This is a genomic window from Novosphingobium clariflavum (assembly GCF_026420865.1).
GTDB classification, from domain to species: domain Bacteria; phylum Pseudomonadota; class Alphaproteobacteria; order Sphingomonadales; family Sphingomonadaceae; genus Novosphingobium; species Novosphingobium clariflavum.
In genome coordinates, this window is the sequence record NZ_JAPCWC010000003.1 from 56,528 (window position 1) to 282,389 (window position 225,862).

211 protein-coding genes, 4 tRNA genes, 2 other RNA genes and 1 pseudogene (2 of these 218 cut by a window edge) are annotated in these 225,862 nt (G+C 65.9%); 107 read left to right on the top strand and 111 right to left on the bottom strand.

The window, feature by feature from the left end:
- Positions 1-477 carry the 3' portion of a CDP-alcohol phosphatidyltransferase family protein gene (locus OKA11_RS04630; protein WP_267219058.1) on the top strand. Its footprint begins 231 nt before the window's first position, so the window shows 477 of its 708 coding nt (coding positions 232-708); its start codon lies off the left edge, out of view; the stop codon is at positions 475-477.
- A 111-nt stretch (positions 478-588) separates the two neighbouring features.
- On the opposite strand, the gene OKA11_RS04635 is transcribed toward OKA11_RS04630, so the two are convergent.
- Positions 589-2,400 carry a DUF885 domain-containing protein gene (locus OKA11_RS04635; RefSeq protein ID WP_267219059.1) on the bottom strand — a complete coding sequence of 604 codons (1,812 nt, stop codon included), beginning with the start codon at positions 2,398-2,400 and terminating at the stop codon, positions 589-591.
- 191 nt (positions 2,401-2,591) lie between these two features.
- On the opposite strand from OKA11_RS04635, the gene OKA11_RS04640 reads away from it, so the two are divergent.
- Positions 2,592-3,440 carry a TauD/TfdA dioxygenase family protein gene (locus tag OKA11_RS04640; protein WP_267219060.1) on the top strand — a complete coding sequence of 283 codons (849 nt, stop codon included), beginning with the start codon at positions 2,592-2,594 and terminating at the stop codon, positions 3,438-3,440.
- A 15-nt stretch (positions 3,441-3,455) separates the two neighbouring features.
- Here the strand turns inward: OKA11_RS04640 and OKA11_RS04645 are convergent, their stop codons facing one another.
- The 5 genes from OKA11_RS04645 to rimO form a co-directional block, all read right to left on the bottom strand.
- A complete protein-coding gene (locus OKA11_RS04645; RefSeq protein ID WP_267219061.1) occupies positions 3,456-3,995 on the bottom strand; it encodes a chorismate--pyruvate lyase family protein in 540 nt (179 codons plus the stop codon).
- Positions 3,985-4,746, bottom strand: a complete 762-nt coding sequence (locus tag OKA11_RS04650; RefSeq protein WP_267219062.1) for a competence/damage-inducible protein A — start codon at positions 4,744-4,746, stop codon at positions 3,985-3,987. Before OKA11_RS04650 ends, OKA11_RS04645 begins: the two co-directional genes overlap by 11 nt.
- A gap of 48 nt (positions 4,747-4,794) precedes the next feature.
- The gene (locus OKA11_RS04655) at positions 4,795-6,249 is read right to left on the bottom strand and encodes a serine hydrolase domain-containing protein (protein ID WP_267219063.1); all 1,455 of its coding nucleotides are present in this window, start codon (positions 6,247-6,249) and stop codon (positions 4,795-4,797) included.
- A gap of 558 nt (positions 6,250-6,807) precedes the next feature.
- Positions 6,808-6,987 carry a hypothetical protein gene (locus tag OKA11_RS04660; RefSeq protein ID WP_267219064.1) on the bottom strand — a complete coding sequence of 60 codons (180 nt, stop codon included), beginning with the start codon at positions 6,985-6,987 and terminating at the stop codon, positions 6,808-6,810.
- Positions 6,988-7,238: 251 nt separating this feature from the next.
- Positions 7,239-8,618, bottom strand: coding sequence for a 30S ribosomal protein S12 methylthiotransferase RimO (gene rimO, locus OKA11_RS04665; RefSeq protein WP_267219065.1), 1,380 nt, complete (start codon positions 8,616-8,618; stop codon positions 7,239-7,241).
- A 126-nt stretch (positions 8,619-8,744) separates the two neighbouring features.
- Between rimO and OKA11_RS04670 the strand changes: the two genes are divergently transcribed.
- Entirely contained in the window at positions 8,745-9,269 is a 525-nt protein-coding gene (locus tag OKA11_RS04670) for a hypothetical protein (RefSeq protein WP_267219066.1), read from the top strand.
- Positions 9,270-9,288: 19 nt separating this feature from the next.
- Positions 9,289-9,681 carry a DUF1761 domain-containing protein gene (locus OKA11_RS04675; protein WP_142634942.1) on the top strand — a complete coding sequence of 131 codons (393 nt, stop codon included), beginning with the start codon at positions 9,289-9,291 and terminating at the stop codon, positions 9,679-9,681.
- Here the strand turns inward: OKA11_RS04675 and OKA11_RS04680 are convergent.
- The 5 genes from OKA11_RS04680 to OKA11_RS04700 all read right to left on the bottom strand — a co-directional run bounded on the left by OKA11_RS04680 (position 9,642) and on the right by OKA11_RS04700 (position 14,288).
- Entirely contained in the window at positions 9,642-10,739 is a 1,098-nt protein-coding gene (locus OKA11_RS04680; protein WP_267219068.1) for a potassium channel family protein, read from the bottom strand. The two genes, OKA11_RS04675 and OKA11_RS04680, sit on opposite strands and share 40 nt — an antisense overlap.
- Positions 10,740-10,751: 12 nt before the next feature.
- Entirely contained in the window at positions 10,752-11,855 is a 1,104-nt protein-coding gene (locus OKA11_RS04685) for a LysM peptidoglycan-binding domain-containing protein (protein WP_379489367.1), read from the bottom strand.
- Entirely contained in the window at positions 11,855-12,619 is a 765-nt protein-coding gene (gene surE / locus OKA11_RS04690; protein ID WP_267219070.1) for a 5'/3'-nucleotidase SurE, read from the bottom strand. Before surE ends, OKA11_RS04685 begins: the two co-directional genes overlap by 1 nt.
- A 141-nt stretch (positions 12,620-12,760) precedes the next feature.
- Positions 12,761-14,041, bottom strand: coding sequence for a serine--tRNA ligase (gene serS / locus OKA11_RS04695; protein ID WP_267219072.1), 1,281 nt, complete (start codon positions 14,039-14,041; stop codon positions 12,761-12,763).
- 172 nt (positions 14,042-14,213) lie between these two features.
- Positions 14,214-14,288, bottom strand: a tRNA-Val gene (locus OKA11_RS04700).
- 89 nt (positions 14,289-14,377) lie between these two features.
- Here OKA11_RS04700 and OKA11_RS04705 point away from each other — a divergent pair.
- Positions 14,378-14,665: a DUF3297 family protein gene (locus tag OKA11_RS04705; RefSeq protein WP_142634934.1), complete on the top strand. Its 288-nt coding sequence runs from the start codon at positions 14,378-14,380 to the stop codon at positions 14,663-14,665.
- A 46-nt stretch (positions 14,666-14,711) separates the two neighbouring features.
- Here OKA11_RS04705 and OKA11_RS04710 read toward each other — a convergent pair whose 3' ends face one another.
- A complete protein-coding gene (locus OKA11_RS04710; protein ID WP_267219073.1) occupies positions 14,712-15,356 on the bottom strand; it encodes a CHAP domain-containing protein in 645 nt (214 codons plus the stop codon).
- Between the two features lie 189 nt (positions 15,357-15,545).
- Between OKA11_RS04710 and der the strand changes: the two genes are divergently transcribed.
- Positions 15,546-16,925, top strand: coding sequence for a ribosome biogenesis GTPase Der (gene der, locus OKA11_RS04715; protein WP_267219074.1), 1,380 nt, complete (start codon positions 15,546-15,548; stop codon positions 16,923-16,925).
- A 100-nt stretch (positions 16,926-17,025) separates the two neighbouring features.
- Here der and OKA11_RS04720 read toward each other — a convergent pair whose 3' ends face one another.
- Positions 17,026-18,183 carry an AI-2E family transporter gene (locus OKA11_RS04720; protein WP_267219075.1) on the bottom strand — a complete coding sequence of 386 codons (1,158 nt, stop codon included), beginning with the start codon at positions 18,181-18,183 and terminating at the stop codon, positions 17,026-17,028.
- 148 nt (positions 18,184-18,331) lie between these two features.
- On the opposite strand from OKA11_RS04720, the gene OKA11_RS04725 reads away from it, so the two are divergent.
- A complete protein-coding gene (locus OKA11_RS04725; protein ID WP_267219076.1) occupies positions 18,332-20,434 on the top strand; it encodes an alpha/beta hydrolase family protein in 2,103 nt (700 codons plus the stop codon).
- Here the strand turns inward: OKA11_RS04725 and OKA11_RS04730 are convergent.
- From OKA11_RS04730 to OKA11_RS04750, 5 genes are all read right to left on the bottom strand, one after another.
- On the bottom strand, positions 20,427-21,479 hold the full coding sequence (locus OKA11_RS04730) for an NAD(P)H-dependent flavin oxidoreductase (RefSeq protein ID WP_267219077.1): 1,053 nt from the start codon (positions 21,477-21,479) through the stop codon (positions 20,427-20,429). The genes OKA11_RS04725 and OKA11_RS04730 overlap by 8 nt on opposite strands.
- A gap of 22 nt (positions 21,480-21,501) precedes the next feature.
- Positions 21,502-21,987, bottom strand: coding sequence for a bacterioferritin (bfr, locus tag OKA11_RS04735; RefSeq protein ID WP_267219078.1), 486 nt, complete (start codon positions 21,985-21,987; stop codon positions 21,502-21,504).
- A gap of 103 nt (positions 21,988-22,090) precedes the next feature.
- Entirely contained in the window at positions 22,091-22,285 is a 195-nt protein-coding gene (locus OKA11_RS04740) for a (2Fe-2S)-binding protein (RefSeq protein ID WP_267219079.1), read from the bottom strand.
- 85 nt (positions 22,286-22,370) lie between these two features.
- Positions 22,371-23,699 carry a DUF418 domain-containing protein gene (locus OKA11_RS04745; protein ID WP_267219080.1) on the bottom strand — a complete coding sequence of 443 codons (1,329 nt, stop codon included), beginning with the start codon at positions 23,697-23,699 and terminating at the stop codon, positions 22,371-22,373.
- A gap of 143 nt (positions 23,700-23,842) precedes the next feature.
- Entirely contained in the window at positions 23,843-24,934 is a 1,092-nt protein-coding gene (locus OKA11_RS04750) for an SPOR domain-containing protein (RefSeq protein ID WP_267219081.1), read from the bottom strand.
- A gap of 336 nt (positions 24,935-25,270) precedes the next feature.
- Between OKA11_RS04750 and OKA11_RS04755 the strand changes: the two genes are divergently transcribed.
- The 3 genes from OKA11_RS04755 to OKA11_RS04765 are packed head-to-tail and all read left to right on the top strand — an operon-like array spanning position 25,271 to position 28,081.
- Complete coding sequence (locus OKA11_RS04755) at positions 25,271-25,996, top strand: ParA family protein (protein WP_267219082.1); 726 nt, start codon at positions 25,271-25,273, stop codon at positions 25,994-25,996.
- Positions 25,993-26,793, top strand: coding sequence for a hypothetical protein (locus OKA11_RS04760; RefSeq protein ID WP_267219083.1), 801 nt, complete (start codon positions 25,993-25,995; stop codon positions 26,791-26,793). Before OKA11_RS04755 ends, OKA11_RS04760 begins: the two co-directional genes overlap by 4 nt.
- A 25-nt stretch (positions 26,794-26,818) precedes the next feature.
- The gene (locus OKA11_RS04765) at positions 26,819-28,081 is read left to right on the top strand and encodes a tetratricopeptide repeat protein (protein ID WP_267219084.1); all 1,263 of its coding nucleotides are present in this window, start codon (positions 26,819-26,821) and stop codon (positions 28,079-28,081) included.
- 102 nt (positions 28,082-28,183) lie between these two features.
- Here OKA11_RS04765 and OKA11_RS04770 read toward each other — a convergent pair whose 3' ends face one another.
- Together OKA11_RS04770 and OKA11_RS04775 are read right to left on the bottom strand one after the other, a co-directional pair.
- Positions 28,184-29,425 (bottom strand): dihydroorotase, encoded by a 1,242-nt coding sequence (locus OKA11_RS04770; protein WP_267219085.1) that lies wholly within the window; start codon positions 29,423-29,425, stop codon positions 28,184-28,186.
- On the bottom strand, positions 29,422-30,402 hold the full coding sequence (locus OKA11_RS04775; protein WP_142634911.1) for an aspartate carbamoyltransferase catalytic subunit: 981 nt from the start codon (positions 30,400-30,402) through the stop codon (positions 29,422-29,424). Before OKA11_RS04775 ends, OKA11_RS04770 begins: the two co-directional genes overlap by 4 nt.
- 307 nt (positions 30,403-30,709) lie before the next feature.
- On the opposite strand from OKA11_RS04775, the gene sppA reads away from it, so the two are divergent.
- Positions 30,710-32,605 carry a signal peptide peptidase SppA gene (gene sppA, locus OKA11_RS04780; protein ID WP_267219086.1) on the top strand — a complete coding sequence of 632 codons (1,896 nt, stop codon included), beginning with the start codon at positions 30,710-30,712 and terminating at the stop codon, positions 32,603-32,605.
- A 26-nt stretch (positions 32,606-32,631) separates the two neighbouring features.
- On the opposite strand, the gene OKA11_RS04785 is transcribed toward sppA, so the two are convergent.
- On the bottom strand, positions 32,632-32,793 hold the full coding sequence (locus OKA11_RS04785; protein WP_267219087.1) for a hypothetical protein: 162 nt from the start codon (positions 32,791-32,793) through the stop codon (positions 32,632-32,634).
- A gap of 210 nt (positions 32,794-33,003) precedes the next feature.
- On the opposite strand from OKA11_RS04785, the gene OKA11_RS04790 reads away from it, so the two are divergent.
- Positions 33,004-33,088: transfer RNA gene (locus tag OKA11_RS04790), tRNA-Leu, on the top strand.
- A gap of 78 nt (positions 33,089-33,166) precedes the next feature.
- Complete coding sequence (gene tig, locus OKA11_RS04795) at positions 33,167-34,651, top strand: trigger factor (protein WP_267219088.1); 1,485 nt, start codon at positions 33,167-33,169, stop codon at positions 34,649-34,651.
- Positions 34,652-34,715: 64 nt separating this feature from the next.
- On the opposite strand, the gene OKA11_RS04800 is transcribed toward tig, so the two are convergent.
- Positions 34,716-36,215, bottom strand: a complete 1,500-nt coding sequence (locus OKA11_RS04800) for a hypothetical protein (protein WP_267219089.1) — start codon at positions 36,213-36,215, stop codon at positions 34,716-34,718.
- 311 nt (positions 36,216-36,526) lie between these two features.
- Between OKA11_RS04800 and clpP the strand changes: the two genes are divergently transcribed.
- Both clpP and clpX read left to right on the top strand, forming a co-directional pair.
- Positions 36,527-37,195 carry an ATP-dependent Clp endopeptidase proteolytic subunit ClpP gene (gene clpP / locus OKA11_RS04805; protein WP_142634904.1) on the top strand — a complete coding sequence of 223 codons (669 nt, stop codon included), beginning with the start codon at positions 36,527-36,529 and terminating at the stop codon, positions 37,193-37,195.
- A gap of 160 nt (positions 37,196-37,355) precedes the next feature.
- On the top strand, positions 37,356-38,618 hold the full coding sequence (clpX, locus tag OKA11_RS04810) for an ATP-dependent Clp protease ATP-binding subunit ClpX (protein WP_267219090.1): 1,263 nt from the start codon (positions 37,356-37,358) through the stop codon (positions 38,616-38,618).
- Positions 38,619-38,733: 115 nt separating this feature from the next.
- On the opposite strand, the gene OKA11_RS04815 is transcribed toward clpX, so the two are convergent.
- Positions 38,734-39,306: a nuclear transport factor 2 family protein gene (locus OKA11_RS04815; RefSeq protein WP_267219091.1), complete on the bottom strand. Its 573-nt coding sequence runs from the start codon at positions 39,304-39,306 to the stop codon at positions 38,734-38,736.
- A gap of 100 nt (positions 39,307-39,406) precedes the next feature.
- Positions 39,407-40,393 carry a cation diffusion facilitator family transporter gene (locus OKA11_RS04820; RefSeq protein ID WP_267219092.1) on the bottom strand — a complete coding sequence of 329 codons (987 nt, stop codon included), beginning with the start codon at positions 40,391-40,393 and terminating at the stop codon, positions 39,407-39,409.
- 375 nt (positions 40,394-40,768) lie between these two features.
- Here OKA11_RS04820 and OKA11_RS04825 point away from each other — a divergent pair, with 375 nt between their 5' ends.
- Both OKA11_RS04825 and OKA11_RS04830 read left to right on the top strand, forming a co-directional pair.
- Positions 40,769-43,342 (top strand): TonB-dependent receptor, encoded by a 2,574-nt coding sequence (locus OKA11_RS04825; protein WP_267219093.1) that lies wholly within the window; start codon positions 40,769-40,771, stop codon positions 43,340-43,342.
- Positions 43,343-43,444: 102 nt separating this feature from the next.
- Positions 43,445-44,092 carry a YitT family protein gene (locus OKA11_RS04830; protein WP_267219094.1) on the top strand — a complete coding sequence of 216 codons (648 nt, stop codon included), beginning with the start codon at positions 43,445-43,447 and terminating at the stop codon, positions 44,090-44,092.
- Positions 44,093-44,099: 7 nt separating this feature from the next.
- Here the strand turns inward: OKA11_RS04830 and mtgA are convergent, their stop codons facing one another.
- On the bottom strand, positions 44,100-44,765 hold the full coding sequence (gene mtgA / locus OKA11_RS04835) for a monofunctional biosynthetic peptidoglycan transglycosylase (protein ID WP_142637792.1): 666 nt from the start codon (positions 44,763-44,765) through the stop codon (positions 44,100-44,102).
- Between the two features lie 80 nt (positions 44,766-44,845).
- Positions 44,846-45,226, bottom strand: a complete 381-nt coding sequence (locus OKA11_RS04840) for a winged helix-turn-helix transcriptional regulator (RefSeq protein ID WP_267219095.1) — start codon at positions 45,224-45,226, stop codon at positions 44,846-44,848.
- A 101-nt stretch (positions 45,227-45,327) separates the two neighbouring features.
- On the opposite strand from OKA11_RS04840, the gene OKA11_RS04845 reads away from it, so the two are divergent.
- Positions 45,328-46,077 (top strand): SDR family oxidoreductase, encoded by a 750-nt coding sequence (locus OKA11_RS04845; RefSeq protein WP_267219096.1) that lies wholly within the window; start codon positions 45,328-45,330, stop codon positions 46,075-46,077.
- A gap of 97 nt (positions 46,078-46,174) precedes the next feature.
- Positions 46,175-47,209 (top strand): patatin-like phospholipase family protein, encoded by a 1,035-nt coding sequence (locus tag OKA11_RS04850; RefSeq protein WP_267219097.1) that lies wholly within the window; start codon positions 46,175-46,177, stop codon positions 47,207-47,209.
- Positions 47,210-47,274: 65 nt separating this feature from the next.
- On the opposite strand, the gene rpoH is transcribed toward OKA11_RS04850, so the two are convergent.
- Both rpoH and OKA11_RS04860 read right to left on the bottom strand, forming a co-directional pair.
- Positions 47,275-48,186: an RNA polymerase sigma factor RpoH gene (rpoH, locus tag OKA11_RS04855; RefSeq protein WP_267219098.1), complete on the bottom strand. Its 912-nt coding sequence runs from the start codon at positions 48,184-48,186 to the stop codon at positions 47,275-47,277.
- Positions 48,187-48,275: 89 nt separating this feature from the next.
- On the bottom strand, positions 48,276-49,220 hold the full coding sequence (locus OKA11_RS04860; RefSeq protein ID WP_267219099.1) for an RluA family pseudouridine synthase: 945 nt from the start codon (positions 49,218-49,220) through the stop codon (positions 48,276-48,278).
- An 18-nt stretch (positions 49,221-49,238) separates the two neighbouring features.
- On the opposite strand from OKA11_RS04860, the gene OKA11_RS04865 reads away from it, so the two are divergent.
- From OKA11_RS04865 to rnpB, 4 genes are all read left to right on the top strand, one after another.
- Positions 49,239-49,700 (top strand): M67 family metallopeptidase, encoded by a 462-nt coding sequence (locus OKA11_RS04865; RefSeq protein ID WP_267219100.1) that lies wholly within the window; start codon positions 49,239-49,241, stop codon positions 49,698-49,700.
- Positions 49,701-49,749: 49 nt separating this feature from the next.
- Positions 49,750-50,406 carry a histidine phosphotransferase family protein gene (locus OKA11_RS04870; protein WP_142634880.1) on the top strand — a complete coding sequence of 219 codons (657 nt, stop codon included), beginning with the start codon at positions 49,750-49,752 and terminating at the stop codon, positions 50,404-50,406.
- A 17-nt stretch (positions 50,407-50,423) separates the two neighbouring features.
- A complete protein-coding gene (locus OKA11_RS04875) occupies positions 50,424-51,128 on the top strand; it encodes an N-acetylmuramoyl-L-alanine amidase (RefSeq protein ID WP_267219101.1) in 705 nt (234 codons plus the stop codon).
- A gap of 9 nt (positions 51,129-51,137) precedes the next feature.
- Positions 51,138-51,579: RNase P RNA component class A (gene rnpB, locus OKA11_RS04880), an RNA gene on the top strand.
- A gap of 32 nt (positions 51,580-51,611) precedes the next feature.
- Here the strand turns inward: rnpB and OKA11_RS04885 are convergent.
- Complete coding sequence (locus OKA11_RS04885) at positions 51,612-52,412, bottom strand: metallophosphoesterase (protein ID WP_267219102.1); 801 nt, start codon at positions 52,410-52,412, stop codon at positions 51,612-51,614.
- Positions 52,413-52,648: 236 nt separating this feature from the next.
- Here OKA11_RS04885 and OKA11_RS04890 point away from each other — a divergent pair, with 236 nt between their 5' ends.
- Both OKA11_RS04890 and OKA11_RS04895 read left to right on the top strand, forming a co-directional pair.
- Positions 52,649-53,413, top strand: a complete 765-nt coding sequence (locus tag OKA11_RS04890) for a TorF family putative porin (protein WP_267219103.1) — start codon at positions 52,649-52,651, stop codon at positions 53,411-53,413.
- A gap of 199 nt (positions 53,414-53,612) precedes the next feature.
- The gene (locus OKA11_RS04895; protein WP_207078198.1) at positions 53,613-54,041 is read left to right on the top strand and encodes a VOC family protein; all 429 of its coding nucleotides are present in this window, start codon (positions 53,613-53,615) and stop codon (positions 54,039-54,041) included.
- Between the two features lie 49 nt (positions 54,042-54,090).
- Here the strand turns inward: OKA11_RS04895 and nhaA are convergent, their stop codons facing one another.
- On the bottom strand, positions 54,091-55,278 hold the full coding sequence (nhaA, locus tag OKA11_RS04900) for a Na+/H+ antiporter NhaA (RefSeq protein ID WP_267219104.1): 1,188 nt from the start codon (positions 55,276-55,278) through the stop codon (positions 54,091-54,093).
- A gap of 113 nt (positions 55,279-55,391) precedes the next feature.
- On the opposite strand from nhaA, the gene OKA11_RS04905 reads away from it, so the two are divergent.
- The 5 genes from OKA11_RS04905 (at position 55,392) to OKA11_RS04925 (ending at position 61,728) form a co-directional block, all read left to right on the top strand.
- Complete coding sequence (locus tag OKA11_RS04905) at positions 55,392-56,885, top strand: glycosyl transferase family protein (RefSeq protein WP_323748299.1); 1,494 nt, start codon at positions 55,392-55,394, stop codon at positions 56,883-56,885.
- The gene (locus OKA11_RS04910; protein ID WP_267219105.1) at positions 56,885-58,141 is read left to right on the top strand and encodes a hypothetical protein; all 1,257 of its coding nucleotides are present in this window, start codon (positions 56,885-56,887) and stop codon (positions 58,139-58,141) included. The genes OKA11_RS04905 and OKA11_RS04910 overlap by 1 nt, the downstream gene beginning before the upstream one ends.
- Before the next feature lie 47 nt (positions 58,142-58,188).
- On the top strand, positions 58,189-59,103 hold the full coding sequence (locus OKA11_RS04915) for a sulfite exporter TauE/SafE family protein (RefSeq protein WP_142634867.1): 915 nt from the start codon (positions 58,189-58,191) through the stop codon (positions 59,101-59,103).
- A complete protein-coding gene (locus OKA11_RS04920; protein WP_379489361.1) occupies positions 59,100-59,864 on the top strand; it encodes a TIGR02186 family protein in 765 nt (254 codons plus the stop codon). The genes OKA11_RS04915 and OKA11_RS04920 overlap by 4 nt, the downstream gene beginning before the upstream one ends.
- 220 nt (positions 59,865-60,084) lie before the next feature.
- On the top strand, positions 60,085-61,728 hold the full coding sequence (locus tag OKA11_RS04925; protein WP_142637786.1) for an ATP-binding protein: 1,644 nt from the start codon (positions 60,085-60,087) through the stop codon (positions 61,726-61,728).
- A 15-nt stretch (positions 61,729-61,743) separates the two neighbouring features.
- Here the strand turns inward: OKA11_RS04925 and OKA11_RS04930 are convergent, their stop codons facing one another.
- From OKA11_RS04930 to OKA11_RS04940, 3 genes are all read right to left on the bottom strand, one after another.
- Complete coding sequence (locus OKA11_RS04930) at positions 61,744-63,174, bottom strand: MATE family efflux transporter (RefSeq protein WP_267219106.1); 1,431 nt, start codon at positions 63,172-63,174, stop codon at positions 61,744-61,746.
- A gap of 8 nt (positions 63,175-63,182) precedes the next feature.
- On the bottom strand, positions 63,183-63,929 hold the full coding sequence (locus OKA11_RS04935) for a 7-carboxy-7-deazaguanine synthase QueE (RefSeq protein WP_267219107.1): 747 nt from the start codon (positions 63,927-63,929) through the stop codon (positions 63,183-63,185).
- 390 nt (positions 63,930-64,319) lie between these two features.
- Positions 64,320-66,965, bottom strand: a complete 2,646-nt coding sequence (locus tag OKA11_RS04940) for a valine--tRNA ligase (protein ID WP_267219108.1) — start codon at positions 66,963-66,965, stop codon at positions 64,320-64,322.
- A gap of 175 nt (positions 66,966-67,140) precedes the next feature.
- On the opposite strand from OKA11_RS04940, the gene OKA11_RS04945 reads away from it, so the two are divergent.
- From OKA11_RS04945 to OKA11_RS04965, 5 genes are all read left to right on the top strand, one after another.
- On the top strand, positions 67,141-68,256 hold the full coding sequence (locus OKA11_RS04945; RefSeq protein ID WP_267219109.1) for an ABC transporter permease: 1,116 nt from the start codon (positions 67,141-67,143) through the stop codon (positions 68,254-68,256).
- Positions 68,253-69,131 carry an ABC transporter ATP-binding protein gene (locus tag OKA11_RS04950; RefSeq protein WP_267219110.1) on the top strand — a complete coding sequence of 293 codons (879 nt, stop codon included), beginning with the start codon at positions 68,253-68,255 and terminating at the stop codon, positions 69,129-69,131. Before OKA11_RS04945 ends, OKA11_RS04950 begins: the two co-directional genes overlap by 4 nt.
- Positions 69,132-69,140: 9 nt before the next feature.
- Complete coding sequence (locus OKA11_RS04955) at positions 69,141-70,079, top strand: MlaD family protein (protein WP_267219111.1); 939 nt, start codon at positions 69,141-69,143, stop codon at positions 70,077-70,079.
- Between the two features lie 11 nt (positions 70,080-70,090).
- Entirely contained in the window at positions 70,091-70,735 is a 645-nt protein-coding gene (locus OKA11_RS04960; RefSeq protein ID WP_323748300.1) for an ABC-type transport auxiliary lipoprotein family protein, read from the top strand.
- A gap of 323 nt (positions 70,736-71,058) precedes the next feature.
- Complete coding sequence (locus OKA11_RS04965; RefSeq protein WP_267219112.1) at positions 71,059-71,613, top strand: outer membrane protein; 555 nt, start codon at positions 71,059-71,061, stop codon at positions 71,611-71,613.
- A 123-nt stretch (positions 71,614-71,736) separates the two neighbouring features.
- On the opposite strand, the gene OKA11_RS04970 is transcribed toward OKA11_RS04965, so the two are convergent.
- The 6 genes from OKA11_RS04970 to crcB are packed head-to-tail and all read right to left on the bottom strand — an operon-like array spanning position 71,737 to position 75,612.
- Positions 71,737-72,429: an ATP12 family chaperone protein gene (locus tag OKA11_RS04970; protein ID WP_267219113.1), complete on the bottom strand. Its 693-nt coding sequence runs from the start codon at positions 72,427-72,429 to the stop codon at positions 71,737-71,739.
- A gap of 13 nt (positions 72,430-72,442) precedes the next feature.
- On the bottom strand, positions 72,443-72,658 hold the full coding sequence (locus tag OKA11_RS04975; protein WP_267219114.1) for a hypothetical protein: 216 nt from the start codon (positions 72,656-72,658) through the stop codon (positions 72,443-72,445).
- Positions 72,655-73,305, bottom strand: a complete 651-nt coding sequence (locus OKA11_RS04980; RefSeq protein WP_267219115.1) for an HAD-IA family hydrolase — start codon at positions 73,303-73,305, stop codon at positions 72,655-72,657. Before OKA11_RS04980 ends, OKA11_RS04975 begins: the two co-directional genes overlap by 4 nt.
- Complete coding sequence (locus OKA11_RS04985) at positions 73,302-73,904, bottom strand: FMN-binding negative transcriptional regulator (protein ID WP_267219116.1); 603 nt, start codon at positions 73,902-73,904, stop codon at positions 73,302-73,304. Before OKA11_RS04985 ends, OKA11_RS04980 begins: the two co-directional genes overlap by 4 nt.
- Entirely contained in the window at positions 73,904-75,208 is a 1,305-nt protein-coding gene (locus tag OKA11_RS04990; RefSeq protein ID WP_267219117.1) for an RluA family pseudouridine synthase, read from the bottom strand. The genes OKA11_RS04985 and OKA11_RS04990 overlap by 1 nt, the downstream gene beginning before the upstream one ends.
- Positions 75,205-75,612, bottom strand: coding sequence for a fluoride efflux transporter CrcB (gene crcB / locus OKA11_RS04995; protein WP_267219118.1), 408 nt, complete (start codon positions 75,610-75,612; stop codon positions 75,205-75,207). Before crcB ends, OKA11_RS04990 begins: the two co-directional genes overlap by 4 nt.
- Before the next feature lie 153 nt (positions 75,613-75,765).
- On the opposite strand from crcB, the gene OKA11_RS05000 reads away from it, so the two are divergent.
- From OKA11_RS05000 to OKA11_RS05040, 9 genes are all read left to right on the top strand, one after another.
- Complete coding sequence (locus OKA11_RS05000; RefSeq protein ID WP_267219119.1) at positions 75,766-76,461, top strand: hypothetical protein; 696 nt, start codon at positions 75,766-75,768, stop codon at positions 76,459-76,461.
- Between the two features lie 230 nt (positions 76,462-76,691).
- Positions 76,692-76,898 (top strand): 30S ribosomal protein S21, encoded by a 207-nt coding sequence (gene rpsU, locus OKA11_RS05005; RefSeq protein WP_132386556.1) that lies wholly within the window; start codon positions 76,692-76,694, stop codon positions 76,896-76,898.
- Between the two features lie 326 nt (positions 76,899-77,224).
- On the top strand, positions 77,225-77,776 hold the full coding sequence (locus OKA11_RS05010) for an FKBP-type peptidyl-prolyl cis-trans isomerase (protein WP_267219120.1): 552 nt from the start codon (positions 77,225-77,227) through the stop codon (positions 77,774-77,776).
- Positions 77,777-77,787: 11 nt separating this feature from the next.
- Positions 77,788-78,306 carry an FKBP-type peptidyl-prolyl cis-trans isomerase gene (locus OKA11_RS05015; protein ID WP_267219121.1) on the top strand — a complete coding sequence of 173 codons (519 nt, stop codon included), beginning with the start codon at positions 77,788-77,790 and terminating at the stop codon, positions 78,304-78,306.
- 123 nt (positions 78,307-78,429) lie between these two features.
- Complete coding sequence (gatC, locus tag OKA11_RS05020) at positions 78,430-78,732, top strand: Asp-tRNA(Asn)/Glu-tRNA(Gln) amidotransferase subunit GatC (RefSeq protein WP_021234714.1); 303 nt, start codon at positions 78,430-78,432, stop codon at positions 78,730-78,732.
- Positions 78,732-80,219: an Asp-tRNA(Asn)/Glu-tRNA(Gln) amidotransferase subunit GatA gene (gene gatA / locus OKA11_RS05025; protein ID WP_267219122.1), complete on the top strand. Its 1,488-nt coding sequence runs from the start codon at positions 78,732-78,734 to the stop codon at positions 80,217-80,219. The genes gatC and gatA overlap by 1 nt, the downstream gene beginning before the upstream one ends.
- Before the next feature lie 177 nt (positions 80,220-80,396).
- Positions 80,397-81,899: an Asp-tRNA(Asn)/Glu-tRNA(Gln) amidotransferase subunit GatB gene (gene gatB, locus OKA11_RS05030; protein ID WP_267219123.1), complete on the top strand. Its 1,503-nt coding sequence runs from the start codon at positions 80,397-80,399 to the stop codon at positions 81,897-81,899.
- A 104-nt stretch (positions 81,900-82,003) separates the two neighbouring features.
- Positions 82,004-82,681, top strand: a complete 678-nt coding sequence (locus OKA11_RS05035; RefSeq protein WP_267219124.1) for a hypothetical protein — start codon at positions 82,004-82,006, stop codon at positions 82,679-82,681.
- Positions 82,681-83,616 (top strand): hypothetical protein, encoded by a 936-nt coding sequence (locus OKA11_RS05040; RefSeq protein ID WP_267219125.1) that lies wholly within the window; start codon positions 82,681-82,683, stop codon positions 83,614-83,616. Before OKA11_RS05035 ends, OKA11_RS05040 begins: the two co-directional genes overlap by 1 nt.
- Positions 83,617-83,699: 83 nt before the next feature.
- Here OKA11_RS05040 and OKA11_RS05045 read toward each other — a convergent pair whose 3' ends face one another.
- The 3 genes from OKA11_RS05045 to OKA11_RS05055 form a co-directional block, all read right to left on the bottom strand.
- Positions 83,700-83,999 carry a hypothetical protein gene (locus tag OKA11_RS05045; RefSeq protein WP_267219335.1) on the bottom strand — a complete coding sequence of 100 codons (300 nt, stop codon included), beginning with the start codon at positions 83,997-83,999 and terminating at the stop codon, positions 83,700-83,702.
- 28 nt (positions 84,000-84,027) lie between these two features.
- Positions 84,028-86,961, bottom strand: coding sequence for a M16 family metallopeptidase (locus tag OKA11_RS05050; protein WP_267219126.1), 2,934 nt, complete (start codon positions 86,959-86,961; stop codon positions 84,028-84,030).
- Between the two features lie 98 nt (positions 86,962-87,059).
- Positions 87,060-87,515: a nuclear transport factor 2 family protein gene (locus OKA11_RS05055; RefSeq protein ID WP_267219127.1), complete on the bottom strand. Its 456-nt coding sequence runs from the start codon at positions 87,513-87,515 to the stop codon at positions 87,060-87,062.
- Between the two features lie 329 nt (positions 87,516-87,844).
- On the opposite strand from OKA11_RS05055, the gene clpB reads away from it, so the two are divergent.
- Positions 87,845-90,424, top strand: a complete 2,580-nt coding sequence (gene clpB / locus OKA11_RS05060; RefSeq protein ID WP_267219128.1) for an ATP-dependent chaperone ClpB — start codon at positions 87,845-87,847, stop codon at positions 90,422-90,424.
- A 109-nt stretch (positions 90,425-90,533) separates the two neighbouring features.
- Here the strand turns inward: clpB and OKA11_RS05065 are convergent, their stop codons facing one another.
- The 3 genes from OKA11_RS05065 to OKA11_RS05075 form a co-directional block, all read right to left on the bottom strand.
- A complete protein-coding gene (locus OKA11_RS05065; RefSeq protein WP_267219129.1) occupies positions 90,534-91,340 on the bottom strand; it encodes a hypothetical protein in 807 nt (268 codons plus the stop codon).
- A 16-nt stretch (positions 91,341-91,356) separates the two neighbouring features.
- Positions 91,357-91,614 carry a hypothetical protein gene (locus OKA11_RS05070; protein ID WP_267219130.1) on the bottom strand — a complete coding sequence of 86 codons (258 nt, stop codon included), beginning with the start codon at positions 91,612-91,614 and terminating at the stop codon, positions 91,357-91,359.
- A 67-nt stretch (positions 91,615-91,681) separates the two neighbouring features.
- The gene (locus OKA11_RS05075; RefSeq protein WP_267219131.1) at positions 91,682-92,971 is read right to left on the bottom strand and encodes an aspartyl/asparaginyl beta-hydroxylase domain-containing protein; all 1,290 of its coding nucleotides are present in this window, start codon (positions 92,969-92,971) and stop codon (positions 91,682-91,684) included.
- Positions 92,972-93,075: 104 nt separating this feature from the next.
- Between OKA11_RS05075 and OKA11_RS05080 the strand changes: the two genes are divergently transcribed.
- Positions 93,076-94,125 (top strand): hypothetical protein, encoded by a 1,050-nt coding sequence (locus OKA11_RS05080; RefSeq protein WP_267219132.1) that lies wholly within the window; start codon positions 93,076-93,078, stop codon positions 94,123-94,125.
- Positions 94,126-94,234: 109 nt separating this feature from the next.
- Here the strand turns inward: OKA11_RS05080 and OKA11_RS05085 are convergent, their stop codons facing one another.
- The gene (locus OKA11_RS05085; protein ID WP_267219133.1) at positions 94,235-97,270 is read right to left on the bottom strand and encodes a TonB-dependent receptor domain-containing protein; all 3,036 of its coding nucleotides are present in this window, start codon (positions 97,268-97,270) and stop codon (positions 94,235-94,237) included.
- 474 nt (positions 97,271-97,744) lie between these two features.
- Between OKA11_RS05085 and OKA11_RS05090 the strand changes: the two genes are divergently transcribed.
- The 4 genes from OKA11_RS05090 to OKA11_RS05105 are packed head-to-tail and all read left to right on the top strand — an operon-like array spanning position 97,745 to position 100,328.
- Positions 97,745-98,530, top strand: coding sequence for an SDR family oxidoreductase (locus tag OKA11_RS05090; RefSeq protein ID WP_267219134.1), 786 nt, complete (start codon positions 97,745-97,747; stop codon positions 98,528-98,530).
- A 9-nt stretch (positions 98,531-98,539) separates the two neighbouring features.
- A complete protein-coding gene (locus OKA11_RS05095) occupies positions 98,540-99,181 on the top strand; it encodes a TetR family transcriptional regulator (protein WP_267219135.1) in 642 nt (213 codons plus the stop codon).
- Positions 99,171-100,058, top strand: a complete 888-nt coding sequence (gene mtnP / locus OKA11_RS05100) for an S-methyl-5'-thioadenosine phosphorylase (RefSeq protein WP_267219136.1) — start codon at positions 99,171-99,173, stop codon at positions 100,056-100,058. Before OKA11_RS05095 ends, mtnP begins: the two co-directional genes overlap by 11 nt.
- A gap of 6 nt (positions 100,059-100,064) precedes the next feature.
- A complete protein-coding gene (locus tag OKA11_RS05105; protein ID WP_142634810.1) occupies positions 100,065-100,328 on the top strand; it encodes a hypothetical protein in 264 nt (87 codons plus the stop codon).
- A 43-nt stretch (positions 100,329-100,371) separates the two neighbouring features.
- On the opposite strand, the gene OKA11_RS05110 is transcribed toward OKA11_RS05105, so the two are convergent.
- Positions 100,372-100,447: transfer RNA gene (locus OKA11_RS05110), tRNA-Ala, on the bottom strand.
- Positions 100,448-100,844: 397 nt separating this feature from the next.
- On the opposite strand from OKA11_RS05110, the gene OKA11_RS05115 reads away from it, so the two are divergent.
- The gene (locus tag OKA11_RS05115; protein WP_267219137.1) at positions 100,845-101,312 is read left to right on the top strand and encodes a DapH/DapD/GlmU-related protein; all 468 of its coding nucleotides are present in this window, start codon (positions 100,845-100,847) and stop codon (positions 101,310-101,312) included.
- Between the two features lie 109 nt (positions 101,313-101,421).
- Here OKA11_RS05115 and OKA11_RS05120 read toward each other — a convergent pair whose 3' ends face one another.
- From OKA11_RS05120 to OKA11_RS05150, 7 genes are all read right to left on the bottom strand, one after another.
- On the bottom strand, positions 101,422-102,438 hold the full coding sequence (locus OKA11_RS05120) for a type II secretion system F family protein (protein WP_267219138.1): 1,017 nt from the start codon (positions 102,436-102,438) through the stop codon (positions 101,422-101,424).
- Between the two features lie 19 nt (positions 102,439-102,457).
- Positions 102,458-103,429 carry a type II secretion system F family protein gene (locus OKA11_RS05125; protein ID WP_267219139.1) on the bottom strand — a complete coding sequence of 324 codons (972 nt, stop codon included), beginning with the start codon at positions 103,427-103,429 and terminating at the stop codon, positions 102,458-102,460.
- 76 nt (positions 103,430-103,505) lie between these two features.
- On the bottom strand, positions 103,506-104,795 hold the full coding sequence (locus OKA11_RS05130) for a P-loop NTPase family protein (protein ID WP_267219140.1): 1,290 nt from the start codon (positions 104,793-104,795) through the stop codon (positions 103,506-103,508).
- A 4-nt stretch (positions 104,796-104,799) separates the two neighbouring features.
- Positions 104,800-105,441 carry a CpaD family pilus assembly protein gene (locus OKA11_RS05135; protein ID WP_267219141.1) on the bottom strand — a complete coding sequence of 214 codons (642 nt, stop codon included), beginning with the start codon at positions 105,439-105,441 and terminating at the stop codon, positions 104,800-104,802.
- Between the two features lie 14 nt (positions 105,442-105,455).
- Complete coding sequence (locus OKA11_RS05140) at positions 105,456-106,994, bottom strand: type II and III secretion system protein family protein (RefSeq protein ID WP_267219337.1); 1,539 nt, start codon at positions 106,992-106,994, stop codon at positions 105,456-105,458.
- Between the two features lie 74 nt (positions 106,995-107,068).
- On the bottom strand, positions 107,069-108,094 hold the full coding sequence (gene cpaB, locus OKA11_RS05145; protein ID WP_267219142.1) for a Flp pilus assembly protein CpaB: 1,026 nt from the start codon (positions 108,092-108,094) through the stop codon (positions 107,069-107,071).
- Positions 108,095-108,163: 69 nt separating this feature from the next.
- Positions 108,164-108,877 (bottom strand): A24 family peptidase, encoded by a 714-nt coding sequence (locus tag OKA11_RS05150; RefSeq protein ID WP_267219143.1) that lies wholly within the window; start codon positions 108,875-108,877, stop codon positions 108,164-108,166.
- A 129-nt stretch (positions 108,878-109,006) separates the two neighbouring features.
- Between OKA11_RS05150 and OKA11_RS05155 the strand changes: the two genes are divergently transcribed.
- The 3 genes from OKA11_RS05155 (at position 109,007) to OKA11_RS05165 (ending at position 111,319) form a co-directional block, all read left to right on the top strand.
- Positions 109,007-109,963, top strand: coding sequence for an alpha/beta hydrolase (locus tag OKA11_RS05155; protein ID WP_267219338.1), 957 nt, complete (start codon positions 109,007-109,009; stop codon positions 109,961-109,963).
- A 6-nt stretch (positions 109,964-109,969) separates the two neighbouring features.
- The gene (locus OKA11_RS05160) at positions 109,970-111,061 is read left to right on the top strand and encodes an NAD(P)/FAD-dependent oxidoreductase (RefSeq protein WP_267219144.1); all 1,092 of its coding nucleotides are present in this window, start codon (positions 109,970-109,972) and stop codon (positions 111,059-111,061) included.
- Positions 111,062-111,136: 75 nt separating this feature from the next.
- Positions 111,137-111,319, top strand: a complete 183-nt coding sequence (locus OKA11_RS05165) for a YegP family protein (protein ID WP_267219145.1) — start codon at positions 111,137-111,139, stop codon at positions 111,317-111,319.
- On the opposite strand, the gene OKA11_RS05170 is transcribed toward OKA11_RS05165, so the two are convergent.
- From OKA11_RS05170 to ispH, 4 genes are read right to left on the bottom strand one after another with little or no spacing between them, the layout of a single operon-like run.
- The gene (locus OKA11_RS05170) at positions 111,320-112,444 is read right to left on the bottom strand and encodes an FUSC family protein (protein ID WP_267219146.1); all 1,125 of its coding nucleotides are present in this window, start codon (positions 112,442-112,444) and stop codon (positions 111,320-111,322) included.
- A gap of 4 nt (positions 112,445-112,448) precedes the next feature.
- Complete coding sequence (gene rnhA, locus OKA11_RS05175; RefSeq protein ID WP_142634793.1) at positions 112,449-112,889, bottom strand: ribonuclease HI; 441 nt, start codon at positions 112,887-112,889, stop codon at positions 112,449-112,451.
- Entirely contained in the window at positions 112,886-113,875 is a 990-nt protein-coding gene (gene thrB / locus OKA11_RS05180) for a homoserine kinase (protein WP_267219147.1), read from the bottom strand. Before thrB ends, rnhA begins: the two co-directional genes overlap by 4 nt.
- A gap of 13 nt (positions 113,876-113,888) precedes the next feature.
- Positions 113,889-114,863 (bottom strand): 4-hydroxy-3-methylbut-2-enyl diphosphate reductase, encoded by a 975-nt coding sequence (gene ispH / locus OKA11_RS05185; RefSeq protein WP_267219148.1) that lies wholly within the window; start codon positions 114,861-114,863, stop codon positions 113,889-113,891.
- A 68-nt stretch (positions 114,864-114,931) separates the two neighbouring features.
- Between ispH and OKA11_RS05190 the strand changes: the two genes are divergently transcribed.
- Positions 114,932-115,606, top strand: a complete 675-nt coding sequence (locus OKA11_RS05190; protein WP_267219149.1) for a hypothetical protein — start codon at positions 114,932-114,934, stop codon at positions 115,604-115,606.
- 72 nt (positions 115,607-115,678) lie between these two features.
- Here the strand turns inward: OKA11_RS05190 and OKA11_RS05195 are convergent, their stop codons facing one another.
- The 6 genes from OKA11_RS05195 to OKA11_RS05220 all read right to left on the bottom strand — a co-directional run bounded on the left by OKA11_RS05195 (position 115,679) and on the right by OKA11_RS05220 (position 119,427).
- Positions 115,679-116,461: a lysophospholipid acyltransferase family protein gene (locus tag OKA11_RS05195; protein WP_267219150.1), complete on the bottom strand. Its 783-nt coding sequence runs from the start codon at positions 116,459-116,461 to the stop codon at positions 115,679-115,681.
- Entirely contained in the window at positions 116,458-116,895 is a 438-nt protein-coding gene (locus OKA11_RS05200) for a Fur family transcriptional regulator (protein ID WP_142634783.1), read from the bottom strand. Before OKA11_RS05200 ends, OKA11_RS05195 begins: the two co-directional genes overlap by 4 nt.
- A gap of 155 nt (positions 116,896-117,050) precedes the next feature.
- Positions 117,051-117,497: a MucR family transcriptional regulator gene (locus OKA11_RS05205; RefSeq protein ID WP_142634781.1), complete on the bottom strand. Its 447-nt coding sequence runs from the start codon at positions 117,495-117,497 to the stop codon at positions 117,051-117,053.
- A 181-nt stretch (positions 117,498-117,678) separates the two neighbouring features.
- Positions 117,679-118,158 (bottom strand): GNAT family N-acetyltransferase, encoded by a 480-nt coding sequence (locus OKA11_RS05210; RefSeq protein WP_267219151.1) that lies wholly within the window; start codon positions 118,156-118,158, stop codon positions 117,679-117,681.
- The gene (gene tsaB, locus OKA11_RS05215; protein WP_267219152.1) at positions 118,155-118,823 is read right to left on the bottom strand and encodes a tRNA (adenosine(37)-N6)-threonylcarbamoyltransferase complex dimerization subunit type 1 TsaB; all 669 of its coding nucleotides are present in this window, start codon (positions 118,821-118,823) and stop codon (positions 118,155-118,157) included. The genes OKA11_RS05210 and tsaB overlap by 4 nt, the downstream gene beginning before the upstream one ends.
- A 25-nt stretch (positions 118,824-118,848) precedes the next feature.
- Positions 118,849-119,427, bottom strand: a complete 579-nt coding sequence (locus tag OKA11_RS05220; protein WP_267219153.1) for a NifU family protein — start codon at positions 119,425-119,427, stop codon at positions 118,849-118,851.
- Between the two features lie 211 nt (positions 119,428-119,638).
- Here OKA11_RS05220 and OKA11_RS05225 point away from each other — a divergent pair, with 211 nt between their 5' ends.
- The 3 genes from OKA11_RS05225 to OKA11_RS05235 all read left to right on the top strand — a co-directional run bounded on the left by OKA11_RS05225 (position 119,639) and on the right by OKA11_RS05235 (position 125,216).
- A complete protein-coding gene (locus tag OKA11_RS05225) occupies positions 119,639-122,704 on the top strand; it encodes a M16 family metallopeptidase (RefSeq protein WP_267219154.1) in 3,066 nt (1,021 codons plus the stop codon).
- A 100-nt stretch (positions 122,705-122,804) separates the two neighbouring features.
- Positions 122,805-123,635, top strand: a complete 831-nt coding sequence (locus OKA11_RS05230; RefSeq protein WP_267219155.1) for a ribonuclease E inhibitor RraB — start codon at positions 122,805-122,807, stop codon at positions 123,633-123,635.
- Positions 123,636-123,842: 207 nt separating this feature from the next.
- Positions 123,843-125,216, top strand: coding sequence for a class II 3-deoxy-7-phosphoheptulonate synthase (locus OKA11_RS05235; RefSeq protein ID WP_267219156.1), 1,374 nt, complete (start codon positions 123,843-123,845; stop codon positions 125,214-125,216).
- Positions 125,217-125,288: 72 nt separating this feature from the next.
- Here the strand turns inward: OKA11_RS05235 and OKA11_RS05240 are convergent, their stop codons facing one another.
- A complete protein-coding gene (locus tag OKA11_RS05240) occupies positions 125,289-125,528 on the bottom strand; it encodes a hypothetical protein (protein WP_267219157.1) in 240 nt (79 codons plus the stop codon).
- Positions 125,529-125,605: 77 nt separating this feature from the next.
- The gene (locus OKA11_RS05245) at positions 125,606-128,047 is read right to left on the bottom strand and encodes a hypothetical protein (protein ID WP_267219158.1); all 2,442 of its coding nucleotides are present in this window, start codon (positions 128,045-128,047) and stop codon (positions 125,606-125,608) included.
- A 193-nt stretch (positions 128,048-128,240) separates the two neighbouring features.
- Here OKA11_RS05245 and OKA11_RS05250 point away from each other — a divergent pair, with 193 nt between their 5' ends.
- Entirely contained in the window at positions 128,241-130,187 is a 1,947-nt protein-coding gene (locus OKA11_RS05250; RefSeq protein ID WP_379489362.1) for a CocE/NonD family hydrolase, read from the top strand.
- Between the two features lie 41 nt (positions 130,188-130,228).
- Positions 130,229-130,978: an SDR family NAD(P)-dependent oxidoreductase gene (locus OKA11_RS05255; protein WP_267219159.1), complete on the top strand. Its 750-nt coding sequence runs from the start codon at positions 130,229-130,231 to the stop codon at positions 130,976-130,978.
- Here OKA11_RS05255 and OKA11_RS05260 read toward each other — a convergent pair.
- From OKA11_RS05260 to OKA11_RS05275, 4 genes are all read right to left on the bottom strand, one after another.
- Positions 130,975-132,285: a glycoside hydrolase family 1 protein gene (locus OKA11_RS05260; RefSeq protein ID WP_267219161.1), complete on the bottom strand. Its 1,311-nt coding sequence runs from the start codon at positions 132,283-132,285 to the stop codon at positions 130,975-130,977. The two genes, OKA11_RS05255 and OKA11_RS05260, sit on opposite strands and share 4 nt — an antisense overlap.
- Positions 132,286-132,306: 21 nt before the next feature.
- Positions 132,307-132,876, bottom strand: a complete 570-nt coding sequence (locus OKA11_RS05265) for a TetR/AcrR family transcriptional regulator (RefSeq protein ID WP_267219162.1) — start codon at positions 132,874-132,876, stop codon at positions 132,307-132,309.
- A 97-nt stretch (positions 132,877-132,973) separates the two neighbouring features.
- Positions 132,974-134,728: a chloride channel protein gene (locus OKA11_RS05270; protein ID WP_267219163.1), complete on the bottom strand. Its 1,755-nt coding sequence runs from the start codon at positions 134,726-134,728 to the stop codon at positions 132,974-132,976.
- A gap of 99 nt (positions 134,729-134,827) precedes the next feature.
- Positions 134,828-135,622 (bottom strand): SDR family NAD(P)-dependent oxidoreductase, encoded by a 795-nt coding sequence (locus OKA11_RS05275; RefSeq protein ID WP_267219165.1) that lies wholly within the window; start codon positions 135,620-135,622, stop codon positions 134,828-134,830.
- Positions 135,623-135,824: 202 nt separating this feature from the next.
- Between OKA11_RS05275 and OKA11_RS05280 the strand changes: the two genes are divergently transcribed.
- The 3 genes from OKA11_RS05280 to OKA11_RS05290 all read left to right on the top strand — a co-directional run bounded on the left by OKA11_RS05280 (position 135,825) and on the right by OKA11_RS05290 (position 138,261).
- Entirely contained in the window at positions 135,825-137,003 is a 1,179-nt protein-coding gene (locus tag OKA11_RS05280) for a MaoC family dehydratase (protein ID WP_267219166.1), read from the top strand.
- A gap of 329 nt (positions 137,004-137,332) precedes the next feature.
- Positions 137,333-137,791, top strand: coding sequence for a hypothetical protein (locus OKA11_RS05285; RefSeq protein ID WP_267219168.1), 459 nt, complete (start codon positions 137,333-137,335; stop codon positions 137,789-137,791).
- Positions 137,792-138,186: 395 nt separating this feature from the next.
- Positions 138,187-138,261 (top strand) — tRNA-Gln (locus tag OKA11_RS05290).
- A 109-nt stretch (positions 138,262-138,370) separates the two neighbouring features.
- Here the strand turns inward: OKA11_RS05290 and yghU are convergent.
- Positions 138,371-139,219, bottom strand: a complete 849-nt coding sequence (gene yghU, locus OKA11_RS05295; RefSeq protein WP_267219169.1) for a glutathione-dependent disulfide-bond oxidoreductase — start codon at positions 139,217-139,219, stop codon at positions 138,371-138,373.
- Positions 139,220-139,456: 237 nt separating this feature from the next.
- Here yghU and OKA11_RS05300 point away from each other — a divergent pair, with 237 nt between their 5' ends.
- The gene (locus OKA11_RS05300) at positions 139,457-140,080 is read left to right on the top strand and encodes a TetR/AcrR family transcriptional regulator (RefSeq protein ID WP_267219170.1); all 624 of its coding nucleotides are present in this window, start codon (positions 139,457-139,459) and stop codon (positions 140,078-140,080) included.
- A 189-nt stretch (positions 140,081-140,269) separates the two neighbouring features.
- Here the strand turns inward: OKA11_RS05300 and OKA11_RS05305 are convergent, their stop codons facing one another.
- Both OKA11_RS05305 and OKA11_RS05310 read right to left on the bottom strand, forming a co-directional pair.
- Entirely contained in the window at positions 140,270-141,370 is a 1,101-nt protein-coding gene (locus tag OKA11_RS05305) for a branched-chain amino acid aminotransferase (protein ID WP_267219171.1), read from the bottom strand.
- Between the two features lie 780 nt (positions 141,371-142,150).
- Entirely contained in the window at positions 142,151-142,696 is a 546-nt protein-coding gene (locus OKA11_RS05310) for a hypothetical protein (RefSeq protein WP_267219172.1), read from the bottom strand.
- 47 nt (positions 142,697-142,743) lie between these two features.
- Between OKA11_RS05310 and OKA11_RS05315 the strand changes: the two genes are divergently transcribed.
- From OKA11_RS05315 to OKA11_RS05340, 6 genes are all read left to right on the top strand, one after another.
- The gene (locus OKA11_RS05315) at positions 142,744-143,520 is read left to right on the top strand and encodes a TlyA family RNA methyltransferase (protein WP_267219174.1); all 777 of its coding nucleotides are present in this window, start codon (positions 142,744-142,746) and stop codon (positions 143,518-143,520) included.
- Positions 143,521-143,644: 124 nt separating this feature from the next.
- On the top strand, positions 143,645-144,199 hold the full coding sequence (locus tag OKA11_RS05320) for a TspO/MBR family protein (protein ID WP_267219175.1): 555 nt from the start codon (positions 143,645-143,647) through the stop codon (positions 144,197-144,199).
- A 48-nt stretch (positions 144,200-144,247) separates the two neighbouring features.
- Positions 144,248-144,496 carry an accessory factor UbiK family protein gene (locus OKA11_RS05325; RefSeq protein ID WP_142634745.1) on the top strand — a complete coding sequence of 83 codons (249 nt, stop codon included), beginning with the start codon at positions 144,248-144,250 and terminating at the stop codon, positions 144,494-144,496.
- An 80-nt stretch (positions 144,497-144,576) separates the two neighbouring features.
- Entirely contained in the window at positions 144,577-145,182 is a 606-nt protein-coding gene (recO, locus tag OKA11_RS05330; RefSeq protein WP_267219176.1) for a DNA repair protein RecO, read from the top strand.
- 20 nt (positions 145,183-145,202) lie between these two features.
- Positions 145,203-146,246 carry a 3-isopropylmalate dehydrogenase gene (leuB, locus tag OKA11_RS05335; RefSeq protein WP_267219177.1) on the top strand — a complete coding sequence of 348 codons (1,044 nt, stop codon included), beginning with the start codon at positions 145,203-145,205 and terminating at the stop codon, positions 146,244-146,246.
- 58 nt (positions 146,247-146,304) lie between these two features.
- Complete coding sequence (locus tag OKA11_RS05340; RefSeq protein WP_267219178.1) at positions 146,305-147,489, top strand: glycosyltransferase; 1,185 nt, start codon at positions 146,305-146,307, stop codon at positions 147,487-147,489.
- A gap of 310 nt (positions 147,490-147,799) precedes the next feature.
- Here OKA11_RS05340 and OKA11_RS05345 read toward each other — a convergent pair whose 3' ends face one another.
- Positions 147,800-149,086 carry a phospholipid carrier-dependent glycosyltransferase gene (locus OKA11_RS05345; protein ID WP_267219179.1) on the bottom strand — a complete coding sequence of 429 codons (1,287 nt, stop codon included), beginning with the start codon at positions 149,084-149,086 and terminating at the stop codon, positions 147,800-147,802.
- Positions 149,087-149,218: 132 nt separating this feature from the next.
- On the opposite strand from OKA11_RS05345, the gene OKA11_RS05350 reads away from it, so the two are divergent.
- The 4 genes from OKA11_RS05350 (at position 149,219) to OKA11_RS05365 (ending at position 153,141) form a co-directional block, all read left to right on the top strand.
- Entirely contained in the window at positions 149,219-150,427 is a 1,209-nt protein-coding gene (locus tag OKA11_RS05350; protein WP_142634735.1) for a trans-sulfuration enzyme family protein, read from the top strand.
- The gene (locus OKA11_RS05355; protein ID WP_267219340.1) at positions 150,424-151,806 is read left to right on the top strand and encodes a PAS domain S-box protein; all 1,383 of its coding nucleotides are present in this window, start codon (positions 150,424-150,426) and stop codon (positions 151,804-151,806) included. The genes OKA11_RS05350 and OKA11_RS05355 overlap by 4 nt, the downstream gene beginning before the upstream one ends.
- A gap of 91 nt (positions 151,807-151,897) precedes the next feature.
- Positions 151,898-152,296 (top strand): Co2+/Mg2+ efflux protein ApaG, encoded by a 399-nt coding sequence (apaG, locus tag OKA11_RS05360; protein WP_142634733.1) that lies wholly within the window; start codon positions 151,898-151,900, stop codon positions 152,294-152,296.
- 44 nt (positions 152,297-152,340) lie between these two features.
- The gene (locus OKA11_RS05365) at positions 152,341-153,141 is read left to right on the top strand and encodes a LysR family transcriptional regulator (RefSeq protein ID WP_267219180.1); all 801 of its coding nucleotides are present in this window, start codon (positions 152,341-152,343) and stop codon (positions 153,139-153,141) included.
- A gap of 136 nt (positions 153,142-153,277) precedes the next feature.
- On the opposite strand, the gene OKA11_RS05370 is transcribed toward OKA11_RS05365, so the two are convergent.
- On the bottom strand, positions 153,278-154,693 hold the full coding sequence (locus tag OKA11_RS05370; RefSeq protein ID WP_267219181.1) for an aromatic ring-hydroxylating oxygenase subunit alpha: 1,416 nt from the start codon (positions 154,691-154,693) through the stop codon (positions 153,278-153,280).
- A 242-nt stretch (positions 154,694-154,935) separates the two neighbouring features.
- On the opposite strand from OKA11_RS05370, the gene OKA11_RS05375 reads away from it, so the two are divergent.
- From OKA11_RS05375 to OKA11_RS05385, 3 genes are all read left to right on the top strand, one after another.
- Positions 154,936-155,916 (top strand): NAD(P)H-dependent flavin oxidoreductase, encoded by a 981-nt coding sequence (locus OKA11_RS05375; RefSeq protein WP_267219182.1) that lies wholly within the window; start codon positions 154,936-154,938, stop codon positions 155,914-155,916.
- A 17-nt stretch (positions 155,917-155,933) separates the two neighbouring features.
- Entirely contained in the window at positions 155,934-156,716 is a 783-nt protein-coding gene (locus OKA11_RS05380) for an enoyl-CoA hydratase-related protein (RefSeq protein ID WP_267219183.1), read from the top strand.
- Between the two features lie 170 nt (positions 156,717-156,886).
- Complete coding sequence (locus OKA11_RS05385) at positions 156,887-158,068, top strand: hypothetical protein (RefSeq protein WP_267219184.1); 1,182 nt, start codon at positions 156,887-156,889, stop codon at positions 158,066-158,068.
- Positions 158,069-158,129: 61 nt separating this feature from the next.
- Here the strand turns inward: OKA11_RS05385 and OKA11_RS05390 are convergent, their stop codons facing one another.
- Positions 158,130-159,392 (bottom strand): CaiB/BaiF CoA transferase family protein, encoded by a 1,263-nt coding sequence (locus OKA11_RS05390; RefSeq protein WP_267219185.1) that lies wholly within the window; start codon positions 159,390-159,392, stop codon positions 158,130-158,132.
- A gap of 155 nt (positions 159,393-159,547) precedes the next feature.
- Between OKA11_RS05390 and OKA11_RS05395 the strand changes: the two genes are divergently transcribed.
- Complete coding sequence (locus tag OKA11_RS05395) at positions 159,548-160,330, top strand: SDR family NAD(P)-dependent oxidoreductase (protein WP_267219186.1); 783 nt, start codon at positions 159,548-159,550, stop codon at positions 160,328-160,330.
- A gap of 47 nt (positions 160,331-160,377) precedes the next feature.
- Here the strand turns inward: OKA11_RS05395 and OKA11_RS05400 are convergent, their stop codons facing one another.
- Positions 160,378-161,319, bottom strand: coding sequence for a GGDEF domain-containing protein (locus OKA11_RS05400; protein WP_267219187.1), 942 nt, complete (start codon positions 161,317-161,319; stop codon positions 160,378-160,380).
- Between the two features lie 225 nt (positions 161,320-161,544).
- On the opposite strand from OKA11_RS05400, the gene OKA11_RS05405 reads away from it, so the two are divergent.
- Positions 161,545-162,024 carry a VOC family protein gene (locus tag OKA11_RS05405; protein WP_267219188.1) on the top strand — a complete coding sequence of 160 codons (480 nt, stop codon included), beginning with the start codon at positions 161,545-161,547 and terminating at the stop codon, positions 162,022-162,024.
- Here OKA11_RS05405 and OKA11_RS05410 read toward each other — a convergent pair.
- On the bottom strand, positions 161,987-163,075 hold the full coding sequence (locus tag OKA11_RS05410) for a LacI family DNA-binding transcriptional regulator (RefSeq protein WP_267219189.1): 1,089 nt from the start codon (positions 163,073-163,075) through the stop codon (positions 161,987-161,989). The two genes, OKA11_RS05405 and OKA11_RS05410, sit on opposite strands and share 38 nt — an antisense overlap.
- Before the next feature lie 255 nt (positions 163,076-163,330).
- Between OKA11_RS05410 and OKA11_RS05415 the strand changes: the two genes are divergently transcribed.
- On the top strand, positions 163,331-164,473 hold the full coding sequence (locus OKA11_RS05415; protein WP_267219190.1) for an acyltransferase family protein: 1,143 nt from the start codon (positions 163,331-163,333) through the stop codon (positions 164,471-164,473).
- Positions 164,474-164,513: 40 nt separating this feature from the next.
- On the opposite strand, the gene OKA11_RS05420 is transcribed toward OKA11_RS05415, so the two are convergent.
- The 8 genes and pseudogenes from OKA11_RS05420 to OKA11_RS05450 all read right to left on the bottom strand — a co-directional run bounded on the left by OKA11_RS05420 (position 164,514) and on the right by OKA11_RS05450 (position 172,017).
- Complete coding sequence (locus OKA11_RS05420) at positions 164,514-165,683, bottom strand: thiolase family protein (protein ID WP_267219192.1); 1,170 nt, start codon at positions 165,681-165,683, stop codon at positions 164,514-164,516.
- Positions 165,683-166,087 carry a Zn-ribbon domain-containing OB-fold protein gene (locus tag OKA11_RS05425; RefSeq protein ID WP_267219193.1) on the bottom strand — a complete coding sequence of 135 codons (405 nt, stop codon included), beginning with the start codon at positions 166,085-166,087 and terminating at the stop codon, positions 165,683-165,685. Before OKA11_RS05425 ends, OKA11_RS05420 begins: the two co-directional genes overlap by 1 nt.
- A 100-nt stretch (positions 166,088-166,187) precedes the next feature.
- Complete coding sequence (locus OKA11_RS05430) at positions 166,188-167,396, bottom strand: CaiB/BaiF CoA transferase family protein (protein ID WP_267219194.1); 1,209 nt, start codon at positions 167,394-167,396, stop codon at positions 166,188-166,190.
- Positions 167,383-168,543, bottom strand: a complete 1,161-nt coding sequence (locus OKA11_RS05435; RefSeq protein WP_267219195.1) for a CaiB/BaiF CoA transferase family protein — start codon at positions 168,541-168,543, stop codon at positions 167,383-167,385. Before OKA11_RS05435 ends, OKA11_RS05430 begins: the two co-directional genes overlap by 14 nt.
- Positions 168,540-169,292, bottom strand: a complete 753-nt coding sequence (locus OKA11_RS05440; RefSeq protein WP_267219196.1) for an SDR family NAD(P)-dependent oxidoreductase — start codon at positions 169,290-169,292, stop codon at positions 168,540-168,542. Before OKA11_RS05440 ends, OKA11_RS05435 begins: the two co-directional genes overlap by 4 nt.
- Positions 169,292-170,230 (bottom strand): RHO alpha subunit C-terminal catalytic domain-containing protein, encoded by a 939-nt coding sequence (locus OKA11_RS05445; protein WP_379489368.1) that lies wholly within the window; start codon positions 170,228-170,230, stop codon positions 169,292-169,294. The genes OKA11_RS05440 and OKA11_RS05445 overlap by 1 nt, the downstream gene beginning before the upstream one ends.
- Positions 170,231-170,320: 90 nt before the next feature.
- A pseudogene (locus OKA11_RS24665) lies at positions 170,321-170,452 on the bottom strand (Rieske 2Fe-2S domain-containing protein); the annotation flags it as partial.
- A 278-nt stretch (positions 170,453-170,730) separates the two neighbouring features.
- Positions 170,731-172,017, bottom strand: a complete 1,287-nt coding sequence (locus OKA11_RS05450) for a metal-dependent hydrolase family protein (RefSeq protein ID WP_267219198.1) — start codon at positions 172,015-172,017, stop codon at positions 170,731-170,733.
- Between the two features lie 228 nt (positions 172,018-172,245).
- Here OKA11_RS05450 and OKA11_RS05455 point away from each other — a divergent pair, with 228 nt between their 5' ends.
- From OKA11_RS05455 to OKA11_RS05475, 5 genes are all read left to right on the top strand, one after another.
- Positions 172,246-172,581: a 2Fe-2S iron-sulfur cluster-binding protein gene (locus tag OKA11_RS05455; RefSeq protein WP_267219199.1), complete on the top strand. Its 336-nt coding sequence runs from the start codon at positions 172,246-172,248 to the stop codon at positions 172,579-172,581.
- A gap of 102 nt (positions 172,582-172,683) precedes the next feature.
- Positions 172,684-174,021: a cytochrome P450 gene (locus tag OKA11_RS05460; protein WP_267219201.1), complete on the top strand. Its 1,338-nt coding sequence runs from the start codon at positions 172,684-172,686 to the stop codon at positions 174,019-174,021.
- Positions 174,021-174,896, top strand: a complete 876-nt coding sequence (locus OKA11_RS05465; RefSeq protein ID WP_267219202.1) for an SDR family NAD(P)-dependent oxidoreductase — start codon at positions 174,021-174,023, stop codon at positions 174,894-174,896. The genes OKA11_RS05460 and OKA11_RS05465 overlap by 1 nt, the downstream gene beginning before the upstream one ends.
- Before the next feature lie 231 nt (positions 174,897-175,127).
- Positions 175,128-177,443 (top strand): TonB-dependent receptor, encoded by a 2,316-nt coding sequence (locus tag OKA11_RS05470; RefSeq protein ID WP_379489364.1) that lies wholly within the window; start codon positions 175,128-175,130, stop codon positions 177,441-177,443.
- Positions 177,444-177,748: 305 nt separating this feature from the next.
- Positions 177,749-178,264, top strand: coding sequence for a CAP domain-containing protein (locus tag OKA11_RS05475; protein WP_267219203.1), 516 nt, complete (start codon positions 177,749-177,751; stop codon positions 178,262-178,264).
- On the opposite strand, the gene OKA11_RS05480 is transcribed toward OKA11_RS05475, so the two are convergent.
- The 3 genes from OKA11_RS05480 to OKA11_RS05490 are packed head-to-tail and all read right to left on the bottom strand — an operon-like array spanning position 178,261 to position 180,486.
- A complete protein-coding gene (locus tag OKA11_RS05480; RefSeq protein WP_267219204.1) occupies positions 178,261-179,064 on the bottom strand; it encodes an alpha/beta fold hydrolase in 804 nt (267 codons plus the stop codon). The two genes, OKA11_RS05475 and OKA11_RS05480, sit on opposite strands and share 4 nt — an antisense overlap.
- 8 nt (positions 179,065-179,072) lie before the next feature.
- Complete coding sequence (locus tag OKA11_RS05485; RefSeq protein WP_142634700.1) at positions 179,073-179,564, bottom strand: flavin reductase family protein; 492 nt, start codon at positions 179,562-179,564, stop codon at positions 179,073-179,075.
- 28 nt (positions 179,565-179,592) lie between these two features.
- A complete protein-coding gene (locus tag OKA11_RS05490) occupies positions 179,593-180,486 on the bottom strand; it encodes a LysR family transcriptional regulator (protein WP_267219205.1) in 894 nt (297 codons plus the stop codon).
- 155 nt (positions 180,487-180,641) lie between these two features.
- On the opposite strand from OKA11_RS05490, the gene OKA11_RS05495 reads away from it, so the two are divergent.
- The 6 genes from OKA11_RS05495 (at position 180,642) to mmsB (ending at position 186,861) form a co-directional block, all read left to right on the top strand.
- Complete coding sequence (locus OKA11_RS05495; protein WP_267219206.1) at positions 180,642-182,135, top strand: CoA-acylating methylmalonate-semialdehyde dehydrogenase; 1,494 nt, start codon at positions 180,642-180,644, stop codon at positions 182,133-182,135.
- 69 nt (positions 182,136-182,204) lie between these two features.
- Positions 182,205-182,675 (top strand): hypothetical protein, encoded by a 471-nt coding sequence (locus tag OKA11_RS05500; RefSeq protein ID WP_267219207.1) that lies wholly within the window; start codon positions 182,205-182,207, stop codon positions 182,673-182,675.
- Between the two features lie 27 nt (positions 182,676-182,702).
- Positions 182,703-183,845 carry an acyl-CoA dehydrogenase family protein gene (locus tag OKA11_RS05505; protein WP_267219208.1) on the top strand — a complete coding sequence of 381 codons (1,143 nt, stop codon included), beginning with the start codon at positions 182,703-182,705 and terminating at the stop codon, positions 183,843-183,845.
- A gap of 18 nt (positions 183,846-183,863) precedes the next feature.
- On the top strand, positions 183,864-184,922 hold the full coding sequence (locus OKA11_RS05510) for an enoyl-CoA hydratase/isomerase family protein (RefSeq protein WP_267219209.1): 1,059 nt from the start codon (positions 183,864-183,866) through the stop codon (positions 184,920-184,922).
- A gap of 112 nt (positions 184,923-185,034) precedes the next feature.
- Positions 185,035-185,817 (top strand): enoyl-CoA hydratase-related protein, encoded by a 783-nt coding sequence (locus tag OKA11_RS05515; RefSeq protein WP_267219210.1) that lies wholly within the window; start codon positions 185,035-185,037, stop codon positions 185,815-185,817.
- 174 nt (positions 185,818-185,991) lie between these two features.
- Positions 185,992-186,861 (top strand): 3-hydroxyisobutyrate dehydrogenase, encoded by an 870-nt coding sequence (gene mmsB / locus OKA11_RS05520; RefSeq protein ID WP_267219211.1) that lies wholly within the window; start codon positions 185,992-185,994, stop codon positions 186,859-186,861.
- 106 nt (positions 186,862-186,967) lie between these two features.
- Here mmsB and OKA11_RS05525 read toward each other — a convergent pair whose 3' ends face one another.
- The 6 genes from OKA11_RS05525 to OKA11_RS05550 form a co-directional block, all read right to left on the bottom strand.
- The gene (locus OKA11_RS05525; protein WP_267219212.1) at positions 186,968-188,806 is read right to left on the bottom strand and encodes a diguanylate cyclase; all 1,839 of its coding nucleotides are present in this window, start codon (positions 188,804-188,806) and stop codon (positions 186,968-186,970) included.
- Between the two features lie 147 nt (positions 188,807-188,953).
- Positions 188,954-189,151 carry a hypothetical protein gene (locus OKA11_RS05530; RefSeq protein ID WP_267219213.1) on the bottom strand — a complete coding sequence of 66 codons (198 nt, stop codon included), beginning with the start codon at positions 189,149-189,151 and terminating at the stop codon, positions 188,954-188,956.
- A 10-nt stretch (positions 189,152-189,161) separates the two neighbouring features.
- Positions 189,162-189,725, bottom strand: coding sequence for an NUDIX hydrolase (locus OKA11_RS05535; RefSeq protein ID WP_267219214.1), 564 nt, complete (start codon positions 189,723-189,725; stop codon positions 189,162-189,164).
- Positions 189,722-190,405 (bottom strand): TPM domain-containing protein, encoded by a 684-nt coding sequence (locus OKA11_RS05540; RefSeq protein WP_267219215.1) that lies wholly within the window; start codon positions 190,403-190,405, stop codon positions 189,722-189,724. Before OKA11_RS05540 ends, OKA11_RS05535 begins: the two co-directional genes overlap by 4 nt.
- 12 nt (positions 190,406-190,417) lie before the next feature.
- Positions 190,418-191,227: a TPM domain-containing protein gene (locus OKA11_RS05545; RefSeq protein ID WP_267219216.1), complete on the bottom strand. Its 810-nt coding sequence runs from the start codon at positions 191,225-191,227 to the stop codon at positions 190,418-190,420.
- A 142-nt stretch (positions 191,228-191,369) separates the two neighbouring features.
- Entirely contained in the window at positions 191,370-191,987 is a 618-nt protein-coding gene (locus OKA11_RS05550) for a LemA family protein (RefSeq protein WP_267219218.1), read from the bottom strand.
- 224 nt (positions 191,988-192,211) lie between these two features.
- Between OKA11_RS05550 and mscL the strand changes: the two genes are divergently transcribed.
- Entirely contained in the window at positions 192,212-192,634 is a 423-nt protein-coding gene (mscL, locus tag OKA11_RS05555) for a large conductance mechanosensitive channel protein MscL (RefSeq protein WP_267219219.1), read from the top strand.
- 165 nt (positions 192,635-192,799) lie between these two features.
- Positions 192,800-193,159, top strand: a transfer-messenger RNA (tmRNA) gene (ssrA, locus tag OKA11_RS05560).
- 153 nt (positions 193,160-193,312) lie between these two features.
- On the opposite strand, the gene OKA11_RS05565 is transcribed toward ssrA, so the two are convergent.
- Complete coding sequence (locus OKA11_RS05565) at positions 193,313-193,618, bottom strand: hypothetical protein (RefSeq protein WP_267219221.1); 306 nt, start codon at positions 193,616-193,618, stop codon at positions 193,313-193,315.
- 293 nt (positions 193,619-193,911) lie between these two features.
- Between OKA11_RS05565 and OKA11_RS05570 the strand changes: the two genes are divergently transcribed.
- Both OKA11_RS05570 and OKA11_RS05575 read left to right on the top strand, forming a co-directional pair.
- The gene (locus tag OKA11_RS05570; protein WP_267219343.1) at positions 193,912-196,035 is read left to right on the top strand and encodes a malate synthase G; all 2,124 of its coding nucleotides are present in this window, start codon (positions 193,912-193,914) and stop codon (positions 196,033-196,035) included.
- Positions 196,036-196,193: 158 nt separating this feature from the next.
- On the top strand, positions 196,194-196,700 hold the full coding sequence (locus OKA11_RS05575; protein WP_267219222.1) for a PilZ domain-containing protein: 507 nt from the start codon (positions 196,194-196,196) through the stop codon (positions 196,698-196,700).
- A gap of 54 nt (positions 196,701-196,754) precedes the next feature.
- Here OKA11_RS05575 and rsmA read toward each other — a convergent pair whose 3' ends face one another.
- From rsmA to OKA11_RS05595, 4 genes are all read right to left on the bottom strand, one after another.
- Positions 196,755-197,585, bottom strand: coding sequence for a 16S rRNA (adenine(1518)-N(6)/adenine(1519)-N(6))-dimethyltransferase RsmA (rsmA, locus tag OKA11_RS05580; RefSeq protein ID WP_267219223.1), 831 nt, complete (start codon positions 197,583-197,585; stop codon positions 196,755-196,757).
- Entirely contained in the window at positions 197,582-198,616 is a 1,035-nt protein-coding gene (gene pdxA, locus OKA11_RS05585) for a 4-hydroxythreonine-4-phosphate dehydrogenase PdxA (RefSeq protein ID WP_267219225.1), read from the bottom strand. The genes rsmA and pdxA overlap by 4 nt, the downstream gene beginning before the upstream one ends.
- Positions 198,617-198,623: 7 nt before the next feature.
- On the bottom strand, positions 198,624-200,003 hold the full coding sequence (locus OKA11_RS05590) for a peptidylprolyl isomerase (protein WP_379489365.1): 1,380 nt from the start codon (positions 200,001-200,003) through the stop codon (positions 198,624-198,626).
- A 225-nt stretch (positions 200,004-200,228) separates the two neighbouring features.
- A complete protein-coding gene (locus tag OKA11_RS05595; protein ID WP_379489366.1) occupies positions 200,229-202,556 on the bottom strand; it encodes an LPS-assembly protein LptD in 2,328 nt (775 codons plus the stop codon).
- 95 nt (positions 202,557-202,651) lie between these two features.
- Here OKA11_RS05595 and OKA11_RS05600 point away from each other — a divergent pair, with 95 nt between their 5' ends.
- From OKA11_RS05600 to OKA11_RS05620, 5 genes are all read left to right on the top strand, one after another.
- Positions 202,652-204,112, top strand: a complete 1,461-nt coding sequence (locus OKA11_RS05600; RefSeq protein ID WP_267219226.1) for a leucyl aminopeptidase — start codon at positions 202,652-202,654, stop codon at positions 204,110-204,112.
- A 28-nt stretch (positions 204,113-204,140) separates the two neighbouring features.
- Positions 204,141-204,578 carry a DNA polymerase III subunit chi gene (locus OKA11_RS05605; RefSeq protein WP_267219228.1) on the top strand — a complete coding sequence of 146 codons (438 nt, stop codon included), beginning with the start codon at positions 204,141-204,143 and terminating at the stop codon, positions 204,576-204,578.
- 388 nt (positions 204,579-204,966) lie between these two features.
- Positions 204,967-205,389, top strand: a complete 423-nt coding sequence (gene ndk, locus OKA11_RS05610; RefSeq protein WP_142634662.1) for a nucleoside-diphosphate kinase — start codon at positions 204,967-204,969, stop codon at positions 205,387-205,389.
- A 133-nt stretch (positions 205,390-205,522) separates the two neighbouring features.
- Complete coding sequence (locus OKA11_RS05615; RefSeq protein ID WP_267219229.1) at positions 205,523-205,768, top strand: hypothetical protein; 246 nt, start codon at positions 205,523-205,525, stop codon at positions 205,766-205,768.
- A gap of 89 nt (positions 205,769-205,857) precedes the next feature.
- Positions 205,858-206,112: a YdcH family protein gene (locus tag OKA11_RS05620; RefSeq protein WP_207078272.1), complete on the top strand. Its 255-nt coding sequence runs from the start codon at positions 205,858-205,860 to the stop codon at positions 206,110-206,112.
- A 57-nt stretch (positions 206,113-206,169) separates the two neighbouring features.
- Here OKA11_RS05620 and purN read toward each other — a convergent pair whose 3' ends face one another.
- Together purN and purM are read right to left on the bottom strand one after the other, a co-directional pair.
- Positions 206,170-207,123: a phosphoribosylglycinamide formyltransferase gene (purN, locus tag OKA11_RS05625; protein WP_267219230.1), complete on the bottom strand. Its 954-nt coding sequence runs from the start codon at positions 207,121-207,123 to the stop codon at positions 206,170-206,172.
- On the bottom strand, positions 207,116-208,219 hold the full coding sequence (purM, locus tag OKA11_RS05630; RefSeq protein WP_267219231.1) for a phosphoribosylformylglycinamidine cyclo-ligase: 1,104 nt from the start codon (positions 208,217-208,219) through the stop codon (positions 207,116-207,118). Before purM ends, purN begins: the two co-directional genes overlap by 8 nt.
- A gap of 70 nt (positions 208,220-208,289) precedes the next feature.
- On the opposite strand from purM, the gene OKA11_RS05635 reads away from it, so the two are divergent.
- The 4 genes from OKA11_RS05635 (at position 208,290) to OKA11_RS05650 (ending at position 211,478) form a co-directional block, all read left to right on the top strand.
- A complete protein-coding gene (locus OKA11_RS05635) occupies positions 208,290-209,585 on the top strand; it encodes a heavy-metal-associated domain-containing protein (RefSeq protein WP_267219232.1) in 1,296 nt (431 codons plus the stop codon).
- Positions 209,586-209,701: 116 nt separating this feature from the next.
- On the top strand, positions 209,702-210,325 hold the full coding sequence (locus tag OKA11_RS05640) for a P-loop NTPase family protein (protein ID WP_267219233.1): 624 nt from the start codon (positions 209,702-209,704) through the stop codon (positions 210,323-210,325).
- A 54-nt stretch (positions 210,326-210,379) separates the two neighbouring features.
- Positions 210,380-211,096: a serine O-acetyltransferase EpsC gene (epsC, locus tag OKA11_RS05645; protein WP_267219234.1), complete on the top strand. Its 717-nt coding sequence runs from the start codon at positions 210,380-210,382 to the stop codon at positions 211,094-211,096.
- 7 nt (positions 211,097-211,103) lie between these two features.
- Entirely contained in the window at positions 211,104-211,478 is a 375-nt protein-coding gene (locus tag OKA11_RS05650; protein ID WP_267219235.1) for a DUF2794 domain-containing protein, read from the top strand.
- A gap of 10 nt (positions 211,479-211,488) precedes the next feature.
- Here the strand turns inward: OKA11_RS05650 and OKA11_RS05655 are convergent, their stop codons facing one another.
- The 3 genes from OKA11_RS05655 to OKA11_RS05665 form a co-directional block, all read right to left on the bottom strand.
- Positions 211,489-212,124 (bottom strand): DUF4328 domain-containing protein, encoded by a 636-nt coding sequence (locus tag OKA11_RS05655; protein ID WP_267219236.1) that lies wholly within the window; start codon positions 212,122-212,124, stop codon positions 211,489-211,491.
- 85 nt (positions 212,125-212,209) lie between these two features.
- On the bottom strand, positions 212,210-212,887 hold the full coding sequence (locus tag OKA11_RS05660) for a DUF4328 domain-containing protein (RefSeq protein WP_267219237.1): 678 nt from the start codon (positions 212,885-212,887) through the stop codon (positions 212,210-212,212).
- Between the two features lie 85 nt (positions 212,888-212,972).
- Entirely contained in the window at positions 212,973-213,884 is a 912-nt protein-coding gene (locus OKA11_RS05665; RefSeq protein ID WP_267219238.1) for an SDR family NAD(P)-dependent oxidoreductase, read from the bottom strand.
- 120 nt (positions 213,885-214,004) lie between these two features.
- Between OKA11_RS05665 and purS the strand changes: the two genes are divergently transcribed.
- Together purS and purQ are read left to right on the top strand one after the other, a co-directional pair.
- A complete protein-coding gene (gene purS, locus OKA11_RS05670) occupies positions 214,005-214,238 on the top strand; it encodes a phosphoribosylformylglycinamidine synthase subunit PurS (RefSeq protein WP_142634639.1) in 234 nt (77 codons plus the stop codon).
- Positions 214,238-214,915, top strand: coding sequence for a phosphoribosylformylglycinamidine synthase subunit PurQ (gene purQ, locus OKA11_RS05675; RefSeq protein ID WP_267219240.1), 678 nt, complete (start codon positions 214,238-214,240; stop codon positions 214,913-214,915). Before purS ends, purQ begins: the two co-directional genes overlap by 1 nt.
- A 92-nt stretch (positions 214,916-215,007) precedes the next feature.
- On the opposite strand, the gene OKA11_RS05680 is transcribed toward purQ, so the two are convergent.
- The 3 genes from OKA11_RS05680 to OKA11_RS05690 are packed head-to-tail and all read right to left on the bottom strand — an operon-like array spanning position 215,008 to position 217,609.
- A complete protein-coding gene (locus OKA11_RS05680; protein ID WP_267219241.1) occupies positions 215,008-216,537 on the bottom strand; it encodes a TadE/TadG family type IV pilus assembly protein in 1,530 nt (509 codons plus the stop codon).
- Positions 216,534-217,082, bottom strand: a complete 549-nt coding sequence (locus tag OKA11_RS05685) for a TadE/TadG family type IV pilus assembly protein (protein ID WP_267219242.1) — start codon at positions 217,080-217,082, stop codon at positions 216,534-216,536. Before OKA11_RS05685 ends, OKA11_RS05680 begins: the two co-directional genes overlap by 4 nt.
- Complete coding sequence (locus tag OKA11_RS05690; protein ID WP_267219243.1) at positions 217,082-217,609, bottom strand: TadE/TadG family type IV pilus assembly protein; 528 nt, start codon at positions 217,607-217,609, stop codon at positions 217,082-217,084. The genes OKA11_RS05685 and OKA11_RS05690 overlap by 1 nt, the downstream gene beginning before the upstream one ends.
- Positions 217,610-217,869: 260 nt before the next feature.
- Here OKA11_RS05690 and OKA11_RS05695 point away from each other — a divergent pair, with 260 nt between their 5' ends.
- A complete protein-coding gene (locus OKA11_RS05695) occupies positions 217,870-219,300 on the top strand; it encodes a globin-coupled sensor protein (RefSeq protein WP_267219244.1) in 1,431 nt (476 codons plus the stop codon).
- 98 nt (positions 219,301-219,398) lie between these two features.
- On the opposite strand, the gene OKA11_RS05700 is transcribed toward OKA11_RS05695, so the two are convergent.
- The 3 genes from OKA11_RS05700 to OKA11_RS05710 all read right to left on the bottom strand — a co-directional run.
- Positions 219,399-221,675, bottom strand: coding sequence for a DPP IV N-terminal domain-containing protein (locus OKA11_RS05700; protein ID WP_267219245.1), 2,277 nt, complete (start codon positions 221,673-221,675; stop codon positions 219,399-219,401).
- Positions 221,676-221,806: 131 nt separating this feature from the next.
- Positions 221,807-223,678, bottom strand: coding sequence for an Svx/AvrXca family virulence/avirulence protein (locus OKA11_RS05705; protein ID WP_267219246.1), 1,872 nt, complete (start codon positions 223,676-223,678; stop codon positions 221,807-221,809).
- A gap of 10 nt (positions 223,679-223,688) precedes the next feature.
- Positions 223,689-225,862, bottom strand: partial view of a DUF5695 domain-containing protein gene (locus tag OKA11_RS05710; RefSeq protein ID WP_267219247.1) — the 3' portion only. It continues 580 nt past the right edge of the window; the window shows 2,174 of its 2,754 coding nt (coding positions 581-2,754); its start codon lies off the right edge, out of view; the stop codon is at positions 223,689-223,691.

A 225,862-nucleotide genomic window follows, 5' to 3' on the forward strand; every position in this document is an offset into this window, starting at 1 on the left:
GTCCAGTGGTTCGGGGATTCGCTCGACGGCAGCCTTGCCCGTTTCCGCAAGATCGAGCGTCCGCGCTATGGCTATTTCCTCGATCACAGCTGCGACGGTCTGGCGACCACGCTGGTCGTCGTCGGCATCGGGCTGAGCGGTTATGTCCTGCTCGAAGTCGCGCTGATCGCGCTGGCGGGCTATCTGCTGCTGTCCATCCACGCCTTCCTGTCGGTGCGCGTGCTGGGCGAACTGAAGCTGTCCTATGTCTACGCGGGGCCGACGGAACTGCGATTTTTGCTGATCGGCCTGACGCTGGCGATGATCTGGGCGGGATCGCAGCCGGTGCTCTTCGGGGTGCTGACCTACTTCGACATGTTCGTCGGCACGATCGGTTTGCTGCTGATCGTCTTCTTCGTGCTTCAGACCGCGCGGACGGCGCGCAGGCTGGCGATCGAGGAGCCGGCGGTGGACTGGCGCGCCCGCGAAGGGCGTTGAAACCGGCGTCCTTGCGCCCCCGAAGGGGCGGCTTTTCCGGGGCGGTTCGCATTGGCCCCGGAGCGGCCGCAGGCCGACAGGCCCGCGCAAGGATGAGGGAAGCCGCGCAGCCTATCTGGTGGCCGCGGCGGCTTTCTGAGCAGGGATGAAATCGCGCTCGACCGTAGTGGCCAGGATCGAGAGCGGCAGCAGGCCCTGCGACAACAGGAAGTCGTGATAGGCCTTGCGGTCGAACGCCGGGCCCAGCGCCTTTTCGGTCTTCACGCGCAGCTGGGCGAGCTGCTCGAAGCCGTAGTAATAGGAACCAGCCTGGCCCGGCATGCGGAAGGTGTAACGGTCGATCTCCTGATCGGCCATGCCCTTGGACAGTACGACTTCATCGCGCAGCACGCGGCGGGCGCTGTCGACGTCGATCAGCCCCAGGTTGAGCATCGGGTCGAGCATCGCGCGCGCCTGACGCTGGAGGCGGCCCTGCAAGGCGATGAGCTGCCCTTCGACCGGCTCGTAAGGCAGCATCTCGCCTTCAGCATAGAGCGCCCAGCCTTCGGCATTCACGCTGTTGAAGGCATAGAGCGCGCGGGCCAGCGAGACGCCGCGGTCGACCATGGCGGCGAACTGCAGTTCGTGGCCGGGACGCGCCTCGTGCGCGCTCAGCGTCCAGGTCGCGGCGTCGTAGCCGAAGTCGTCGTAGGCATCCTCGGCCTTCTGCGAATTGCCGGTGGTGAGGATGAATTCGCCCTGCTCGCCGGTGTTGCCGATGAGGCGCGGCGGGCTCATGTGCGGCGCCGGGATCGCTGCGGCTTCGGCCGGGGTGGCAAGCCGCATGCGCAGCTGTGAAGTGGGCAGGGTGAGGATGCCTTCGCGGCGGACGATGTCCTCGAGCTGGGCATTCACCTTGCGATAGCGCGCCTCGACCTGATCGGCGGGGATCACGTTCTTCTTCAGCTCGCGGATCACCGAGGGGTAGTCGGTGGCCTTGAAGCCGAACTTGGCCGCGACCACCGGGGCCAGCGCCTGCATCTGTGCGCGGGTGACGTAGTAGCCACGCGCGGCGCGGTCGATCAGCTGGCGCGGGTCGATGTCGATACCGAGCTGCTGGAGATTGAGCGCGTAGACCTGCTCGGGCAGGCGATATTCGGCGCGGGCGGCGGGCAGGACGGTGGCCTGTTCCCACCTGGCGTACTCGGTCAGCTGCTTATCCAGTTTGGCAAGATCGCCATCGGCGCCCTTGATGCCGAACTTGGTGAAGAGCGCGCGGACGCCCTGGATGTAGGTGGCGGTATTGCCGATGGCCTGTTCGACGTCGCGGCGATAGGGGCCAAGGTGGCCGTCGCGACTGGCGAGGAACTGGGCCTTGGCGAGTTCGACTGCGGGCTTGGTGCCGGGCTCGCTGCCGACATAGCGGCGCAGACGCTCGGCGGCCCTGGCGCGGCGTTCGGGCGGGGTCTGGTCGGAAAGCAGGTCGTTGAAGCCGGAGGCGATCATCTGCGGCAGGTCGATCCAGTCCATCAGCAAGCGCTTGCGGGTCTGGATCGAATCAATCTGACGCTGGAGATAGGCGGCGAGGATTTCGAGGTCCTGTCGCACCTCGGGCTGCTGCTCGGCAGAGATGCGGCCCCTGATGTCGGTCAGACGGCCCTGATAGGCGGCCAGCAGGCGGCTGTCGGCATCGAGCGAAAGGTCGGCGACCTTTCCGTCGAACGCGGTCAGGCCCATCGAGGATGCGTTCTCGGGCATGAAGGCGGCTTCGAGCTGAAGCAGCTTCTGCGTCTCGGCGTCGCTCTTCACCACCCAGGCTGGCTTGGCGGGCGCGGAGGGCGTGGCGGCGGCGACCGATTGGGCCGAGGCGTGGACGGGGCTGGTCAGCGCGATGGCCATGGCCGCAAGGGCAGGCGCCACGCGAATAAGCGCAGTTCTGGGCATGATGTGAGAGGCTCCCTGTTATGGGCGTCACTCTTAGGAAGCATGCGGCCCGGCGGCACATTCACCCGACGAGCGACATACCGATTTCGACGAAGGGCATGGCGCAGGAGCGAGCCATCCCGCCCACGATTGCCAAGCGCTTTCCCGTGCTGTACATGTGTTCAGCATAAGGAAACGGGAGAGGCAGCCAGATGGCTATCCGCTTTGAAGACATCAAGGACCACATCGGCTCACGCGTGGTCTGGGACGACCGCGCCGACGTATTCACGCCCGAGGCGGCCAGGGCGATCCGCGCCAAGGTTGAGGAACGCACGGTGGTGGTGTTCCCCGAACTGAACCTGACCGATGCCGAGCAACTCGCAATCACCAACCTGATGGGCGAGAAGGTGCGCCTGACCGCGCGCAACAATGTCCAGTCGAACGATGAGGACGTCTATCAGGTCACGCTCGACGAGAAGATCAATCCGCAGCCCGAATATGTGCTGGGCACTTTCTTCTGGCACATGGACGGCATCACCGTGGACATGCCGCCGCCCTTCGCGACGCTGCTGTCCTGTCGCATCGCCCCGGACAAGGGCGGCGAGACCGAATTCGCCAGTACCTACGCAGCCTATGAAGGCCTGTCGGATGAGGAAAAGGGCGAGCTTGAAGGGATGAAGGCAGTCCACTCGGTACGTGCCAGCCTCTCGCCGATTGCCGACGCCATTCCCGAAAAGCACCGGGAGCGGGTGCTGGGAATCGGGCTGGTCAAGGAGCATCCGCTGGTCTGGACGCACGAGTCCGGACGAAAGTCGCTGGTGATCGGTACGACCGCCGATCACATTGTCGGGATGGAAGTGCCGGCCGGCCGCGCGATGCTGATCCGCTTGCAGGAATGGGCAGCGCAGCCGGCGTTCTCGCTAAGGCACAAGTGGACCAAGGGTGACTTCGTGATCTGGGACAACACCGGCGCGATGCACCGGGCGATCCCCTATGACAAGTCGACCGGACGCATGATGCACCGCACCTCGATCGCCGGGACCGAGGCCGTGGCGGCGTAACGGTCGCGGCCGGAGCTACTTCTCCAGCGCCTCGCGCTGATAGCATTCGACGACGAGGCTGATCGGCGTCCCATCGGGCAGACGCAGCAGCGCCCGGTGCGTGAGGAACGTGCCGGGCGGGCAACCTTCCAGGCGGCCGTGGCGCGATTCGAGGCGCTCGCGCGTGAAGTGCAGCGGGGCGACGACTTTGCCGAACGGCGTGTCCGTATTGGCCAGCGCGGCGTTCATCGTATCGGTCAGCCGCGCGGGCACGAACCAGTTGTGCGCTTCGGAGAGCGTCACCCCGTCGCAGGTCAGGCGCACATGGCGGTAGCCCAGAGGCTGATCGCCGGAGACTTCCAGCAGCGCGCGGGCATCGGAGGGCAGGGCGGCGTCCTCGCCTTTCACCGGCCTGGCGGTGACCACAGGTGCGTCGGCGCTGCGATGCGCGATGCACCACTCGCCCAGCGCCGCCGTAGCGCTGTCGTTGCGGGCGAGCAGACGTTCGAACTCCGCCTCTTGCGGCGCGGAGCCGGCAAGGAAGATCGGGGCGAGGGCGATGAGGCTAGATCCCACCGGGCACGGCCGCCTTGCCCAGCGCGGCCAGCCCTTCGACCAGCGTGCGGGTGCAGGCGGCGAGTTGCTGCGCATCGACCGAGCGGATCACGAAGTTGGCACCGGTGCGGCCTTCGCCCCAGAACGGGTAGGAGCCGATCTGGCAGCTTTCGAACGCCTTCTCGGTCTCGCGCAGCAGGTCCGCCACTTCGCTTTCGCCCACCCAGCAACCGATGGTTTCGGACAGCAGCGGCGCGCCGCCGTCCAGCGTGCCGGTCAGCGCGTCGAGCATGCCCGCGGTGATGCTGGGCACGCCCGCCATGATGAACACGTTGTCGTAGCGGATGCCCGGCGCGCCGGTGTAACGGTTGGGGATCAGGCTGGCGCCTTCGGGCGTGCGCGCCATGCGCAGGCGCGCTTCGGTCAGCCCGCCGCGCGTCTCGTAGTAGGTCTCCAGGATCGCACGGGCTTCGGGGTGGACGATCACGGCGACGCCCAGCGCTTCGGCAATGGCGTCCACGGTGATGTCATCGTGTGTCGGGCCGATGCCGCCGGTGGTGAAGAGATAGTCGTTGCGCGCGCGCAGCAGGTTCACCGCTTCGACGATGGCGGGCGTATCGTCCGCCACCACGCGCACTTCCTTGAGGCGGATGCCTTGCACCTGCAACCAGGCGGCGACCTGGGCGATGTTCTTGTCGTGGGTTCGGCCTGAGAGAATCTCGTCACCGATGACGACGAGGGCGGCGGTGTAGATACGCGACGAATCGACCATGCGCCATGGCTAGCCGACCCGAAGGAACACCGCCACCCGTCGGCGTCGTCAATCGTCGGACGGCATGACGATAAACTGCTCCCAGGCACCGTGCGCGCCGGGATCGGCATACGTCGAGACGGCCAGCTTGCGCTTGCCGAAGGTGGCGACGAACGTGCGATTGACGAAACCGCCGCGCAGTTTCGGCTTGCCCGCCGGTTCGAACGCGGTGAGCGGGCCAAGCGGCGCCAGGCTTTCGCGATAGTCCTTGCGCACCGCGCCGGAGAAATAGTCCTGGGCGTGGGCGGTGAAGTGTGCGGCCTCGAACTTGCCTGCCACCAGCGCTTCCAGTTCGGCGCGGGCGTCGGCGGTGCGGGCGGTTTCGCCGCTGTCGAGCGGCAGGTCGCGCGGCATCACGATATCGGCGATTGCGGAGGTGACGGTGCCCGTCACCGCGCCGAAATCGGCATTGGTGAGCACGACGATGGCCACATCGCTGTCGGGATACATCGTCGCCTGCGAGAGGAAGCCGGTCGATTCGCCGCCGTGGTTGATGATCCGGCGGCCATCGGCCGTGCGGGTGAAGACGCCGAGCCCATAGGAACTGTTGGTGCCGTCGGCGAGGATCACCGGTGCTTCCTGTTCTTCCCAGTCGGCGGCGGGCAGCAGGGTGCGGTGGAGGCGGGCGATGTCCCAGCGGGCCAGGTCGGAGGCGGTCATGGAGATCTCGCCGGCAGCCCAGAGCCAGCCCGAGGCGGGCGGCGTGGCCGCAACCACCGGGCCGAGCGCATAGCGGTGATAGCCCTGCGGGAAACCGGGCTTGTTGGTATCGTCCAGCTTCAGCGGATGCAGGCCGAGGGGCTGGAACAGCTCACGCTCGAACTGCTCCCACAGCGGCGCACCGCCGGCCTTTTCCGCGATCAGGCCGGCGACGACATAGCCGGTGTTCGAATATTGCCAGCGCGTGCCGGGCTTGTAGTCCAGCGGCGCGGTGCCCCAGCGCTTGACGATCTCCTCCGGCTTCACCGCGGTGCGCATGTCGACGAAATCGTAGTCCTGCGGCCAGAAGTCGCGCAGGCCCGAGGTGTGCGAGAGCAATTGGCGGATCGTGATCTCGTCCCCGCCGGATACGCCGGCAAGGTACTTGGAAACCGTGTCGTCCAGCGAGAGCTTGCCCTGATCGCGAAGTTTCAGGATCAGCGCGCCGAGGAACTGCTTGGAGTTGGAGGCGATCTGGTAGGGCTGGTCGGTGCGCGCGGGCATGTTGTCGCCCGCCTTGCCCCAGGCCCTGGCAAATACGATCTGACCGCCGCGCGCGATGGCGACCTGCGCGGAGGGCACGCCGCTGTGGGCGAGGGCCTTGGTCACGGCTGCGTCGATGGCCGTTTCCTGCGCCGGCGTGAGCGCGGCACGGGTCGAGGGCACGGCGGCAACGGCCTGCGGCGCAGGCGCGGCGGCAAGAGTGGTCGGGGCGAGGATGAGGGCGCCGGCAGTGAGCAGGCGGGCAAGGACGGTGCGGTTCATGGCGCGACGCTACAGTCCGCGCAGCCAAACTCAATTGCGATTTCCGCTGCGAATACCGCGCGGGAGCCGGACAAAAAGAAAGGGCCGATCCGAAGACCAGCCCGTAGAAGTTTGGGAGAGGATGCCTGAAAGGCCCGTTCCTTATGCAGCGAGACAGGTTTTGCTGCAAATGCGAAAAAATGGAGCATGGTTGCGTGTGGCGCAACTAATCGCGCGGGCGAATTGGCGGAATTGCGTGGATTGGGTTTGATGGAATTGCATTCATGGCGGATTCCCGCGGCTTTGGGCCACCCCGACACCTGGCGTTCGTGTTGCAAACGCGGTGCTAAGCGTCTTGCCGCGGGCCGGACGGGCGCGGATCGTGCGCTGACCTCTCGAAGAGAGCGATGAGGCGAATCTGGTCCTGCCGCTCGCGGATGCGCAGCGGACAAAAAAGAAGGGCCGGTCCGAAGACCAGCCCCTTGGAAAGTTTTTGGGAGAGGATGCCTGAAAGGCCTGCTCCATATGCTCGTCAGGCTGATTCTCCGCAAACGCGAAAAATGGGAGATGTGTTGCGTTTCATGCAATTAAATTGCGAAGGAAGTCGCGGAAATGCGTGAGGCCGGTTTGATCGAAATGCATTTCCCAAGTCTTTTGACGGAGTAATTCCTTGCCGATCTGTGATTTGGCGCGTTTGGCGTAGTCCTGCTCGGTGCGCTGCCAAGTGTCCCGGTGTTCGTCTTGGCGGGACAGGCGCATGGAGAAGCGCGGGCGTGGGCAGCCGTTGATCGGAAAGTTGCGTGCGCCAACGGGCGCTGCTGCAGGTCGCTTGCCACGCGCTACAGGCAAAAAAGAAGGGCCGGTCCGAAGACCAGCCCCTTTGGAAAGTTTTTGGGAGAGGATGCCTGAAAGGCCCGCTCCATATGCTTGTCGGACCGATTCTTCGCAAACGCGAAAAAATCGCCGTTGATTGCAAAATGTGCAATCTTAAGGCGCGGAGCCGTTAGGGATCAGCCCTGGGTCAATGCTCCGTAAAGGTCGTGTTCGTCCGCATCTTCGACGAGAACGTCAATGATATCACCGACTTGCACATCACCCACATTGCGCAGGAAGACGTTGCCGTCGATCTCGGGAGCATCGGCCTGCGAGCGGGCGGTTGCACCGATTTCGCCGTCTTCGTCGGGCTCGCCCACTTCGTCGATGATCACCGGGATCACGCGGCCGATCTTGGCCTGAAGCTTGGCGGCGCTGATCGCTGCGGTCTTTTCCATGATCCGCGCGTAACGCTCTTCCTTCACCTCTTCCGGGACCGGATTGGGCAGGTGGTTGGCGGAGGCACCCTCGACGGGTTCGAAACGGAAGGCGCCGACGCGGTCGAGCTGGGCTTCGTCCAGCCAGTCCAGCAGGTACTGGAAGTCTTCTTCGGTTTCACCGGGGAAGCCGACCACGAAGCTGGAGCGGATGGCGATATCCGGGCAGATCTCGCGCCACTTGTGCAGGCGGTCGAGCACCTTGGCCTCGTTGGCCGGGCGCTTCATCGACTTGAGCACCGAAGGCGCGGCGTGCTGGAACGGAATGTCGAGGTAGGGCGTGATCAGCCCTTCGGCCATCAGCGGGATCACCGCGTCGACATGCGGATAGGGGTAGACGTAGTGCAGGCGTACCCAGGGCGCGCGGCCCTGCGCATCCTTGAGCTGCCCGAGCTCACGGGCAAGATCGGTCATGTGGGTGCGGACTTCCCGGTCCTTCCACGTGCGCGTCTCGTGGCGGACATCGACGCCATAGGCCGAGGTGTCCTGGCTGATGACCAGCAGTTCGCGGGTTCCGGCCTGGACCAGCTTTTCCGCCTCGCGCAGCACCGCGTCGATACGGCGGCTCGCCAGCTTCCCGCGCAGCGACGGGATGATGCAGAACGAGCAGGCGTGGTTGCAGCCTTCCGAGATCTTCAGATAGCTGTAGTGGCGCGGGGTCAGCTTCACACCGGCTTCGTCGTAGATCTGCGGGATCAGGTCGACATAGGGCGACAGCTCGGGCGGCGCGGCGTCGTGCACGGCCTCGACCACCGCTTCGTACTGATGGGCGCCGGTGACGGCGAGCACGTCCGGGAAGCGGGCGCGGATCACGTCGGCCTCGTTGCCCATGCAGCCGGTGACGATCACGCGGCCGTTTTCGGCAATGGCTTCACCGATTGCGGCCAGGCTCTCTTCCTTCGCGGAATCGAGGAAACCGCACGTGTTGACGAGCACGACATCGGCGCCGGCATAGTCCGGGCTCATCGTGTAGCCATCGGCGCGCAGGCGGGTGAGGATGCGTTCGGAGTCGACAAGCGCCTTGGGGCAGCCGAGGCTGACCATGCCGACCTTGGGCGGGGAGGGGATTTCAATAGCCATAGGAATGGCGCGCCCGATACTCCGATTGCGCGCCGGAGTCACGAATTGAATGGAATCCGGGCGCGTCGGTCCAGGCAGGTCCTGTCGGCATTGTTCCGCGCGGCGCATGCGCCTATCCCGCAAGTCATGGAAATCGTGATCACCAAGGGCCTTGCGAGCGACCATATCGCGATCCGCCGTGCTTCCGGGGAGGCTATCGAAACCACGTTCCCGAAGAAGGGGCCGGTGCCGCACGACGCCGTTCATTTCTTTGTCGAGCAGGGACTGGGATTCGCGCGCGGCTTCTGGGGGCTGGTGGCGGAGGGGCGCCATCCCGAAGAACTGGCCGAACTTGCCAAGGCGGGCGGTCATGCCAGCGCCGCGCGGGCGCGCGAGCCTGATGCGCAGATCGTCCAGCTGCTTCAGGCCGAGCGTCTGGTCGAGTGTTTCGAGGCGGACCTGTGGTCGGGCGGCTGCGATGACGAGGCGCTCTGGGCCATGGCGCGGACCGCTTGCGAGAGTTCCTTCGTGCCGTTACCGCCATCGTTGCAGACCATGGCGCAACGGGATGCGCTGGGCCGGGTGCGCGATGCCATTGCCGCGTTCGCCTGCGACTGGTTCGATGGCGGCGAAGGATTTGTCGCGCGGCTCGATTGGCCGGAAGCGGCCTGATGGACGAAAGGGAATTGCAATGGGTCCGGTAAATTGGCTGGCAGTGGTCCTTGCGGCGGCGCTGGCTGTCGTGGTGGGATTTGTCTGGAACGGCCCGCCGTTCCAGGATGGACGCCGCCTCTCGCCCGGCAAGTCGACCCTGGCGGGCAATTACGGGCTCGTGTGCTTCGTGTTCCTGATCAGCTCGATCATGCTCGGCCACAACTTCGCGCGGATCGGTGCGGAGACGCTGGCGGTGAAGCCCTGGCTCTATTTCATGCAGACCGGCGGCGTCGCCATCGCCTTTGTCATCCCGGCGGTCTGGCTGACTCATGTGCGTAATCGCATGGAGCCGCTGCGGCGGGTGATGGATTGCCTGTTCTGGCTGACGGCCTACCTTGCCATGGGACTGGTGTTCTGGGCGCTGTCGTGACGGTCCGTTCCTGACGAATCGGCCTGCGACGGCCGGGTGGGGGCGATTTCCACCACCACGTCGCCGGCCTGGAGGACGTTTGCCTCGTCCTCCCAGAAGCCGATCGTGCGCGCGCCGCGATAGATGCGCAGGCCGCGCCCGCCGGTGACGAGCTGGTCCAGCGTGCCGCCGACTTCGGAGGGTACGACCGCACGCTCAACCAGTTGCACGCGCCCGGCCACCGAGGCCAGGTCGGACATGTATTCGGCCACGTGCTGCCCTTCCGCCGAGCCCGCCAGCAGCAATCCGGTGAAGCGCACCGGGTTGATGACGTTGTTGGCGCCTGCCTGGCGGGCCAGCAGTTCGTTGTCGTCGGCGCGGATGACGACGGTGATCGGCACGCTCGGCGCCAGATGGCGCGCGGTCAGCACGATCAGCACGGAGGTATCGTCGCGCCCGGCCGAAACCAGCACCGACTGGGCCGTGCCGACGCGCACCGCGTTCTGGATCTCGTCGCGCGAGGCGTCGCCTTGCAGGACATTGCAACCGAGTTCTTCGGCCCGTGCAAGCCGCGCCTGATCGGGGTCGACGACAACGATCCGCGATGCCTCGGTGCCCCGCTCGATGAGTTCCTTGACCGCTTCCGAGCCGCTGACTCCGAAGCCGAGGACGACGATATGGCCTTCCAGCCGTTCCTGGATGCGCTTCATCCGCCAGGTCTCCCAGCTTCGCTTGATGATGAAATTATAGGCGGTGCCCACGAAAATGGTGATCACCGCCAGACGGATCGGAGTGACCAGCACGGCCTCGATCAGACGGGCGCGGTCGCTCACCGGGGCGATGTCGCCAAAGCCGGTCGTGGTGATCGAGATCATCGTGAAATAGACGACGTCGAGGAAGCTGATCACCCCGTCATGCGTGTCCTTCAGGCCCGCACGGTCGGTCCAGTGGACCATGATGACGATGAAGATCAGGAAAAACGCGCCGCCCAGCCGCAGCGCGAGGTCGGCCCAGACCGGCACCGCGAGCGCCCGGCGCAGCGGTTTGAACGATGAGGAGGCAGGGCGCCGTTTCGACATGCGGCGAAGAACTTACGGGGCCTTGGGCAAGGCGTCCAGCGGATCGACGGGCTTGCCATCCTGGCGCACTTCGAAGTGCAGTTCGTCACCCTTGGCAAGACCGGTGCTGCCGACGAGGCCGATCCGCTCTCCGGCGGCGACCCTGGCGCCTTCCTTCACGGTGACGCGGCTGAGGAAGCCATAGGCGGTGAACCAGCCGTTGCCGTGATCCAGCACGACGAGGTTGCCGAACTGTTCCTTTTCGGCGCCGGCAAACTTCACGGTGCCGGCAGCGGCGGCGCGCACCATGGTGCCCTGCGGGGCCTTGATGTCGATGCCATCATGGGGATTGCCGCTCGCGGCGAACGTGCGGCGCACTTCGCCGGCTACCGGCCAGAGGAAACGCGCGGCCGCGGGCCGGGCCGCTTTCACGGGCTGGGCCGCATTCTCGGGCTGGACCGCAGGCGCGGGAGCGGGGCCAGCCTTGGGATCGACCAGCGTCGGGATCAGCAGTGACTGTCCCGCCTTGACCGGCGCTGCGGCGTCGAGCCCGTTGGCAAGCGCGATCTGTTCCCACGGTACGGCATATTTCAGCGAGATCGAAAAGCCGGTGTCACCGGCCTTCACGGTGTGGCGGCGCGTGCGCGGGATCTTGAGCTTCTGGCCGGTGCGCACGGCGTAGGGTGGTTGCAGGCCGTTCGCCTCGATGATGAGGACGCGGGCGACACCCGCGCGCTGGGCGATGCCGCCGAGCGTTTCGCCCGGGGTGACCTCGTGCATTTCCTCGGTTTCGGCGCTGACGGCGGCGGCCTTGCGGGCAACGGCCTGGGCGCTGGCGGCGGTCCGGCTTGTCGCGGTTGGTGCCGGGCGCGGCTTTGCCGTGGGGGCTGGGGCTGGGGCAGGGGCGGCTGCGCGGGGAATGGTCAGCTTCTGGCCGACTTTCACCACGTAGGGTTCCTTGAGGCCGTTGGCCTTGACGATGGCCGAGGCGGCCACGCCCGCGCGGTTGGCGATACCGTTTAGCGTCTCCCCCTGTTCGACGACATGGACGCTTTCGTCCTTCGTCGATGCCAGCGCGGGCGCGCCGGGCAGGGCCAGCGCCGCAAGGACGAGGAAAGAGGGGAGCGCGCGGCGCATCATGCCGGGTAGCAGCTCGCGATCTGCGCCAGCGAGGCGTCGTGGGTGAGGTCGAGCTGGAGCGGGGTCACCGCGATGTAACCTTCGGCAATCGCTTCGAGGTCGGTGTTGTGGCCGAGGGTATGCTCGATGCCGTTGAGGCCGAACCAGAAGTAGGGGAAACCGCGCGGGTCCATGCCTTCGACCACCGAGCCGCGCGCATAGTCGTGGAAGCCCTGACGGACCACGCGAATGCCCTTCACCTCGGCAGCCGCGAGCGGCGGGAAGTTCACGTTGATCAGCGTGCGCGGCGCGAAGGGCGCGTCGAGCAGGGGCCTGAGCACTTTGGCGCCCCATTCCTCGGCCGCCGAGAAGCTGACGTTGTTGCCAAGGCCTTCGCCCGCGTAGACCTGGCTCAGCGCGATCGAGCGGATGCCCGCCAGCGCGCCTTCCATCGCCGCCGAGACCGTGCCCGAATAGGTCACGTCATCGCCGAGATTGGCGCCGCGGTTGACGCCCGAGAGAATCAGGTCCGGCGGTCCGGGCAGGGCCTTCCTGAGCCCCATGGTTACCGAATCGGTGGGCGTGCCGGTCACCGAGAAGCGCTTGGGCGCATGTTCGCGCATCCGCACCGGGCGGGTCAGCGTCAGCGAATGGCCCGCGCCCGACTGTTCCTCGCTCGGCGCGCAGATCCAGATGTCGTCCGAAAGCTGTGCGGCGATCTTTTCGAGGACGTAGAGGCCGGGGGCGTTGATGCCGTCGTCGTTGGTGAGCAGGATACGCATGATGTCTCTCTAACTTGGCCGGGCGTTGGTCCATTCATCCTTCGACAGGCTCAGGATGAGCGGAAAGGGGGAGCCCCGTCCGAGCGGGGTTGAAAGGGCGCGCCCTCTCAACCCCGCTCAGGCAGAGCCTGTCGAAGCCCCTTAGAAGCAGGGCTCCAGCTTCTCGATCCCGCCCATCCAGGGCTTCAGCGCCTCAGGCACCAGCACCGAGCCGTCTTCCTGCTGGTAGTTCTCCAGCACGGCAACGAGCGTGCGGCCGACCGCAAGGCCCGAGCCGTTGAGGGTGTGCAGGAATTCGGTCTTCTTCGAGCCTTCGGGCTTGAAGCGCGCGTTCATGCGGCGGGCCTGGAAGTCGCCGCAGTTCGAAACCGAGCTGATCTCGCGGTAGGCGCCCTGACCCGGCAGCCAGACTTCGAGGTCGAAGGTCTTGTTCGCAGTGAAGCCCATGTCGCCCGAGCACAGCAGCACCTTGCGGTAAGGCAGTTCGAGCGCCTGCAGGATGCCCTCGGCGGCGGCGACCATCTTCTCGTGCTCGGCCTGCGACTGGTCGGGCTGGCAGACGGTGACCAGCTCGACCTTTTCGAACTGGTGCTGGCGGATGAACCCGCGCGTATCGCGGCCCGCCGAGCCGGCTTCGGAGCGGAAGCAGGGGGTGAGGGCGGTCATGCGCAGCGGCAGGGTTTCGACGTCGACGATCTCGTCCTGCACCGCGTTGGTCAGCGAGACTTCGGCGGTCGGGATCAGCCAGCGGCCGTCGGTGGTCTTGAAAAGGTCTTCCGCGAACTTGGGAAGCTGACCGGTGCCGAACACCGCCTCGTCCTTCACCAGCAGCGGGACGTTGCATTCCATGTAGCCGTTGGTCGTGGTCTGCGTGTCCAGCATGAACTGGGCGAGGGCGCGGTGCAGGCGGGCCATCTGGCCCTTGAGGAACGTGAAGCGCGCGCCGGAAAGCTTGGCGCCGGTCTCGAAATCGAGGCCGAGCGCGGGGCCGAGGTCGGCATGTTCCCTGGGCTCGAACGCAAAAGTGCCGGGCGTGCCCCACTTGGCGACTTCGAGGTTTTCGGTCTCGTCCGCGCCTTCGGGCACTTCGGCCACGGGGATGTTGGGCAGGCTGGCCAGCACGCTCTGAAGCTGGGCGGTGAGGTCCTTCTCCTCGGCTTCGAGCGCGGGGAGGACGTCCTTGAGCTGCGCCACTTCGGCCTTGAGCGCGTCGGCGGTGGCGGTGTCGCCCTGGCCCATGGCCTTGCCGATCGCTTTCGAGGCTTCGTTACGGCGATTCTGCCCTTCCTGCATGCGCGTCGCGACCGAGCGGCGCTGCTCGTCGAGGGCGAGGATGTCAGCGGCCACGGGGGCAACCCCACGGCGGGCGAGGCCGGCGTCGAACCCTTCGGGATTCTCGCGGATCAGGCGGATGTCATGCATGGCGCGGGCTATGCCGCCTCAGGCGCGTGCGCGCAAGATTGCCGCGCGTGCTATGCCCAGCGCGCGATGGCTGCCCATCACCTGCGGCGGTCTCGCAGATCGGCCTGGCGGTCTTCGCGGCGATATGGGGAGTGAGCACCTTGGGTGCGATTGCCATTCCGGAGATGAGGAATGGTGGGCGCGGCAGGGATTGAACCTGCGACCCCACCCGTGTGAAGGGTGTGCTCTACCACTGAGCTACGCGCCCGCCGAGAGGACCGTGTCCGTCGGGGAAGCGCGCCTCTAGATGAGTCGGATCGAATTGACAAGCGGTCATCTGCAATTAAATCGCGTGGCATGACCGAAGAGACCAAAACCGGCGCTGACGTGCCCCCCGATCACCTCGCCATCAACCCGAAGAGCCCGTTCTTCGACGAGGACAAGCTGAAGCGCGGCGTTGGCATCCGCTTCAAGGGCACCGTGCGCACGAATGTCGAGGAATATTGCATTTCCGAAGGCTGGGTGCGCGTGCAGGCCGGCAAGACGCTGGACCGCAAGGGTAATCCGCTGACCGTGAAGCTCATGGGCCCGGTCGAAGCCTGGTATGAGGACCTTGGCGAAGACGCGCCGGTCGCGAAGCTCTGAAGCTTTAATGCAAGACGGGCCGCTGCAAGGCGGCCCGTCTTTCCGATCAATACGTACCGGCGATGATGGCGCCGATGGGGTCGCGATGGCGCCCCTTTTTCTTTGCGGGCAGGGGTAGGGTCTGCGATTCGGAGGAGGTCGAGGTCGCCGCGAGCCGGGCCGCGCCGAGATCCTTCACGGTGCCCGGCTTGGCATTGTAGATGAAGCCCGAAACCGGCCAGTGGGTCGTGCCGAGGTTGTGGATCGGCGCGTACCAGACGCGCACTTCGCTCCAGTCGTTTTCCGGCGAGACGTCGAGCACGGTGACGTTGCGTTCGACTTGTCCGCGCCGCCCGTTGATCGGGGACCAGTTGGCGTGGCTGACGAGGATGGTGCGGGCATCGACCACCTGGCTGACCGTCGCGACATGACCGAGTTCGGAATTGGCGTAAGGCTGCATGGCCATGACCGCCCCGACGCGCGGCGTGTGGCCGGTTGCGTAGCGTCCGCGCGCCTGCTGCCACCAGGTATGGGCATCGCCGAAGATGCGGATGCCCGAAGTCTGGCGCGCATAAGGCACGCATTCGAGATAGCCGGGGCCCTTGGCGGCATCGGTGCCGCTGTCGACGCCGGCCATGGAATCGTCGATGACGCCGCTCGCCGCGGCCGGATCGAGGGCTGGTGCGGCCGCTGCGAGAGCGAGGCCCAGCATGATGAATCTGCGGTAACCCTTCATGTTTGCCATGTTCGGGGAGCAGGGTTAGGAGCTTCCTGAGTTATGTGGTTAACGGCGCGGTAACTATTTGCGGGCCGAAATCGCAGAAATCCGCGCTTTTTTGCAGGGTCATTTCCATTTGCGGCAAATTCCCCTATCGGCGCGAATCCTTTATCGAGTTCTATTATGCTTCCCCAGGTGATCATCATCGGCCGACCCAACGTCGGCAAGTCCACGTTGTTCAACCGGCTCGTCGGCAAAAAGCTTGCGCTTGTCGACGATCAGCCGGGCGTCACGCGCGACCGTCGCTTCGGCGATGCCGAACTGCTGGGGCTCAAGTTCCAGATCGTCGACACTGCCGGCTGGGAGGATGACGAAGACGAAACGCTGCCCGGCCGCATGCGCAAGCAGACCGAAGCGGCGCTGGAAACAGCCGACGTCGCGCTCTTCGTGGTCGATGCGCGCGCGGGATTGACCCCGCTCGACGAAGAGATCGGCCAGTGGCTGCGCGCTTCGCAGGTTCCGGTCGTGGTGCTTGCCAACAAGGCCGAAGGCCGTGCGGGCGAAAGTGGCGTGCTGGAAGCCTACTCGCTGGGTCTTGGCGAGCCGATCACCTTCTCGGCCGAACACGGCGTGGGCATTGCCGACCTGTTCGAATCGCTGCTGCCGCACCTCGAGCCCCTCCAGCCCGAAGAGCCGGAGTTCCCCGAGGAAGAGGACGACGAAGCGCTGCTGCGCCGTCCGCTCAAGCTGGCCATCGTCGGCCGTCCGAACGCGGGCAAGTCTACGCTCATCAACCGTATCCTGGGTGAAGATCGCCTGCTGACGGGGCCGGAAGCGGGGATTACGCGCGATTCGATCACGGTCGACTGGGAATGGACCGATCCCAAGACGCAGGAAGTGCGGCAGGTCAGCCTGATCGACACCGCCGGCATGCGCAAGCGCGCCAACGTGACCGAGAAGCTGGAGCGCCTGGCCGTGGCCGACGCGCGCCATGCCATCGACTTTGCCGAAGTGGTCGTGCTGCTGCTCGACGCGACGCGCGGGCTGGAGCATCAGGATCTCACCATCGCCTCCAAGGTGCTGGAAGAAGGCCGTGCGCTGATCATCGCGATCAACAAGTGGGATGTCGCCGAAGGGGCATCGGCCCTGTTCAACGGCATTCGCGCGGCGCTTGACGATGGTCTGGCGCAAGTGCGCGGGGTGCCGCTGCTCGCCGTCTCGGCCCGCACCGGCAAGGGCATCGACGAGTTGATCGCCACCGGCTTCGCGATCCGCGAAGCCTGGAGCAAGCGCGTGCCGACCGCCGCGCTCAACCGCTGGTTCGACGATGCGCTTTCGGCCAATCCGCCGCCGGCACCGGGCGGCAAGCGCATCAAGCTGCGCTACATCACCCAGGCCAAGACCCGCCCGCCTGGCTTCGTGCTGTTCGGCACCCGTCTCGACTTGCTGCCCGAGAGCTATCGCCGTTATCTGATCAACGGAATGCGCCGCGAACTCGGCTTCGAAGCCGTGCCGATCCGCCTCAACTTGCGCATGCCGAAGAACCCCTTCGACAAGAAGTAGCGCGTCATGGCGCGAAAGTCCTGAGCGGACTTTCGGCATGAAAAAAGGCCCGCTTCCGCCATTTGCGCGGAAGCGGGCCTTTTTTTGTCGTGGCTTGCGATCAGGAGGGGTGGGCGACCGCTTCCGTGCCGGCGTCGTCCTGCTCGCTCGCCTCGTCGGCCAGGTCGATGGCGTCGGGTTCGATCAGGCCGTCGCTGCTGCGCATCTCGCGCATCAGGTTCCACACCGAGATGAACAGCGCCGCGATGACCGGGCCGATGATGAAGCCGTTGAGGCCAAACAGTTGCAGGCCGGCAAGGGTGGCGATCAGGACCACGAAGTCGGGCAGGCGGGTATCACGGCCGACCAGTACCGGGCGCAGCAGGTTGTCGATCATGCCGATCACGAACATGCCGCAGAAGGCGAGGACCGAACCCTGCCAGATCTGCCCGGTCGCCAGCAGATAGATCGACATCGGCACCCAGACGAGCCCGGTCCCCACCGCCGGCAGCAGCGAGAAGAAGCCCATCAGCACGCCCCAGAGCAGCGAGCCGGGGATGCCGAGCAGCGAGAAGATGATCCCGCCGACCAGTCCCTGCAGCACGGCGACCACCACCGTGCCCTTCATCGTTGCGCGCACGACCACGAGGAAGTTCAGGATCAGCCGGTCGCGCAAGTGCGGACGCAGCGGCAGGGCCTCGCGGATCATCTCGCCATAATGGCGCCCGTCGCGCAGCAGGAAGAAGGTGAGGTACAGCATCACGCCCAGCGCCGCGAGGAAACTCAGCGCACCCTGTCCGGCAGAGACGAGGCGGGTGGCGAGGCCTTGCAGGCCGCTGGCGATGCCCGAGCCGAACTGGCGGCGCAGCGATTCGAAATCGGCTAGGCCGTAGCGTTCGACCAGGCCCTCGACCGAATCGGGGATCGAGCCGCGCAGCTTGGCGACCATGTGGCCGATGTCGAGCTGACCGGTCGACACCTTGTCGTAGATCATCGACACTTCCTGGACGAGACTGATGCCGAGCAGGATGGCCGGGATGATGAACACCGCCAGCAGTCCCAGCAGTACCAGTCCGGCGGCGGTATTGGGCTTGCCGCCCATCTTGCGGGAGAGCCTGAAGGTCAGCGGCTCGAACAGGATCGCGGCGACGACTCCCCAGAGCACGGCGCCGAAATAAGGCGTCAATAACCAGGCGAAGGCGGCCGAGATGATGACGACGAGAAAAGCGAAGCCGTAGTCTTCGAGGCGATAGGGGGGCTGCGGGCGAGGACTTTCCATGCTGCTGTCTTAGCACGATTTCAGATTGCGCCAGTGGTCATCGGATGCAGGGTGGATTTTTTCGGATTGCTGGGCGACACAGGTCGTCAGCGGGCGGGGCAAACGGGCTTTCGCCTGTTCCCAAAAGATAATCCGGAGTCTGTCCGCCGTGCGCATCCCATTTGCCCGCATCCCTCTTGCTCTTCGCCTGGCAACGCTGGCCCTTGGCTGCAGCGTCATTCCGCTTGCATCCGCCGAGGCCGAGACGCCGGGGCCCGAGCGGGCCTTCACGCCTGACGACCTGTTCAACCTTTCCGGCGTCACCGACCCGCAGATCTCGCCCGATGGCAGCCGCATCGCCTATGTGCGCTCCAGCGCCGACGTGATGGTCGACAAGGCGGTTCCCTCGATCTGGCTGGTCGAAGTGGCGAGCGGTGCCCAGCGCCCATTGGTGACGGGGGTGGGCGCGCATTTCTCGCCGGTCTGGTCTCCCGATGGCAAGCGGCTGGCCTATGTGTCGAGCGACGGCACCGGGGCGCCGCAACTCTACGTGCTGTGGCTGGATAGCGGCGCCAAAGTGCGCGTGACTGACCTGCCGGACAGCCCAGGCAGTGTCTCGTGGTCGCCCGATGGGCGCCAGATCGCCTATACCATGCGGGTGCCGGGTGAGGGGCTGAAGCTGGGTTCGCCGCCCGCCAACCGCCCTGAAGGCGCCAAATGGGCCGAGCCGCTCGAAGTGATCGACCGGGTGACCTACCGCGCCGATGGCGGCGGCTACGCGCAGCCCGGCTACGACCACATTTTCCTCGTCTCCGCCGATGGCGGCGCCCCGCGCCAGCTGACGTTCGGCAGTTTCGACGATCAGGGCCCGCTCTCGTGGACGCCGGACGGCAAGCGCATCCTGTTCTCGGGCAACCGCCATGACGACTGGCAGCGCGACATCAACAATTCCGAGGTCTATGCGCTCGATCTCGCGAGTGGTTCGGTCAAGGCGCTCACCACGCGCAAGGGGCCGGACAGTGCGCCGCAAGTCTCGCCCGATGGCAAGCACGTGGCCTATCTCGGCTTCGACGACGTGAACCGTTCCTACGAGAACACCGAGCTTTACGTGATGAACATCGACGGTTCGGGCGTGAAGGCGCTGACCGGCAGCTTCGACCATTCGATCGATTCGATCGCCTGGTCGGGCAACGCGACCATTCTCGCCCAGTATGACGACCACGCGAAGACCTACGTCGCGCGCATCGGCCTCGACGGTGCGATCCGCAACGCGGTGGAGGGCCTGAGCCCGGGCAAGGGGTATGACCGTCCCTACACCGGCGGCGAGTTCTCGGTCTCCGCCAACGGGCGGATCGCCTATACTTCGGGCACCACCAGCCGTCCTGCGGACCTCTGGGTCAATACCGGCGGCGCGGGCCGCAAGCTGACCGACCTCAATGGCACCTGGATGCAGGCCAAGGCGATGGCGCCGGTGCGCAAGCTGGCCGTTACCGCGCCCGATGGCCGCGCGATCGATGCATGGCTGGTGACGCCGCCGGGCCTCGCGCCGGGGCAGCGGGCGCCGCTGATTCTCGAGATCCACGGCGGGCCCAACACCGCCTATGCGCCGGGCTTCGCCACCGATTACCAGCTCTACGCGGCGCACGGCTATGCGGTGCTCTATACCAACCCGCGCGGCAGCACCTCCTATGGCGAGGAATTCGCCAATCTGATCGACCGCGCCTATCCCGGCACGGACTATGACGACCTCATGGCCGCCGTCGACGCGGCGATTGCCGATGGCGTCGCCGATCCCAACAACCTCTTCGTCACCGGCGGATCGGGCGGCGGGGTGCTGACCGCGTGGATCGTCGGCAAGACCGATCGCTTCAAGGCGGCCGTCACCCAGAAGCCGGTGATCAACTGGATCAGCGAGGCGCTGACGATGGACGCCACCGTGTTCACCTCGCGCTACTGGTTCGACAAGAAGCCCTGGGAAGATCCGATGGAATACTGGCGCCGCTCGCCGCTGAGCCTGGTCGGCAACGTCAAGACGCCGACCATGGTGGTGGTGGGATCGGAAGACTACCGCACCCCGGTCAGCGAGGCGGAGCAGTACTACGCCGCGTTGCAGATCCGGGGCGTGCCGACGGCGCTGGTGAAGGTGCCGGGTGCGAGCCATGGCGGCATTGCCGCACGGCCCTCGCAGTCCGCCGCCAAGGCTTCGGCGATCCTAGCGTGGTTCGACAAGTACCGGACCGACAAGACCGCTCCGGCTGCGGAAACTAAGTAAGCGAAAGTTCGGCGGCGAGCTGGGCGACCAGTTCCGCCGCCGGCATCGGCCGGGACAGCGGCGCACCCTGTCCCGCCCATTGCGCGCCGTAGAGCGGCTCGCCCCTCGCCTTGGCGGCGGCGTTGAGGGCCTTTCCGGCCAGATAGGTGCGCGGATAGGCGGGGACCGGCGGGATGCCGGGGCGTTCGCCGAATTCGGTAAAGCGATTGGCGAGGCAGCGCGCAGGGCGGCCGGAGATGGCGCGTGTCATCACGGTACGGCGCGCCGCGTCGCTCGCGAGCAGGGCGCGGTAGGCCGCGTCGGCGTTGGATTCAGGGCAGGCGATGAAGGCCGTGCCAAGCTGCGCCGCCACCGCGCCAAGGTCCAGCGCGGCGCGGATGCCGGCGCCGTCCATGATCCCGCCTGCCGCGATCACCGGCAATTTGCCCCAATCGGCCAGCAGCCGGGTCAGCGCGAGGGTGCCGAGCCGGTCGTCCCGCGCGTCCGGATCGAACACGCCGCGATGGCCGCCTGCTTCCCATCCTTGCGCGACAAGCACGTCGATCCCTGCCGCCAGCGACATTTCCGCCTCGGCCAGACTGGTGACGCTGCCCAGCAGCAGGCAGTCCGCCGCCTTGAGCGCGGCGATGGCCTCGGGTCCGGGCAGGCCGAAGTGGAAGCTGACAACGGCGGGTTTCGCCTCCAGCACGACCTCCAGCATGGCGGCATTGCCCGCAAAGCTGTCGTAGATCGTTTCGAGCGCGGCGGGCGGCTCGGCGCCGTGTTCGCGGAACAGCGGGGCGAGGGCATCGAGCCAGGCCCGTTCGCCCGCAGGATCGGCCTGCGGCGTCGCGTGCACGAAAAGGTTGAGGTTGAAGGGCCGGTCGGTGCGGCTTTTTAGGTCCGCGATCTGGCGGCGGGCCTCATCCGGGCCGATGGCGCCAAGCGCGAGCGAACCGAGCGCCCCGGCATTGCAGACTTGCGCGGCAAGGGCCGGCGTCGAAGTGCCTGCCATCGGAGCCTGTATCAACGGAACGGCAAGGCCAAGGCGCACGAGAAAGTCCATACCTGCCCGCGCGCCTTCCGGCTTATTCGCCCTCGCCAGCAGGCTTGCTCTGGAGCTGGCAGTAGTTCTGGATGCCCATGCGTTCGATCATGTCGAACTGCTTTTCGAGGAAGTCCACGTGCTCTTCCTCGCTTTCGAGGATGCGGGCGAAAATCTCGCGGCTGACGTAGTCGCGCACGGCTTCGCAGTGGGCGATGGCTTCGCGCAGCAGCGGGATCGCGTCATGTTCGAGCGCGAGATCGGCCTTCAGGATTTCCTCGACGCTTTCGCCGATGCGCAGCTTGCCCAGCGCCTGGAAGTTGGGAAGACCGTTGAGATAGAGGATACGGTCGGCCAGCACGTCGGCGTGCTTCATCTCGTCGATCGATTCGTGCCGCTCGTATTCGGCGAGCTTCTTGATGCCCCAGTTGTCGAGCATGCGGTAATGCAGCCAATACTGGTTGATGGCGGTCAGCTCATTGAAAAGAGCCTTGTTGAGGAAGTCGATGACCTGCGGGTCGCCCTTCATGGGGGATGCTCCTGAAAATTTCAGGCGGCATTATGGGCCCGCGCAAGTGCCGAGGCAACCCGCGGAAATCCCGCGAGTGGAACCACTTGGTGCGCCGGTGCCGTCAGGCGGCGGCGCTGAGCGGCGCGTCGAGCGCGGAGACTTCGTCGGCGATGATGTCTTCCGCTTCCTCGATGCACTGCCCGCACTGCGCCTTGCGACCGAGGGCGGCGTAGAGGGCATGCGCATCGCCGCGGCAGCAACGGGCGGCGGTGCGCAGGTCGGTTTCCTTGATGGCGTTACAAATGCAAACGTACATGTGCGAATCCTCTTGGACCCTCATCATATGCAACTGCAAATGGATCGCAATAGCATTCTGAATCGCCGAAAATCCGCCAGAAATGTCAGGTAGATAGCAGGCGCCGATTGGGCAGGAGCCGCTTTTCGACCAGCGATCGCCATACGAGTTCCAGCGGTCCGCGGCGAAAATGGCGCAGGAACGGCAGGCTCCAGCCGAGCATCGCCGCCCAGCCGATTCCCACGAACAGCCACTGCTCCGCGGCGCCGACCTTGCCGTAGAGACCGCAGCCCCAGCCGAAGAACAGCGCGCCCATCAGCAGGCTGGTGGCAATGTAGTTGCTGAAGGCAACCCGGCCGCAGGCGACCAGTCGCTGCCCCGGGCCGGTCGGCAGCAGGGCCGGGGCGGCGGCGATGAGCAGCGCTCCGTAGCCGAGCGCGGTCAGCAGGTGCGGGATGAGCAGGCCCTTGCCGAGCAGCATGTACATGGCGACTGGCGGGTAGTGGCGCGGCCAGACCCAGCCGAGTGCAAGGGCGGTGAGAGCAAGGCCGAGGGCGGCGGCGAGCGCGCCGAAACGGGCGATCCGCCGTGGCGGCATGGTGCTGCCGGCCATGCCGCGGCGCAGGATCACCACGCCGACCAGCATCAGCGGCAGCACTTCGCTCCAGGCATGCAGGGTCATGGTGACGAGCCAGAACGGATCGTGTTGCAGCTTCGCAAGCGCGATGGCCCAGAAGCCCGATCCATAGAGCGCCCTCTGTGCCTGCGCGCCCTCGGCATAGAGCGCGTAATGGGCGGCGATCTCCTGGCGCTGCACCGCTGTCGCCATCCCGAGGCGCACCGCTTCCTCGGCGCGGGCGAGCGGCAGTGTCCAGGCGAGGTCGACAAGCAGGGCGGTGAGCGCGATGCCGGCGGCGAGGCCCAGCAGCAGCGGGCAGGGCAGGCGCCGCACGAACAGCACGGCGATCCCGCAGGCGGCGTAGACGAACAGGATGTCGCCCCACCACAGCAGCAGATAATGCAATTGCCCGAGCAGCATGAGCCAGCCCAGGCGGCGCAGTTGCAGGCTGTCGCCGTCCCGTCCGGCGGCATCCATGCGCTCGCAGTAAAGCGCGATCCCCGCACCGAACAGCATGGCGAACAGCGCGCGCATCTTGCCTTCGAAGAACAGGAACGAGACCGCGTAGGCGGCCTCGTCGGCAGGCGCCGCGAAGCCGGCGAACCGCGGGGAGGCGGCGCCGATGGCCGGTCCGACAAAACCGGAAATGTTGATGGCCAGGATGCCGAGCACTGCCAGCCCGCGAATGAGGTCGATCGTTACCAGCCGGTCTTCCGCGCCGGGCGGGGCGCCGCTGGTTCCGGTCGTGGCCGTCGGATCCCCCACGACGGCATGATGGACTGCGCGGGCGTGTTCGCCCGTCATCGCCTTCGGCATGGCCCCTATCCCCTTCGGGGGCCTCGCTGCGGAAGCCTCCCGGGGATCGAAGGTATATTGCCGATTCGCGCTCGTCCACGGGAATTACGAAAGCGCCGGAACGCCCGGGCGCTAACGCTGCGTCAGTGGCCGGGGGCGCGGCGTCAGTGGGCGGGAACGACCAGGCAGGGCTGGCTTGGGCCCTTGAGGGCGGCGCAGGCCTTTTCGGCTTCGGATCGGGTGGCGAAACCGGCGGCGTAGAGGCGGGTCAGGCTGCCGCCGGGCACCAGTTCGCGGCGCTTGCCCGCCAGTTCCGGGCGCTTGGCGAGCGAGGACCAGAGCCGCTCCGCATTGCCCGGAACCCCGAAGGCGCCGAGTTGCAGGCGCCACTGGCCCTGGGCTGCGGAGGGCGTGGCGGGTTTTGCCGGGGTCGGTTTGGGTGCCGTTGCCGCTGCCGGCTTGGTGACGGTCGGCGGGACCGCAGGCCTGCTGACGGCAGGGCTGGTGATGGGGCGAACCGGTTGCGGAGCGGCGGTCGCTTGCGGCCGGGCATAGTCGGCGCCGGCAGCGGCCGGGCCGGTCGGCGAGGCTGCGGGTGAAAGTGGGGGGGAAGGTGGGGGCGAAGATGAGGGTGGGGGCGCTGGGCGCGCAGGCGCGGGGGCGCCGAGCGAGGCGCTGGTGTCAAGCCGCGCGCGGGCGGCCTCGGCGTCGGCGGAGAGCTTTACCGCGAGCGCGACGCCTTGCTGGCGCTGCTCGATCGGAATGTGTTCGTCCATTTGCGTCAGTGCGCGAGTCGCCTGCGGTAACCCGGCCTGCTGGGCCAGGCTGACGAGGGCATAGGCGCGCACCCAGTCCTTCTCGGCCAGGTCGCCGTTGAAATGCGCGACGCCCAGGATGTACTGCGCTCGCGCATCCCCTCGCGCCGAGGCGGCGGCGATATAAGGCATCGCGGCGTCGCGCTGGCCGCGCTGGAACATCAGCAGTCCGTAATTGTCGGCCGCCTGGACGTGGCCATGTGCGGCGGCCTTGCCGTAGAGCGATTCGGCCCTTGCAAGATCAAGCGGCACCCCGCGGCCCATCTTGTAGGCCTGTGCGAGGTTGAACTGGGCATCGGCGTCGCCCTTGTCGGCAAGCGGCTTCCACAGCTGCACGGCGGTTTCATACTGCCCGGCAGACCAGGCCTCGACTCCCGCCTTTACGGTATTTGCGCCGCCGGATGCATCGGTAGCGGCGGCGGCGAGCGAAGGCGTTGCCATCGCCGCGACCGCGCAGCCGCCACCCAGGAGGAGGAATCGCCGTAATCCATTCATGCAGAACTTGCCCCGATTCCCGTCCATGATCCCGCGCGATAGTAGGCGATGATTGACGGATGGCACCAGTCGGAAGCGGGAATATGCGCTGCTGTGCCGAAAAGTGACGTTAACCGCCGTGGTAAACAATTCCATCACCGCCGCATGGCTGGGCAGCATCGGGCCATGCCGCCCGCCCGTTTCGTCGAGGCGGGGCGTAATTAACTCTAAATTAGGAACGATCTGCGATCCCATCTCCGTGACAGGTTCACTTTCCTAGCGGAATTCTCAGGGGACAGGGCTTTGCGAGTACTGGCATTGGCATCGCAGAAGGGCGGTTCGGGCAAGACGACGCTCTCGGGACATCTTGCCGTCCAGGCCCAGCGCGCGGGCGCAGGCCCGGTCGTGCTGATCGACATCGATCCGCAGGGTTCGCTGGCCGACTGGTGGAACGAGCGCGAAGCGGAACTGCCCGCCTTTGCGCAGACCACCGTCGCCCGCCTCGCGGCAGACCTGCAGATCCTGCGCCAGCAGGGCTTCAAGTTGGCCGTGATCGACACGCCGCCGGCCATCACCCTGGCGATCCAGAGCGTGATCTCGGTTTCCGAACTGATCGTCGTGCCGACCCGCCCGAGCCCGCATGACCTGCGGGCCGTGGGTGCGACCGTCGACTTGTGCGAGCGTTCGGGCAAGCCTCTGCTGTTTGTCGTCAACGCCGCCACGCCCAAGGCGCGAATCACCGCCGAGGCCGCTGTCGCGCTGTCGCAGCACGGCACCGTGGCACCGGTTACGCTGCACCAGCGTACCGATTTCGCCGCCTCGATGATCGATGGCCGCACCGTCATGGAAGTCGATCCCAACGGCCGCTCCGCACAGGAAGTGGCGGCGCTGTGGAACTACATCTCCGACCGTCTCGAAAAGAACTTCCGCCGCACCGTATTCTCGGCGCCGCCGGTTTCCGGCCAGCCGGTGATGCAGGGCGCGCCGCGTCCCGTCGGTGGCTTCGGCCGCCGCGTCGTGGGGTCGTGACCGTGTCGGGCGCGCTTGGCGAACCCCGGCCGTTTGCTTCGCTTTCGCCGAGCCTGCTTGCCCGCAAGGGTGCGGCGCGGCCGGCGATGCGCCGTCAGGATACGGCCTCCTTCGGTCTTTCCAGCATGCGCATGGATGCTGCCAAGATGGAAGATCTCGGCTGGAACGACTGGGGCCTGAGCGAGGTGCCGGAAGCCCGTGCAGAGCCGAAGGCCGAACCCGAGGTCGCGCAAGTGGCGCCTTTCGAGGTTCCGCATGTGGCCGTGGTCCCGGAAACGTTTGCCCAGGCAGATGACGCCCAGGAAGATGGCGTTCAGGATGAGGCCGTTCATGCGGTCGCGGCGGAGCAGGACGGCGTGAATACGGCTGCGCTCCATGCCGAGCCCGCGCCCGAAGCAGGGCTTTCGGCCTGGTCCCAGCCCGCTCATGTGGACGCCGCGCCGGGCGATCACTTCGACGAGGATACCGGCGAGGACGGCTCGACGAGCGCGCCGATGGCTTCGCTCGTTCCCGAGATGCCCGCTTTTGCGGCGCGCAAGCCCGACGTGCTGCGCCAGATCGACGATCTGGCCGAACGCATCAACCGTCCGGTGGCCCCGGCCCGCAATCTCGTGACCGAAGGCCGCCGCGCCGCCTTCACCCTTCGCCTCGATGCCGAACGGCATTTCCGCCTCAAGATGGCCGGCCTGCTGCTCAACCGCAGCGCGCAAGTGATCGTGACCGAGGCACTCGACAAGTACCTTGCCGAATTCGCTGACCTCTCGTCCCCGGCGTTCACCGTCGGAACGCGAAGCTGAAGTCGTCCCAGGGGGGAATATTCTGATGGAACGCCTCAAGTCATCCCATGCCCGCACGGCCGGTCTCGCGCTGGGCGCCGCCATGGCAGCCGCGCTGCTCGTCAGTTGCGCGGCGCAGGCGCCGCTTGCCAGCGCCGGGGCCCCGGTTTCCGCCGGTGAGCAGGTGGACAAGGATGTTGCCCGCGCCGAACAGCGCGTGGCCAAGTCTCCGCGCGATGCCGCGGCGCGCACGGCGCTGGCGCAGGCCTACCTCGCGATCGGGCGCTTCGATTCCGCTGCGACCACGTTCGAGGACGCCATCTCGCTGGGTGACGAGGATGCGCACACCGCGCTCGGCGCCGCGCTGGCCTATATCGGCGCCGGTCGCAATGCCGAGGCGCTGGCCGTGCTCGACCGTGTCCAGGGGCAGTTGCCCGCCAGTGACTTCGGCCTTGCGGTCGCGCTTGCGGGTGAACCCTCGGTGGGTGTCTCGGTGCTGACCGAGGCGGTGCGCGGCGGCGAAGCTACGCCCAAGGCGCGCCAGAATCTCGCTTATGCCTATGCGCTCGACGGGCGTTGGGGCGAAGCGCGGCTGATCGCCTCGCAGGACCTTTCGGGCGATGCGCTCGATGCGCGTCTTGCCGAATGGGCTGCCAGTGCCAATCCGGGCAAGGGCCGTGAACGCATTGCCGGTCTCATCGGTGCGCCGCTGCGCGCCGATCAGGGCCAGCCGGCCATGCTGGCGCTGAACCAGCCGGCCGAAGGCGCAAGACTGGCGGTGGCCGATGTGCCCGCGCCTGCGCCTGCCCAGTCCGTGGCTCCACAGCCGGCTTCCGGGGACGCCGAACTTCCGGCGGTGCAGACCGGCGAAACCTTCTGGGGTGCCAACCAGGCCGATGAGCCCGAGGCTGCTGCGGCCGCCGCGCCGGTGCCGCGCATGGTCGCGGCAGCTGCCACCGCGGTGCCTGCCCGGCAGTTCGCCCCGGCACCCAAAACGGCCACGCCGCGCGCCAGGACCGCGCTGACGCAGCCGACCACGCATCTCGTCCAACTTGGTTCGTTCCGCACGATGGAAGGCGCCAAGCGTGCCTGGTCCATCTTCCAGGCGCGCAATCCCAAGCTCAAGGATCACAGCCTGCGCATCACCGAGGCGCAAGTGAACGGCCAGCGTTATTACCGCGTTGCCGCCGAAGGGTTCGATCGCGGGAGTGCGCAGTCGCTGTGCTCGACCGTGCGCAAGGGCGGTTCGGCCTGCCTTGCCTATGCCGAGCATCGCCCGCTGCCGGGCGCCATGCTCGCGAGCCGCTGACGCGCTCGCCTTTTACCAGTTCCATGTGAACCTGAACGGCTCCTGTCCCCGGACAGGAGCCGTCTTTTTTTGGTGCACGGCGCGGTGCCGGGGCTGTTTCGCTTACTTGTCGAGCAGGGTCACGCCGCCCTTGAACAGTGCCGCGACGCGGCCCTGGACGGGCTGGCGGTCGAACGGGGTGTTGCCCGCGAGCGCCGCCATCTTGCCCGAATCGACGATCCACGGACGATCCGGCGCGATCACCGCGATGTCCGCCTCGGCGCCCACTTCGAGGCGGCCGGCATTGACGCCGAGCAGCTTCGCGGGGTTGGCCGCGAGGAGTTCGAAGGCCCGGGCCAGCGAGATCACGCCGTCGCGCACGAGGTTCATGGTGTGCGGCAGCAGCGTCTCGGCGCCCGCCATGCCGGGGGCCGAATCGGCGAAGGGCAGGCGCTTGTCCTCGGGGCCGCGCGGGTCGTGGCCCGAGCCGATCACGTCGATGGTGCCATCGCCGATCGCGGCGATCACGGCCTTGCGGTCATCCTCGCTGCGCAGCGGCGGCGAGAGGTGCGCAAAGGTGCGGAAGCCCGCCAGCGCGAGGTCGGAGAGCATGAAGTAGGCCGGGGTCACGCCCGCCGTCACTTTCAGGCCGCGATCCTTGGCGCCGCGCACGAGGTCGAGCCCCTTGGCGGTGGTGACCTTGCGGAAGTGGATGGCCGCGCCGGTCATTTCCGCCAGCGCGATGTCGCGGGCAATGGCGAGGGCTTCGGCCCCGGCCGGGGCGGAGGGCAGGCCGAGGCGGGTGGCCATCTCGCCGGCGGTGGCCACGGCCTTGCCGACGATCCCTGCGTCCTCGGGGTGGGTGATGACCACCATGCCGAGCATGCCGGTATATTGCAGCAGGCGCAGCATCGTGCCCGAATCGCCGATCCAGCGGCGGCCGGTGGCGACCGCGCGGGCTCCGGCATCGCGCATCAGCGCGATTTCGGCCAGCGCCGTGCCTTCGAGCCCCTGCGTGGCGGCGGCCAGCGGGTGGACCCAGAGGTCGGGCTTGCCCGATTGCGCCGCGAAGCGGACGCGGGCGGGCACGTCGAGCGGCGGGTTCTGGTCGGGCATCAGCCCGGCGCGGGTGATGCCGCCGAAGTGGAAGGCGGGCTTGTCGATGGCAAAGACGCCGAGGTCGACGAGGCCGGGGGCGATCAGCTGGCCCCGGGCGTCATGGACATGATCGCCTTCGGCCGGGCTTACATCGGCGCCGATGGCGGTGATGAAGCCGCCTTCGCAGCGCAGCGCGCCATTGGTGATGGTGCCATCTGCCAGCAGGAGCTGGCCGTTGGTGACGGTGAGGGGGGCGTGCACGCTCATGCCCAGCCCTCCACGCCGCGGCCTTTTCGGGTCAGCACTTCGAGGCAGGCCATGCGCATGGCGACGCCCATTTCCACCTGCGTGGTGATCTGCGAGCGGCCGACGAGGTCGGCGACGTTGGAATCGATCTCGATACCGCGGTTCATGGGTCCCGGATGCATGACGAGGGCGTCGGGCTCGGCCTTGGCGAGGCGGTCGAGCGTGAGGCCGTAGAGGTGGCGATATTCGCGCGGCGAGGGGATGAACTGGCCTTCCATGCGCTCCAGCTGAAGGCGCAGCATCATCACCACGTCGGCGCCCTTCAGCGCGGCGTCGAAGTCGTGGAAGACCTTGACGTTCATGCGCTCGATGTCGGCGGGCAGCAGCGCGGGCGGCGCGCAGACGCGGACTTCGGCGCCCAGCGAGGCGAGCGAGAGGATGTTGGAGCGGGCCACGCGGCTGTGCAGGATGTCGCCGCAGATGACCACGCGCAGGCCGTTGAAGGCACGCTTGGCCTGGCGGATGGTGAGCGCGTCGAGCAGGGCCTGGGTCGGGTGCTCGTGCTGGCCGTCACCGGCGTTGAGCACCGGACAGTCGACGAGGTCGGAGATGAGGTGCACCGCGCCCGAACTGGCGTGGCGGATGACGATGGCATCGGCGCGCATGGCGTTGAGCGTCATCGCCGTGTCGATCAGCGTCTCGCCCTTCTTCACGCTCGAGGTCGCCACCGCCATGTTCACCACGTCGGCGCCGAGGCGCTTGCCGGCGATCTCGAAGCTCAGCAGCGTGCGCGTCGAGTTCTCGAAGAAGGCGTTGATGATGGTGAGGCCCGAGAGCAGGTCCCGGCGCTTCTGGGTGCCGCGGTTGAGCTCGACCCACTGTTCCGCCTCGTCGAGCAGGAACCAGATCTCGTGCGGGGCAAGGCCCGCGATGCCCACGAGGCTGCGATGCGGGAAGGCGAGCGCGCCTTCCGGATAGGTATATTCTGGAGCTGTCATCGAAGAAGAGGCCATAGGCATGGTGACCGCCGGGCTCAAGTATTTTGAGGCATAATATCTGACCCGAAACTGGCGTTTCGGGTCGTTCGGCACTGGCCCGCTACCCCAACCCGTCCACCCATCAGGATACGCTCGTGGGTGGCCGGGTGGGGGAGTGGGCCGGTGCCGAACCGAAATTCGCTCTTCCGCGCATTTCGAATCAGACTTTTGCGGGCAAGAGCTTCGCATCGCCGGGAAAGGTTCTTTCCGGCTCTGGCCGCAGGGGCAGGGCGGGGCTATGCAGCAGACTGGAAAGGCGGGTGAATCCATGAAGTTCGCGCAGAGGGTCTGGAAATTGCTGGTCGGCGTGAAGGATGCGCTGGCGCTGGTGTTTCTCCTGCTGTTTTTCAGTGCCCTCTATGGCGTGCTGATGGCGCGCCCGGCGGCGGGCAGGATCGAGGACGGGGCGCTGCTGCTCAAGCTCGACGGTTCGATCGTCGAGGAGAAGAGCAGGGTGGACCCGCTCTCCATGCTGATGAGCAGCGAGGCGCCCGCAGGCCAGTACCAGGCCCGCGACATCGAGCGGGCGCTCCGGCTTGCCGCGACCGACACGCGGATCAAGGTCGTCGTGCTCGACATGTCGCGTTTCCTGGGCGGCGGCATGGTCCACATCGAGGAGATCGGCAAGGAACTGGACGGCGTGCGCAAGGCCGGCAAGCCGGTGCTGGCATTCGCCAATGCCTATGCCGATGACGGCGTGCAGCTTGCCGCCCATGCCAGCGAAGTCTGGGTGGACCCGATGGGCGGCGCTTTCGTGGCGGGGCCGGGCGGCAACCAGGTCTATTTCAAGGCGCTGCTCGACCGCTTCAAGGTCAACGCCCACGTCTACCGCGCGGGTACCTACAAGAGCTATGTCGAGCCCTATATCCGCAACGACATGTCGCCCGCCGCGCGCGAGGCCTATCAGGACATCTATGGCGCGCTCTGGGGCAGCTACCGCGCCGACGTCGCCAAGGCGCGGCCCAAGGCGCAGCTTGACCGCATGACCGGCGATCCGCTGGCCTGGGCGAAGGCGAGCGGCGGCGATTTTGCCGAAGGCGCCAAGGCCGCCGGGATCGTCGACCGCATCGGCGACAAGAGCGAATTCGACGCCCGTATCGCCGAACTTGCCGGCAAGGACGATTCGGGTGCGGACGATCTTCCCTACCGGCACACCGGGCTCGCGGCCTGGCTGGCGGCCCATCCACAGAAGAAGGAAGGCGCCAGCATCGGCGTCGTCACCATCGCCGGCGAGATCGTCGACGGCGATGCCGGTCCCGGCAAGGCGGGCGGCGACCGGATCGCCCAATTGCTCGACGACAATATCGACGAGGGCTTCAAGGCGCTGGTCGTGCGGGTCGATTCGCCGGGCGGTTCCGCCATGGCGGCGGAGCGCATGCGCCGCGCGATCGAACGCTACAAGGCGAAGAAGATCCCGGTCGTTGTCTCGATGGGCAATCTGGCCGCGAGCGGCGGTTACTGGGTCTCGACCCCGGGGCAGACGGTCTATGCCGAGCCTGCGACGATCACCGGATCGATCGGCGTCTTTGCCGTCATTACCAGCTTCGAGAAGACGCTGGGCGAATACGGCGTCACCAGCGACGGGGTGAAGACCACCCCGCTGTCGGGCCAGCCCGACATTCTCGGCGGCTTCACCCCCGAAGTGGAGGGCATGCTGCAGGCCTCGGTCGAGAGCACGTATCGCAAGTTCGTGGGGCTCGCCGCCAAGGCGCGCAAGTCCGCGCCCGAGCAGATGGATACCATCGCCCAGGGCCGTGTCTGGCCGGGCGCGGAAGCGCAGAAGATCGGGCTGGTCGACAAGATGGGCGACCTCGATGCCGCCCTCGCCGAAGCCGCGCGGCTTGGCGGGGTCGGCAATGGCCCGTGGCATGCGGTCTATCTGGAAAGCGAGGAGGACGCGCTCTCGAAGTTCCTCGCCAGCTTCAGTTCCTCCGCACCGGAAGAGGGCGCGCGCATCGACGGCGGTGCCTACGATTTTGCCAGCCTGGTGTCGCGGCGGCGCGAGGAGCAGGCGGCGCGCGTGGCAGGGCAGCTCACCGCCATGCTGTCGAGCCGCGGCGCGCAGGCCTATTGCCTCGAATGCCCGGTGGTGCCGGGGGCGGAGCGCAAGGTTGAGAATACCTCTGGCTTGCGCATGCTGGCCAAACTGGTCGGTTTCGACTGAAGGGCTTCAATTCCCCCGGCGAAACGTCAATCCGCCGGGGGAATTTCCAGCGGTCCGGTATCGGGCTCGTCGAAATCCGGCCCTTCGGGGGGCAGTTCCTCCGGCGCGCCGGGCAAGTCCGGTTCCATCGGCGGAACCGGGGTTTCGGGCGGGGTATTGCCGGGTTCGTCTCCGGGTTGGGTGGCCATGATGCCTCTCTTTTCGTTGACTTCTCTCTAAGTGGGTGGTCCTGAGCCGCAGTGCAAGTCGCCTCCCGAAGGGGCTGTGCGACCGGGGGTGGCGGCACGTGCTGGCACGAGAACGCCGCGATTGTCCTGCGGGCAAGGCGAATCGCCGCACTTGCCCTTTTCCGCGTGTCCTTATAAGGGCACGTCCCTTGAGTTTCAGGCTTCATCCATGCGGGCGTGGCGGAACTGGTAGACGCAGCAGGTTTAGGTCCTGCCATCGCAAGATGTGGGGGTTCGAGTCCCTTCGCCCGCACCAGTCTCGTCGCCCCGGGGGAGGGTGAGCCGCTTGGAATCGGCCGTAAGGCCCGTTGCATTGCACAGGAAGGCATTTGAAATGCAGATCGTCGAAACCACCAACGAGGGCCTCAAGCGCGCCTACACGGTGACCATTCCCGCCACGACCATCACCGCGCGCGTCGAAGGCGAAATCAAGAAGATCGCTCCGCAGGTGAAGATGCCCGGCTTCCGCGCCGGCAAGGTTCCCGCCAATCTCGTCAAGAAGATGCACGGCGAAGCGATCCACCAGGACGCGCTGAACGCGACGATTCGCGAAGCCATGGACAAGCTGGTCGCCGACCACGCCCTGCGTCCCGCGATGAACCCCGACGTGGCCCTCGGTGAAGGCTACGAGCAGGGCAAGGACGCCGAGCTGACCGTCAGCCTCGAAGTTCTCCCGGTGATCGCGGCTCCCGCCATCGACGGTCTGAAGCTCGAAAAGCTGGTCGTTCCGGTTGCGGAAGACGCCGTGACCGAAGCGGTCGAGCGTATCGCCTCGCAGCAGCAGCGTTTCGAAACCAAGGACGGCGCAGCCGCTGACGGCGACCAGCTGATCATCGACTTCACCGGCAAGCTCGACGGCGTCGAATTCGACGGCGGCAAGGCCGAGAAGGCTCCGCTCGTGATCGGCGCGGGCCGCTTCATCCCCGGCTTCGAAGAGCAGCTGGAAGGCGCCAAGGCCGGCGACGAGCGCACCATCACCGTGACCTTCCCCGAGGACTATCCTGCCGCGAACCTCGCCGGCAAGGAAACCACCTTCGACATCGTCGTCCACGAAGTGAAGGCCCCGGCCGAAGCCAAGCTCGACGACGACTTCGCCAAGGAACTCGGCCTTGAGAGCCTCGAGCAGCTTCAGGGTCTCCTGAAGGGCCAGCTGGAGCAGGAAACTGCCGGCCTGACCCGCACCGCCATGAAGCGCCAGCTGCTCGACCAGCTTGCCGCAGGCCACGACTTCGACGTTCCGCCGACCATGGTGGAAGCCGAATTCTCGCAGATCTGGCAGCAGCTGACCCACGAAGCGAGCCACGAGGAAGATCCCGCCGCCGCGCTCGCCGAGATCGAGGCCGAGAAGGACGACTACCGCAAGATCGCCGAGCGGCGCGTGCGTCTGGGCCTGCTCCTGTCGGAAATCGGCCAGACCAACGGCGTCGAAGTGACCGCGCAGGAAATGCAGATGCTCGTTGCGCAGGCCGCGCAGCAGTATCGTCCGGAAGACCGCCAGCGCTTCATGGAATACGTCCGCCAGGACCCGATGATGGCCGCTCAGCTGCGCGCCCCGCTCTATGAGGACAAGGTCGTCGACTTCCTCATCGAGAAGGCCGAAGTCACCGAGCGTGAAGTGACCCGCGACGAACTGCAGGCCGCCATCGAAGCCGACACCGACGGCGACAAGGTCGAAGCCAAGAAGCCGGCCAAGAAGGCTCCGGCGAAGAAGGCTCCCGCCAAGAAGGCCGCTGCCAAGAAGGACGAGGCCGAGGCCGAGGCTGAAAAGCCCGCCAAGAAGGCTCCGGCCAAGAAGAAGGCTGCAGCCAAGGAAGACTGATCTCTTCCTGATGGCATGACGCTATGAAAAAGGCCCGGTGCAGCGATGCACCGGGCCTTTTTTGTCATGGCGGCGTCAGTAGCCCCGGCTTCGGCCCGGCTGTGGCCATCGCGACCCAGCCGTCGCCGATGCGCCGCACGGTGATGGCCTTCACCGCAAAACCGCTGGCGCGCAGATGGGCAAGGATGGCGGCGTCGGTGAAGCGGTGGCGGGTGTCATGCTCGGCCCAGAACAGCGTGGGGCAGTCCTTCGCCATGCGCCGCGAGGTTTCCGGTTCCAGCGCGAAGCCGAAATGGGCCGCGACGGTGCGGTAGGCCGCAGGCGCGACCGCCAGATTGTCCGCCGGGGACATCGCCATGACGTCGGCATTCCAGAACCGGTCGACATGGACAAGGGTGTCGGGGCAGGCGGCCCGGATGTCCGCCACGTAGCGGCCGGTGCCGTACCAGGAATTGCGTGCGGTGGTCCGCGCGACGTGGTCGCAGAGGCCCCACAGCGACAGCAGCAGGGCCGCGCCAAGGAACATCGCGCCGGCCGCCGGGCCCAGTGCCCGCAGCAGCCGCCCGCAGGCCAGCGCCATGCCCAGACTGACGGCGCCGACCATCGCGGTCAGATACTTCTCGATCAGCAGCGGGTGGACGAGATGGATGGCGGTCAGCAGCGCCAGGCCAAGAACGATGCCCGCCGCCAGCTGCGCCAGGATCGCGATGCCTTCGCAGCCCGAACGGTCGCGCATGAGGTCGCGCCCCATGATCGCCACGCCGGCAAGGGCGCCGGCCAGCACCAGCGGATTGGCCTCCAGGCATCGCAGCAGCGCATATTCGATCGACCACCGGGCAGTGCCAAGGCCGCCTTCTATCCAGAAGCTTTGCGTGTTCGCCTGCCAGTGCGGCAATTGTACCAGGCTGACGATGACGAACAGCACGCCCGAGGCGAGCGGCGCTATCAGCAGGGCCCGCAGATAGGCCCAGTCCCGTTGCAGGACGGCGACCAGCAGGAACGGCAGGATCAGCGATCCCGCGATCAGCGTGGTGACGATATGCGTATTGAAGCCGATCAGCACGGCGGCGCCATAGGCCATGCGCCGGGGTATCGAGCCGCCGCTGCGGGTTAGCGCCAGGGCGGCCAGCGACAGTCCCAGCAAGGCTCCGGCACACAGCGAGAGGAAGTAGGACCGCAGTTCGCTGCCGCTCAGCACCGACCATTCGTTGCCGGCCAGCAGCAGCAGCAGCGCGGCGCCGGCCGGCAGCAGGCGCGGCACGTCGCGCACGGTGGCAGCGCCCGCCAGCAGGCAGAACGCGCCGATGGCAAGGTTGAGCAGCCGGTGCGTTTCGATCCGGCCGAGCCAGTCGGTCGCGCGCGCGAGAATGTAAAAGAGCGGCGGGTGATTGTCGGCCAGCCAGCTTGTGCGCAGCGCCTCGGTCCAGCCCGGGCCGGGGCGGGTCACGTACTGGGTGTAGAACTCGTCGTACCAGGGCCCGCGATGCAGGCAGGCCCAGGCGATGGCGAGGGCCAGTGCGGCTGCGGCGAGCAGGATTGTGCCGAAATGGAGCTTTCTTGACATGTCCAGGCTCCCCCCGAAGCCGGTGATGGCCAAAATGATGAACGGCCCGGGGCCGGTTTCCGCAACGGCCTGGGCCGCTTTCACCACGGCCTGAACCCTGCGCTAATTCCCTTATCCTGCTGATGGATGACTGAATTGTGGTCAAAGGGCAACGAATCACGCGCCGCATTGCCCGCAGCCGGCACAAGTTGCGCTGTTCCGGTCAATTGCCCCCCGATAGTTGTGTGTCCGGCGCCGATTGAAGGGTTAAAGGCCTTGAACATCGGGCGGGGGCACGCGACATAGGCGGTCCAAACCAGAAGAGGACTCCCATGCTCGACCTGTTTGGCGCCTCGGGCGCCCAAGGAAAGTTCACAACCGACCCCGTGACCGGAGCACTCGTGCCGATGGTCGTCGAGCAGACCAGCCGCGGTGAGCGCAGCTTCGACATCTACTCGCGCCTGCTGCGCGAGCGCATCGTTTTCGTGACCGGCGAAGTCGAGGACCACATGGCCTCGCTGATCGTCGCGCAGCTCCTGTTCCTCGAGTCGGAAAATCCCTCGAAGGACATCTCGATGTACATCAACTCGCCGGGCGGCGTGGTGACGGCCGGCATGGCCATCCACGACACCATGCAGTACATCAAGCCGCGCGTGTCGACGGTCTGCATCGGCCAGGCCGCCTCGATGGGCAGCTTCCTGCTCGCCGCCGGTGAGCCGGGCATGCGCATCGCCCTGCCGAACGCCCGCATCATGGTGCACCAGCCCTCCGGCGGCGCCCGCGGCATGGCCTCGGACATCGAGATCCAGGCGCGCGAGATCCTGCGCATGCGTACGCGCCTCAACGCGCTCTACGTGAAGTACACCGGCAAGTCGCTCGACGAGATCGAGAAGGCGATGGACCGCGACACCTTCCTCGAAGCCGAGGAAGCGCTGGCGTTCGGCCTCGTGGACAAGGTTTTCGAGACGCGTCCCGACGCCGACAAGCCGGCAGAAGCCTGAGTACGGCGGCCTGAGCATGAACGAAGGTCGGTACCTGCAGGGATCGGCCTTCAGTTCTTTGCAACGGTTATCGGGGTACCCATATCGGCCGAGGATTGCAAAACCGGCCTCCTCCACGGTAGACTCGACGAGTCGCCTGGAAATGGCCTAAAGACGGAAAATGACGAAATTGAGCGGATCTGACGCGAAAAGCACCCTCTACTGCAGCTTCTGCGGCAAGTCGCAGCACGAAGTGCGCAAGCTGATCGCGGGCCCCACGGTCTTCATCTGCGACGAGTGTGTCGAGCTTTGCAACGACATCATTCGCGAAGAAACGAAGGCCGGCATTGCGGGCAAGAAGGACGGCGGCGTGCCGTCGCCCCGCGACATTTGCGAGACGCTGAACGACTACGTGATCGGGCAGGAACGCGCCAAGCGCGTGCTGTCGGTGGCGGTGCACAACCACTACAAGCGCCTCAAGCACAGCGGCAAGCAGGGCGATGTGGAGCTGTCGAAGTCGAACATCCTGCTGGTGGGCCCCACCGGTTCGGGCAAGACGCTGCTCGCGCAGACGCTCGCCAAGACGTTCGACGTGCCCTTCACCATGGCCGACGCCACCACGCTGACCGAAGCCGGTTACGTGGGCGAGGACGTGGAGAACATCATCCTCAAGCTGCTCCAGGCTTCCGACTACAACGTCGAGAAGGCGCAGCACGGCATCGTCTACATCGACGAGATCGACAAGATCAGCCGCAAGGCCGAGAACCCGTCGATCACGCGAGACGTTTCGGGCGAAGGCGTGCAGCAGGCGCTGCTCAAGCTGATGGAAGGCACCACCGCTTCGGTTCCGCCGCAGGGCGGCCGCAAGCACCCGCAGCAGGAATTCCTGCAGGTGGACACGACCAACATCCTGTTCATCTGCGGCGGCGCCTTCGCGGGTCTTGAAAAGATCATCGCCGACCGCCTCCAGAAGCGTTCGATCGGTTTCGGCGCGCATGTCGCCGATCCGGACAAGCGCCGCGTGGGCGAACTGCTCCAGAAGGCGGAGCCGGAAGATCTGCTGAAGTTCGGCCTGATCCCCGAATTCGTCGGCCGCCTGCCGGTGATCGCGACCCTCAACGACCTCGACATCGAGGCCCTGGTCAAGATCCTGCGCGAGCCGAAGAACGCGCTGGTCAAGCAGTACGCCCGGCTGTTCGAACTGGAAGACGTCGAACTGACCTTCACCGAAGAGGCGCTCGAAGCGATCGCCCAGAAGGCCATCGACCGCAAGACCGGCGCGCGCGGGTTGCGCTCCATCGTGGAAGGGCTGCTGCTCGACACCATGTTCGACCTGCCGACCGAAAGCGACATCGCCGAAGTCGTCGTCGACAAGGACGTGGTGGAGGGCCGCAAGGAACCCGTCCGCGTTCTGAAGGGCGACAAGGCCGAAGCCGCAGCCTGAGCGCTGCTTGCCGCCAAGGCCGACATCAAAAGGGCCCGTCCGGTTCATCCGGGCGGGCCCTTTTCGTTAGGGGGCAGGCGCAAGTTTGGCGCTGCCCCGAGCGGTAGGTCGGGGCTCAGTTATTGCCGTCGGGGCGCGGGCCCATGCGACCGCCAGGGCCACCTGCACCACGCGGTGGCATCGGATCGCCCTTCTTCATCGTGCGCACGACCTGACCGTCGCGCGAGATCGTTATCTGCTCGGCCTCGGTGGACTTGAGCAGCCAGCCCGTACCCGTCTGGACCCAGGTATCGTGCGACAGCTCGCTCATGGCGAACAGATGCGTCTCGCCGTCTCGCCCTTCGCGGCTGTCCGAGGCATCCTGACGCTGCTCGACCTGAGCGGTCTGGCCATCGACGGTGACGGAGATGATGGTGTTGGTCGATTTGCGGTTGGGATCGACCGGGATGTTCGCCAGCCGGTCGATCATCTGATCGGCGGTCATCGAATTGCCGCCGAGGTCGGTGCGCTTGAAGTCGGGGGTGAGGAACGGCTTGATGTCGTCCGGCTCACGCGTGTCCATGGCGCTCTTGAGTGCGGTGTAGCGCGCCTCGAGGTCGCTCTTGGTATCGGCATGGGCGAGGCCGGGCAGCAGGGCGCTGCCGAGCGCGGCGCAAAGCAGCAGGCGGGCGGGGTATCGACGGGTCATCGCGGAAATGTCCATCCAGTCAGTGATGGACGCGATTCCTAACCTCCACCCGGCGCGCTGCAATCGGGATTATTGTACCTTATTGTCGCGGAAGTGGCGGTCAGACGACGGCCGCGCTTTCCAGCGCACATGCCGCGTTGCTTTCGGTCTCGATCTGGATGGTGGGGTGACCGATCTTGAACCGGTGATCGAGGTCGTGGGCGAGCGTGTGCAGGAAGTCGTCCCCGGGCTGGCCGCCGGGCATGACGATATGCGCGGTGAGCGCGGTTTCCGTCGTGCTCATCGGCCAGACGTGAAGATCGTGTACTTGCGCCACCCCTGCGCGGCTTTCCAGAAAAGCGCGCACGGCGGCTATATCGATGCTCTCGGGCACGGCCATCATGCCCATGCGCAGCGATTCGCGCAGCAGGCTCCAGCTCGACCAGGCGATCACCGCGGTGATGACCAGCGAGGCGATCGGATCGACAACCGTCCAGCCCGTGAACAGGATCACCACGCCGGCGATCACCACGCCCGCCGAAACCGCCGCGTCCGCCATCAGATGCACGAAGGCGGCGCGCAGGTTGAGGTCGTCCTTGCTGCCCTTGGCGAAGAGCAGGGCGGAGAGGGCGTTCACCGCGATGCCGATGGCGGCAACGACGATCATCGTCATGCCGGTGACCGGCGCCGGTTCGGCGAAACGGCGGATGGTCTCGACGAGGATGGCGCCGATCGCCACCCACAGCAGGGCGGCATTGGCGATGGCGGCGAGAATCGAGGAGCTCTTGAGGCCGTAGGTGAAGCGTTCGGTCGGCGGGCGCGAGGCCAGGACGCTGGCGGCCCAGGCCAGCAGCAGCGAGAGCACGTCCGACAGATTATGCCCGGCGTCCGCCAGCAGGGCCATCGAATCGCTCAGATACCCGGCGGCGGCCTCGGCAATGACAAATGCGAGGTTGAGGCTCACGGCGACGGCAAAGGCCCTGCCCACGTTGGCCGGGAGGGAGTGGTGGTGTCCATGATGATGGCCATGATCGTGGCCATGACCATGACTATGACCGTGGTGGTGATGGCCGTGGTCGTGGCCATGGTGTGCATGCGGGGCGCTCATGGTCGGCGTGTCTGGCATGAGCGGGCCGCGAGCGGCAAGCTATGTCGTAACATGTCACGCGCCCCGATGGCGCTGTGTGTTGCGCTGCACATAGGTCGGGGTGCACCGGACGGGTGCCTTCCCGTGACATTTATGCCGCACCGCTGTCTTGAAAACATTGCAAAAATCGGCTGATTTTCAAGGAAAATTGGAAATGTGACGCCATCTGGGCGCCGTAACGCGGAAAAATTGCATCGGCTGCGGCAAAAATGAATCCCGCCTGTCAGAGACTTGTCATATTGCACTGCTCTTAGCAGCCGCAGCAAACCTGTGGCGGGGCAAATCCTTCCGCAATCATTGCGTAAAACTCACTCTGAATGGCTCCAGGGGGCTAAGATGAAATTGCACACCGTACTCTCCACCGCAACCAGCACGCTGGCCGTCGGTGCAGCGTTCCTCGCCATGCCGGCATTCGCGCAGTCGACCGGTTCTTCGGAATTCGACGAAGGCAGCATTATCGTTTCGGGCAAGGTCCAGCGGGACGTCGCCGGGGTTCAGCTGCCGGATTCGACCAAGTCGAAGCAGGTCCTGACGCAGGAAATCATCGGCACGCAGCGCGGCGGCCAGGCGATTGCCGACATCATCAACCTCGTTCCGGGCGTCAGCTTCCAGAACAATGACGGGTATGGTTCGTCGGGCGGTACGCTGAACATCCGAGGCTTCGATGCTAGCCGTATCTCGTTGACCGTCGACGGTATTCCGCTCAACGACACCGGCAACTATGCCCAGTACTCGAACCAGCAGATCGACTCGGAGTTGATCGAGCAGGTCAATGTGAACCTGGGCACCACCGACGTCGACAGCCCCACGGCAGCGGCCTCTGGCTCGACCGTCAACTACAAGATGCGCAATCCGACCGAAGACTTCCATGTCAGCGCATCGGGCTCGGCCGGCGACTACGGCTTCTTCCGCATGTTCGGCGTTGTCGACACCGGCACGTTCACCTCGTTCGGCACCCGCGCGATGTTCGCGGCGAGCAAGGCCGTTGCGGAAAATCCGTATCATCGCTCGAGCGAGACCGATAAGACGCAGATCAACGCCAAGGTCTATCAGCCGATCGGCGATAACGGCGACTTCGTTTCGGTCGCTGCGAACGCCAACTGGAACCGTAACGGCAACTTCTCGTCGGTTCCGCTGCGTACCGATCCTTACATCTATTCGGTAAGTGGCACTTCGCCGAATCAGACGCTGAACTCGCCTGATCGCGTGGTCGGCTCGACTTCGAGCAATCGTTTCCCGACCAGCAAGGGCGAGCGCGAATACGAATTCGCACCCTGCCAGACCGACACGCCTCAGGCTGGTGTCGCGGATACGCCAAACTCGTGCGGCACCGCCTACGACTACAGCTTCAACCCGTCGAACACCGGCTCGATCCGTGTCAACTCGCGCTTCACGCTGACCGATGGTCTCGTCCTGACGCTTGACCCGAGCTACCAGTGGACCCGTGCAAACGGCGGCAATGGTGCGGTGAAGGGCTATGAAGGCTTCTACACCAAGAATGGCCAGTCGATGTACGGCTACATCGGTGGCAGCCCCTACTTCGGCGGCGTCGACCTCAATGGTGACGGCGATACGAAGGATACGGTTGAAGTTTACGCGCCGAGTGAAACCAACACGAAGCGCTATGGGCTCATCGCGAACCTGATCTGGAACGCAACCGAAGACCACACCTTCCGCCTCAACTACTCGCTCGACTACGGTCGCCATCGCCAGACCGGCGAAGTGACCTATCTTGGGACCGACGGCTACACCAACACCTATTTCCCCGAGACCAACGCCATTCTCGATGCGAACGGTGGCACCATCCAGAAGCGCAATCGTCGTTCGATCGCGATCCTGAACCAGCTTTCGGCCGAGTATCGCGGTGAGTTCCTCGACAACCGTCTGACGCTGAACATGGGTCTGCGTTCGCCCTGGATGACGCGCAAGCTCAATAACCTCTGCGTCACCGAGACGGGCGGCTCCTACATCGACTGCTTCACCGACCCGGACGAGCAGGAGAAGTTCCTGACGCTCAACCCGAGCTATACGGCACCGATCAAGCGCACCTACAAGTTCCACAAGATCCTGCCGACCGCCGGTGTGAACTTCCAGGTGGTGGACAAGGTCAGCCTCTACGCCAGCTACACCAAGGGGATGCAGGTTCCGGGCACGGACAACCTGTACCAGTCGCTTGGTTACACTGCCGAACAGGCGCTCCCGAAGCCGGAAACGACCGACAACGTCGATCTCGGCGTGCGCTATCTGTCCGGTTCCTTCCAGGCACAGCTCTCGGGATGGTACACTTGGTTTAACAACCGTCTGGCCTCGTCGTATGATCCGGAACTGGACATCACGCTCTATCGTAACCTCGGCAAGGTCCATAAGTACGGCCTTGACGGCAGCGTCGGCTACTCGCCGATCCCTGAGCTGAAGTTCTACGCATTTGGCTCGCTGCTCAAGTCGAAGATCCTCGACGATGTTCAGACCGGCACCTCGGGCGGCAACCCTGTTTACGCGCTCACCGCCGGCAAGCGTGAGGGCGGTTCGCCGACCTACATGTTCGGTGGCCGTGTTGAAGGCGAAGTCGGTCCGATCCAGCTGGGCGTGCAGGCCAAGCGCACGGGGCCGCGCTACGTGAACGACCAGAACGTTCCGATCACCGCGAGCTACACGCTGAATGGTGTTTCGACCACGTATCAGGTCTATGGCGCCAAGACCCCGGCTTATACCGTGGTTGATCTTGACGCCAAGGTGAAGCTCGGGTTCCTCGGTCTTAACGACCGTACCTACCTGCAGCTGAACCTCACGAACGTGTTCGACAAGCTCTACGTTGGCGGTTTCACGTCGAATACCTCGTCGACTTCTATCCCTTATGCCTATGTCGGCGCCCCGCGCACCTTCAGCGGCACGATCGTCATGGGCTTCTGATTCAAGAAATTCGCGTCACGCGAACAGGGGAAGGGGAGAGAACTTCGGTTCTCTCCCCTTTTTCGTAAGCTACCGACATTTAATCATCATCCCGCGAGGACCATGAGCATTCACGAAGATACCGTTGAATTTCCCGAGGAGGGCGCAGTCCCCCAGGGCACGCCGCATAGCCTGTTCGAGGATGGCTATGCGCTGGTCGTCGGCACGATCCTGCTGTCGATGGGGGTGGTTCTGCTGCAGAAAGCGCAGCTCGCCACCGGCGGCGTCGCCGGACTTGCGCTGACGCTCAATTACCTGACCGGGGTGCCGGTCGGTCTCTACTATACGGCGCTGTCGCTGCCGATGCTGGCGATGACCGTGCGTCCGATGGGGCGCGCCTTCCTCGTCAAGACAGTGATCGTGACGCTGGGCCTCTTTGCGCTGACCGCGCTGGCGCCGCAGGTGCTGGTGCTGGACTATGTCGCGCGGCCGGTGGCGGCGGTGGTCGGCGGAACGTTCATCGGCATGGGCGCACTGGCGCTGGCCCGCCACGCGGCGGGCTCTGGCGGGTCAGGGGCGATCGTGCTGTCGCTCTACCGCACGCGCGGATGGAATGCCGGGCGCACGCAGATGATCCTGGACTCCGGCGTGCTGCTGTTTTCGCTGCTCGCGCTGGACGTGGTGCAGGTGCTGTGGTCGCTGCTGGGCGTCATGGCGACCGGCGGCATCCTGTTCGTCTGGCACCGGCCGGGTCGCTACAACGGGTACTGATGGACTGTCAGTCGTAGACGCAGGCGTCGAAACCCTGCGTCTTCACCGTGCCGATCCGCGCGGCGACGGTGTTGCCGTAGCGGCGCGTGAAGCCCGTGGGGTTCTTGACGCTGCGGGTCTTCGGGCTGGGCAGGGCGGCGGCGATGCGGGCAGCTTCGATCGGCGTCAGCCTGGTGGCCGACTTGCCGTAATAGCGCTGCGCCCCCGCCTCGACGCCGTAGGTTCCAATTCCGGTCTCCGCGACATTGAGGTAGACTTCCATGATCCGGCGCTTGTCCCACAGGTTCTCGATCAGGAAGGTGAACCAGACCTCGAAGCCCTTGCGCACGTAACGGGTCCAGCCGTCGCCCTGCCAGAGGAACACGTTCTTGGCGGTCTGCTGGCTGATCGTCGACCCGCCGCGAATGCGCCCACCCGCGGCATTGCGTTCGAAGGCCTTTTCGATGGCGTTGGTATCGAAGCCGTTATGGGTGCAGAACTTGCCATCCTCGGCCGCGATCGCCGCGGCGACCATGTTGCGGTCGATCCGGCTGAGCGGCTGCCAGTCCTTGGTGATGCCGTTGCCGTCCACCAGCATCGTCACCGTCACCGGCGGGGGGACAAAACGATAGAGCACCGTCAGCCCCACGCTGATGGCGACGAACCAGATGATGGCCTTGGCAAGAATGCGCAGCAAAGGAAGAGAGCCCCGAGTTCCCGAGTGGAAAGCGCCTGCCTAGCGAGGTTGGACGGACTGCGAAAGGCGGGACGCGATCAATCGCGGGTGTCAAAGGCGGTTCTGGCCGTTTCTACATCGTCCAGGTGCTGTTCTGCCCAGTGCCAGACGCCGCAAAATGCCTCGCCCAGACTATGGCCAAGCGGGGTCAGCCGGTAGTCTACATGCGGCGGGATGACGGGATGGACGGTGCGGTGGACAAACCCGTCGCGCTCCATCTGGCGCAGGGTCTGGGTGAGCATCTTCTGGCTGATTCCGGGCACATTGCGGGCCAGCTGGCTGAAGCGCGATTCGCCATGTTCCTCCAGCGCTTCGAGCACCAGCAGGGTCCACTTGTCGGCCACCCGGCCGATCAGCTCGTTGACCAGAGCGTCCACGCCGGGAATGTCGGAGTGGCTTGTAGAGGGCGTATTTTCCATTTCTTACCTGCTGGTGACTACAGCACTTTCAGGTGCCTACTTTCCAGAAGAGAGTATAAGGATCACACCGTCTTCGCAATCTTCCTCCAGAGGAGTTCCCCATGAAGACCAACGGCAACACCATCCTTCTTTCCGGCGGCGGTTCGGGCATCGGCCGCGAACTGGCGCAGCGCTGGCATGACGCCGGCAATGTGGTGATCGTCACCGGGCGCACGCTGGCCAGCCTCGAGGAAACGGCGAAGGGGCGAGCGAACATTCACCCGATGGCGCTCGATGTCGGCGATGCCGCGGCAATCCAGGCTTTTGCGGCAGCGGTGCTGGCGAGGTTCCCGGCGCTTAATGTGCTGGTCAACAATGCCGGGATCATGCCGCTTGAGGATATCGCGAAGCCGCGAGACCTGTCGCGGGCAGAGGCCTGCGTGACGACCAATTTCCTCGGTCCGATCCGGCTGACGGACGCGCTGGTGGCGCACTTGTCGGCACAGGCCGATGCGACGATTGTCAACGTCAGTTCGGGGCTTGCCTTCGTGCCGCTGGCGAGCGCGGCGGTCTATTCTGCGACCAAGGCGGCGATCCATTCGTGGACCGATTCGCTGCGTTTCGCTTTGGCTGGCAAGGTGGAGGTGATCGAACTGGCCCCGCCCGCCGTCCAGACCGAGCTGACCCCCGGCCAGTCGACGCGGGAAGGCTACATGCCGCTCGATGAATTCATCGATGAAGTGATGGGCCTGTTTGCGCAGCAGCCGACCCCCGAACTGATCGGCGTGCAGCGCCTGGGCTTCCTGCGCAATGCCGAGGCGGAAGGGCGCTACGCCGAAACATTCGCGATGCTCAACACGCCCCACACCTGATCGCTGGAACCGACCGGCCGCCAGTGCTATCCCTGTATGCTGCACCGCAATATCGGATGGCACTGGCAGCATGGTCATGTTTTCCAAGGATAACCACGTGCATCGTCTCGATCTCGCCTTGCAGGGTGGCGGTGCCCATGGGGCTTTTACCTGGGGTGTGCTGGACGGGCTGTTGCAGGACGAGCGGTTGATGCCGGGCGCCCTCAGCGGCGCCAGCGCCGGCGCCATGAACGCGGCGGTGCTGGTGTCCGGCCTCGTTTCCGAAGGCCGCGAAGGCGCGCGCGAGCGGCTGCGCAGCTTCTGGAAGGAACTCAACCGCTCGGGCCGCGAGGCGGGGCCGCTGATCCCGATGATCGAGGCTTTCCCGCAGACTTCGCGAGCGATTTCTTCCTGGTGGTCGGCGGTGTTCGGCGATGTCAGCATGGCCCACGCCTCGCCGGAACTGGGTCGCGAGATGCAGGAGATCCTGCGCGGGGTGATCGATGAACACGTCGATTTCGACGCGATCCGCAGTAGAAATGCACCGCCGCTGTTCATTTCCGCCACCAATGCCCGGTCCGGTGCGCTGCGGTTGTTTCGCAATGGCGATCTGAACACCGATGCGCTGCTGGCCTCGGCCTGCCTGCCGCTTTATTTCCCGCCCGTCACCATCGATGGGAAGGACTATTGGGACGGCGGCTATAGCGCCAATCCGCCGCTGGTTCCGCTTGTGCAGGAGAGTTCGAACGACGACTTGCTGCTGATTACCGTCAATCCGCAGGTTCATTCGGAAACGCCGCGCGGCGCCGCCGCGATCATCGACCGGCTGACGGAAATCGGCTTCAACCAGTCGATGCGCAAGGAACTGCAAGGGCTGGTGCTGCTACAGTCCGCGATTGGGGAGGCGCGCGTCAAGCCCGGCGCGAAAGACGGACTGATCGCCCAGGTCGAACGTTTGCGCTTTCACGAAATCCATGATGAAGCCACGCTGGCGGCCATGCCCGCGCAGAGCAAACTGCTGCCGGTACGTCATCTTCTACTCAAGCTGCACGAAGCCGGGGAGGCGGCGGCAAAGCAGTGGTGCGAGGCCAATGTCGCGCATCTCGGCAAACGCAGCACGGTCAATTTCGCGAAGCGTTTCGGTCCCGCCTGATGGCAAAAGAAAACCGGGCCGCCCTTGCGAGCGACCCGGCTGATCTTTGAGTGTTTCGGCGAATGTTAGAGTGCCGGAACCATCTTCTTGTCCAGGGCGATGCGGCCCATCGCCTTCTGGAGCTTTTCGAAGGCGCGAACCTCGATCTGGCGCACCCGTTCGCGACTGACGTTGTAGACCTGGCTCAGCTCTTCGAGCGTCTTCGGGTCGTCGGTCAGGCGGCGCTCGGTCAGAATGTCGCGTTCGCGGTCGTTCAGCGAGTCCATGGCTTCCACGAGCATGTCGTGGCGAACGGTGGCTTCTTCCGCGTCGGCGACGGTTTCGTCCTGCAGCGGGCGGTCATCCGCAAGGATGTCCATCCACTGGCCTTCGCCTTCCTCGCGCAGCGAGACGTTGAGCGAAGCATCGCCGCCCATCATCATGCGCCGGTTCATGTTCACCACTTCCTGCTGCGAGACGCCAAGCGTGGTCGCGATCGTGGCAACATCGTCCGGATGCAGGTCGGTGTCCTCGTAGGCGTCGAGGTTCTTCTTCATGCGGCGCAAGTTGAAGAACAGCTTCTTCTGGCCCGCAGTGGTGCCCATCTTCACGAGCGACCACGAGCGCAGGATGAACTCTTGAATCGACGCCTTGATCCACCACATAGCATAAGTGGCGAGGCGGAAGCCCCGATCGGGCTCGAACTTCTTGACCCCCTGCATCAGGCCGATGTTGCCTTCGGAGATCAGTTCGGAAACGGGCAGGCCATAGCCACGGTAGCCCATCGCGATCTTCGCGACGAGGCGAAGATGGCTGGTTACCAGCTGTGCGGCTGCTTCGGGATCCTCGTGTTCCTTGAAACGCTTGGCGAGCATGTATTCCTGCTCGGGCTTAAGCAGAGGGAACTTGCGGATCTCGGAGAGATAGCGGTTGAGGCTCTGCTCGCTGCCCAGCGTGGGAACCGCCGGGAGATTGCGTTGCTTGGTGCTCACTGTCATCCGTCCTTTCCGGTCGGCCCGCGGTCGAAGACCCTATGCAGGCATCTTAGCTTGGGGCCACCTACGTAAGATAGCATGTTAATCCGATTTCACTGACGCAGTTCGTCGATCAGGGCCCGCATATCGTCGGGTAAGGGGCTGGAAAATCGGACTGTCTCCCCAGTAACGGGGTGGACGAAGCCAAGTTCCGCTGCGTGGAGAGCTTGGCGATGAAATCCGAGTCGTTGAACGACCGGGCGAATCGCGGTGGGTGTACGTCCATATACTGGATCCCCCAATAGCGAGTGCCCGATTGACGACATGTGAACGCGAACCTGGTGCGTTCTTCCCGTTTCGAGGCGACATTCCACGAGCGTGGCGCCCTTGAGCGTCTCGATCGTACGATAATGAGTCACGGCGTGTTTGCCTCTGCCTTCTTCGACCAGTGCCATCTTCTTGCGGTTGGTATTCGAGCGACCGATCGATCCGGTTACAGTGCCGGCAACAGGAATCGGTTTTCCGGCCACCACGGCCCGATAGGCCCGCTCGATCGAATGGTCGGCGAACTGCACGGCGAGGCCTTCGTGGGCGCGGTCGGTCTTGGCGACGACCAGCAAACCCGAGGTGTCCTTGTCGATGCGGTGGACGATGCCAGGGCGTGCGACGCCGCCGATTCCCGACAGTTGCCCGCGGCAGTGATGAAGCAGGGCGTTGACCAGCGTACCGTCGAGATTGCCCGCGGCCGGGTGGACAACAAGACCGGCCGGCTTGTCGACGACGATCAGGTAGGCGTCCTCGAACACCACGTTCAGGGGAATGTCCTGGGGCGCCGCTTCGGCAGGAATGGCTTCGGGCACGGCGATGGCGAAAGGCGTGCCGGGTTCGACCTTCAGCGAGGCCTGCGCGGCGTGTTTGCCCGCCAGCGTGACGCGGCCTTCGCCCATCAATGCCTTGATTCGTTCGCGCGACAGGCCGCTGGCCTCTGCCAATGCCTTGTCGAGGCGGCCTCCGGCCTCCCCGATGGTACCTTCAATGATGTTTTCCATGACCCCCATTGTGTGTACGATTTGGGGATGAATGTCGAAGTGACAAGGGCAGTTGTGACCGCTTTGATGGAGGAAGCCGCGCGCTGCCATCCGGAAGAGTGCTGCGGGTTGCTGCTGGGGGAGGGCGGCCGCGTCGACCGTGCGGTTCCGGCAGCCAACGTCGCCGCGCAGCGCACGCGCCATTTCGAGATCGACCCGGCCGCGCTGCTGGCTGCGCACCGCTCGGCGCGGGGCGGTGGTCCGCAGGTACTGGGCTATTTTCATTCGCATCCTGCGAGCCAGCCGGTGCCTTCCGCCGTGGACTGCGAACATTCCACCGGCGATTTGCGGATTTGGGCGATCATCGGCGAGGGGCGTGTTGCTTTCTGGCGTGATAGCGGGAATGGTTTTTCCCCAATGACCTGCAAAATCGTCGAAGAGGAGCGCGCGGAGTCGGAGGCTGACTTGCGCGAGACTTCCGCCGGGACCATGCGGGTTGCCGAAATCTGATCGCCACCTATCTGATGGCCACCTTTGAACCATGGAAGTTTCCGCGAATATGAGCACCAGTGCGATCGAACTTGCCAGTCTTCTCTGTTCGCGCCTGTGCCATGACATGCTGAGCCCGGTCGGCGCGCTGTCGAACGGCCTCGAACTGCTGTCCGACGAGAAGGATCCGGAGATGCGCCAGCGCTGCTTCGAACTTCTCGACCAGAGTGCGCGGATCTCGGCCGACAAGCTCAAGTTCTTCCGTCTCGCCTTTGGCGCTGCCGGCGGTTTCGGCGACATGGTCCCGGTGAGCGAGGCGCGGGCGCTGGTCGATGCGCTGCTGGCCAACAATGCCCGGATCGTCGTCAACTGGTCGCTCGGCAGCGACATGCTGCCCAAGCCGGCGATCAAGACTTTGCTCAATTTCGCCCTGATCGGGATCGAGGCGCTGCCCCGCGGCGGCACGCTCGACATCGCCGCAGAACTGCGTGCGGATCAGCTGACCAGTGGCACCAGCGAGATCGTCGTGCGCGCTGCGGGGCCGCGGATCGCCTTTGATCGCGACATCGGCCGCGCGCTTGAGGGGGCGCTGCCCGAAGGTGACCTGTCTAGCCGCACTGCCCCTGCCGCGATGATCCAGCAACTGGCGCATAGTCTGGGAGGCCGCCTCCAGTATGCGCTGGGGGACGACGCGCTGGTGCTCGGCGCCGTTCTGCCAGGCGTCTGAAGGAAGGGCTCCGGGCGATGAACCGCTGGCTGGTTAACCGGATCGTCGAATCGCCCAACTGCAACGAGCGCAAGCTGCCGGTGTCGATGGTGGTACTCCACTACACCGGCATGAAGTCCGCCGATGAGGCGCTGGAGCGCATGTGCGATCCGGCGGCCGAGGTTTCCGCTCATTACATGATTGACGAGGAGGGCATCGTCACCTCGCTGGTGGCTGAGGACAAGCGTGCCTGGCACGCGGGGCGGTCCTACTGGCGCGGGGTGACCGACGTGAACTCGGCTTCGATCGGTATCGAACTGGTCAATCCCGGACATGAATGGGGCTACCGGCCGTTTCCCGAACCGCAGATGGGTGCGCTGCTGCCGCTGCTTGCCGATATCATGGACCGTCACGACATCCCGCGGGCCAACGTCGTCGGCCATTCGGATATCGCGCCGGCCCGCAAGCAGGATCCGGGCGAGTATTTCGACTGGGGGCGTCTGGGTGAATTGGGGCTCGCGCTGGAAATCCCGGCAGCGAAGATGAACCTGTTCTACGACAATCCCGGTGCCTTCTATCTCGCGCTCGAGCGTTTCGGGTACGACATTGCCGATGGCCGTGCGGCCGTGCGTGCATTCCAGCGCCGCTGGCGCCCGGAATTCATCGATGGCGAGATCGACGGCGAAATCGGCGGAATTCTCTTCGAACTGCTGTTGGAGCGCGACACCGGTCGTGCTAGGTGACCGCCTGCACCGGGGAGCCGGGCAGCCGCGGGCGTCTTTGGACGCGCGAGGAAAGTCCGGGCTCCACGAAACAAGGGTGGCGGGTAATGCCCGCCGGGCGAGCCGGGTTTTCAGGCCTGGCGAAGCTTAGGGAAAGTGCCACAGAGAGCAAACCGCCTCGTCGTGCAGGGTTCGCCCTGAAAGGCAGGTAAGGGTGAAAGGGTGCGGTAAGAGCGCACCGCGCTTCCGGTAACGGCAAGCGGCAAGGCAAACCCCACCCGGAGCAAGACCGAATAGGGGCTGCGTGTCGTCTAGAACGGCGGGTTCGTTTCGGACCCAGGCAGCCCGGGTTGGTCGCTTGAGCGGCGCAGCAATGCGCCGCCTAGAGGAATGGCTGCCACCGCGGCGTAAGGTCCCTCGGTTTGGGAGACCACGCCAGGTACAGAACCCGGCTTACAGGCTCCCCGGTGCATTTCGATCCGCGACGTTTCGGCCAATCGGCGTTCAGGCGGCGATCTCGATGTTGATCGCGCCCTGGCCCTCGTCACGCGCCTGAATGAACCAGCGTTGCTCGCCTTCGAGGCCGATCGCGGTCAGGGTACCATGGACATAGGCGCCGGTATCGATGCCGATGCGGTTGAGGCGCACGTCCGGTTCTTCGGTGATCGTGTGGCCATGGACTACCATCGCGCCGAAATCTCCGGGGTGGGAAAGGAACGGGTCGCGGATCCAGCGGCAATCCTGGCCTGACTGATGGTCGAGCGGCGTATCCGGGCGTATGCCGGCATGGACGAACAGATAGTCGCCCATGCGAATCATTTTCTCGAAGCCGTCCAGAAAATCGAAATCACCTTGCGGAACTGCTTCCAGCATGGCCTGCTGCAGTTGTTCGGCATCCGCTTCCAGGATGAATTGCGGGTCGATGCCGTAGGACATCAGCGTTTCACGGCCGCCGAATTTCAGGAAGCTGCGGAAGGTGTCGAGCTTGCTGGCAGCCGCCACCATCATTTCCTCGTGATTGCCCTTGATGAACTCGACGCGGCGTTCCTGCGCCCAGGAACGGGCACGATCCAACACCCCGGCACTGTCCGGGCCGCGATCGATGAGGTCACCGAGCAGGACGACGTCGCTGTTCGCACGCGCGCGGCCGGCATCGTCACGTTCGATGGCTTCGATGAGGCTTTCAAACAAGTCCAGGCGACCATGAATATCGCCGACCGCGTAAACACGCTGACCCGGAGGAAGTTTCGGCGTCCTCTGCTTTTTGGCGGGACGGGCGACGAGGTTTCTGATCTTCGCAAGCATTATCCGGCGGAACCTATACCCGCCCGGCTATCCTCCGGCAAGCAGGTCCGTACTGCATTTGCGAGTGGCAAAAAGTCCACACTTCATGTCCGGATTGTTGCCTTTGTGAAATTTTCCTTGTTTGAATGCTGGGTGCGGTGCAGCATTATTGTGCTGACGCACGCTGGCCCGAAACGAGGACGCGGCAAAAGCGCAGGTGGGAACAAGCACCAAAAAGAATTTGTGAGGGAATGAACATGCACATGTCTGTCCGCGGCGTCATCGCTGCGACCCTGCTTGCGGGCTCCGCGCTCGCCGCCACCCCTGCCTTTGCCGACGAAGCCGACGCTCCCAAGGAGTTCACCGTCACCGGTAGCGCAGCCCTGACCACCGACTACCGTTTCCGCGGTGTTTCGCAGTCGGGCGGTGACCCGGCGATCCAGGGCGGCATTACCATTTCGCATTCAAGCGGCTTCTATGTCAGCACCTGGGGCTCCTCGATCGATCTCGGCTCGACTTATGGCAGCACCGAGGTTGACCTTTTTGGCGGCTGGACCGGCGAAGTCAGCTCGGGCATCACGCTTGACGCCGGCCTGCTCTACTACGCCTATCCGAACGGCCATGTCGGCCATGCCGAATTCTTCGAGCCCTATGCTTCGGTCAGCGGCCAGGTCGGCCCGGCCAAGCTCAAGCTCGGCGTGACTTATGCCTGGGATCAGAAGGCGCTGCCCAACTTCTACACGGGCAAGAAGGACGATAACCTCTACCTCTACGGCAACGTCGATGTGGCAATTCCTAACACCCCGCTGACCGTTTCCGGCCATCTCGGCTACGCCGACGGTTCGCTGGCGCCTTGCTACTACTGCAATGCCGACAAGACCGGCATCGATTATTCGATCGGTGCGTCGATGACGCTGTTCGGACCGCTCTCGGCATCGGTCAGCTATGTCGGCGTCAGCGGCCCGAGCCAGGATGGCTACACCGATGATACCGTGGTCGCCACGCTGACCGCATCGTTCTGATCGCGATCCCGCTAATCGGGACGCGAGCGAGACAATCGCAGGAGGACCCGCTCGGACTATTCCGGGCGGGTTTTCCTTTGCGGGCGATGGATCTTGCGCTTCGGGCAAGATCGCGGTGGAGTGTCATGCCGGGTCTGGTCTATCGTGCCTCCGGGCAGACGCCCTGACGGCGCGCCAACCTCCCTTCAAAGGACTTCCCGTGACCAAGTTTCTTCATACCATGATCCGCGTCACCGATCCCGACGCAACGATCGCCTTCTTCGAACTGCTCGGCGTCAAGGAGACCCGTCGCTTTTCGAGCGAGCAGGGCCGTTTCACGCTGATCTATCTGGCGGCACCGGGGGAGGAGGTCGAAGTCGAGCTGACGTACAACTGGCCGGCCGAAGACGGCTCGTTCGAAGAATACACCGGCGGACGCAATTTCGGCCACATCGCGTTCCAGGTGGAAGATATCTATGCGACCTGCCAGACGCTCGCCGATGCAGGCGTGACGATCAACCGTCCGCCGCGTGATGGCCATATGGCGTTTGTGCGCACCCCGGATGGCATCTCGATCGAACTTCTCCAGAATGGCCATCTCGAGCCGGCAGAACCCTGGGTCTCGATGCCGAACGTCGGCACCTGGTAATCGGGTGGGGAGGGCTGGTCGCCGTCAGACGGCGGCGGCTGGTTCTCCTTCAGTGCGCGGCCGGGGGGGGCAGGCGCAGGATGGCGTAACCCAGCAGAGAGGAGAGCAGCGAACCGGCGAGGACACCCAGCTTTGCTTCCTCCACCAACAGCGGATGCTGCGGGAATGCGAGCGCGCCGATGAACAGGCTCATCGTGAAGCCGATCCCGCATAGCACTGCCATGCCCCACAGCTGGATCCAGCTGGCTCCCGCCGGACGCGGTGCGAAACCAAGCTTGTCCGATGCCACGATGGCGGCAAAGATGCCTGCCTGTTTGCCCAGGAACAAACCCAGCGCGATCCCCAGCGGGACGGGTTGGAACAGTCCGGAAAGACCGCTGCCTGCCAGCGCCACGCCTGCATTGGCGAAGCCGAAGATGGGGACGATCACATAGCTGTTCCACGGCACCAGCGCATGTTCGAGCCTAAGCGCCATCGAATCCCCCCGCAACGGGCGCAAGGGTATGGTGAAGGCCAGAAGGACCCCGGCAATGGTGGCATGAATGCCGGAATTGAGCACGCAGAACCACAGCGCCAATCCCAGCAGGATGTACACGGACGTGTAGGCAATTCTCATGCGGCCACAGGTGACAAGTGCGCCCAGGATGGCGACGGCGGCCATGGCCCAGCCCAGTTCGATATGGGCCGTGTAGAACAGGGCGATCACGACCACTGCGCCGAGGTCGTCGACGATGGCAACGGTTAGCAGGAACAGTCGCAGCGACGCCGGCACGCGGCGCCCCAGCAGGCCGAGAACGCCGACGGCAAAAGCGATGTCCGTGGCGGCGGGTATGGCCCAGCCTCGCTGAGCAGGCTCCGCCAATCCCGCCGTAGCCAGGTAGACGATGGCCGGCGTGGCCATGCCTGCCGCCGCGGCAAGCACGGGCAGACGGCGCCGTGCCGGACTGGAAAGCTCGCCGTCGAGCACCTCCCGCTTGATTTCCAGGCCAACGACAAAAAAGAAGATCGCCATCAGCGCATCGTTGATCCACGCGTGCAGCGAATCGAGTCGGGCTATCGGCGATCCGGTGAGGCGATGATGAAAGACGCCGTGGTAAAGATCGGCCAGCGGAGAGTTCGCCGCCGCCATCGCCAGGACGGCGACCACTATCAGCAGGATCCCCGAAGTAGCTTCACCGCCCATTAACTTTGTGAAACGGCGCGCCAATTCATTGGCCAAATTTCGATGCGTACTCATAAGCCTTCTTTCAGGGAGCTGCGGCCGGGATGCAAGAGTGGCCGCCATTCCGGGGCGCTGAAAATCGGCATTGGGAATCGGAACGAAGCCAGACGAAATATCGGGGGACTTGGGTGGAAACGGTGGGAGTGTTTCAGCAAGCGATGATCTGCCTGCAGCATGTCGAGCGCGAATTGCTGCTGTTCACGGCTTTCTGGCTCCTGGTCAGTGCGGCCGACGAAGCGGTCATGGACCTGTGCTGGCTGACCCTGCTGTTGAGGGGAAAGGCGCGGAGCACCCGGTTACCTGCTGATCTTTCGAAAGTGTCGCTGAGCGGGCGGTCGGCGGTGCTCGTCGCGGCCTGGCAGGAAGAGCAGGTGATCGGACACACACTGCGTCATGCGCTATCCGCGTGGAAGCACAAGGAACTCTGCCTGTACGTAGGGTGCTATGCCAACGATGCGGCCACTTTGGCTGCCGCGATGGCAGGCGCGGGTCAGGACACCCGCGTGCGGGTGATCATCCATTCCGAGTTTGGGCCAACGACCAAGGCGGACTGCCTCAACCGCCTCTACAAGGCTGTTTGCGAGGATGAACGGCGTTCGGGCATTCGTTTCCGCAGTGTTGTCCTTCACGATTCGGAAGACATGGTGCACAGCGCGGAGCTGGCGGTCATCGACCGTGCGCTGGACGAAGCCGACTTCATCCAGCTGCCCGTGCGGCCGGAACCGCAGGCGAGCTCTCGCTGGGTGGGCGGGCATTACATCGATGAATTTGCAGAAGCGCATGGCAAGGCCTTGCCGGTTCGTGATGCACTGGGCGCTGCGGTGCCCTCTGCGGGTGTGGGATGCGGCTTCTCGCGTGAAATGCTGGCCCGAATCGCGCACTTGCGTCGCGTTGAAGGAGAAGGTGGGCCTTTCGCGGGCGAATGTCTTACCGAGGACTATGAGCTGGGCGTGCTGATCTGGCGCGAGGGAGGGAAAGGCCGGTTCGTGCGCGCGCGCGATGCTACGGGGCAACTGGTGGCGACACGTGCCTACTTCCCGGGTCGCCTGGAGGACTCCGTGCGCCAGAAGACGCGGTGGATTCATGGGATCGCCTTGCAGTCGTGGGACCGGCTCGGCTGGAGCCGCATCAATCGAAGCGCGGGGGTCGCGGATACCTGGATGGCGCTGCGCGACCGGCGTGGACCGCTGGCGGCGATGGTTCTTGCGTCAAGCTACCTGCTGGTCCTGGTTGAACTGCTGTTGGCGACGATAAGAGTGGGCGGTGTGGGCACGAATCCGACGGCATCGCCGGTATTGCAAGCGATACTGGCAGTTTGCCTCGTCAGCCTGGTCTGGCGCTGCATCATGCGGTTCCTTTTCACTGCGCGCGAATATGGGCTTGTCGAGGGTGCGCGCGCGATCATGCGCATCCCGGTCGCCAATCTCGTGGCGATTGTTGCAGGCTACCGCGCCCTGGCAAACTACCTGCGCACCCTGCGCGGTGCGGCAGTTCACTGGGAGAAGACCGCGCATCACTTGCATCCGGCAACTAAGGCCGCAGGCTATCCCTTGCATGGCTATTCCGGCCATGGGGGCACGACATTGCCAGATCGCGGCACGCGCGTTCCGGCGGCTGCGTGATGACAGGCGGGCAGCGGCTTCGCGGCCAACCTCTGGTGGCCTTGCTGGCGATCCTGTGCGGATGGATCGGCGGTCGGCTTTCTGCATGGGATGCGCCTTTGTTGGCCGCGCCTGCGCAGGAGCGCGCCGCGGTCACGGGCACGAACCGTACTGGCGATGTGGTGATGGCAGGGCCGCAGACGCTGGTTGGCGGCTTGGGCGAGGAAGGCCTGTGGCGCGGCGGCGACGGGGCGGGCGCCTATCCACAAGGTTGGCCGGCGCGCTTGGGCTACGGGCAGGACACGGTGCGTATCGTTTATGTCAGCACGCCGGGTAGTCCGTCCGATGCGGCATTATGGCGCCGCTTGGCGGCAATGGCGCAGGGTTCGCAATACGCGGCAATGCCGGTCACCGCATGGAGCGGTCGGGACGGTAATCCCAACGCAGATCCTGGCCGCGATTTTCCGCAGTACCCGATGGGCGCGTTTCACAGCGAGCATTTGCCATCCGGATTTCCGGGATTCGGGACGCCATCGTCCGAGGCGGCCGCTTTCGCAGCGCCGGAAGGGCCATCGATCGGCTCCGGCGGCAGCGTACTTTCTCTCGGCAGCAAGCCGCGCCGCTGGTCGGTGGATACCTGGGCGCTGATGCGCGGCAGGGGGGCTGGTCCACTTACGAACGGGGCCTTGCCGGCGACATATGGAGCAAGCCAGGCCGGTGCCGTCCTGCGCTACCGGTTGGGACTTCTCGCGCACCATCGCCCCGAGATCTACATGCGCACGACGGCGACTCTGGAACAGTTGCAGCGCGAGACCGCTGCTGCGATCGGCTTTTCGGCAAGGCCGTTGGCTGCCATCCCTGTCGTTGCCGCGCTGGAGGCACGATTGACGGAGCAGGCAGGGCAACGAAGGGTGCAGCCCGCGGCGATGGCGATCACCACGATCCCGCCATTCGCCTTGCCTGCGCGGCTGCGGGGCGAGACATATGTGCAGGCTGGTTATGTTGCCGGCAAATACGCGACGCCCTTTGCCGAAGGGCAGCTTCGTGTCGATCACGGGTTACTGCGGGTGGGGCAGGTCGAAAGCCGGATCGGCGGCGGAGTCTGGGGCGGTGTCCAGAAGGGCGCAAGCCGGTTGGATGCCGGCCCGTCGGCGACGGTGACGCTGCCGTTGCGGCGCGGCGTCAACGCCCGTGTCGGTGTCGATTGGCGCTTTCGCCTGGCGGGCGATGCAGAGCCAGGGTCAGGACCTGCCCTCACACTTTCCGCAGGTTTCTGAATCGGCGCTTTTCTCGCCCCTCACGCTGCGGTAGCGAGAGTGCTCGCATGGACGTCTATCTTCCCATCGCCAACCTTTCGGTCAACGGCATCATCATCGTTGGCCTTGGTGCCCTGACCGGGATCCTGTCGGGCATGTTCGGCGTGGGTGGCGGCTTTTTGACGACCCCTTTGATGATATTCTACGGGATCCCGCCGACGGTGGCAGCGGCATCGGCTGCCAGCCAGGTGACCGGAGCCAGCGTTTCCGGCGTGTTCGCACATGCCAAGCGCGGCAATGTAGACTATCTTATGGGGTCGGTCATGGTGTTCGGCGGCATCGTCGGCACCGGGCTCGGGGCCTTGCTGTTCAACCTGCTGGCCCGGCTCGGTCAGATCGATACGGTCATCAACATTCTTTACGTCGTGATGCTGGGATCGATCGGCGGACTGATGGCCAAGGAGAGCATCCAGGCGATCCGTGCCGAACGGAGCGGTGTGCCCATCGCTGCGAAAAAGCGCCGACACCATCCCATGGTGGCGAGCCTGCCGATGCGTTGGCGCTTCTATCGCTCAGGCCTCTACATCTCGCCGCTGGCACCGCTGCTTCTTGGCATCTTTACCGGCATCCTGACGATGCTGATGGGCATCGGCGGTGGCTTCATCCTCGTCCCGGCGATGCTCTACATTCTCGGCATGAGTGCCAACGTCGTGGTCGGAACGTCACTCTGGCAGATCCTGTTCACCACGATCGCAACGACAATGATGCATTCCATGACGACCCATGCCGTCGACATCGTGCTGGCATCGCTGCTCCTGCTCGGGTCAGTTACGGGCGCGCAACTGGGCGCGCAGTTCGCGCAAAAGGCAAGTCCGGTGAAGCTGCGGTTGATCCTTGCGCTCATCGTTCTCTTGGTGGCGGCGCGGATGGCGTTGGGGCTCGGCTATCGACCGGACGAGATCTATACGGTGGCGCCGCTGTGAGGGGGGCCGTCACCTCGGTTCTGGCGGTTCTTGTCTGGGTCGTGCTTTGTGCTGCCCGCGATCCCATCCTCGTCCCCGAAGTCTCTCAGCACGAGGTGGCGCTGCAGCAGGGCTTTACCGGAACCGAACTGCTGCTTTTCGGGGCGATCCTGACACCGGAAGGCTCCCGCGCGGCGCAGGACTACGACATCGTCATTGTGCTCAAGGGGCCGACCCAGTCGATCGTGTTGCGTGAAAAGCAGAAAGTAGCGGGAATCTGGATCAACGCCGACAGTACGGAGCTGCGCTCGGCACCTTCCTATTATGCCATCGCGTCGACCCGGCCGATCAAGGACATCGTCGACGACAAGACGGCGGCGATCTACGAATTGGGCTTGAAGTGGCTGCAACTCTCGCCGATCGGCGCGATCGATCCCAAGGAACAGACACGCTTCGCCAACGGGCTTGTCGACCTCAATCGCCGGATCGGCCTCTACCGCGAGGAAGAGGGAGGGGTGAAAGTCAGCGAGCAAGTGCTTTACCAGGCCCGGATTGGCTTGCCGTCCCGGGTTCCCATCGGTACTTACACGGCGGAAACTTTCGCCATATCTAAAGGGCGCGTGGTCGCCTCGGCCAGCAGTCAGGTCGAAGTGCGCAAGCTCGGCCTGGAACGCGCCGTCGCCACTTTCGCCGAGGATTATGGCTTTGCCTATGGCTTGCTGGCGGTTTTTGTATCGGTCGGCATGGGTTGGTTGGCCGGCCGGCTTTTCGCAATGCGCTGAAGATGCGATTGCCGAAGCTCCTTCAATCGAATGCTGGGCCTTTGGTATGAGCCTGTCTTTAGGCGGAAATTAACCGCGTGGTCATAGCTCTGCCGGGGTCAGTTCTACTTCGGGGGGCATAATGAACCAGATGCATCCAGAGGGCTTCGCGCCCTCGCGTGCGCCGCAGGCCGAGCAGCCGGCGGCGCATCCGGCTCACGCCCATACGACGCAGGCCCATATGACGCAGGGCCAGCCACGCCAGCCTGCACCGCGACTGGATACCGGACGCGAGCCGATCGGCGTGATCCTCGAAATCTCCGGTGCCGGAACGCGCATTGCGCTCGACATCAACCGGCTGGGCGAAGTGATGAAGGATGGCGATCCTTCGGTCGCGCAGTCAGGGCAGGTCGGCAGTCAGGTCAAGATCCGTGTCGGCAACGGCTGGCTGCTTGCCAGCATTCGCAATCAGAAGAGCGACAGCAAGATTCCCGGCGGCATCGTCGCCGAGGCGGACTTCCTTGGCGAGGGCAGCGAGGAACGCCTGACTGGCCGTATCCATGGCTTCCGCCGCGGTGTGACCTTCTATCCCTCGCCGGGGGCGCTGGTCTATCCGGCGACCACCGAAGACTTGCGCCAGATCTATGCCAGCGACGGGCGCAGCGCGATCCAGATCGGCAACGTCTATCCCACCAAGGACATCCGTGCGGGTCTCTATGTCGATGCACTGCTGGGCAAGCACTTCGCGCTGCTGGGATCGACAGGCACCGGCAAGTCGACCAGTGCCGCGCTGATCCTGCACCGCATCTGCGAGCATGCGCCGCAGGGCCACATCATCATGATCGATCCACACGGTGAGTATTCAGCCGCGTTCCGCAACACCGGCGTGATCCTTGACGTCTCGAACCTGCAGATGCCCTACTGGCTGATGAATTTCGAGGAACACTGCGAGATCCTCCTGACCTCGCGCGGGGACGACCGTCAACTCGACAGCGAGATCCTGGGCAAGTGCTTGCTCGAGGCGCGCTCCAAGAACCGGCTGGCCGAGCAGCTTGGCAAGATCACGGTGGATTCGCCGATCCCCTATCTGCTCTCCGACTTGTCCAACATTCTCAACAACCACATGGGCAAGCTCGACAAGGGCCACTCCAGCGCGCCCTACATGCGGATCAAGAACAAGCTCGACGAGATGAAGGGCGATCCGCGCTACCAGTTCATGTTCTCCGGCATGCTGGTGGGCGATACGATGGCGGAATTCATCTCAAAGATCTTCCGTCTGCCCTCGAACGGGCGGCCGATCTCGATCATCGACGTCTCGGGCGTGCCATCGGACATCACCAGCACCGTGGTCGCCGTGCTCAGCCGTATGGTGTTCGACTATGCTATCTGGGGGCGGGAGGAAAAGACCCGGCCAATCCTGCTCGTCTGCGAGGAGGCGCACCGCTATGTGCCGAGCGAGAAAAACGCCGATGGTTCCTCGGTCGGCCGCATCCTTTCGCGCATCGCGAAGGAGGGCCGAAAGTACGGGATCTCGTTGGGCCTCATCACCCAGAGGCCGTCCGACCTTGCCGAAGGTGTGCTTTCCCAGTGTGGCACGATCATCTCGATGCGTCTCAACAACGACCGTGACCAGGCTTTCGTGCGCGCGGCCATGCCGGAAGGTGCACGCGGGTTCCTCGATTCGATCCCGGCCCTGCGCAACCGTGAGTGCATCATCTGCGGCGAAGGCGTGGCGATCCCGATCCGTGTCTCGTTCGACGACCTCGAAGAGTACAAGCGCCCCGCGTCGGCCGACCCGTCGTTCACCGAACTGTGGAACAGTTCCGGCGGCGAGGAAGAGTCGGTCCTGCGCATCGTCCAGCGGTGGCGCGCGCAGGGCAGGTGATGGGGTTGCGCGGCCTTACAGGTCGAAGGCCGCGCGCCACTTGCCCCAGCGATAATAGGCCAGCGTCAGGACCACCGTCAGCGTCGAGCCGACCGGATAGGCCCACCACAGCGCTTCGCTGCCGATCGCGGGGTAGGCGAGAGCGTAGAAGCCGAGGCGGCCCGGAATGAGGCCGATGGCCATGATGATCAGCGGAACCACCACCGCGCCGTAGGCGCGCAGGGTGCCGGTGAGGATCATGGTCACCGACATGATCACGAAGCTGGCGGTGCAGACGAACTGGATGTGCCGCGCGATGGGCATTGCCGGGCTGTCGCCGCCCAGGAACAGGGCCAGCAGCGGATGGTCGAACACGACGATCAGCGCCGCCATCAGCAGCGAGATCGCGAGGTTGGTGACAAGCCCGATCTCGGTCACCTTGCCCACGCGGCCGTGATCGTGCGCGCCGAGCGACTGGGCAACCATGGCGCTGACCGCCGAACCGATCGCCATCGCCGGCATCTGCAGGTAGTTCCACAGTTGCAGCGAAGCGCCATAGGCGGCGGCGGCATCCAGCCCTTCGAGGTTGACGAGGTGGACCATGGCCAGGCCCGCCGACGAGACCAGCAACATCTGCGCGCCCATCGGCAGGCCCTTCAGGGTCACGTATTTCAATTCGCTGCCGCGCGGGATCAGGTAGCCGAGTTCGGCGCCGCGCAGCCGCATCGGCAGATCCTTGCGGTAGATCGTCCAGAGCTGGAACACGAGACCGGCGAAGTTCGCGAAGGCGGTTGCCGCGGCGGACCCGGCAATGCCCAGCGACGGCACCGGGCCGGGACCGATGATCAGCAGCGGGTTCAGGATCACATCGAGCGCCACCGTCAGGATCATTGCGTGAAGCGGGGTCCTGGAATCGCCCGCGCCGCGCATGCCCATCGAGACCATCAGCGAGAGCGAGCCCAGCGGTAGCGTCACGAAGATCACGCGCAAATAGGCCAGCGCTTCGATCCGGCTCTGCTCGGGCGTACTGAGCAGCCGCAACAGGGCGTCGGCGCCCAGCCAGCCGGCAAGGCCGCAGACCACCGACAGCATCAGGCAGAAGCCCACGCCCGAGCCGAAGGTCAGCCTGGCGGCATCGATGTCGCGGGCGCCGAAGTGCTGGCCCACCCGCACGGTGGTCGCCATGCCGAAGCCGAAGACGAGGGAGATCAGCAGGAACATGATGATGTTGGCATTGGCGGTTGCGGCCAGTGCGCTTTCGCCGAGCAGCCGCCCGACCCAGATCGCGTTCACCGAGCCGTTCAGCGTCTGCAGCACGTTCGAGATCAGCATCGGGATCGAGAACACCAGCAGCGTCTTGAGGATCGGCCCCTGGGTGAGGTCCCCCGTCATGTGCTGCTTGTGTGGCGGTGCTGCGGGTTCGCCGGGTTCGGTCTCTCCGGCGGGAATCGGCGATGCTTCGTTCATATGTCCCCTTACGTGCCCCGCGTATCGCCCCAGATGTGGATGTGCAGGCGGTCGGTGAAGCGATAGCCTTCCTGCGTGCAGATGTCCGAGAGCCAAGGCGACCTCTGCCGGATGACATCGCTGGAGCGGCCCTCCGGCATCAGGAATATCCGCTCTGCGGGGATATTGTAGCGCGCCTTGAGGGCGCGGACTTCGTCGACGTCGGCAGGTTCCGCAATCACGAATTTGAAGTAGGCCCGCGGATCGGCGGACCATGCCTCGAGCCGTTCGGGCACCAGTGCCAGTTCCGCCGGGTTGCCGCTGTGCGACAGCTTGGGGCTGACATTGTACTGCTGCACCCGCGCATCGAGCGCGGCGTGCGGCGCGACCGATCCGTTGGTCTCGATCTCCACATGCATCCCCGGCCGTGCCTCGTCGAGCGCCGCCAGCATCCGGGCGAGTTGCGCGCCCTGAAGCAGGGGTTCGCCGCCGGTGATGACGAGGCGATCGGGCGGAAGGTCCGCCACCATCTGCGCCACTTCCGCCTCTTCGGCCATGACCTGGTTGGCCTTGCGCTCGAAGGCCAGATCGTCGCGGTGGAAGCGGTTATCGCCAGTGAAGCGCCAGGTATACGCGGTGTCGCACCACTGGCAGGCGAGGTTGCAGCGCGACAGCCGCACGAAGGTGCTTGGCCGCCCCATGCTGGCGCCTTCGCCCTGAAGCGAGGCGAACACTTCAGGTTCGCCGGGAGTGGTGGTGGCAAGCGCAAGCGTCACGGGTGGTCTCGAATGCAAGGTTACGGTTTGGAGGGGTGAGGTTGACACAGTTTACACGGTCCAGAGGGAAAAGTGTCACCTTGTGTCGAGGGTGTCACCTTGTGGCTGGTATCGTGGCGAAAGGGCAGGGTGGTCACGCGCGCGAACGTGTCAGATGTGCGGAGACTAGGAAAACGAAAAAGAGAAGTCCTGGGGCCCTTCGACAAACTCAGGAGATCCCCCAGACCCTCGGAATGCCTGCGTCGCGCCCTGTCTGGCCGTTTTGCGCCCACTGAGAGCCGGGAGACAAAATAGCCTGCCGCGGCAAGGAGCGCACTGCGAGGCTGCGCGCGTGCCCCAGACGGTATTGGGGTGCAGGGGGTGTTGACCCCCTGCTCAACCCTTACTTCTTCAACCCAGTCGTGCCAGTGCGGCCGCCAGACGCTCGGCTTCGGCCGAGTGGTGCGCATGGTCGGCGCGGGCCTTGTCGATCGCTTCGGGCTTGGCCTTCTCGACGAAGGCCGGGTTGCCCAGACGCTTGTCGAGCGAGTCCCGCTCCTTGACCGAAGCGGCCATGGCCTTTTCGAGGCGCGCCTTCTCGGCGGCGATGTCGATCACGCCTTCGAGCGGGATCGCCAGCGTCGCATCGCCTGCGCCCACCTGCATGGCGGCGCCGGCCGGAGCAGCCTCGAAGTGGATCGCGTCGAGGCGGGCCAGACGGTCGATCACGGTGCCGTTGCGGCCGATCACCGCGCGGGTCGCGTCCGAGGGATCGGCGACATAGGCGGTCAGGCGTGCGCCCGGCGCGATGCCGAGTTCGGACTTGGCGCCGCGCAAGTTGCCGATCAGTGCGATCAGCCATTCGACTTCGGCCTTGGCCTCGGCGTCCACCGAGGCTTCCGGCGCGGGCCAGGCTGCGACGATCAGATCCTGATCGCGGGCGCCCATCTTGCTCCACAGCTCTTCGGTGACGAAGGGCATGAAGGGGTGGAGCATGACGAGGATCTGGTCGAGCACCCAGCCGGCGACGGCCTTGGTCTCTTCGTCGAAGTTGCCCTTGATCAGTTCGATGTACCAGTCGCAGAACTGGTTCCACACGAAGTGGTAGATCGCGTTGGCAGCCGCATCGAAGCGCAAGTCGGCCATGGCCTTGTCCAGCGCGGCAACGGTTTCGACGACTTCGCCGATGATCCACGTGTTGACCGCCGTGGTCGCCTTGGGAGCGGCCAGCGAAGTGCTGGCGACGATGCCGTTGGACTGGCAGAAGCGCGCGGCATTCCACAGCTTCGTGGCGAAGTTGCGGTACCCCTCGACGCGCTTTTCATCCATCTTCACGTCGCGGCCCTGGCTCTCCATGGCGGCCATGAAGAAGCGCAGCGCGTCGGCGCCGTACTTGTCGATCAGGCCGAGCGGATCGACCACGTTGCCCTTGGACTTCGACATCTTCTGGCCGTCGGCAGCGCGCACCAGCCCATGGAGGTAGAGCCGCTTCCACGGCACTTCCTTCATGAAGTGAATGCCCTGCATCGCCATGCGCGCATCCCAGAAGAACAGGATGTCGAAGCCGGAGACGAGCAGGTCGTTCGGATAGTGCTTCTTCAGCAGCGGCGCGTCTTCATCGGGCCAGCCGAGCGTGGCGAAAGGCCAGAGCGCGGAGGAGAACCAGGTGTCGAGGACGTCGTTGTCGCGCGTCAGCTTCTTGTTGCCGGCCTGCGCCTGTGCCTCTTCCTCGGTCTCGGCCACGAAGATCTCGCCGTCTTCGGTGTACCACGCCGGGATGCGGTGGCCCCACCAGAGCTGGCGGGACACGCACCAGGGCTGGATGTTTTCCATCCAGTTGAAGAAGGTCTTTTCCCAGGTCTTGGGAACGATCTCGATCGCGCCGGAGCGAACGGCTTCCATCGGCGGGCCGGCCAGCGTCTGCGCATCGACGTACCACTGATCGGTCAGCCAGGGTTCGATCACCACGCCGCTGCGGTCGCCGAACGGGGTCTGGATCACGCGGTCCTCGACCTTTTCCAGCAACCCGTCGTCTTCCAGGAAGGCGACGATCGCCTTGCGCGCCTCGAACCGGTCCATGCCGATGAACTGCGCGGGCACGAGGCCGTCCTGCGTCTGGCAAACATGGGCATCGGCATCGAGCATGTTGAGCATGTCGGCGGGCTTGAAGCCTGCACGCTTGCCAACCTCGAAGTCGTTGAAGTCATGACCCGGGGTGATCTTCACCGCGCCCGAGCCCAGTTCGGGATCGGCGTGCTCGTCCGCGACGATGGGAATCTCGCGGCCGGTCAGCGGCAGGGTCACGGTAGCGCCGCGCGCCAGCAGGCCCTTGTAACGCTCGTCCTCGGGATTAACCGCGACGGCCATGTCGGCCAGCATCGTCTCCGGGCGGGTGGTGGCGACGTGGATGTGGCCGGAACCGTCCGAAAGCGGATACTTGATGTGCCAGAAGTGGCCGTTGGTCTCGCGCGTCTCGACCTCGAGGTCGGAAATGGCGGTGCGGAACTTGGGGTCCCAGTTCACCAGGCGCTTGTCGCGATAGATCAGGCCCTGCTTGTGCAGGTCCACGAAGACCTTCACCACGGCCTTGGTGAAGTGCGGATCCATCGTGAACTGCTCGCGGCTCCAGTCCATCGAGCAGCCGAGGCGGCGCAGCTGGCCGGTGATGGTGCCGCCGGATTCGGCCTTCCACTCCCAGACCTTGTCGATGAACGCCTCGCGCGTGTAGTTGGCGCGCTTGTCGCCCTTGGCTTCCATCTGGCGCTCGACCACCATCTGGGTGGCGATCCCCGCATGGTCGGTGCCGACCACCCAGAGTGCGTCCTTGCCCTTCAGGCGTTCGTGACGGATCACGATGTCCTGCAGCGTGTTGTCCAGCGCGTGGCCGATGTGGAGCGATCCGGTGACGTTCGGCGGCGGGTTGACGATGGTGAACGGCTGCGCGTCGGTGCGCTCGGGGCGGAACAGCCCTTCGCTTTCCCAATGGTGGTACCACTTCGCCTCGATCTGGGCGGGGTCGAAGGTCTTGTCGAGAGCGGCTTCTGGCGTGTCGGTCATGGCGCGGGGCTTTGCCAGCGCGGCGTCTCGCGCGCAAGTGCGCGTAGGGATTGCCGGCGCCGCTGCCATCAAATTGCCACGGACTATTCCCAGGCAGTCCCTTGCAAAATCAACAATCCGCCGCACCCGGGGAACCCCTTGCCGGTACAGGCATTTTCCCCCAATACGAGCGCACATGCGGGAATGGGCTGAATTCACTCTGTCGGGAAGCGACCAAGGCGGTGTCCACACGGTGGCGCTGAAGGGGCCGCTGTGCGTCCATTCGCTGGGCAACCTCGACGGCAAGCTGGCGGCCTGCGGCGGTCCGGTCGAGCGGATCGACATGTCCGGCGTCACCGACATCGACACGACCGGCGCCTGGCTGGTCAAGCGCTTCGCGGACGAGCATCACCTTGAAATCGTGGGCCAGAGCGAGGCGGCGGACCGGCTGTTCGCCGCCGTCGGCCGGGTGCCGGAGGAAGCCGCCGAAGTGCCTAAGGGGGCGGGGCTGCTGCTGCGCACGGTGGCCGAATTCGGCGATGTCGTGGTCAATTGGGGCAAGGGCTTCACCAAGTCGATCGGATTTCTCGGTGAACTGATCCTCGCCTTGGGCGGCGTGATCCGCCATCCCTCGCGGCTGCGCGGCACCGCGCTGGTGTTCCACATGCAGCATGTGGGCATCAACTCGCTGTGGATCATCGGCCTGATGAGCTTCCTGATCGGCATCGTCATCGCCCAGCAGGGCGCGGTGCAGCTCGCACAGTTCGGGGCCGAGATCTACACGATCAACCTCACCGGCCGCCTCGCCATGCGTGAACTGGGCATCCTGATGACTGCGATCATGGTCGCGGGCCGGTCGGGATCGGCCTTCGCGGCGCAGATCGGCACGATGAAGCTGACCGAGGAAGTGGACGCCATGCGCACGATCGGCGTCTCGCCGATGCAGGCGCTGGTGGTGCCGCGAGTGCTGGCGGCGATGCTGATGATGCCGCTGCTCGGCTTCTACGCCACGGTCCTGGCGATCATCGGCGGCGCCTTCATCGCCAATTTCGCGCTCGACATTCCCTTCCTCACCTTCCTTCAGCGCACGCAGGAAGTGGTGCCGACGACCGACATCTGGGTCGGTCTGCTCAAGGCGCCGGTCTTTGCGCTGATCGTGGCGCTGGCGGGCTGCTACCAGGGCATGCAGGTGACCTCCAATGCCGAGGAGGTGGGCGGGCGCACCACCCAGGCGGTGGTGACGGCGATCTTCACCGTCATCGTGCTCGATGCCTTCTTCGCGATCTTCTTCACCAAGATCGGCTGGAAATGACCGACCTTTCAAGCGATTACGAAGGCGAATATCCGATCGTCGTTGAAGGGCTGGTCAATGCCTTCGACGGCTTCGTGGTGCATCAGGACTTGTCGCTGAAGGTCCGTAAGGGCGAGATTCTCGGCGTCGTCGGCGGCTCGGGCACGGGCAAGTCGGTACTCATGCGCTCGATCATCGGGCTGCAGCAGCCGGAAGCGGGCGAGATCACCGTGCTGGGCCACAAGATGGGCGAATCCACCGACGAGGAAGGTATTGACCTGCGCTCGCGCTGGGGTGTGCTGTTCCAGGGCGGGGCGCTGTTCTCGACCCTGACCGTGGGCGAGAACGTGGAAGTTCCCCTCAAGCAGTTCTTCCCCGAGATCGCCGATGCGCTGCGCGCGGACATCGCGCGCTTCAAGGTGCGCCTCGCCGGCCTGCCCGAAGAGGCGGCGGCGAAGTATCCCAGCGAGCTTTCGGGCGGGATGAAAAAGCGCGCCGGCCTCGCCCGGGCGCTGGCGCTCGATCCCGAACTGCTGTTCCTCGACGAGCCGACCGCCGGGTTGGACCCGATCGGTGCCGATGCTTTCGACCGGCTGACGCGCGGGCTTGCGGATACGCTGGGGCTCACCGTGTTCCTGATCACCCACGACCTCGATACCCTGCACGCGATCTGCGACCGGGTCGCGGTGCTGGCGGACAAGAAGGTGATCGCCGTGGGCACCATTCCCGAGCTTCTCGCGCTCGACCATCCGTGGATCCAGGAATATTTCAACGGCCCGCGCGGCCGTGCGGCGCTGGGCGCCAAGGACCAGACTTCGAACGACAGCACTGCGGAGGCGAGAGTCCCCGCGCTACACGATAATTCCGGCGCCTCGTCGGGTGAGCCGGAGGCATAGGGCAGCAGCATGGAAACACGGGCCAATCATGTCTGGGTCGGGGCGGTCACGCTGATACTGCTGGCGGCGCTGGCGGCGTTCATCATCTGGATCGCCCGTATCAACGAGACCGCGCGCAACGAATACGACATCTTCTTCAAGCAGTCCGTCGACGGACTGGCGAGGGGGTCGGGTGTCGATTACGCGGGCGTTCCGGTGGGGCAGATCAAGGAAATCGAACTCTGGCCGCAGGACCCCAGCTTCGTGCGCGTGCGCATCCGGGTCGACCAGAAAGTGCCGGTGACGGAGGGCACCACCGCGACGATCCAGGGCAGCTTCACGGGCGTGTCCGACATCCAGCTCGAAGGCGCGGTCAAGGGCGCGCCGCTGCTGACCGAGCCGGGGCCGGAAGGCGTGCCGGTGATTCCGACGAAGCGGGGCGGCCTGGGCGAAATCCTCTCCAACGCGCCGCTGCTGCTGGAGCGCCTGGCCACGCTGACCGAGAACCTCAACCTGCTGCTTTCGGACGAGAACCGTAAGTCTCTCACCGGGATTCTCAAGAACACCGACAAGATGACCCGGGATCTCTCTGCCGCTTCGCCGGAAGTGCGCAAGACCCTGGTTCAGCTCCAGGGAACGCTCGACCAGGCGACCAAGACGCTGGCCGCATTCGAGGGCGTTGCCGGCAAGGCGGACAACCTGCTGGGCGATCAGGGCAATTCTCTGGCCGACCAGCTGCGCAAGACGCTCGCCTCGGCGCAGAGGTCGATGGACACGCTCGACCAGACCCTGCAGCACGCGCAGCCCGCCTTCGACAAGGTCTCGGGTGAGACGCTGCCGGCTGCTGAAGCCGCGATCCGCGATCTCCAGGCCACCAGCAGGGCGCTGCGGGCCGTCACCGAGAAGATCGACGAACAGGGCGCCGGTGCGCTGCTCAAGGGGCAGAAGCTGCCCACCTACAAGCCTTGAACGGGCAAGCCATGAAGAGGCTCGAGATGCGAACCGCCAAGATGATCGGAAACACGGTGCCGGGGATGAAAGCGGCGACGGGCGCGCTGCTGCTGACGGCCTGCCTGGCGCTGCCCGGCTGCATCAGCCTGGCGGCCAAGCCGCCCGAGCAGCTGATCCGCCTCACAAGCGAGGAAACCGCACCGGCAGGGGCCCAGGTGAGCAGCCAGCTGGCCGATGCCATCGTCGTCGCCGATCCCGAGGCCGATCGCAGCCTCGATGTCCTGCGGGTGCCGGTCAAGGTCGATGCCTCGGGCCTGTCTTATCTCAAGGACGCCGTCTGGACCGAAAAGCCGACCCGGCAGATGCGGACCCTGCTGGCCGAGACACTGCGGGCGCGCACCGGCAAGCTGGTGGTGGAAGGCATCGGCTACGAGGTGTCCGGCAAGACGCTGATAGGCGGCCGCCTGCTCGACATGGGTTATGATGCGCCTACCCGTTCGGTCGTCGTGCGGTTCGACGCCATTCGCACGGAGCGCGGCGGACCGATCACCACGCGCCGGTTCGAGGCGCGGGTGGCCGATGTGAAGCCTGAGGCGTCCAAGGTGGGGCCGGCGCTGAATCAGGCGGCCAACGACGTGGCAAGGCAGGTTGCCGACTGGGTCAAGGCGCAATGAATGTGCGCTCACGGGAAATTAAGTAATTAATGACAGCGTTTGTTATGATGCTTTGATTTCTCAAAAGCCTCTTTGATATTCTATTTATTCAATTCGAATATTCTTGACAGGTGATTGTCCGGTTTGTGACGGCGGCTGGGATGGCCCATGTTTGCAGGCTTTTTTCAGGCCCGGCCAATGGCCGCCTGTGGCGGTTCTGCAACGCCAGCGCCTTGCGGGATCATAAGTCAACTATCTGACATTGCCTGAAATTTCTGCGCCTGTATCCGCCGCACCTCTTCGCACAGGGGTGCGGGGGCAAGAACAAGATTGCAGGAGTTTCCATGAAGAAGATCGCCATCGCGGCCACCGCCGCGCTGTTCGCCATTCCGGCTGCCGCCAACGCACAGGCATACGTGCAGGCCCAGACCGGCCTCGACAGCGTGTCGGTCGATGGCGGTTCGTCGGAAGGCCTCACTTATGGCGTGGCCGCAGGCTACGACATCCAGGCCCGTGACGCGCTGTTCTTCGGTATCCAGGCCAGCGTTTCGGACAGCACCACCAAGGACTGCGTGCGCGATGTCGCCGTCACGGACGACAAGCTCTGCGTGCGTTCGGGCCGTGACCTTGCGGCCGTTGCCCGCATCGGCACCAACGTCGGCGAGACCACCAAGCTCTACCTGCTGGGCGGCTACACCAATGCGCGGGTTCGCGTGACCTACAACGACGGCACCAACAAGGACAGCGCCGGCACCAACCTCGACGGTTACCGCATCGGCGCCGGCTTCGAGCACGACTTCGGCGGCAACCTGTTCGGCAAGGTCGAGTACAACTACTCGAACTACGAGCATGGCTTCAGCCGCCACTACGCGCTGGCCGGGTTCGGCGTGAAGTTCTGATCTTTCGCGCGCAGGCGGCCTCGCGACCCGGCCGCGTGCGTTGCAGGGAGGCCCGTCCTGGCATTTGCCGGGGCGGGCTTTTTCCGTTTCAGCAGGGACTTTTCCCCTGCTCCCGCGTTTCCGTCAGCGCGCCAGGTTGGCGAAGCGGATGGCCAGCTTGAAGGCCTCGAACCGTGCCGCGCGGCGTTCGGCGGCCTCCCAGTCCTCGCCCCAGAGTTCGACCTGCCAGTCTTCCTCCAGGTTGGCGGCCTTCCACAGCGCTTCGGCATCGGCGCCGGGCTCGACCGCGGCGAGGGCGATCGTCAGCGAGGCGGCCAGGCTCGACAGCATGCGCAGCGCCGCCAGCGCGAAGGCATCCTGCTTGGCAAGAATGGCTTCGAGACGGGCGAGGGTCTCTGGCGGGACCGGCTTGTGGAGAATGCCCGAGACGCGCGGAAACGCGAGGCCATGGCGCGCCTCGATCCCGGCCAGCAGCGGCTCCCAGACGGCCAGCTGGCGCTGGTAGAGCGCATCCTCGGGATCGGCGCGGTAGCACAGCGTGTCGGTTTCGGCGTAAGGCAGGATCTCACGCAGGGCGAGCGCGGGATCGCCGACCATCGCGTCGAGCGCGAAGTCGGCAAGGTCGCGCAGCGGGAAGGTCGCGGTGTCGATCTCCTCGCCCTGGGCCGCCCATTCGGCGCCGAGCGCTTCCGCCATGGTCATGGTGGGCAGGACTTGCGGGCGGCCGCCGGCGGTCTTGATGCCGCGTCCGTCGAGCAGAACGCGCCAGCCGCCGTCCTGCGGGGCCTGGGTGACTTCCTTGTAGAAACGCTTCACGGGGGAATTCCGGTTACCTGGGGCTGCGCCACTTGCGCGCCAAGAGGCGGGGGATGACAAAGACGCCGATCATGCCACTGAGGATGAGCACGTAGCCGAGCCAGAGCGGCGCGCTCAGCTTGTTCGCGCCGATGGCGAGCCCGCCGACGACGCAGGCGACACCGAACAGGCGCACCAGTTGCATGACGATCCAGCGGGACCGGGCGGGATCCTTGGCGGCCGAGGTCATGCGAGGAGGTGCTCCAGCAGTTGCTGCGGGGTTTCGAAGACCTTTTCGGCCCCGGCGGCGATCAGTTCCTCGGGATGGTGGTAGCCCCAGTCGACGCCGATCGCGCGGGAGCCGGCATTGGCGGCCATCCTGATGTCGTAGACGGTGTCGCCGATCATCACCGTCTCGCCCGGCCTTGCGCCGGCATCGTCCATGGCTTCCTCCAGCATCGCCGGGTGCGGCTTGGAGGGGTGCCGGTCGGCGGTCTGGAGGGTGACGAAGAGGTCCTTGATGCCGTTCGCCTCGAGGCAGAACGACAGGCCCCGGTCGGACATGCCGGTGGCAACGCCCAGCGTCCACCCGGCGGCCTGGAGGCCGCGCAGCACATCGGCGATGCCCGGGAACAGCGGCTGCGAGACGCGGCCCTCGCTGCGGGCCTGCCGGAAGGCGAGCTTGTAGGCGTCGGCCATGGCGTGCTGCTGCGCCTCGTCGCTGTCCGGCAGCAGCTGGCGCATGGCTTGCGGCAGCGACAGCCCGACGGCGCGGCGGATCAGCCCGCGCGAGGGGGCGGGAAGGCTGAACTCGGCAAACACCGCCTCCATGGCCTCGCAGATCGGGGCCTGCCCATCGACGAGCGTGCCGTCGCAATCGAAGACGGCGAATTTCATCCGACCAGATCCCTCATGAGTTGCGCCATCGCGCGCGAACCTTCGGATTCGAGCCCCAGCGCGACGCGTTCGCGTTCGTCGGCGGGCTTGTTCTGGGAAAGCTTGAAGGTCGGGCGCCAGGCCAGCACTTCCAGCTCGAAGCCGACGATCGCGGCCTTGAGTTTGGCAAGATGGCCGGGCGAGACCTTGTCCATGGTCCAGACTTCGCCCTGCGAGACGCGGGCTTCGTTGCGGGCAGAAAGGCCTTCGAGCAGGCCCGTCAGCCCCTCGTCGTCCATCCGGCGCACGCGGCCTTCCATTTCGACGCTGACGTAGTTCCACGTCGGCACTTGCTCGCTGCTTTCATACCAGCGCGGCGAGACATAGGCATCCGGCCCGTTCACCACCGCCAGCACGGTGGCGCCGGCGATATGGCGGGTGAGCGCATTGCCGCGCGCCAGATGGAACTGCACGGCGCCGTCCCCGGTCCACAGCAGCGGGGTATGGGCAACGCGCGGCCCGTCCGGCGTGGCGGCGAAGATCATGCCGAAGCCGACCTCCTCCATCAGCGCTTCGGCCATTGCACGATCGGCCGGACGGAACTGCGCGCTGGGGTGCATCAGCGCTTGCCGCGCGGCGCCGAGGGGCGTGAGCCGCCTGGACCGGAAGGCTTGCGCGGGCCGGACGGCTTGCGGGCGCCGGCAGGCTTGCCGGGGCCGGCTTTGCCAAGGCCGGGCTTGCCGGTCGCCTTGCGCGGACCAGCAGGTTTGCCACCCGGCTTGCCCGCCGACTTGCCGCTGGGCTTTCCGCGCGAGCCGGGGCGTTCCGAGGCGCCGTCGCGGCGCGAGCGACGCTCGCCGCGGCGTTCCTTGCGGTACTGCTTGGCGTGGGCCTTGGCGGCGCGCTTTTCGTCGTCCTTGGTGAACTCCGGCGCGCTTTCGGGCAGTTCGGCGCCGTCGGCTTCGTCGAAGCCGAGCGATTCCATCGAGTTGGCGAAGTGCTCGGGCAGCGGCGCGGTCACGTCCAGCGGGGCGCCGTCGGGATGCTCGATGATCAGGCGGCGGGCGTGGAGGTGCATCTTGCGGCTGATCGTGCCGGAAAGGAACGCTTCCTGGCCGCCATACTTGCCGTCACCGACGATCGGGTGGCCGATCGCCGCCATGTGGACGCGCAGCTGGTGGGTGCGGCCGGTCAGCGGGTGCAGTTCCACCCATGCGGCGCGGTTGCCCGCACGGTCGAGCACGCGGTAGCGGGTGCGGGCCGACTGGCCGCCTTCCTCGTCCACGTACATCTTCTCGCCGCCGGTGCCCGGCTGCTTGCCGATCGGCAGTTCGATCATGCCGTCGTTGATGCTGGGCACGCCGACCACCAGTGCCCAGTAGATCTTCTTGGCGCTGCGCCCGGAAAAGCGCTTGGAGAAGAACGCGGCGCTGCCCGGCGTGCGGGCGACGAGCAGGACGCCCGAGGTGTCCTTGTCGAGGCGGTGGACAAGCCGCGGGCGCGGGCCCTTGTCCGCGTAAGCGTCGAGCAGGCCGTCGACATGCTCCTTCATGCCCGAGCCACCTTGGGTGGCGAGGCCGGGGGGCTTGTTGAGCACGATGGCGGCGCGGTCCTGGGTCAGGACCATGGCGTCGGCACGCTCGATCTCTTCCTCGGTCAGTTCGCGGCGCGGGCGGGCGGCGCGCTGGCCGGGCTGCTGCTCGCCGCCGGGGGGCACGCGCAGCGTCTGCCCGGCGGTGAGGCGGGTGTCGACATCGGCGCGCTTGCCGTCGACGCGGATCTGGCCGGTGCGCGCCCAGCGCGAGACCATCGCGAAGCCGACTTGCGGCAGGTGGCGCTTGAACCAGCGGTCAAGGCGGACGCCTTCGTCGTCGTGACCGACGGTAAACTGGCGGACGATATCGGTATTCTCTGGGCGGCTCATGCGGCGCTCCTCATGATGGTAAGGCCGAGGAACAGCGCGCTAAGGCCGGCGGCCAGCGAAATCGCGACGTAAAACACGGCAAGCCCCGGTTGTCCGCGCTGGGCAAGCGCGACCGTATCGAGGCTGAAGGACGAAAACGTGGTGAAGCCCCCAAGCACGCCCACGCCGACAAGCAGGCGCAGGTTTTCCCCGCCGGGGGCCATGCGGCCGAGCCAGCCGGCGAGCAGACCCATGACAAGGCTGCCGACGATGTTCACCGTCAGCGTTCCGTAAGGGAACGCCAGGGCACGGGCGGGGCCGAGCACGACGGTCCAGGCATAGCCGACGCTGAAGCGCAGCCATGATCCGACCGCGCCGCCCAGCGCCACCAGGCCGGAGGCGAGGAGGAAGGATGGTTGGGGCATCACGCCGCCTTAGCCGCGAATGCGCGGTTTTCCAATCGTGGTGCGCACGTGGCCTGTGCGGCAGCGATAGTTGTGTGGCTTTTGAACGGTTCGCGGAACGGCCTCTCTATAATTGTCCTTGGGTGCGACCCCACTCCGCAAGGAGAAAAAACGATGCAAGTTTCATCCACGACCGGCGCGATGGGCGCCATGTTCAATCCCCGGCAGGATATGGACGACAAGATCTCCACGGCGCTCAGCAGCGGAACGATCTCCGACACCGATGCCAGCGCGCTGGAATCGGCACTCGATTCGATCGGCAGTTCGCTGTCTTCGGACAGCTCGGCGGCTTCGGGTAGCCGCCTCGATCCCTCGCAGATGAAGGATCGAATCAATTCGCTGATCGCGGATCAGGTGTCGTCGGGCACGTTGACGCAGGATCAGGCGAGCGAGTTGCAGTCCCTCTTTGCGCAGGGACCTTCGGGCGCCGTGACGGCCGATGCCTCGGCCGCGGCCGGCGACGATGCAGTGCTCGGCGGCGTGCAGGGCGGCAGTGGCGGCATGGGCGGCCCGCAGGGCGCCGGTGGCCCGCCTCCCGGTCCGCCGCCTTCGGGCGCGGTCGGCGGTGCCGAGGAAACCGACGAAACGGACGAAACGGACGAAACGGACGAAACCGATGAGACTGACGAGACGGATGATACCGATTCGACGGACGACACCGACGAGGCCGATTCCTCGAGCGAGGCGCGCGATGCGATTCTGGCCTTCCTCCAGAACCTGAAGGACGCGCAGGGCACTTCCAGTACCTATTCGGCTGCCGGCCTCGCCGAATCCACGCTGTCGGGCCTGATCGTCGATCAACTGGCCTGATTGGCTTAAATCGTGTAAAACTCCCTCCGGCGGGCCCTCGCTCCCGGCGGAGGGGGCTGCATCTGGCCTAAATGCGGCCAAGATTGCTTGCCTTGCGGGCCGGTTGGTGCTAGCGGCCCCCAACTTCGAGCCGACCTCGCAAGGGATTCGGCGAAATTCGTGTTTTCTCAAGGTACGTTCCGCGTCGGAATGCGGAAGTCGTGCTTTCGATTTGTGAGGTGTGTCGGTTTATGCAGATTCTCGTTCGCGACAACAACGTCGATCAGGCTCTCCGGGCTCTCAAGAAGAAGCTGCAGCGTGAAGGCGTTTACCGCGAAATGAAGCTGCGTCGCCACTTCGAGAAGCCCTCCGAAAAGCGTGCGCGTGAAAAGGCTGCTGCCGTTCGCCGCGCTCGCAAGCTGGAGCGCAAGCGTCTCGAGCGCGACGGCGTCAAGTAAGATACCCGTCGGATAGGGCGTGGGGTTTGTCCCCACGCCTTGTGCGGTGCCGGCCCGCTCCCCCACGCGACCGCGTTCGTGCTTGCCGATAACGGGCAAGTCTCGAAAGGTCGGGTGAGGGAGCGGGCCGATGTCGTGTCCGGCGCTGGTGTTTTTGTTGCGCGATTCAGGAAACGATTCGTGCAAGCGGTAACGCGGCTTAATCGCTTGCTGGTTGCGTTTTCCTGATCCATGAGGGCGCGGACGAATCCCGCGCCCTTTTGCGCATCCGTGCCTTGCGCGCGTATCGCAGCCGCTGGGCGCCACAAGATAACCAGGAAGGCTCCATGACAGAGATCACCCGCGTCCCGCTGCAGCCGGTTGCCAAGGGCGCCGTAGCCAAGATCTGGATCGGTGTTGCCGCGCTCGCGCTTGCCGGCGCCGGCATTGCTTACGCGACGCTGCCGCCTGCGGTCCATGTTTCGACGATCAAGGCCGGTTCGGGCGATTCGCCGACGCTCGATGACGTGGTGCTGATCAACTACAAGGGCACGCTGCCCGACGGTAAGGTCTTCGACCAGCAGAAGGGCGTGCCGATGGCGCTGGCGGAAGTCGTTCCCGGCTTCGGCAAGGCGCTGGTGAAGATGCAGCGCGGCGGCAAGTACGACGTCGAGATTCCGGCCGCGCTTGGTTACGGCGCCAAGGGTGCCGGGCCGATTCCGCCGAACACGGACCTGAAGTTCGAAATCGAACTGATCGACTTCAAGAGCCGCGCCGAGATCGAGCAGCAGCAGCGCATCCTCCAGCAGCTTCAGCAGATGCAGGCGCAGCAGGGCGGCGCGGCGGCAGGGGCGATGCCGGGTGGCGCGGCGCCCGATGCCGCTCCGGTCCAGCCCTGATCGCGCGCCCGGTGAAGATCGCTTCTCTCGCACTCGCTTCTCTGGCGGCGCTTGCGCTGCCGGTGGCGGCTCAGGCCGCCGCGAAGCCCGCTGCTCCGGCAGCCGCTCCGGCTCCGGCGGCTGCCGCTGCCGCGCCCAAGGTCACGCTCGAAACCGTGACCAAGGGTGAGGGCGCCAGCCCCGGCCGGGACGACTTCGTGCTGATCGCCTACAAGGGCATGCTCAAGGACGGCACCGTGTTCGACCAGTCGGACGCGACGCCGATGCCGGTGGGCGAAGTCGTGCCCGGCTTTGCCGATGGTCTTGTGCAGATGCAGCGCGGCGGGTCCTACCGGCTGACGATCCCTTCGGCGCTCGGCTACGGTGCGGAAGCTTCCGGACCGATCCCGGCCAATTCGGACCTCGTGTTCGAAGTCCAGCTGATCGACTGGAAGACCCGCGCCGAATTCGAGCAGATGATGGCGGCGGTTCAGGCCCAGCAGGAAGCGGCCGCTCCTGCCGATCCGCAGGCCCAGCAACCCAAACCATAAAGACGTCGGCGGCCCTTCGCGGGTCGCTCGATGCTTGAAGCAAGTCCGGCCGGGTGCTAGCGCCCCGGCCTGAACTTTCCGGTGCGCGGTTGCCGCGTGCCGGATTAATCGTGAAGGAAAGCCATGTCGGTCGATACCGCAACCGTTGCGAAGATCGCCAGCCTTGCCCGCATCAAGGTGAGCGAGGCTGAAATCGAGGCGATGGTCCCCGAACTCAACGGCATTCTCGCCTGGGTCGAGCAACTCGGCGAGGTCGACACTTCGCAAGTCGAGCCGATGACCGCCGTCATCCCCAATACGCTGCGCCTGCGCGACGACGTGATCGATGCCGATCCGCTGACCGGCGGCGACAAGCGCGATGCCGTCCTGGCCAATGCTCCCGCCGCTGAACACGGTTTCTTCGGCGTGCCCAAGGTGATCGAATAATGACTGATCTTACGGAACTTGGCGTCGCGCAGATCCGCGACGGCGTTGCAGGCGGCGACTTCACCGCCGTCGAATTGGCCGAGGCTTTCAACGCCAATGTCGCCGCCGCGCAGGAAGCGCTGAACGCCTTCATCATCGCCACGCCGGAAAAGGCCGTTGAAGCCGCTGCGGCCACCGACGCCAAGCGTGCGCGCGGTGAAGCGCTGGGCAAGATGGGCGGCGTGCCGATCGGCATGAAGGACCTCTTCGCGACGTTCGACGTGCAGACCACGGCCGCCAGCCACATGCTGGAAGGCTTCAAGCCGCAGTACGAATCGACCGTCTCGCAGAAGCTCTGGGATGCCGGTGCAGGCATGCTGGGCAAGCTCAACCTTGACCAGTTCGCCATGGGCTCGTCGAACGAGACCAGCTATTTCGGCAACGTGATCAGCCCGTGGAAGCGCAGCGATGGCGGCAATGCCGCGCTCGCGCCCGGCGGTTCCTCGGGCGGGTCCTCGGCCGCGCTGGCCGCGCGCCTCTGCCCGGCGGCGACCGGCACCGACACCGGCGGCTCGATCCGCCAGCCTGCTGCGTTCACCGGCACCACCGGCATCAAGCCGACTTATGGCCGCTGCTCGCGCTGGGGCGTCGTCGCCTTCGCCAGCTCGCTGGACCAGGCCGGCCCGATGGCCCGCTCGGTGCAGGACTGCGCGATCATGCTTGAGGCCATGGCCGGTTTCGACGCCAAGGATTCGACCAGCCTCGATCTTCCGGTGCCGAACTGGGAAGCCGCGCTCTCGGGCGACATGAAGGGCAAGAAGGTCGGCATTCCGAAGGAATACCGCGTCGATGGCCTGGATGACGATGTCGCCAAGTCGTGGGATGACGGCATCGCCTGGCTGAAGGATGCGGGCGCGGAGATCGTCGAGATCTCGCTGCCGCACACCAAGTACGCGCTGCCGACCTACTACATCATCGCGCCCGCCGAAGCCTCGTCGAACCTCGCGCGCTATGACGGCGTGCGCTACGGCCTGCGCGATCTGCCGGACGGTGCGAACCTTCAGGACATGTACGCCGCCACCCGCGCCGCCGGTTTCGGCCCCGAGGTGAAGCGCCGCATCCTGATCGGCACCTACGTGCTCTCGGCCGGTTTCTACGACGCCTACTACACGCAGGCCCAGAAGGTCCGCGCGCTGATCGCGCAGGACTTCGCGCAGGCCTTCGAGCAGTGCGACGTGATCCTCGCGCCGACCGCGCCGAGCGCGGCTTTCGGCCTTGGCGAGAACGTCGACGATCCGCTGAAGATGTACCTTAACGACGTCTTCGCGGTGCCGGCCTCGCTTGCGGGTCTTCCGGCGATGTCGGTTCCCGCCGGCCTCAACCGCGAAGGTCTGCCGCTGGGGCTTCAGGTCATCGGCAAGGCTTTCGACGAACAGGGCGTGCTGAACGCTGGTCTCGCGCTTGAACAGCGCGCGCAGTTCGCGGCCAAGCCGGAGAAGTGGTGGTAAGCTGGTCGTCTCTCTTCGAACTGGTCGTCGGCGTCGCGCAGATGCTGGGCGACCGGGTACCGAAACGGAGGGACGATCGACCCGCTCGACGGCGCGAAACGCCGGAACGGGATTTGAATGAAGGGGCGAGGCAGCAGCACCGGTTGCTGCGTCGCTCCAGAAGTGGACCGAAACACGATGACTGAATCAACCTATCGCATCCAGGGCGCCACCGGTGACTGGGAGGTCGTGATCGGCCTCGAAGTCCACGCGCAGGTCACCTCGAACTCCAAGCTGTTCTCCAGCTCGGCCACCGCGTTCGGCGCAGAGCCGAACAGCCAGGTCTCGCTGATCGACGCGGCGATGCCGGGCATGCTGCCCGTGCCCAACCGTGAATGCATCCGCCAGGCCGTGCGCACCGGCATGGCGATCGAGGCGCAGATCAACAAGTGGTCGCGCTTCGACCGCAAGAACTACTTCTACGCCGATCTTCCGCAGGGCTACCAGATCAGCCAGCTCTACCATCCGCTGGTGGGCGAGGGATCGCTGACCATCGAGGCGGACGAGAAGGCGGGCATCCCGGCCGACAAGGTGATCGGCATCGAGCGCATCCACGTCGAGCAGGACGCGGGCAAGCTGATGCACGACCAGCACCCGACGATGTCCTATGTCGACCTCAACCGCTCGGGCGTGGCGCTGATGGAAATCGTCAGCCGCCCGGACATGACCTCGCCCGCCGAGGCCGGTGCCTATGTCGCGAAGCTGCGCCAGATCCTGCGTTATGTCGGCTCGTGCGACGGCAACATGGACCAGGGCTCGATGCGCTGCGACGTCAACGTCTCGGTGAGGAAGCCCGGCGAACCGTTCGGCACCCGTACCGAGACCAAGAACGTCAACTCCGTGCGCTTCGTCATGCAGACGATCGAGCACGAGGCCAGCCGTCAGGTCGATGTGCTGGAGAGCGGCGGCAAGATTGTTCAGGAAACCCGCCTGTTCGATCCGACCACCGGCTCGACGCGCTCGATGCGCTCGAAGGAAGACGCGCACGACTATCGCTACTTCCCCGATCCCGATCTGCTGCCGCTCGAACTCGACGATGCCTTCCTCGAGGAATGCCGCGCGAGCCTGCCCGAACTGCCGGACGCCAAGCGTGCCCGTTATGTCGGCGAATTGGGCCTTTCGGCCTACAACGCCGCGGTGCTGACCGCCGATGTCGAGACGTTTGCGTGGTTCGAGGCGCTGCTGGCCGAAACCGCTTCGGCACAGGACAAGGCCCCGGCCGACGTCGCCAAGCAGGCGGCCAACTGGCTGATCTCGGAATTCTTCGGCGCGCTCAACAAGCTGGGCAAGAGCCTTGAGGATTCGCCGATCAGCCATGAGCAGGCGGCGGAACTGCTGGCGCTGGTGGGCAAAGGCACGATCTCCGGCTCGATCGCCAAGCAGGTTCTCGAAACGATGTTCGAGACCGGCGACAATGCCGGCGCGATCGTCGAGCGCGAGGGCCTCAAGCAGGAATCGGACACCGGTGCCATCGAGGCCAAGGTCGATGAGATCCTTGCCGCCAATGCCGACAAGGTCGCCCAGTACAAGGACGGCAAGGTCGCGCTGTTCGGCTTCTTTGTTGGCCAGACGATGAAGGCCATGGCCGGCAAGGGCAACCCGCAGGTGGTGAACGAGATCCTCAAGGCCAAGCTCGGCTGATCCATCCGCAAATAACCGGATATTTCATCGTTTCCGGTCTTGTGCAGGCGAGCGGACGATGATTGATTTTCTCCTGGCGCCCATCCGGGCGTCAGGGGGAAATCATGCGACACAAGACATTACTGGCGCTGGCATCGTTTGCCTGCGTCCAGTCGATACAGCCGGTCATGGCCCAGACCGTGCCCGAAGCGGCAGCCAAGCGGGTGGATCCTGCTGCGGCGCCGATCTCGACGACAACCGAACCGGTCGCGATGACCACATCGCTGAACGGATTGCCGATCCGGCATTTTTCGGAGGCCGAAGTGGCTGCGATTACGCCGCCGTCCACGCAGTTCACCGAGACGCCGCTTATCGCGGCCGACTATGACAAGTACTTCTTTTTCAACCGCGCTGGCACGAGTTTCGACGAGGCCTATGCCGACGTGGTCGAATGCGACGCTCTCAGCAGCGGCATGAGCTACTACGGCGGCGGGACGGTGAACCCGGCTGCCTTCGCGCAATATGGCGTGCTGCCGAGCGCGATCGGCGGAGCCATCGGCTCGGTCTTCGTCGATGCCGTGTTCGGATCGGCCGAGCGGCGCAAGATCCGCCGCATCAACTTGCGCAACTGCATGGGCTTCAAGGGCTATCAGCGATACGGGCTGGAGAGGGAAATGTGGCAGGACTTCAACTTCGAGGAGGGCCTCACCCGCGAGAACGCCGAGGCGCGCGCCGAGGCGCTGCTCAAGCAGGCGCGCGTGGCGTCGGGGCCGGCTCCGCAGCAGAAGGCGCTGGGGCTGTGATGTGCGCGCGCTCCATTCTCGCGGCTGCGCTTTCGCTGGCCGCGCTCGCTGCCGCATCGCCGGTGCTGGCTGACAAGGACCCCGAAATCGCGCCCTATCGTCCGCTGGAGGAGAAGAACTTCCTGTCGGGCAAGGCCACGATCGATCCTTCCAAGGGCTACTTCTACCTCCACGGCAAGGGCCCGGCTTTTGGCGTGTTCCTGCGAATTCCGGACGAGCAGGACCTTGCTGACTACCGTTTCCTTACCGAGAAGGCCTATGCCAAGGCCTTGCGCAGCTACGAGCGGGCCGTAGCGAGCTATGATAACGACGCCAAGATTGCGCGGAACGTCGGCAGGCCAGTGCCGGCGCTTCCGGTAAGGCCCGATGCCGCGACTTTCTCGATCGGCGACATCGGCTTGCGCACGAATGTCCCGGTGGGACCGTTCTCCCGGTTCAGCAAGGCCAGCGGCGAATCCAGCTTTCTCGAGGAAGTGAAGCCGGGGACCTACATCTATTACGGTCCGCTGGTTTCCGGGCCAAACGGCGCGATGGGCACTTGCTTCTGCATGGGCTCGGTGCGCTTCGAGGTGAAGGCGGGGCAGATCACCGACCTCGGCGATTTCCTGAAGGTGGCGCCCGACTGGGCATCGCAGGCACTCTCCGACCTCGATCCCAAGGCGCGTGAGCAGCTTTCAGGGCCGCAGACACCGCACTTCGGGCTTCCCGCAAGCCTCGCGTCTTATCCTTCGGTTCAGGCGAAGTTCCATGCCAGCGGCAAGCTGAACAATTTCGTCGGCGCCATGGTCTCGCGGATGCCGCCGGTGCCGGGTGTGCTGGCCTATGATCGTGACGTCGCCATCGACGTGGCGACCGGCGAGCGCGTGGTTCTGGGCTTTGCCCGGCCCGCCGGTCTGGCTTCTGCTGCAATACCGTCAGCAGCGGCCCAGCCCTGAGCGAACCTTTACGCAGACACGAAAAAGGCCCGGGAGCGACGATCCGCTCTCGGGCCTTTCCTGTTTGCTCGCGCCGAGCCTGCTCAGCCGATCTTGGTACCTTCAAGCTTCATCGTGCCGAAGAAGCCGGCCTTGATCGTGCCGGTCAGGTCCGTGCCTTCGACGCTGGCCTTGCAGTCGAGGTCGATCGGCATCGGTGAGGTCATCTTCATCTTCCAGCTCAGCTGGTTGCCGCTGATCCTGCCGTCGCGCAGCTCCATCGTGCCGAGATCACCGGTGATCTGGCCGGTGAAGGTGTCACCCTCAGGGACGATGGTGAGCGTGCCCTTCTGGTGGCCCATCGGCGTCTTGGTCGAGCATTGGTAGGTTCCGCCGAGCGACATCATGTTCTCCTGTTCGTTGCCGGGCAGCTCATTCCGATTCGTCGCCCGTTGCCGCCGGTGCCTGCTGGATTTCGATCGGCAGGCCAAGTCCCTTGAGCTGGGGTTCCACGATCTTGCGGTCGCCCACCACCACGAAGACCAGCCCCTTGGGGCGCAGGTACTGGCTGGCGGCGGTCGCTACCGCCGGTTCGCCGATGCCGCGATACTTGGCAGCAAGCGAGACGTAGTAGTCCTCCGGACGGCCGAGGCGGTCGTTCTGGCGGATCGCGCCAGCCATCTGTGCGTTGGTCTCGAACAGGTTGGGAAGCTGGCGGATGGCGCCGTCGGTCACGCGCTGGAATTCCTCGGCGGTGATGGCGCTGGTGGTCGGATAGGCGCCCATGTCGGCGATGATCGCCTTGATCGCGGCGCCGGTCTTGTCGGACTGGACCGGGGCCGAGAGGGTAAAGGCGCTGGGGCCGACCGACTGGCTGACGCGGCTGTAGACGCCGTAGGACCAGCCCTTTTCCTCGCGCAGGTCCTTGTTGAGGCGCGAGAGGAAGCCGCCGCCCAGCACTTCGTTGGCGAGTTGCAGCGCTTCGGTGTCGGGCGTGCGACCGGTCAGCGGCAGCACCCGGCCGGCAACGATCACCGATTGCGGCGAATGCGGCCGGTCGATCAGCACGATACGCGGCTGGCCGGGCGCGACCGGGGCGGTGACCGGCTTGACCGGCGCCGGGGTGGCCGGTGCCTGCCAGGTGCCGAAAGCACGCTCGAGCAGCGGCTTCAGCTCGTCCATGGTGACGTCGCCCACCACGGTGATGCGGGCGAGGTCGGGGCGCAGCCACTTGTCGTGTGCGGCCTTGAGCGCGGCGGGGGTCAGCGCGGCCAGGCTGGCGGTCTGACCCAGGCCGTCGCTCGGCTGGGCGTAGGGGTGGCTGCCGTAGAGCGCGCTGCCGAGCGCGCGCCGCGCGAGCCCGGCGGGCGTGGACTGGGCCTGGGCCAGCGCGGCTTCGGCCTGTACTTTCACCCGCTCCACTTCGGCGGGGGCAAAGGCAGGGTGGCGCACGACATCGGCGAGCAGGTCAACCGAGGGGCTGAGATTGGCGGTCAGCGCGGACAGCGTCGCACTGGAGGTGTCAAGCGATCCGTCGATGGAAATGCTGGCGCCCAGCCGTTCCTGCGCCTCGGCGATCTGGGTCGCATCGAGGTGCTCGGTGCCCTGGTCGAGCATCGAGAGCATGAGCCCTTGCGTGCCCGGCGTGTCGAGCGCGTCGGCGGCGTAACCGGCGTCGAAGTCGACGGTCAGCACCAGCTTGGGCACGGCGGTGCGGCGGGCGAGTATGACGGGAATGCCGTTGGACAAGGTTGCGCGCTCGATCGCGGGGAAGGCCAGCGCGCCGACCGGGGCGACCTGAGGAGCGGAGATCTTCGGTGCCGGCGGCAGGGCAGGGGCGGGTTGCTTCGCATCGGGCTTGGGCGCCGGGGTCTTGTCCTCGTCGCCCCAGCCGCCGAGCTTGGCGCCGTCCATCGTGCGTTCGCCCGGCACGATGTCGAGCGCATAGACGGGACGCGAAAGCCACTTGTTCATCGCTGCCTTGATCTGGGCAGGCGTGAGGACGGCCATCGCCGCAAGGTCACGCTTGTACTTGGCGGGATCGTTGGAATAGGCCTGACCTTCCGCCAGCGTGGCGCCCTTGCCGTCGAAGCTGCCGACGCGTTCGAGGCCGCCGATCTCCTCGGACAGCGTGCTCATGACCGAGCGGCGCACTTCGTCCTCGGTCGGTCCGTCGCGCAGGAAGTCGGCCAGCACCTTGTCGAAGGCGGCATTGGCGCGGGCGCGGTCGACGCCGGGCTTCACCTGCATCGCCATGCCGAGGAAGCTCATGTCCTCCTCGACTTGCGCGGAAGCGGAAACGCCCACGGCAAGCTGCTGGCCGCGCACCAGTTCGTTGTCGAGGCGCGAGCTGGCGAGGCCGCCGAGGATGTCCATGCCGACTTCGAGGGCCGGGGCATCGGCATCGTTGAGGCCGGGGCCGGTCCAGTTGCGGGTGAGGTAGGTGAGCGGAACCTGATCGGCGATCTCGCGGTAGAGCGGGGCGGGCAGGGTGACCGGCCCTGCGGTAACCGGCGCGACGTCAGGGCCGCGCGGGATCTGGCCGAACCACTTTTCGACCAGCGGCCTGGCGGTTGCCGCGTCAATGTCGCCGGTCAGCACGAGCACGGCGTTGTTGGGGCCGTAATGGTCGGTGAACCAGGCGCGCACATCGGTGAGGCTGGCGGCATCGAGGTCGGCCATCGAACCGATGGTGGTGTGGCGATAGGGGTGGCCGACCGGCAGCAGGCCGTCGTTCAGCGCGTACTGGAACAGGCCGTAGGGCTGGTTGTCGCCCTGGCGCTTCTCGTTCTGGACAACGCCCCGCTGCTTGTCGAGCTTGTCCTGGGTGACGGCGGGCAGCAGGTGGCCCATGCGGTCGCTCTCGAGGAACATCGCCAGCGGCAGGGCGCCGGTGGGCACGGTTTCGACGTAGTTCGTGCGATCGTAGGAGGTCGATCCGTTGCTCGAGGTGGAGCCGGCGGCGTCTAGCGGCACATCGAAGTCGGGCACGTTGGCGGAGCCGCCGAAGAACAGGTGTTCGTAGAGGTGGGCAAAGCCGGTCTTGCCGCGGGGTTCGTTCTTGGAGCCGACGTGGAAGTAGAGCGTGACGCCGACGATCGGCGCCTTGCGGTCGGTGTGGACGATCGTGGTGAGGCCGTTGGCCAGCACGAACTTCTCATAAGGGATGTCCACCCTGGAGACGAGGGCGGCCGGGGAGGCCGCCGCCTTAGCCATCGCGCCGTCGGCGGCGGACACGACATCGCGTGCTGCCGCGCGGGTATCCGTGGCGGTCGCGGGCGGGCTGGATGCATTCGTGGTCGCGCAGGCGGAGACAAGAAGGGCGGTGGCGAGCGCAGTGGCGCTGGAACGATAGGCAAGTCGCATGACTCAAGGTCTATCACGTTGATCGCGGCAGACCAGAGTTTCAATCGCTTGGCAGGCAACGGCGCTCGACCGGCGTCGTCGCCTTGCGCAAAATCGGATCAGCCGCGGCGGAAGATCTGCCCGGAATCGAAGCGGGTGATGCGCCATTCGCCGTCGGTATCGCGGCGGCACTCCATCTTGACGTCGGCCACCGCCAGCGGATCGCAGTACGTGTCGAACGGTCCCTCGCCAACGGCGGCGAAGAACACCAGCAGGTAGCCGACCCTGGCATTGTCCGCATCGTCGAACGAGACTCGCAGCGAGGTGATGATGTGGCGCATCGTCATCAGTCCGGCGCCGGCGCGCAGGGCTTCGGCACGGCCCTGGTAGAAGGCTTCGACCGCCTTCAGTCCTTCGCGCCATTCGCCGCCGACATTGTAGGCGACGTCTTCGGCCAGGACGTCCGCCTGCCGCATTTCAAGGCCGTTGTGGATGTCGAGTTCGTCGCCCCATTCATAGACGACCTGCTTGATCGCCAGCACGTCCGCAGCCTGTTGGAGGGTGAATTTCGCCACTGTCGCTGCCTCTTCCGGTTGGTCTGGTTGTGGGCGCAGAGGCTATGCAAGGGTTGCTCCCGCGCCAAGCCTTCCTTGCAGGAGCGGCGCGTTCAACGCCCCGGCGACGCGGCGGTGTTCGACCGGGTGCGAACGCCTGCGGTCGATTGCCACTGGCAATCGCGCAGGGCGCTCCCATCTATGGGCCGGCCCGGGGCGATTCGATCGAGGCAATTGTGCGAAATCAATGCGAAACCCGGGGTTTCCCGACATTCTGAAAATCTTCAGAGAGGCACTTGTGTTGCATATATGCAACACTATATAATCGAGGTCAGGAGGCATTCACGACCATGAATCTCGAAAAGTTTACCGACCGGGCCAAGGGGTTCCTTCAGGCGGCGCAGACCGTTGCGATCCGCATGAACCATCAGCGCATCGGCCCCGATCACATCCTCAAGGCCCTGCTGGAAGCCGGCGAGGGCATGGCCTCGGGCCTGATCCAGCGTGCGGGTGGCAATGCCGCGTTCGCGCAGCAGGAAGTCGACAAGGCGCTGGCCAAGGTTCCGGCGGTGTCCGGCAGCGGTGCGCAAAGCACGCCTGGGCTGGACAACGACGCCGTGCGCGTGCTGGATCAGGCCGAGCAACTGGCCGCCAAGTCGGGCGACAGCTTTGTCACCGTGGAGCGCATGCTGCTGGCGCTCGCGCTCGCCACCACGACCTCGGCCGGGCAGGCGCTCAAGGCTGCCAATCTCACCCCGCAGGCGCTGGAAGCTGCGATCACCGATCTGCGCGGCGGCCGCACGGCGGACAGTGCCGGCGCGGAAAACGCCTATGACGCGATGAAGAAGTACGCGCGCGATCTCACGCAGGCGGCGCGCGACGGCAAGCTCGATCCGGTCATCGGCCGTGACGAGGAGATCCGCCGCACCGTGCAGATCCTTGCCCGTCGCACCAAGAACAACCCCGTCCTCATCGGCGATCCGGGCGTCGGCAAGACCGCCATCGCCGAGGGCCTTGCCTTGCGCATCGCCAATGGTGACGTGCCCGACAGCCTCAAGGGCCGCAGCCTGATGGCGCTCGACATGGGCGCGCTGATCGCGGGCGCCAAGTATCGCGGCGAGTTCGAGGAACGCCTGAAGGCAGTGCTCGACGAAGTGAAGGGTGCGGAAGGGCAGATCATCCTGTTCATCGACGAGATGCACACGCTGATCGGCGCGGGCGCCTCCGAAGGCTCGATGGATGCGGGCAACCTGCTGAAGCCCGCGCTTGCGCGCGGCGAACTGCACTGCATCGGCGCCACCACGCTCGACGAGTACCAGAAGTACGTCGAGAAGGACGCCGCGCTCCAGCGCCGTTTCCAGCCGGTCTTCGTGGGTGAACCGACGGTCGAGGACACCATCTCGATCCTGCGCGGGCTCAAGGAGAAGTACGAGCTGCACCACGGCGTGCGGATCACCGACGGTGCCATCGTGGCGGCGGCGACGCTCTCCAACCGCTACATCACCAACCGCTTCCTGCCCGACAAGGCGATCGACCTCATGGACGAGGCCGCCAGCCGCATCCGCATGGAAGTGGAAAGCAAGCCCGAGGAGATCGAGAAACTCGACCGCCGCATCATCCAGCTCAAGATCGAGGAAATGGCGCTCGGCAAGGAGACCGACGAGGCATCGAAGGATCGGCTCGCCACCCTGCGCGAGGAACTGGCGAATCTCGAACAGCAGTCGAGCGAACTGACCACCCGCTGGCAGAACGAGCGCGACAAGATCGCCGCCGAGGGCAAGCTCAAGGAGCAGCTCGAGGCTGCGCGCGTCGAACTGGAGCAGGCGCAGCGTTCGGGCGATCTCGCCAGGGCGGGCGAGCTGTCCTACGGCACGATCCCTGCGCTTGAAAAGCAGCTGGCGGAGGCGCAGGCCCAGGCTGGCAACGCCCTCCTGCGCGAGGAAGTGACCGAGGACGACATCGCCGGCGTCGTCAGCCGCTGGACCGGCGTGCCGGTGGACAAGATGCTCGAGGGCGAGCGCGAGAAGCTTCTCAAGATGGAGGAAGTGATCGGCGCGCGCGTGATCGGCCAGAAGGATGCGGTCTCGGCGGTGTCCAAGGCGGTGCGGCGTGCCCGTGCGGGGCTGCAGGACCCGAAGAGACCGCTCGGCTCGTTCCTGTTCCTCGGCCCGACGGGTGTCGGCAAGACCGAACTGACCAAGGCGCTGGCCGGCTTCCTGTTCGACGACGACAGTGCGATGGTCCGCATCGACATGTCGGAGTTCATGGAGAAGCACGCGGTGTCCCGCCTTATCGGTGCGCCTCCGGGCTATGTCGGTTACGACGAGGGCGGCGTGCTGACCGAAGCCGTGCGGCGCCGGCCCTATCAGGTCGTGCTGTTCGACGAAGTCGAGAAGGCGCATCCCGACGTGTTCAACGTGTTGCTGCAAGTGCTCGACGATGGCCGTCTGACCGACGGGCAGGGCAGGCTGGTGGACTTCACCAATACCTTGATCATCCTGACCAGCAACCTCGGCAGCCAGTACCTTGCCGGGCTGGACGAGGGGCAGGACGTGGAGACGGTCGAGCCGCAGGTGATGGAAGTGGTGCGCGGGCATTTCCGGCCCGAGTTCCTCAACCGTCTCGACGAGATCGTGCTGTTCCACCGGCTGGGCCAGGAGCACATGGGCCCGATCGTCGACATCCAGGTGGCGCGGGTGCAGAAGCTGCTCAAGGACCGCAAGATCGTGCTCGACCTCACCGATGCGGCCAAGCGCTGGCTGGGCCGAGTTGGTTACGATCCGGTCTACGGCGCGCGTCCGCTGAAGCGGGCGGTACAGCGCTACTTGCAGGACCCGTTGGCCGAGAAGCTGTTGGCTGGTGAAGTGCCGGATGGTGCGCGCGTCCATATCGACGATGGCGACGGGGCGCTGGCGATCAGCGTCGACTGATCGATCGGCAAGAATAGCCAAGAAACGAGCAGGCCGGGGCCGGGCGCATCAGCGTCCGGCCCCGTTTCGTTAGGCTTGTTTCGTTCCGTTTGTCTCTGTGTTCAGGCGATCAGTTTACGCGGTGTGCCTTCATGGCGCGGATCGTCTCGAAGCGTGCCCAGTAGGAGCCGAGCGCGGCTTTCTCGAGTTCGATCGTCTGGCCGGAAGCGGGCATGCGCGCGGTGCCGAGGGGATCGTTGGTCTGCCATTCGGCGCCATCGGAAAGACGGAACCAGATCTTGCCGTTGGCGATCTGCTTGACCGCTACCAGCGTGCTCTGGATCTTGTTGACCTGTTCGCCCGCGGCTTCCTCTTCATTTCCGCCGAACAGCCCGATGCGGGGAAGCGAAAACCCGAAGAGCGAGCGACGGATTTCCTTCACGCCTTCATTGTCGATGACGCGCAGCTTTCCGGAATCGACGGACTGGGCAAACACCGCGCTTTCGCGGTCGAAACAGGCGAGCCGCTCGGCGTCCGACGTGATCGACCTGCAGGTCTGCAGCCTCTGAAGATCGGGCGGCGCGGCCGTGGGAGCATCCTTTGCAACTCCCGCCTCCGGGAGCAGGAGGCCCAAGCACAGGGCTCCGAGCGAAAGAACGGACAAAAGGCTGTTGCCCCCGATGCGCATGACCTGGTGTGCTCCCTGTATCGTTGAGACTGGCGATGTGCCTACAGCAGGGCGCTGTATTTGCAAAACCGCGGTTGGGGAATCCTGGCGCTTGCCGCCTTGTGGGCGTTGCGGTGAGGGGGGCGGACGGGACCGGTAGGGACTTTGAAATTCAAGGAAAAAGGCCCGCCGCATGAAGCGGTGGGCCTTTTGCTTCCGGTCGTCCTGACCTTGGATCCAGGCGTTTTCCGGGTCATCAGGTGATTCCACCTGATGCGAAAACGCCTTAGCCGTTCGGATTCATCCCGGCGCGGTTGCGGGTGATCAGATCGTCCGCGTCCTGGCTCTGCTGTTCGCGGATGGCACGCCATTCCGCGTTGGTCTTGCAGATGCGCTTCTTGACCACGAGCGAGCCGGTTTCCGTCAGTTGCTTGCAGCGGACGGTGTTGGGCGCATTGCGGTCGGGCTTGGGCGGATTGTCCGCCAGTGCCGGCATGGCCACTGCAGCGAGGCCGGTCAACAGAATGGCTTTGAGTACTTTCATGAAACAACTCCTTGGAGATCAAGAGACCGTTCGAGGCTTCTGCCAATCGGGGTGCTGTCTTCCCGAATCAGATCGCGGGCAGCGCCTGTCTGTCGGACCTTGTCTTGCTGTCATCAGCCGTGGCGTAAAATTGCTGTAATAACATCTGCTCCGCAAGGGACAAATGCGGATTCCAGACATCAAATATCAAAACGACCCGCAAATGATCGCTGTCGTTCCAGGCTTCGTGTTCTATCGTGTCGTCGAAGGCGAAGGCTGCGCCTTCGCGCCAGCTCCGGGTCTCTCCGCCGACCCGGAAACCGCAGCCGGGCGGAACGATCAAGGGCAGGTGGATGATGGCGCGGCTGTTGGTCACCCCGGTATGGGGCGGGATCCGGCTGCCGGGTTTCAGAAGCGAGAAAAACGCCGAGGGCGTGCGACCGGGAATGTCCGGGCGCGGGATCGCTTCCAGTGCGGCGGCTGTCTGCGGGCAGGCATCGCATACCGCGTCGTTGCGCTTGCCGTATTCCCAGAGGAACACCGCGCCCCAGTCGAGCGACTGGTCGAGCGCGGTCCATTTGTTCTGCGGGGTTCCAGCCTCCTGCTGCACGTAAGGGCGCACATCCTTGCCGCTCCTGGCCATCAGCGCCAGGAATTCGCTGCGGATGGCCTCGGTTTTTGCCTCCAGGTCGCTCATCCAGGGAAAGTGCTTGCGGTCGAAGAACTCGTCGGCCGGCAGGAACGGATAGTGCAGTCCCGAGCAGTGGTTCTGGAACAAGGTGCGGCGGTTGAATTCGCGGTCGAGGCATGCCTGGAAACGGCGGCGGGTCGTTTCGTCGGCTCCGGCCAGCTGGTCGGCCAGACTCGCTTCGACATAGGCGGCGAAATCGGCCTTGTGCGCCTGGAGGAAGCGCTTCCCCTGTTCGAGCATTTCGGCGAGGCCGGGCGGAATATCGGCAAGCCCCGCGGTGAGCGCGAGCACCTTGCCCCAGGTGTCGGCCGCATCCTGCCGTTCGTCCAGCCTTTGCTGCAACTGGCCCATGCGAATCTGCGCCATGAGGTTGCGCTGGTCGATGGCGATCGCCTGGCGCAGCGCCGCGCGTTCGCCTTCGTTATCGTCCCGTCCGCGCTCGGCCGAGGCGAGGTTCATCCACAGCGCGGCTTCGCCGGGATCGCTCTGCGCGGCGCCAAGGAAGTGCTCGCGGGCTGCGGCAAAGTCCTTGCCGTCGAGCGCGATCAGGCCGAGCAGGTTGAGCGCCTGGGGCATGCCGGGTTGATGTTGCAGCGCTTCTTGCAGCTTGCTGCGGGCTTCTTGCACCTGCCCGGTCTGGCGTGCCTGCACGGCTTGTTGAAACAGGCGTGTGACGATCGTGTTCATGTAAGTCCCCCCGCCCCGTCAGGGGCTGATGACTCGATCGCTAGCACAAGTTTCCGCGCGGGCAACGGGCAGAATCGGAGCGCTCTTGTAAGGCGGGAAGACGCGTGCGAAGGCTGATCGGGATGACCGATACCCAGTTGCAGATCCGCGATGTCGTGAAGGATGCCGAATGGTTGGCGCACCGCTACGATCCAGGACACGACGCCTTTCATTTTCACAGGCTGCCGCGCGCGGGCCACGGCCAGATTCCGTTCCTGACCGATGAACATCTGGGCGATCAGGGGCGTCTGGTGCTGCGCCGTGCCGACGTCATGGCCCATGCACCGGCAGCCGCGCCGCTCCATTTCGTGTTCCATTCGGCCTATTGTTGCTCGACCTTGCTGGCTGCGGCTTTCGATAGCCCTGGGCTGTCGATCGGCCTCAAGGAACCGACGCTGCTCAACGATATTGTCGGCTGGCGCCATCGCGGTGCCAAGGGGCCGGATGTCGCGCGTGTCCTGGATCACAGCCTGCACATGCTGGCACGCCCGTTCGGCCCCGCAGAAGCGGTTGTCGTCAAGCCGTCCAACGTGGTCAATGCGCTGATCCCGGGGATCCTGGCGCTACGACCCCAGGCGCGCGCCTTGCTGCTTCACGCGCCGCTGGAGACCTATCTGGCCTCGATCGCGCGCAAGGGCATGTGGGGGCGCCTGTGGGTGCGCGACCTGTTCCAGAAGCTAGAGCTTGAAGGCATGCTGGCGCCACTCGGCCTGGCGCGCGAGCAGTACCTCGGGTTGACCGATATTCAGGTGGCGGCGGTGGGATGGCTGGCGCAGCAACGCCAGTTCGAAGCACTGACCGCGCAATACGGCGACCGGGTGGCGACGCTGGACAGTGAAGTCCTGGTGGCCCGGCCGATCGATGCGCTTGTCGCGCTGGCCGGTCTGTTCTCGGTGCCGATGTCGCGCGAGACGATCTCGGAGATTGTCGGCGGCCCGATCTTCACGCGCGATGCCAAGAACGGTACGTCCTTCGAGGCGGGGCAGCGGGAACGGCAGGCGAAGGAAGGGCTGCGGGTACACGGCGAGGAAATCGAGAAGGTCGCCCATTGGGCTTCCGTGCTTGCCGCGAATGCCGGTGTGCCGATGACCCTGTCGCGGCCGCTTCTGGCCTAGGTAGTGTGCGCCCGCCCGCCCGCCTCCGGGAGCGCGCGGTGCCACGACGTGGGGACAAAAAAAGGGCCGGTGTTTCCACCGGCCCTTTCCTTTTGGCTTAGCGCGCAGATCAGAAGTTGAACTTCAGAGCCGCGGCGTAACGACGACCCAGGGTGTCGTAGGTCGACGGGTAGACGTTGCCGCTGTTGTAGGCGGTGGCGCCGATCGTCGAACCGACAACCTTGGGCTTGGTGTCGAGCAGGTTCTGCACCGTCAGCGTCAGCGTCAGGTTTTCGTTCAGGTGAACACGGCCCGACAGGTCGAAGTAGCTCTTGGCCGGAATCTTGCGGTATTCCGGATTGACCATGCAGCCACCGGCGTCGGCGCCTTCCGGATCGGGGCAAGGCTGCGCGGCGGCAGCCAGGCCATCGTTCGCGGCATTGGCAGCGGCCAGATCGTCGGCATAGGCTGCCGGTTCATAGGTGACCTTGTCGATGTAGCGCCACAGGAGCGACACGTCGAAGTCCTTGAACGACAGCGTGGTACGTTCGGAGAACTGCCATTCGGGCTGAATGGAAGTGCAGTTGACCGAGTAGTAGCCAACGCAGTCACGGTTGATCGAGGAAGGCGAAGCCTTGAACTTCGAGCTGCCGGTCCAGTTGCCGTTCAGAGCGAGCGAGAGCTGGGCGAAGCCGAGGTCACGACCGTAGTTGACCGTGAAGTCGATGCCGTCGGTCTTGAGCGTACCCTGGTTGGTGAGACCCAGGAACAGGCCCGGCGTGGTCGCAGCTTCACCGAACAGGTTACCCGACGAGGGGTCGCGCTGGATGATGGTGCAGGCGGCGCTGGTGGCGCTGGCTGCGGTCAGGTTGTCGAAGCAGGCGCTGATCGCGTCGCCCGGGGTGGGCTGGGTGATCGCGTCGGTGACCTTGATGTTGTAGTAGTCAACCGTTGCCGAGAAGCCGGGCAGGAAGTCCGGCTGGAACACGGCGCCGAGCTTCCAGCTGTTCGACTTTTCGGGCTTCAGCGCAAGGTTGCCGCCCGAAGTGTAGTTCACCTGGCCGGCCGGATCGTTCTCGATCAGGCCGAGGTAGGCGCCGCCGCCCTGTGCGGTGCAGACTGCGGCCAGGTTGGCGTTGGTCAGCGGAGCGCTGCCGGCGCAAGGATCGACGGCAAGGTTGGTCAGGCCGGTGTTGTTCGGCGCGAACAGTTCCGCGATGTTGGGCGCGCGCACGGCGTGCGCATAGTTACCACGGATCTTGAAGGCGCGGACAGGTGCCCAGGTGCCACCAACGTTCCAGGTCCAGGTCTTGTAACCCGGCTTGCTTGGGGCATCGACGGTGTAGCTGGAGTAACGAGCGCCGCCCTGAGCCGTCAGCTCTTCGAAGAAGGGCTTGTCCTGGACGATCGGCACGACGAGTTCGCCGTACGCTTCGTAGACGTCGTAGCCGCCCGAGATGTTCGGCGACGCGCCGCCGGAGCCGCCAAGGTCACCCGACTGCGACAGGAGATCGGATTCCTGCGAAGCGGTGTACTTGCGGTATTCGGCACCGATAGCGAAAGCGACGCTGTCGGTGGCCCAGGGAACGTTCCAGCCGATGTCACCGTTGATCAGGCCGCGGACCTGCGCGAGCGAGGTCTTGGTGACGACCTGGCTGTTGGCGGTGAGGTACTGGTTCATCGCGTCGGTGATCGAACCGTCGGGGCCGAACACGTTGAGCGGGACGCAGTCATCCGAACCGTCGAGGCAGGTGTCGGTGTTGGTGGCGAGCAGCGCGTTGCGGACGCGGCTGTTCAGCCAGTAGCCCTTCTGGGTCTGGATGTTTTCGGATTCGCCGTAGGCGCCCGAAACGTCCCAGTTGATCGAGTCGGTGATGCCGCCGCGAGCACCGGCCTTGTAGTCGAAGAAGGTGGTGGTGAATTCCGAGACGCGCGGACCGAATTCGGTGGCACGACGGTAGAGACCGGTCGTCACCGTGCGGTAGTTCGGATCGTTCGGGTCGGTCGCAAGAGCAGCGGCGTCGCATTGCGCCTGGGTGTAGAGCGGGGTGTAGACACCGGCAGCCGAGTTCATGTCGCGGGCGCAGAAGGCATTGCGCTGCGCAGCGGTCATGTACGGGTTGCTGAGCGGGATCACGACCGAGAGGCCGCTGAACGAGCCCGAGGGCGCGATGATGGTCTTGACGGTGTTCTTCGAGAAGATGCCGCGCGTGTAGACTTCGACCGCGTCGCTCACTTCGTACTTGGCCTGGCCGAACATGTTGAAACGTTCGAACGGCGTCTGGAAGATGTTGTACGGGTTGAAGTTGAACGCGTCGAAGGCGCTGGTGGTGCGGAAGCCGGTGCCGTCAGCGGTGATCTGGCGGGTGCCGTTGCCGTTGTCGATGCCCAGGGCGTTGACGTTGCTGAAGCGCGACGGGCTCGTGGTGCCCGAGCCGCTGATGTTGCCCGAGTACGAGTCGATGCTCGAAGCGGCGAAGCTGCGGTCACCCTGGTAGACCGGGTCCGACTGCTGGTAGCCGACTGCGAAGACCACGTTGCCCTTGCCGTCGTCGAAGTCCGCACCCATGGTCAGGTCGGCGCGTACGTAGGCACCGTCACCGCGTTCGGTGATCTGGTTCGAGACGTTGGCTTCCAGGCCCGTGAAGTCGGACTTGACGACGAAGTTGACGACACCCGAGATGGCGTCCGCACCGTAGGTGGTGGACGCGCCGCCGGTCAGAACGTCAACGCGTTCCACCAGGGCGACGGGGATGTTGTTAAGGTCGAAACGGCCGTTCAGTTCTGCCGGGACCAGACGGTCGCCGTTGAGCAGGACGAGGTTGCGGTTGGAACCCAGGCCGCGCAGGTTGACGAACGATGCGCCGCCGTTGCCGTTGTTGACGGCCGAGCCGACGCTGGGAACGATGCCGGGGATTTCACGCAGAATGTCTTCTGCAGTGTTGCTCTGCTTCAGTTCGATCTGGTCTGCCGTGGTGGTCAGAACGGGGTTCGACTGGAGGTTCGGGTTACGGATCAGCGAACCCGTAACGACGATTTCCTGTGCGGGGTTGGCGGTGGCTGCGTCGGCCTCGGCGTCCTGCGCGTAGGCGCCGGTCGTGCCGATGGCGAACGCAGCGACGCAGGTCGCGCTGCGAAGAGCAGCCTTTTTCAGATTGGTGTTCACGTTGGTGTGTCCCTTGTTGCTTTCGTCCGCCCACCAATGAAGCGTGACCAATCTCTGGTGGGCGACCCGGATGCAGGCAGCCTGACGCCGGAAAGCGTATTACTGCCATGAAGGTTTTGTTGCGCCGGGAGGGGTATGTTTCAATGCAATTTGCCGCGTGGCGCAATTTGGCTGCAATGTTGTGCTATTCCTGCAACACGGGGTGATGCCAAAACAAACAGTCAGTCGGGAATCGTGCCTGTTTCTGCGGCATAGCACTGGTAACACAGCTGTTGTCGGGCTGTCGTGAACTGCAATAAAATTGCAGCAACGGGTGTCTCGGGGAAATCCTGTATCGCGGTCGCGGCGTTCGCAGCTTGCGCATTGACCGTGCCTTCGGCTGCTTTTAACCGGGTGCTTAAATTTAGGGCACGCTGAAAAAGCGGGCGGTGAAAAACGACGCTTCATCGCCGGGGCAGGAAAAGGAAAAAGGCAATGATTCTGGACAGCAGCATGGCCGCGGTAGTGACCGGCGGGGCATCGGGACTGGGGGCTGCCACCGCCCGGGCGCTGGCCGACAGGGGCGTGAAGGTCGCTATCTTCGACCTGAACGAAGCTGCCGGCGAGGCGATTGCCGCCGAGATCGGCGGGGTTTTCTGCGCTGTCGACGTCACCAGCGATGCCAGCGTCGAGGCCGGCTTTGCCAAGGCCAGGGCGGCCCACGGCCAGGAGCGTGTGCTCGTCAATTGTGCCGGCATTGCGCCGGCTGCCAAGACCGTGGGCAAGAACCGCGAAACCGGGGAGCCGCGCGCCCACGACATGGCGGTGTTCGAGAAGGTCATCGCGATCAATCTCGTCGGCACTTTCCGCTGCATCAGCAAGTCGGCCGCAGGCATGGTCAGCCTTGATCCGGTGGATGCGTTCGGTGCGCGCGGGGCGATCGTCAACACCGCTTCGGTGGCGGCGCAGGACGGCCAGATCGGGCAGGCGGCCTATGGTGCCTCGAAGGGCGGCGTACTGGCGATGACCCTGCCGGTGGCGCGCGATCTCATGAGCGAGGGCATTCGCGTCAACACCATCCTGCCGGGCATCTTCGAGACGCCGATGATGGCGGCGATGCCACAACAGGTGCAGGATGCGCTGGCGGCGATGGTGCCGTTCCCCAAGCGTCTCGGCAAGGCGGAGGAATACGCGAAGCTGGCGCTGTTCATGCTAGAACACGACTATCTCAATGGCGAGAGCGTCCGTCTCGACGGCGCGATCCGCATGGGGCCGAAGTAAGCGACCGAGATGGCGCAGGGTAGCGGCAATCATGAGGAGGGTACGCCTCCGCCGGGCGCGCGGGCGCAGCTTCTCGATACGGCGAGTGCGATCATGCGCGAGGGCGATGTGGTCGACATATCGCTGTCCGAACTGTCGCTGCGTTCCGGGCTCAATTCGGCGCTGGTGAAGTACTACTTCGGCAACAAGGCCGGACTGCTCAAGGCGCTGCTCGATCGCGACTGGCAGTCCATCGTCACCAGTGTCGATGCGCTGCTGGCGAAGGACGGCTGGTCGCCCGAGGCCAAGCTCCGGCGGCACTTGTGGAAGGTTGTCGATACCTTCTACGAGGTGCCCTACCTCAACCGCCTGACCATGCGCATGGTGCGCGAGAGCGACGATGCCGAGGCGCGCCGGATCGCCGATTGCTATCTTTCGCCGATTTACCGGGCTTACGAGGAGCTTATCGGAAACGGCGTCGACGCGGGGGTGTTTCGCGAGATCGACCCGCAGTTGTTCTATTTCACGGTGACGGGGGCAGTGGACCGGTTCTTCTCGGCGCGGCTGGTTCTCAAGCACTGTTTCGGTCAGGACACGTTGACCGAGGAACTGCGCGACCGCTATCGCGAGCATACCATCGACATCATCATGGCAGGTATTCTTGCGCGCTGAAAAAGGCAGCTTCTGGCACATCGGGGTCATTGGCGGATCGGGGCTGACGGCCGGAATCGAACTGGAAGAGGCGCAGGAGATCGCGGTCTCCTCGCCCTTCGGAGAGCCGTCGGGGCCGGTGGTGACCGGGCGCCTGGAGGGCATCCGCTTCACTTTCATTGCCCGGCACGGAGCGGGGCACAGGATCCCGCCTTCCGCGGTCAACTACCGCGCCAACATCGACGTGCTGGCGCGCTGCGGGGTCACCGACGTGCTGGCGCTGTCGGCCATCGGTTCGCTGCGCGAGGAGATGGCGCCGGGGCACATGGTCATGGTCGACCAGTTCATCGACCGCACCCATGGCCGCAACGGCAGCTTTTTCGGCACCGGCATGGTGGCGCATGTCTCGCTGGCCGATCCGGTCTGCCCGCGCCTGTCCCGCCTGGCGGGCGAGGCAGCGAGGCTGGCCGGGGCCGCGGTCCATCCGGCCGGCTGTTATCTGGCCATGGAAGGCCCGCAGTTCTCCACGCGGGCGGAAAGCCGGATGTACCGGGCCTGGGGGGCGGACGTGATCGGCATGACTGGCATGCCCGAAGCGCGCCTCGCGCGCGAGGCTGAGCTGCCTTACGCGATGCTCGGCATGGTCACCGACTATGATGCCTGGCGCGAGGACGAGGCGGGCGTCGAGGTGAGCCATGTCCTCGAAGTGATGCACGCCAATGCCCGGATCGCGCGCCAGACGCTGCGCCTGCTGGCGGCCACGCTGCCGGCGGAGCGAACCCATAGCCCGATCGACCATGCGCTGGACCATGCCCTGATCACCGCGGCCGATGCTCGTGATGGCGGTCTGGTGGCAAGGCTCGATGCTGTGGCGGGCAGGGTGCTGGATCGCGGCTGAGCGGCCATGGCAAGGCGAAAGAAGCGCTATCTGACGGCCACGATGCCCGATGGTTATGTGAAGACCATCGGGCCCACGTCCGATTCGTTCACCCATTACTGGCGCATCGTCGCCGAGCTGGAAAACGGCAAGACCGAGGTGTTCTGGGGTCACGAGCGCTCGCTGGCCGAAGCGAAGCGCAAGCGTGCCGCAAGCGAAGATGCCAAGCGCATGCGCGGTTGGAAAAGCTACCAGTTCGAGATCGTGGAACTGGTTGAAGTTCCTGTCTGAACTGATTGATATTTTTAGGAAATCCGCGTTGGCGGCAAGGAAATGGTGGAGCCTAGCGGGATCGAACCGCTGACCTCCTGCATGCCATGCAGGCGCTCTCCCAGCTGAGCTAAGGCCCCAATCATTTCAGCAGATCGACCCTGGGTGGCTCGACCGCGTCCCCTGCTTGCGCTGGGGAGGACGGCCCTTTGGCGGGAGTTCGGCTCGCTGGCAAGCGGAAAATTGAGTTATCAACAGTCAAATCCTGCCCGGCGACCTGCGAGAGCCCTTTTCATGGCGTTCGGTCGAGTGGTTGCGCTGGGCAGGCCGGGGCCTATCGACGTCCAGGCGTTGACTGGCGGATACTCCTGCCCGATCCGGCGATCCATCTGCATCCAGGCAGGGGGATATGCCCAGGCCCTGATGTTGTGCTGCAGTCTTTCCCGAACAGGCAATCTTGTTGCCAGCTTTTTCGCTATGGCAACATTGGCATTAAAAGGTTGAAATATGTCATGCGGCTCAGTTACGGTTTAGATCATGATCAAGCGCGCTCTGACACGTATCGCATGGTATAGCCGCCGTTTCCGACTGATGGTGGGGGGCAGTCGCATCGGGGCACGAACTTATGTGGGCTCGGGCGTCAATTTTACGGATTGCCGAGTCGACATCGGTTGTGATGTATTTGCGAATAAGAACCTTCTTGTTGAAGGGAGTGGGGCCGTATCTATCGGTAACAACGTTCGCATCGGCCCTGGCGTTTCCATCATCACATCTTCGCATCATCTGACCGAAGATTCTTCACGGCGTGCCAGCCATGAGCTTTTCACCAAGCCGGTGACAATTGCCGAGGGCGTTTGGATTGGCGCATCGGTCACCATTTTGCCGGGTGTCAAGGTTGGCCAGGGGAGCGTTGTCGCCGCTGGGGCGCTCGTTTCCAAGGATATTCCCCCGAACGTTCTTGTTGCGGGGGTTCCTGCGCGGGTGATCCGCGCCTTCGCGCAGTAGGTCCGTACCAGCGCTCCAGACAGGCGTGGGAGCAGGGCAATGCCACAAAAGAAATCCCCTCCGCGACGGGTGCCGCGGAGGGGATTTCGATTCGGGCTGCCTGTCTCGGTTATTTCGGAGGATGCGGATCGCCGCCCGAGAAGGCGTCGGCGATCGAACAGGCCGCCGGGCCGAGAATGACGACGAACAGCGTGGGCAGGATGAACAGGATCAGCGGCACGGTCATGATGGCGGGCAGGCGTGCGGCCTTTTCCTCGGCCCGCATCATGCGTTCGTTGCGGAATTCGGCCGAGAGCACGCGCAGCGCCGAGGCCAGCGGGGTGCCGTAACGCTCGGTCTGGATCATCGTCGTGACCACGCCTTTCATGGCATCGAGATTGACGCGGTAGGCGAGGTTCTCGAATGCCTGGCGGCGTTCGGTCAGGAACGAGAGTTCGATCGAGGTCAGCGAGAACTCGTCGCCCAGTTCCGGATAGGCACGCCCCAGTTCGCGGGCGACGCGGTCGAAGGCGGCGTCGACGGTGAGGCCGGCCTCGGCGCAGATCACCAGCAGGTCGAGTGCGTCGGGCAGACCCTTGCGGATAAGGTCGGTGCGCTTGGTGATGAGGTTCTGCAGGAAGATGTCCGGGCCCTTGTAGCCTGCCAGCAGCATCGCTGCGAAGCCCATGAACTTCTTGAAGGCGCTCCATTCGGGGAAATAGTCGATGCCGTAAATCAGCAGCGCGGCGGTGCCGCCCAGCACGATCGGCGCGACCATGCGGGCGAAGACGACGGCGACGGCCCATTCCTTGTCGCGGATGCCGGCCTGCGCCAGCTTTTGCTGGATGACCTTGAGCTGGCTGTCCTGCAGCACGCGCATCGCGCCGAGCACGCTGCCGAGCTTGTCGGTCGTCTCGTTGCGGCGCACGACCGAGGCGCGTTTCTTGGCATTAGTGGTGATGATGCCGGTCTTGAGGGCTTCGCGGCGCTGGTTCAGCGCCTTGACGCGCTTGGCCATCGGATCGCGCACGGTGACGGCCGCGTAGATCGCGAGGATCACGGAGGCGGCAGCGACCAGCGAGAGCAGGGTACCGACAAAATAGACGTCGAAGCCCAGAAGCGTCGGACCGGCGGGTTGGTTGAGCATGGTGCCTGGTTCCTTCCGCTCAGATCTCGAAGCTGACCATCTTGGCCATGATGAAGGCGCCGATGCCCATCCAGATGCCGCCGCCGATGCCCGCGACCATCAGGCGTTCGTCGATGAAGAACTTTCCGATGTAGCCGGGGTTGATCCAGTAGATCATGCCGAAGACGATGAAGGGCAGCGAGCCGACGATGTAGGCAGAGGCCTTCGATTCCGAGCTCATGGCGCGGATCTTGAGTTTCATCTGCGAACGCTTGCGCAGCACGTCGCCCAGGTTGGCGAGCGTTTCGGCCAGGTTGCCGCCGGTCTCGCGCTGGATCGCGAGGGTGATGCAGAAGAAGTTGAATTCCGGAATTTCAAGACGATCGGCGGTGTTCTGGAGGGCTTCCTCCATGGTCTTGCCGATCTTCATGCGCTCGGTCACCAGCTTGAATTCCTCGCCGACCGGGCCGGGGATCTCCTGGGCGACGATGCCCAGCGTCTCGGTGACGGGAAGGCCAGAGCGCAGGCCGCGCACCAGCAGGTCGATGGCGTCGGCGAACTTGACGTTGAAGGCGTTCGTGCGGCGGCTGATCAGCTTGTTCAGCACGAAGTGCGGCAGCGCCGCGCCGGTGAACAGGCCGAAGGCAAGCGCGAAGGGCAGTACACCGGATTTCACGAAGACCAGTGCGGTCACGCCAAGGCCGATACCCAGCGAGGTGTAGAGATATTGCGGGATCGTCCAGCTCTGGCCCGAGCGATAGAGCCGCAGCGCGAGCGCATCGATGCGCGAACCCGAGCCGGCGACCTTGTGGGTGCGCGGCTTGCGAGCGGCGACGGCCTTGCGCATCTGCGCCTCGACCCGGTCGGTCGCGCTCTGCGAATGGCGGAAACGCACGCCCTTGAGCCGGCGCGTCTTCTCCTTGTCGGGCGAGGGACCGGCAAAGGCGGCCCAGAGCAGCCCGATCACGGCCGTGAGGCCGACTGCCAACATCAGGATGGGGATCAGATTCATTCCCGTCGCTCGCCTTCATCGGGGCCTTGCGGTGCCTGCCGGGCCGGTCCTGCGACGGGCCCGCCAGGCACTGCGATCAGGCCGCGGTTTCCTTCTTGGAGGCCTTGCTCATGATGCCCTTGAGATCGAACTTGCCGAGCAGCGAGGTCTTGCCGCCCTGGTCCTTGGCGGAACCGGACGGGCCTGCGCCTTCGCCGCCTTCCTCGATGATCATGCGCGAGAGTTCGCGGATGGCGCTGCCGGCGCGCGTCGAGCGATTGGCATCGACAAACGTCTGGCCGAGCTTGGCCGCCAGCGATGCCGCCTTGATGTCATAGGGAATGCTGACATGGATGCGGGTCTCGATCGAGGCCTCGAAATCGGTCTTGCTGATCTCGGCCACGCCCGACTGCATCTTGTTGGCGACGATGATGACGCGCGTGTGCGGGGCATTGGCCTTGAACCAGGAGAGCATGCGGATCGTGTCGCGGGCCGAGGCCAGCGTCAGTTCGGTGACCAGAACCACCACGTTCACTTCCGCGACCAGTTGCGGGAAGTTGATCAGCATGTTGCGCGGCAGGTCGACCACGGTCATCTCGAAGGCCTGGCGGAACTCCTCTTCCAGCTGGAGGAAGGCGGAGCCGTCGGTCATCAGCGGGGTGCTGATCGGCGCTTCGGCGGAGAGGATCGCGAGATTGTCGTTGGCGCGGATCATTGCGCGTTCGATGAACAGTCCGTCGATGCGGCTGGGGTTCTCGATCGCGTCGGTCAGGCCTCGGCCGGGTTCAAGATCGAGGGTCAGCGCGCCGGTGCCGAAATGGATGTCGAGATCGAGCAGGGCGGTCGGCAGCTTGTTGTCGGCGCTGAACAGCCAGGCCAGCGAGGTCGCCAGCGTCGAGGCGCCGACGCCGCCGCGGGTGCCGATCACCGCGGTCGAAATGTGCGACTTGGCGATGCCGCCGTCATGGTGGCGCGGCGCGGTGAACACGGCCTGGGCCTGTGCCAGCGTGTCGCGCACTTGTGCGGGCTGGAGGGGCTTGAGCAGGTAGTCGTGGATGCCGCTGGCGATGAGGTCGCGGTAGAGGCGCACGTCGTTGACCTGGCCCACCGCCACGACGACCGTGCCCGGCTCGCAGACTTCGGCGAGGGCATTGATGTCGTTGAGCGGGTCGCCGCTTTCCGACAGGTCGACCAGCAGGATGTTGGGCGATGCGGTGATGGCCAGCGACTGCACTGCATTGCGCAGGCCGCCCTTGTTGCACTTTTCGGGCTGCCAGCCCATTTCGATGGCGATCGGGCGCAGCACGTCGAGCGAGGCTTCGTCGCACAGGTAGGCGGCGAACTGGTCACGCCCGCTCGGGCCGCCGGATTTCCAGGGTGCGTTCACGAGATCAGTCTCCCTTGCTCGAAGTGGAGGGAAGCTGGCCGCCGCCCTTGCCGGACGGGTCGGCAGCGCGGTAGGCCTCGATGGCCTTGGCGCTGCGAACGCTTACGCCGGTGTCATTGGTGGCGCCGTGCAGCAGGTCTTCCGGGTTGGCGACCATGGCGGCAAGGTTCGAATTGGTCGCGCAGCCATAGTTGCTGGAGAGCCCGTTGGCAGGGTTGAAGTCGCTGTTCGAGGCCCAGTTGGGGCAACCGGGCACATAGGCCTTGCTGCGGACCAGAACGATGCGGGCCTTGCCCTGGGCGACATAGCCGTCGGTCGCCGGGGCGCCTTCGCTCAGCAGGAGGCCGAAGCGTGCGGCAACGGATTCGACTGCGCTGCGGGTCGCGGGATTGCCGCCGGGATCCTCGACATAGATGCGATCGCCGTACTTCACGGTCATGGCCTCGAACCAGCCGGCGAGGCGCGATTGTTCGCCATAGGCGAGACCGCCGCCATCGGTGCCGACGTCGAGTGCGTAGTTGACCTTCTCGACCACCGGCTGGTTGACCGAATTCATCGAACGGTTGGTGGGAACGCCGCCGCAACCGGCGAGCGCGAGGCCCAGGGAAAGCGCGGCGGTGCACAAGGCGATCTTGGACGTGTTCATCGGTATCACCTTTCTCACTTCAGGCTGAAGCCGGGCTTGGCACCGCTCGTCGCGGAGGCCTTCGAACTGCGGCTGTCGCTGGTGCGCGCATCGTTGCCGACCGCGGGTGCGGCCGGTGTGCCGCCCGAGGAGGGCGCCGAGGTTGCTGCGGGGCGCTTGTCGCCCGAGCTGCCGTCGCTGGCCATGTTGCCGAGCAGGCGTTGCAGGTCGTTGGGCGCATTGAACCCGTCGGTCGGCAGCTTGATGTCGGCGGCGTCGACCGGATTGACGAGGTAGGGCGTGACGACGATGACCAGTTCGGTTTCGCCGCGCTTGTAGCTGGTCGAGCGGAACAGCGAGCCGAGGATCGGCAGGTCGCCGGCGCCGGGCAGCTTCTGGATGGTGTTCTGAGAGTTGTTGCTGAGCAGGCCGGCGATCATGAAGCTCTGGCCGGAACCCAGTTCCACCGTGGTCTCGGTGCGGCGCACGGTGAGGGAGGGTACCTCGAAGCCGTTGAGAGTGACGGCGCCTTCGCTCGAGAGTTCCGAGACTTCGGGGCGTACCCGCATCGAGATATGGCCGTTGGCCAGGACCGTCGGCGCATAGCTGAGCGAGACACCGTACTTCTTGTACTCGATCGTGACGTTCGAGCTGTTGGTGCCCTGCACGATCGGAATCGGGTACTCGCCGCCGGCCAGGAACTCGGCGCTTTCGCCGGAAAGCGTGGTGAGGTTGGGCTGGGCGAGGGTGGTCACCAGGCCCACCGTCTCGCCGGCATCGAGCGCGCCGAGGATGTTGAGGCCGAACAGCTTGCCGGTGGCCGCAAGGGTGCTGCCGCTGGTGATCGGCGAAACGGCGCTGGCCGTGGTCGAGGTCGTCGTGCCCATGCCGAGCGAGGTGCCGTCGGGCCTATACTGGGTGTACCAGCCCGAGCGCCCTTGTCCGAGACCGAACTTGAAGCCGCCGGTGCCGTCGACGGTGGTGATGTTCGACTGCATCGACTTGACCAGCGTGCGGCTGACTTCGGCAATGCGCACCTGCAAGTTCACCTGAAGCGGGGTTGCCATGCGCAGGCGGCTGATGACGTTGCCGTCCTTGCCGACATAGGCCTGGACCAGGCGCTCGGCCTCGGCGGCATCTTCCGGGGTCTTGACGGTGCCGGTCAGCAGGAAGGTGCTGGACCCCACCGTCGAGACGGCGATCCTGGCGTCGGGCATCGCCAGGTGCAGCATCGCTCCGACGCTGTCGATGTTCGAGCCGACCCGGATCGTGGCGGACCAGACCACCGCGCCGGAGGCGTTGCTGGCATAGACCGTGGTGGTGCCGCCGGCCTTGCCGAACAGGTAGAACTGGTTACGCGACTTGACCTGCACGTCGGCCACCGCGTCGTTGGACACGAAGACGTCGGTCATCGTGCCGGGCACGTTGATGAGCTGGCCGTTGCCGATCGAGAGCGAGATGTCCTGGGCCGGGCGGACCACCGATTGCGCGGTGATCGGCGCGGCGACCGGGATGGCCAGCGGCGAAAGCACGCAGGCGGCACGCAGCAGGGATTTGAGAAGGCGCGTGTTCATCGTTTTGACCTTCGGCGGATGAATGCGGTTGGTGGCGACCTTGGCGCCGGTGGGCGCGATTGCAGCGGGGCGCATCAGTGGCTGCTTACCGGTTCGACGGAGACGTCCTTGCCGCGGGTGACGCGTACCACCGGACCGATCGGGACGACGCGTGCGACCGTGGCGGCCTGGGCGGGCGGTCCGGCGGCGACCACCGGCTGGGCCGGTGCGTTGCCCTGCATCGAGGGACGGCTGGAGCGCTGGAAGCGCGAGACATCGCCGCCGGTCACGTAAGTCGTGTTCCCTTCGATCGGCTGGGCCATCGCGGTGCGCATGATCTGTTCTTCCTGTGCCTTGGTCGCGCCTTCGGGGACCTTGACCTGGCCGGCGGCGAGGATGCGTTCGAACTCGCCCTGGTTGTCGGCGATCGAGCGCAGCGACAGGCTGATCGTGCCCAGCTCCTGCGCGACGGCGACCTTTTCGGCGATGCGGGGGCTGACTTCGAGTGTCACGGTGCTGACCGCCTTGACCACGGTCTTGCCGTCGACGACGTCCTGGTCGGTGGCCTGGTCGGTGGCGAGCACGCGCAAGTTGCGCAGGATGGTTTCCGAGGCGCGCAGCGGCGGGGTGCCGTCGTTGCCGGTCACTTCCTGCGTCAGAACGAGGTCGACGCGGTCGCCCGGGAACACGAAGCCACCGACGCCGGTCTTGGCGGAAACGGGGATCGTCACCGCACGCATGCCCGGCGCCAGCGCGGCGGCGAGGAAGCCGCGGTCGCCCGGTGCGACGAGGCCGCCCTGGGTGATCGGCTGGCCGGCGGTGATCGGGTAGCGGACAACGGTGCCCATCAGCTTCTGCATGTCGGCCTCGCCCTCGATGAAGTAGGCGTCCTTCACCAGTTCCTTGGGCCAGTCCTGATAGGAGACCGAATCGGCGGTGATGATCGTGCCCACCGGCAGGGCGCGCTGGGCGACGAGGACCTTGGGGCCCGTCGGCGCGACGGCGGTGGCGGCACCGGCCTGGGGCGCCGACGCGCCGCTGAACATCGACCTGGCGGCAATGGCGGTCCCGGCTGCGACGAGCAGCGCAATGACCAGCAGCACCAGCTTCTTCTTATCCATGGCTAGGAAGCCCCCTGAGTGTCCCCGATTAACTATGCGTACATTCGGGCAAATTGGTTAAAATCAGGTTCACCCCAACACGGGGGCGGCATGAAAGGCCGAAATCCCGGTGGCCGCAGCGACCCAGAGGCCCGCTGCGGCGATGGCAACGCCGTAGGGCACGCGCAGGCGCGATTTCTGGCGGCGCTTGATATGGAAGAACCCGAGTGCGAACAGCGCGAGCAGGCCCAGCAGCGTGCCGGCGGCAACGAGCGCGGGAGAGCGCGACGAGGACAGCAGCGAATCGACCAGTTCCGGTGAGATCAGCGGTCGCCCTGTCGCTAGCGCCCAGGCCATGGCCGCCGCCACAAAGGTCCAGCCTGCCGCGACCAGCCAGGCGCCGATGTCGCACAGGGCCTCGCCCGGGCGGCGTTCCATGTTGAAGGCAGCCATTGCCACCGAGGCGCCGCCGCCGACCACGGCCATCAGCACGATCAGCTGGAGAAAGGGAGCAGGCGCGAACCACAGCGCCAGCGCGGCGAGCAGCTTGACGTCGCCGCCGCCCATCTGGCGCAGCACGAACAGCACGCAGCAGATCGCGAAAGTCGCGAGGGCAAGGCCGATCTGAATGCCGATGCCGGTCCAGCCTAGGCCGATCGACAGCCACCACAGCGGCGCGGCCAGGGCGATGCCGGCATTGAGCCGGTTCGCGATCTCGCGGCGCTTGATGTCCGTCACGGCCGCCACGACCAGCGCGGTTGCCAATGCGGCCAGCAATGCGTACGAAAAATACGCCGATTGCATCTGTTAGTACCCCCCTTAACAAGGGAATGATCTAGCGGGCATCACTTACCAAATAGTAACCAGTACACTGAGGCTGGAATTCATCACGTGACCATCGAAATTTCCGAAATTTCCCATGCGTTCAATGTGATGGAGGGGGCTGGCCGGGGCCGCCGCGCCATACCGCCTGGTGTCGTCGAAAGCCGCTGGACGGGAAGCGACGGCAAAAGCCAGATCCGCCGGATCGACTGGCCGGTGCCGGCTGCGCCGCGCGGGTCGCTGCTGTTCCTGCCGGGGCGCGGCGATGCCTACGAGAAGTGGCTGGAGACGCTGGAACAGTGGCATGCGGAAGGCTGGGCAGTTACCTCGATTGACTGGCGCGGACAGGCGCTGAGCGGCCGGCTCGGGCGTGATGGCATGACCGGGCATGTCGACGATTTCGGCCTCTGGATCGACGATCTTGCCCTGTTTTGGAAGGACTGGGCGCAGGAACGGCCGGGGCCGCTGGTACTGGTCGGCCATTCGATGGGCGGGCATCTGGCCATGCGTGCGGTGGCGGAGCGGCGGGTTGCTCCCGAGGCGTTGGTGCTCTCCGCGCCGATGCTGGGCATCCATCCGGCTGCGATTCCCAGCTGGGTGCTGCATCCGGTCGCACGCGTGATCCGCGCTCTCGGCGATCCGCGCCGCCCGGCTTGGAAACATAACGAAAAGCCGCAGCTTGTCCCTCACGCCCGGATGAAGCTGCTTACCCACGACGAGGGGCGCTATGCCGACGAGGCGTGGTGGCGGCTGGAGCGTCCGGCCATGGCGATGGGCCCGGCCAGCTGGGGCTGGATCGAACGGGCGCTCGCCTCGATCCGCGGGCTGGAAGCGAAAGGGGTGCTCGAATCGGTCGAAGTGCCGGTGTTGCTGCTCGCGACGCGTCATGACGGCCTCGTGTCCTGGCCGGCGATTCGCCGGGCTGCGGCGCGCTTGCCGCAAGGCGAACTGGTTCACTGGGGCAGGGAATGCCGCCACGAGATCCTGCGCGAGGCCGATTCGATCCGCGATTCCGCGCTGGCGACGATCCGGGACTTCCTGAACCGGAATGCGCCCGCTAGGGGCTGAGGCCCTATGCAAACGAGGTTCGATATCATCGTGGTGGGTGCCGGCATGGCCGGTGCCTCGCTGGCTGCGCGATTAGGCGGCAAAGCCAGCGTGCTGGTGATCGAGGCGGAAGAGCACCCTGGTTATCACGCCACCGGCCGTTCTGCCGCGTTCTGGACCGAGAGCTACGGCGGCCCGCGGGTCCAGCCGCTTACCGCGGCATCCGGTGCGGAACTGCGGGCGCTGGGCGTGCTGGCGCCGCGATCCGCGCTGACGCTGGGCCGAACGGGTGAGCAGGCCGACGTTGAGCGATTCGCGCGGGTCTATGGCGATCTCGGGGTCGAGGTGCATGTGCTCGACCGTGCCGGGATCGCAGCGCGGGTGCCGGGCCTGCGGGGCGGCTGGGCATCGGGCGTGCTGGAGCCGAGCACCTGCGACATCGACGTGGCCACGCTGCATCAGCACTATCTCGCCGCAGCGCGCCGTGAGGGGGTTGAGATCCGCTGCCGTGCGGGCTTGCGACGGGCAACGCGCTCCGCGCAGGGCTGGTTGCTGGCGCTTGCTGACGGCACCGAGGTCACCTGCGACGTGCTGGCCAACGCGGCGGGCGCCTGGGCCGATCCGGTGGCGCGGCTGGCCGGTGCGCGTCCGCTGGGCATCGCGCCCTATCGCCGCACGGTGGCCCAGCTTGCGGTGGGCCGCCCGGTGCCCGGCGACCTGCCGCTGGTGCTCGATGTGGGCGAGACGTTCTACTTCAAGCCCGAGCATGGCCGCCTCTGGCTGAGCCCGCATGACGAGACGCCCAGTGTTGCTTGCGACGCCGCACCCGAGGAAATCGACGTGGCGCTGGCCATTGACCGCCTGGAGAACGTCGTCGACTGGCCGGTCGAGCGGGTCGAGCATCGCTGGGCGGGGCTGCGCTCGTTCGCGCCGGACCGGCTGCCGGTCTATGGTTTCGATCCCGCCGACCCGGCATTCTTCTGGTTCGCCGGGCAGGGCGGTTTCGGCATCCAGACCGCGCCGGCTGCCGCTGTGCTGGGAGCGGCCCTGCTGCTTGGCGAGAAGGGCGGCGACGTCGATCCCGCGCCCTATGTCCCGGATCGGTTCGTGACTGTTTGAACTCCCGCTTGCCTGCGCTCGATTACTGTTCAAGTATCTGCGCGGGGGGGACCGTTTCGCACAGGAGAACCGGAAATGGCGCATCGATTCGAGATCCGGAAGAACAAGGCCGGAGAGTTCGTCGCTTACTTCGTCTACAACGCCGAAACGATTTTCTGGACCGAGGGCTATTCGAGCAAGGCCTCGGCGAAGAATGCGATCGAATCGATCAAGAAGAACGGCCCGCCCGCCGAAGTCGTGGACACCACGACGGAATAGTTACTCCGACCCGCTGGCATCTTCCGCGCGTTCGGGCGGCTTTCGGCCCGGCGCGAGGAAGTGCCATACCAGCAGGACCGGCTCCAGCACCGCCATGCCGATCAGGATGCTGATCAGGCGCTGGATGGCCGGCAGGATATGCGCGTCGGCGTAGGAATCGGGGACCAGCACGACCAGCACCGTCAGCGTGAACTGCAGGCCGAGGTAGGTGATCTGCGGGAGCCCGTTCTCGATATGGCGACCGATGACGATACCCAGGCACGTTCCCGCGATCAGCACCGGGGTATTGCCTTGTGCGATCAGCAGCACGGTCAGCGCCAGCGCGCCGCCTGCAAGGCAGCCCATCGTGCGCAGAAACAGGCGGCGCGTGACCGGCGCGAAACCGCTGGCGCCGATGCCACCGATCGGCACGATCATCACCGCCATCACGGTGACGGCCGCCTGCGCCATTTCGGGCAGGTCGAACAGGGCATGCAGCAGCGGCAGCACGGAAATGGCGATACCCGCCTGCGCAGCGTGGCGTGCGGCGTTGGAGTGCCAGCCCATGCGTTCGGGCCGGGGGGCTTGCAGGTCGAGCCACTTGCGGCCCGCCAGAGTGGCCGTCGTCAGGCTGACGAGGACGCAGGCAATGGTGCCCGCGATCACTTCCAGCAGGCGGGTCTGGGCAAAATCGATGGTGTCGAGCGCGGGGTGCTCCAGCTTGTCGAGCAGCACCATCTCGAAGGTCAGGCCGAACAGCAGCCAGGCATAGGCCCGCCGCGCGGTGATCATGCCGTAGAGCCCGACGGCGCCGACGATCGCCGCGCTCGCCATCGCCAGCGGCAGTGAGTGGGCCGCCCAGGGCACGACCGCCAGCGCTAGCAACGAGCCGAGAGCCGTGCCGACGATGCGCAGCACGCCGCGCAGCATGGTTTCCGAAGCCCCGCTCTTGAGCAGGACAAACGCCGTGAAGGCCGCCCAGCCGACCATCTTCGCGCCGATCAGATGGGCGATGACGATCGAAAGCATGACCGAGGCGACGCAGGCCCACTCGTCCGCCATGCGCGGGCCGGGTGTGATCAGCGCGCGCGCTTCCTGCCTGAAGTTCTGGCGGAAGGTGCCGAGTGTCAGCAGCCGGCCGGGCAAGCCCTTAGGCCTTGGCGGCTGCGACCGCCGCGTCGCTCGCCAGCTTGTCCACGCGCTCGTTCTCGGCATGGCCGGAATGGCCGCGCACCCACTGCCAGTCCACCTTGTGGCGGCCGCTGGCCTCGATCAGGTCGTGCCAGAGGTCGGCATTGCGCACTGGCTGCTTGCTGGCGTTGACCCAGCCCTTTTTCTTCCAGCCGTGGACCCACTTGGTGATCCCGTCGATCACGTACTTGCTGTCGGTATGGAGCGTGACCTCGCAAGGTTCGGTGAGCGCATTGAGCGCCTTGATGACGGCGGTCATCTCCATGCGGTTGTTGGTGGTGTCAGGCTCGCCGCCCGCCATTTCCTTTTCGTGCACGCCCATGCGCAGCAGCACGCCCCAGCCGCCGGGGCCGGGATTGCCCTTGCAGGCGCCATCGGTGAAGACGTCGACCTTCTTCATGCGCCGAAGATACCGTGATTGGCCGGATCGGCATAGAATTCGAGGCGGCGGGCAAAAGCCATCGGGTCCTTGGGGGTGACAAGCGCGTCTTCGGGCGTGTTCAGCCAGTCGTAGGCGCGGGTGGACAGGAAACGCACGGCAGCGCCGCGGGCCAGCACCGGCAGGGCGGCGCGTTCTGCGGCGGAGAGCGGGCGGACGCTCTCGTACCCTTCGATCAGGGCATTCGAGAGAGCGGCGTCGAAGCGTGTGCCGTCATTGGAGAAGCACCACGCCGAATGGGTGACCGCCACATCGTAAGCCAGCATGTCGGTGCAGGCGAAATAGAAGTCGATCAGGCCGGTAACGGTGTCGCCCAGCATCAGCACGTTATCGGTGAACAGGTCGGCATGGATCACGCCGCGCGGCAGGTCGGACGGCCACTGGCTGGCGAGGGTGGGGAGTTCCCGTTCCACCAGTGCGGCAAGACCGGTGTCGATCGAGGCAAGTCCCTCGTGTCCGCAATCGCCCAGAAGCTGCTGCCATGCAGGCAGGTCCAGCGAATTGGCGCGCTCCATCGGAAAGTCCGCCGACGCCAGATGGATCTGTGCCAGTGCCGCGCCCACGGCACGAGCCTGCCCCACGGTGGGTTCCGACACGGAGACGCCCGGCAGATACTCGATCAGCGCCAGCGCCTTCTGGCCTTCCGGCGTATCGATCAGGCGGTGGCTGGCGCCGTCACGGTCATGCATGGTGCGTGGCACCGGGCAACCGCGCGCCGCCAGATGGTCCAGCAGATCGAGGAAGAACGGCAATTCCGTAATGTCGGTGCGGCTTTCGTAGACCGTCAGGATGAACCGGCGCGAAGCCTCCGCTTGCTGGGTTTCGATCAGCCAGTTGCTGTTGGACACGCCCTCGGCGATGCCCTTGGCGGAAATCAGGGCGCCGACGTCGAAAGCCTCGACGATCGCCGCCATCTCTTCGGCGCCGAGCCGGGTATAGACTGCCATGTGCGAAAGATCCTCAGCGCGCCAGTTGGCGCGGCAGCTTGAACGTGATGGTCTCTTGCGCGGTGACGACCTGCTCGGCCGTGACATCGCGCAGTTCGCCGATACGGGCGATCACTTCGTTGACCAGTTCCTCGGGCGCGGAAGCCCCGGCAGTGAGGCCGACGCTGGTCAGGCCGTCGAACCAGGCAGGTTCGATCTCCGAGGCACGCTGGATCATCCGGCCGACCGAACCCGAACGCTCCGCCACTTCGACGAGACGCAGCGAGTTCGAGCTCTTGGGTGAGCCGATCACCAGCACCAGTTCGCACTTTGGCGCGATCTGCTTGACGGCGGCCTGGCGGTTGGAGGTCGCGTAGCAGATGTCTTCCTGCTTGGGCGCGACGACCTGCGGGAAGCGCGCCTCGATGGCGGCGATGATCGCCTGGGTATCGTCGACCGAGAGCGTGGTCTGCGAGAGATAGGCGAGTTCGCGGTCCTCGGGCACGGCGATGGTGGCGACGTCTTCCACCGTTTCGATCAGCGTCATGTTGCCTTCGGGCACTTGTCCGAATGTGCCGATCACCTCGGGATGGCCGGCATGGCCGATGAACAGGATGTGGCGCCCGTCGGCGATCTGGCGCTCGGCCTGGCGGTGGACCTTGCTGACCAGCGGGCAGGTGGCATCCAGCCACTCGAGGCCGCGCGCCGAGGCTTTGGCAGGCACCGACTTGGGTACTCCATGCGCGGAAAAGATCACCGGCACGCCGTCCGGAACCTGGTCCACGCTTTCGACGAACACCGCGCCCTTGGCCTTCAGATTGTCGACCACGTACTTGTTGTGGACGATCTCGTGGCGCACGTAGACCGGTGCGCCGTAGATCTCGAGCGCACGCTCGACGATGTCGATGGCGCGGTCGACCCCGGCGCAGAAGCCGCGCGGGGCGGCGATCAGGAGGCGCAAGGGCGCATTCGTGGCGAGCGTCTTCTCGGACGGAAAGGGCGCGTTCATGAATGGGCCTCTAGCGCTTTGCCGCGCGCGCCGCTAGGGCAAGCGCACGCCACTCGAGGGATGTACCGATGAATGCACGCCGCCTGACTGCTACCGTCCTCTGCTCCGCCGCCGCGGTGACCGCTCTGAGCGGTTGTGCAAAGAAGGGCGATATCGTGGTCGATTCGGGGGTCGGCATCACGTCCGTGCGCACCGCATGCCCGGCCGTGGGCATCCCCGACTATACCGGGGACATGACCCTGTTCCGCGCGCCGAATGACAAGACCTCGACCAACATCGACATGGTCGCGGCAATGACGAACGTGCGCAGCGAATGCAGCGATCGTGGCGGCGCACAGGCGACCGACAAGGTCACCGCTACCGTGAGCTTCGACGTCCTGGCTCGTCGCAACGACAAGCAGGGCGCCCGTCAGGTGACGCTGCCGATCTTCGTGAGCGTGCTGCAGGGCGGTTCGGCGGTCGTTTCGAAGCGCGTCGGCCAGGTGCAGATCACCTTTGCCGACGGTCAGGACCGGGCGCAGGCCCACGGCACCGGCACGGCCTATATCGATCGTGCTGCCGCGACGCTGCCCGCCGAAATTCGTGAGCGCATCACCCGTCCGCGCAAGGCCGGCGATCAGGATGCCGCCGTCGATCCGCTGGCGCAGCCTGACGTCAAGGCCGCGGTTGCCCGCGCCAGCTTCGAGGTGCTGGTCGGGTTCCAGCTGACCGACGATCAGCTGGCCTACAACGCGACGCGCTGATCGGCGCTCGCCCGCTACCAACAAGAATGGCCCGGAAAGTCGCTTTCCGGGCCATTCTTGTTGGTAGCGGGCTTATCCAGCGCGCGAGCGTGTCATGACCTGCTCGATCGCCTCGCGCGCATGGCGGGCGATCGCCTTGCGATCGGTGCGTTGTTCGGCGGGCAAGGGCGGCAGGCAATGCACTGTGAGACGGATCGGGCGCCAACGCGCCAGCAGGCGCAGCGCGTTGCCGAGGCCCGGCTCGGCGCCGACCCAGGCAATGTCGGCCACCTGAGGGCCGTAATCGAGCCAGATCGGCTGGATGGCGAGGGCGTCGCAATCGGCATCCACGGCGGAAAGCAGCGAGGACTTGAACGGCAGCAGTCGGCTGCCGTCGCTGGTGGTGCCTTCAGGGAAGATCGCCAGGCGGCCGGTATCCGCGATGGCGCGGCGGACCTGCTCGATCTGGGCGGCGACCGAGCGGCGGTCGTGGCGGGCGACAAAGACGGTGTCGTTCAGTTCGCAAAGCCAGCGCAGCGGGTCGATCCCGGCCAGGCCGTCGTGGGCGACAAAGGCAGTGCCGGTCGCGCCGGCCAGCGCCGGGATGTCGAGCCAGGAAACATGGTTGGCAAGCAGGACGCCGCGCCGGGCGGGGGGAGAGCCGACAAGGCGCGTGCGCAGCCCGCAGATCATGCCCACCGCGCGCAGGAATCGGCGTGGAACCGGATTGGCGCGGGTGAACGGTGCCAGCAGGTAATAGGCGCCAAGGCAGGCAAGCAGCGTGGCGAGCAGGGCCGCGAGGCGCAATGCGATGATCGGCCAGCCCCGCAGCGGAATGCGGCGCTTCGCGGAGGAAGTCGCCGCAGCCGTATTCACTTGCGGGTTTCGCCGTCCTCGCGCTCGATCCTTACGCCGAACAGCTCCATGCGGTGGTCGACGAGGCGGAAGCCGAGGCGTTCGGCAACCTGGCGCTGGAGCGCTTCGAGTTCGGGGTCGACGAATTCGATGACGGCGCCGCTCTCGACGTCGATCATGTGGTCGTGATGGGCTTCGGGGGCGGCTTCGTAGCGGGCGCGGCCATCACCGAAATCGTGACGGTCGAGGATGCCGGCCTCTTCGAAGAGGCGCACGGTACGGTAGACCGTGGCGATCGAGATGCCCGGGTCGAGCGCTGCAGCGCGCTGGTGCAGTTTCTCCACATCGGGGTGGTCCGTGCTTTCGGACAGGACCTTGGCGATCACCCGACGCTGTTCGGTGATACGCAGGCCGCGTTCGGCGCAGAGGGCTTCGATGTCGATTGGTTGATGCACGTTTGACCTGTATCAATGAAAAGAGGCGCACCGGCTATGTAGGCTGGTGCGCCTCCAATCTCAACCTTTGTGGGCCAAGGCAGGCCTGTCTTTCCGCAGCTTCGACCCGAGCTTGTGTGGATCGGGGCCGGGTTGCGGCGACATCCGCGCCTCTATCAGGCGGCGGCCGACTTGGGCTTGCGGCCGCGGCGCGCGTTGGGCTTGCGGCCGAGGCCGATCTTCTTGGCCAGCTCGCGACGCTTTTCGGCGTAGTTCGGGGCGACCATCGGGTAGTCTGCGGGCAGGTTCCAGCGCACGCGGTATTCTTCCGGGGTCATGTTGTAGTGGGTCATGAGGTGGCGCTTGAGCATCTTCAGCTTCTTGCCGTCCTCAAGGCAGACGATGTAGTCGGGCTTGACCGAGGCGCGCACCGAAACGGCGGGCTCAGGCTTTTCTTCCTCGACGACGGTGGTGGTGCCGAGACCGGCAAGCGCGCCATAGACGTTGGTGATCAGCGAGGGGAGATCCTCGACGCTGACGCTGTTGTTGCTGACGTGGGCGGCGACGATGTCCGAAGTGAGCGTGATCAACGTCTCGTTGGCATCAACCTGGATGGTGTCCATTTTCTTACGACCTCGATTTATTTTTGCGACTTTACCGAGCGGAATCGACGTGCGCTTCTCTTCCGCGATTTCGGCCTTGGACCAATCTGGTCTGCAATTCAAGATTATTCACAAGTTGCGACTAAAGTTCCAGTTATCGCTTGTTAATCGAGGGGCAATAAAGGTCGATTTGTACGGGTAATTACAAGTTCGACAAATTTCCATCACAGATGTCGCAAGCGAAAGTCAGGGCGTCGATGCGCTCTCCATTTTGCGTTCGGTAGTAGTCCTTGCGCTCGCCGATGGAATAGAAGCCGAAATCGCAATACAGGGATTGCGCAGGGTTGCCGCGCCGCATTTCGAGAAGCAGGCGTCTGGCGCCGCGCCGGGCTGCGGCAAGACGCAGCGCGTCGAGAATGGCGCGGCCCAGTCCAAGGCGCCGAAACTGCGGCTTCACGCCCAGCAGCAGCAGTTCCTCTTCTTCGTAGCCGGTGCGCGAAAGCGAAAAGCCGGCCGCTTCCTCGTCGCCGGTCACCGGCGTGCCGGCCGGTGAGATCAGGTAATAGTGGCAATTGCCAAGGAGGAGGGCGTCGTCGACCTGTCGGCGGTTCCAGGCCTCGCCCCAGTTGGGGTCGAAGGCCGTTTCCATCACCGACATGATGCGGTCGAGGTCGTCGATCATCGTTGGGCGGCGCCTTTCGGGTCGGTTGCGGCAGCCGCGACCATCGGCTTGGCGTCGGGCGCGCGGCCATAGAGCGGCTGGATGTCGGTGGTGAAGGTGGAGGGGGGCAGCAATGTCACGCGGCGAGCATCAGGCCAGATTTCCAGCGCCTCGCCGAATTGGCGTGCGGCAACCAGCGCCTTGGCCTGGGTTCCCGCGACGAGTTCCTCGGCGCTGGCTGCGGCGGCTTCGGCGGGGCGCAGCGAGGCCAGCGGACGGATGATCGTGCCGTCCGTGTCGTAGCCCTCGATGAACCATTCGCCGTGGCCGCCGGTCATCGCCACGGCCACCGGCCGGGTGCCGCTTTCGGCGCGGGCGATCGCGGCAACGAGATCGAGCGTGGGGTAGCCCACCACGTCGGCGCCCCAGGCCAGGGCCAGTCCGCGCGCGGCCGCCAGGCCTACGCGTACGCCGGTGAAACTGCCTGGTCCAAGCGCCACGGCGATGCGACCGGCACGGCCGCGACCGGGAAGGGCCGCGATCATCGGCACCAGCGCTTCGGCATGGCCTCGCCCGAGCAGGCGATGGTCGCCCGCGAGCAATTCGCCATTTTCGAACAGCGCGACCGAACAGGCTTCGGTGGCGCTGTCGATCACCAGCATGCGGTTATCGTGGGATGAGGTCATGGGTCGTGAAGTCGCCTGCTTGCGGTCAGGCCGCGCGCACTTCGGTGACTTCGGGGACATAGTGCTTCAGCAGGCTCTCGATGCCGTGCTTGAGCGTGGCGCTCGACGAGGGGCAGCCCGAACAGGCGCCTTGCATGGCAAGGTAGACCACGCCGTCACGGTAGCCGCGATAGACGATGTCGCCGCCGTCATTGGCCACGGCCGGGCGTACGCGGGTTTCGATCAGGTCCTTGATCTGGTCGACGATGTCGGCATCGGCGGGATCGTCGCCATAGTCTTCCTCCTCCTCGGGCGGGACCGAGAAGCCGCTGGCGCTGCCGCCGGCAAAGAGCGGGGCCTGCGAAACGAAATGGTCGAGCAGGACCGAGACGACCTGCGGCTTGAGATCGCTCCACTCGACACCGGGGGCGGCGGTGACCGAAACGAAGTGTTCGCCGAAGAACACGCCGGTCACGTCGCCGAGGTCGAACAGGGCCTGTGCCAGCGGCGAGGCCTCTGCTGCTTCGGGCGAGGTGAATTCGCGCGTGCCCGCAGGCATGACCTGCCGGCCGGGCAGGAACTTGAGCGTGGCGGGGTTCGGCGTGGTTTCGGTTTCGATGTACATGGTTCTCGCGATGTAGGGGGCGTGCGCGCGGGGTCAAGTGCGGGAAGGGTGGTCGCCGCCTCGATCACCTGAAAGTCGCGGCGCAATGGATGCGTCGACTGTTGCATTATATGGGCAGTTCGAATGGCTTGGCTGCGGAACTTGGGAAGCCCTCAAGAAACTCCCAGCTATTCACTGGCCCTTAAGGAAGGGCGACCCTATACCCCTTGCGATGACGACCAAATCGCGCGCCGCCCGCTCGCTCGCCGCCCTGCTGCTCCTGGCACCGCTCCCGCAGCCCTTCCTGGCATCGGCTTCGGCCGAATCCAAGGCCGATGCGGTCAAGGACGACGCGGCGCCGGGAAGCGCGCAGCCTGCACGCAAGGCGTCGGAAGGTGACGGAAAGCAGCGTTCCCGCAAGGGGGCATCGCAATCCGCGCAGCAGCGTATTCCGGTGGTAGTCAAGCAGAACGGCGAGGACGAGCCGCTGGTCGGCGACGCCGATCCCTGGCTCTACCGGGGCAGCGACATTCCCCATGACAAGGAATGGCACTTCGGCGAGCTGTCGAATGGCCTCAAGTATGCCGTTCGCCGCAACGGGGTGCCGCCGGGCCAGGTCTCGATCCGCATCCGCGTCGATGCGGGTTCGCTCTACGAAACCGATCCTGAGCGTGGCTACGCGCATCTGCTCGAACACATGCTGTTCCGCGAATCGAAGTACATTCCCGAGGGCACCGCAATCGCCGCCTTCCAACGCCTCGGCGCGACCTTCGGCAGCGATACCAATGCGGTGACCTCGACCACGCAGACCGTGTTCAAGCTCGACCTGCCCAATGCCACGCCGACCTCGCTGGACGAGACGTTCAAGCTGATGAGCGGCATGGTCACCGCGCCGGCGCTCTCGGCCTCGAACCTCAAGCAGGACCTGCCGATCGTGCTGGCCGAAATGCGCGAGCGTGGGGGAGCTGCCAAGCGGGTGCAGCAGGCGATGCAGCAGGTGATCTACGCCGGCCAGCCGCTGTCGCAGCGCGAGCCGATCGGCACTGTCGAGACGCTGACCGCCGCCACGCCCGACACCGTGCGCGCGTTCTATTCGCGCTGGTACCGGCCCGACAACGTCGCGGTGATCGTGGCCGGTGATGCCGATCCGGCGACGCTGGAAAGCTATGTGAAGAAGTGGTTCGCCGGCTGGAAGGCGGCGGGAGCGCTGGCAAAGGCGCCGAGCTTCGGTGATCCTGCCGCGCCTGCGGGTGCCGATCCCGCCAACCCGGTGGGCGAGACGCGCGTGCTGGTCGAGCCGGACCTGCCGCCCTCGCTGCTCTATGCCACGCTGCGTCCCTGGCGGCAGGTGACCGACAACATCGCCTACAACCAGGGGCTGATGGTCGACGCGATCGCGCAGGCCGTGATCAACCGCCGCCTCGAGACCAAGGCGCGTGCGGGCGGCAGCTATCTCTCCGCTTCGGTCAACCAGGAGGACGTCTCGCGTTCTGCGGACGCCACGTTCGTGTCGATTACACCGCTGGGCGATGACTGGAAGGCCGCGCTGCACGATGTGCGCGCGGTGATCGCCGATGCCATCGAGAATCCGCCGACGCAGGAGGAGATCGACCGCGAAGTGGCCGAACTCGACGTCGGATTCCAGGTCCCGGTCGAGCAGCGCCGCATCCTGCCCGGCTCCAAGCTGGCAGACGACCTGGTCAATGCGCTCGACATCCGCGAGACGGTGGCGGGACCGGAGGACGTGCTGCGCATCTTCCGCGAATCGAAGCCGATGTTCACGCCCGCCAAGGTGCTGGAGCATAGCCGTCAGCTCTTCAGCGGCACGGTCACCCGTGCGCTGTTCAGCACCCAGAAGGCCGGCGGCGTCACCGACGAGGCGCTGCGCCAGGCGCTGATGGCGCCGATCACGCCCGATGCCTCGACCCGTTCGGCGAGCAATGCGCCGCAAGTCTCGTTCGATACTTTGCCTGCCATCGGCAAGCCGCAGAAAGCGGTGTCCGACCAGCCCACGGGCTTGCTGGACATCGAGCAACTCAACTTTGCCAATGGCGTCAAGGTCCTGCTCTGGCCAGTGCAGGAAGAGCCCGGCCGCGTCACCGTGAAGGTGCGTTTCGGCGGCGGCACCCGCGCGATGGCGGCCAAGGATGCACCCTATCTCGGCCTTGCGAATTATGCGCTGGTGGGCTCCGGTCTGGCGACGCTGGGGCAGGAGGATCTCGACCGGATCTCCACCGGTCGCAAGATGGGCTTCGACTTCGACGTGCAGGACGCCTCGTTCGTCTTCACGGCGGAAACCCGCCCGCAGGATCTGGCTGACCAGCTCTATCTCTTTGCCGCCAAGCTCGACCTGCCGCGCTGGGATCCCAGTCCCTTCCTGCGCGCCAAGGCGGCGGCCAAGATCCAGTACGATACCTTCGCCACTTCGCCGCAGGGCGTGCTCAACCGCGACTTGACGTTCTATCAGCGCGGCAAGGATCCCCGTTTCGGCACGGCGACCCCCGCACAGATCGAGGCGACGACGGCCAAGGGCTTCAAGGCGGTATGGGGCAAGGCGCTGGCGAGCGGTCCGGTCGAAGTGCAGATCTATGGCGACTTCGACAAGACGGCCGCCATCGCCGCGCTGGAGAAGACCTTCGGCGCGCTCAAGCCGCGCGTGCCGGCACCGATCGCCAAGGTTGCCGAAGTTACGGTGCCCAAGCCGTCCGACGTGCCGGTGGTGCTGCACCACCACGGCGATCCCGATCAGGCGGCGGCGGTGATCTCGTGGCCGACCGGCGGCGGCGCCATGGGCATTCGCGAATCGCGCCAGCTCGAGGTGCTGACCCAGCTCTTCACCAACCGCCTGCTCGATGCCATGCGCGAGAAACTGGGCGTGGCCTATTCGCCTTACGTCTTTTCGCAGTGGCCGGTGGACATGACCACCGGCGGCTCGATCACGGCGGTGGCGCAGCTCGACCCCAAGTCGGTCACGGTGTTCTTCCAGACCGCCGACGAGATCGCCGAGAACCTGATCGCCAATCCGCCGACGGCCGAGGAACTGTCGCTGGTGACCGAACCGCTGCGCCAGCAGGTGACGCGCGCCGCATCGAGCACTTCGTTCTTCATGAGCCAGCTCGAGGGGGCGACCTACGACCCCTCGCGCATCGGCACGATCGGCACGATCCTCAACGACTACACGCTGGTGACGCCGCAGCAGATGCAGCAACTGGCCTCGCGCTATCTCGGCAAGGAAAAGTCCTGGCGGCTTGAGGTGATGCCGGAAGGCAAAAGCTCCGGCACGGTGGCCAAGCGCTGAACGCGTGGCCGTCTGTCAGCAGGGGACGGCGCCAATTTGAATAGCCGCCCGCCATCGGTGGGCGGCTATTGTTATATTTTTTATTTGGGCGGGGGCTCGCATGTTCAGGAAGGTTGTATCCCTGTTGGTGGGAGCCTTGGCAGTGCCGCAGGCTGCGCAGGCCGAGGCCGAGAATGCCGGTACGGGCGCCGGCACGGGCGAGGCATGGGTTATCTATGAACGGACGGGGGTAAATGGCCTCCCGTTGGTTGTCTTGGCGCGTACAGGCGATGCAGAGGGTGAGAAACTGCTGCGCGAAGGGCTGGTCACCGCGGTAAGCTGTCGTGCCGACGCCGGCAACATGAACGACAATGGCATGCCGCGAGGCACGGATAGCCTCTATGCGTTGGAAGACCGACTGGCTGGTGAGCGCGCGCTGCTAGACGCAGGCGGGGTGCATGTCGCCAGTGTGACTGGTGACGGCCAGCGTCGCGCCTTCTACGCGCACCGTGCGCCCATCGACTTGGACGCCATTGTTCTCGGCATGCCCGTTCCAGGCTTTTCTTGCGACGTTTCTGCGGTGGCGGACCGCCAATCGCTGATTGCGCTGATCACGCCGACGGCATTGGAGCGTCAACTGAATGGCGATCAATCCGTCATCGCCAGTTTGCAGCAACAGGGCGACGATGGGCATGTACCGCGCAAGACCGATTTCTGGTTCTACGGAGACAAGCAGGGCATTGCCTCTCTCGCGGCCTATCTGAAGCCCAAGGGTTTCATTGTCGACCATGCCTTGAAGGACCCGGCAGGCGTGGTGTTGTCCCGGAACATGGCCGTCGATCTGGCTGAGTTCCGGTCTATCACGCCAAGCCTCGTCGAAGCGGCAGATCGCGCCGGGGTCGAGTACGATGGATGGGAAACGCTTGTGGTCAGACCCGCCTCAACACCCTGAAAACTCCATCACAGACTTTCAGTTTGCAACAATCTTTCCCATCGCCCCGATGCTGTGGCGCAATCGATCACGCTGATCGGCTAAAGCGGCTTTGCAAAAATTGCTTGGAGCGGCTATGGGGCGCCCCTTGTTTGCGGTTCTTGCCGGTTTGGCCCTGTGCATGTGGCGCGGGGAGTGAAGGCGAAGGAACAGCCAGGAGTACATGACGTGGCTAGCAATTGGACCCCGGAAAGCTGGAAGGCTAAGGAAGCCCGCCACCTTCCGGTTTATGGCGATGCGGAGAAGCTGGGCGAGGTCGAGGCCACGCTTGCGAAGTTTCCGCCGCTGGTCTTTGCGGGCGAGGCGCGTGCTCTGAAGGCGGATCTCGCCGAAGTCGCCGCCGGTCGCGGTTTCCTGCTTCAGGGCGGGGACTGCGCGGAAAGCTTCGCCGAATTCAGCGCCGACAACATCCGCGATTCCTTCCGCGTGCTGCTGCAGATGGCGGTCGTGCTGACCTTCGCCAGCAAGCAGCCGGTGGTGAAGCTGGGTCGCATGGCGGGACAGTTCGCCAAGCCGCGCTCGGCCCCGACCGAGATGGTGAATGGCGTCGAGATGCCCAGCTACTTCGGCGACATCATCAACGGCATCGAAGGCAACGCCGAAGCGCGCCGCAACGATCCGGAACGCATGCTGCGCGCCTACACCCAGTCCTCGGCCACGCTGAACCTGCTGCGCGCTTTCGCGCATGGCGGCTATGCGAACCTGCGCCAGGTCCACCAGTGGACGATGGAACACATCGGCCGCAGCCCCTGGGGCGAGAAGTTCGCGCAGATGGCCGACCGCATCGGCGAGGCGCTGGATTTCATGGCCGCCTGCGGCGTGGACCCGACCTCGGTTCCGCAGCTTCAGGGCACCGACTTCTACACCAGCCATGAAGCGCTGCTGCTCCCCTATGAGCAGGCGCTGACCCGCCGCGATTCGCTGACCGGCGACTGGTACGACTGTTCGGCCCACATGCTGTGGATCGGTGACCGTACCCGCTTCGAGGGTTCGGCCCACGTCGAGTATCTGCGCGGCGTCGGCAACCCGATCGGCATGAAGTGCGGTCCCAGCCTTGAGCCCGATGCGCTGCTGCGCATGCTCGACACGCTGAACCCGGGCCGCGAACCGGGCCGCATGACGCTGATCAGCCGCTACGGCCATGACAAGGTCGAAGCAGGGCTGCCCAAGCTGGTGCGTGCGGTGAAGGCCGAAGGTCATCCGGTGGTGTGGTCGTGCGACCCGATGCATGGCAATGTCATCAAGACCGACACCGGCTTCAAGACCCGTCCCTACGAGCGTATCCTCGCCGAAGTACGTGGTTTCTTTGCCGTTCACCGCGCCGAGGGTACCCATGCCGGCGGCATCCACATCGAGATGACCGGTCAGGACGTCACCGAATGCACCGGCGGCGCCATCGCCATTACCGACGAGGCGCTGAAGGATCGCTACCACACCCACTGCGATCCGCGTCTCAACGGTGCGCAGTCGATCGAACTCGCGTTCGAACTGGCGGATCTGCTCAATCTCGAAGCGACCGAGCGACACAAGCAGGCGGCCTGATCCGCCGCTTGCGTCCGGTAAAAAATGCACGGGCAGGGGAGCCATGGCTCTCCTGCCCGTTCGTTCATGTGGTCAGAGCCAGTTGCGGCCGTCCGGCGTCGCACAGCCGTAAGGGGGGAGCTGGCCGGGGAATCGGGTCTGCATCTTGTGGCAACCCCAACTGCGCAGCGGGGCGGGTGCATAGCCGTTGAGGGCGATGCCGACCTCGTCGTAAGGGCTCTGTCCCTGTGCAACGTACATGTACCAACGGCCTCCGAACATCACCAGTCCGGCGACGACAAAGACCGTTATAACATTCAGTAATTTCTTCATTTTTATTCCGCTTGAAGCAATTGGGGGGAGGGCGGATCTGCCTTCCATGCTTCACGCGCGCAAGTGTTTTTGCAGTGTCAGGACAGTGCCACGGGCTCCTCCGGAGCGTCGCGCAGGCGCAAGTAAAGTTTGCCGTCGGCCGGGCGCGGCACGGCCAGGCTGCCGCCGGTGAAGCCGGGGGGAACCGTAACCGGCTGAGCGAACGCGCGGTCGGCTGCGACGGCGCCGATCAGGAACAGGTCGCGGCCCGACAGGGTGCAAGGTGCCGGGGCGTCGTTCTTGTTGTCGGGGCAGGCAAGGTTCTCGATGCGCGGCAAGCGGGCGAGCGTTGCCAGCGGCTTCCAGTCGCCCGCAGTCCCGTCGCCCACCAGCCGGAAGCGCAGGGGGCCGAAGGTTCCGGCGGGCAGGTCGCTGGCCTTGAGGCGCGCGACCATGACTTGCTGGCTTTCCAGTGTCAGGCCCTTGCCGCTGCTCAGGCGGGCGGCGACCGGGCCGCCGCTCGTCGCGATCTCTATGGTCGAGGCGGCGCCGAAATGATCGCCCTGGGCGGCCTTGATGGAGAAGACCAGTTCGCCGTTGTCTGGCAGTAAGTCGCCGGAACCGAGTTCCAGTGTGCGCGCACCAGGCGCGGATGGGCCGGGGTAGACGGTGCGACCGATCAGTTCCGCCTGGGGGCGCGGACCGGCGATGCGGATCGGCAGCGAAAGATTGCGCCCGTCGGCCAGTGCGATGACGGCCTTGTCGGCCGTTCCCGCGTCAGGTGCTTTTGCGGCGCCCTGGGCGACAAGGCGCAGACGGTCCACGGTTCCCTCGCGCGTCAGGCCGTCAGGCTTGAACGCGATCTCGCCGAGCGTCAGCGATTGCACCTGATCGAGCCGCTGCCCGGTCAGTTCGCCTTCGGTGTCTCCGGCATGGAGCTCGAAACCGTCGATGCGGCTGGCTTCGGCGCGGGCGCGAAGGCTCAGCGTTTCGGGCCCCTTGGCACCCTGATAGCGCAGTTCCACACGCACTTCACCGGGCGCGGCCTTGGCAAGCGGCACCGTGAAGGCAAGCCGGTTGCCGTCGCGCACTTTCCATTCGAGCGCTTTGGGGCCGCCGTTTCTTTGCTGCATCGTCACGTCCTCGACGCAGGACGGGGCCGCGCCTTCGAGCACGACCTCGTTGTCGCGCCCGACGACCAGCCCATCGGCATCGCCGGTCACTTTCCAGGCATTGCCGTCCGGCCGCTGGAGCAGGAACTCCGGCCCCTCGAACGGCGCGAAGCCCCAGAGACCGTGAAGCTGCGCGCGCATCGAACCGGTGAAAGCGCTGGGCAGTGCTTCGCCGGTGATGACGTAGCCGCCCTTGTCGGCGCGCGGCGTCACCGGCACGTCGATGGTCTGGCCCGAGGCATTGGTGAGCTTCACCTTCATGTCGTGCGCGAAGGCGGTGGAGAACACCAGCGGCGCCCCCTCGACGGGCAGGAGGGCGCCGGGACGGGCGACGCAGATCGGCGCCTTGGCGGTGCTGCGCAGTTGCGGGGGAATATCCGCCTCGATCGCGGGAAGGGCGGTGACCATGACCGACTTGGGCTTCTGGAACGAAGGCGCGGCATTGAGCAGCAGCGACATCGTCTCGTCCCTGCGAACCGAGAGCGTGGGCAGGTAGCCGAACTGCGGGTTGTTGAAGGCGCCGAAGATGCGGGCAATGTCGCGGGCGACGCCGATATAGGCGCTGTAATAGCCCGCGCCCGCCTCGGGCGTGGCGCTCAATTGCAGGGCAAGGTCGGTGGGCGTACCGGTCAGCGTATCGGCCAGGGAACTGGAATGGACGTCGTTGAGGACGAGCGATTCCTTGTTCTCCAGGAGGCAGGAGGCCTGCATCTCGATGACCTTGGAGAGGCAGTCCTCGTTGAGCTTGATCGAAAGGCTGCGGGCCAGCACCGGGGCTACCGCGCGAAGGTATTCCGGCCCGGTATTGTCCTGCGCCTGGATCGCGCCCATGAACGAGGTGAGGCGCGAATGGTCGAGCGAGGCCTGGTTGAGGTCCTGACTGGCGCGCACGAATTCGCCCGGCTTGCCGCGCACCGCATCGACCAGCGCGCCTTCCGCGCCGTTGGTATCGGGTACCATCAGCACGACCATCTGCCGCGCGCCCTTGGGCACGGTGAGAGCGAGCGCCTTGTCTTTTTCCTTGCTCTTCCAGGTGTCCGCGATGGCGATCCAGTTCTTGGGCGGGGGATTGGTGGCGCCCCGCAGGAACGCGGAGACGAGCAGGAACTTGAGGCCCTGATCCTCGGGCAGTGCGGCGTGGACGGAGATCCTGTCGCCTTCGGCAAGGCTGGGTACTTGTGCGATCGGCAGGCTCTGCTGGCCCCGCGTCACGGTGATCCTGAGGTCGGGGCCGGTCAGTTCGAAGGGCGCCGGATCGGCGAGCGCCGGAGCGGCCGTGCAGAGCAGGCAGGCCAGTGCGAGCGGCACGGTGCGCGCGAAGACGCGGGCAGGCGCGCAGGTGGAGCGGGGCGAATCGGCATCCTTCATGCAGAGGGGCAAAGCGTGTCTTTCCTGTCGGTTGCCTGACTCATGGGCTGACTTTACGAAAATAATACGTTTGGCCGCCACTTGCGGCGGATAACGAGCGATCGTGGCGGCTTTCGGGCAGACCTGCGCCGTCCACGATAACGGCGGTGTTCACGCTTGACCGCGTCAAATGCACGCGTCACCAATCGCTTCCATGACAAGAAACCTTCGGGCCCGCAGCCTTCGCATCGCCGTCAGTGTCGCCGCCGCGCCGCTGGCTCTCGCCGCCGCCTCGCAGCTTTCCGCGCAGGATTCGGCCGCCAAAACCGACACCATGATGAACGAGCAGGTTGCCTCGTATGACTGGGTGCGCCCGCAGGCCGACTATATCCGCCGCGAGGTGATGATCCCGATGCGCGACGGCAAGAAGCTGTTCACCGTCATCGTGATGCGCAAGGGCACCCATGACGGCCCGATCCTGCTCAGCCGCACGCCCTACAACGCAGGCAAGATGAGCAGCCGCAACCGCAGCCAGAAGATCGAGGAAATCCTCCCGGTCATGGACGCGGACTTCGTGAACGACGGCTATATCCGCGTCTATCAGGACGTGCGCGGGCTGGATGGGTCCGAAGGCGACTACGTAATGAATCGCCCGCTGCGAGGGGCGCTGAACCCCACCAAGGTCGATCACGCCACTGACACGTATGACACCATCGACTGGCTGGTGAAGAACGTGAAGGAAAGCAACGGCAAGGTGGGCATCACCGGGTCGTCCTACCTCGGCTTCACTTCGCTGATGGCACTGGTCGATCCGCATCCGGCGCTCAAGGCCTCGGTGCCGCAGAGTCCGATGGTCGACGGCTGGATGGGCGACGATTGGTTCCACAACGGCGCCTTCCGCATGTTCGGCTTCGACTACGATCTCTCGCAGACCGTGAAGAAGGGCGGCGGTTCGGTGCCCAAGGGCACGGGCGACGAATATCAGGCCTATCTCGATGCCGGTTCGGCGATGCAGTATGCAAAGGCCTATGGGCTGCTGGACCTGCCGGTGGTGCGCAAGGTGCTGGAGCATCCCAGCTATGATGCCTGGTGGCAGGGGCAGGCGGTGGACAAGCTGCTGGCCGCGCGCAAGCTGACCGTGCCGACGATGTTGGTGGTGGGCCAGTGGGATCAGGAAGACAGCTACGGCGCCCCGGCGGTTTACAAGGCGCTGGAGCCGCAGGACACCAATAACGATATGGTTTCGCTGGTGATCGGCCCCTGGCGCCACTCCCAGGTGAATTACGAGGCGCGCGAGCTGGGCCCGCTGAAGTGGGAAGGTGATACCGGCGGCCAGTTCCGCCGTAATTACATGAAGCCGTTCCTCGATTGCCACCTCAAGACCAATGCGCCGAAGTGCGACACGCCGCCGGTGCTGACTTACGCGACCGGTCTGGTCGGCACGATGGACGGCATCAAGGGCGGCTGGGAAGTCTCGCAGAAGTGGCCGGCCGGGAGCTACACGCCGCTTTACCTTGCGGGCAATTACGGCCTCTCGTGGTCGAAGCCGGCAGCGGGTAGCGACAGCTACGTGTCCGACCCGGCCAAGCCCGTGCCGATGCTGCCGCGCCCGGTGCACATGCAGGGCGAGGAGTGGAAGACCTGGCTCGTTCACGACCAGCGCTTCGTCGATGGCCGGCCGGACGTGCTCAGCTACACCACCGGCGTGCTCGACAAGCCGGTGCACATCATGGGCGCGCCCAAGGTGGAATTGCACGCCAGCACCACCGGGCAGGACAGCGACTATGTGGTCAAGCTGATCGACGTCTATCCGCAGGAAAACTCGGCCAATCCGGAACTGGCGGGATATGAACTGGGCGTCGGCATCGAGATATTCCGTGGCCGCTACGTCCATGGGTTCGACAAGCCGCAGCCGCTGGAGCCGGGCAAGGGCTATACCTTCCAGTGGTCGCTGCCGAACGTCGACCACGTGTTCCTGCCGGGGCATAAGATCATGGTGCAGGTGCAGTCCAGCCTGTTCCCGCTCTATGACCGCAACCCGCAGTCCTGGGTGCCTTCCATCATGGAGGCGATGCCCAAGGACTATGTGAAGGCCACCGAGACCGTGCAGTATGGCGGCGATGCGGCCAGCGCGGTGTGGCTGCCCATCGCCGGGAACTGACGGCTTTCAGATCGTCTCCCGGTCGACGCCGGGAGACGATCATGAGCGGACCTTTCGACCTTTCCGGGCGCCTCGCGCTTGTGACCGGCGGTGCCAGCGGCATCGGCGCAGGCATCTGCGCGGTGCTGACATCCACCGGGGCGCGGGTGGTCGTGCTCGACCGGGACGAAGCCGGTGCGTGGGCGCAAGTCGAGGCGGGCAATGCGGTGGACGCGGTCATGGTGGACCTCGCCGATGAGGCGTCCATCGTCTCCACCTGTGCAGAGGCTGTTCGGCGCCATGGCACGCCGTGGTTGCTGGTCAACAACGCCGGGCTCCAGCACCGCGAAATGCTGCTCGACGGCACCGCCGCACATTGGCAGCGGATCGAGGCGATCAACGCCCGCGCGCCGTTCCTGATGATCCGCGAGGTGGCCCGCGCCATGATCGAGGGCGGCGAGGGTGGGCGCGTGGTCAATTGCGCCTCGAGCGGGCTGATCGGCCAGTTCGTGCAGGGGCTGGCGGCCTACATGGCCAGCAAGGGCGCGCTCGCGGCGCTCACCACCAGTGCCGCCTTCGAACTTGCGGTGCACGGGATCACCGTCAACACCGTGCTGCCGGGCGGCGTCGGCACGCCCGGCGCGATCCATGCCGAAGGACCGCCGCCGGTCGGGCCGGGCAACCGCACCCCGCCGCTGGGCCATTGCACGGCCGAGGACATCGCCTCGGCCGTCCTCTATTTCGCGGCCCCGATGGCGCGGCGGGTGACCAATCAGGTCCTGGCCGTGGATGGCGGTTTTACGGTGACTTAAACCGCGTTGCGCTTGGCAATCGCACCCAGCACGGCCGCGCTCGGCTTGGGGGTGCGGGCGAACGTCGTACGGTCGACGGAGCACAATCCGTACTTGTGCTTGAAGCCGAACACCCATTCGAAGTTGTCCGCAAGCGTCCAGTGGACATAGCCCAGCACCGGGACGCCATCGGCAATCGCCTGCTGCAGCCCGGCAAGCGCTTCGGGAATGAACTTCGCGCGCACTGCGTCGTCCTCGATGCCGATGCCGTGCTCGGTCACCATCACCGGCCGCCCGGTGGCTTCATGCGCGTAACGCACGGCACCGGCCAGCGAGGCGGGGTAAATTTCCACGCCCATCTGGCTGCGCGGCACATCGGCGGGGGGCTGGACCTGACCCTGCGCATTCCAGATCGCCCGCGCATAGTTCTGCACGCCGATGAAGTCGTCCTGCTTGGCCAATTCCAGCCATGGCCCGTAGAATTGCTTGCGGATCGCGTCGCGCTGGGAATTTGCGCCGACGGCCTGATCGTCGCTCATCGTCAGGCTGACCCCCACCGGCAGGTCGCCGCGCGCCGCCTTGATCGCGGCGCGGCCTTCCTTGTGCGCGGCCAGCATGTTGGCTTCCAGCAGCGGAATATCGTCATGCTCGGGCAGCATGCCGTTCTTGAAGTTGCTGGCTCCGCAGGCCGCGCCCGCCGCCTGGTTCATCGCCTTTACCATGCCGGCCATCTGCGGCGGCAGGCCCTTGTCGACGAGGTGGATCATGTTCGGCTCGTTGAGCGTGGTGGCATAGCCCATGCCCGCCGCCAGGCGGCGCGCCGCTTTGTCGCAATACCGCGCGAAAAGGTCCGCCGCCTCCTTCTGCGTCCATCCGCCCTGCGCCGCGAACCAGCGCGGCAGGGTGAAGTGGTTGAACGTCACCATCGGCGTCAGCCCGCGCGCATGGCAGCCATCGATGATCCGGGCGTAGTGGTCGAGCATGGCGGTGGAGAACACGCCTGGACGCGGCTCGATCCGGGCCCATTCGATCGAGAAGCGATAGGTGTCGAGCCCCAGGGCTTTCACCAGATCGAGGTCGCGCGGCCAAAGTTCGAAGGAGTTGTTGGCATCGCCCGATGGCTCCATGAACATCGTCGGTTTCACCTGCTCGACCAGCCAGAGGTCGCTCAGCGTATTGTTGCCCTCCACCTGATGCGCGGCGCTGGCGGTGCCCCAGCGGAAGCCTTTGGGGAAGCTTCTTGCCGTCGCCGCCATCGCCTTGCCTGATTGCGAGGCCAGTGCTCCGGCCGCCAGACCGGAGGCCAACATCGTTCTGCGATCCATCACTCTCTCCCAGTTTGCGCCGGTTTACGGGATCAGCCGCTCGGCGGTTTCGTTCCATGTTGCCACGAGGTCGAAGCCGCGCTCCTCCTGCAGCCATTGCAGTTCCAGCCCGTCCATCGCCGACAGCACCTGCCGCGCGAGGCGGTCCGGCGCTTCGCCGGGCAGGTTGAGCAGTTCGGCGAAGCGACGGCGAGCCATCCGGTCGCGGGTGACAAAATAGGCGTGGGCGGGGTGGTCGGCGGCGAGCGCCTCCACCCGCAGCATCGCATAGAGGCGCACCAGTTCGGGGTGCTGCGCATTCCGCGCGACGATGGCGGCCAGCACCTGCAGCACTTGCGCGCGGCTGCGCGGCGCAGCGCCATGGGGCAGGAGGGCGGCGATGGCGTGCTCGTCCTGCATGTCGCGGCGGTCGAGCACCGCCAGCAGCAGGTCGGTCTTGGAGCCGAAGTGGTGGAGCAGCCCGGCGTCGGTCATCGCGCAGCGCAGCGCCAGTTCGCGGATCGAGAACCCGTGAAAGCCGCGCTCGCCGATCACCGCGATCGCGGCATCGAGGATCGCGGTGCGCCGGTCCTCGCGGTTCATGCGGGTGCGCATGGGCTTTCTCCCGTTACCTAGTGATCGCTAGGTAGTCTGGAAGCGCGGGGGCGGGGAAGGGTAGGGCCGCAGGTATCGCCCGGGCGAAGAACCTGTCTCAGCTCTCGCCGAAGAGCTCGCGCTGGGACGCCTCGATTTCCTCGAAATAGCGCCGCCTTGCATGGCGCTCGGTAACGACGCCAACGACTTTGCCGACGCCGTCCACCACCGCCAGTTCGTCGGCCACGGCAATGTCGAACGCCTTGATCATCGCTCGGATGTCGGTCGCGGGGGCGAGGGACGTGTCGGCCAGCGTTGCCAGTGTGCCCACTTCGGTCTCGGGATCGAGGTTGGGGTTCCAGGCGGACGCGGTGGTGACGATACCGGCATAGCGTTCGGCTGCGTCGAGCAGGATCGCCTTGCTGGTCGATCCTAGCGGCACCCGCGCGCGGAACTCGGCGAGGGGCAGGGTGGCGGGCACCGAAACCCAGTCGGTGCGCATGATCCGCCCGGCGGTGAGGCTCAGCATCCAGCCGATGTCGCGCGGGGAGCGGATGATCGAGCCGCGAATGTGCAGCCGCCAGGTGGAGAACGAATAGCCGAAAGTCTCGCGTGTGAAGGCGCTGGAGACGAGCGCGGCGGTCAGCACAACACCCATCAGCGCGAAGTCGTGCGTGGTCTCGAGGATCAGCAGGGCCAGTGTCATCGGTCCGCCGACGATGGAGACGGCGACACCCGCCATGCCGACCAGTGCGGACTGGGTGGGGTCGAGTTCGATGCCGAATGGCAGCAGCGCCACGGCTTGGGCAAAGATCAGCCCGACCAGCGAGCCGAGGAACAGCGAGGCGAAGAACAGTCCGCCGCGAAAACCGAAGCTGAGGGATATGACCGAAGACATGATCTTCACCGCCAGCACCATCAGCAGGAACTGGATCGCCGGCTGCATGGCCAGATTGAGGTGCATGGCCCCGTGTCCGGCGGACAGCGACTGCGGTGAAATCCACGCCAGCGGCATCAGCAGCAGCCCGCCGATCAGCGGGCGCCACCTGGCGATGCGGGTGAGTTTCTGGACGTGGATTTCGGTGAACGTCACCAGTCGCATCACCAGGATGCCGACCAGCGCGCAGCAGATGCCCAGCAGCGCGTATATGAAATAGTCCGGTGTCGTCAGTGGCCGCGTGCTGGAGGCGGCGATCAGGTAGGGCTCGACACCCAGTTGGCGGGTGATGAATGCGGCGCCCAGTGCTGCGGCGATGACCGGGGCAATGGCAGCGGGAGTGTAAGTGCCGATCACGATCTCGAAAGCGTAGAACGCCCCTGCCAGCGGAGCGCCGAAGGCAGCGCCCACCGCTGCGCCCGCGCCCGCACCGACCAGCGTGCGCATGTCCGACCGGCGCAGCTTGAACCACTGGCCCAGCACCGAGGCCACGCCGCCGCCCATCTGCGCATAGGCCGCTTCCAGCCCGACCGAGGCACCGGCGCCGTTGGAAACGATGGTCTGGATGGAGATGATCAGGTTGTCGATGAACGGAATGCGCCCACTGTGCAGAGCATTGGCCTCGACGACGTCGATCGGGGCGCGGCGACGGCGGCGCAGCAGATGGGCGATGCCGATCAGCACGAGGCCGCCCAGCGGCAGCGCCAGCAACCGCCAGGGATGACGGATCTCACCGATCGCGCTGAGACGGTTGCCGGTGACGCCGTAGAGGATTTGCTGGATGCCGTGGGCCAGAAAGCCCTGCAGGTTGGTCAGCCATCCGGCGGCGATGCCCGCGGCCAGCGCGAGCAGGATGAACGCCAGTTCGCTTTCGCGCATGCGCCGTCGCTGGCGGACGACCAGGGCTTTGAAGGCATTGACGGCGGGACGTCGCATCGCCGCCGCTTGGCCCTCGCAGCGTTCGAGAGTCAAGGCGTGTGTTGGGGGAACAGGAGGAATTGCGCCGGCGGTATCCTTCGCCGCGAAGGCGAGCGTCTATTTCGGCGGCATGCGGATGCCGCCATCGAGGCGGATGCACTGGGCGTTGAAATAGGTGTTGCGCGTCAGTTCTAGCACCAGCGAGGCGAACTCGTCCGGGTTGCCGAGCCGCTTGGGGAAGGGCACGGCCTTGCCAAGTCCTTCGTAGACCGCCTCGTTCATTTCCTTCACGCGCAGCATCGGCGGCGTGGCGAAAGTGCCGGGCAGGATGGCGTTGACGCGGATTCCCAGATCCATGAGGTCGCGCGCCATCGGCAGCACCATGGCGTTTACCGCGCCCTTGCCGCCGCCATAGGCGACCTGGCCGATCTGCCCGTCCTGGGATGCCGCCGATGAGGTGAAGATGATGCAGCCTCGCTCGCCGTCATCGCTGACGGGATCGGTGCCTGCCATGCCGAGAGCTGCGATCGAGGCAACGCGGTAGGTGGCAGTGAACACGCCCTCGGCGGTCCTGGCGATCTGCTCGGTCGCCATGCGCTTGTAGCCGCCGGTGGTCTTGTCGAACGAGACGGTCTTGCCGCCGCCTGCGACCACGGCGCAATGGACCACCAGGCGCTCCTGCCCGTGCGCGGCGCGGGCCTTGGCAAAACCGGCTTCGACACTGTCCTCGTCGAGGATGTTCACCTTGCAGAACACGCCGCCGATTTCCGCGGCGAACGCCTCGCCCGCCTCCTCGCTGATGTCGAACACGGCGACCTTCACGCCCGCATCGGCCAGTGCCTTGGCGCTGGCCCGGCCGAGCCCCGAGGCGCCGCCGGTGACCACGGCGGCCAGCGTGTTGTCGATCTTCATGGCGACGTCATCTCCCGCGATTCGTTGTTTGACCCAGCGCTAGCGCAACTTGGCCAGGCCTCGCGCGGCAGGAATGCGCAGGGCCTGCAAGTATCGCTCCAGCGCGCTTGCGCCGATTGCCGATCAGGCTGCACCTTCGGACAGGCGAGCCGGGCGCGGCAGTGGAAGACCGTCAGGCAAACAGGCATGCGGAGAGAGTGACATGGCCGAAGGGGATGCGGTGCTGGATACCAGCGACGTCGACAAGTGGGTGGGCAAGCCGGTTATCTTCGCGGAGTTCTGGGACCCTTGCAACGCCACCGACATCCGCCGCTGGGTGCAGGCGATGGACTATGCCAACCCCCTGCATTGGGATGAGAATTTCGCGCGCTCCAGCAAGTTCGGTGGCATCGTCGCGCCGCAGAGCTTCACCGTGGCGATGGACTATGGCCACGGCTGCCATCCGTCCTGCGTCGGCAAGGTGCCAGGATCGCACCTGATCTTTGCGGGGGAGGAATGGTGGTTCTACGGCAATCCCGTCCGCCCTGGCGACAAGTTGACGCAGGAACGGACATTCGCCGGCTATCGGATCGCCGATACCGGCTTTGCCGGACCGACGATGTTTGCCGATGGCGATACCGTGCACCGCAACCAGCATGGCGCCTTGGTCGCCAAGGAGCGGGCAACCTCGATCCGTTACCTCGTCGAGGAGGCCAACAAGCGCAAGGTCTACGACAAGGAGGGGCGCAGCCCGAAGCTCTGGACCAGGGCGGAACTGGACGAAGTGGCCAGGGTCCGGCTGGAGTGGATCAAGTCAGGCCGGGATGGGATCTCGCCGCGCTGGAGCGCCATCAAGGTCGGCGATACGCTGCCGCGCCGCGTGATCGGGCCGCACAGCCGGGTGACCTTCGCACTGGAATGCCGTGCGCACCGGCAGAACATCTGGGGCACCTGGCGCTGGAACGCGCCCGAGGGCATTCACGATCCTGCACAGGAAGACGCCGGTTTCGGCGGCGACATGGCTTACGATTTCGAAGCGCGCAAGATCGATCCCCGGCAGGGCGACGGCTTGTTCCATGGCCCCAGTTCCGGCCACATCAATCCCGAGAAGGCCGAAAAGGTCGGCATGGGCGGTGCTTATGGCTACGGCTCGTCGATGAATGCCTGGCACCTCGATACGGTGGCCTACTGGGCGGGGCACGAGGGATACATCTGGCACTCGAAGACCCAGTTCCGCAGCCCGGCCTTCGAAGGCGACGTGACATACGTGGACGCAGCCGTGACCGACAAGCAGGAAACCAGCGAGTTCGGCATGCCGGTGGTCACCGTCGAAACCCGGATGACAACGCAGGACGGGGCGACGATCCTCAAGGGCTCTGCCACGGTGTCGCTGCCGCATTAGCGCGGTGTCCACTCCGATCGCGTCGGAGCAATTGCCATAAGATTTTGGTTTTGCGCGTTTCCTGCGTGATCGCGTGACCTCACCTGATTGGAAAACGCTCCAAGCGGCAGGGTTCATGGCGGACCGTGGGGCCATCGCCGAACGGCTCGATCTTTACGGGTTCGTGCTGGAGCGAACCGGGTGCCGTTTAGGCCGCGTTCAGTGCATTTCATGCATCATTTGATGCGGTGCAGCATTTTGTGGGGCATTTTATGGCAACCACCTGGTCCGCTGCGAAGGTGATCGTGCCGTTTCGATGACGTACGGCCCGTGGCGCCCCCTGGCGGCTCATGCGCTGCGCGGCCGGCAATTCGCCCGTATGGGACGGCAGCGGCCATTACGACGACGCCTGGATGCGCGTGGACAAGGGCTGGCGTATCGTTTGGCGGACCTGCCGGGCGATCGGCTGGACCGGTAATCCGGGAGTTCAGGATCCGACCGCCGGCCTGACATTGAGGCTCGACCTCGTGGCCCTGCGCGAGGAAGCCCAAGGCGGACGGATCGGGCTGCCTTGCAGCAGCCGGATCGGACTTCGGGTCCGATCAGGCCGCGAGAGGCAGCTTTTCGACAGGTGCGGCGACTTCGGTTTCGGTCGCGACGGGCTGGGCGTCAACGGCTTCGGCCTTGTCGGCAAGGGCGGGCATGTAGCGTTCAGCAAGAACGACGTCGCGGCGTGCAGCGAAATAGAGCGAAAGCAGAGAAAACATGGATACCTCAATCTGAAGGTCGTGTTGCAGTGCAACATCTGAGGTCCATTTGGCGCTGTATCGCAGTTTCCGCAAATGCAACAAGTTCGATTTTTGTTGCGATTTATGCAGCATGCTATTGGATTTTGAGGCCCTTTGCGATGGGCGACGGCCGGAGGATAAAAACGTTGCGTTTTGCGCACGACCGCTGGCGGAAACTGAAATCGGCACTCGTCGAATCGCCAAATGCGCTGAAACTTGCGCCTGGCGCCGGACATGCCCGGCACTGGGGGCAGGTCTTGTTTGCGGCGTCTTACGGGCGCCCTGGCCGCTCGGGATGCACGATGCCTGCGGCCTCGGCGGGGCGTGTTGCGGCGCGGGAGCATATCTCCTGCGGAAAACTTCTGCCGAAGCCCCTTTTCAGGACCAAACGAACCCGCTAAGCGCGCAGTCCCTGCTGGGGCGTCGCCAAGTGGTAAGGCACCGGTTTTTGGTACCGGCATTCGCAGGTTCGAATCCTGCCGCCCCAGCCAGGCTCTCCCTGACATAGAGCTTTTCCGGCAGGGTTCCTTTCATCACCGATTACGGCACCGGTACGCGGACGACGCCCCGTGGTGAGGCGAAGTCCGCGCGCGCCTGTGCTTATCCGGCCAGCACGGCGTCGATGTCGGCGGCTGAGTGGCGTTCGCGCACGAAGCCTTCGCCGTTGCGGTTGACGATGCGGCCGCGCTGGATGCCTTTGCGGGCGGCGAGTTCATTCCCCCAGCGCACGAGATTGGTGTAACTCGGCACCTCGAGGAACGTCGCCGCGTCACCATAGGCGTCGCCGCGCAGGAAGCCGCCAAACCAGCCGTAGCAGGCGATGTCGGCGATCGTGTATTCGTCCCCGGCAAGGTAGCGCGAAGCCGCGAGGCGCTTGTCGGCCACATCGAGGATGCGCTTGGTCTCCATGGCGTAGCGGTTGATCGGGTATTCGTACTTTTCAGGCGCATAAGCGTAGAAATGGCCGAAACCGCCGCCGATCATCGGTGCCGTGCCCATCTGCCACATCAGCCACGACATGCATTCCGTACGGGCGGGCTGGGTCGCAGGCAGGAACTTTCCGAACTTTTCGGCAAGGTAGAACAGGATCGCGCCGGATTCGAACACGCGGACGGGTTCGTCGCCCGAATAGTCGACCAGGGCGGGGATCTTCGAGTTCGGGTTGATCGCCACGAAGCCGGAGCCGAACTGGTCGCCTTTGCCGATGTCGATCAGCCAGGCATCGTATTCCGCTTCTGCAACGCCCGCTGCGAGCAGTTCCTCGAGCATGATCGTGACCTTCTGGCCATTCGGCGTGCCCAGCGAGTGAAGCTGCAGCGCATGTTGCCCGCGCGGCAATGCGGCTTCGTGCGTCGCACCGGAGACGGGGCGGTTGGTCTTGGCCCATTCACCGCCATTGTCCTTGTCCCAGGTCCAGACTTTGGGCGGCGTATAGGAAGATGTGCTCATGGAGAGGGGCTTTCGTGGCTGTGAGGAACAGGGGAGGTAGGTAGCCCGCAGGGAGGCGGCAACCCATGTTCGCATGTCGTTTTTCACGATGTCGAGCATCGGTGCCGGGGGCGCCATCCGGATGATAATCCCAAAGTGAAATCAGCAATGTGCACGAAAAACTAGACGAAAGTATGGGAACTTGGGGCGCCTGCAATCGTTGACAGCGTTCAGGCGGCGGGAGCATTCTGGGAGAGCATGGTTCAAACGATTGAAAAACGCCGCGGAGCATCGATTGATGGGCATGCGGTACGCCGCCGGAACAAGGGATTTGAGGAAACACATCTTGCCTTGATCGAAACTGCAGTGCGTCTGGTGTCTGAAAAGGGGCTGGAAGCACTTTCGCTTTCGGAAGTGGCGCGCGTGGCGGGGGTGAACCGGACAACGATCTATTATCACTTCGCGAGCCGTGAGGCTCTGATCGAGGAAGTGCGCGAGTGGTCGGCCGAGCAACTGGGCAGGGCCTTCGCGTCGTCGCAATCCGCCGAAGAGCGCGCGCGCTACATCACGCGTTTCGTGCTCGAGAATCCGGATGTGGTCGCGCTGTGGACGGAGGAGTTCCTGTCTCCCGGACGGATCGCCGACCGCTATCCGGCATTCGATGCGATGGCGGCGGGCTTTGAACGGCATTTCACGACGGACCCGCGAAATGAAGGCATGGACGGGCAAGTCTTTGCCACGTTCCTGCTGGCATGGGCGATGCTGGGGCCGCGTATCTATCGCAACAGTGTCCGCCCGGACGTGTCCATCGACGAGACGGTTGAGCGTCTGACCCGCACCCATATGGCGATCCTGCAGCAGAGCGGCATTGTCGACATGTGAGGGCATCTTGAGGACGGCACCAGCCCGCTTGGCGGCAACTTCGGCCTGATCTGTTCGCGATTTGGGCGCCTCGATGGTGCTGCTTATGGGTTTACGACCTAAGAGCGTCCGGCGCGTCCGGCGCGGGGAAAAAGAAAGGGGCGGTCGCCGTAGCGATCGCCCCTTTCTTGTTGATTTGCCCCGATCGGGTCAGGCGATCTTGTGGATCCAGCCGTGCGTGTCGGGGGTTTCGCCGCGCTGGATCGAGACCAGGCGGTTCTTGAGCTTGGCGGTAAGCTGGCCGGGGCCGCCCGTGCCGATGGTGAAGGCGCCGTCGCGGCCCGAAACCTTGCCGACCGGCGTGACCACCGCGGCGGTGCCGCAAGCGAACGTCTCCACCAGCTTGCCCGAGGTAGCGTCTTCACGCCATTGATCGAGGCTGTACTTGCCTTCTTCGACCTTGAGGCCTTCCTCGCGGGCGAGCTGCAGCAGGCTGTCGCGGGTGATGCCGGGCAGGATCGTGCCGGTGAGCGCGGGGGTCAGGAGAGTGCCGTCCTCGAACACGAAGTAGAGGTTCATGCCCCCCAGTTCCTCGATCCACTTGTGCTCGGCTGCGTCAAGGAAGACGACCTGGTCATGTCCTCGCGAGATCGCCTCGGCCTGCGGTACCAGGCTGGCGGCATAGTTGCCGCCGCACTTGGCCGCACCGGTGCCGCCGGGGGCAGCGCGGGTGTAGTCCGACACCCAGATCGAAACGGCAGGCGCGCCGGACTTGAAATAGTTGCCGGCTGGGCTGGCGATGACGATGAACTTGTAGCTCTTGGCCGGACGCACGCCGAGGAAGGCCTCGGTGGCGATCATGAACGGGCGCAGATAGAGCGACGCGCCTTCGGCTGCCGGGATCCAGTCCCGATCTGCCTGGACCAGACGTTCGATCGCCTCGATGAACAGCGCTTCGGGCAGTTCGGGCATGGCGAGGCGCTCTGCCGACTTGTTGAAGCGTGCGGCATTGGCTTCGGGGCGGAACAGCGCGATCGAACCGTCGGCCTGCTTGTAGGCCTTCAGGCCCTCGAAGATTTCCTGGGCATAGTGCAGAACGGCAGCAGCGGGATCGAGCGCGATCGGCTGACGCGGGCCTACCACGGCATCGTGCCAACCCTTGCCTTCGGTCCATTCGACCACGACCATGTGGTCGGAGAAATTGGTGCCGAAGCCGGGGTTGGCGAGAATCGCTTCGCGCGTTTCGGCGCTGGTCGGTGCGGGGTGGGGCAGGGTGCTGAAAGTCAGGCCGGCATCGGCGAGCGTCGCCATCGAACGAAATCCTCTAAACTAAGGTTGCGGGTGCCTCTGAATGAAAATTACGCGCAGCGCAACCGCAAAGTAATTTTGATACTCAACGTTATAGCTTTAGCACGGCGCTGAGGGCGGGATAACCCGGGACTCGGCCAAGGCTGCGGCAGCATGCTCTTGCGCCCGGTTTCCAGCGAGGGCCAGTGCGAAATTCGCGCATTCGCATGCGAATGCCAGTCGAGTGCGAAAGAAAGCCGAGTGCGAAAGAAAGCCGTGCGTGAAAGAAGGCCCAGTGCGAAAACCACGGAAGCCCAAAATGAGAAGGGCCGCCCCGGTAGCCCGGTGCGGCCCTTCGCATGGTCAGCGGCCGGAAGTGCCGCCAGCGAAAGCCTTTATCGCGAATTCAATTCAGCGATAATGCCTCGCGACGGAAAAAGCCGACCTCTCTGCTGAACCATGAGACATCGGATCACCTCCTTTCGCGCTGTTTGAGCCATAGGGCGCCGCTGGTTAAAGCGGCTGGGCTTCGGGGTGCTTCCGGGCGCGTTTCCCAGGGTCCCTCGGCCCTGTCCAAATGTGTCTCCGATTCCGCAGCGCACAACAAGTCTTGAATTCGATTTTTTTGCGGTCATTATCGAGGCTTCGGGCCAGTTATCCCCAGCCTTCGAGCCACGCAAAAGCTCGATTCCCGGGGCAGCCAAGTGCGGCCTGAAAGTTCCTGAAATTGCTGTATTTTTGCCTCATGAACGGGCTCTGGATCGCGTTTTTGCGGGTCCGCCGAGTCCCGTTCACGAGTGCACGTTAGCGGCAGTCCTGGACGACGCGCGTAACCTCGGTCCAACTCGGTACATAAAGTGTCGCGGTGCCGGGCGCTTCGAGGGCGAAGCGGCCCTTGCTGAAAGCCATCGCGTCAAGCAGGGGATCCCGTGCCGGGATGTCCACCGACAGGCCGGTCGCGCTGGCCGATGCGGGCAGCGTGCGGGCGGTGTCCGAAGTGCGCACCACCAGCGCGGGCGAGCTGGCGCCGCCGGCGCGGGGGAGGGCGAGGGTTACGGTGCCGGCCTGCCGGTTGCAGCGCAGCGTGACGAGGCCATCTGCAAACGCTGCTGTGCCGGGTCCGGTCATCCACCAGTCTCCCGGGGTCTGCGGGGCGTCCTGCCAGTTGGCGGGCGGCGGCGCGGGTGGTTGCGGTTGCTGGGTGGGAGACGGGCGCGGCACGGAGGGCGGCACTTGCGGCGGGGCGGGGACGCAGGCGGCCAGCACGGCCAGCGCGGTCAGCGGGGCGCCTGCGACAAGTTTGCGGGAGAATGACGGGACGGCTGCGAGCCGGCGCGGATTTGCCTTCATCGCCCCGGTATGGAATGAGGCGCGCTCCTTCTCAAGTGCGCAAAGTCATGACCAACTCGTCCGAGCCCCGATCTACCGAAAAGAAAACCCCCACCAAGGGCCGTGTCGACCAGATGCTGGTCGACCGTGGTCTCGTGGAAAGCCGCACGCGTGCGCAGGCCCTGGTGCTGGCCGGGCTGGTGTTTTCCGGCGAAACCAAGATCGCCAAGCCGGGGCAGAGCATCAAGGCCGATGCCCCGCTGGAAGTGCGTGGGCGCGATCATCCCTGGGTGTCGCGCGGGGGCATCAAGCTGGCCCATGCCATCGCGCATTTCGAACTCGACCCCACCGGGGTGACCGCGATGGATATCGGCAGTTCCACCGGCGGTTTCACGGATGTGCTGCTGACGCACGGCGCCGAACATGTCTTCGCCGTCGATTCAGGCACCAACCAGCTGGCCTGGAAGCTGCGGCAGGATCCGCGCGTCACCGTGCTGGAGCAGACCAGCGCGCGCATCCTGACGCCAGGCGAAATCGATCGGCCGTGCAGCTGGGTTGTATGCGACGCCAGTTTCATCGCGCTGTCCAAGGTTCTGGAAGTACCGCTGCGCCTTGCTGCGCCGCAGTGCCGGGTGGTCGCGTTGATCAAGCCGCAGTTCGAAGTGGGGCGCAATGAAGTTGGCAAGGGCGGGGTCGTGCGCGATCCGGCGCTGCACGAGCGGGTCTGCGCAGAAGTGCGCGACTGGCTGGAAGGCGAGGGCTGGACCATCCAGGGCATCGTCGAAAGCCCGATCAAGGGGCCGGAAGGAAACGTCGAGTTTCTCATCTCGGCCTCGCGCGGCTAGTCTGCGGATGGTCTCGAAGTGACGCGGGCAGGTTTTTACGGCTGCCTTGCATTGCGTGTTGGCATTTGTCGTACCACAAACCACCACACTTGATGGTTTTTCCTGATTCGGGGGTTGCCTGGGAATGAACCCGATTGCCTCACCTGCCCAATTGCGCGCGAGTCTGCTGCGCTGGTCGCTGGTGCTCGTGCCCTTGATCGTGCTGCTGGGCTTTGTGTCCGGCAAGGTGGCCGCAAGCGGGCCGGGCAATGCGTGGTTCGACGCGCTGGCCAAGCCCGGGATCTATCCGCCGCCGATCGCGTTCGCGATTGTCTGGACCTTGCTCTACGTGATGATGGGCTTTGCGCTGGCGATGATCTGCGCAGCGCGCGGCGCGCGCGGTCGCGGCCCGGCGGTGATCGCCTTTGCCGTGCAGTTCGTGCTCAACCTCGCATGGAGCCCGGTGTTCTTCGCGATGCACCGGATCACCGGAGGGCTGGTGATCCTCGGACTTCTGGTGACGGCGGTGATCATCACCATCCTGCTGTTCGCCCGCGTCCGCCCGGTCGCGGCCTTGCTGCTGGTGCCTTATCTCGCGTGGATCTGCTTTGCGAGCTACCTGAACTTCGCGTTCCTCCAGCTCAATCCGGACATGGACGGCGCCGAAGGCCCGCGGGCGGTGGAGCGGTTCGAAATCTAGCTGCGCGCCCTCTTGCGCGACGGCGCGCAAAGGACCAAATAGCCTGCCATGCAAAGCGAAAACCCTTTCGTCGCCGATTTCGTGAAGATGATGAACGGCGCTGCCGGCACGCTGGCCGGCGTCGGCCGCGAAGCGCGCGACAATGCGCGCGAGCGTTTCCGTGAATTCCTGGGCGACATGGACTTCGTCAGCCGCGAGGAATTCGAGGCGGTGAAGGAAATGGCGGCTACCGCGCGCGGTGAGATCGAGGATCTCAAGGCCCGTATCGCCAAGCTCGAAGGCAAGTCGGGCGAGTGATCGCCGGCAGGGGCAGACTTTGACGAGCCTGCCTCTCATCACCTTGCTTCGCGTTCTCTGAACCCTCACAAGCCGCAGCCATGCAGTTGCGCGGGTCTGCCATCGTCTGTGCCACCCGTCCTCACGGCGAAACCGCGGCCATCGCCCGGTTGCTGACCGAAGAGGGCGGTCTGGTCGGTGCCTATGTCGCCGGCGGGCGCGGGCGGCAGCTGCGTCCGGTGCTGATCCCGGGCAATCTTGTCGAAGCCGACTTGCGTTCGAAAAGTGAGGGGCAGCTGCCTTTCGCGCGGATCGAACTGGTCGAATCTCGCGGGCCTTGGCTCAGCGAGCCGCTGCATTCGGCGGGAATCGCCTGGGTGACCGCGCTCGCCGCCGCCGCGCTTCCCGAGCGGCAACCGTTTCCCGCGCTATACCAGGCCCTGGCCGCCGTGCTTGACGCGATCTGCGCTGCACCCTCGGCGCGGGGTTGGGTCATGCCGCTGCTTTCCTTCGAAGTCCTGCTGTTGCGGGAACTGGGCTATGGGGTGCCGGTGGGCCGTCCGGCGGATGACGACTGGGGCGCGATCCTTGCCACTTTCGACCGGCTCGGTCCCGAGCTTGCGCGCTATCCGCTTGCCGAACGGCGTGGAGACGTTATGGGGGCGCGCGTCCTGCTGCGCGAGCGGCTGGCACGAATTCACGGTTAAAGTCCAAGCGGAGAACGTACATGCGCATCGCGGTATTTGCAGGAGACGGGATCGGTCCCGAGGTCACCGAGCAGGCAGTGCGTGTGCTTCAGGCGCTTGAACTTCCCGGTCTTGAACTCGTCGAGGGTGACGTCGGCGGTGTTGCCTATCGCAAGCACGGCCATCCGCTGCCCGCCGAAACGCTGGAGATCGCGCGCTCGGCCGATGCGATCCTGTTCGGCGCGGTGGGCGATTTCTCGTGCGACCATCTGGAACGCCACCTGCGCCCCGAACAGGCCATTCTCGGCCTGCGCAAGGAGCTGGGCCTCTTTGCCAATTTGCGCCCGGCGCGCGTGTTCCCGGGTCTGGAAGACCTGACCACGCTGCGCGAGGAAGTCGCCGCAACGATCGACCTGCTGATCGTGCGCGAGCTCAACGGTGACGTGTACTTCGGCGAGAAGGGCATCCGCACGCTGGAAGACGGCCGCCGTCAGGGCTGGGACATGATGTCCTACGCCGAAGACGAAGTGCGCCGCATCGCCCATGCCGCTTTCCAGGCGGCGATGACCCGTTCCAAGAAGCTCTGCTCGGTGGACAAGGCCAATGTCCTGGAAACCTCGCAGCTCTGGCGCGATGTGGTGATTGAGGTGGCCAAGGAATACCCCGAGGTCGAACTCAGCCACATGTACGTCGACAACGCGGCGATGCAGCTGGTGAAGAACCCCGGCCAGTTCGACGTGATCGTCACCGGCAACCTGTTCGGCGACATTCTTTCCGATCAGGCCTCGATGTGCGTGGGCTCGATCGGCCTGCTCGCGTCGGCCAGCCTTGCCGAAGGCTCCTATGGCCTTTATGAGCCGATCCACGGTTCGGCGCCGGATATCGCCGGCAAGGGGCTTGCCAATCCGATGGCGACGATCCTGTCTGCAGCCATGCTGCTGCGCCACTCGCTCGGCCTCGAGGCAGAGGCGGTGCGGATCGAGGCCGCGGTGGCGAAGACGCTGGCCGACGGGATCAAGGGCGGCGATCTTGGCGGCAGCGCGGGCACCCGCGAGATCGGTGATGCCGTGCTGGCCCGTCTGTAATCAGGCGTCTTTGACCGCGACTAAGGTTTCTTCAGGTTTACCACGTAAAACAGGGCGCATGACCATTACCCCTACCGATCTTGCACAGGCCGTAGACGTCGCCGCAGCTCAGGCATCCAAGCCGCTTGAGCTGGCCGTCGTCCTGCCGACCTACAACGAGCGCAAGAACCTCGCGACGATGATCGACCGGCTCGACAAGGCGCTCAAGGGCGTTTCGTGGGAGGCGATCTTCGTCGACGACAACAGCCCGGACGGCACCTCGGACGAGGCGCGCAGCCTCTCGCTGCGCGATCCGCGCGTGCGCTGCATCCAGCGCATCGGCCGCCGGGGCCTTGCCAGCGCCGCGATCGAGGGCATGTGCTCCACGGCCGCGCCGGTGGTTGCGGTGATGGACGCCGACCACCAGCACGATCCCGAACTGCTGCCGCTGATGCTGAAGGCGATTACTTCGGGCGAGTATGACCTTGCCTATGCCTCGCGCTTTGCCGAAGGTGCCAGCACCGAGGCCTGGGGGCGTCCCGACCGCGTCAAGGCGTCGGGCTTTGCCAACAGGATCGCCAACAAGGTCACCGGTGTCGATCTCACCGACCCGATGAGCGGTTTCTTCATGCTGCAGACCAAGACTCTCCGGGCCGACGCGCATCGGCTCTCGGGCGTGGGTTTCAAGATCCTGCTCGACATTCTCGCGACGGTGGACACGCCGCTGCGGGTCAAGGAGTTTCCCCTGAACTTCGCCGCGCGCGCGGAAGGCGAGAGCAAGCTGGACAGGACGGTCGTGTTCGAATTCCTCGTTGGTCTTTACGACAAGTGGCTCGGCCGCTTCATTCCCACCCGCTTCGCGCTGTTCGGCACGGTCGGCGGCCTGGGCGCGGTGCTGCACATGACGGTGCTGGCGCTGGTCCTGCACCTGTTCGGCGCGGACTTCGCGATGAGCCACTATCCCAAGGAAGCGGCCTTCATCACCGGCCAGACGATCGCGGCCATCGTCGCGATGACGTTCAACTTCGTGCTGAACAACGAACTGACTTATGCCGACAAGCGTCTGCGCGGCTTCGGCCCGCTGGTGCGCGGCTGGGCGCAGTTCGCGCTGACGTGCGCTTTCGGCATGATCGCCAATATCGGCGCATCGACCGCGCTCGTCCGCATCGGTTTCCATGACTATGCGGCGGCGATCATCGGCATCGTGCTGGCTTCGGTCTGGAACTTCGCGCTGTCGAACAAGTTCGTCTGGGGCAAGTACTGAGACTTGCGAGCCGGCTGTTTTCGGTCGGTTCTTCTGATCTCGTTTCGCAAACGCGCGCCGTTCCTCGGCGCGCGTTTGTCGTTTCAGGGCTCTTGATCGCGTTTGCCCAGGGCGTTTCGAGTCGCCCGGCAGTCCGGTGTTTCTCCCGCGTCCGCAAATGGGGGAGAAGACCATCATATTTCACGTATCGATCGATGCGCGCGATCCGCCGCTGATCGAGGTGGACACACCTGGTGGCCGTGACGCTGCGGAAGCTGGAAGGCGATGCTTGGCCCCAGGGAACGAGCGGCATCGCATCATCGCCTGAACTTCAGCGCCAGCTCGGCAGCCACATCCAGAAATTGTAGGTCTCGTCGCTTGGCAGCGGCAGGCCCGAGATGATCGGGAAGAACAGCACGAACATGCCGAGCGAGGCCGCCATCGACAGTGTTCCCAGCTTGCGCCAGCGGTCCTTGCGCTGCCACAGCGCGTCGAGCGCGAAGGCCAGCAGTGCCATCAGGAACGCGCCCGGCAGCAGATAGTGGTAGTAGAACTGCACCGGCTTGCCGTTCACCGCCCAGATCATCAGTGTGGCGGCATAGAGCAGGCAAAACGCGGCGATGTCGCCCCGGCGGCGGAACAGCGCGGCCCACAGGCCCCAGAAGAACGCCGCGAGGCCCGCCAGCATCGAGACGGGATTGCCCAGCATCACGATGCCGCGGTGGGCGCCGTCGATGTTCTTGAACAGGTACCAGATCACCCGCCAGTCGGCCGCCCACTGGTACCAGAAGCTCCGGTAGGGGTGCGGTTTCTTCACGCTGTCCTGCAGGCGCACCATCAGTTCGTGCTGGCCGATGAAATCGTAGGGCGAGAGCGTCAGGCGGGCGTAGAACATCGCCGGCGCATAAGTCGCCCAGTAGACCGCGAGCGGCAGCAGGCCGAGCCAGAACACCGCTTCGAGCAGCGAGACGCCGGGGATCGGCCCCGCGCCGCGCTTGCCGACGAACTTCCAGCCGGTTTCCTTCACGCGCAGCACGAAAAAGCACAGGCCCGGCATGACGAGCGCCGGGGCGCTGCTCCACTTGGCGCCGAGCGAAAGACCCATGGCGATGCCGGCGGCGGCAAGCCGCAGCCGTGCCGCACGGGTGGTCCTGGCGCCCAGCGCCGCCGCGAACTGCCACAGCGCGATCATGCAGAGCCCCGCCTCGATCATGTCGAGCATGGCGATGCGGCTCTGCACGAACCACATGAAGTTGGTCGCCAGCAGCACGATCGCGGTGATCGTCGCGCGGCGCCGGTGCGAGGCGTGCCAGACCAGGCGGCCGAAGGCGAAGAGGCCTGCCGTGCCCAGCAGCAGGGGCCCGAGCCGCCATGCCAGCGGGCGGTCGCCGAGGACGTGGATGAAGGCGGCGATCACTTCCTTGCCGAACAGCGGGTGCTCGCGATTCGTCGGGATCAGCTTCAGCATCTTCAGCGAAGCCGGGACGTAGTGGACCTCGTCGAAGTAATAGGCGCCCGGCGTGGAGATCCGCCACAGCGCAAGGATGAAGAAAAGCGCGGTGACGACAAGGCACCAGCCGAGCGGGTCACGATTGTTGCGGGAAGCGATCGGCTGCATTTGGGCGCGGAATACGGAGGATATGGGGCGACTGCAAGCGGTGGTTGAACCGCCTCTAACGATGGCAGAACGGCACCTGAGGTCAGTACGGGCGCTTGCATCGGCGTCCGCGCGATCCTAGAGGCTTGGGCCATGAAACGCACGACCGGACAGGACCGCACCAAGACCCGCAACTGGCGTCCCGCCACCCGCGCAATCCGCGGTGGCACCTGGCGCTCGGAAATGGGGGAGACCAGCGAAGCGCTGTTCCTCACCTCGGGCTTCACTTATGACGATGCCGCCACCGTTGCCGCCCGCTTCATGGGCGAGGACGACGGCATGACCTATTCGCGTCTCCAGAACCCGACCGTGCAGATGCTGGAAGAGCGCATCGCCCTGCTCGAAGGCGCCGAGGCGTGCCGCACGCAGGCATCGGGCATGGCGGCGATGACCGCTGCGCTGCTCTGCCAGCTTTCGGCGGGCGACCACATGGTTTCTGCGCGCGCCGCCTTCGGTTCGTGCCGCTGGCTGGGCGACAGCCTGCTGCCGCGCTTCGGTGTCGACGTGACGGTGGTCGACGCCACCGACCTGTCGGCGTGGGAAGCGGCGATCCGCCCCAACACCAAGGTGTTCTTCTTCGAGACCCCGGCCAACCCGACGATGGACATCGCCGACCTTGCCGGCATCGCCGAGATCGCCCGCGCCCACGGCATCACCACCGTGGTCGACAATGCCTTCTGCAGCCCGGCGCTGCAGCGTCCGCTCGAATTCGGCATCGACGTGGTGGCCTATTCCGCCACCAAGCTGATGGACGGGCAGGGCCGCGTGCTGGCCGGTGCCGTGTGCGGCAGCGAGGAATTCATCAACGACAAGCTGCTGCCGTTCCAGCGCAACACCGGCCCGAACCTTTCGCCGTTCAACGCCTGGGTTGTGCTGAAGGGGCTGGAGACGCTGGACCTTCGTGCAAAGCGCCAGAGCGAGAACGCGCTCAAGGTGGGTGAGTTCGTGGCCGGCCGCGTGCCCAGAATCCTGCACCCCTGGCTCGACAGCCATCCGCGCCAGGCGCTGGCGATGAAGCAGATGGACGCCTGCGGCCCGATCTTCTCCTTCGTGCTCGACGGCGGCCGCGCACAGGCGCATGCGCTGCTCGACGCGCTGGAACTGATCGACATCTCCAACAACATCGGCGACTCGCGTTCGCTGATGTGCCACCCCGCGTCCTCGACCCACCACAACATGGGGCCGGAAGGGCGCGAGGCGATGGGCATCGGCGAAGGCATGCTGCGCATCAACGTCGGGCTGGAAGATCCCGAGGATCTGATCGCCGATCTCGATCAGGCGCTGACGAAGGCGGGCCTCTGAGCGCCGCCCAGCCTGGGGCCGACGCCGCGGCGTTTCTCGCCGCGATCGTCGAGTCGAGCGACGATGCCATCGTCGGCAAGTCGCTCGACGGCACCATCCTGAGCTGGAACCACGCGGCCGAACGCATCTTCGGCTGGCCCGCCGCAGAGATCGTCGGGATGAACGTGCGCACGCTGATCCCCGAGGACCGTCAGGCCGAGGAAGACGCGATCATCGCCAGCATCATGCGGGGCGAGCATGTGCCGACATTCGAGACGGTGCGCCGCCGCAAGGACGGCAGCGCGGTCGACGTCGCGGTCACCGTCTCGCCAGTGCGCGACGCCGGGGGCACGGTCTTTGCCGCCAGCAAGATCGCGCGCGACATCGGCCCCAAGAAGCGGACGCTGCGCCTGCTGGAAGACAGCGAGGCGCGGCTGTCGATGCTGGCCGACAACATGGCGCAGCTGGCATGGATCGCGGGCAGCGACGGCAAGGTCATCTGGCGCAACAAGCGCTGGTTCGACTATACCGGCACCACGCCCGAGGAAATGGAGCGTGGCGGCCGCCAGTCGGTGCAGCACCCTGACCATATCGGACCGGTGAACGCGCGCTTTCGCGCCCATCTCGCCTCGGGCGAGGACTGGGAGGATACCTTCCCGCTGCGCAGCGCCAGCGGGGAATGGCGCTGGTTCCTCTCGCGCGCGACCGCCATTCGCGACGATCAGGGCCGCATCGCCTACTGGTTCGGCACCAATACCGACGTCACCGCCATGCGCGATGCCGAAGAGCGGATCGAGCTGCTGCTGCAGGAAGTGAACCATCGCAGCAAGAACATGCTGGCGATCATCCAGTCGCTCGCGCGCCGCACCGACGTGGCCCGCCCCGATTTTCTCCAGCGGCTGGAGCAGCGCATCCAGGGGCTTTCCGCCAATCAGGACCTGCTGGTGCGGCGGGCCTGGTCGCCGGTCCCGGTCTGCGAGATGGTCGAGGTGCAGCTGCGCTCGTTCGGCGAGGCCGCCTCGCAGGTCGAGTGCCGGGGCCCCGAGGTCATGCTCTCGCCGTCGGCGGCGGAAGCGCTGGCCATGGCGATCCACGAGATGGGCACCAATGCGCACAAGTACGGCGCGCTCTCGGTGCCCGGTGGGCGCGTGCTGGTCGCCTGGACCCTTGATGAGGCTGACGGCGCGCGTGACACGGCGCAGGGCGGCACGGCACCGGGCTTCCGCATCTCGTGGCGCGAGAGCGGCGGTCCGCCGGTGGCGCCGCCGGCCAAGCTCGGCTTCGGATCGCGCATCATCGTCGACGTGCCGCGCGTCAAGCTCAGCGCGCAGGTGACCACCACTTACGAGCCGGGCGGCTTTGTCTGGGAGCTTGCCTGCACGCTCTCGGCAATTTCGTGATCCACCGGAAAATTATCGCGCAATTTGTGGAACCCTCTGGGTAGTTCTATGAGTTGTCGACTTGTCGAATGACCGATAGGCTGGCCGTGTCATGAAGGAACTTTTCCAACATACTGCCGTGACCGATGGGGTGACCGTGCGTGTCGCGGTGAACTTCCTGCCCGAGCAGTCGCGCATCGAGGCGGGCAAGTGGTTCTGGGTCTATCACATCCGCATCGAGAACGATTCGGATGACAGCCTGCAGCTCATGACCCGCCACTGGCGCATCACCGATGGCAACGGCGACGTCAATCTGGTCGAGGGCGAGGGCGTGGTGGGCGAACAGCCGCTGATCCGGCCCGGCCGCAGCCACGACTATGTCTCGGGATGCCCGCTCTCGACGCCGCAAGGCTCGATGGAAGGGTTCTACACCTTCCTGCGCAGCGACGGCAGCGAATTGCAGGCGCAGATCCCGCTGTTCCCGCTGGCGGCGCCGGCAACCGCAGGCTGAGCCACGTCCTTGCCCGTTCCCGTTCCAGCGCCTAGGGAAGCGCCATGAAGCGGACGCACCTGCCCCTCAATGCCCTGCGCGTGTTCGATGCAGCGGCCCGTCACCTCTCCTTCACCCGCGCGGCGGACGAGCTGGCGGTGACGCCGGCCGCGGTCGGCCAGCAGATTCGCGCGCTGGAGGACCTGCTCGGCGTCGTGCTGTTCCGCCGCACCAGCAAGGGGCTGGAACTGACCGACGAGGCCGGTTCGGGCCTGGCGGCGCTGCGTACCGGCTTCCTCCATTTCGAGGATGCGGTGCAGGCGATGCAGGCGGGCCAGTCCAGCCACGTCTACACGATCGCCGCCCCGCGCGAATTCTTCGCCGCCTGGCTGGCGCCGCGCCTCGCCGCGTTCCGCGCGGCCAATCCGCAAGTGCGCTATATCGTCGTCGACGGCGAACTGACCGATTTCACCGAAGCCAATCTCGACCTTGCGGTGCGCTGGACCGATGGGCCCGGCGATCTTGAAGGCCTGGCGCTGGGTGCGGCCGAATGGGTCGAACTGGGCCGCGGCGACTGGATCGGCTGGCCGGGCGATCCCGCGCCCGAGAGCGAGGCGGCGTCCGACGGCGAGGAGAGCCAGCCGGCGATCCAGGTCGCCGATGCCGGGCAGGCGGTGGCTGCTGCCCTGTCCGGGCTGGGCCGGGTGCGGGTGCCCGCGCTGCTGGCCGAAGGGCTGGCGGCGGGGACCTCGGTGGAGGTCGGCCCGGTCACCCCGTGCCGCCGCGCCTACTGGCTGGTCGCGCCGCTGCCGCAGTGGCGCCAGAAGAAGGTCAAGGAACTGGTCGCCGCGCTGACCGAGGGGTGATCGCCCCCCGGCCGAGCGGGACAGGACAGGCGGGGCCCGGTGCGAACCGGGCCCCGCTGCGTTTGGGGGGTATTCGCGGGACGGGCTGTCATACCGATCCAAGCTGCTGATGCGTCAGCATCACGGCAGCCTGGTATCAGAAGCCGAGGTCCTCGATCGGCCCGTCGAAATTGCCGCCCAGCTTGTGGGCGGCGCTGGCCAGCTGGTCCTGCGGCACGCCCTTGAGGTAGCCGTCGATGATCCGCTGGTAATTGCTGATCAGCCCTTCGACGTCTTTCGAGAGGCGCATGAACTCGAAGCCGGTCGCGTGCAGGCCCTTCTGCTGGATCGGGATGTTCGAATAGTCCTGGCGCGGGATCGGCGGGAAGTCCGGGCTGTTGTAGGGCAGCACGGTGGGCTCCATCACCGTTTCCATGTCGCTGTCCTCGGGCACGTAGGTCAGCGACCAGATCTCGAAGAAGCAGGTCTCCGGCCCTGTCGGGCGGATCCGGTAGGCCGACATCGAGGTGAAGTAGGGCAGCAGGAAGTAGTGGGGGAACAGGAACTCCACCGCCTTCACCGGGTGCGTCTGCGCCACCGTGCAGAGGTCCGGCACCGGCTCGCCGCGCGCTTTGAGCTGCTCGGTGATCTGGTGCATGACGATGCCCAGCCAGTGGAACATCGCCATGTTCTGGTCTTCGGGCAGGCCTTCCTCGATGCCGACGAGGCCGCGCGCGATCTCCACTTCCTTCTCGTGGACCATGCCCGCCATGCCTTCGCTCAGCAGGGCCATGGAATTGACCTGCAATTCCTGGTTCTCGCGGTAGGAGAGGTGGGGTTCGGCCATGATCGGCACCGGGCCGCGCGGGGTCTTGTACATCGAATCGTACATCATCGGCGCGGCATGCTGCAGCTGCGGGTGCGTCTGCATCACATGGTAGCCTTCCATGAAGGCCTCCATCGCGATCTTCCAGTTGGCCGGAAGCTCGGCGGCAAAGCACCATTCGGCGCGCATCTTGTCGAGATTGCGGGCTTCGAGATTGGCGGCGATGGGGCCCAGCGAATCCCGCACCGAGGGGGCGTCGTCGTCGTGGTTGATCCACACGCAGCCGATGAAGGTCTCGGCGCGGCAGGGGATCAGGTTGATGTCGTCGGCATCGAGCTGGCGGTCGGAGAACAGGTGCTTGCCGTAGACCTGGGTGGATTCGCCGTCCATGTTCCAGCGCCAGCCGTGGAATGGGCAGACGAAGCCGGATTTCTTGCAGTTGCCGTGGGCCTGCCCGGTGCCGCCCGCGAAAGGCACGCCGCGGTGGCGGCAGGCGTTGTGGAACGCCTTCACGCCGCTGGTCGTGCGCACGACGATGACCGACTTGCCGACGTTCTCGTACTCGATCCAGTCGCCCACCTCGGGGATCTGTTCCTCGCGGCAGGCCATCTGCCAGACATGGGGCCACAAGTGGTCCAGCTCGGCCTGGTAGAACTCGGCATCGTAGTAGCGCAGGACCGGGATCCGTTCGGGATCGTCGATCGGATAGGGGACGGACCGCAGCCCGCCGTCGACAGATTTCAGCACTCCGACACCTCTCGGATTGTTCTTTGTTCGTATTGAACGAATGTACAACCCTGAGGCGGGCAGGCAATGGCGCGCAGGCGCGCGGGGCATCGCGGGCGCGCTAAGTTGGGGCATGGCGGGGCCGGGCCCCGGCTGCGCCCGAGCCGTGCATCGCCTGCGCGAATTGCGGCCGGGGGGTGTCCCCAAGCACGGAAATTCTCCCTAGGACCGCGGCAAGAACATATTCCGGGAGTTCACAGGCCATGGCATTCAAGACCCGCGTCACCGAGATGCTCGGCATCGAGCATCCGATCGTGCAGGGCGGCATGCAGGGGGTGGGGCTGGCCGAACTGGCCAGCGCGGTGTCCAATGCCGGCGGCCTCGGCACGCTGACCGCGCTGACCCAGCCGAGCCCCGCCGCGCTGCGCGCCGAGATCGAGCGCTGCCGCGCGATGACCGACAAGCCCTTCGCGGTGAACATCACCGTGTTCCCGACATTGCTGCCGCCCGACTACAAGGCTTATGCCGAGGCCGCGCTCGACGGCGGGGTCCGGATCATCGAGACCGCCGGCACCCAGCAGGTGCGCGAGATCTGGGACCTCGTGAAGCCCCACGGGGTCACCGTGATCCACAAGTGCACCGCCGTGCGCCACGCGCTCTCGGCCGAGAAGCACGGCTGCGACATCATCTCGATCGACGGTTTCGAATGCGCCGGCCACCCCGGCGAGGACGACATTCCCGGCCTGATCCTGATCCCCACGGCGGCGGACAAGGTTAAGATCCCGATGCTGGCGAGCGGCGGCTTCGGCGACGGGCGCGGCCTTGCCGCGGCGCTGGCGCTGGGCGCGGAGGGCATCAACATGGGCACGCGCTTCTGCGCCACGCAGGAGGCCCCGATCCACGACAACGTCAAGGCGCGCTACATCGAGAACGACGAGCGCGGTACCAACCTCATCTTCCGCAAGTTCAAGAACACCGCCCGCGTCGGCAAGAACGCGGTGTCCGACGAAGTGGTGGAGATCTCGGCCCGGCCCGAGTCCACCTTCGAGGACATCAAGCACCTCGTCGCCGGGGCGGTCGGCCGCGAACTGCTGCAGAGCGGCGATCTTACCAAGGGCATCTTCTGGGCCGGCATGGTGCAAGGGCTGATCCACGACCTGCCGACCTGCAAGGACCTGATCGAGCGGATCGTCGCCGATGCCGAAGCGATCGTCCGTGGCCGCCTTGGCCAGATGCTGGCCTGACCGGGAGGCGACCGCAGGTGACTTACGAAAAAGTCCTTTACCGCCTTGAAAACGGCGTCGCCCGGATCGCGATGAACGATCCCGCCACCCGCAACGCCGGCTCCGCGCAGATGGGCGAGGAGCTGTTCGATGCCATGACCCGCGCCGCGTTCGAGGCGCGCGCGGTGGTGCTGACGGGCGAGGGCAAGGCGTTCTGCTCGGGCGCGAACCTGGGCGATGCGGCGGGCATGCTGGCCGACCCGCGCCGCGATGTCGGCACGCTGCTCGACCGTCACTTCAACCCGGTCATCGTGGCCATGCGCGACATGGAGCAGCCGGTGGTCACCGCCGTGCGCGGCGCGGCGGCGGGCGTTGGCGCGGGGCTCGCCATGGCGGGCGACCTCATCCTGTGCGGGGAAAGCGGGTTCTTCCTGCAGGCCTTCCGCCATGTCGGGCTGGTGCCGGACGGTGGCTCCTCGTGGCTGCTGACCCGCGCGGTGGGCCGCGTGCGGGCGATGGAAATGATGTTGCTGGGCGAGCGTCTGCCCGCCGCCAGGGCGCTCGAATGGGGCCTCGTCACCCGCGTGGTGGCCGACGAGGACCTCGATGCGGCCGCAATGGCGCTGGCGGGCGAACTGGCACGCGGGCCCTGGTCGCTGCGCCGGATCAAGCAGGTGGCCTGGGCGGCGGCGGACTGCACGCTGGAACAGGCGCTCACCAACGAACGCCTCGGCCAGCGCGACGCCTCGCGCACCGAGGATTTCGTGGAAGGCGTCACGGCCTTTGCCGAGAAGCGCGAGGCCGTCTTCAAGGGCCGCTGACGGCGCCCAGGCTGTCGCCCGCGCTGTCGCCCACAATGTCGGCCGCAATGCCGCTTATGCGGCGCGCAGCGGCGCAACCTGCGGGTTTATCCTGATTTCCTAGGGGCAGCCATGACGGAATAGTCCGAAAGGCGGGACGGCATGGGCCGTGCCTGCCGCAAGGATATGCCATGTCCGACCTTGAAGCGCTGTTCCGGCACGGCCCGCCCCGCCATCTGGCCCACTTCATTCATGTGGCGAGGCCGCCTTTCGTGCAGCCCTTTCGCCGGGTGCTGGTGGTGCTGGCGATCGGCTGGCTGCCCTTGCCGGTCTTCACGCTGCTGCTCGCGCCGGAGCAGCTCGGCGATTTCGGCCGCGATATCGGCGTTCATGCCCGCTATGCCGTGGCCGCGCCGCTGCTGGTCGTGGCGCTGTCGTCCTGCGGGCCGCGGCTGGGGCAGATCGCCGGGCACTTCGCGCGCTCGGGCCTGCTCGATGCGGCGGGGCGGCATGCGCTGTTCCGGCAGATCGTGGTCAGTCGGCGCCTGCTCGATTCCCATGTGATCGAGGCGGCGACGGTGGTCCTGGCCTTTGTCGCGGCGATGCTGACCTTTCGCGGAGCGGCGGGCGCGCAACTGGCTGGCTGGATGCGCGATCCGGGCACGGACCGGCTGTCGATGGCGGGGCTCTGGCAATTCGCCTTCAGCCTGCCGCTGCTGCTGACCCTGCTGATCGGCTGGCTCTGGCGCATCGCGATCTGGACGCGGCTGCTGATCTGCCTGTCCCGCCTTGATCTGCGGCTGGTGGCCGCGCACCCCGACCAGTGCGGCGGCCTCGGCTTCCTCAGCCAGTCGCTGCGCGCCTTCACCCTGTTCGGCATGGCGCTCGGCGCCATCGCGGCGGGGCGGCTGGGCCATGATCACCTTGCCGGCACGTCGAGCCGGTTCACCGACGGCTTGCTGGTCGGCGGCAGCGTTGGTGTGGTGGCGATCCTCTGTGCCGGGCCGCTCATCTTGTTTTCCGGGAAGATGATGGCGGTCTGGCGTCAGAGTTCGATGGCCTATGGCGCGCTGGCGATGGAACTGGGTTCCTCGCTCGAAGCCCGCTGGCTCCGCCGCGACGCGGCGCCGGGCTACGTCAGGGAGGGCGCGGACCGGAAGGAACGCCCCGCCATCCTCGAAGCCCCGGACTTTTCGGCCGGGGCGGATCTCTTCGCGGTTGTTGCCGGGGCGCAGGCCATGCGGTTCCTGCCGGTCGACTTGCGCAGCGTGGTCATGCTGGTTGCCGCGACCCTGCTGCCCTTCGCCGCGGCGCTGTGCCTGACATTGCCTCTCGGCGTCGTGCTGGCAACGCTGAAGGGATTGCTGGTGTGATCGGGGGAGTGGGCCAGCGGTGCCCTCAAAATGCCCTTTCAGGCATTTTTCAGACAGAGGCTCAGACCGCTCCCGCCTCGCGCAATTGCGCGAGGCGGGCTTCGTCGATGCCGATCTCGGCCAGCACTTCGGCGGTGTGTTCGCCCAGCATCGGCGGGGCCATGCGGATCGTTGCCGGGCTCGCGGACATCTGCGCGAGCGGGCTGGCGATGAGGTCCACCGAGCCGCTTTCGGCATGGGCATGGGGCGTCGTGGCGCGCAAGTTCCGGTGTTTGACCTGCTCGTCCTCCCAGACCTGCGCCAGTTCGTTGTAGCGCGCGGCGGGGATGCCGACGCCGTCGAGCATGGCCTGCATCCGCGCGACGGTGAAGCCGCTGCTCCAGGCGTTGATGAGGTCCATCAGTTCGGCGCGGTTGGTCTTGCCGCGCTTGAGATTGCTGTCGAAGCGCGGGTCGGTGAAGAGTTCGGGTCGCTCCATCAGCACCGTCAGGCGGCGATAGTGCTCGTCGGTGCCGGCGGTGAGGTACACGATGCCGTCGGCGCAGTGCATCAGGTCGGCGGGGCCGCCGCCGTTGCCGCCGTTGCCGAGCCGGGGAGGGGCCTGCCCGCTGATCAGGTAGTCCTGCATGATGTGGCTGACCATCGCCACCGAACTGTCGAGCAGCGCGATGTCGATGAACTGTCCCTCGCCGGTGCGATGGCGGTACTGCAGCGCGCCGAGGATGGCGAGCGCGGTGTTGTGGCCGGTCACGAAGTCGACGAGGCTGGGGCCGGTCTTGAGCGGGCCGGCGCCGGGCTGGCCTTCGGGAATGCCGGTGACGGCCATCATGCCGCCGGTGGCCTGGAACAGCCCGTCATAGCCGGGGCGCGCCGCCATCGGCCCGGTCTGGCCGAAGCCGGTGACCGAGCAGTAGATCAGCCGCGGGTTGATCGCTTTCAGGCTCTCGTAGTCGAGGCCGAAGCGGGCGAGATCGCCGACCTTGTAGTTCTCGATCAGCACGTCCGCCGTCTTCACCAGTTCCTTGAGGATCGCCTGCCCCTCGGGCCTGGAATGGTTGAGCGTGATCGAGCGCTTGTTGCGGTTCGACACGGTGAAGAAGCTGGAATGGCGGGTCTCGATCCCGTCCTTGCCGGGGACCCAGGAAAAGCCGTAGCCGCGCCCGTCGTCGCCCACGCCGGGGCGCTCGATCTTGATGACGTCGGCGCCAAGGTCGCCCAGGATCTGCGCGCCGATGGGGGCGGCGAAGACGCGGCTCATGTCGATGACGCGGATGCCCGCCAATGCTGCCTTGTCGGCGGCCATATCGTTCTGGTTCGTGCTCATGATGGGGGTGAGGCTAGACCTGCCCACCGGGGCGGCCAAGGCGAGCAGGGGCGCTTATCGCAGCGACGATCAAGCATCGCTGCCGGCGTGGTCAGGCTTATCGGCCGCGCCGAAAGCGCCTAGCCGGAAACGCAGGACATGGAGGGGAGTATGCGATGAAGACGGCGATCATCACCGGTGCGGGCAGTGGCATCGGGCTGGAGACGGCCAGGATCCTCCACGCCGAAGGCTTCGCGATCGTCGGCGTCGGGCGCAGCAAGGACAAGCTGGCGCAGCTGGAAGCCGCGATCGGCAATCCCGAACAGGTACTGGCGATCAGCGCCGATCTCACCGATCCCGCAGCTCCCGCCGCTATCGTCGGCGCCGCGCTGGAGCGGTTCGGCCGCATCGATGCGTTGGTGAACAATGCCGGCGTCGGCAGCCCCAAGCCGCTCGACGAGACCGACGACGAGACGCTCGACGACTTCCTCGACATCATGCTGGTCGCCCCGTTCCGGCTGTGCCGCGAGGTGATCCCGCACCTTTCGCAAGGGGCCAGCGTGGTCAACGTGACCAGCACTTTCGCGCATGTCGGCGGGCGGCGCGGCGGCGCCTACTCGGCGGCCAAGGGCGGCCTCAAGTCACTGACCGAGCACATGGCCTGCGAATACGGCCCGCGCGGCATCCGGTCGAACTGCGTGGCGCCGGGGGTGACGATGACCGACATGGTGCGCCACCGCTTCGAGGACGAGGGTTTCAAGCGCGCCAACGTGGAAACCACGCCCTATCCGCGCCTTGCCCAGCCGGAAGACATCGCCAGCGTGATCGCCTTCCTCTGCCTGCCGGGCAGCGAGATGATCAATGGCCAGTCGATCGTGGTCGACGGCGGCTGGACGGGCACCAAGTACCTCAGCCCGCGGGTGACGCGCACGACCTGGGTGGAGCCGGAAAACACGTAAAGCCAGACTCTTGAAGCCGTCGCTGCGATGCAGTCGGACCAACTGCGTCAAGCGGCGGCGGCAATCGCACCGCCGCCCTGCCGCTTGGCGCGGTAGAGCGCACTGTCGGCGCGCACGAACAGCGCCTCGGGATCGAGCTGGCCCGCTCCGCCGACTTGCGCGATCCCCGCCGAGGCGCCCAGCGGCAGCAGTTCGCTGCCCCAGGGCACCGGGCTCAGCAGGCCCGGCAGGCAGCGGCGCAGCGTGCGGTCCGGCATCTCGATCTGGCCGGTGCGGGTGAGCAGCATCGCGAATTCGTCACCGCCGATGCGGGCGATCATGCGCGCTTCGGGGAAGGCGGCGGCAAGGCGGTGGCCGAACGCGGCAAGGCAGGCATCGCCGGCGACATGGCCCCAGCGGTCGTTGATCTGCTTGAACGAATCGAGGTCGAACAGCACCAGCGTGCCGATGTCGTCCAGCGCCTCATCGCCCATCGGCAGGTCGAGGAAATGCATCTCGAACAAGGATCGGTTGGCAAGGCCGGTGACGGGGTCGTTCTCCGCCATGCGGCGAAGGCGTTGCCAGCGGGCGTGTTCCTCGGTGACGTCCTGCTTGGTGCCGTAGAGCTCCGAGGCATGGCCGCCGGCCATGCGGACGGCGGCGGTGAGGCGCATCCAGCGCAGGTCGCCGTCGGCGCGGCGGATCTGGGCATCCATGGTGAAGCCGGCGCCGGTGGCGAGGGCATGGGCGCGCAGCCGTTCCATCGTCTCGCGCGATTCCTCGCAATAGAACGTAAGTGCCTCGCGCCGGTCGACCTGCCGGTCCATCGGCAGCCCGAACAGTGCGAACACGCACTCGGTCCAGGACAATTCCTGGGTCGCCAGATCGCATGCCCAGGCGCCCAGCCCGATCAGCCGCGTCGCGCGGGCATAGAGCGCGGCATCGGCGCAGGCAGTCGGCCCCGGCTGCACATCAGGTGCATGACGTATGCCCAAGGGCGTGTGAAACACGAAAGCGGATCCTCGATCGGGGGGGCTGATGGAATCGGCAGAGTATTCGGGAATTCCCCATTGGTATTACTCCGCAAAAGGTTAAGACCATGCAATCATCCGAAAGTCGGTTTTCCCCGCGCCTCTGGAGGCAAGCGCTTCGCCCGGTGAGGCAAGTGGCCAGGGTTGCCGCGCCCCGTGTCGGCGCCGATAGTCGGCGTGCAAGAGCGCGCGGGAGAACACGTGATGATCCGGGGCATCCACCATGTCGGCGTGAACTGCCGCGACCTGAAGCGCATGACCCGGTTCTACTGCGAGGCCTTCGGGTTCGAACCGGTGGACGAGGGCTTCGGCTGGTCCTGCGAGCCGGTGATGGACCGCATCGTCGACCTGCCGGGCTCGGCGGCCAAGGGCGTGATGCTGCGCGCCGGGCAGTGCTATCTTGAACTGTTCGAATATTCCGCGCCGCCGTCCGACCTGGCGCGGCCGCTCAGGCCCAACGATCGCGGCTATACCCATATGTGCATCGACGTGACCGACATCGAGAACGACATCGTGCACCTGAAGGCCTGCGGCATGACTTTCAGCGGGCGCGATCATGTCGACGCCGGGCATGTCCGCACGCTCTACGGCTACGACCCGGAGGGCAACGTGATCGAGGTGCAGCAATGCATGCCGGCCAACGGCTTCACGCTTGAGGAATTGCGCGCCGCAAACGCGGCATAGCCGCCGGTTCGCCCTGTCCGGGGGCGATCGGGGCCACCGAAGCGCGCAGGACCGGGGTTCCCTGCCATGTGCGCGGGGGCTCGGGGACAACGTCTGCGGGGAAACTGTCGGCGCCGCGGTCATGCCGCGTCATCGGCGCGATCCCGGGCAGGCGGGCCATGGCCGCCTCGGCCATGCGCGCCCAGGGCACGTGAACCGAGGCCAGCGGCGGCACGGTCATGGCCGCGAGCGGGGTATCGTCGAAACCGGCAACCGAAAGTTCGCCGGGCACCGCGATCCCCTTTTCGGCGGCGGCGGCAAGGGCGCCGGCCGCCATCTCGTCGTTGCAGGCGACGATGGCGGTGGGGCGCGGGCTGAGTTCCAGCAGCAGTGCGGCCGCTTCCATGCCGGACGAGAAGGAATTGTCCCCCGCCGCCACCAGCCAGGCCCCCCGTTCCAGGCCGCGCGCGGCGAGAGCATCGTGATAACCCGCTTCCCGCCGCCGGGCCGAGGCCGATGCATCCGGCCCGGCGATCAGGCCGATCCGGCGATGGCCATTGGCCAGCAGCCATTCCACCAGCGCGGCCATGGCGGCGCGTTCGTCGCAGGCCGGTTCGTCTTCGCCCAGCCGCAGGCAAGGCGTGTCCGCCCGGGCGCAGAGGGCGGCAAGGTCATCCCGGTCCGCGAGCGGGGGCAGCAGGACCACCCCGGTGGGGGCATGCCGTTCCAGGAAGCGGTGCAGCCCCGATGCCGCGTCATCGCCGCGGGGCAGCACCACCAGCGCCAGTTCGCTGCCTTCCATCGCCCGCAGGATGCCTGTCTCCGCCGCCTCGCGCACGGCGCGGTCGGATCCGTCATGGACCAATGCGACCAGGAAGGTGCGCCGCAGCGCCAGTGCGCGGGCCTGGGCATTGGGGACAAAGCCGGTCTCGGCGATTACCGCGTCCAGCCGCGCGCGCATGGACCGGCTGACATCGGGCGAGTTGTTGATGTAGCGGCTGATCGTCTTTTTCGAGACCCCGGCGATCCGGGCTACATCTTCCATCGTGGCGCGGGATCGGGTGCGGATCATCGCGCGATGATGAAGCGCGGCGCCCGCAGGCCCAAGGGCAGTTTCGTCCGCTCCGGATCGATTTTGGGTCTATCCGGCAAGTGCGTAAGGCGGGCGTAACCGCACGGCAATCGCGACGGACTGATACAAGCCCGTCATTGCGGAAAGGCGCCGAAATCCCTAAGTGGGCCCCGCATGAGCCGGGTTCCCGCCGGATGGAACCGCCACCCCCACTGGAGAATGATGAAGCCCGCCCCGTCGCAACGCCACTATGGAATGGATTGGCTGCGCGTTGGCGCCTTTGTCCTGCTGATCTTCTACCATGTCGGCTTTTCGTTCACCCCGTGGGGTTTCCAGACCCCCACGCGCGGGGTGGTGAGCTGGGCGGAAATCCCGCTCCTTGGCCTCAGCGCCTGGCGCCTGGCGCTGCTCTTCGCGATTTCCGGCTATGCCAGCGCGGCGCTGCTCAAGAAGGACGGCAACAACCGCGTCTTCCTGAAAAGCCGCCTGCTGCGCCTCGGCATTCCGCTGCTGTTCGGCCTTACCGTCGTCGTGCCGCCGCAGCCCTACATGGGGCTGATCAACAGCGGCTACGACCATGGCTACGGCTATTTCCTGGTCCATGACGCCTTCAGCTTCCGCAAGGTGGGCTACGAAAGCCTGCCCGCCACGATGCACTTGTGGTTCGTCATCTACCTGCTCGTCTACACGCTGGTGCTCTGCGCCGGGCTGATGTTCCTGCCGGATGCGTGGCGGACATGGCTGCGGGACAAGGCGGAAAAGGTGCTTTCCGGCCCGCTGATGCTGCCGCTGGGCATCGTGCTGATCTTCGGCGTGCGGCTGTTCTACGACGGCTGGACCGACATCCACAGCCTCTTCGTGGACCGCGCCGCGCACCTCCACTACTTCGGCATGTTCCTCTACGGCTTCCTGCTGCGCGGGTCGGAACCGATGCGCCAGGCCATTGCCCGGCAGTGGAAGCTCGCGCTGGTGCTGGGCCTGCTCGGTTATGCCTGGGTGATCGGCGATACGCTGCTCTGGCCCGGCAACACGCCGACGCCGGCCGCGTGGGAGCAGCCGCTGTCCTTCGCCAAGTCGGTCCAGTGCTGGGGCACGGTGGTCGCGCTGTTCGGCATTGCCGACCGCTACTGGAACTTCGACAGCAAGTGGCGGGCGATGCTGGTCGAGGCGGTGTTCCCCATCTACATCGCGCACCAGACGGTGATGGTCTTTGTCAGCTATGCCATCCGCGACATGGGGCTGACCGCCTTGCCGGAATTCCTGACGCTCTGCATCACCGTGGCCGGGGGATCCTGGATCTTCTACCTGATCGGCCGCGAGATCGGCCCGCTGCGCCCGCTGATCGGGCTGAAGCGGCACCGGGCGCCGCGCAAGGCGGCCAAGGTGGCGGTGGCCTGAAACCGGCCTCGCAGGAGGAGAGCCCGCGAGGCCGGAGCTCTCAATCCCGCGCCAGAAGCAGCGCCGCCGCCATCGGCCCGCCGCCGGAAGTCGCCACGGCCAGTTTCGGATCGCCGGCGATCTGGCGTCCGGTGGCGGTGCCGCGCAGCTGGTTCACCGCCTCATGGGCAAAACCGAAACCGTGCAGGCGGCCGGCGCCAAGCTGGCCGCCGAAGGTGTTCATCGGCAGTTCGCCGTCCAGCGCGATGCGCGTGCCGCCCTCGATGAACCGGCCGCCTTCGCCCTTTTCGCAGAAGCCGAGGCCCTCCAGCCAGGTGATCGGCAGGAACGCGAAACCGTCGTAGAACTGGACGGTATCCACGTCCGCAGCGGTGTAGTCGGTGCGCGTCCAGAGGTCGGCGCCGGTTTCGTAGGCGGCGGGCCATTCGACCTGATCCCACGAGTAGCGATCGACCGATCCGGACATCGCGGCCACGCGCACGGGAGTCGATTTCACCTCGCCCAGCGCATCTCCGGCCGAGACGATCACGACGGTGGAGGCATCGGAGAAACGGTCGCAATCGTAGAGGCACAGCGGCGTGGAGATCATCCTTGCGGACATGTACTTGTCCAGCGTCAGTTCTTCCTTGGTGATCGCCCTTGCGCGCGGGTTGCGCATGGCGTTCTTCGAACCGTTGATGGCGATCTGGCCCAGCTGCTCGCGCGTCAGGCCATAGCGATGCATGTGGCGCGCGGCGTATTGCGCGGTCCAGCAGGCAGCGGACGTGGCCCAGAACGGGCTGGTCCACTGCGAGGAGCCGGTGACGGTATCCTGCCGTGCGCCCGACATGTAAGTGCCCGGATCGGCCATGCCACCCGCCTCGTAAACGGTGCGGAAGCAGATCGCGTGGCGGACGAGGCCCTGCTTCACCGCCATCACCGCCGCGCCGATGGCGGCAAGCTGGGCGGGCTGTTCGGCAGCGCCAAGGTGCCACTTGGACTTGATGCCCAGCACCTCGATCAGATCGTCGCTGCTGACGGGGGAGAAGGCGGTGTAGCCGTTCATCTTGCCGGGGTAGGTGAACACGCCGTCGATCTGCGAGAGCGTCAGCCCCGCGTCGTCCAGCGCCTCGCGCACGGCATCGACCGTCAGCAGCAGGGGATGGCGCGGCAGGCGCACGCCGACTTCGGACTGGCCGAGGCCGGTGATGTAAGCTTCCGTGCTGGCCATCAGGCGACTTTCTCGAAGAGGGGGTAGAAGATGCCGTCCTGCTCCTCGAACACGACGCGGACCTTGTCCTCGAAATCGACCGCATCGACGGGGCAATGCACGATGTTGGTGGTGAGGTAGACCCCCGGCGCGCCGTCCAGCTTCACGCGGGCGATCACATAGGGCACTTCCAGATCCCTGGCCCAGGGCTGGTGGTTCACTGTGAAGCTGTCGATCACGCCGGTGCCGGCTACCGCGTGAGGGGCGACGTTCTCGGACTGGCAATGGCGGCAGAGCAGGCGCGGGGGGTGGGTGAACTCACCGCAGTCGCCGCATTTCACGATGTTCAGCCTGCCGTCGCGGCCGCCCGTCCAGAACGCGGTATTCTCCTGGTCCAGCTTCGGCCGTGGCCGCGGTGGATTCATCGTTGCTCTCCCATTCGTCGGCACGAGAAGTCCGGCGCTGCGGCCGCCGCGTCAAGGCGGGCGGGGGATTGATCGTCTCGGCGCTTCGTGCGGCCGGGCCTCAGTCGATGACCTTGCGCGCGATCAGATCGTCCATTTCGCCTTCCGACAAGCCCAGAAGCTCGCGGTAGACGTAGCCATTGTGCTCGCCGAGGAGCGGTGCGCCACGTTCGACCTGCGGGCCTTCGGGGCTGATCCGCCATGACGGGCCGATGATCGGGCGGCTGCCGTTGCGGTGATCGCTGACCATGCGGAAGGCATCGCGGCCCCAGAGGAATGCGTCCGCGCACAGGTCCATCGAACTCATGGCCTTGAATGCCGGAACGCCCGCATTTCGGAGCCTTTCGGCAAGGTCTGCGGTGTCGTGCGGGCGGGTGAGCGCGGAGAGTTCGGCGTCGAGTTCGGCGCGATTGGACAGCCGGTCCGCCAGCGTTTCGAAACGCGGATCGGCGGCGAGGGCCGGGGCGCCGAGGGTGCCGCAAAGCGCCTGCCATTCGGCCTCGTTCGCCGCCGCGATACTTGTCCAGCCGCTCTCGCCGCAAGGGTAGAAGCCGTGCGGGGCCATCTCCGGATGGACGTTGCCGTCGGCCCTGGGCACGTCTCCAGTGACGCTGGCGGCGAAGAGGCTGTCGCCGACGAGGCTGGTCATCGCCTCCACTGCCGAGAGGTCGATGAACTGGCCTTCGCCGGTGCTCTCGCGGTGGTGGAGTGCGGCCAGGCAGGCGAGCGCGGCCAGCGCCCCGGCGGTGGAATCGCCGTAGCGGATGTTCATGCCCCTGGGCGTCTCGCCCTCGTGCCCGACCAGCGCGGTGAGGCCGGAGAGGGCGGCGAAGCAGGGGGCATAACCGGTCTGATAGCCCAGCGGACCGTCGGTGCCCCACATCTTGATCGCGCACTGGATGAGGTCCGGCTTGATCGCCCTGAGGCTTTCGTAATCGAGCCCGGAGCGGGCCATGGCGCCGGGGCGGATGTTGTCGATCACGATGTCGGACTGGGCGATCATGCGCTTGACGAGGTCCAGCCCTTCGGCGGTCTTCATGTTGACCTGGACCGAGAGGATCTCCTGGTTGATCGACAGGAAATAGGGCGCGGCATCGATGTCCACCCCGCCATAGGCGCGCATCTCGTCGAGGTTGGAGCGGGATTCGATCTTGATGACTTCCGCGCCGAGGTGGGCGAGCAGCTTGCCCGCGTAAGGTCCGGCCCAGACTTTGGTGAGTTCGATCACGCGGATGCCGGCGAGCGGGCCTTTGCGGTCAGGACGCGGCATCGAGGACGTCCTCCTGATCGGCGCCGAGGCGGGGCGCTGCGGCCTTCACCGCGACCGGCGTGGCGCTCATGCGGTAGGCGGCGGTGGGGTAGGAGACCTCTCCGAACGCGGGATGCACGGCCTGCTGGAAAAAGCCGCGATGGATGAATTGTTCGTGGTGAGGAAGGTCGTTGGCCGTCTGCACCGGCACCATGGGGACGCCCGCCTTCTGCGCGGCCTCGGTGACCGGATGCTTGTCCTGCCCGGCGATCCAGCCGGTGAAGTGTTCGCGGAACCTGGCGACATTGGGCGGTGTGCAGTCGAACTCCAGCCAGTCCTCGCGCAGTTCCCGCGTCCAGGCGGGATTGCCCATCAGCGCGCAGAGGCCCTGCCAGTGCGCGCGGCTGGTCATCAGCAGGAAGACGTGCCCGTCGCGGCACGCGAAGGACGTGCCGGGGCCGCCCATGTCGTAGGCGGTTCGCGCGTCGCTCGGCTCGGCCTCGCCCGCCAGCATGCGGCCGAGCACGCAGTCGATGCGGTTCAGCTGCACGTCCACTTCGGAAATATCGATGAACTGCCCCCGACCCTCGCGGCGCAGGCGCAGCAGCGAGGCCATGGCGGCGAGCGCGGCGTCGATCCCGGCTTCGTAGTCCGACAGGAACCGCCCGGCGCCCTTGAGCGGCGGCTTGTCGGCAGGCGTTTCGCTGGGGCTGTGATAGGCCCAGCCGCCGGCGGCGATGACGTTGATCGGACGGGCGCCTTGCCAGCTTTCCGGCGCGTCCTGCCCGAACGGCGTGACCAGCGCGTGGACCAGCGCCGGATGCGCGCGGGAGACCCTTTCCGGCGTCAGGCCCATGGCCCGGCACCAGCCTTCGTCATGATCGTCGATCAGCGCGTGGGCGCGCGCCAGCAGGCGGTCCAGCACCTTGCGGTCGGCCCCATCAGCAAGGTCCAGCACGACCGATTTCTTGTTGGTGTTGAGGTAGGCGAACAGCGTCGATTCCCCCGCAGCGAACGGCCCCATCGCGCGGCTGGGGGCGCCGCCGGGGCGCTCCACCTTGACCACTTCGGCGCCGAGATCGGCCAGCAGCTTGCCGGTATATTCGCCGCTCACGCGCTCGGCGGTCTCGATTACGGTCAGCCCCTCGAGGGCGCCTCTGGTGGTCATAGCGATTGCCCGTCGTCGATCGTGAATGTCGCGCCGGTCACTTGCGCGCAGGCGTCGGAAAGCAGGTAGAGCAGCATGGGCGTCAGCGCCTCGGCAGAGAGCAGGCGGCGGCGGTGGAGGCCCGCGATATCCGCCTGTCCGCGCGCGCCGGCGAACCAGTCGGCGTTGATCTCGGTGGCGATCCAGCCGGGTTGCAGGGTGTTGACGTTGATCCCCTGCCGCACCCATTCGCGCGGCAGTTGCCGTCCGAGGTGGGCAAGGCCCGCCTTGCTGGCCGCATACATCGCATCGCCGGTGCCGCTCTGCCGTGCGGTGATCGATCCGATCAGCACCACGCGCCCGCGCTGGTGCGCGCGACTGCCGCCCGCGATCAAGCGCCGTCCGGCTTCGCGCGCGACCAGCATGGCGCCAAGCAGGTTGGTGCCCAGCACGCGGCGCAATCCCTCCTCCGGCACCTCGGTGGAGCGCCCCCCGGTGCCGACGCCGGCGTTGCAGACCACGCCGTCGATCACGCCGAAGCGAGCCTCTGCCGCATCGAAGGCGGCGCGCACCGAAGCCTCGTCCGTCACGTCGAGTTCGACCGCCAGCGCGTCGCCGAGTTCTGCGGCCAGAGCCTGACAGCGATCCACCCGCCTTGCCCCCAGCACGGCGCGTCCGCCCGCCGCATGAACCGCGCGCGCGAAACCGGCGCCGATCCCGGAGGAGGCGCCGGCCACGAAAACGGTGCGCCCGGTTAGCGAGAACGGCATCAGCGCTGCAGGGCGCGCAAGTCGGGCTGGTAGGGCGGCAGCGCCATGTACGTGTCGATGGTCTGTTCGAAGTGGCGCACGCGCACTTCCTGATAGTCGCCCAGGGTGATGCCGGGCTTGGCGCTGGCTTCCAGACCTTCCTGCTGGGCGTGGAGGTTGTCGGTATCCTGGTCGAGAATGCGCCCGAAGCCGGGGTCCATGCCGCGCGCCTCGGTGAAGGACTGGTGGTCGGCCAGGATCTCCACCTCGGCGGTTTCGACCTCGCTGCCGTCCCTGGGCTTGGGCCGCATGAACATCACTTCGTAGATCGTGCGGCGATGGTCGCGCGCGTCGGGGCGGAAGCGGTAGATCATCGGCAGCGAGATGCCGGGGAACAGGAACAGGTTCGGGAAGAACGTGTAGCTGTAGGTATCGAGCAGCTCGGTATCCGAAACGTGGCTGAGATCGGTGTTGGTCGCCGTCTCGAACATGTCGCGGAACATGTCCGCCATCACCTGCCGCGCGCGCTCGCCCGGCTTCAGTTCGGGCTTGCTGCCGCCGAGCGAGGAACTGTCGCCCAGCGTGAAGTTGGCGATGATGTCCGCCTCGCTGTACGTGCCGCGCAGCTTGGGGCTGACCACGCCGAGAGTGGAAATGAAGCGGTCCACGTGATCGCCGTAGACGTCGTACTGCGAGTTCACGTCGCCATTGGCAGGCGCGACTTGCGGATGGGTGTCGCCGACGTGGTAGGCCTCCATGAAGGCTTCCATCGTCAGCTTCCAGTTGGCCGGATAGCTCTTCTGGACGTGGAGGTAGATATAGCGATCCTCCAGCTTCCACGCCTTGAGATGGGCCAGCGCCTCGGCGCCAAGGTATTCCTCAAGGCCGGGCGCGGCGGGGTCCATGTTGATCCAGACGAAGCCGCCCAGGCGTGCCACCCGCGCTTCGGGCAGGCACATCTTCTGCTTGGCGGTATGCGCGAAGTCCCACTTTTCGGGGATGTCCTTCAGCGAGCCGTCGAGGTTCCAGGTCCAGCCATGGAACGGGCACTTGAGGTTCGCGGCGAATCCCGCCGTGCCGGAGGGCTTCAGCTTGGTGCCGCGGTGCAGGCAGGCGTTGAAGTAGGCGCGGATCTCGTCATCCTCGCAGCGGGTGACGACGAACGAGTAGGATCCGATGTCGTAGACGTAATAGTCGCCCACTTCGGGGATGTGGTCCTCCCGGCAGGCCATCTGCCAGGTGCGCGTCCACATCCGCTCGAACTCGCCGGCGGCGAAGGCGGGGTCGGTGTAGCGCTGCTTGGAGACGTCTTCGCTGCCGAGGTAGCGGTAGTTTTCGCTGGCGGCCCAGGCGGGCGCGGCGTTGCGGTCGGCGGCGATGATGTCCTGCGTGGATTCGGCGGGGCAGCGGGCCTCGCCGGGCTGCAGCGGTGCGGTGGCGACGTTCATTGCGAGGCTCCTTATTCCGCCGCTTCGAGCGCGGGAGAGTTTGCGCGCGCGGCAAGGGTGGGGCTGAGTTTCTGGACCGCTCCGTCCTTCATCACGAAGACGACCTTGTCCGGTCCGGCGAGGATGGAGATGTCGGCCAGCGGATCGCCGTCGACGAGGATGAGGTCGGCGAGCTTGCCCGGCTCGAGCGTGCCGAGTTCGCCGCCGTATCCCATGGCAAGGCCGCCGTTGCGGGTGGCGCAGACCAGCGCCTCGGCCGGGGTGTAGCCGTAGAAATCGACGAAGGACTTGAGGTCGCGCCCTTGCGTGCCCTGCGGGCTCCAGCCGAAGCCGTAGTCGCCGCCGATCAGGTGGCGGATGCCGCGCCTGCGCAGTTCGGTGTGCGTCTTCAGCGAGTTTTCCAGCAGGTCCGGGATGTTCATGTAGCCGCCGACTTCCGGCGAGAGCCCGTGCGCGCAAGCCTCGCCCGCCATGATCTGCGCGAAGAGGCCGACGGTGGGGACGACGAAGATGCGCTCGCGCGCCGCCTCCATCATGTCCAGCAGTTCCTCGTCGGCGTATTCGCAGTGGAACAGCCCGTCCACGCCCGCACGGACGCAGTGCTTGGAGCCTTCGATGGAACGGGTGTGGGCGTTGACCTTGCGGCCATAGGCATGCGCGGTCTCGGCGGCGACGCGCACTTCCTCGAACGTCATCGGCGTCGTGTGGCCGGGGGTGCCGGGGTAGAACGGGTCGCCCGAGACATCGAGCTTGATGTTGTCGATCCCCTCGCGGCAGTGGAGGCGCACGGTCTTGCGCATCTCCTCCACGCCGTCGACGATGGCGGAAGGACCTTGTCTCGGGTTGTGCGCCTTGCTCTCGTCCCCCATCGCGCCGGTCACCGAGATTTCGAGACCGCCCGCACGGATGCGCGGCCCGGGCAGGCGCCCGGCGTTGACCTCCTCGCGCACGGCGACGGCGAGTTTCAGCTTTGCCTCGGAGGCGCCGTAGGCGGACGTGAAGCCCGCCTCGATCAGCGCCCTGGCTCCGCGCGCGGCGGTGAAGACCTGCGTTTCGGGGCAGGGGGTGATCAGGTCCTCGGTCGCGCAGACATTCTCGAACGAGAGGTGCGCGTGGCCTTCGACCATGCCGGGCATCAGGAACAGGCCGCGGGCATCGATCGTGACGTCGCCGGGCTGCGCGGTGGTCGCGGCGCCGACCGAGGTCACGCGGTTGCCCTCGACCACGAGATCGCCCCTGGTCGTGGGTCTGCCCGTCCCGTCGAATATCGTGGCGTTCTGGATCACGGTCCGTCCCACGGTGTCTCTCCTTTCGGCCATCGATGTGCTCATGGCTCTTGGAGTGCAGGTTAGAAGCGGGCCGCGGCGCGGCAAATGACGGGCCGGGCAGAGGGCTTGTCCTGTACCGGAACGTCGCCGCTCGTTCGCACCGGCGTTTTCCCGCTGGGGCAAGTCGCAAGGCGCGGGGGGCGCTTTGCGCGGGGGCGGGACTGCGGCATCAGGGAGGAAAATCAAGTGAGAGGACTTATGGGCAACCTTCATGTCACCATGACCGATAGCGACGGCGTGAAGCACGAATTCCCCGACGTGGAGGAGGGGGTGAGCCTGATGGAACTCGGCCGCTCGCGCGGGGTATCCGGGATCATGGGCGATTGCGGCGGCGGCTGCGCCTGCGCGACCTGCCACGTTTATGTCGCGGCGGAGTGGTGGAACGCGGTGGGCGAGCCCGACGATGTGGAATTCGCCATGCTCGACATGGTGGCGGACGTCATGAAGGACACCAGTCGGCTGGGCTGCCAGATCAAGATGAACCGCGATCTGGACGGGCTGGAAGTCACCGTGGCGCCAGCCTCCGGGTACTGAGGGTTTACCCGCCGGGACAAGCCTTGGTTCGAGGGCGGGCATGGCTGGGCGTCATCGCCCGGTCCATAGAAGATCGCAAAGACACGCATACGGGACAGGCACATGGCAACGTCAACGCAAATTGGGGCAAGCGAAGGCCGGATCAGCGAACGGCGGCAACTGACCGCCGAGGAACAGGCGCTGCTGGACAGCGGCTCGCTGGCCGATACCGCGATCCAGGCCCGGCCGCGCGACTACTACCGTGCCATGCGCCACGGCGATCCGATCCATTATGACGAACGGCTCGGCTCCTGGCTGGTGACGCGGCACGAGGACATCTCGGCGGTCCAGTCGGACCCGGTGACCTTCTCGGTCAAGCACGGCTACTCCGAACAGCAGGCGCGCGGCATGCGCGAGGAGTTCCAGGCCTACCTCGAAGAGCATGGCGGCGGCTATTTCCCGGACGCGATCATGTCCGATCCGCCGTACCACACGCGCATCCGCAAGCTGATGGAGCAGGCCTTCACCGCCCACCGCGTGAAGGAACTGGAGCCGCGCATCACCGAAGTGGTGCGGGCCGTGATCGCCGATGTGGTGGCGCGCGGCGATGGCCGTTGCGACGCCGTGAAGGACATCGCCATTCCGCTGACCATCCGCGTGATCGTCGAGCAGCTCGGGCTCGATCAGGGCATGGAGGAGCAGATTTCGCGCTGGTCGGTCGCGGTCACCGCGCAGATCGGTGCGATGCAGAGCCGTGAAACGATGCTGGCCAATGCCGCGCAGATCGCCGAGCTTCAGCAATACCTGATCGCCAAGATGAAAGAGCGCGAGGCCAGCCCCTCGGAAGACATGCTTTCCGATCTGGTCCATGCCGAAGTCACCGGTGAGGATGGCGGCAAGGAGAAGCTGACTTTCGCAGAAGCCGTCTCGCTGGTGCGCGCCACGCTGATCGCGGGCAACGACACCACGGCGACCGCCATCGGCAACCTGTTCTACGTCCTCACCACGCGCCCCGGCATGGCCGAACTGCTGGAAAGCGTGGTGGACGACGAGCGGCAACTGGGCCGCTTCATCGAGGAGCACCTTCGCGCCGAGCCGCCGGTGCGGGCGCTCAGCCGCATGACCACGCGCGAGGTGACCGTGAACGGCACGAGGATCCCCGCCCACGCGCACATGCTGCTGGTCTACGGATCGGGCAACGACGACGAGACCGTGTTCCCCGAGCCGCGCAGGTTCGATCCCTCGCGGCCCAATCTCGGGCGCCATGTCGCCTTTGGCGGCGGTCCGCACCGCTGCATCGGCCTCGCGCTCGCGCGCATGGAAGTGAAGGTGGCGGCGCGCGAGATTGTACGGCAGATGAAGACCCTGCAGCTGGCGATCCCCGAAAGCGCGATCCGCTATCAGCCGAGCGTTGCCACGCGCACGATCGAATCGCTGCCGATCACCTTCGAGGCGCGCTGATGGCCGGGGAACTTGCCGGCAAAGTGGCCGTCGTCACCGGCGGCGCCAGCGGCATCGGCCGCGCCACGGCGGACCTGTTCGTTGCCGAGGGGGCGAAAGTCGTGATCGCCGATATTGCCGACGAGGCGGGCGAGGCCCTGGCGGCGAGGCTGGGCGCTTCGGCGGTCTACCAGCGCACCGACGTATCCGATCCGGCGGCGGTGGAGGCGATGATCGCGGCTGCCGTCTCCCGCTTCGGCGGGATCGACGTGCTGTTCAACAATGCGGGCATGTCCTGCGGCGCCTTCCCCAGCTTCCTCGACGATACGCTGGAGGATTTCGACCGGGTGATGCGGGTCAACGTGCTCGGGCCGATGCTCGCCACGCGCAATGCGGCGCGGATCATGGCGAGGCAGGGGCCGGATGGTCGCAAGGCCGGGGGCGTCATTCTCAACAACGCCTCCATCGCGGGAACGCTCGCGGGCCATGCGATGATGACCTATCGCGCCTCCAAGGCGGCGCTGATCCAGTTCTCCAAGTCCTCCGCGATCGACCTGGCGCGCCACGGCATCCGGGTGAACTGCATCGTGCCCGGCCACGTGCGTACCGAACTGTCCTCGTTCGGCGAGAAGGGGGCCGAGACCGGGCTCGCCGCGCGGATCGAGGAGGGGGTCAACGCGGTCTACCTCTCCAACCAGCTGATCAAGCGGCGCGGCGAGCCGGAGGATGTCGCGCAAGTGGCGCTGTTCCTCGCCAGCGAGCGCTCCCGCCACATGACCGGCGCGGTGATCCCGGTCGAGGGCGGGGTGACGGTGGGCGATCCGGTCAACCACCTCGAGGAGATCTTCGAGGCCCGCGCCGCCGCCTTCGCCTCGGTGGAGCAGGTGCAAGGCTGATCGCCGCGGCCGGTGCCGCTCGCGGTCCCGGCCGGGGCGGGGGCACCCAGGCCGGTTTCCATGCGTTAGATCCGGGATGGAGGCGAAAATCGTTGCGCAATTGCATCGGCTAACCTGAAAAACGCGGCCGGGCAGGGGCCGGATTGCGGTGCATGAAGTCATTGTAACGCAAATGTAATCGCATGTTTCTAGCTGCGCCCCTCGGTTCAACCCTGAAGGGACTTTCCCCGCGTGCGACATCTTTCCTGCCTTCGACCCGCCCTGCTGCTGGGCTCCGCGCTCGCCTCGTTCGGATTTGCCGATGCCGCGCTGGCACAGGACGGCGCCGCTGCCGCTCCGGAGGCCGACAACCAGGGCCTGGGCGAGATCGTCGTGACGGCCGAGCGCCGCCAGGAAAACCTGCAGGATGTGCCGGTATCGGTCGGTGTCGTCTCGGGCGACCAGCTGCGCGGTTTCCAGGCCGCAGGTGACGATACGCTGGCGCTGGCGGGCCGCGTTCCGGGGCTCTACGCGGAAACCACCACGGGCCGCATCTTCCCGCGCTTCTACATTCGCGGTCTCGGCAATATCGACTTCTACCTCGGCGCCTCGCAGCCGGTGTCGATCATCCAGGACGATGTCGTGCTGGAGCATGTCGTGCTCAAGTCCAACCCGGTCTACGACATGGACCAGGTGGAAGTGCTGCGCGGTCCGCAAGGCTCGCTGTTCGGGCGCAATACCACGGCAGGCATCATCAAGTTCGACACGATCAAGCCGACGACCGACCGCTGGACCGGCCGCGCCAGTGCCAGCTACGGCTCGTACAACACCGCCACCTTCGACGGCGGCGTCGGCGGCCCGCTGATCCAGGACGTGCTGGCGATCCGCGTCTCGGCGCTCTACCAGCGCCGCGACGACTGGATCGACAACACCTACAGCGGCCCCAGCGCCGACGGCACCGTCTCGCCCAAGAAGGACGCCATGGGCGGCTTCGAGGAGCGTGATGCCCGCGTGCAGCTGCTGCTGGCGCCGACCGGCAGCGGCTTCTCGATGCTCACCAGCTTCCACGCGCGCAAGTACGACGGCACCTCGACGATCTTCCACCGTGCGGCCTTCACCAAGGGCTCGAACGACGTGTCGGACGAACCGCGCAGCAAGATCGCGCTGGACGAGGCGCACAACAACCCGCAGGCCTATGACACGTATGGTGCCTCCAGCCGCATCGCCATGGACTTCGGCCCGGTCACGCTGACCTCGATCACCGCCTGGGAATCGACCTCGGGCTACAGCCGCGGCGATACCGACGGCGGCGCGGCGGCCGACTATCCGGTGAACGGCGTCGCCAACGGCTATGGCCAGTCGCAGGGCAATGTCCGCGATCTCGACCAGCTGACGCAGGAACTGCGCCTCGCCAGCAACGGCGACACCCGCTTCAAGTGGCAGGTCGGCGCGATGTGGTTCGATTCGCGCGACATCACCGATTTCTACCAGCGCGCCTACTTCCTCACGACCGCCGCGCATAACCCCAACAACTGGGTGCGCCTGCGCAACGAGAACACCAGCTGGGCCTTCTTCGGCCAGGCCAGCTACGAACTGGTGGACGGCCTGACGCTGACTGCGGGCGGGCGCTACACCAACGACACCAAGAAGACCCGTCTGCTCAAGACGGCCAACACCATTGCCGGAGCCTCGACTTATACCGGCCGCCGCTACGTGCGCCTGTCGGACGAGAAGCCGAGCTGGGACGTCAGCCTGAACTACAAGGTCAATCCGGACGTCAGCGTCTATGCGCGCGTCGCCACCGGTTTCCGCGGACCGACCATCCAGGGCCGCTCCGCCGTGTTCAACTCCGACTTCACCACGGCGGATTCGGAAACGATCGTCTCGGGCGAAGCGGGCATCAAGACCCAGTTGTTCGACAACAAGGTGCGCTTCAACCTTTCGGGCTTTGCCTACCGGGTGAAGGACATCCAGCTCAACGGCAACGACGTCAACGGCAACGGCGTGTTGTTCAATGCCGACAAGGCTGAGGCCTACGGCATGGAAGCCGAACTGGAAGCGCGCCCGGTGCCCAACCTGACGCTGACCGCCGGTCTCAGCCTGCTGCATACCGAGATCAAGGACAAGAACGTCTACGCGCAGGTCTGCGCGCTCAACGGCGCGGTCGTCTGCACGGTCGAGGATCCGACGATCGTCATCGCCGGCAAGGGCACTTTCGCGCAGATCGATGGCAATCCGCTACCCAACGCGCCGAAGTACACCGCCAATGTCGCCGCGCGCTACGACGTGCCGCTGGGCAACGGCGGCTCGCTCTTCGCGGCGACCGACTGGATGTTCCAGGGCTACACCAACTTCGTGCTCTACAAGACCAGGGAGTTCTACTCGAAGGGTGACTTCGAGGGCGGGGTGAAGATCGGCTACTCGGCCCCCGGCGGCCGCTACGAGATCGCCGCCTTTGCCCGCAACATCACCGGCGAGAAGAACCTCAAGGGGGTGATCGAGAACTACATGGCCGCCGTGTTCAACGAACCGCGCGTGATCGGGGCATCGTTCTCGGGCAAGTTCTGATCCGGGAACATGAAGCAATGAGGGGCCGGGGGAAACTCCGGCCCTTTTTTCGTGCGCCTTTCCGGCCTTGCACGGGGCGGCTGGAATGCTTGTCTTAACCCTTGCTGCGCTAGAGCGTTTTTCAAACGCAGTGACTCGGAAAAACGCGGGGAACCAAGGGTCTTGAGCGTTTTTCAAACGCAGTGACTCGGAAAAACGCGGGGGAAGCAGGGCTCCAGGGCTCGCAGGGCTCCAGGGCCGTTCCGCAAATTGACAGGATCGCGGGTGTAGCGGGTTTTCGCAAAGGTCGCAGGGTAGGACAATCGATGATGTTTGGCGCACTTGCGTCAGCGGCGCTGGCGGCTTCGGCTACTGGGTCGGCAGTCAGTGACGCGCAGTTTCAGAATGCGGTGCTCGGCGTCCATAACCGGGAGCGCGCCGCGGTCAGTTCGCCGCCGCTGCGCTGGAGCGCGGATCTTGCCCGCGACGCGGCACGCTGGGCGGACTGGCTGGCGGCCGCCGGCATGCTGCAGCACGACGGTGCCAACCGCAGCGAGGGCGAGAACCTGTGGATGGGCACGCGCGGCGCCTACCGCGTGGAGGAAATGGTCGCGGGCTGGGCGAACGAGAAAGCCCTGCTGCGCCGCTTGCGCTCGTGGCAGGACAATTACCACCGCGTCGGCCACTATACCCAGATGATCTGGTCGGGCACCACGGCGGTCGGCTGCGCATTGTCGAAAGGGCGCAGTTTCGAGGTGCTGGTGTGCCGCTATGATCCGCCGGGCAATGTCTGGAACCAGAGCCCCTATCGCGCGCGGGCGGTTGTCGCCAGCGGGCGCTAGGGGCGGGACAGAAACGCCGCGATTTCTGCAGCCAGACCTTCCGGCATTTCCAGATTGAGCAGGTGACCGGCCCCGGCATGGTCGATGCGGGTCACGTCTTGCCCGGCGCTGGCGATCAGCTCCGCGATCAGGCGAAAGTCCTCGGTGTCGCGTTCGCCGGTGAGCAGCAGGGTCGGCACCGAGAGGGCGGTCAGGCGGTCCACGTCCGGCAGTTCGGGGCACTGGTCGTCCTGCACCCATTGCGTGCCCGGGAAGGCCTCTATCGATGTCTCGAGATGCGCGCCGGCCTCGGGAATCTCGCGGGTGCTGGCGAACAGCGGGTGGTTCCACCAGAGCTTGCGGGCACTGGCCATGTCGCCCGAGCGGGCGGCGCGGCCCATGGCTTTCCAGCGCTCGATCCAGTCCGCGCTCCATGACCAGCCGAGCATCAGCGGGCTGACCAGAACGAGCCGGCCCACGCGCCGCGGATGGTCGAGCGCGAAGTGCAGCGCATTGCCGCCGCCCATCGACAGGCCGCACAGATCGGCGCGTTCCACCTCCAGCGCGTCCAGCAGCGCGAAGAGGTCGTCGGCATGGGAGAAGGCCGCGCCAGGCTCGGCGGGGGAGGCACCGAAACCGCGTGCATCGTAGGCGATCAGCGGCCGGTCGGCGGGGAGGGCGGCGATCACCGCGTCCCAGTCCCGGCGCGAACCGCCGAAACCGTGGGCCAGCACCAGCGGTGTTTCCGATTTCCGGCCCGAACCTTCGCGCCGCCCGCCGACAAGCGTTCCGCCCGGCAATTCGACGCGAAAGTCCTGCATGGCGGCGCTTACATCCGCTCGGCGAAGCTGCCGTAGCGGCCGCGATGGAACAGCATGGGCTCGTCCTCGCGCACGGTTTCCATGCGCAGGATCTCGCCTAGCACGAACCAGTGGTCGCCCGCCTCGGTCACCGAATAGAGGCGGCATTCGATGGCGGCGATGGAATCGGCGATGATCGGCAGGTTATGCTCCGACACGGTATATTCCACGCCCACGAACTTCTCCGCGCCCTTGGCGGTGACCGCGCGGCAGACCTCGCCCTGGTCGCTGGCCATCACGTTGACGCAGAAGTGGCCCGCCTTCTCGATCAGCGGCCAGGAGGTCGAGCGCTTGTCCGGGAAAAAGCCCACCAGCGGCGGATCGAGCGAGACCGAGGTGAACGAGCCCACCACCATGCCCGCCGGACGGTCCTCGTCCAGCGCGGTGATCACGCAGACCCCGGTGGGATAGCTGCCCAGAACCTTGCGGAATTCGGCCGGATCGATGGTCGTCGTGGTCACTGTGCGTGCTGTCCCTGAATAGTGCCAATCATGGCGTGAGAACTCCCTCCATGCGCCTGACCGTTTCGTCAAGCCACTGCCGGAACGCCGTTACACGGGGGAGCTTGCGGATGTCTTGGTGGGTGACGAACCAGAAACTGCGCAATATCCGCTTTTCGGGCAGCACCGGCACCAGCCGGGCATCGCTTCCGGCCATGAAGCAGGGCAGCACGCCAAGCCCGGCGCCGCTGGCGATCAGGCTCTGCTGCGCCGTGATGCTGGGCGAGCGCAGCGCGGCGCGAAGGCCGGTGTGGATCTCGTCCAGATAACGCAGTTCCGGGGCGTAGATGAGGTCGGGGATATAGCCGACGAGGGCGTGGCCTTCGAGCAGGTCGGCGGGGCGGGCGGGGGTGCCGTGGCGATCGAGGTAGTCGCGGCTGCCGTAGAGCGCCAGCGTGTAATCCGCCAGCTTGTGCGCCACCAGCGGTCCGGTGCGCGGGCGCGAGAGCATCACCGCGACGTCCGCCTCGCGCCGTCCGGGGCTGAGGAACCCGCTGGAGGCGACAAGATCGATGGCAAGGCGCGGGTGCGCGGACTGGAAGGCGGGCAGATGGCGGGCAAGGAACCAGCAGCCGAACCCTTCCGAGGTGCTGATGCGCAGGGTGCCGGAAAGTCCGTCGCCCTGGTCGGCGCGCTCGCTGATCCGTCCGGCGGCGCTGGCCATGGCTTCCACCGAGGCCAGCAGCGCCTCGCCCGCTTCGGTGAGGTCCTGTCCGCTGCGGGTCTGTTCGAACAGGCGGGCGCCGAGGGCTGCTTCCAGGCGGCGCAGGCGGCGGCCCATCGTGGTGGGGTCGACGCCCAGCGCGCGCGCGGCAGCGGCCAGTTGCCCCGCCCGGGCGATGGCGAGGAAGGCCTGATAGTCGCTCCAGTCTATCGACGGCATCGGTAAGGCATCGTCACTGCGGGAAATCATCCTCAGGCCTGCAAATGTGCAGTTATCGATGGCGTATTTTCAGCTTGCCTGCAAATCGAGCCGGGACCACCTAGCCATTGAAGGGCGCGCATGTGCCCGAAGACAGAATTTCGAAAGGATGAGGAATGCGCCTGATTGACCATTTCGTAGTCGGCGGACCCGGCGGTCCGGCCGCGCGTCTCGGCGACGTCTTCAACCCCAGCACCGGTGCGGTGCAGGCGCAAGTGCCGCTGGGCGATGCCGCGCTGCTTGACCGCGCCGTCGCCACCGCGCAGGCGGTGCAGCCCAAGTGGGCGGCGATGAACCCGCAGCGCCGCGCCCGCGTGCTGTTCAAGTTCAAGGAACTGATCGAGCAGAACATGCAGAGCCTCGCCGAACTGCTGGCGAGCGAGCATGGCAAGGTGGTGGACGACGCCAAGGGCGACGTCCAGCGCGGGCTCGAGGTCGTGGAATTCTGCTGCGGCATCCCGCATATGCTGAAGGGCGAATATACCCAGGGCGCGGGGCCGGGCATCGATGTCTATTCGCTGCGCGCGCCGCTCGGCGTGGGCGCGGGCATTACCCCGTTCAACTTCCCGGCGATGATCCCGATGTGGATGTTCGCACCCGCCGTCGCGGTGGGCAATACCTTCATCCTCAAGCCGTCGGAGCGTGATCCCTCGGTGCCGAACCGCCTTGCCGAACTGTTCCTCGAAGCTGGCGCGCCCGAAGGCGTGCTGCAGGTGGTCCACGGCGACAAGGTGATGGTGGACGCGATCCTCGATCATCCGGGCATTGCCGCGGTCAGCTTCGTCGGTTCCTCCGACATCGCCCACTACGTCTATTCGCGCGGCGTCGCTGCCGGCAAGCGGGTGCAGGCGATGGGCGGCGCCAAGAACCACGCGATCGTCATGCCCGATGCGGACATGGACCAGGCCGTCAACGACATCATGGGCGCCGCCTATGGCTCGGCGGGCGAGCGCTGCATGGCGCTGCCGGTGGCCGTTCCGGTGGGGGACGAGACCGCCGACATCCTGCGCGAGAAGCTGATCGCCGCGATCGACAAGCTGAAGGTCGGCGTCTCCAACGATCCCGAGGCACAGTACGGCCCGGTGGTGACCGCCGTGCACAAGCAGAAGATCGAGAACTGGATCCAGACCGGCGTCGACGAAGGCGCGGAACTGGTGGTCGACGGCCGCGGCTTCTCGCTTCAGGGCTACGAGCAAGGCTTCTTCGTCGGCCCGTCGCTGTTCGACCATGTGACGCCCGAGATGAGCGCCTACAAGGAGGAGATCTTCGGCCCCGTCCTCCAGATCGTCCGCGCCAAGACCTTCGAGGAAGCGGTGGAGCTTCCCACCAAGCACCAGTACGGCAACGGCGTCGCCATCTTCACGCGCAACGGCCATGCCGCGCGCGAGTTCGTCAGCCGCGTGCAGGTCGGCATGGTCGGCGTCAACGTGCCGATCCCGGTGCCGGTCAGCTACCACAGCTTCGGCGGCTGGAAGCGTTCGGCCTTTGGCGACCACAACCAGTACGGCATGGAAGGCGTCCGCTTCTGGACCAAGGTGAAGACGGTGACCCAGCGCTGGCCGGACGGCGGCGCGGGCGATAGCGCCTTCATCATTCCGACCATGGGGTGATGTAAGGAACAGCGGGGTAGCTCGGGGCGTTCCTGCCGGAATGCCCGAAGTGCGAAAGGACGTTTCGTGATGAATGTCAGGACCCTGGCCGCCCCGTTTTCCTTCACCGTCGTGCTGGCGCTGGCCCTGTCGGCCTGCCAGAAGCAGCCGCAGCCCGAAGCCACCGCGACGAGCGAGACCCCGGCTGGCGAGGCGACGGCGCAAGCCGTGCCGGCCCCGTTGCCCACCGCCATCCCGGCCGCCTTGCACGGGCGCTGGGGCATGGTCGCGGCGGACTGCACCAGCACCGCCGGCGATGCCAAGGGGCTGCTCGTCATCGATGACAAGCGGCTGACCTTCTACGAGGCGGTTGCCTCGCTCGGCACGATAAAGTCGGCTTCGGCCAATGCGATCGAAGCCGATTTCGCCTTTTCGGGCGAAGGGCAGAGCTGGAACCTTGACGTTGCGCTCTCCAGCCCCGACGGCGGCAGGACGCTGGTCCGCAAGGACACCGGGGCCGATGCCGCACCCGGAACGCTAACCTACAAGAAGTGCGCCTAGAGGCGCCCACCAGACAGCAGGACCCAGATGACCGAACAGTTTGGCCTCACCGAAGACCAGCTCGCGATCCAGGAAACGGCGCGCAAGTTCACCGCTGACCGCATCACCCCCTTCGCGGCGGAGTGGGACGAGAAGCATCACTATCCGGTGGACGTGTGGAAGGCGGCGGGCGAACTGGGCTTCGGCGCCATCTACGTCTCGGAAGAGAACGGCGGCATCGGCCTTGGCCGGCTCGACGCGGCGCTGATCATGGAGGCCATGTCCTACGGCTGCCCGGCCACCAGCGCCTATATCTCGATCCACAACATGGTCGCCTGGATGATCGACCAGTTCGGTGACCAGCAGCTCAAGGATCGCTACCTGCCCGATCTGGTCACCATGGAGAAGATCGGCTCCTACTGCCTGACCGAGCCCGGCTCGGGCTCGGACGCGGCGGCGCTGAAGACCACCGCGCGCCTTGATGGTGACGCTTACGTGCTCAACGGCACCAAGCAGTTCATCTCCGGCGGCGGCGTCAACGACGTCTACGTGGTGATGGCGCGCACCGGCGAGCACAAGTCGCGCGGGGTCTCCTGCTTCGTGGTCGACAAGGATACGCCCGGCGTTTCCTTCGGCGCGCCCGAGAAGAAGCTGGGCTGGAATGCCTCGCCCACCGCGCAGGTGATCTTCGAGGATGCCCGCATTCCGGTCGAGAACCGCGTGGGCGCGGAGGGAGACGGCTTCAAGTTCGCGATGGCGGGCCTCGACGGCGGCCGTCTCAACATCGGTGCCTGCTCGCTGGGCGGTGCGCAGCGCTGTCTCGACGAAGCGGTCCAGTACGTGAAGGACCGCAGGCAGTTCGACCAGCCGATCGCCGAATTCCAGAACACCCAGTTCCGTCTCGCCGACATGGCCGCCGAACTCGAAGCGGCCCGCGCGCTGCTCTATCTCGCGGCCGCCAAGGTGACCGCGAGGGCGCCGGACAAGACCCGCTTTGCCGCCATGGCCAAGATGATGGCCAGCGACACCGGCTCCTCGGTGGTCGACCGGGCGCTGCAGATGTTCGGCGGATATGGCTATCTCAGGGACTATCCGATCGAGCGCTTCTGGCGCGACCTGCGTGTCCATCGTATCCTCGAGGGCACCAACGAGGTCATGCGCATGATCATTGGCCGCGACCTCCTCAAGTAAGCCTTTGCGGGGATGACCATGACCACCGATATCCTGACCGAAGAACTGCTTACGTCCCGCGAAGGCATTGCCGGGGTGATCGCGCTGAACCGCCCCAAGGCGATCCATGCGCTGACCCTGGGCATGTGCGAATCGATGAGCGATTCGCTGACCCAGTGGGCCGCCGATCCCGAGGTGAAGGCGGTCTGGATCGAGCACAGCGAAGGGCGCGGGTTCTGCTCGGGCGGGGACATCAGCCTGCTGCGCCGTTCCGCGCTGGAGGATGAAGGGCGCGAGGGGCAGCGGTTCTTCTTTGCCGAATACCGGCTGAACCATCAATTGTTCGAATATGCCAAGCCCGTGGTCGCCTTCATGGACGGCATCACCATGGGCGGGGGCGTCGGCATCTCGCAGCCCGCGCAGTACCGCGTGGCGACCGAGAACACCCGCTTTGCCATGCCCGAAACCGGCATCGGCCTGTTCCCGGACGTCGGCGGCGGCTGGTATCTCTCGCGGCTCGAAGGGCGGCTGGGCCAGTTCCTGGCGCTCACCGGCGCCCGGCTGGACGGGGCGGAATGCCTCTGGGCCGGCCTTGCCACGCATTACCTTGCAAGCGAGGACCTGCCCGAAGCCAAGCGCCGCATCGCCGCCGGGCATGACATCGGCGCCGTGCTCACCGCGCTGTCGGTGACGCCGCCGGAGCCGAAGATCGCCGCGCACGATGCGCAGATCCGCAAGCACTTCGCGTTCGATACGCTGGAACAGGTGCTGGCTTCGCTGGAAGGCGACGAGAGCGAGTGGGCCGTGCGCGAACTGGCGACCTTGCGCACCAAGAGCCCGCAGGCCTGCAAGGTCTCGCTGCGCCAGCTCGCCGCCTCGCTGACCTTGGACACTTTCGCGCAGAACATGGCGATGGAGTACCGCATCGGCAGCCGCGTGCTGGTCCTGCCGGACTTCGCCGAGGGCGTGCGCGCGGTCATCGTCGACAAGGACCATGCGCCGAAGTGGACGCCTGCGCGGCCCGAAGAGGTGACGCAGGAACGGCTGGACGCGATCTTCGCCCCGCTGCCGCCCGAGGAGGAATGGCAGCCGATCTGACTTCGGCCGGACATGCGGGTTTATGCCTCTTCCCGAGAGGCACAGTCACAGCGGCATGGGCCATGCCCCGCGCCGACCATCACAAGCGATGCGAACACCTGAAGGAACTATGATGAGCTACGAGACGATTCTGGTCGAGAAGAAGGACAACGTCACTCTCATCACACTGAACCGCCCGCAGGCGCTCAATGCGCTGAACTCGCAGGTTCTGGCCGATCTGATCGATGCTTTTGCCGCGTTCGAAGCCGATGCCACGCAGGGCTGCGCGGTGCTGACCGGATCGGGCGAGAAGGCCTTTGCCGCCGGCGCCGACATCAAGGAGATGTCGGACAAGCCCAGCGCCGAGTTCTATTCGCAGGACTTCTTCGCCGGCTGGACCAGCCACGTGGTCAAGGCCACCCGCAAGCCGTGGATCGCGGCGGTCAACGGCTTTGCGCTGGGCGGTGGCTGCGAACTGGCGATGATGGCGGACTTCATCATCGCCTCCGAAAACGCCAAGTTCGGCCAGCCCGAGATCAAGCTGGGCGTGGCGCCGGGCATGGGCGGCTCGCAGCGCCTGACCCGCGCGGTGGGCAAGTCCAAGGCGATGGACATGTGCCTGACCGGCCGGATGATGGACGCCGCCGAAGCAGAACGTTCGGGCCTCGTCAGCCGGGTGGTGCCGCTCGATCAGCTGCTGGACGAGGCGCTGAAGGCCGCGTCCGCCATCGCCGGGATGCCGCCGCTTGCCGCGATGATGAACAAGGAAATGGTCAACATCGCCTTCGAGACCACGCTCGACGCCGGCCTCGTGATGGAGCGCCGCATGTTCCAGGTGCTGACCGCCACCGAGGACAAGGCCGAAGGCATGGCCGCCTTCGTCGAGAAGCGGCCGGGCGTCTGGAAGGGTAAGTAAGGCCCATGAGCCGGTGCGGGGTGGGGCGCTTGTCTCCAGCCTGCACCGCCCCTTGCGCGCAAGCCGCCGCAGCCATTGCAGCTTCGTGGGCGGGCCTCCCGCCCGCTCGGACATGACGGGGACAGCGATGTTCCGCCGGCGCCTTGTCGCGCCCTTGAATTGGGAGAGAATGTCATGAAAATCGCCTTTATCGGCCTTGGCAACATGGGCGGCGGCATGGCCGCCAATCTTGTGAAGGCCGGGCATGCCGTGAACGCCTTCGACCTGTCGGGCGACGCGCTGGCGCGCGCGGCCGAGCATGGCTGCGCGGTCTTCGAGACGGTTCCCGATGCGGTGGCAGGCGTCGACGCCGTCGTCACCATGCTGCCCAACGGGCAGATCGTCCGCTCGGTCTACACCCAGGAGGTCTTCGGCAATACCCCCGAGGGTGCGCTGCTGCTCGATTGCTCGACCATCGATCTCGCCACTGCCCGCGAAGTCGTCGAACTGGCGCGCGGCGAAGGGTACGAGATGGCCGATGCCCCCGTCTCGGGCGGCATCGCGGCGGCCAATGGCGGCACGCTCACGTTCATGGTCGGCGGCAGCGACGCCGTGTTCGAACGGGCGAGGACGGTGCTGGAGCCGATGGCCAAGGCGGTGATCCATGCCGGTGATACCGGGGCAGGGCAGGTCGCCAAGATGTGCAACAACATGCTGCTGGCGATCCACATGATCGGCACCTGCGAAGCGCTGGCGCTGGCCGAGAAGGCGGGTCTCGATCCGCAGACCTTCTACGAAATCAGCTCGAAGGCCACCGGCTACTGTTGGTCCTTGAACGATTACACGCCGATGCCCGGCGTCGGTGCAAGCAGCCCGGCCGACAACGGCTATGAGGGCGGTTTCGCCTCGGCCCTGATGCTGAAGGACCTGCGCCTGGCGATGGCGGGGGCGGAAACCTCGGGCGCCACCGTGCCGATGGGCGAGCATGCGACGCGGATCTATGAGGCTTTCGTCGAGGCGGGCAACGGCGGCAAGGACTTCGGCGCGATCTTCACCACGCTCTGAAGCGCCTGGAGAGGTGGGCCGGTGCATCACGGGGCAGGGGTCATCGACCCCTGCCTTTTACGCGTTTTCCGAGGCATCAGGTGATTCCACCTGATTAGAAAGCGCTCTAAGCGGCGAGACTTTCCGCGCGGCCGTCGAGCACCACCCGGTTGCGGCCTTCGCGCTTGGCGCGGTAGAGCGCGGCGTCGGCGGCCTTGATCAGCGTGGAGCCGTCACGCTCCATGGTGTCTTCCCAGGTGGCGATGCCGAACGACATCGTCGTCAGCCCCAGCATGCGGCCGCCCTGGTGGACCGTCAGTTCGCTGATCGCCTGGCGCACGACTTCGACACGCTCGGCCAGCACCGCAGCGCTCGAGCCGGGCGCGATGATCGTGAATTCCTCGCCGCCGAAGCGGCAGACGACATCGCCGTCGCGGAAGCGGGCGCGCATTTCGGCGGCCACGGCATGGAGCACGGCATCGCCGGCTTCATGACCGAACTCGTCGTTGAAGCGCTTGAAGTGGTCGACGTCGCACATGACCAGGCTGAGCGGGCTGCCGGTGCGCAAGGTGCGGGCGATCTCGAGCGCCAGCGTCTCTTCCATGTAGCGGCGGTTGAACAGGCCGGTGAGCGGGTCGCGGATGGTCTGTTCGCGCAGGCCGCGCTGGAGGCGGTGGTTGACGAGAGCCGAGGCGATGTTTTCGGTCAGCACGGTCAGGCGGAAGCGGTTTTCCGCCTCGACCACGCCCTTGAGGTAGAGCACGCCGATCACTTCGCCGCCGGCCAGCAGCGGCTCGCAGTGGTAGTGGTCGGTGTCGTGGCCGATATGGGCGCAGACGATGTCCGAGCCCTGGTCGATCACGAAGTGGCTCTGGCCGCGGCGCAGGGCCCAGCACTGGTCGGGCGCGAAACCGGCGGCTTCCACTTCGATGCCGCCCCAGGCGGCGATCGGGATCAGTAGGTTGCGCGAGTTGTTGTGCGCGAAGAGGGCGCCGGGAATGTCGGGCAGCACGCGCGGCACGAAGACGCGGATGATCGCGGCCAGTTCCTCGTCGGTGCGGGCGGCCTGCATGCGGTGGGCCATGCCGCCGAGCAGTTCGATCACTTCGCCGCGCTCGCGCAGGACGTCGGCATTGCGGCTGAGTTCGGCGTTGACGTGGTGGAGCTGGTCGGCGCTGACCAGCTGGTCGGCCACTGCCGTCTCCAGTTCGTCGGCCATCTCGTTGTAGCCCTGGGCGAGGCGTTCGAACTCGCTCGAATCCATGTGCGCGGTGACGCGTGCGCTGCGATCGCCGGCGCCGAGCTGGCCCATGACCGCCATCATCTCGTCGACCGGGCGGCGGATGCGGCGAATCAGCGCGGTCGCCATGAAAGTGATCAGGATGACCGCGATCGGGGTGCCGAACACCACCAGCCAGCGGATGTTGTCGAGGCGGGCCTGCACGGTCTGCATGCGCTCGGCGGCAAGCGCGCGCTCGGCCTCGAGCAGGTCATTGGTGCGGGCATTGACCAGCATCATCAGGTAGCGGCCCTTGCCCGAGGCGACATGGTCACGGGCGGCGCTGAAATCGCCGGCGCGGGCGAGGCGCCCGGTTTCGGTGAGGACCTGGGTGCGCTGCAGGATCAGCGACTGGACCTGGCGTGCGCGCTCGTTCTGCAGCGGATTGTCCGAGGTAAGCTGGACCAGGGTATCGGCATCGCGGCGGGCCGCGGCCACTTCGTCGGCGACACTGGTCGCGAAGTCGAGGTTCTGGGTCAGCAGGAAGCCGCGCTGGCCGGATTCGGCGGCCTGCAGGTGGCGCAGCGTCCGCGTGCTCACTTCGAGCACTTGCGACGAATGCGTCACCCAGCCGAGGCTCGCACGCATCTGCGCCGAGGCGTCGAGCAGCAGCCCCGCAAGCAGGGCGAGCACGAGGCTCAGGATGACGCAGAGAACGACGATGCGCCGGGATAACGATCCGACCAAGGGAAACTCCATAGGGCTCTGGGTTGGCCCTCTGCCAATCCTAGGCGGCTTGCAACCTCAATCGTTTGCTTAACGGGGTATTTTTGTCAATTTCGGACGGAAAATGCGATGAACCGCATGGCCCCGGCGCAAACGTTGCAAACTGTATCAGGATCGAGGCATTCGGCGCTCGCGTTCGAAGGCGGGCAGGCGCATGCCCTTGGTGCGCCCGGTGAGGTGATAGTGGCGGCACAGCGGGCAGCGGTAGGGCCGCAAGGTCACCTCCGCCCGCGCCGCCACGGCGAGCGCTTCCGCCTCGGTCGCATAGCGCCGCTTGCGCTGGCAGACGCCGGGGCGGGTGCGCACGGAGCCGGCCCTAAACGTGTTTGCCGAGCATGGCGGCGCCGAGCAGGAGCAGCAGCTTGACGTCGATGGCATAGCCGGCCTGGCGCCACAGGGCGATATGGTGCGCGATGTCGGCCAGCGGAATCCGGTGGACCACGATATTCTCGCTGTCGACGCCGCCGCCTTCGCCCACTTTCGTCAGATCGTGGGCACGGAACAGGGTGAAGCTCTCGCTGACCATGCCGGGCGAGGAGTAGAACTCGCCGAGGTCCTCCATCCGGCCTGCGTGGTAGCCGGTCTCCTCTTCAAGCTCGCGGGCGGCAGCGACGCTGGCCGCTTCGTCCGCCACGTCTTCGTGATCGCCGACAAGCCCGGCCGGCAGTTCGATGCAGCGCTTGCCAAGCGGCACACGGTACTGGTCCACGAGGATCACGTGATCCTCCGCGTCCACCGCAAGGATCACCGCAGCGCGGATGCCGCGTGCGCGGCTGACGTATTCCCAGCGTCCCCGGGTGCGGGCGGTGATGAACTTGCCCTGCCACATCACCTCGTCGGGCGCATCGGCATCGGGCGGCAATTGGGTCAATTCGTTCATACTTCGATCAGCCTGTCGGGAAGTTCGTTGATGTCGTCGTCGTCGCGGGGGAAGTGGCGGGCGAGGATCGCGCCGACCTTGCCTACCGCCACGACCATGCCGTCGGCCACGCGGCCCTCGCGCACGGGGGCGAGCAGGGCGGTCATGACCTCGCCCCAGACTTCGGGATCGACTTTGGCGGCGATGGCGCGGTCGGCGACGATCTCGGCGCGGTGTTCGCGCATCGAGAGGTAGATGAGGATGCCGGTGCGCCCGGTGGTGCGCTGCTCGGCGCCGATGCGGAAGGCGCGCAAGGCATGGGCGTGGACGCGCATGGTCTTGACCGGCCCCGGCACCAGCCAGAACTTGAGCGGCTGCCAGAGCTGCAGCGCCAGCATCGCTCCGAACTTGATCGCGGCGACCCCGGCGGCAAGGCCGATGATCATGCGCGGGGTCCATTCATGGCCCCAGTCGGCCAGCAGGTGTTCGTAGAGGCCCATGTAGAAGCCGGGGGCAAGCACCAGCGCGCCGAGGGCGAGGAAGGCGGCCACCACGCTCCAGGCCAGCGCCACGTCGGTATAGCCGTCCGAACGGTCGGCCAGCACGGTGACGATTTCGCCCGAGCTGTGCATTTCGGCCTCGCCCACGGCAGCGCTGATGCGGGCGTGGTCCTCGGGCGACAGGTAGATGGGGGCAGGCATCGTGTCTCTCCTCTACCAGCTGCCGCTCGCGCCGCCGCCGCCGAAGCTGCCGCCGCCGCCCGAGAAACCACCGCCGCCGCCAAAGCCGCCCCCTCCGCCGAAGCCGCCACCACCCCAGTGGTCGTCGTCGTCATCGTGGCCGAAGGGGCCGGGCATCCAGATGATCGGCCCGCCAAGGCCGCTGCGCCGCCGTCCGCCGCCGCGTGCCTCGTTGACCATCGGCATGACCACGAAGAACACGATGATGAGGATGAAGATCACGGTGCCGATCGGGAAGCCGCCTTCCTGCGGCTTGCGCGCCTTGTCCGCGTCCGCCGCCACCTTGCGCGCCTGATCGGGGGGCAGGGTCAGCTGCTTGACCAGCGCATCGGCGCCGGCCTCGATGCCGCCGGGATAGTCATTGGCCTTGAAGCGGGGCAGGATCTGGTTGTTAATGATGAGGAACGAGAGGCCGTCGGTGATGATCGGTTCAAGGCCGTAGCCGACCTCGATCCGTACCTTGCGCTCGTTCGGCGCGACGATCAGCAGCGCGCCGGTGTTCTTGTCCTTCTCGCCGATCCCCCAGGCGCGGCCGAGCTGGTAGCCGTAGTCGGAGATCTCGTATCCTTGCAGGCTGGGCAGGGTGACGACCACCAACTGGCGGCCGGAGTTCTTCTCCAGCGCCGCCAGTTTCTGGGTCAGCTGCGCTTCCTGCTGCGGATCGAGCAGGTTCGCGTCATCGACGACCTGCCCGGTCAGCTTGGGGAAGGTGGGCTCGGCGGCGGCCTGCTGGGCAAGCAGCGCGCCGAAAGCCAGAAGGACGGCCGCAAGAGCGGCGCGCATGATCCGTTTGGAAATCCGCGGTGTGCGGATTTCGGCGGCACCGGCCCACGCCCCCACCCGGCCTCCCACTCGTGTATCCTCGATGGGAGGCCGGGTGGGGGCGTGGGCCGGTGCCGCGCTCAAACGGAGAAGGCTCACGTTATTACATCTTGCCTTCGAGGCTGGGCGCCACTTCCGCGCCCGGCGTGGTCGCCTGGTAGGGCACCAGCGGGTCCGCGCCGCGCAGCTTGGCGCCGATCATCGTCGGGAACGTGCGGACTTCGGTGTTGTAGTCCTGCACGGCGGAATTGTAGTCGCGCACCGAGATGCGGATGCGGTTTTCCTGCCCTTCGAGCTGGGTCTGGAGCATCTGGTAGTTCACGATCGACTTGAGCTCGGGATACTGCTCGACGCTGACCAGCAGGCGCGAGAGACTCTGGCCGAGCTGGCCCTGTGCGGCCTGGAACTGCTGCATCTTGGCCGGATCGTTGAGATCGTTCGCGGTCAGCTGGATCGAGGTGGCCTTGGCGCGCGCCTCCACCACGCCGGTGAGGATGTCCTTTTCCTGCGTTGCCGCGCCCTTGGCGACGGCGGCAAGGTTCGGCACGAGGTTGGCGCGTTCCTGGAAGGCGGCCTGCACGTCGGCCCACTTGGCCTTGGCGGCTTCCTGCTTGGTCGGCACCGAGTTGAAGCCGCAGCCGGCCAGCGACAGCGCCGCGCCGAAGATAAGGGCATTGCGGGCGGCATTGCGGCGGGGGCGCGTGGCGGGGGAAAGGGTCATGCGGGGCAAACCTCCTGAGGGACACGAAGTCCGGGCGGGCCGAAAGCGGCCTCGTCCTGTCCTGCCGCATAGATAGCAGTGGACGGTGCCGGTTCAAGGACAGTCCCTGCATGGAACATTGCGCCGCAACCGATTGTTACGAAAGGGCCAATGTGGCAACACCGCAGCCACGGGACGCGGCAACCGGCGCACCCGCCGGAACACGATCAAGGGACAAGCGGACAATGCTTCAGGAATTCAAGACTTTCATCGCGCGCGGCAACGTGCTCGACCTCGCCGTCGGTGTGATCATCGGCGCGGCTTTCGGCAAGATCGTCGCCTCGCTGACCGACGACGTGATCATGCCGTTCATCGGCCTCATCACCGGCGGCATCGATTTCAGCAACAAGTTCGTGGTGCTGGGCACGATTCCGGCTGGTTACAGCGGACCGATGACTTACGCGGCGCTCAAGGCCGCGGGCGTCGCCATGTTCGGTTACGGCGCCTTCCTCACCGCCGTCATCAACTTCCTGATCCTGGCCTTCGTGATCTTCCTCATCGTGCGCCAGGCCAATCGCCTGCTGCCCAAGAAGGAAGCCCCGGCAGCGCCGGGCGGTCCCACCGAGGTGGAACTGCTGGCGGAAATCCGCGACGCGCTGAAGAAGTAAGGCTTTTTCAAAGCGGCGCCGGCCCTCTTCCCCACGCGGCCTCCCGTCAGGGCAGGTTCGTGGGAGGTCGGGCCGGTGCCGCAAAATTCGCGTGCCGCGAATTTTCTAGCGAATGTGATCTTCGGGGAAACCCGGTGAAAAAGCAGGGGGAGGGCGCAGGCTCTCCCCCTTTTCTTTTGCGGCGCACGCCCTATATGGGTCGGTGCCGGCTTGCCGGATATGATGATAAACTGCGCCGTTCAATAGGCACAGCGGACCCGGGGGCGGTACCCGGCGGCTCCACCATCACCCGCTCCTTTGGGAGCAACCCTGTTGTCGCAGGGGTGATGACGGGGCCGAACTAGGATCGACGTGTGTTGAAAAGCGGTGTTTTCATTCGGGCTGAGTAACCCGTTCAAGGCTCAAAACTCACAAGTGCCAACGACAACGAAGCACTCGCTCTCGCCGCGTAATTCTAGGACCTAACGGTCTGAAGTTACAAAGCTAAAGCGCGGTTGGACCCACCGGGCAACAGAAGGGATACCAGGGGCTGGGGGCGAGCCTTGCAACAGAATCGCCCTACTCACCTCTTCCATGATCGGCTTGCCCATGATCGGCTTGGCGCGGCTGCTGGCGGCAGCGCGGTGCTTTCGCATTCGGCGTGCAGACACACGCACCGCGCATCTGCCCCCCGCGCGCTTATGCGGCTTTGTCTGCCGTTTCGGGCTGTGCTGACTGGAGTGCCGGCGCGGGCCGGGTGGCGGGCTCCGGCGGTTCGGCCGCGAGCCTTTGGGCCTTCTCGTACTTGATCGCATCGAGGATCTTGGCGCCCGCCATGAAGACCGCGCCGGTGCAGGCAAGGAACAGCAGCTTGCCGCCGAAACCGGGAAACCGCGACAGATAGACGCTGCCGCGTTCCACCGCGCCCAGCGCGAGCGCGTAGATGATCATGTAGGCTTCCCAGTTCGTCTTGATGACGAACAATCGGGCAATCTTGCGAAGCATGGCTTCCTTCTTCGAACTCCGCCCCAACACTCAGCACAATTGATGCAACGCCCATGCCAGTCACGGGTTCCTGGCGGACTCGATGGTTGACGAGTTCTTGCAATGTAAGCCTTTCCGACGCCATTGTAAGAGCCGCCGACGCGGCGCGCCGTGCTGGGACAGGGCCAAGGCGGCTGTTGCCAATGCCGCGCGGATCGGGCATATGGCCTTTCGATTCCTCCCCGGGACAGTCTTGGCGACCAACACGGATGCGCCGCGCGTTGACTTGCGCCGCGCACGGACTGCGAGGAATGATGACTGACATGCTGGAACGTTCGGGCCTCCGGGTCGATGCCGCCTTGGCGCGCTTCGTCGAAGAGCAGGTTCTGCCCCCCATCGGGCTGGACGCCGCTGCCTTCTGGAGCGACTTCGCGCGCCTCGTGGCCGAGTTCGCCCCCCGTAACCGCGCCCTGCTGGCCCGGCGCGACGACCTTCAGGCGCAGATCGATGCATGGCATCTCGCCCATGCGGGCAAGCCGATCGCCCAGGATGCCTACCAGGCGTTCCTGCGCGAGATCGGCTATCTCGTTCCCGAACCTGCGCCCTTCGTCGTCGGCACCCGCGGCGTCGATGCCGAGATCGCGACGATGGCGGGCCCGCAGCTCGTCGTCCCCGTGCTCAATGCACGGTTCCTGCTCAATGCCGCCAATGCCCGCTGGGGCAGCCTCTACGATGCCTTCTACGGCACCGATGCGCTCGACGCGGCGCCCGCCCAGGGCAAGGGATATGACGCGGTTCGCGGCGCCGCGGTGATCGCGGCGGGCCGTGCCTTCCTCGACAAGGCGCTGCCGCTGGCGGAAGGCTCGTGGGCCGATGTCGCCGCGATCGATGCGGCCGCGATCGACCCGGCCTGCTACGTCGGTGAGACCGACAGCGGCAGGCTCTATCGTTCGAACGGCCTCGGCATCGAGATCGTCGTCGATCCGGCAAGCCCGGTTGGCAGCGTCGACCGGGCGGGCATTGCCGACATCATGCTGGAAGCGGCACTGACGACGATCGTCGACCTTGAGGATTCGGTCGCGGCGGTCGATGCCGGGGACAAGCTCATCGCCTATGCCAACTGGCTGGGGCTGATCCGCGGCGATCTGACCGAGACCTTCGAAAAGGGCGGCCGCGTGCTGACCCGGGCCCTTGCGGGCAACAAGACCGTCACCGTTGCCGGCGGCAAGACCGTGCAGCTGCCGGGCCGCTCGCTGCTGTTTGTCCGCAATGTCGGCCACCTGATGACCAATCCGGCGATCCTCCTGCCCGACGGCAGCGAGATTCCCGAAGGGGTCATGGATGCCGTCCTCACCAGCGCCATCGGCAAGCAGGATGTCATGGGTCTCACCCGCTACGGCAACAGCCGCGAGGGTTCGATCTACATCGTCAAGCCGAAGATGCACGGGCCGCAGGAGTGCGCCTTCACCAACGACCTGTTCGATGCGGTCGAGGACCTGCTGGGGCTGGAGCGCCACACCATCAAGGTCGGCGTCATGGACGAGGAACGGCGCACTTCGGCCAATCTTGCCGCCTGCATCCACGCGGTGAAGGATCGCATCGTCTTCATCAACACCGGCTTCCTCGACCGTACCGGCGACGAGATCCACACCTCGATGCGGGCCGGGCCGATGATGCGCAAGAACGCCATCAAGGGCTCGGCCTGGATCGCCGCCTACGAGAAGCGCAACGTCGCCATCGGCCTTGCGCACGGGCTGTCCGGTGTCGCGCAGATCGGCAAGGGCATGTGGGCGGCGCCCGACATGATGCGCGACATGCTTGCCCAGAAGATCGGCCACCCGAAGACCGGCGCCAATACCGCCTGGGTGCCGTCGCCCACGGCGGCGACGTTGCATGCGATGCACTATCACGAAGTCGACGTGTTCGGCCTGCGCGGCAGCATCGCGGAGGAGGAAGTGCCCGGCCTCGACCTCTTGTTGCAGGTTCCGCTGGCCGATGGCGCCAACTGGTCGGCCGACGAGGTCCGCGAGGAACTCGACAACAATGCGCAAGGCCTGCTGGGTTATGTCGTGCGCTGGATCGACCAGGGGGTCGGCTGCTCCAAGGTTCCCGACATCAACGATGTCGGACTGATGGAGGACCGGGCGACGCTGCGTATTTCCAGCCAGCACATGGCCAACTGGCTGCTGCACGGCGTCTGCAGCGAGGCGCAGGTCATGGACTCGCTGCAGCGCATGGCGGCGCGGGTCGATGCGCAGAACGCGGCCGATCCGCTCTACGAGCCGATGGCGGGCAACTGGGACACGTCCCATGCGTTCCGCGCGGCCTGCGACCTCGTGTTCAAGGGGGCCGCGCAGCCCAATGGCTACACCGAACCGCTGCTGCACGCGTGGCGCCTGCGCAAGAAGGCGGCGGCTCCGGTTCTGGCAGACGCCTGACGCCTGCGGCGATGACGGGCCTCGCGTTCGCGCGGGGCCCGTTCTTCGATCTTTCCGACAGTGCTGTCCATCTTTGGTAGCATTGCACGTTCTTTAACTTACCTATGACATGCGTTCTGCTATTCTGACGGCCAAGGGGGCTGTGGGAGGCCGGATCCATGAAAGAGCAGCGCATCTTCGCTGAGGATCGCGTTCGGGCGACAGTGCAGGCAAGGCTGCACTCGGCCGGGGTCGACAGCGAGGTCACGATTGTCGATGCCAGCGAGCGGGGGTTGCAACTGGCGATGCCGGTGGCGCTACGGCCTGGCGAAATCGTGGAAATCGAGATCGGCGGGCAGGCGCTTGCGGGATGGGTCCGCTGCCGCACCGATCAGCACTGCGACATCGTGCTGGAAGAGGCGATCGACGTGATGACGCTTCTGGAAAGCAGCCGGGCGCAGATCACCATCACCCGGCTGGCCGCGTCGGGGGGAGAGCAGCGTCACCCGCTGGCCGTGGCTCTTGCTTCGGACGGCCCGCTGCCGGCCCGCATGATGCAGGCCGCGTTCATTGTCGCATTGCTGCTGCTGGGGATCGTCGCCATCGTGCAACTGGTGAACCTGGCGGGAGGGCCCTTGCAGACGGCGCGCATCGCGCTGGAGGGCGGCAGCGACCTTTCGCACTGACCCGCGCATCCGGGGGAAGCCGGACCGGCGCCGCGCCAGCGCGCGTCGGGCCGGTCAGTCTTTCGGCGCCGTCAGTTCGCGTGCCACTTGCACGAATTCGTCCACCGTCAGCGTTTCGGCGCGGCGCTGCGCATCTATGCCGAGGCGTTCCAGCGCCTCGATCGCGCCGGGCATGCCCTTGACGCTCTGGCGCAGCATCTTGCGGCGCTGGCCGAACGCGGCCTCGGTCAGGCGTTCCAGAACCCGCATGGAAACCCCCGCGGGCGCTTCGCCGGGCACGACGTGGACAATCGCCGACATGACCTTGGGCGGCGGGGTGAAGGCGCTGCGATGGACTTTCAGCGCCAGCTTCGCTTTCGAGCGCCACTGCGCCAGCACCGCGAGGCGGCCATAGGCCGAAGTATTCGGCTCGGCGACGATGCGGCGGGCGACTTCCTCCTGGAACATCAGCGTCAGCGACGACCACTGCGGCGGCCATGCCTCGCCCGATAGCCAGCCGGTGAACAGCGCCGTGCCGACGTTGTAGGGCAGGTTGGAGGCAATGTGGTAGGGGCCGTCGAACAGCGTCGCCGGGTCGATCTTCATCGCGTCGCCCTCGATGACCTTGAGCTTGCCCGGGAACGCGGCCTCGAGTTCGGCAAGCGCGGGCAGGCAGCGGCGATCCATCTCGATGGCAGTGACTTCGGCGCCGGCCCGCAGCAGCGCGCGGGTGAGGCCGCCGGGGCCGGGGCCGACTTCGAGCACCTTTGCACCGTCGAGGCTGCCGGGGATTGCGGCGATGCGGTCGAGCAGCTGTTCGTCGAACAGGAAATTCTGGCCGAGCGCCTTGCTGGCGGAAAGCCCGTGCCGCGCGATCACTTCACGCAAGGGGGGCAGGGTGGTCATGCGGTCTGTCCTGTGGTGGCGCGGCGGGCGGCGCATTCGCCGGCCATGCGCAGCGCGGCGATCATGGCGCCGGGGCTGGCCAGGTTCTTCCCGGCGATACCGAAGGCGGTGCCATGATCGGGCGACGTGCGCACGATCGGCAGGCCGAGCGTGACGTTGACGCCGGCGTCGAAGTCGAGCGTCTTGATCGGGATCAGTGCCTGATCGTGATACATGCAGAGCGCGACGTCGAATTTGTCGCGCTCATGCGCGGCGAACAGCGCGTCGGCGGGGTGCGGGCCGGTGACGGCGAGTCCCTCGGCGGAAAGGCCCTTGATGGCGGGAATGATCGTGTCGATCTCCTCGCGCCCCATGCGGCCATCTTCCCCGGCATGGGGGTTGAGCCCGGTCACCGCGATGCGGGCGGGCGCGAGGCCGAAATCGCGGGCCAGTGCGCGGGCGACGATGCGCGCTTTGCGTTCGATCAGGTCGCGGGTGATCAGCCCCGGCACCTCGGTCAGCGCGACATGGACGGTCAGCGGCACGGTGCGCAGGTTCGGTCCGGCCAGCATCATCACGGCATCGTCATGGCGGGCGCCGCAGGCATCGGCGCAGAACTCGGTCTGGCCGGGCTGGGTGAAGCCGACTTCGGCGAGCCGGGACTTGGCGATCGGGCCGGTGACGATGGCGCCCGCCGCGCCGGATACCGCCAGAGCGGTGGCCTGCGTCAGCGAATGCAGCGCGAGCCGGGCGCCGTCCGGGGTCGGCGTTCCGAAGGCGGGGGCGGCGTCCTCATCGCCAAGAACCGGCAGGCCGCTGGCGAAGGCCGCCGGGGCTTCGGCCGGATCGGCAATGGGGACCACCGGCAGCTCGAAGCCGCGGGTGCGGGCGGCGGCTGCGAGCAGGCCGGCGCCGCCGACCACGAAGAAGGGCGTCAGCCCGGCATCGCCGCGCCAGCGCCAGGCCTCGGCGATCAGTTCGGGGGCGATCCCGGCGGGATCGCCCAGCGAAACGGCGAGCGGCGCCGCAGCGATGACTTTGGAGCCGCTCACGAGAGGATCAGTTGTATTCGATGATCGCGTCGCGGCGAAGGTCGCGCAGGTACATCTGCGCGCGCTTGTTCACGCGGTCGTCTTCCATCTGGTTCTGCAGCTGCTCGAAGCTCGGGCCGGAATCGGCCTGGGGATCGTCGCGTCCGCAGAGCATCAGGATGCGCACGCCGTCGGTCAGCGAACCGAACGGCGGCAGCGTTTCGCCGGGCGAGAGGTTGAGGATGGCCGACTGGATCGGTCCCGGCAGGTCGCGGGCCTTGACCTGGTCGTTGGCGACGACCTGGGCGCCGATGCCGGTGGCGACCTTGTCGACGTCGCCGCAGCCCTTGGCGGTGCCGATGGTCTTGGCAAAGGCCTCGGCGCGCTTGTTGGCGTCGGCCTCGGAGATGCCCTTGGGGAAGTTCAGCGAGATCTGCTTGAGCGCCAGCACGGAATCGCGCGGGTCGGCGGTGAGGACCTGGCGCTTGTCGATCAGGTAGATGATGTCGAAACCGCCGGGTACCTCGATCGGGCCGACCAGCTGGCCGGGGGCCATGTCGCGCGCGGCGGTGGCGAGTTCGGCGGGCAGCTGGGCCAGGCGGATCCAGCCCAGGTCGCCGCCGACCGCGGCGGTCGAGGCCTGCGAGTACTGGCGGGCATAGGCGACAAAGCTGCCGCCCTGCTTGAGCTGCTGCACGATCTGCTGCGCGTTCTGGTAGACCTGCTGCTGGGCATCAGGCGTGGCGGCAAGGTAGATCTCGCCGAGGCGATACTCTTCGGTGCCCTTGGCGGCCTTCAGGCGCTCCAGCATCTCGTTCACTTCATCATCGGAGACGTTGATGAAGGGCTGGACGTTGCGCTGGAGCAGGCGCTGCCAGGACAGCTCGCCGCGGATCTGGCGCTTGAGCGAATCGGACGAGGATCCGACGCGCTTGAGGTAGGCGTCCATGGCCTGCGTGTTCTGGCCAAAGTTCTGCGAGGCGACGCGCGCGAACGTGCTGTCGACCTCGGCATCGTCGACGGCCACGTCGGCCGCCTTGGCCTCCTGGATCTGCAGGGTCTCGTCGATCAGGTTGCGCAGCACCTGAAGGCGCAGGCGCTTCTTCTCTTCCTCGTCGATCTTGCCCTGGTTGGCGGCAAGGATGAGGGCAAGGCGCTGGTCGACGTCGGTGCCGGTGATGATGTCACCGTTCACGACCGCCGTGGCGCGGCGCAGGTTGGGGTTGTCGTTGCCGAAGATCTTGACGTCTTCGGGGATCACGATGTCGCCCTGCTGCGTCTGTGCGGACTGGGCGTATGCCGCCGTCGACGCGGCGAGCGGAGAGAGAGCCGAGGCGACGGCGCCGCTGGCGATCGCGCAGTTGCGGAACGCGCGCTTGATGAACCTTTTGCGTTGGATTGCTAGCACCGTAGATCTCTATCCCGTCTGCGACCGGACCATCCCGGCCCCCCGGATCGAATGCCCGGAAAGGCACCAGATCGCATGGGACCGGTCTATGTCGGCCTGCGGCTTAACCGAAACTGAGTGCGTCCGATAGCGGCTTTGGCGGAGCCTGCCAACGTTTCGGGCGCGGGGCGGGAAACCAAATTGTAACAGGGCGTTCGAAAACGCCCCGGGCGGATAATTTCAGGCTCAATGGACGCCGATGTTCTTGAGCGCGAAGTGCAACATGAAGGAATCGCCCTTCTGGGCATCGCCGTTGGTCACGTAGTTGCGCCGCCAGGTTACGCCGATCTCGAGGCAGTCGTCCTCGTAGGCGACGCCGAAGCGCGTGCGCAAGGGCTGGAAGCCGTCGGAACCGTAGACCGGATCCTCGCTCCGGTTGGTCAGGTTGACGACCGCGGAGCCGAACATCGACCAGTACTTCGCGAAGGCGACACGGCCGGCGGCGCGCAGTTCCTCGCGGTCGCGAAGGTCTTCCAGCGTTGTCGAATCGCCGTCGACGGTCTCGATGTCGATGCTGCGGTTGAGCTTCACGTAGCCGAGTTCGAGGTAGGTCTGGTTGTTGCCCAGCGCCATGTCGAACTCGTTGCGGCGGATCGTCAGGCTATCCTTGTCGAGCCGGTAGCGGTGGATGAAGCTCACGAAGCTGCGGTAGCGCACTTCGGTCCGGCCGACGATGTCGGAGGTCTTGTTGGTGAGGCCGGTGCCGTCGGGGAAGACGGTGGCCATGTTGCTGAGGCGCACCGACTGGCCGATCGTGCTCTTGATGCGCCAGCGCGGACGCTCGAACATCCAGTCGACCCCGTAAGTGAAGCGCACCCCGTCCTCGAACCGATCGTAACCGGGGAAGCGGTTGAGCGAGAAGAGGTTGGTGTCTTCCAGTTCGAGCGCGCGGGAATCCTCGTTGGGGATCGAGAGGTTCTGGATCTTCGGGGCGGCGACCAGCTGGACGCGCGGGGTGAAGACCTGGGTGCCGCCGAAGACCTGCCCGACCAGCGGCCATTTCACGTCGACGGCGGCCAGCGCGATGGCGCGGGTCTGCCAGCCCGGCTGGCCGCGATAGATGATGGTGTCGGTCGCGTCGTTGTCGTCCGAATGGTAGACGTCGCCGCGCATGAGGCCGGTGAACACCACTTCCTGGCCCATGCTGGTCAGCTTGCGCAGCGACCACTGGGCGCTGGCGAAGGCGCGCTGGGTGTCCTGCCCGTCCTTGCGGGTGATCCCCATGGTGTTGGCTTCAAGCTCGAACTTGCCGCCGAGCAGCGATTCGTTGAAGCGGCGGCGATAGTCGATCACCGGGATGGCGATCGGCATCTGGCCCTGATCCTGCCCGGAGCGCATCGTCTGCGTGGTGTAGCCGGCGATCGAGAGGTAGCTGTCCTGATCGATCCGCTCGACTTCCACCGACGAACGCAGGCGGTCGTCGCGGCTGATGTCGTAGCGGCGCAGGAACGTGCGGTCGGTTGCGCGCCGGATCGAGGCGGTCACGCTCCAGGCCGGGTCGAGCTGGAACTTGCCGTTGGCGAAGATGTAGCCGCGCAAAGCGCGTTCGCGGTTGGGATCGGGGTTGCTGTCGCTGAGCGAGATGCGGTTGCTCGAGGTCGCGTAGCCGGTGATCTGGTAGGCGCCAAGATCGGTCAGCGCGCGATACTCGAACGAGGCCATCGGCGCGGACTTGGTGAAGACGTGGAAGGTGCCGGTCAGGTCGCGGTTGGGGGCGATCTTCCAGTAATAGGACTGGGCCACCTCGATGCCGTTCGACGGGCTCGACTTGAGGTCGGGCACCAGGAAGCCGGATACGGCGCCGCCATTGGTGCTCACCGTCAGCCCGAACAGCGGCAGCTGGATGGCGCCGAACATCTCGAGGCGGGCGTCGGAAAAGCGCACTTCGCTGCGCTCCTCGCTGTAGATCACCGACTTGGCGAGCACGCGCCAGGTGGGATTGCGGGGGCAGCCTTCGTCGTCTGTCACCGCGCAGCCGGTATAGGCGGCGTGCTGCAGCACGACATCGCCGTTGGCCAGGCGCTCGCCCTTGTTGGCCGCCAGGCGCGCGCCTTCGCGCAGCACCAGCAGCAGGTTTTCCATCATCCCGGTCTTGAGCTCGTCGGTCAGCTCGGCCCGGTCGGTGAACAGCTGGTTGCCGTTCTGGTCGACCACGCGGACGTTGCCGGTGCCGACGATCTGGCCGGTATTGCGGTTCCAGGTGACCGTGTCGGCGCGAACGGACTGCTTGTCCTTGCGCATGACGACATTGCCGCTGGCGGTGACGGTCTCGCCGTTCTGGTCGTACTGGACGGTGTCCGCCTCGAAGGCGACAGGCACGTTGTCGGCGGTTTCCGGACCCGGTGCGGGCGGTGCGCCCTGAATCGGCGTGTTTTCGGTGGGGTGTGAAAGGTCCTGTGCCAGCGCGGCGCCAGGCAGCGCAAACGTGGTCATCCCTGCGACAAGCAAGGGCAGGGGAAGCGATCGCAAGCGCAATTTGCGGACATGCAGCTGGGTCATGGCGGCCGGGAGCATGGCTTGCCTATCGCACCGCCTGTGCCTAACTGCAATCCGCTGTTGCGGCGAAGCGCACAAGTCCGTCGCTTGCCCACGAGAATTCAGGAGATCCCATGAATATCCAGTTCCTTGACGCTGCTGCCGCCGGCTCGGCGCGTCTGGTCGCCCGCTTCGTGAATCAGGACGCGATTCCCGCCGATCTCGAAGCGGTGCTGGTGGAAGGCGCCAAGGCCTCGCGTTTCAGCGGCAAGGCCGGGCAGGTTTTCGAGGGTTTTGTCGAGCGTGACGGCCATGTCGTGCGCGTCGCGCTGGTCGGGCTCGGCAGCGAGGGCAAGGACCGGAAGGGCGCGGTCGAGCGTGCCGGCGCCGCCGTCGTCGCCAAGTACCTGACTTCGGGTGAAGCCGCCGTGACGCTGGACCTCACCGGCGCGGGCCTTTCGGCCGACGAGGCCGCCGGCGCGCTGCTGGGCGCGGTGCTGCGTGCATGGCGTCTCGATACCTATCGCACCAAGCTGGCCGAGGATGCCAAGCCGAGCCTCGTCGAGATCGCCGTGGTCGGCGCGCCGGAAGGCACCGAAGCGGCCTGGGCGGTCGAACAGGCCATCGTCGAGGGCGTTTCCTTCACCCGCGAACTGGTGACCGAGCCTGCCAACGCGATCTACCCGGAAACCTTCGTGGCCCGCTGCGAAGCGAAGATGGCGGGTTCGGGCCTCAAGATCCGCGTGCTCGACGACAAGGAAATGGCCGAACTCGGCATGGGTTCGCTGCTCGGCGTGGCACAGGGCTCGGTGCGTCCGGCGCGCCTGCTGGTCATGGAATGGCTGGGCGGCGCGGCCGGCGAGGCGCCCGTCGCTTTCGTGGGCAAGGGCGTGACGTTCGACACCGGCGGCATCTCGATCAAGCCGGCGGGCGGCATGGAAGACATGAAGTGGGACATGGGCGGCGCCGGCGCGGTGGCCGGCACCATGCTCGCGCTCGCACTGCGCAAGGCCAAGGCCAACGTGATCGGCGTCTGCGGCCTTGTGGAAAACATGCCGGACGGCAATGCCCAGCGCCCCGGTGACGTCGTCACCTCGATGTCGGGCCAGACCATCGAGGTCATCAACACCGACGCCGAGGGCCGTCTGGTGCTCTGCGATGCGCTGACCTGGGTGCAGCGCGAATACAAGCCCGCCAAGGTGGTGGACCTTGCCACCCTGACCGGCGCGATCATCCTCAGCCTCGCGCATGAATATGCAGGGCTGTTCTCGAACAACGACGACCTTGCCGCGCAGCTCACCGCCGCCGGCAACGCATCGGGCGACCGCCTGTGGCGCATGCCGATGGGGCCGAACTACGACAAGATGATCGAAAGCCCGATCGCCGACATGAAGAACGTCGGCCCGCGCTTCGGCGGCTCGATCACCGCGGCGCAGTTCCTGCTGCGCTTCATCGAGAACGACACCCCCTGGGCGCACCTCGACATTGCCGGCACCGTGTGGACCGACAAGCCGGGTGCGACCTGGGACAAGGGCGCATCGGGCTTCGGCGTGCGCCTGCTCGACCGCTTCGTGCGCGACACGCTCGAAGCGTAATTGGCTCGTAGAAGGGCAGGGCCGCGACATGCGCGTCGATTTCTATCAGCTCAGTCGTGATCCTGCCGAAAGCGCTCTGGCGCTGATCGCCGGAAAGGTCGCGGGGAATGGCGAGCGCCTGCTTGTCGTTTCCGGCGACCTCGGCCAGCGCCAGCGTATCTGCCAGGCGCTGTGGTCGGTCGGCCCCGAAAGCTTCCTCGCCAACGGTTTCGCGGGCGAGAACGGCGAGGACCGCCAGCCGATCCTCATTTCCGATGAGCCGCAGCCGGCCAACGGCGCGAAGTTCATGGCGATCGCCGACGGCCAGTGGCGCGAAGGGGCGGAGCCGTTCGCGCGCACCTTCTTCCTGTTCGACCAGTCCACCCTCCAGCACGCGCGCGAAACATGGCGCGCGCTACGGGAGCGGGAAGGGGTCGAGCATTACTACTGGAAGCAGGACGGCGGGAGATGGGTTCAGGCCGGATGATTCTCCGCCGCTATCCCTGACCTTTCCGGCGCCCAGGTCGTAAACTCATAAACGGCACCATCGAGGTTTGAGGCAAAATGGCTCAGCGACAGGAGGGAAGGCGCTGGAATATGTCGATATTTCAAGACTTCCCGACGCAGCGCTGGGCCATTTTGGTCAAACCCCGAAGGGGCGCCCAAATGGCTTCCATCTCGAACCGAAGCTGCCTTGGACGGGCAACCAGCCCGCCCGGCGGCAACTTCGGCCCGATCTGTTCGCCATTTGGGCGCCTCGATGGTGCCGTTTATGAGTTTACGACCTAATTCTTGCGGAACCGCCCGTTCCCGGCTAGGGGCGCGCGCAACAATTCAAAACCCTTACTTTCGCCCCATTTTTTGAGGAACCTACCATGGCGGTTACCCGCACCTTCTCGATCATCAAGCCCGACGCGACCCGCCGCAACCTGACCGGCGGCGTCACCAAGCTGCTCGAAGAAGCCGGCCTGCGCGTCGTCGCTTCGAAGCGCATTCAGCTCTCGCAGGAACAGGCCGAAGGCTTCTACGCCGTCCACAAGGAACGCCCCTTCTTCGGCGACCTCGTGTCGTTCATGATCTCGGGCCCGGTGGTCGTGCAGGTTCTCGAAGGCGAAGACGCCGTCAAGCGCAACCGCGACGTGATGGGCGCCACCAACCCGGCCGACGCCGCCGAAGGCACCATCCGCAAGACCTACGCCGAATCGATCGAAGCCAACTCGGTCCACGGTTCGGACTCGGAAGAGAACGCGGCGATCGAAATCGCCTACTTCTTCAAGCCCGAAGAGATCGTCGGCTGAGGCTTACGCTTCCTCCGCGCATGAAAGGCCGCCCCGCCCGGGCGGCCTTTTTTGTTTCCGGGGTCTGGAGCCCGCGATTTCGGTTTGGCTGTGCCGGCATCTTTGGTATTTTCGCCCTCAAGAGGAGAGCAAGATGCAAGGCATGGGTGAGACAGGCGAAGCCTGCCCCTTCGAATTCAATTTCGATCCCGCGACCTTCAAGGTCGGCGATACCGTCAGCTACCGCGTGAACGGCAGCCTCGAAGGCTTTCCCTTCGTCGGCACCCTGGTCGAGGTGCATGAGGACCATGTGCTGATCGCCGGAGACCCGCGCGAGCCTGAAAAGCGCTATCTCGGCACCCGCGAAAGCCGGCCTCAGGTGGACTACGCGCAGATCTGAAATTTTCCGCCTTGCGCTTGATCCCGCGCAAGGCAGCGGGGCGGGTGAGGGGCTACAATCGACGCTCGATCGAGCACAGAGGAGAGCCGATGACCTACAAGCCCCACGATCTCGCCGAGGAATTCCCCGAGGACATCGAGGTCCTGCACCACCTCAAGGCCACGCGCGGCCATTTTGCCGTGCTGGCGGATCGCTACGGCGAGGTGAATGGGAAGATCAATCGCATCGAGGAGCAACTCGACGCCGCCTCCGACACGCGGCTGGAGGACCTCAAGAAAGAGCGTCTGACCTTGCTGGACCAGATCGGCCGGATGATCCGCGATGCGCGGGCGGTCGGCGCCTGAGTTTTCAGGAAGAGGGTGGAAGCAGGGGAGTATAGCCCCCTGCTTTGATCCCCGTTCTTAAAACTGATCCGCCACGTCCAGCAGCACGGTCAGCTTCTTCGGCGCCACCGCGCGCCATGAACGCGAAAGCCAGTCGGCGACCGCGTCCCAGTCGTTCTCGCCAAGGTCGAGGCGGATGCCGATCCAACCGTCGCCGAAATAGGCGGGGCGGAAGTAGCGGTCCTCGTCCTGTTCGATGAGCATGGCCTGCTCGTCCGGCCCGCTGATCTTCACTAGCAGCGCGGTGCGGCCATCTGCGTGGTGGTTCGAGCTGAAGTAGGCGAACTTCTTGCCCTTGACGATGCCGAAGCAGGGCATGCCGTGGCTGGAGATCTCGTCCGCTTCGGGCAGCGCCATGGCGCGTTCGCGCACGCGCTCCAGCAGCCACTCGGGCGAGGCCTCGCGGGTGACGAGTTCGGCAAGGCAGCGCGAATAGAGCTGGTGCTCCGCGATCAGCACCCGCGCGGCCAGCGTCTCGGCGGTGTCGCCGGGCACGATGGCGACCGGCAGCTGGCCGAGGATCGGGCCTTCGTCGAGTTCGGGGATGACGAGGTGGACGGTCACGCCGCCGTGGCTGTCACCCGCCTCGATGGCGCGCTGGTGGGTGTGGAGGCCGGTGTACCTGGGCAGCAGGGAGGGGTGGATGTTGACCATCCGGCCGTCCCACTTGCCGACAAACGCATCGGTGAGGATGCGCATGTACCCGGCAAGGGCGACCCATTGCGCCCCCGATTCGCGGATCGCGGCGTCCATTGCCGCGTCGTGTTCCTCGCGGCTCAGGCCCTTGTGGCTGAGCGCGAACGTCGCCACGCCCTCTGACGCGGCGAGCACGAGGCCCGACGCATCCGGTTTGTTGCTGGCGACAAGCACGATCTCATACGGGCAGCCGTCCAGCCGGCTGGCATAGAGCAGCGCGGCCATGTTGGTGCCGCTGCCCGAGATGAGAACCGCGACTTTGGCCTTCTCAGCCAAGGTGGATGGCTTCCCAGTCCTCGCGGGCCGACCATTGCTCGGCCTTGCCCTGCACGGTGCAGCCCTTGTCGCCTTCCTCGATCACGCCGATCACGAAGACGGTTTCGCCCGCGGCTTCGAGTTCGGCCTTGAGCGAGGCGACTTCGTCCGGCGAGACCGCAAGGACCATGCCGATGCCGCAGTTGAAGGTGCGGGCCATCTCGCCCGGCTCGATGTTGCCCTGCGCCTGCAGGAACGCCATCAGGCGCGGCTGCGGCCAGGCGCCGACGTCGATGCGGGCATGCAGGCCCTCGGGCAGCACGCGCGGGATGTTTTCAAGCAGGCCGCCGCCGGTGATGTGGGCCAGCGCATGGATGCGGCCGGCGCGGATGAAGGGCAGCAGGCTCTTCACGTAGATGCGCGTGGGCGCGATCAGCGCGTCGATCAGCAGCACGTCCGAATCGAACAGCGCCGGGCGGTCGAGCTTCCAGCCCTTGTCCTCGGCCAGGCGGCGGACCAGCGAATAGCCGTTCGAGTGGACGCCCGAGGAGGCCAGGCCGAGCAGGATGTCACCATCGGCCACCTTGTCGCCGGTCAGCTGTTCGCCGCGCTCCACGGCGCCGACGCAGAAGCCGGCAAGGTCATAGTCGCCGGCGGCATACATGCCCGGCATCTCGGCGGTCTCGCCGCCGATGAGGGCGCAGCCCGACATCTTGCAGCCTTCGGCAATACCGGCGACGACACGTTCGGCGACGCCGTTCTCAAGCTTTCCGGTGGCGAAATAATCGAGGAAGAACAGGGGCTCCGCGCCCTGGACGATAAGGTCGTTCACGCACATGGCGACAAGGTCGATGCCGATATGGTCATGGCGGTCATGGTCGATCGCCAGCTTGACCTTGGTGCCCACGCCGTCGTTCGCGGCGACCAGCAGCGGGTCCTTGTAACCGGCGGCGCGCGGGTCGAAGAATCCGCCGAACCCGCCCAGTTCGGCATCGGCGCCGGGGCGTGCGGTGGATTTCGCCAGCGGGCCGATGGCCTTCACCAGTGCGTTGCCTGCGGCGATCGAGACGCCGGCCTGCTCGTAAGAGTAGCTCTTCGGGGAGTTATCGTCGGACATTGCGCGCCCCTATCGCTTTCCGACTTGGATTTCCATTCCCGATTGGGCAAAAGGCGCCACGGTTTCGATAATGGCGATCACGTTCTCCCAGAATTTCCGGCAATTGGCCGGCCACGACAAGGGTCGGCGCTGGACTGCGGCACGCGCTGCAGTGCTGCTTGGCGGCTGCGCGGCGCTTGGCTTTGCCGGATTCTCGGCCTGGCGAATCGGTGCGCAAGTCGAAGGCGACCGCGGAATCCCGCCGCTCGCCAACTCCGAAGACATTCAGGTGAACGGCATCCACGTCGACGTCTCGGGCAAGACCGGCGCCGAGGCGCGAATCGAGGGCTGGAAGCAGGCCGAAAAGGAAGCCTGGAAAAAGCTGGGTGGTCCCGACATGCCGGTGGAGGCGATCGACGCCATGGTTTCCTCGGTGGTGATCGGCCAGGAACAGGTCGGTCCTCGCCGCTATATCGCCACGCTCGGCGTGATCTTCGACAAGGGTAAGGCAGGGCAGTTCGTCGGCGGCAGCGGCGCTGTCGTGCGTTCGGCGCCGTTGCTGCTGGTGCCGGTGCTCAATTCCGGCGGTGTCCAGCAGGTCTTCGAAGTGCGCGGGCCCTGGCAGAAGGCATGGGCCGAGTTCCAGGCCTCGCAGAGCCCGGTCGATTATGTGCGTCCGGTTGGGGCCGGCGGCGAATCGCTGCTGCTCACGGCGGGGCAGACGACCCGGCGCAGCCGCCTCTGGTGGCGCGGCGTTCTTGACCAGTTCAACGCCAGCGACGTGCTGATCCCGGTCGCCCGGCTGGAGCGGCAGTGGCCCGGCGGTCCCATCCACGGCACGTTCACCGCGCGCTACGGCCCTGACAGCAGCTATCTCGACAGCTTCGAACTCGATGCGGCGAACGAGCAGGAACTGCCGGCGATGCTCGCCAAGGCGGTGGAGCGGATCGACGACATCTATCGCGGCGCGCTGTCGAGCGGCCAGTTGCACCCGGATCCGACGCTGACGATGAGCCAGGTCGCGCTCGACCGGGCCTTCGGCGAGCTGCGTAGCAAGCTGATGCCGCAGGGCGGCGCCGTGCCGGGGGGCAGTATCGCCCCGGCGACGCCGGTTGCCGTGCCGAGCGAGCCGGCGCCCGCCGCTGCTGCGGCCGAGAGCGTGACCGTACAATTCGCAAGTCCCGATGCCGGTGCGGTCGATGCCGCGCTTGCCGCCGTGCGCGGCGTGCCCGGCGTGCGGGGCGCCGCCACCGTGAGCCTGGCCATCGGTGGCATTTCCGTGTTGCGGGTGAGCGCCGAAGGCGGTGCCGACCGGCTCGCCGCCGCGCTTCGTGCGCAAGGTTGGAAAGTCTCCGCGGGAGGCGGCGCGCTGAGGATCAGCCGCTAGAGCGTGATCCGTTCCCATTGAACCGGATCGCGCGCTATTTCCTTTGTTTTTCGCATTTTTAAGAGTCGTCAGGTGGTCCCACCTGACTTGAAATTGCTTTGGTTAAGGTTCGGGGCATGAGGCAGATACCACTTCCATTGTCGACTGCGAGCGACAGCCCGCCGCGCATTGTCGTGGGCAATGCGAACGCGCAGGCCGTCGACGCCTTGATGGAGCCGGGCCGCTGGCCGTTCCTCACGGCGATTCTTTCGGGCGGTCCGCGTTCCGGCAAGTCGCTGCTGGCGCGCTGGTTCGTCGAGACCGGGCAGGGCGATGCGCTCGACGATGCCGACCGGATGGAAGAGGACGCCGTGTTCCACGCCTGGAACCGCGCGCAGGAAAACCGGCGCCCGCTGCTGATCGTCGCCAGTCATCGCCGCGGCGAAGGCGAGGGGCGCTGGCAGGTGAAGCTGCCCGACCTGGGGTCGCGTCTCGGCGCCGCGCTGGAACTGGAAATCGGCGAGCCGGACGAGGCGATGATGGCCGATCTGTTCGATGTCCACGCGCAGATGCACGGGATCGTGCTGGATCCTTCGGCGATCGACTATCTTGTGCCGCGCACCGAGCGTAGCCATCTGGGCGTCGAACGGCTGGTCGCCGCGATCGACCGCCTCAGTCTGGAGCGCAAGCAGCCCCCGACAATGGCCATCTGGCGCGATGCGCTGGAAGAGGTTAAGGGCGGCGACACCAAGGGTATGTGACCATCGGCCTGGGGGCAACTTGCCTTGCGGGCCGATTGATGGGAGATTCGCGCGATGTTGGGTAATCTCGTCCGCTATCTGGACTCGGTCGTCGCGCGCGACCCGGCACCGCGTTCGCGGTGGGAAGTGCTGCTCTATCCGGGCGTCTGGGCGCTGTTCTTTCACAAGATCGCGCACCGGCTGTTCCGTGCGGACCTGTTTTTCCTCGCCCGCGTGGTGAACCACATCTCCCGCTTCATGACCGCGATCGACATCCATCCCGGTGCCACGATCGGCCGGAACTTCTTCATCGACCACGGCTTCACCGTGATCGGCGAGACGGCCGAGATCGGCGACAACGTGACGATCTACCAGTGCGTGACGCTGGGTGGTTCCAACCCCACCAACGGCAAGGGCGGCAAGCGTCACCCGACGTTGCTCGACAATGTCATCGTGGGGTCGGGCGCGCAGATCATCGGCCCGGTCACGGTCGGCAGGCGCGCGCGCGTCGGTGCCAGCGCGGTGGTGACCGAGGATGTGCCGGAAGGCGCGACGATGATCGGCGTCAAGGCGCGCTCCACGCTGGTCAAGGCGGAGACGTACGCCAAGGAATTCATGCCCTACGGCACGCCCTGCAAGGAGCCGTGCGAGCCGGTGGGCAGCCAGCGCGTCGATGAACTGGAAGAGCAGGTCGCGGCGCTGCGGGCGCAAGTCGATGCCCTGCTGCGCGCCAATGCCGAGGCGCGCGCCGCCGTCGATGCGCATGCCGAACCGGTGGTGAAGGGCGTCTGACGGCGCGATGGCGGTTGGCCCCAACGGCGGTGTAAATCCTCTTCCGGCGGGCGTCGTTGCCTTCCCCGGCCGAGCCCCGCTGCAGGTCGGGTTCGACCGTCTCGAACTCCAGCGCATCCTCGACCTCTATGGCCGCATGGTCGCCGCCGGGATGTGGCGCGACTACGCGATGGATTTCGACAAGGATGCGGCGCATTTCTCGGCCTTCCGCCGCGCGGCGGAGCGGCCGCAGGCGCGCATCGAAAAGCGTCCTGCCTTGCGCGGCAAGCAGGGCATGTGGACGCTGTTCGGCGAAGCTGGCCAGATCCTCAAGCGCGGGCATGAGCTGGTGAACGTGCTCAGCCCGCTGGAGCGCAAACTGCTCAAGGTCGTCGAGGACTGATCATTCGCATTCACGCGAAGGCGTGGCTGGCGTCGAGGTCGGAGGTCTGGGCGCTGGCGACGTGGTTGACGATGTCGAGCAGGAACCAGGCGGCGGCGACGTGCAGCGCATAGGCGATCAGGTCGATCACCCCGATGGTTCCGGCAAAGCCCTGGGCGCGCCACAGGACGTTGTCGATGAAGTTGCCGATCAGCCAGCAGGTCCACCAGGCCGTCAGGCGATAGTCGGCGGGCGCGGTGAAGCCGTCATCGGCAAGGTGGCTGCGGTTCCACAGCTCGCGCATTGCCTGGAACGGCTTGAAGAGCAGCGCTAAGGGCACGAAGAACCAGCCGACCGACCAGCCGGGGGTGAATTCCAGATCGTTCATGCCTGCCGCGAAGAGGTTGGCGTGGGCGCGGTGGATCCACATCGAGATCGTGACGATGCAGCCGATATAGACAAGGAGGATCGCGATCGAGGCGATTCCCGCGGTTGCCACCAGCGGATTGGATGGGTCGTTGACCTGATCGACGTCGAACGCGAGCGTGGTCGCCCACATCAGGATGGCGAGCGTGGAAAGCCCTATGTAGGCATAGAGCGCGAGGCGAACCACTGTGGTCCGGCTTGCGAGGATGGCGAGCCCTTCACTGAGGGTCTTTTCGGTCATGGCTGGAGTTGTCCCGTCTGTTCGGATGGCCGCGGCGAGCGCTACGAGGTCTTGCGATGGCCGGGCGATGGTGGCCGGAAGGGCTTCAGGCGAAGATGGCGCTGCCGTCGATCAGCGAGGCCTGTGCTTCGGTGATCCGGCGCAGGATCACCACGAGGCAGCCCGCCGCCATGCACTGGAAGCCGATGCCCACCACCAGCAGCATGAAGTTGAGCAGGCCCGGCGCGACGAGCTTGATCGGTGAGAAGACGTAGAGGCTGGCGATGACGAGGACAAAGGCGATCAGGAACGATCCGGTCAGCAGGCATAGCCACCAGACCGAGATCGTCGTCACCGCGGTGCGTGACTGGTACTCATCCTCGCCGTGGCTGCGGTTCCAGAGTTCGCGCATCGCCAGGAAGGGGACAAAAAGCTGGGCGATCGGTACGAACAGGCTGATTACCGACCACAGCGGGCGGGCCCGCAGGCCGGACAATTCGGCCCGGTGGAGATTGGCGATGGCCTTGTGAAACCACAGCAGGAAGGTGGCAGTGCCGGCGAGGGATGGCAGGACCAGCCCGATCATGCCGACCCCGCCCAGAATACCGATGCCGATCGACGTGCTCTGGTCTGGAGCCAGACCGGTCTGGCGGACGGAATAGGCCCAGAAAAAGGCGGCCAGCAGCAGTATCGCCGAAAGCGCTGAGACCGCGATGGCCACTTGCGTGGCGAGCGAATAGCCTTTCAGGCGCGCGGCATCACGCGGCGAGATCTGTCCATGCATGCCCTGACGATTTCCCCCGAATGACGCAGTCGCATCGTTCAGGGTGCCGTTTCAGGAAAGCGGCGTCAATCCGCCTGTCCGGAATTTAATCCCGCGATTTCAATAGGACGGACAGCGCGTGGTGGGCCTGTTCCATCCCGGTTTCGAGCACGCGGTCGCCCTGCCGGTCGGCGATGACCGGCCAGGCGCGGGCAAAGCCTTCGACGCCAAGGTCATCGCCCTCAAGCAGGACACCTTCGTTCATGGTGATGAAGGCGCTCTGGCAGACCCCGCCGCCGGCGGCGACGATGGCATCGTTGGGCGCGTCCCTGGAGACGAGATAGAGCGCGGCGGGCACCACCGCTTCGGGCTGGAAGGCGGCATAGGCCTCGTCGGGGAAGATGTCGGCGGTCATGCGCGTGCCGGCGGTGGGGGCGAGGCTGTTGACGCGGATGCCGTACTTGGCGCCCTCCATGCGCAAGGTGCGCGCGAGGCCGAGGACGCCGAGCTTGGCCGCGCCGTAGTTGGCCTGGCCGAAATTGCCGCCCAGGCCCGAGGAGCTGGTGGTCATCAGCACGCGGCCGTAGTTCTGCGCGCGCATGGTTTCCCACACCGCCTTGGTGGCATGGGCGCTGCCGAGCAGATGGACACGCACGACCTGCTCGAAATCGGCCATGTCCATCTTGGCGAACGTGCGGTCGCGCAGGATGCCGGCATTGTTGATGAGCACGTGGATGCCGCCCCAGGCCTCCTTCGCGCGGGCGGCCATCGCTTCCATCTGGGCAAAGTCGGACACGTCGCCGCCGTCGGCCATGGCCTCGCCGCCGAGCGCACGAATTTCCTCGACGACGCCGAGGGCTGCCTGCGACTGCCCTGTCCCGTCGCGGTCGGCGCCGAGGTCGTTGACGACCACGCGTGCGCCGCGCCGTGCCAGTTCCAGCGCATAGGCGCGGCCGAGGCCGTGGCCCGCGCCGGTGACGATGGCGACTTGTCCTGCGAAGCTGATGGTTTCCTGCATGGCGGGGGGATGGCAGGTTGCCGGCGGCGGTTCAATACACTCAAACCTTGCCCCGAACCGATCTCGGCGTCATAGGCGCACTAATTCGAATCTGCGCTCCGCGAAGCGAAAGGTCCCCAGATGAAAGTCCGCGTCCACGTCAGCCTCAAGCCCGGTGTTCTCGACCCGCAGGGCCGCGCGATCCACCACTCGCTCGAAGGCCTCGGCTTTGCCGGCGTCAACGACGTGCGTGCTGGCCGCCTGTTCGAACTGGACGTGGCCGAGACCGTCACCGACGAAGCGCTCGACGACATGTGCAAGAAGCTCCTCGCCAACATGGTGATCGAGAACTACCGCATCGAGAAGGTCGCCTGATGGCGTTCCGCTCCGCTGTCGTCACGTTCCCGGGTTCCAACTGCGACCGCGATCTGGCGGTGGCGCTGGAGAAGATCTCGGGTACGCAATGCATCCGCGTCTGGCACGGCGATGCCGAACTGCCGGACAACCTGGACTTCATCGGCCTGCCCGGCGGTTTCTCTTATGGCGACTACCTGCGCTGCGGCGCGATCGCCTCGCGCTCGCCGGTGATGCGCGCGGTGATCGAGGCCGCGAACAAGGGCGTGCCGGTGTTCGGCGTGTGCAACGGTTTCCAGGTGCTGACCGAAAGCGGCCTGCTGCCGGGCGCGCTGCTGCGCAATTCGGGCATCCGCTTCGTTTGCCGCGACGTGACGCTGAAGGTGGAGAACGCCCAGTCGCTGTTCACTTCGGGGTATGAGGCCGGGCAGGAGATCTCGATCCCCGTCGCCCACCACGACGGCAATTACCACGCCGATGCGGAAACGCTGGACCGCCTCGAAGGGGAAGGCCGCGTGGCGTTCCGTTATGCCGGCAACGTCAACGGTTCGGCCCGCCAGATCGCCGGCGTGCTCAACCAGGCCGGCAACGTGCTGGGCATGATGCCGCACCCCGAGCGCGCCATCGAGGCGACGCACGGCGGCACCGATGGCCGTGCGCTCTTCGAAAGCGCGATCCGCGGCATGGTCGGCGCCTGAAGCCACCTCCATCGGCGCTGCTCATCGGCGCCGTCCGCCGACTTCGGTCGATAGAACGCCCCCGGAAACGGGGGCGTTTTTTGTTGGAGACGTCAACGGGTCAGGCGGGCGGTCTGCACGGTCAGCGCAAAGAGCGCGGCAAGAGCGTCGGATATGCTCTGGTCGGTGGTGACCTTGTAATAGAGCCTGGTGCCGTCGGGCCGGGCCGAGGCGCAGGATTGCAGCGCCGGCTCCACGTTGGCAAGATAAGGGGCGACGTTGGACTGCGACCAGGCGTCGCCGGTCAGCGATTCCGGCAGATACTCGGTGTAGAGAATGGCGATGCGCAAGCCGCGGTTCTTGATCGTCGTGCAGTCGGCCAGGTTCTGGGCGTTGAACTCGCGGTTCCAGCGGCTGGAGCCGTAAAGTTCGTCGGACAGGCCGTCGGTGATGATGAACAGCACGCCCTGTGGGTTGGCGCTGCTCGATCCGTCGCCGGGGTTGGGCATGGTCGTGTTCATCTGGGCGAGGGCGTTGTGCACCTCGGTGCCCTGGTCGTTGTTGCACAGGCTCGAGGTCGGGCAATTGTTGCGGTACCAGTTGTCCTGCATGTTGTAGAAATTGGGCACGTCGTAGCTGGCCATCTGGCTGACGTCGGTCATTGACGAGGTGATGGTCTTCACCGGGCCGCTGGTGGAAGGATGGGTCCAGTCGAAGGTGAAGAGTTGCATTCTGTAGGTGACCTGGTTGTTCCGAGCGGCGGTGATGGCGACCGGGATCAGGTTCTGGGCGGCCGTTTCCTCCTCGTCGATGCGCAGGGTGATATTGCTGCCGCCGTAGAGCGCGGCGTAGTTGCGGGTCAGCCAGTAGCTGTCGGCATACTGGCCGTTCGCCTTGGTGTAGACGGTGCCGCTGGTGCAGTAGACCCGGGTCGAATCCGTCGAGGAGATGGGGCAGGCGTTGCCGCTGGCGAGATCGAGCCACATGTCCTTTCCGGCGGCGTTGCGCACGTAGATGCTGTCGGTGCGCGGGTTCATCGTGTGGCAGGCGAAGGCACATCCGTTGGGCAGGCTGGAGCTGCTGGTGGCGCTGCGGATGGCCGTCAATCCGGTGCTGGTGGAGGGCAGCAGCATGGACGGCGAAATGTCCATCAGCAGGTAGAAGTTGATGTTCGGCGCGACGGTGGCATCGGCGGTCACGGAACCGGCGATGGGCAGGGTCGCCGCGCCGAGGATGCCGCCGAACAGGTTGATCGAGGCGGCCTTGTAGCTGACCGTGACCGAGCGCCCGGTCGTCAGGCTGCCGCTGGAAGTCACCGCGACGGTCGGGTTGGCGGTGGAATCGTAGACCATCCCGCCGAGGCCGGAGACCTGGGCGTTGAACATCGCGCGCGCGGCGTCGGCGGCGGCGCTGTCGGACTGGCGCATGGCGGCGACGTTGACCGCGGCAAGGGCGGCGGCGTCGGCGGCGGCGTTCATCCGGGTGCGCAGTTGCAGCGCGCGGCCATAGTCGATCGCAAAGCCGACCGCGAAGATCAGCGGGACGATCGCAAAGGCGAACAGGATCGTCACGTTGCCGCGCCGCCCGCGCAGCAGCCGCCGGCCAGGCGCTGCCAGGCGGGCAAGGCGCAGCGTGATGCTCATGACAGCGGCACCGAATCCGAGACGCGCGGCAGCATCATGATCCTGTCGGAGAGCGTGTAGCTGCCGATGTTCCCCCAGGGCAGCGCGGCGGTATAGGTGTAAGTCACTTGCCCGAGGATCACGTAAGTGCCCGTGGAGGTCATGTTGGCGGGCACGGTGACGGTGGAATTGGTCGCCAGCGCGGATCCGTTGAGCGCCTTGCTCCAGACCACCGTTGCGGTGGTGCTGCTGGCGACCCGGACTTCACTGAGCACGATCACCGCATTGCTGACGGCATAGGGGGCCAGGATTTTCGCGCTGGCGTCGAGAATGGCTGCCGCTTCCGCCTGGGTGAGGCTGGGATAGCGGGTGGTGAGATCGGCCACCGAGCGGGCGGTCAAGGTGACCTTGCGGCTGCAGGCGAAGGCATCGGCGAAGGTGAAGGTGCCAAGGTAGAGCAGCAGCAGCACCGGGAAGGCGAAGGCGAACTCGACCAGCGCGAGGCCGGTACGGTCCCGCGCGAACGTGTGCGCGACACGGCGGAGCGGAGAGCGGGCGGGTGCCATCAGTAATATTCCGACTTGAACACGCTGGTGGCCAGCAGCAGGCGCTTGCCGCCGGGTTGGTTGGATATGTTGAAGCCGAGCGGGCCGCTCGATGTCGGCCAGAGGTACATGAAGCGCACCACCACGATCGCGGCCTGCCCGCCGGGGGTGTAGGCGAAGGCAGTGCTGACGTTGCCGTTGTTGTCATAGGTCAGCACCGGCATGCCGGTGTCGGCGGCGGAAAAGCTGCTGGCGGTGCGCACGTCGACCATCAGGGCGGAGCAGTTCATGTAGCTGGGCAGCGCGGAACAGGCGGCGGACTGGAACTGGGCGGCGTTCATCCCCGCCTGCTGGGCCTGTCCCGTCGCCAGCAGGCGGCTTGCGGTCTCGGTGGCTCCTTCGAGGCCGTCCTGCGCCAGATAGACCAGCGCCACTTGCAGGATCGCGATCAGCACCGCGAGGAACACCGGGGCGACGATGGCGAACTCGATGATCGTGGCGCCCCTGTCGTCGCAGGCGATGGGCCGGATGGAGCAGGGAACGCGCATGCGTGGATTGGCCTCGGGTGGTCAGCCTGCCAGGCATAGGCCCGGGAAGGCTAACCGGCGGTTGGAACGGGGCTAGGGAACCGTCCTGAGCGCGGCCCCGTGCGGGATCCCGAAATTCCCGGATATGGGACAGGTGGGGTGCGAAAACACACGGCATTCCGCCAAAAATGACAGCTGTGTGACCGGAGCGCGCCGCGGCCTTCCTATCATGAGGGGGGGACATTCATCATCGCGAGATGATATTTGCGAAGGAAGCATTCTTGACGACCAATACCATCGGGGAACGGCTGGCGTTCCTTGAATTCGATGCCGCGCAGCGCCGTGCCCTGGCCTCTGCGCAGCCTCTCCTGCGGCGCTGCATCGGCCCCGCACTCGACCGTTTCTACGCCCGCGTGCGGCAGACGCCGACGCTCTCGGCGATGTTCCGCGACGCCGCGCACATGGACAAGGCCAAGGCCGCCCAGGTGGCGCACTGGATGGAAATCTCGTCCGCCCGGTTCGATCACGACTACTACGAGGCGGTTTCGCGCATCGGCAAGATGCACGCGAAGATCGGGCTGGAGCCGCGCTGGTACATCGGCGCCTATGCCCTGATCCTCGAAGAGATCATGACGGCGGTGGAACGCTCCGCCAGCCCCTGGCGGCGGCTACTGCGGCCGGGCATCTCGCCGGGCAAGGTGAGCCGGGCACTCGTCAAGGCGGCGATGCTCGACATGGACCTGTCGATCTCGATCTATTTCGAGGAGGCCGAGGCGGAGCGTTCGCAGGCGATCGATTCCCTCGACCGGGCGATGTCGCGGCTGGCGGCGGGCGATCTGGTCCACGAACTCGACGATCTGCCCGACACGTTCCTGTCGCTGACCCGTTCCTACAACGAGAGCCTCGGCAACTTGCGCAGCACCATCGGCTCGGTGGTCCAGACCTCGAGCGCGATCCAGGGCGGCGCGGGCGAGATCGCGCGCGCCTCGGAAGACCTCGCGCGGCGCACCGAGAGCAACGCGGCGAGCCTCGAACAGGCGGCCGCCACGCTCCAGCAGGTCGAGGACCGGGTGAAGGCGACCGCCAGCGGGGCTTCGGAAACCCTGGGGATCGCGGGCGGTGCGCTCGATGCGGTCGGTCAGGGGCGCGGCGTCGCGGTCGACGCGGTGCAGGCGATGCGCACCGTGCATGAAAGCGCGCGCGGCATCGACGAGGTGATCGAGGGGGTCGACAAGATCGCCTTCCAGACCCGCGTTCTGGCCATGAATGCCGCGGTCGAGGCGGGCCGGGCCGGGGACGCCGGACGCGGTTTTGCGGTTGTCGCCGATCTGGTCAGTTCGCTCGCCATGCGGGCCGAGGAAGAGGCGCGCAAGGCCCGCGACGGGCTCAGCACCACCCGTGCCCAGATCGACGAGGCGGCAGGGGCCGTCACCCGCGTCGACACCGAACTGGAGCGCATCGCCGTCGAGGTCGAGCGTGTCCACAAGCTGATCGGCACGATGTCGCGCGACAACGATGCCCAGGCCGTCGCCATCTCCGAGATCAACACCGCGGTTGGCGTGATGGACCAGGCGACGCAGCAGAACGCGGCGATGGTCGAAGAAACCTCGGCAGCGACGCGATCGCTGTCCTCCGATGCGACGGCGCTGGCCGCGCAGGCGGGCATGTTCCGGATCGGCGACGATCGCACGGCTGGACGGTTCGCCGCGTAATAGCGTCGCGCGCCGGGTTTGAACCGCCGCATTCCGGTATTGGCGAGGCATTGGGAAATGCGCTGCGGCGCATTTCCCAACAGGCGTTTACCGCAGGGTCATTGCTGCAGGCTGCGGACGAAGAATGTCGAGAGACGGCGCGTCACGTAGTCGATCGGGCCGGTCGAGCGGCCCACGGTGTGCTCGCCGCCGGGCACGACGAGGAGGTCGAAATCCTTGTCCGCCTTCACCAGCGCATTCACCACCTGCATGGTCGAGGCGGGATCGACGTTGCTGTCCTGCTCGCCCACGATCAGGAACAGCTTGCCCTGCAGCTTTGCGGCATTGTCCACGCCCGAGGCATCGGCGTAGCTCTTGTCGACCGGCCAGCCGAGCCACTGTTCGTTCCAGCTGATCTTGTCCATGCGGTTGTCGTAGCAGCCCGCCATGGCGACGCCGGCCTTGTAGAAATCGCCATGGAACAGCAGCGCATTGAGCGTCGACTGCCCGCCCGCCGAGGCGCCGTAGATGCCGACGCGGCTGATGTCGTAGGACGGGTCCTTCGCCGCCATCGCCTTGTGCCAGAGGATGCGATCGGGGAAGCCGGAATCCTGCAGGTTCTTCCAGGCGACGTCCTGGAATGCCTTCGAACGGTTGGCCGTGCCCATGCCGTCGATCTGCACGACGATGAAGCCAAGGTCGGCCAGCGCCTGCATGCCGATCACCTTGTCGCCGCCCGAATGGTAGCCGAAGGGCCAGAAGGTCTTGGGCACGAAGCTGTCATGCGGGCCGGCGTAGATGTTCTCGATCACCGGGTATTTCTTCGCAGGATCGTAGTCGTGCGGGCGCACGACGAGGCCCCAGATGTCGCTCTTGCCGTCGCGGCCCTTGGCGGTGAACACTTCGGGCGCGTGGAAACCGGCGGCGGTGAGGCGGCTGATGTCGCCCCTGGTGATCGTCGCCACCACAGCGCCGTCGCTGGCGCGGTGCAGTTCGCTGACGGTGGGCATGTCCACGCGCGAATAAGTATCGACGTAGAACTGCATGTCGGGCGAGAAGCGGGCGGCGTGGTCGGCGCGCTCGGGGGTCAGCGGCGTCAGGTTGCGGCCGTCGAAATCGATGCGGTAGTAGTGGCGGAAATAGGGATCCTCGCCCGGGTTCATGCCGCTGGCGGCGAACCAGATCTGGCGCTTGGCATCGTCCACCTTGACCACTTCGCGCACCACCCAGTTGCCGGTGGTGATGCGGTTCTTCACCTTCCCGGTCTTGCCGTCCATCAGGTAGAGGTGGTTCCAGCCGTCGCGCTCCGAGGCCCAGACGATCTCGCCCCCAAGGCCGTTCACGTCATGCGCGAAGCGGCGGTCGGCGTAGAAGAAGGTCCTGGCATCTTCGGTCACGGCGGCATGGGCTGCGCCGGTCCCGGCATCGACGGCGATGATCCGCGCCTGTCCGAAACCGCGCTTGTCGTAATCGAATTCCACGCTCTTGCCGTCGGCGCGCCAGCGGGGCTGCGAGAGCTGGTAGGGATTGGGGAACAGCGCAGGATCGACCACCGTCTGGCGGCGGCTGGCGACATCGAACAGCACCGGCTGCTCCTGATCGACGGCATCGCCGGGCTTGGGATAGAGCTGGCTGCGCAGCGCCGGCTGAAGCTGGCCAGCGGGCGCGGCTTCCACGCGCAGCACGTGGCGGGCAAAGCCGGGGCGCACGCGGTAGATCATCACATGGCGGCTGTCGGGCGACCACTCGATGGTTTCGGGATCGTAGAAATTGCCCTCGGTGCCGTCGCTGCTGAGGCGCGTCAGGTCCCTGGAGCCGGCGGGACGGACGACGAGGTTGTTGTCCTCGACCAGCGCTTCCCACTTGCCGTCGGGCGAGAGGCGCGGATGGTTATCGGCGGGCACCGAAAGGTCGCGCACGACGCCGAAGCCGCGCGGGCGGCGCGGGTCGGCTTCGGGCGCGCAGTGATAATCGGTGAGCGTGCAGTTCCAGCCGGCATAGTCGATGCCGAAACCGATCGACTGGCGATCCGGCCCCCACGAGAACTGGTCGAACGGCAGGCGCAGCGGGTCGATCGTCTCGCCCATTGCGGCGCCGAGCGCCTTGGCGAGCTTCTGCTGGTCGAAGGCCGGGGTCTTTGCCCGCGCGCGCAGGTCATAAGTCTCGAACGCGAAGCCGCCTTCCACGGTCTTGCGATAGGAGAAGGCGCTGCCGTCCGGCGTCCAGCTTGCCGGCCAGGCGATCTCGCGCGTCAGGTACTGCCAGTCCGCGCGCAGCGATATCGAGCGGGCCATGTCCTCGGCGCTCGGCGCGGCAAGGGCGTGGACAGGGGCGAGCGGCACCGCGCTCGCGGCCAGCAGCAGGGCCGCGCGGGCGTGACGGAGAGGAGCAAGCATGGATCGAAAACCTCAGTGCGGATCGGCAGGGCGCGGGGGCAGGACACGGGGGGGGGCAGGCCCCGACAAAATGCGTTCTTAAATATAGTATACGAAATTTGCACAGCGAGGCAATGCGGGAAGGAAGCCGCTCAGGGAATCCAGCGGTAGTCCGGCTTGGCGGTGACTTCCGGCACGGGGGCGGTTAGGTCGGCGCCGTGCTTGGGGTCCTTGACGGTCTCCTGATCGACGAAGCCATAGAAGACACCGTGCGCTGCCGAGCCGCCGCGCTGTTCGACATCGCCGATGTTCTGCGCGGTGCCGGACAGGACGATGCCTTTCTCGTACTCGCCGATGCCGAGCATGGCGGTTGCCGCCCGGGCCTTGTCCCGTACCACGGTATCACCGCGCAACACGGTCAGGCCGGAAATCACCGCATCGTCGCGCACCTCCGCCTTGTCGAGCACGACCGCGTGATCCTCGATCCGCGCATGGCCGGAAACGGTGCCGGAGACGACGCGCGCATAAGGGCCGACCCATGCCGTCTTCGCCACGCTGGCGCCGGGGCCTACCCAGCCGCCGCCGTTGCTGTGGCGATGGCCACCGGGGATCGGCGCGGGCGCGTCGGGCTGGGCGCCATCGAACTGCACCATCCACGGATAGCGGTAGATCGAATACCACGGCTGGTCCCAGCGGATCTTCTGCATCGTGGAGGGCGTGGCCATGACCACCAGATAGAGCCCGGTATCGTCAGGACGCACCGCGATGGAGGCAGCGCCTTTGGTGCCGCGCTGGAGCGGGGTGTAGCGGCTCTTGCCGTCGGCGCCGACGGCCACGACGCCCCAGCGCCAGTCGGAGGCGGGCGAGGGGATCGTGTCCGGCTCGTCGGCAAGGCCGGGCAGCGAGGTGACGGCGCTGGCCTGCTGCACCACGCCGCGGAACGTCACGCGCACTTCGCCGGCACCGGCATCGGGGCGAAGCTTCACCACGTTGTAGCCCCAGCGCTGGGGTGCGGCCATCTCGGGCACGGCGAAGCGGCGGTGGGCGGCGTCGATCGGATCGAGCACGGTGGCCGAGAGGATTCCGGCATCGGTGGTCTGGTCGTAGCTGCCGTAATTGCGGCGCAGGACCGCGCCCTGATCGCTGCCGTCGGGATTGGTGTAGTCCCAGTTGGCGTTGTGCAGGGCCCAGTCGCCGAAGGTGTCGTTCAACTGCTCCTGTGTCCATCCCATGTTGCGCTGGAGGACGCTGAAGGGATCTTCGGTGAGGCGTGCGGGATCGTCCTTGCCGGGGGCCTTGCGCCAGATGTCGTTGACCGCCTCGAAGCCGTGGGTGTCCTTCAGGTATTCGAAGAACTGCCAGTTGCAGTAGCGCGTCCGGGTCGAGCCGTAATAGAGGTGCGGATACTGCTTGAGCAGCACCGAGCAGTGCGTGTTCTGGCGGAATTCCGGCAGCTGCACGGTCATCCAGTTGGCGTGGCTTTCGAACATCCAGCCGGTGAAGGGCGAATCCATCAGGCGGCCGGTGGCGGCCTGAAGCGCGTGGGTCAGTTCGTGGGCAAGCCCGAACCGGTCCTTGAGTGCGCCGGGATCGATCCACATGCCCATGTGGCCGAGCGAGTCCGCCCCGCCGGTCAGTCCGTAGCCGACGCCGATATAGGCATTGACCTTGAACTTCTCCGGCGAGCCGCAATGGGGCGTGGGAAAGCGCAGGGTGCCGAGGAAATAGCTCCACACATATTCGAGATGCGCGGCGGCGGCCTTGGCCACTTCCGGTTCCACCGTGCCCGGCTTCCAGTGCAGCGCGAAGTGGGCGCTTTCCAGCTGGAGGGGCAGGGCGGAATTGGCGGCGTCCGACGGATCGGTCGCCGCCACTTTCCAGCCATTTGGCCATTCCCCGGCTACGCAGGCCGCACTCGGTGTGGAGCCGGTAGCCGGGGAGGCAGCCATCGCCGCGGACGGAAGGGCCGCTCCAGGGACGGAGAGCGCCAGCGCCGATGCCTGCAGGAAAGTCTTCATCGTCATGAGTCCCCGATCAGCGGGGCGTCAGCGTGACGGTGGTGGCCGCTGCGGTGAGCGGGATGGCATAGCCATCGCGGTCCGCGGTGCCGGTGTCGGTCGCATAGGTACGGCCGCCAGCGGTGGTGGTCTGGAACAGCAGGCGCGCGGCCGGATCGGTGGCGCTGGCCGGATCGAGCGTCAGCACGACCTTGCCGGTCTTGCTGTCGTAATCGGCGCTCTGGATGCGGCCGGCTTCCAGCGTGATCCACAGACCGGCGGGCGCCACGAACAGGCGGCGGCGGGCGCCGTCCTTCGGGACGAGGTTTACGGTGCTGCCCTTGGTGGTCAGGTCGCCGCCGAAGCCGATCCAGCCGAACTGCGGGTCATTGACCATGTAGCTCGCCGCCGTGATCGCATGGCCGTAGAAGCCCATGCCGTAGTCGCCGGTGATCGCGTCCCACTTCATCATGTCCGGCCACGAGTGGAACGCGGCCGAGCCGAAGCCCTTCTGGTCGATATTGGTCACGCCGCCCATCATGCCGCCGTAAGCGACGCGCAGCAGGTGCAGGTCGGTGGGGTTCTGGCGATAGGCATCGAACAGCGGCACCGCGTTCAGCGCCGATCCGTAGTGGTGGATCTGCCGCTCGATGCGGCTGACCTTGCCGCCATAGAGGAAGTCCCAATAGCGGCGCGCATTGCCGTTATAGCCCCAGCTGGGGATCGTGGGATCGTAGCCCAGGATAACCTCGCGCGTCTCGTCCGCCTGCGGCTGGAAGCCGAAGTAGCGCATCCAGGCATAGACTTCGGGCTGGCCGGTGGAATCCCACGCCATCTCGCTGCCGAACGGATACTTCATCGAACGCCAGTGATCTGCGCGCTTCTTCATCAGGCCTTCCATCTCGGTGGCCTCGGCGGTCATGCCCTCGCGCTTCAGGTCCTTCAGGATGTCGACGAAGACGTCGCCTTCCATCTGGCCGAACTCGGCATAGTACGGGGCATCGCGCATCATCGCGACGGTCGTGCGGTAGGCCCAGTCGAGGTAGAACTTCCAGTCGTGCTGCTTGACCAGCCCGGCATTGTCGCGGGCGAGGCGGTAGAGCACCCAGTGGCCGATGGCGACGTGGGGGTAGTTATAGGAGCGGCCGAGATCGCCTGCATCCTTCTTCGACCACGCGGTCCAGTTCTTCCAGTTGATCTTGGGATCGTAGTAGTTCGGGAACTCCACCGGATCGTAGTAGAAGATGCTCTTCTTGACGGCACCGGCCTGCGGGCCGTCCTTGACCTGCAGGGTGCCCAGCACGGTTTCGTTGACGAGGCGTTCCAGCTTGGCGACTTCTTCCGGGTTCGGATTGTCGAGCTGCTTCATCATCGCGGCGACCCACGAACCGGCGCCGCCTTCGTCGCTCATCCCGGAAACCCAGACGCGGCCGTCCTGCGTGAGGATCTTGTTGTCCTCCCGGTCGTAGGAGAGGATCGCGGGGCTGCGGTGGAAGGGATCGTCCTTGCCTTCGAACCACTGGTCGGTGGTGGTGAAGTGGCCGATGTCGGCCATCACCTGCTCAAGCGGCTTGGTGATGTAGTAGCTGACGGTCTGCTTCTGCCCGTCCGCATACGTCACCGTCAGACGCGCCTGACCCCAGCCGTTGGCCTTGATCTGGTAGCGGGCCCAGCCCCCCCCGCTTTTCTCGGAGGTGGCGGTGAGCGAACCTTCGGGGAAGGATTCGATCTTCGCCACCTTGCTCGGCGTCTTCAGGAACAGGCTGGCGGTCTGGTCGGTGGGCACGACATAGCCGGGAATGCCGACCGCGACCGGGCGCTTCTGGGCGACCAGCGTATCCTCGATCGCGCGGATGCTGGGCGCGGTCACGAAGCGCAGGCCGATCGTGCGGCTTTCGCCGGGGGCCAGCGTGATGCTGGTCGGCTCGTTCCACTGCTGACCGGCCTTGGCCCATTCCTTTTCGGCAAAGCCCTTGCTGGCGACGGTCCAGTCGTAGAAGCCCTCGGAAACCTGCGTGCGCGGGCTCTTGTCGGTGAAGATGTCGCCATCACGGGCAGCGCGGGCCTCGGCGATCGGGCGATAGGCTTCGAGCGGGGTGCCCTTCTCGGGCAGCACCAGCAGCGCCGGGCCTTCCCCGTTGAGGCGCGTGACCTGAAGGTAACCGGCATCGCGGCCGATATAGGGATCGACGAAGCTGGCCTGCGCGTGGG

Bases quoted from the DNA above. Each gene is read 5' to 3' on its own strand.
- OKA11_RS05155 (WP_267219338.1), top strand. From the start codon at position 109,007: ATGGAGGGGGCTGGCCGGGGCCGCCGCGCCATACCGCCTGGTGTCGTC.
- OKA11_RS05480 (WP_267219204.1), bottom strand. From the start codon at position 179,064: ATGCAGGACTTTCGCGTCGAATTGCCGGGCGGAACGCTTGTCGGCGGG.
- gatC (WP_021234714.1), top strand. From the start codon at position 78,430: ATGTCGGTCGATACCGCAACCGTTGCGAAGATCGCCAGCCTTGCCCGC.
- OKA11_RS05615 (WP_267219229.1), top strand. From the start codon at position 205,523: ATGCAAGGCATGGGTGAGACAGGCGAAGCCTGCCCCTTCGAATTCAAT.
- OKA11_RS05570 (WP_267219343.1), top strand. From the start codon at position 193,912: ATGACTGACATGCTGGAACGTTCGGGCCTCCGGGTCGATGCCGCCTTG.
- OKA11_RS05665 (WP_267219238.1), bottom strand. From the start codon at position 213,884: ATGCAGGAAACCATCAGCTTCGCAGGACAAGTCGCCATCGTCACCGGC.
- OKA11_RS05535 (WP_267219214.1), bottom strand. From the start codon at position 189,725: ATGAACGAATTGACCCAATTGCCGCCCGATGCCGATGCGCCCGACGAG.
- OKA11_RS04960 (WP_323748300.1), top strand. From the start codon at position 70,091: ATGAAGAGGCTCGAGATGCGAACCGCCAAGATGATCGGAAACACGGTG.
- mscL (WP_267219219.1), top strand. From the start codon at position 192,212: ATGCTTCAGGAATTCAAGACTTTCATCGCGCGCGGCAACGTGCTCGAC.
- OKA11_RS05225 (WP_267219154.1), top strand. From the start codon at position 119,639: ATGACGACCAAATCGCGCGCCGCCCGCTCGCTCGCCGCCCTGCTGCTC.
- OKA11_RS05090 (WP_267219134.1), top strand. From the start codon at position 97,745: ATGATTCTGGACAGCAGCATGGCCGCGGTAGTGACCGGCGGGGCATCG.
- OKA11_RS05385 (WP_267219184.1), top strand. From the start codon at position 156,887: ATGTCCGACCTTGAAGCGCTGTTCCGGCACGGCCCGCCCCGCCATCTG.
- OKA11_RS04770 (WP_267219085.1), bottom strand. From the start codon at position 29,425: ATGAGCGTGCACGCCCCCCTCACCGTCACCAACGGCCAGCTCCTGCTG.
- OKA11_RS04910 (WP_267219105.1), top strand. From the start codon at position 56,885: ATGACAGGCGGGCAGCGGCTTCGCGGCCAACCTCTGGTGGCCTTGCTG.
- OKA11_RS05115 (WP_267219137.1), top strand. From the start codon at position 100,845: ATGATCAAGCGCGCTCTGACACGTATCGCATGGTATAGCCGCCGTTTC.
- OKA11_RS04720 (WP_267219075.1), bottom strand. From the start codon at position 18,183: ATGGAAAGTCCTCGCCCGCAGCCCCCCTATCGCCTCGAAGACTACGGC.
- OKA11_RS05190 (WP_267219149.1), top strand. From the start codon at position 114,932: ATGAATGCACGCCGCCTGACTGCTACCGTCCTCTGCTCCGCCGCCGCG.
- OKA11_RS05515 (WP_267219210.1), top strand. From the start codon at position 185,035: ATGAGCTACGAGACGATTCTGGTCGAGAAGAAGGACAACGTCACTCTC.
- OKA11_RS04830 (WP_267219094.1), top strand. From the start codon at position 43,445: ATGAGCATTCACGAAGATACCGTTGAATTTCCCGAGGAGGGCGCAGTC.
- OKA11_RS04870 (WP_142634880.1), top strand. From the start codon at position 49,750: ATGAGCACCAGTGCGATCGAACTTGCCAGTCTTCTCTGTTCGCGCCTG.
- rpsU (WP_132386556.1), top strand. From the start codon at position 76,692: ATGCAGATTCTCGTTCGCGACAACAACGTCGATCAGGCTCTCCGGGCT.
- OKA11_RS05160 (WP_267219144.1), top strand. From the start codon at position 109,970: ATGCAAACGAGGTTCGATATCATCGTGGTGGGTGCCGGCATGGCCGGT.
- OKA11_RS05705 (WP_267219246.1), bottom strand. From the start codon at position 223,678: ATGACGATGAAGACTTTCCTGCAGGCATCGGCGCTGGCGCTCTCCGTC.
- OKA11_RS05415 (WP_267219190.1), top strand. From the start codon at position 163,331: ATGGATTGGCTGCGCGTTGGCGCCTTTGTCCTGCTGATCTTCTACCAT.
- OKA11_RS04660 (WP_267219064.1), bottom strand. From the start codon at position 6,987: ATGCGCCTGTCCCGCCAAGACGAACACCGGGACACTTGGCAGCGCACC.
- OKA11_RS04800 (WP_267219089.1), bottom strand. From the start codon at position 36,215: ATGTCAAGAAAGCTCCATTTCGGCACAATCCTGCTCGCCGCAGCCGCA.
- OKA11_RS05460 (WP_267219201.1), top strand. From the start codon at position 172,684: ATGGCAACGTCAACGCAAATTGGGGCAAGCGAAGGCCGGATCAGCGAA.
- OKA11_RS05595 (WP_379489366.1), bottom strand. From the start codon at position 202,556: ATGCTCCCGGCCGCCATGACCCAGCTGCATGTCCGCAAATTGCGCTTG.
- OKA11_RS05325 (WP_142634745.1), top strand. From the start codon at position 144,248: ATGCAAAGCGAAAACCCTTTCGTCGCCGATTTCGTGAAGATGATGAAC.
- OKA11_RS04980 (WP_267219115.1), bottom strand. From the start codon at position 73,305: ATGAAATTCGCCGTCTTCGATTGCGACGGCACGCTCGTCGATGGGCAG.
- OKA11_RS04670 (WP_267219066.1), top strand. From the start codon at position 8,745: ATGGAAATCGTGATCACCAAGGGCCTTGCGAGCGACCATATCGCGATC.
- OKA11_RS04635 (WP_267219059.1), bottom strand. From the start codon at position 2,400: ATGCCCAGAACTGCGCTTATTCGCGTGGCGCCTGCCCTTGCGGCCATG.
- OKA11_RS05655 (WP_267219236.1), bottom strand. From the start codon at position 212,124: ATGACCGAAAAGACCCTCAGTGAAGGGCTCGCCATCCTCGCAAGCCGG.
- OKA11_RS05635 (WP_267219232.1), top strand. From the start codon at position 208,290: ATGGCGATCACGTTCTCCCAGAATTTCCGGCAATTGGCCGGCCACGAC.
- surE (WP_267219070.1), bottom strand. From the start codon at position 12,619: ATGCGTATCCTGCTCACCAACGACGACGGCATCAACGCCCCCGGCCTC.
- OKA11_RS05660 (WP_267219237.1), bottom strand. From the start codon at position 212,887: ATGCATGGACAGATCTCGCCGCGTGATGCCGCGCGCCTGAAAGGCTAT.
- OKA11_RS05550 (WP_267219218.1), bottom strand. From the start codon at position 191,987: ATGACCCTTTCCCCCGCCACGCGCCCCCGCCGCAATGCCGCCCGCAAT.
- OKA11_RS05095 (WP_267219135.1), top strand. From the start codon at position 98,540: ATGGCGCAGGGTAGCGGCAATCATGAGGAGGGTACGCCTCCGCCGGGC.
- OKA11_RS04860 (WP_267219099.1), bottom strand. From the start codon at position 49,220: ATGGGGGTCATGGAAAACATCATTGAAGGTACCATCGGGGAGGCCGGA.
- OKA11_RS04845 (WP_267219096.1), top strand. From the start codon at position 45,328: ATGAAGACCAACGGCAACACCATCCTTCTTTCCGGCGGCGGTTCGGGC.
- OKA11_RS05545 (WP_267219216.1), bottom strand. From the start codon at position 191,227: ATGCGCGCCGCTCTTGCGGCCGTCCTTCTGGCTTTCGGCGCGCTGCTT.
- rimO (WP_267219065.1), bottom strand. From the start codon at position 8,618: ATGGCTATTGAAATCCCCTCCCCGCCCAAGGTCGGCATGGTCAGCCTC.
- OKA11_RS04775 (WP_142634911.1), bottom strand. From the start codon at position 30,402: ATGACAGCTCCAGAATATACCTATCCGGAAGGCGCGCTCGCCTTCCCG.
- OKA11_RS04675 (WP_142634942.1), top strand. From the start codon at position 9,289: ATGGGTCCGGTAAATTGGCTGGCAGTGGTCCTTGCGGCGGCGCTGGCT.
- OKA11_RS05320 (WP_267219175.1), top strand. From the start codon at position 143,645: ATGAACCCGATTGCCTCACCTGCCCAATTGCGCGCGAGTCTGCTGCGC.
- OKA11_RS05205 (WP_142634781.1), bottom strand. From the start codon at position 117,497: ATGGACACCATCCAGGTTGATGCCAACGAGACGTTGATCACGCTCACT.
- OKA11_RS05395 (WP_267219186.1), top strand. From the start codon at position 159,548: ATGAAGACGGCGATCATCACCGGTGCGGGCAGTGGCATCGGGCTGGAG.
- ispH (WP_267219148.1), bottom strand. From the start codon at position 114,863: ATGAACGCGCCCTTTCCGTCCGAGAAGACGCTCGCCACGAATGCGCCC.
- tig (WP_267219088.1), top strand. From the start codon at position 33,167: ATGCAGATCGTCGAAACCACCAACGAGGGCCTCAAGCGCGCCTACACG.
- OKA11_RS04985 (WP_267219116.1), bottom strand. From the start codon at position 73,904: ATGCACCCCAGCGCGCAGTTCCGTCCGGCCGATCGTGCAATGGCCGAA.
- clpP (WP_142634904.1), top strand. From the start codon at position 36,527: ATGCTCGACCTGTTTGGCGCCTCGGGCGCCCAAGGAAAGTTCACAACC.
- OKA11_RS04915 (WP_142634867.1), top strand. From the start codon at position 58,189: ATGGACGTCTATCTTCCCATCGCCAACCTTTCGGTCAACGGCATCATC.
- OKA11_RS04765 (WP_267219084.1), top strand. From the start codon at position 26,819: ATGGAACGCCTCAAGTCATCCCATGCCCGCACGGCCGGTCTCGCGCTG.
- OKA11_RS05440 (WP_267219196.1), bottom strand. From the start codon at position 169,292: ATGCCGTTCTCGCTAACCGGGCGCACCGTTTTCGTGGCCGGCGCCTCC.
- OKA11_RS04785 (WP_267219087.1), bottom strand. From the start codon at position 32,793: ATGGCCACCCAACCCGGAGACGAACCCGGCAATACCCCGCCCGAAACC.
- OKA11_RS05300 (WP_267219170.1), top strand. From the start codon at position 139,457: ATGGTTCAAACGATTGAAAAACGCCGCGGAGCATCGATTGATGGGCAT.
- OKA11_RS05275 (WP_267219165.1), bottom strand. From the start codon at position 135,622: ATGAAGATCGACAACACGCTGGCCGCCGTGGTCACCGGCGGCGCCTCG.
- clpX (WP_267219090.1), top strand. From the start codon at position 37,356: ATGACGAAATTGAGCGGATCTGACGCGAAAAGCACCCTCTACTGCAGC.
- OKA11_RS05575 (WP_267219222.1), top strand. From the start codon at position 196,194: ATGAAAGAGCAGCGCATCTTCGCTGAGGATCGCGTTCGGGCGACAGTG.
- OKA11_RS05620 (WP_207078272.1), top strand. From the start codon at position 205,858: ATGACCTACAAGCCCCACGATCTCGCCGAGGAATTCCCCGAGGACATC.
- OKA11_RS05510 (WP_267219209.1), top strand. From the start codon at position 183,864: ATGACCACCGATATCCTGACCGAAGAACTGCTTACGTCCCGCGAAGGC.
- OKA11_RS05035 (WP_267219124.1), top strand. From the start codon at position 82,004: ATGCGACACAAGACATTACTGGCGCTGGCATCGTTTGCCTGCGTCCAG.
- OKA11_RS05475 (WP_267219203.1), top strand. From the start codon at position 177,749: ATGATGTTTGGCGCACTTGCGTCAGCGGCGCTGGCGGCTTCGGCTACT.
- OKA11_RS04945 (WP_267219109.1), top strand. From the start codon at position 67,141: ATGCGGGAATGGGCTGAATTCACTCTGTCGGGAAGCGACCAAGGCGGT.
- thrB (WP_267219147.1), bottom strand. From the start codon at position 113,875: ATGGCAGTCTATACCCGGCTCGGCGCCGAAGAGATGGCGGCGATCGTC.
- purS (WP_142634639.1), top strand. From the start codon at position 214,005: ATGAAAGTCCGCGTCCACGTCAGCCTCAAGCCCGGTGTTCTCGACCCG.
- OKA11_RS05565 (WP_267219221.1), bottom strand. From the start codon at position 193,618: ATGCTTCGCAAGATTGCCCGATTGTTCGTCATCAAGACGAACTGGGAA.
- mmsB (WP_267219211.1), top strand. From the start codon at position 185,992: ATGAAAATCGCCTTTATCGGCCTTGGCAACATGGGCGGCGGCATGGCC.
- bfr (WP_267219078.1), bottom strand. From the start codon at position 21,987: ATGAAGGGCGACCCGCAGGTCATCGACTTCCTCAACAAGGCTCTTTTC.
- OKA11_RS05280 (WP_267219166.1), top strand. From the start codon at position 135,825: ATGGCCGAAGGGGATGCGGTGCTGGATACCAGCGACGTCGACAAGTGG.
- OKA11_RS05365 (WP_267219180.1), top strand. From the start codon at position 152,341: ATGAAGCGGACGCACCTGCCCCTCAATGCCCTGCGCGTGTTCGATGCA.
- OKA11_RS04710 (WP_267219073.1), bottom strand. From the start codon at position 15,356: ATGCTGGGCCTCGCTCTCGCAGCGGCCGCACCAGCCCTCGATCCGGCC.
- OKA11_RS04750 (WP_267219081.1), bottom strand. From the start codon at position 24,934: ATGGCAACGCCTTCGCTCGCCGCCGCCGCTACCGATGCATCCGGCGGC.
- OKA11_RS04965 (WP_267219112.1), top strand. From the start codon at position 71,059: ATGAAGAAGATCGCCATCGCGGCCACCGCCGCGCTGTTCGCCATTCCG.
- gatB (WP_267219123.1), top strand. From the start codon at position 80,397: ATGACTGAATCAACCTATCGCATCCAGGGCGCCACCGGTGACTGGGAG.
- OKA11_RS05495 (WP_267219206.1), top strand. From the start codon at position 180,642: ATGCGCCTGATTGACCATTTCGTAGTCGGCGGACCCGGCGGTCCGGCC.
- OKA11_RS04685 (WP_379489367.1), bottom strand. From the start codon at position 11,855: ATGCGCCGCGCGCTCCCCTCTTTCCTCGTCCTTGCGGCGCTGGCCCTG.
- OKA11_RS05270 (WP_267219163.1), bottom strand. From the start codon at position 134,728: ATGCGACGTCCCGCCGTCAATGCCTTCAAAGCCCTGGTCGTCCGCCAG.
- OKA11_RS05250 (WP_379489362.1), top strand. From the start codon at position 128,241: ATGACAAGAAACCTTCGGGCCCGCAGCCTTCGCATCGCCGTCAGTGTC.
- purQ (WP_267219240.1), top strand. From the start codon at position 214,238: ATGGCGTTCCGCTCCGCTGTCGTCACGTTCCCGGGTTCCAACTGCGAC.
- apaG (WP_142634733.1), top strand. From the start codon at position 151,898: ATGAAGGAACTTTTCCAACATACTGCCGTGACCGATGGGGTGACCGTG.
- OKA11_RS04955 (WP_267219111.1), top strand. From the start codon at position 69,141: ATGGAAACACGGGCCAATCATGTCTGGGTCGGGGCGGTCACGCTGATA.
- OKA11_RS04650 (WP_267219062.1), bottom strand. From the start codon at position 4,746: ATGGTCGATTCGTCGCGTATCTACACCGCCGCCCTCGTCGTCATCGGT.
- OKA11_RS04705 (WP_142634934.1), top strand. From the start codon at position 14,378: ATGACCGAAGAGACCAAAACCGGCGCTGACGTGCCCCCCGATCACCTC.
- OKA11_RS05050 (WP_267219126.1), bottom strand. From the start codon at position 86,961: ATGCGACTTGCCTATCGTTCCAGCGCCACTGCGCTCGCCACCGCCCTT.
- OKA11_RS04730 (WP_267219077.1), bottom strand. From the start codon at position 21,479: ATGGACTTTCTCGTGCGCCTTGGCCTTGCCGTTCCGTTGATACAGGCT.
- OKA11_RS05390 (WP_267219185.1), bottom strand. From the start codon at position 159,392: ATGAGCACGAACCAGAACGATATGGCCGCCGACAAGGCAGCATTGGCG.
- OKA11_RS04740 (WP_267219079.1), bottom strand. From the start codon at position 22,285: ATGTACGTTTGCATTTGTAACGCCATCAAGGAAACCGACCTGCGCACC.
- OKA11_RS04745 (WP_267219080.1), bottom strand. From the start codon at position 23,699: ATGCCGAAGGCGATGACGGGCGAACACGCCCGCGCAGTCCATCATGCC.
- OKA11_RS04680 (WP_267219068.1), bottom strand. From the start codon at position 10,739: ATGTCGAAACGGCGCCCTGCCTCCTCATCGTTCAAACCGCTGCGCCGG.
- recO (WP_267219176.1), top strand. From the start codon at position 144,577: ATGCAGTTGCGCGGGTCTGCCATCGTCTGTGCCACCCGTCCTCACGGC.
- OKA11_RS04865 (WP_267219100.1), top strand. From the start codon at position 49,239: ATGAATGTCGAAGTGACAAGGGCAGTTGTGACCGCTTTGATGGAGGAA.
- OKA11_RS05500 (WP_267219207.1), top strand. From the start codon at position 182,205: ATGAATGTCAGGACCCTGGCCGCCCCGTTTTCCTTCACCGTCGTGCTG.
- OKA11_RS05345 (WP_267219179.1), bottom strand. From the start codon at position 149,086: ATGCAGCCGATCGCTTCCCGCAACAATCGTGACCCGCTCGGCTGGTGC.
- OKA11_RS05690 (WP_267219243.1), bottom strand. From the start codon at position 217,609: ATGCGCGTTCCCTGCTCCATCCGGCCCATCGCCTGCGACGACAGGGGC.
- OKA11_RS05000 (WP_267219119.1), top strand. From the start codon at position 75,766: ATGCAAGTTTCATCCACGACCGGCGCGATGGGCGCCATGTTCAATCCC.
- cpaB (WP_267219142.1), bottom strand. From the start codon at position 108,094: ATGGATAAGAAGAAGCTGGTGCTGCTGGTCATTGCGCTGCTCGTCGCA.
- leuB (WP_267219177.1), top strand. From the start codon at position 145,203: ATGCGCATCGCGGTATTTGCAGGAGACGGGATCGGTCCCGAGGTCACC.
- rnhA (WP_142634793.1), bottom strand. From the start codon at position 112,889: ATGAAGAAGGTCGACGTCTTCACCGATGGCGCCTGCAAGGGCAATCCC.
- OKA11_RS05505 (WP_267219208.1), top strand. From the start codon at position 182,703: ATGACCGAACAGTTTGGCCTCACCGAAGACCAGCTCGCGATCCAGGAA.
- OKA11_RS04930 (WP_267219106.1), bottom strand. From the start codon at position 63,174: ATGAACGAAGCATCGCCGATTCCCGCCGGAGAGACCGAACCCGGCGAA.
- OKA11_RS05445 (WP_379489368.1), bottom strand. From the start codon at position 170,230: ATGTGCCTGCCCGAAGCGCGGGTGGCACGCCTGGGCGGCTTCGTCTGG.
- OKA11_RS04840 (WP_267219095.1), bottom strand. From the start codon at position 45,226: ATGGAAAATACGCCCTCTACAAGCCACTCCGACATTCCCGGCGTGGAC.
- OKA11_RS05700 (WP_267219245.1), bottom strand. From the start codon at position 221,675: ATGCTTGCTCCTCTCCGTCACGCCCGCGCGGCCCTGCTGCTGGCCGCG.
- OKA11_RS05420 (WP_267219192.1), bottom strand. From the start codon at position 165,683: ATGGCCAGCACGGAAGCTTACATCACCGGCCTCGGCCAGTCCGAAGTC.
- OKA11_RS04655 (WP_267219063.1), bottom strand. From the start codon at position 6,249: ATGAACCGCACCGTCCTTGCCCGCCTGCTCACTGCCGGCGCCCTCATC.
- OKA11_RS05430 (WP_267219194.1), bottom strand. From the start codon at position 167,396: ATGCCGCGTCCTGACCGCAAAGGCCCGCTCGCCGGCATCCGCGTGATC.
- tsaB (WP_267219152.1), bottom strand. From the start codon at position 118,823: ATGACCTCATCCCACGATAACCGCATGCTGGTGATCGACAGCGCCACC.
- OKA11_RS05210 (WP_267219151.1), bottom strand. From the start codon at position 118,158: ATGATCGACGACCTCGACCGCATCATGTCGGTGATGGAAACGGCCTTC.
- OKA11_RS05640 (WP_267219233.1), top strand. From the start codon at position 209,702: ATGAGGCAGATACCACTTCCATTGTCGACTGCGAGCGACAGCCCGCCG.
- OKA11_RS05600 (WP_267219226.1), top strand. From the start codon at position 202,652: ATGAATATCCAGTTCCTTGACGCTGCTGCCGCCGGCTCGGCGCGTCTG.
- OKA11_RS04940 (WP_267219108.1), bottom strand. From the start codon at position 66,965: ATGACCGACACGCCAGAAGCCGCTCTCGACAAGACCTTCGACCCCGCC.
- OKA11_RS05410 (WP_267219189.1), bottom strand. From the start codon at position 163,075: ATGATCCGCACCCGATCCCGCGCCACGATGGAAGATGTAGCCCGGATC.
- OKA11_RS04890 (WP_267219103.1), top strand. From the start codon at position 52,649: ATGCACATGTCTGTCCGCGGCGTCATCGCTGCGACCCTGCTTGCGGGC.
- OKA11_RS05305 (WP_267219171.1), bottom strand. From the start codon at position 141,370: ATGGCGACGCTCGCCGATGCCGGCCTGACTTTCAGCACCCTGCCCCAC.
- OKA11_RS05125 (WP_267219139.1), bottom strand. From the start codon at position 103,429: ATGAATCTGATCCCCATCCTGATGTTGGCAGTCGGCCTCACGGCCGTG.
- OKA11_RS05135 (WP_267219141.1), bottom strand. From the start codon at position 105,441: ATGAACACGTCCAAGATCGCCTTGTGCACCGCCGCGCTTTCCCTGGGC.
- OKA11_RS04640 (WP_267219060.1), top strand. From the start codon at position 2,592: ATGGCTATCCGCTTTGAAGACATCAAGGACCACATCGGCTCACGCGTG.
- OKA11_RS05165 (WP_267219145.1), top strand. From the start codon at position 111,137: ATGGCGCATCGATTCGAGATCCGGAAGAACAAGGCCGGAGAGTTCGTC.
- OKA11_RS05255 (WP_267219159.1), top strand. From the start codon at position 130,229: ATGAGCGGACCTTTCGACCTTTCCGGGCGCCTCGCGCTTGTGACCGGC.
- OKA11_RS05425 (WP_267219193.1), bottom strand. From the start codon at position 166,087: ATGAATCCACCGCGGCCACGGCCGAAGCTGGACCAGGAGAATACCGCG.
- OKA11_RS05350 (WP_142634735.1), top strand. From the start codon at position 149,219: ATGAAACGCACGACCGGACAGGACCGCACCAAGACCCGCAACTGGCGT.
- OKA11_RS05605 (WP_267219228.1), top strand. From the start codon at position 204,141: ATGCGCGTCGATTTCTATCAGCTCAGTCGTGATCCTGCCGAAAGCGCT.
- OKA11_RS05490 (WP_267219205.1), bottom strand. From the start codon at position 180,486: ATGCCGTCGATAGACTGGAGCGACTATCAGGCCTTCCTCGCCATCGCC.
- OKA11_RS05680 (WP_267219241.1), bottom strand. From the start codon at position 216,537: ATGAGCATCACGCTGCGCCTTGCCCGCCTGGCAGCGCCTGGCCGGCGG.
- OKA11_RS04815 (WP_267219091.1), bottom strand. From the start codon at position 39,306: ATGACCCGTCGATACCCCGCCCGCCTGCTGCTTTGCGCCGCGCTCGGC.
- OKA11_RS05310 (WP_267219172.1), bottom strand. From the start codon at position 142,696: ATGAAGGCAAATCCGCGCCGGCTCGCAGCCGTCCCGTCATTCTCCCGC.
- OKA11_RS05105 (WP_142634810.1), top strand. From the start codon at position 100,065: ATGGCAAGGCGAAAGAAGCGCTATCTGACGGCCACGATGCCCGATGGT.
- OKA11_RS05285 (WP_267219168.1), top strand. From the start codon at position 137,333: ATGCGCTGCGCGGCCGGCAATTCGCCCGTATGGGACGGCAGCGGCCAT.
- OKA11_RS05375 (WP_267219182.1), top strand. From the start codon at position 154,936: ATGGCATTCAAGACCCGCGTCACCGAGATGCTCGGCATCGAGCATCCG.
- epsC (WP_267219234.1), top strand. From the start codon at position 210,380: ATGTTGGGTAATCTCGTCCGCTATCTGGACTCGGTCGTCGCGCGCGAC.
- nhaA (WP_267219104.1), bottom strand. From the start codon at position 55,278: ATGAGTACGCATCGAAATTTGGCCAATGAATTGGCGCGCCGTTTCACA.
- OKA11_RS05070 (WP_267219130.1), bottom strand. From the start codon at position 91,614: ATGAAAGTACTCAAAGCCATTCTGTTGACCGGCCTCGCTGCAGTGGCC.
- OKA11_RS04925 (WP_142637786.1), top strand. From the start codon at position 60,085: ATGACGCAGGGCCAGCCACGCCAGCCTGCACCGCGACTGGATACCGGA.
- OKA11_RS05150 (WP_267219143.1), bottom strand. From the start codon at position 108,877: ATGCAATCGGCGTATTTTTCGTACGCATTGCTGGCCGCATTGGCAACC.
- OKA11_RS05245 (WP_267219158.1), bottom strand. From the start codon at position 128,047: ATGAAGGATGCCGATTCGCCCCGCTCCACCTGCGCGCCTGCCCGCGTC.
- OKA11_RS05315 (WP_267219174.1), top strand. From the start codon at position 142,744: ATGACCAACTCGTCCGAGCCCCGATCTACCGAAAAGAAAACCCCCACC.
- OKA11_RS05540 (WP_267219215.1), bottom strand. From the start codon at position 190,405: ATGCCTGCCCCCATCTACCTGTCGCCCGAGGACCACGCCCGCATCAGC.
- rsmA (WP_267219223.1), bottom strand. From the start codon at position 197,585: ATGACCACCCTGCCCCCCTTGCGTGAAGTGATCGCGCGGCACGGGCTT.
- der (WP_267219074.1), top strand. From the start codon at position 15,546: ATGCTTCCCCAGGTGATCATCATCGGCCGACCCAACGTCGGCAAGTCC.
- OKA11_RS05140 (WP_267219337.1), bottom strand. From the start codon at position 106,994: ATGAACACGCGCCTTCTCAAATCCCTGCTGCGTGCCGCCTGCGTGCTT.
- OKA11_RS05435 (WP_267219195.1), bottom strand. From the start codon at position 168,543: ATGACCACCAGAGGCGCCCTCGAGGGGCTGACCGTAATCGAGACCGCC.
- OKA11_RS05045 (WP_267219335.1), bottom strand. From the start codon at position 83,999: ATGTCGCTCGGCGGAACCTACCAATGCTCGACCAAGACGCCGATGGGC.
- OKA11_RS05685 (WP_267219242.1), bottom strand. From the start codon at position 217,082: ATGGCACCCGCCCGCTCTCCGCTCCGCCGTGTCGCGCACACGTTCGCG.
- clpB (WP_267219128.1), top strand. From the start codon at position 87,845: ATGAATCTCGAAAAGTTTACCGACCGGGCCAAGGGGTTCCTTCAGGCG.
- gatA (WP_267219122.1), top strand. From the start codon at position 78,732: ATGACTGATCTTACGGAACTTGGCGTCGCGCAGATCCGCGACGGCGTT.
- OKA11_RS05010 (WP_267219120.1), top strand. From the start codon at position 77,225: ATGACAGAGATCACCCGCGTCCCGCTGCAGCCGGTTGCCAAGGGCGCC.
- OKA11_RS05405 (WP_267219188.1), top strand. From the start codon at position 161,545: ATGATCCGGGGCATCCACCATGTCGGCGTGAACTGCCGCGACCTGAAG.
- OKA11_RS04885 (WP_267219102.1), bottom strand. From the start codon at position 52,412: ATGCTTGCGAAGATCAGAAACCTCGTCGCCCGTCCCGCCAAAAAGCAG.
- yghU (WP_267219169.1), bottom strand. From the start codon at position 139,219: ATGAGCACATCTTCCTATACGCCGCCCAAAGTCTGGACCTGGGACAAG.
- OKA11_RS05465 (WP_267219202.1), top strand. From the start codon at position 174,021: ATGGCCGGGGAACTTGCCGGCAAAGTGGCCGTCGTCACCGGCGGCGCC.
- OKA11_RS05220 (WP_267219153.1), bottom strand. From the start codon at position 119,427: ATGTACATCGAAACCGAAACCACGCCGAACCCCGCCACGCTCAAGTTC.
- OKA11_RS05455 (WP_267219199.1), top strand. From the start codon at position 172,246: ATGGGCAACCTTCATGTCACCATGACCGATAGCGACGGCGTGAAGCAC.
- rpoH (WP_267219098.1), bottom strand. From the start codon at position 48,186: ATGACAGTGAGCACCAAGCAACGCAATCTCCCGGCGGTTCCCACGCTG.
- OKA11_RS04820 (WP_267219092.1), bottom strand. From the start codon at position 40,393: ATGAGCGCCCCGCATGCACACCATGGCCACGACCACGGCCATCACCAC.
- OKA11_RS04825 (WP_267219093.1), top strand. From the start codon at position 40,769: ATGAAATTGCACACCGTACTCTCCACCGCAACCAGCACGCTGGCCGTC.
- OKA11_RS05265 (WP_267219162.1), bottom strand. From the start codon at position 132,876: ATGCGCACCCGCATGAACCGCGAGGACCGGCGCACCGCGATCCTCGAT.
- OKA11_RS04975 (WP_267219114.1), bottom strand. From the start codon at position 72,658: ATGACCTCGGCCGCCAAGGATCCCGCCCGGTCCCGCTGGATCGTCATG.
- OKA11_RS05240 (WP_267219157.1), bottom strand. From the start codon at position 125,528: ATGAAGAAATTACTGAATGTTATAACGGTCTTTGTCGTCGCCGGACTG.
- serS (WP_267219072.1), bottom strand. From the start codon at position 14,041: ATGCATGACATCCGCCTGATCCGCGAGAATCCCGAAGGGTTCGACGCC.
- sppA (WP_267219086.1), top strand. From the start codon at position 30,710: ATGAAGTTCGCGCAGAGGGTCTGGAAATTGCTGGTCGGCGTGAAGGAT.
- OKA11_RS04875 (WP_267219101.1), top strand. From the start codon at position 50,424: ATGAACCGCTGGCTGGTTAACCGGATCGTCGAATCGCCCAACTGCAAC.
- OKA11_RS05075 (WP_267219131.1), bottom strand. From the start codon at position 92,971: ATGAACACGATCGTCACACGCCTGTTTCAACAAGCCGTGCAGGCACGC.
- OKA11_RS04990 (WP_267219117.1), bottom strand. From the start codon at position 75,208: ATGAGCCGCCCAGAGAATACCGATATCGTCCGCCAGTTTACCGTCGGT.
- OKA11_RS05040 (WP_267219125.1), top strand. From the start codon at position 82,681: ATGTGCGCGCGCTCCATTCTCGCGGCTGCGCTTTCGCTGGCCGCGCTC.
- OKA11_RS05230 (WP_267219155.1), top strand. From the start codon at position 122,805: ATGTTCAGGAAGGTTGTATCCCTGTTGGTGGGAGCCTTGGCAGTGCCG.
- OKA11_RS05340 (WP_267219178.1), top strand. From the start codon at position 146,305: ATGACCATTACCCCTACCGATCTTGCACAGGCCGTAGACGTCGCCGCA.
- purM (WP_267219231.1), bottom strand. From the start codon at position 208,219: ATGTCCGACGATAACTCCCCGAAGAGCTACTCTTACGAGCAGGCCGGC.
- crcB (WP_267219118.1), bottom strand. From the start codon at position 75,612: ATGCCCCAACCATCCTTCCTCCTCGCCTCCGGCCTGGTGGCGCTGGGC.
- OKA11_RS05120 (WP_267219138.1), bottom strand. From the start codon at position 102,438: ATGCTCAACCAACCCGCCGGTCCGACGCTTCTGGGCTTCGACGTCTAT.
- OKA11_RS04950 (WP_267219110.1), top strand. From the start codon at position 68,253: ATGACCGACCTTTCAAGCGATTACGAAGGCGAATATCCGATCGTCGTT.
- OKA11_RS05650 (WP_267219235.1), top strand. From the start codon at position 211,104: ATGGCGGTTGGCCCCAACGGCGGTGTAAATCCTCTTCCGGCGGGCGTC.
- ndk (WP_142634662.1), top strand. From the start codon at position 204,967: ATGGCGGTTACCCGCACCTTCTCGATCATCAAGCCCGACGCGACCCGC.